The organism is Kordia sp. SMS9 (assembly GCF_003352465.1).
GTDB lineage: Bacteria > Bacteroidota > Bacteroidia > Flavobacteriales > Flavobacteriaceae > Kordia.
The window spans coordinates 3,419,623-3,615,000 of record NZ_CP031153.1; the positions used below are offsets into that span (position 1 = coordinate 3,419,623).

A 195,378-nucleotide genomic window follows, 5' to 3' on the forward strand; every position below is an offset into this window, starting at 1 on the left:
ACTTGGTACACAGCGCTTTTTCACTGCTGTAGAAGACTTACGTACATTCTCGTTCTTACCATACACCGTTACGCATACAGTCAACTCCGTGTTAATGCTCGTACTCTGTTTGGTATACATGTTTACCCTTTCATTTTCGTCGGCATTAATTGTCATTGTGCTCATTGCGCTCGTGGCAGCGTGTTATTTTGTAGTAATGAATACGATGACGAAACAAGTAGCCATCTTGCGAGAATACAATGAAGATTATTATCAATATGTAAATGATGTCATGAATGGCTTTAAAGAATTGAAATTGAGCTTTTTCCGTCGAAATAGTTTAATGAACAACTTCTTAATTCCTAACAGAGACAAAGCAATGGATTTAGATTTCAGAATCAACTATGTCTTTCTTTCCATCAACTTAATAAGTCAATACGGATTGTACTTTGTGGTAGCAGTCATTCTATTTGTGTTGCCACAATACGGATTGCTGTCTAGTGAAGATGTTATAGCGTATGTGGTGATTATTCTTTTCATTTCTGGACCGATAAATAACCTCATCAATCTACAACAAATGTACACTCGATTCATGGTAGCGAATACGCGTGTTAAAAAGTTTATTAAAGACTTTGAAATTGTAGATGATGAAAAACAAGACACAGCACAAGAAGCAAACACATTCAATTCCTTACAATTTAATGACGTCGTATTTTCATATCCAAAAAATGAAAACCTAGAAGAAAAAACGAAACCTTTTGCCCTTGGACCTTTAAATGTGTCTATCAAAAAAGGCGAAGTCATCTTTGTAGTAGGCGGAAACGGTTCTGGAAAAAGTACATTTATCAATGCATTAACAGGTCTCTATTCCATATCTGACGGCGAAATTATAGTCAATGATTCCATCAGTGAAAAAAACAATAGAACATTACAAGACATGATTGCGGCGGTATTTACAAACAATCATATCTTTTCAAAAAACTATGATAATTTTGAGCTGGAAAACAACAAGAAGTATAGAAAACTTGTAGAAACTATGGAATTAGATCATATCATTGCAGATGATAAAGAAGCTTCCATTCGAAGACAATTCTCCAAAGGACAGAGCAAACGAGTTTCCTTAATACTTGCGTTACTAGAAGAAAAACCAGTACTCGTATTGGATGAATGGGCAGCAGATCAAGATCCTCACTTTCGTAAATATTTCTATGAAGTATTAATTCCAAAATTAAAAGCAGAAGGAAAAACAATCATTGCCGTAACGCATGACGATGCGTATTTTAATCATGCAGATCGTGTGATAAAATTTGATTATGGTAACATTATAAAAGACGTCAATATTCAAGCAAATAAAAGCAATTTGAGAGACATTTGGGTATAACCAAAAACACTTGAACATTTGCAAATCATTACACTCAAAGAGAGCGATTTTCGAATCACTTTTGTAAAACTTTTAAATTCATAATTCTCGCAGCATGTCAGAAATGATACAACTAACATTGCCACAGCAAGATGTGTATTTTGAACAACTATTGTTCCCAAACACACCTATCTATAACATAGGTGCAAAAATCAAAATAGAAGGAACTCTAGTTGTAAAAATAATGCAAGAAGCGTATCGTACGTTATTGCAACAGCACAATACGTACAGAAGCTGTGTAGATCATACAAACGACACCATTTCATTTGTAGAATTGGAAAGCTATGACGCTGTGTTAGAAGTGAAAGATTTCTCAAATGAAACACACGCAGATGCAAAAGCCAATACATTTATGCAAGCACGTTTTGTGCAACCTTTTGATCTGAAAACACGTGGATTGCTGCATAAATTCATTCTTATAAAAGTTGCTGAAGAAGTACACTATCTATTTTCGGTGTATCATCACATCATTACAGATGGTTGGGGAACGTCGCTAATGTTTCAGCGTTTGGTGACAAATTACAACGAACTTATTGCGCACGGAACTGTACTAACGTCATATCCATTTCATTACGATGCATTTGTAGAAGATGATGCACAATACCAACAATCAGAGGCTTACGAAAAAGATAAAGCGTACTGGAAATCAAGATTCAATAGCTTACCCGAAGCACTTTTTCCACTTAAAAAAGGAATACAACCACAACACAAAAGTCAGCGAAAAGCACTCATCATTAAACGTGAATTGTACACTAAACTGGAAGCAATAGGGAAGGCAAGTAGATGCAGTACATTTCATGTAATATTAGGATTGATGTATGTGTATTTTGGAAGAAAACAACGCAATCACGACTTCGCTATTGGATTGCCCGTGTTAAATAGAAGCAAGGCAATTTTCAAAAAAACAGTAGGATTGTTTATGGGCGTTTCTGCCTTGCGAATTCAACTAGAAAAAGAAGATACGTTTTCCTCTTTCTTAACAAAAATACGGCAACAACTACGACAAGACTTTCGCTATCAGCGTTTTCCATTAGGGAAATTGATTCAAGAATTGGAACTTTTTCATCAGAACAGTCGTTTGTTCGACATCACATTGTCATACGAAAAACAAAACTATGCAGATCACTTTGCAAACACCAAAACGTCTGTAATTCCATTAACGCATCAATCGGAACGTGTGCCTTTGGCAATTTACATCAGAGAATTTGATCCAAAAGAAGATGTGAAGATTGATTTTGATTACAACACATCGTATTTTGATGAAACATCCATCACACAAATTACCACACATTTTGAAAACTTACTGAACGCAGTCGTACAAAATCCAACACAAAAAATACATGCGTATTCCTATCTTTCAGCAAGTGAAGTGAAAGAAATAGTGCACACGTACAATCAAACCGCATTTACATATCCAACACAAAAAACGGTGTTAGATTACATTCACAAACACATTGAAAAGCAACCAGAAAAAATTGCGCTATACGATCAAAATCAAACATTTACATACAAAGAAATAGCAGAACTATCAGATACAATTGCCAAACAAATCATTGCAACAACTAGCGGAACTTCCAATAAACCTGTCGCTATTCTACTGCCACGCTCGGCAAAACTCATTGTATGTATGTTGGGAATACTAAAATCTAAAAGACCATTTATACCTTTAGATCCAAGCTTTCCAGAAGAACGTTTGGCATACATCATTTCGCACAGTGAAACAGATTTAATTGTCGGTGCTGCTAAAGAATTGCCATTGACGACAACTGTTGAAAAAATGGACTTTGCATCGTTAATTACTACTGTACATACTGAAACGACACTGCCTACAACTACCGCAGCCGATTCGGCATATATCATTTATACTTCTGGAACAACAGGAAATCCAAAAGGTGTTGAAATTGGACATCAAGCATTGCTAAACTTCATTCTCAGCATACAAGAACGTCCTGGGATGGCAAAAAATGACTTGCTATATTCCGTTACCACGCAATCTTTTGATATTTCTATTTTGGAATTCATAACACCTTTACTAGCAGGTGCTTCCGTATATGTGGCATTGCAAGAAACATTGGCAGATCCTTTTGCGGTACTTCAAGAACTAGACGAAGTGTCGCCAACAATCATACAAGCAACACCAAGTTTTTATCAATTGCTATTCAATGCAGGTTGGAAAGGAAATGCAGGCATTAAAATTTTATGTGGAGGCGATTTATTAAGCAAAGCGCTGGCTGAAAAATTACTACATAGTACCAAAGAACTATGGAACATGTACGGACCAACAGAAACTACGATTTGGTCTACGTGTAAGCACATCACAAATTCATTAGAAGCGTCTACCATTGGAACGCCAATTCACAATACGCAAGTATATATCTTAGACGATGCACTGCAAATACTACCAAAGCAAAGTATAGGAACTTTATACATTGGCGGTCATGGTTTGGCAAACGGCTATTATAAAAACGAAGCCTTAACGGCAGCACGTTTCCTAACGCACGATCAATTACAAAAACGTATTTACAATACAGGCGATTTAGCCAAGTGGAATGCAAACGGAGAAATTGAATTTTTAGGACGTGACGATTTTCAAGTGAAAATTCGTGGTTTCCGCATTGAATTAGGCGATATTGAAGCAAAACTGAACGAAATTAAAGGCGTCAAAGAAGCAGTTGTTGTAGCGAAGAAACAACAAGATCAAGAAGCCTATTTACTGGCTTTTGTCGTGGCAGATGAAGTATTTGCTATGAATGAAGTAAAGAATCATTTAAAAACACAACTGCCTTCGTATATGATTCCCAATCAGATTGTAAGGCTTGAAGCATTGCCATTGACACCCAACAAAAAAGTAGATCGAAAAGCTTTGATGGCGTTTCAAGTACAAGCTACAAATACAGTTGCAACTTCTTTACAAAAAGCAACCACTTCATTACAAAAAACACTTTGCAGATTATTTCAAGAAGTAGTAGGCGTGGCGTATGAAATGTACCTTGCGGATAATTTCTTTGAGCATGGCGGTCATTCTTTAAATGCGGTAAAATTAATCAACCGTATAGAAACGGAGTTAGAATACACATTGAGTTTGCGAACACTTTTTGATCATCCAACAATAGCGGAATTAGCAGATTATATAGCACATAATTCAACTGAAATTGCAAAAGAGTTCATTCCCAAAGCTGCGGTACAGAAATATTACCCAATTACAGAAGCGCAACAAGAAATATGGATGGCATCGCAAAATCGGGAGCGTTCCATAGCGTATAATATGTTTGCAGCGTATCAAATAGAAGGAACTGTGGATTTGTTGAAACTTCAATCCATATTTGCATATTTAATTTCAAAATACGAGATTTTACGAACCAATTTTGTAGAAGTAGCCGGAATTCCGCATCAAAAAATACAAAATACGAACTCTAATTTTCACATACAAACAATCGCGTGTACTGATGAAGATATTCAAACACAGATGCAAGATGAAGTACACAAACCTTTTGATTTAACAAAGGAGCGCTTGTTTAAAATAGTACATTTTAAAAGAGATACCGCAGACTTTTTGGTGTTCAATACGCATCACAGCATTATGGACGGTTGGTCTTTAGAATTATTAATCCAAGAAGTAGCGCATTGCTATAGTTTGGAAAATATTCCAAATGAAGCTTCTACGGAACTGTTTCAATTCAAAGATTATGCACTATGGCAAACGCAAAAAAACACAGAAAAACATCATGAATATTGGGCTTCTTATTTGGAAGGATATTCATGGAAACCGTTATTAAATACTGCAAATTCGCTTCAAAAAGAAGCAAACCAAAGCGCTTCTGTACACTTTGAATTCAATGCTGAATTATGGCAAGATATTCATGATTTTACCAAAGCGCAAAAAGTAACATTGCACAGCTTTTTAGCAACTATGTTTAGTGTGTTAGTACTCAAAAATGATGCACATGACGATGTTTGTATTGGCACTGTAAATGCAGGGAGAAATCATGCAAGTTTAACCTCGCAATTGGGAATGTATGTAAAAACACTTCCGTTGCGTACTAGATATGAAGAAACACAAACGGTATTTTCATTGTTGCACACTGCACAAAATGATATCTTAGACTTTGACACACATCAAGATATTCCAACGGATATTAGAAAAGAATTTCTGTGGGATGTAGTGCTGGTGGTACAAAATCAGTCATTCAATTATAAAACCATTCAACTAACAGAACAGCTTTCATTTACGGCTTATGAAATTGCAGCGCGTTACAGCAGATTGCCTTTGCTTTTAAATTTTACAGTGGCAACAACACTATCCGTACGTATAAATTATGACAGCACTTTATTTGATGCAGATAGCATATCATTGCTGTACCTGCGCTTTGAAAAATTACTAACATCCGCCGTAGCGGCAACAGCAGAAACCACATTAGAAGACTTGGACATTCAATTACATCAAGAAACATCTTCTGATATTGACATAGATTTTAATTTTTAGCAATAACAATTATGAATACATACATGAAAAATAGTATTAACGTTCTTATGATTCTCATTACATGCACGGCATTGTATGCACAAAAGGGTACTTTTGAAAAAGAAGAATCATTCCACAGATATGCGGAATACATAGAAGATAAAGCCATTACTTGGGGATATTTATCGGTTCCGGAAGATTGGAATCAACCTGCAAGCGATTCTATTAAAATTGCGGTGGCAGTATTAAAAAATAGCCAAGGGAAATCAGATGCAGAAGCTTTGGTATTTATTCAGGGTGGTCCTGGTCAAGGAAATGTTGATGATATATGGACTTGGCAGAATCATCCTTTGCGAAAAAATCATGACATTGTCTTGTTTGATACTAGAGGAACTGGCTATTCGCAACCACGATTATGTCCAGATTTGGGAAAAGAATTCTTGGCAATTTTGGCAAAAAATCAATCGCCCTCCAAAGATGAAGAACAAAAAGCAAATGCTGCGTTGGCGTGTAAATCTGATTTAATAAAAAAAGGAATCAACATAGATTCGTATCACAGTACTTCGGCAGCGAAAGACTTACATGCACTTAAAAAGAGTTTGGGCTACAACCAATGGAATATTTACGGAGTTTCTTACGGAACTTATATGGCGCAAGTGTATGCAAACATGTTTCCCAACGATATTAGCCAATTGATCTTAGATTCTTCAATAGCAGATATTTCTGAATATTACACTGCCAATACCACCAATTACATGACAAGTTTGCAAAAAGTATTCAACGCATGTAAAGCAGATGAAAATTGTACAAACAGCTATCCAAATATTGAAAGTGTATTTTATGAAGTAATTGCAGATTTGGAGAAAAATCCAATTACCGTTGCGGTTGACAAATATTTAGTCGAATCAGAATCGTTTACCTTCAATGCCGAAGATTTTAAAGTAGCATTGCAGCAAGCGCTGTACAACAAACAATTGGTAGAAGTGATTCCGTTGTTGATCTATGAATTTAAAGCGCGAAACAAAATAGCGTTGGGTAATTTAGTTCCCGCTTTTTCAGCATTGTTAAGTATGGATTATGGTGTGTACTTTTGTATGAGTTGTAACGAAACCTTACCACGAAATGATTTGGAGGAACTTCAGCAAAGATCTGAAAATTACAAAGGACTGCAAGGACCACTTTCATTCTATAAATCAGATTTTACAGTTTGTAAAAAATGGAATATTCAAAAAGATTCTATCCTATATCAAGATCTTAATAATCTGAAAGAAAGTACCATGCAAGTATTGGTGTTTGGAGGAGAATTTGATCCAATAACACCCGAAGGTAATGCGGAGAAAACTGCGAATTTATTCGCCAATGGAACTGCTGTTACGGCATATACTTATGGACATGTGCCAAGTTTTACACCAATTGGAATAGAAGTAGTTACGGCATTTATTGATACCAATGAATTCCCTAAAAAAGAGGTGTTCCAAAAAGCACCCAAACTGGAAGTTGTCAGCGCAATTACGGTGAATGGAGGTGTCTCTGCTATGGGAAATAGTTTAAATGAACAAGACCCAATGTTTCTAGCGCCACTTTTAATTGCATTGGGAGTTGCTTTGGCGTTTATTATTGCACACGGCATCAAACTCATTCGAAGAAAGTACAAAAATTTCTCTGATAAATTGGTACGTATCCTATGTTTGGTAACGTCTATTTTTGGGATTATAACGCTCATAGGATTTACAAATGCGCTCTTAACAACAGTAGATCAGAACTTTTATATTTTAGCGTTTGGTTTGCCCAACGCTTACGATTATTTATACATTTTTATGTGGATATTTTTAGGGCTTTTAGCGGTCACATTTATATTTTATACCTTAAAAATTAAGCAACTAAACGAAAGAAGTATTTTGTTTACCATCATATTTTCGAATATATTGATAGCAGTTTATTTTCTGTATTGGGGAATTATTTAATGAAAGAAATAAAAAATTATGGAGAAGACTATTTTAGCCAACCATCATGATTACATCGCAAATCCTTCCAAAAAATCACTTCCAGCATTGATCAATAAAAATGTAAAGGAAGTTCCGGAAGCGTTGCGGAATTTTAAATATCCAATATCTTCTTGGCCCGTAATTTTGTCAAAAGAAGAAGTGGAAGAATTGGCAGCATGTAGTGTGTTAATTCCAAAATTAACACAGCAAATTCCAGAAGTATACTTTAAAAATGATCTTACAAAAATAGCGGACTTCTATTATGGTGGCGATCAGGTAAAAGCAGAGTTTGCTAATTTTTGCAATCAGAAAAAAGTACCGATAAGCTGTCGTTTGGATTTGATAAAAGCAGCCACAGGGTTTCAAGTTTTAGAAGTAAATACAGGCTCGTCTCTTTCGGGTATGGAAATTCAAAATTTTAAGTCTGTTATTGATGTGATGCATCCAGAATTGAACGATGAAAAATTAGCGCTAAAAGTTCGAAATACACAGCAAATTTATATTGATTTCATCATTCAAAAAGCTATTGAATTACTCTCTGATGACGAAGATGAAATTACCATCTTTATGGTTGAAATGATTTCAACAGAGGAAGAACGACTTGCATATTCCGATGCTGAAAAATTTTACAATAAAATTCTCAATGAAGAAATTGCAAAATATCACAAAAAAGGAAAAGTAGTCATCAACGGAATGACAGAAGTAAGCTTGCAAAACAACAAGCTTATGTACAATAACGAACGTGTACATGTAGTATTAATTCGTAATTATGCTATAAAAGATATTTCACCAGATATTTTTAGAGCGTTCATGATGAACAAAATCTATTTTCCAGATCATTTTGGAGTAGAAATGTTGGGCGATAAGCGAAATCTAGTCATACTTCGTACACTTGCAGATGAAGGAAAGTTTACACCAGAAGAAAATGCACAAATACAAAAATTTATTCCTTGGTCTGTATTGTTAAAAGAAACTTCTGTTTCCTACAACGGAACTACACATGATTTACAAACCTTACTAAAAGAACAAAAAGATAATTTTGTCATAAAAGTAGCTGACGGATTGCAAGGAACGGATGTGTTTGTGGGGAAAACAATGTCAGCAGCAGCATGGGCGGAAGCCATAAAGAAAGCAACTGAAGCAGCAAACTACATAGTTCAAGAATTTGTAGATTCAGACTATATATATGTACCTAACAAACAAAACCAATGGGCACCGCATTCATTAATTTGGGGAGCGTTTGGATTTGGAGATATATACGGAGGAACTTGGGTACGAATGTCAGCTAAGGAGAATACTTCAAGAGTCATTAATTCTGCAACGGGTGCCGTGGAGGCAATCGTGTATGAAGAAACTACTGATAAAAATGAAATTCATACCGAAAAAGAGTCCATGACCGCTACAATATTGGGAGATGCTTATGAAAATTTGATGGTAGATTCGCCTAAAAAAATCCCCACTTTTGTAGATGCAACTTCTGAAAAACTACCAGAATTTTTAAGAGGCTATGAATATCCTGTCTCATCATGGCCCGTAATTATTGATTGGCAGCAAAGAAAAAATTTAGAACAACTGTGTACTAAAATACCAAAACTACTCACCAAAATACCAGCTTTGTATTTTGAAAATGACATGAAACGTATTGGCGACTTTTACTTTCAAGGAGATGATATGATGACGCAATTTGCAATAGTTTGTCATGAAAAACAAATTGAAATTGCATGTCGCTTAGATTTATCGTTAGACACTGATGGTTTTAAAATACTGGAAGCTAATATTGGTTCTTCTATCGGCGGATGGCAAGTACAAAGCTTTGAGACCATCATACGTGACATACATCCAAATTTAGACGAAAATTTTTCTACAGAAGATACACAGGCAAACTATATTGATTTCTTGGTAAAAAATGTTATCAAACATGTTTCCTATCTTCAAAAAGATATCAATATATTTCTAGCTTTAGGTGAGTATGAAGAAGGTTTTCCACGAGCAGAAATCACGAGTTTCTTTAATAACTTACTAGAAAAATCATTACAAGACACAAAATTTAAAGGAAATACATTTATTGGAGAATTTACAGAAACAGAACTAAAAAACAACAGACTCGTCTTTGAAGGTGAAGATATGCATGCTGCTTTGGAAATTGTAGTAACTAAAGCGGGAGTTCCTTTAAATATCTTTAGAGCCTTTATGCTAGATGCAGTTTATTTTCCAGATCATCTGGCATCAGGTATGTATGGTGATAAAAGAAATTTAGGAATACTAAGAGAATTAGCAGAAAATAATAAGTTCTCAGCACTAGAAAATGAACTCATCATCAAAAGTATTCCCTGGACGAAAGAAATTAAAGACAGCATCGAAATATATAAAGGTGAAAAAATGCACATTAGAGAAATTCTAAAAAACAATAAAGAAAACATGGTTGTCAAAGCGGCGCAAGGTTATCAAGGGAAAGATGTTTTTATAGGAAGGTTTTCTTCCGATGTGGAATGGAATGAAGCCATAGAACTAGCGCTGAAAGACAAAAACTTTATTGCGCAAGAATTCAGCGATTCTATCAAAGTACTCGCACCGAATAAAGAAAATGAATGGACACCCCACAAATTAATTTGGGGCGCTTTTGGATTTGGAAATAAATATGGCGGTGTTTGGGTGCGAACTTCAGAAGTTGCCAATGACATCGGAGTTATTAACTCGGCAACAGGCGCTGTGGAATCTATTGTATATGAACACCACTTGATTGATGAAATCACTATATGATTACCATATATTATTATCATATTTCAAAAAATGCACATGCTGCATTGCTACAAGAACAGCTTCCTAAATTTCCGGTAGAATTTCAAAAAAAGATTTTACGATTTAGGAGATGGGAAGATGCACAATTGTCGCTGTCAGGCAGATTGCTGCTTCAGTATGCTTTACAAAAACATGCAAATCTTGCAACTGTTGACTGGAATTCAATGTCGCAAACTGCATTTGGAAAGCCATACATAGCGAATAGTAATGTACATTTCAATATTTCGCATTCTGGATCAATTGTGGCTTGTGCAATAACAAAAGACGTTGAAATTGGATTAGATATGGAACAAATACGTCCTATAGATATGTTGCACTTTAAATCGCAAATGACAGAAAACGAGTGGCAATATGTAAACAGTGCGGAAAACCAATTGCAAGCATTTTATGAATATTGGACTAAAAAAGAAGCGGTCCTCAAAGCAGATGGAAGAGGAATGTCAATTCCCTTAGTATCTTTTGAAATTATAAACAACACTGCAACAATCAATTCGAATACATATTATACCAAAAAAATCCATTTGGCAGAAACCTATATGTGCCATATTGCGAGTGCTCAAGCGTTAAATGCAGATGCTATTACCATAAAAAGAATCCCTGTTTTAGTAGGCTAAAAAGTGTAATTTCACACGAAATTTTCGGTGCAAGTTGATTCTAAAGTGTTCATGATTATAGTGTATTTGAGAACATTTAATTTTTATGTTTTTTTCAATGTAAAGTTTTTTAATGTTGAAAAAAATTACCATATTTGAACAGTTAACATCAATAAACTATTCAAGTTTTTACAAAGTTTAAAACATCTATTTTCTCTAATATCTCCCCCTAAAACTATTAAATAGATTATTTAACTTCATGAGAGTGAGAAAACCCCTTACTTTGATCTGAAATTTAATAATTGTATCGCTATGAGTTTTACCGCTGGTTGCTATGTATTGTATGTAAAATCTCGTTGGGTGAGTAAAATTTATGAATCTTTGAAAGAAGTTTCATTGCATTGCTCATTACCGCTTCTACAAACTATTCGACAGTGGCTTGATACTAACAAAGTAATTTTGAAGAATTTGTTTATAAATAAATAGTGAATGAACCAATTAGTAAACAAACTATATAAACTGGGTATTCGAATAGAAGCTAAAAATGGAGAATTGCAAATAAAAGCACCCAAAAACACGCTAACTCCAGCCCTAATTCAAGAAATAAAACAGCAAAAAGAAGATTTGATAGCTGTTTTAGGAAACCCTGAAATGGAAATTCCGAAAGCTCCTGTTCAAGAATATTATCCATTAACTGCTGCTCAAAAACGAATATGGATTTTAAGCCAATTTGAAGGAGGAAGCACAGCATATAATATTTTTGGAGCGTTTGAAATGGAAGGGCAATTACATCTGGAAGCATTGCAAAAAGCTTCCGAATTTCTCATAGCACGTCATGAAAGTCTTCGAACAAAATTTATTCAAAAAGATGGAGATATTTGGCAAAAAATTCTACCCGTTGCTGATATCAATTTTTCAATAGAGATACTCCCAGAAACTTTAGATGCAACAAATATAATAGCGAAATTCTACCATACAGAATTCGATCTAGCACAAGCACCATTACTCAAAGCACAAGTAATTCCTGTATCACCTACCAAACATATTTTGGTATTTGCCATTCATCATATTATTGGCGATGGTTGGTCTATGGAAATTTTCTCTGGAGAACTCATCAAAAGTTACAACGACATTCACCAAAATCTTGAGGTTACTTTGCCTGAATTAATCATTCAATATAAAGATTATGCATATTGGATGGAAAGTGAACCAATGCAGGAAAAGCTTAACAAACAAGAAACATATTGGCTTTCTGAATTTTCAGGTGAACTTCCCAAAATGACACTGCCAACATACCAACCACGTCCTGCTATAAATGGGTATAAAGGCGATGTTATACACAACAGATTTCCTCTTGCTTGGAGTGAAACTGTTAAAAAAACTGCCGAAAAAGAAGAAGCAACCCTATTTATGATGTTGATGGCTGGGATCAATGGTATTTTGTATCGCTACGCTGGAAACTCTGATATTATTTTAGGTGTTCCCACTTCTGGTAGAGGTCATTCAGCAGTGAAAAATCAAATAGGATTGTACCTAAATACGCTTGCAATTAGAACAGAACTCAATACAGAAATGAGTCTTCGTGAACTGATCAAATTACAAAAGCAAAAACTGATTGATGCTTATACAAACGAAATGTATCCGTTTGATCAATTGGTTGAAAAATTAAAGTTAGAAAGAGATGCTTCTCGTACCGCTTTATTTGATGTGATGGTTGTTTTGCAAAACCAACAAAGCATGACGTTGCAACAGTCAAAATCATTTGAAGGAATTACCATACATCCATACAATGCCGTTACGCCAAAAGTGAGTTTGTTTGATATGACGTTTTCATTCTCTGAATACAACGGTCATATAGAACTGGCGTTGGAGTACAATACTGATCTTTACGAAGAAACATTTGTACAACAATTAATTCAACATTTTGAAAACCTATTGGCAGATGGCATCAAAAATCTGGAAACTTCGGTAGATACCTTGCAAATACTTTCTGAAAGTGAACAACAAAGTTTGCTGACAAATACTGTTACAGAATTAGCGTATGATCATTCGCAGACAATCACAAATATATTTGAAGCTTCCGTTGAAAAACATCCTGATCATACCGCATTACTAGTTGATGATACTACTTTTACCTATGCAGAAATAAATGCAGAAGCCAATCAGTTTGCACAATATTTGGTAGCAACATTCAACATAAAAAAAGGAGACTTTGTAGGTGTAAAACTTGAACGAAACTCACAATTACCTATAGCCATCATAGCAGTTATGAAACTAGGCGCAACGTATGTTCCTATAGATCCTGCATATCCGGAAGAAAGAATACACTACATACAAAACGATAGCAAGTGTACTTGTGTCATAGATCAAAAAATATACGAGGACTTCTTACCAAAGCAAGACACATATTCGAGTGAAAATCTACAAATCAAAATTGATCCTGCATCGGTTGCATATATCATTTATACATCTGGAACCACAGGAAAGCCAAAAGGTGTACTGATTACGCATAAAAATGCTGTGGCAATGTTAGCTTGGGCAAAAGAAGAATTCAATACAACCAATTTTGACATTGTATATGCAGTTACCTCACATTGCTTCGATTTATCTATCTATGAATTATTCTTTCCATTATCAGTAGGAAAAACAATTCGTTTATTGCCAAATGCATTAGCCATCTTAGATACTGTAGCAAATGATACAAATATTCTTATAAACACAGTGCCTTCAAGCATGCGATCACTGTTGGAAAGTACTATAAATTTAGAGAATGTACGCATGATCAATTTGGCTGGAGAAGCATTTCCTATAGATATCGCACAAAAATTACAAAAAACAACCATAGAAGTACGGAACTTATATGGGCCATCGGAAGACACAACCTACAGTACAGCATACAAACTTGAGGCAACAAAATCATACAAAAACGGCATTCCTATTGGAAAACCTATTGCCAATACAAGCGCTTATGTTTTAGACAAAAACTTGCAATTAGTACCAACAGGTGTGGTAGGTCGTTTATACTTAGCGGGCGATGGTGTTGCAAAAGGATATTTGGGGAAAGATGCTGTGACACAAGAAAAATTCATAGAAAATCCATTTAAAAAAGGAACGCTCATGTATGATACTGGCGATGTAGCTTCTTGGCAACAAAATGGGAACATTACATTCTTGGGAAGAGAAGACAATCAAGTGAAAATTAGAGGATATCGTATTGAGTTAGAAGAAATAGAAATGGCAATTCGCGCATCTTCCGCGCATCTTTCAGAAGTTGTTGTATTGGTTAAAAAATACCAACAGCACGATGCATTAGTGGCATACTTTACAGCAAAAGAAGCCGTAGATAATAACACTATAAAAAACTATCTCAGCGAAAAATTACCAAGTTATATGATTCCGAATCATATAGAAGTATTGGATAAAATTCCTTTAACACCAAACGGAAAAGTAGATCGAAAAGCACTAGAAAAATTAAAAATTTCGATACAATCCAACATAGAATATGTAGCTCCAAAAAATGAAATAGAAGAAGCACTTGCCAAAATATGGAAAGAAGTATTAGGAGTTGAAAAAGTAGGAGTGACCAATAACTTTTTTGAATTAGGAGGACATAGTTTATTGGCAATAACGCTCATAAATGAAATCAACAAAAAATTTGATAAAACAAACTTTCACATAAGAAACCTCTTCAAGAATAGTACTATTGAAAGTATGGCAGCATTAATTGCAATTACAGAACGAAAAAGTATGACAGATGATTTAGACGATGAAGACATAGAAAACTTTGTAATTTAAGAAGTACGAAAAGTCATGACTACAATTTCACTAGAAAGTTAGTTAATCAAATATTCCTCAAAATATCTATAAAAAGATACAGATATAACAATGCTTTCTTCTAAAGCAAAAAGCATTTCAATTAGGAGCTAGACTAGCAAAATCCTACGCAAACTCTTATGAAACAGCATTAGGTCATTAGTTGGTGGCACAAAACGAATGTATTAATACATAAAAACGAGCTTAGCATTCATCAACTTGCCACCAGAAGTTATGTTTTGTATATTACAAGCAAAATTGGTTTGCTATACAGTAAAATATTCATAAACATAACTTCAATACATGATCGGACTTCTTTCTTTTATCGGCTTTACAGCGCTAGTAGCTATCATTTCGTACGTTGCAACACGTTCTACAGATGAAACCACTTCGGATGGTTATTTTTTAGGAGGAAGAAGCCTTACGGGAATTGTCATTGCAGGATCATTACTACTAACGAATCTTTCCACAGAGCAAATCGTAGGCTTGAACGGTTCTGCATACGAAGAAGGAATTTTAGTCATGGCGTGGGAAACCTTAGCAGCGATTGCCATGGTCATCACCGCGATTTTTCTGTTACCACGATACTTAAAAGGTGGCATTGCTACGATTCCCACATTTTTAGAACGACGGTATGATAAAACCACCAAAGCACTTACTTCCGGACTGTTCTTAACAGGATATGTTGTGGTATTGTTGCCAGTTGTTCTGTATTCAGGAGCGTTGGCGATTAACAGTATGTTTGACATTCCCGAACTTTTGGGCGTTTCTAAAACGCTTGCCTTATGGATTTCTGTATTTGCGATTGGAATAGTAGGTTCCATCTATGCGATTTTTGGAGGATTAAAAGCCGTTGCGGTTTCCGACACGATCAATGCTGTTGGTTTGCTCATTGGTGGTTTACTGATTCCATACTTTGGCTTAAAAGAAATTGGAGGAGGAAGTGTCACGGAAGGAATCTCCACACTCTTCCACGAAAATCCTGAAAAGTTTAATGCGATTGGCGATAGTGGATCTACCATTCCGTTTGCTACTATTTTTACAGGAATGATGCTGGTACAATTGTTTTATTGGGGAACCAATCAAGCAATCATTCAACGAGCATTGGGCGCCAAAAACTTAAAAGAAGGACAAAAAGGATTGCTATTTGCTTCGTTCATAAAAATATTAGGTCCCTTGATTGTGGTAGTTCCTGGAATCATTGCCTATCACTTATTTCAAGGAAACTTGGCAAATTCAGATGAAGCCTATCCACAATTAGTGTCAGAAGTATTGCCAGCATCGTTGGTAGGTTTCTTTGCGGCGGTTTTATTTGGAGCTATTTTAAGTTCGTTTAATAGTGCGCTCAACAGTTCTGTCACCTTATTTGGTGTGGATATTTACAAGGAATTCATCAAAAAGGACGCTACCGAACGACAAACAGTAAAAGCAGGAAAATATTTTGGAGTGTTATTAGCTTTACTCGCTATGTGTGTTGCACCGTTTATTGCAAATGCTTCAGATGGTTTGTTCGGTTATTTACAAGAAGTGAATGGTTGTTATAGCATTCCAATTTTGACAATTATTATTGTGGGATATTTGACAAAGTACGTTCCTGCAAAAGCCGCCAATATTGCCATTGTGTTAGGTGTTGTTTTATATGTAATAAGTCAGTTTGTATTACAACCGTATTTTGGCAAAGAAAACTATCCACACTTTTTACACGTCATGGCAATTTTATTTGTGATAAATATTCTCATCATGTTGCTCATTGGAAAACTATCTCCAAGAGCAGTAGCGTACGAACAAAAATTCACACAAGAAGTAGACATCACTCCGTGGAAATTAGCCAAACCTATTGGAATCATTGTCATCGTGATCGTGATTGGGACGTTTGTGTTTTTCTCATAACAAAAGTCTAGTCATTCAATCTTAAAAAAATCAAACAACTAGACTGTGATTTTGTGGTTGCGATATTTCATTCATAAAGCAACCAATTTTTAGATAAAAAGCTAAGAAAATTATTGAACTTTAATCACTTTCTTAGGGTTTTTTGGAGTTTCTTCATTTTTCTGAAGATGCAACTTTAAAATACCGTTTTCGTATGTAGCTTTCACTTCCTGATTGGTATTTACCGTTGTTGGAAGTTGTAAGGATCTTTTAAAAGAATTATAACTAAACTCTTTTCGAGAGTAGTTTTCCTCTTTTTCTTCATGCGTTTTCTCTTTTTCGCCACTAACATTCAAAATGTTGTTATCAAGGGTGACTTCAAAATCTTCTTTCGTAAAACCTGGTGCAGCAAATTCAACTTCAAAGTCTGCTTCATGTTCTTTAATATTCATGGCTGGCATGAGCTCGTCTTCTGCAAAAAAATCATCTGAAAAGAAGTCGCTAGTATCAAAAAAGCTTCGCAATCCTGTATTTCCCCAAGGAAATAGTCTGTTTCTGTTATTATATTTAATGAGGGACATAATGAAATAATTTTAGGTTATACTTTAATTTTTACAACATAAAATTACAAATGAACTTAGTTTTATACAATGATTTTCGTCAGTTATGACGCTTTTTTTGAAGATTTTGGAGCGAAAATTCAACTAATAATTCTCCCATCACCCATTTCAATAATACGATCGGTTTTACGAGCAAAATCTTCATCGTGTGTCACAATGAGAAGCGATAATTTTTCTTCGTCAGACAAACGCCTAAAAATGTTAAACACATTGTCTGCATTATTGCTATCCAAGTTTCCTGTAGGTTCGTCGCCCATAATAATAGAAGGATTGTTAATCAACGCTCTGGCAATGGCAACACGCTGTTTTTCTCCACCAGAAATTCGAGAAGCTTTCTTATTGGCTAAATGTTCAATATTGAGCATTTTCAACTTTTGAATAGCATCGTGTTCAATTTCTTGTAATGATTTTTCTGCAAGTTTCTTAGCGGGCAACATCACGTTTTCCATTACAGAAAATTCAGAAAGTAAATAGTGAAATTGAAATACAAAACCAATGTGCTTATTCCGCAAAAATGACAAATGATCTTTAGGTTGTCCTGTGATAAGTTCGTTGTTCAAATACAATTCGCCATCGTAATCGGTATCCATTGTGGAAAGTATATATAATAACGTAGATTTTCCACAACCTGATTTCCCCATAATAGAGGTAAATTCTCCTTCTGTAATCTGAAAATTAATGTCTTTCAATACATGAAATAACACTGGTTTTCTAAAGTACTTATTGATATTTTTTGCTTGTAAAACTACACTCATCACTGGCCTCTTATAATTCGTACGGGATCAATATTTTTTGCTTTCTTAGACGGTAAATACCCTGCTAAAAATGTAGATAGCATGGCAAAAGTAAATCCTATGATAAAAAACATCGGATTCATATTTATCGGATACGTGGCTACGGTTGGCAAAGCCTCAGTTTCAAAAGGAATCGTTCCAATGAGTTTTGCCAAGCCAAACCCAATAATCAATCCTAAAACTCCACCCACAAGTCCAATAATCATTGCCTGACTCATAAAAATGCGTTGCACATCTTTTCCTGAAAATCCAACGGCTTTTAAAATGGCGATATCGTTCATCTTTTCATAAATTAACATGTTGAGAATATTGTAAATTCCAAATCCTGCCACAATCAACAAAGTGATAGAAACGGCATAGGTAATAAGGTTTCTAATGGTCGTTCCTGTTTCAAATTGTGCGTTTGCCGTTTTAATATCAATTGCGGTCAAATTGAACTGTTGTGCAATTTGTTGCGCCAACGGCACCGACTTTTCAATATCATGCAACTTTACATTGATATCTGTAATATAATTGTTCGATTTCCCCAAAATTCGCTGTACAGTTTTCAAATTGGCAAAACTCTGTATCGCATCCAAATCTGCAATTCCACTTTGGTAAAACCCGACTATTTTCAGTGGAAAAGTTCCACCATTCACAGGACGTATTTGCACGCGATCGCCAATGTTGAGCGACATTTTTTTGGCAATGCCGATGCCTAATAAAATGCCATTATCAGTTTGATCCAACGCTTCCGCAGAACCTTCTACAATATAATCGTCCATATTAAAAAAAGTCACTTCATCTATGGGTTGAATTCCTGTCAAATTTCCACCCAATTCAATAGAACCCGCAATGTAAAATATTTGGGTTTTTAGCTGTGGCAATGCGCCGCGCACATCTTCACTTTTTTCCAAATACTGAATAATTGGTAATGCATTGTGAATTTTTAGTTGACTTTGCTTGGGCTTAATAGAATGAACGATATGAAAACTATTTTGAAGCTCTTTGTAATAGGCAATAGGTTGTTTTTCAGAAGGTTCTATCTCGTTGTAAATATGTACATGTGGTGTCTGATTCAGGATCAAACTATCCAACATTGTATTCAATCCTGTCATAAAACAGACCAAGGTAATGTAAGAACCAATTCCAAAAGTAACACCAAGTGCCGCCGTACTTGTTTGCTTTATTTTTGTCAGCAAATGTGTTTTGGCAATATTCAATATAACATTCCAGTTTGTCATTGTGCAGGCTTATAAATAAAGGTTTCGCTCGTCAATCCAGAAGTCACTTCTACATATTCCATATTTTGCAATCCTGTCGTAATATTGATGATTCCTTCGTCAGTTTCTACTTTGTTATTTTCGATCAAATATACTTTCGGAATCGTCAATACATCTTTCTTTTGAGAAATTACAATATTTGCTTCGCCCGAAAGTCCAGGGAAAAGTACATCTGGCATGTCGTCAAAAACCGCTTCTACGGTAAACGTTTGATTACTTTCATCTTTTTTGGGATAAATTTTAGAAATGTTGGCTTTAAAAACAATTCCGTCATACGCATCCAAATGCACCAGCACTTCTTGGTCTTTTTTAATTTTTACAATATCAACTTCATCTACCAGCAATTCAATCACAAAATTGGTGGCACTTCCAATACTCGCTAAAGATTCCATAGTGTTTACAATTTCGCCAGGCTCTTTATAAAGTGCATATACTTTGCCTTTTATTTTGCTTTTTACGGTGTAATCGTCCGTGGTAATCAACGAAGATTCGTAAGTGTTTTTTGCTTGTTTTACCGCAGTTTGCAATTCGTTTTGCGTGCTGAGGTATCTATTTTTCAGGCGTTTCAATTCGTTTGAAGACAATTGGTATTGCAGCTTTTTACTATCAAATTCTATCTTAGAACCAATATTTTGATCCCAAAGTTTCTTTTGGCGTACATAATTGATAGAATCGTTTTTGTATTTTAGGAAAGCCGCTTCAATTTCATCTTGAATACTGCTTAAAAGTGCCGCACTTCCGTTGTAATTTTCTTTTGCAAGTTCTAATGAAAATTTTGCATTTTGTGTATTGAGTTTGGAAGTATTATTTATGATTTGAATGATGGATTGTTCCGCCGAAACCAATTCGCCTTCTTCTACCAAATTCGCATCTAAAATTCCACCCACAATCGCGTAAGCTTGATACAAACTGTCTGGCTGAATGGTCGCAGAAGCGTATACAGATTCTACTAAAGTTTGTTCGGTTGGAAGGATTTTTTCTTTTTTCGAACAGGAAATGATCATAAAAAATATACTTATCAAATAAAATATCCGCATCGTTTTAAAATTAAATATTAGTATTCGTTTATATATGATTCAATTCGTAGTGGCTTGAAGTTTTGAAACTTTAGGAATCGAAAAAGGTATACCTCAAAAGTAGTGCGTTAGCTACACTTGTAAAATGATATATATCAGTAAACGTTTCTTTTTACATACGAAGTTTTACGATCATATTTCCGTTTGCTATGTTCATACTTTAATTATACATAAAAAACCATCCTAATTTTTATAGGATGGTTTCATAGATATTGTGTTTCTGTATAGACAGGAATCTATTTTTATTTTACAATAATTCTTCCTGTTATAGGTTCTAGGCTTGTTGATTCTAATCGGTAAATATATAGTCCAGAACGTAGATTGCTCACATTTGTTTTGATTGTATGTTCGCCTTTTTCTAAATTTCCTTTATGAATCACATTCATTTGTTTTCCTGTAGTGATATCATACATGGCTAACTTATAGAAGCCTGTTTCTGCAATATACATTTCAAAATTCAGTTCACCATTGGTTGGGTTTGGATAGGGTGGTAATACATTGGTATCGTATTCAACTTCTGTAATTGTTTCCTCTACGATCTCTTCTTCATCAGGTTCTATAAATTGTATATTATCTGAAGAAATTTGACGCTCATTGGGAACAACACAAATAGGATCGTTAACTCTAGGTTTCTTTCTAACATTTGTGAATACGATCGAGTAATCATCTGCATCAGGAGCGATCACTGAGAAAGGTCTTTTGTTTACATCTGAATAGGGAACAATCACGATTGAATTGTTTGCTTCAATAACACTATTTTCAGTTTCAGCAACAATAAGCATTCCGCCAATTTCCATTAATGCAGGTGCTTTTAAGTTCAGTTTTGATAGATTGCATAAAAAAGAGCTTTTATTAGCATCTGAAAGTTTTTTAAGTACAGATGCATCATCGTACACCCAAAAACTCATTAGTGAAGAGTTTGAGGGTTCGTCTTCTATATCTAAATCCGCATCATTTATGCTTGTAAAAATTCCGAAAAAGCCCAAAGCCAAAGAAATATCCAAGTTAGAAAACACCTGATAATTAATGATAGAATAAAAAGTTTTGGATGTGCGACCGGTTAAATCCTTAGGAAAATATTCTGAAATAATTGCGGGACCATTTTCATCCACAATAAAAAGGACAATATTGTTTTTTGTACTGGCATCAATACTAATAAGTGATTGCGATAGTTCGCTTTTATCAATATAATTTACTCCATTTTGATCAAAACTATTTACATTATTGTCAATAAAATAATCCATTAGTTTCGCATGATTTGACACTTCATCTAAAATTTGATAAGTGCCATCAAATGGAAATCTGATATATCCGTTTGTTCTATTCTGTGGTTCTATATATTTTGTGAGTTTGGTGTACGATACTTCTATGATTACATCGTTAATACCTGAATTTTGTAATACTGTTTTAATAATATTTATCTGATTTTCTGCTTGTTGTTTAATGTCAGATACCTTTGAAGCAACACTAGCTGTATACATAATTGATAGCTTAATTGTTTTTTCATTACCAAATGCTTTTCCGCTTAATAAAAATCCAACGACACACAGTAAAAAAGTGAGTTTTATTTTTTTCATAATTTTAATTTTTTAGTTGAACGTACAATCAATAAATACATCACTTTCCGTATCACCGTTGTTTATTTGAAACTTCTTTATATCATTTTCATGTTTTACTTTAATTTTGAAGTACTTATCCGAAGTATTTAGAATATTGAAGTTTACATTTTGTAATACATTATTTGGACTTACATACGAGTTTTTCCAATTATTAAGTTCATTAAGTCGGTTAAGTGTTTGTCCGTGATAGGTTTTATTATTTTCTAAATGCGTAAAATAGAAATTGGAAATTCCACTTGTATGATATGCTGCTTCTATAGCTTGCGGTAAAGGATGCCCATGATTTCCTCTTGCATTTGTAGAGATAATTCCGTAGCTACTATCAAACCACAAATTACTACTCATAGCTCCATGATGTGGAAGTAATGCTACACAAACTTGTGCATACCCACCTCCATTATTGTGATCATCTATTAATTCCCCAAGCTCATATAACCATTTATTGGGATAAGCGATGTAGTATTTATCGTAAAACATCCCTAAGCCTGTAATTAATTTTTGCGCATCAGTTTCTTGTTCTAAATCTTCTAAGGCTAACGGTGCTTGCACAGGCAATCCAGCTTTATCCATTTCTGTAACATTTAGTCTGCGAATACCCGATGCAGATCCTGTAGATGGTGTAGATATATTTAATGAAAGGTTTTGTGCCAATTGTCCACTTCCAGAATCCCAGTTTTCAGGAATCCTTTTTGTTGGATTTGCTAGATTAGGCCAATAAAAGGCATTCGTACGTCCAATATTATCATTTTTCCCAGCTCCTTGGATGTCTCCTTGTACTAAAAATGTAAAATCTCCCCAAACAATTAGTGCGACACCAGACCTGTTATTTTTTACTAGATTGTCAGGTCTAGTGGAACCACTTCGTAACGTTCCATTGACTGCCAGTGTGATGAGCTTAATTTCTTCACCATCTCCACTAAGACTTATTTCAGTATCGTTTTTCCATTGCAAAAAAGTCAATGTGTTGTTATTTGTATACGTGTTAATTTTGTTATTTAAACTTGATGGAACTGGATTTTGATTATCTCCTTTTATACTATATACGTTTAATTTATTATTTACAGCATCTTCAGGTACAATACTAAATCCATACGAGTTATTTATTTTACATCTTCTGTCTAAAAGGCCATCATTAGGAGAAAGCCCGCCGTAATGATCTCGATCGTAGTGCGTAATAAAAATATTGTCTAAAACAGAATCTGCATTGTCAATGATGGTTTTTGCAATTAATTTTCCGTCATCTTTCTTTCTTCCTGCATCAATGAGTGTAGAACTTAGAACTTCATCGGTTTCAATATTTTTAACAACAATCAAGGTGGCATTGCCTTCAGATACTTTTATTTGATAGATTTCTAAGTTTAAATCTGATTCATCAAGCTCTTCACTCGATCCCAAAGCTCTTGGACCTTTTAGCTCCATTTCAGCTATATGTACATTCCTAATGTAAGCTGCGGGTTTTCCAGTTATTTTAAGTCTGTAGTTTGTAAAAGGTCCTCCAAATGCATCTGGGTTTTCAATAGGAAAACTTTTGGTATCACCAGGTACATCAAATAGTGCGGTGTTGTCAGTACGTTGATATAAAGTTACCCAGCTAGTATCATCTTCAGGCGCATTGGTAGCTTGAAAAGAAAATTTACCTGGATCATTTCTTCGTTCATTTCTAATACTTCCTTTAAGGACTAAGGTATTGACTCTTTTAGCGGTATTGTAACTAAATTGAACATAGGTCGGAGTGACTTCTGTTGGATTCGTGCCGCTACTCCAAAATGTATTGATGTTATCATCATAAAGGTTTTCAACAGTGAACCCTATAGTTTCGTTACTCGCACTGACATTGTCAGGAGCCAAAACAACATCTGACTGTGCTTGTGTATTTTGAAAGTTGCATATAATTGCAATTAAAATACAACACATATTTCTTATGTAACTAATTGTTTTCATGTGTATACGTATTTAGGATTATTGCTTTTTTAATACTAATACTTCTAATTTTTGTAAGCGATCTTCTTGTGCTTTCAATTGTTGGGCTAATTTTTCAATTTGCTTTTCTTGATCAATTGTGTAGAGTGTCAATTCTTCTACTTTTTCAAGTAAAGTAGCGTTCATTTTCATAAGATCAATTCCATTAGTAGCCACTTCTTTTGCAGAAGGTACCGCAGGTAAGTGTTTATGTGCAGCAATAAATTCTTCCACTTCAGTTAATGACAGTAATTCATAATCGGATGCAAAAACATAATCAGGCCAACTTTCAAAAGCTTTAGGGTCAGCACTGATGGCAATTCTATTAGCAACTAAATCATAATGAAAGTTTGAACGATGGTATACGTTCAGCGTAGGTATTTTTGTAAGATCTGTCACAATTACCTCATTACCATCATCATCTAGTTCTGTTATTTCTCCTTCTTTTCCGATGTTTACGTTTTTACTAAATATATTTAGATCATATTTATTTTCATCTTCAGTACCAATATTTACATTATGTTTTAGATCCGATTGGCCTACAACTTCAAAATTTGCATGGCCGTTATATGCGCTAAATTTGTCAGATGTATTATTATGCCCTACACTTACAATAGGAGTACTAGCTTTCGTGTCAACTTTTAGGACCCAAGAAATATTTGTATGATCGTCAATATCTTCTCCAGAAATAGCAGTACCTGCATTATCTTTTCGTACAAAAAATCTACCATGAACATTAAAAAGAGCTCCATCTTTTGAATTTCCAACATCTACTTTTCTATTTGCAGAAGCAACATCTACTTCAAAAATTGGTCCTTCCAATATATTTGCGGCAGAACTTCGATCTTCTACTTTGAATTGTCCTGAAAAAATTGCTTCCGAGTGTACATTAAGCTTAGTATTTGCAAAATCCAATCCACCAAATACATCGCTTACTATTGAAGAACCAGGGAAGTCGCTACTTAAATTCCCTCCGATATTAACATCACCAATTAAATGCGTTCCTAAGACACTATCACCTTCTCCTGTTAATGGATTTCCAATTACATAAGTGCCTAAAAGAGCCCCACCACCTTCTGCTGAAATTGTTCCTAAAAAATTGGTTTCTCCAAGAAAACTAGCTGCTCCTTCTACTCCAAATGCACCATTTACATTAAAATAGCTAGTATCGTGAAACTTTGTGTTTTTTACTGAATCATGATCTAAATCTCCTCCTAGTATTTGACCATCAATAGATACTGTCCCTTGAACTTCTAAAGAATGTTCTTCGGAGCCATTTAAAAACTGTGGATTGATAGATACAGGTTTATTAAACTCTGTATTATTTCCATGCAAAAATATATTAGGCTTCGTAAGATTACTCCCAGAATTTAGCGTAAGTCCTTCAAAATCATAAATTTTTGCATAATTTGTTTCGGCAGGGTCATCAGCAGTTACTGCGGATGTGGTATTATCTATTTGTAAATTCCCAATATTTACTTTTCCTAAATTATAAGATATATCTTTTGTGATTGGATCTTTATCCCACACAGCACTTTGTATGATATCATCAGTGATATAGCTTTCTAGGTTTTGAAAATTAGGTGTTTCTTCAGTACCTACATTAAATATAATATCTTCAGCTTTTAGTGCTCCTTTCAGTGTAGCGCCACCGTCAGAATGTAATATGAGGTTTTCTCGTAATGCTGTTACATTATCCTCTAGTCCTCCAGCAAAAACTAAATCAGCTTTATTTCCGGTTGTTTTTTTTCTAAACATATTCCAAGTATACCAATTCCCACTATTTTGAAAAGCAATTCCTTGTTCTTGATTATTGCCTAGTGTATTGCCGCGATCAACAGTTTGAAACGTTAGCGCAGCATTATTACCATGGGTAATTATTTTTGTACCTGCACTCGTAATTTTTCCATTGACATCTAGCTCTGATCTAGGATTTTCAAGAGTACCAATTCCTATTCCTACATTGCCACTAATTTTTGTATTTGTTTCTGAGAACAGTACTTTTTGAGTGTCTTCAACATAAATATTAACAAGTTTTCCTTCAATGGAAGTTGTACCCGAATCATATTGTGAAATCATATCATATCCGCCATCAGCAGATTCGTTTGTGATAAATGTTTTTGTAATACTACCTGCACCAGACACTGGTGAAGGAACATTTCTCCTTCCTAATCTTAATCCTCCAAAAGAACCATTTCCAGAAACTTCTAATTCTCCAGTAATTGTTAAATTATGAGATTCAACAGTGTTTCCAATGGTTACATCTTTTGGAAAACTTGTTTTATCTCCATCTAAAATTATATTTGCATCAGTTGAACTATCACTCTCACCTGCATTAGAAGCTAAATATATTTTATTTTCAAAATCACTGATAAATGTAATCTGTGTTCCTGTAGATAGTGTTCTTGGACTTATACTCAAGTCACCAAATTTTCCAGATTTTAAGACTGTTAGTTCTCCAAATTCAGTTAACGTTAATGGAAGTTTATCAAATCTATTAAAATAACTATCGTTGTGATTAGTACTATCCCAGAATCCAATTTGAAAAAGCCCACTACTTTTTGCTGTTAGCATCCAATCTGTATGTCTTGTATTGTCATACGTTTGTAGTCTAAGTGAAGCATCGTTAGTGTTATCTTCAGAGTCTTTGTTAACAACATATATATCAGCATTAGTACCAGTTGAAGATCCACTCACTGTTCCACTCTGTGCATTCATTAAAAATGCACCTCCAATAAAGAATAGAAGTAACAAGGATATCTTTGTCTTAAATCTTTTTTTTGCTGTTGTACGTTGCTGTACGTATGAAAAATTTGTGACCATGTTTTAAAAGTTTTATTGAGGTTAATATTTTTTTGAACAAACATAAGAGCATCAATTGGGTTATGTGTAGACAAAAACAGACACATCCATTCAAAAAGCGACAAACCTATACAGAAACGGACATCGGTAGACAAAAAGCGACATTATATGCTTGGATTTCAGCAAAAAAGACAAGTTTTTCTTAAATTTATGCAAATAAAAGCCATAAAAATCTTTAGTAAAAAAGAAAATAAGCGCTTGCAAAACATGTAATCATGCCTTTAAGAAAACAAACTTTCCTATTATTAATTTGTCTGTTAATGTTTTGTATCGTTGGTGCTCAAAATCAGAAAGTAGTGGATAGTTTGGAAACGATCATTCAGTCAAAAGCTTCCGAAGAAATACGGCTAAAAGCGTATTTAGATATTGCCAAAACGTTAAATTCCAACGATTCAGAATTGCTAGAAAAGTATATCAATGATGGAATAGTGTTATCTCAAAAAGTAAAAAATGAGAAAGCGAGATTGCTATTAACATCATACAAAGGAGATATTTTAATATCTAAAAGTCCTGCTAATGCGGAAAAAGCCAGAGTTATTTATAAAGAAGTACTAGCAATTAGTCAACAACAGAAATTGGATGAAGTAAGCATCAAAATGTATATTAAAATTGCTTTTAGCTACTATCTAGAACGCAATTTTAATGCTGCTATTGCAAACTATTTAGAAGGACACAAAATGTATGAGCGTTTTTCTAATAAAAACTCAATAGATTTTCCGTATAAGCTATTAGCGGGATTGTATTGGCAACAGAAAAATTTCAAGCAAGCACATTTTTTTACGGAAAAACGGATGGAAGACAATACGTCCAATGATCCATTAATTACTGCTGACTGCTATGTTATGAAAGGCATTATCTATGCTGACAATGGGAATAAGGAAAAAGGATTGGAATATTTTAAAAAGAGTGTTGTAGTATTTAAGGAATTGGGAATAAAACAACCGCAAGCACGTATTTTATTCAACATAGGAACAGCTTATTTTCAATCCAGTAATTTCAATGCAGCTCTCGATAATTATCACAGCAGTCGTAAACTTTATGAAGAATTAAAAGATACAGTAAAAGTAATTGAAAATAAGAGCTTTATTGGGTTGGCGCATTTAAATTTACAACAAGAAGATTCTGCTTTTTATTATATAGATCAAGTGTTTGATTATTATAAAGAAAAGGGAAAAGTGAATGCGCTTATTTTTGAATATCAAAAAGTTGGCGAGTGGTATTTTTTACAAGGAAAATTGACCAAAACGCTTCAGTTGTATTATGATGCTTTAAAAAGTGCAGAAGAACTTAAAAATAAAGCACAAGTCGCCAATATGTATCGTTTGATTGGGAATGTACACAAATCACAAGATAATTTTGAACAGGCAATAAACTATCATGAACAAGCGCTGGAAAATTACGGTGTATTAAAAGATTCTTCAAATGTGGCGAAAACGAAAAATGATATTAGTGAGCTTTTTATAAAAACAAATCAATACCAAAAAGCACTTTCGTACAGTACAAAAGCATTGCAGCAATTTCAGTCTTTTCAAGATAGTTGTCAAATCCGCGAAAGTCAGTTGATTATAGGAAAAGCCTATCTCGGGCTACAAAAACTAGATTCTGCCACAAATTATTTAAACAAAGTACTACCTAAATCTTCTATATGCAATCTTCCAGAGTTGATCACAGAAGCCTATATAGCGCTTGGGCAAGTGTATATTAGCCAAAATCAAGAAAGTACAGCGGTGACCAATTTTGAAAAAGCATTGACAAGTGCCAATGCTACTAATGATAGACAGGGAATCAAAGAGGCAACCAAATATTTATATCCTATTTATCAAAGAAAAGGAAATTATCAAAAAGCGTTTGAAACACTCGAATTGTATCAAGCAAGTAAAGATTCTTTATTTGATGCAGATAATACGCGTACACTCATTCAAAAAGAATTGGAATATGAGTATGAAAAACAAAAGCAAGAAGAAGTGTTTTTACAACAGCAAAATGAACTAAAACAACAGCAAGTTGTTGAACGACAACGCTGGATCATTTATATTGTCATTTTGATGAGTTTGGCGCTCATTGCCATTGTATTTTCGCTATACAGAAATTCTGCTAATAAAAAGAAAGCAAACGAACTTTTAAATCAACAAAATCTTGAAATTGCAAAGCAAAAAGCAGCACTTGAAGAGCTAGATGTCTCTAAATCGCGCTTGTATGCAAATATATCGCATGAATTACGAACACCCTTAACACTCATAAGCAGTCCTATACAATACATGCTTTCCAATGAGAAAAATCAATTTGATGCAAATCAAATACAACAGCTAGAATTGGTAAAGCGAAATACAAAGCAACTCAAAGGTTTGGTAGACGATATTTTAGCACTTTCCAAACTAGAATCTAATAAATTAGAATTGTATGAAGAAACGTTAGATATCAACGCTTTTGTATCACGTTCGGTGAGTAATTACCATTCACTCGCGAAACATTTGGGAATTACCTATGAATTTAAGTCTGAAATTCCAGAAGAAACGTATGTTTTATTAGACAGAGAAAAAGTCGAGAAAATTATAAATAACCTCATTTCAAACGCCATGAAGCATACACCATCTAGCGGTTATGTTACATTTTTGGCTGCTGTTGATAACGACATATTGCATATACAAGTAACTGATTCTGGTTTCGGAATCCCAGAAGAGGATTTGCCACATATTTTTGATCGTTTTTTCCAAAGTAAAAATGCTGATAACACGCTTCAAGGTGGAACAGGGATTGGTTTGGCATTGGTAAAAGAATTAGTGCAATTGATGAATGGAAAAATTACAGTTTCTAGCGAAGTAGGAAAGGGAAGTATCTTTTCTTTATATCTGCCTTTTAAGGAAATAGGATCCTCAAAAGTTGAAGAAACAGCTGCATTTTTTGCTGAAGAAGTAGAAGATCTCCCAGATACGAACGAGCACTTTACAAAAAATACACAACAATACAATTTGCTCATCGTGGAAGATCATCCAGACATGCAACGATTTATTCAACAATTACTCAACCCGAAATACAATGTATATACCGCAAATAATGGAAAACAGGCATTAGAAGTTTTAAAGAAAACAACAATTGATCTCATTGTGTCTGATGTCATGATGCCAGAAATGGACGGACAAGCATTATTAAAAGCATTGAAAAATCATGAGTCGTATTATGCAATTCCTGTGATTATGTTGACTGCTTTAAGTAATGATGATTCTAAATTGGAAGCACTCATGTTGGGTGTTGATGATTATTTAAGCAAACCATTTTCTCCAGAAGAATTGATGGCGCGTGTGCATAATTTGTTGGAAAGATATACTGTGCGACAAATGGTAGCTAAAGAAATAGAAGCTGCGATACAAAGTGAAACTTCAGAACATCAATTTGAAACCACTACTGTAAAACAAACAGATGCTGAATGGTTAAAGGAAGTAGAAAAAAGCATTCAAAAAGAATTAGAAAACATAGATTTTAACATCGGATCGTTGGCAGATCAATTTTTCCTAAGCTCACGACAATTTCAACGAAAAATAAAAAAAATTACTGGGCTGACACCTAAAAAATTTCAACAAGAAGTAGCACTACAAGAAGCTAGAAAACTTTTGGAAAACCAAACATATAAAAATGTAAAAGCGATAGCTTTTACAATAGGAATGAGCAATGTATGGCGATTTTCACAATTGTATGAACATCGATTTGGTAAAAAACCTAGCGAGTACTTTACTTAAAAAATATCTAACAATCAATGCTTACACGCGCACTTCTTCAACAGTTGTCAATTTCGGAATGATCACATTCCAATTGTAAATATCTTTAATCTTCACGCGAAACGCATCTAAAGAAGAAGGTTCACCGTGAATTAAGTACACTTTTTCAGGAATATTTTTAATAGTTGAAATCCATTGTAATAATCCAGCTTGGTCTGCATGTGCCGACAAACTTTCAATGCTTTTGATGGTGGCTTTTACAGGATAATACTTTCCAAAAAAACGGACTTCATGTACGCCATCTTTCAAGGCTCTTCCACGCGTTCCTTCAGCTTGATAGCCAATTAATAAAACGGTTGTAGATGGTTCGTCGATGAGTTGTTGCAAATACGTTAATACTCTTCCACCTGTAACCATTCCGCTACCAGCAACTACAATTTTAGAGCGTGGATCGTCAATAGTTTCCCAGGTTTCTCGGTACGATTCCACAATATTCATGTGATTGCACATGGCGTGATATTCTTCCACAGAAAGCTTGTGCCATTTCGGAAACCGTCTAAAAACTTCCAACACATTGGTGCCCATCGGACTGTCAATAAAAATAGGAATGTTGGGGATTTTATTTTTTTGATACAATTTCCACAGAATGTACATAAGCATCTGCAAACGCTCTACCGCAAAACTTGGAATGATAAGGTTTCCCTTGTTGCGAATGGTTTCATTAATAAGATCCGCAAGAATTTCTTCTATATCTTCTTCAGGATGCAATTTGTCGCCATACGTACTTTCGATAAATAAAAAATCTGCCCATTCTGGTGTTTTCGGATCGTCTAGTAAATAATCGTTGCGTCGTCCAATATCACCTGAAAACACAAAACGCTTTCCCTCAATATCCAATTCAATAAAAGTAGAACCAATAATATGTCCGTTGTATTGAAAACGACAACTGATATGCTCGGACAATTTAATCCACGTATCTTCCATTTCTACCTGAAAGCGCTCAATGGTTGCTTCGGCATCTTTTTTTGTATAAAAAGGCAATGCAGGATTGTGTTTAGAATAGTTTTCTTTATTGGCTTTTTCGGCTTCTTCTTCGTGAATTTTGGCACTGTCTTTCAAAATAATTTCTGCAATAGCCAACGTTGGCGCCGTTCCTAATATTTTTCCTGTAAATCCTTGCTTTACTAAGCGCGGTAAATAGCCAACATGATCCAAGTGTCCATGCGTGAGCAATACCATATCAATGGATGGAACATCCACAGGTAAATCGCACCAATTGAGTTCTCGGAGTTCTTTGAGTCCTTGAAACATGCCACAATCGACCAAAATGTGCTTTTCTGAGGTTTCCAACAAAAATTTAGAACCTGTAACGACACCAGCAGCACCTAAAAAGTTGATTTTGACAAATTTGCTCATGAGGATTCATTTTTAAGATTGCATAACAGTGAAATTTCACGGAGAATTTTTTCTTGACGTGTTTCAGAAATGTCTAAATGATCTAGAAAAAATTTATCGTTCAACAATTCCCGGCAAAGGACAATATCTCTACTCAATAAAAACTGCTTTTCTCGTTGTGTCAACAAGGTAGAAACGGTGATTGGATACAATCCCAAACGGTCAATTCGGTCTTTCAATCCTTCATTTTCTGGATAATCCCAACTTAACAAATGCAAACCAACACAATTTCCGTAGGTCAATGCATCTTTGGTAAATCGTGTGTTGGTTACTACCCAACCTTTGGTGAGTTGTGTTTTCTTATCCTTGTTGGCGTTCCAATGCGCTTTTACATCTTCATAACGCGCCTGAATGTACAGCGGCACTTTTACATTGCAGGTAATTCCTTGTTCGCCGTGAAACTTACATTCGATCACGGTAGTTTCTCCATTTATATCTGCTACAACATCAATTTCGTGCGACACACAGTTGCCTTGCATGGTTTTGCCAACTTCTGTGGTATAGCCAGAATAGTTCAAAATAGCACTTACAAAACGTTCAAACGGAAACCCTGTCGGACCTAATTCGTAAATGGCTTTTTTAAGTTTATACTTGGACGCGAAGTAACTTTTTTTTCGTTTTAAAAGTGCAAATGCTCTGTTGTAGATTTCCTTGGTAGAAATTCCTTGATACAATTCGTCGCGGACTTTATTCAAAATCTGTTTCACCAAGGTTTCGTCGGCACCTGTTCTTTTTAAAGAAGCACGCAACTTGTTCAATGAAAATTTGGCTTTTTCACCAGATGCTTTTATAATTTTAAAGTCTTCGTTGTCCATAAATGTATTTTTAGAATTCTAGTCACGCGGTACATTTTGCAGCGCTAAAAAAGGAATGTCTATATGCAAGCTCATTTTTTGAATGGTAGATCGTACCAACATTGCTTCCAAAAAAGAACGTCTGTTATTGACCATAACGAGCATATCAACGTTGTTTTCTTTGATGTAGGTGTAAATAGCGTTGTCAATATTGGTATCGTTATGTGTTTCAAAAACAAGTTCATTTTTACACAATTCTGTTTTCAAAAAAGTTTTATTGTCTTCCTGTCTTTTAGATAATTTGCCACTTTGTGAAACGTACAACATGGTAATAGCAGCGCATTGGTTGGATGCTAGTTCACACAACAATTTGAGTTCTCTTCTGCGATACGGGATCATATAATTTGTAGGAAATACAATCTGTTTTGGATCTTTATAGCTGTATTTTTCAGGAATTGCCAGCACAGGTGCATCTACGTATTTTAAAATTTTTAGCGTATTGCTTCCAAAAGCTAAAGCTTTGTCATTGGTATGTCCGCGCGTTCCCATGACAATGATATCAATACTTTCTTCAATGACAATTTTATCAGTTTCATCAACCAAAATGTTGTTAGCGGAAACCAACTTATATTTGTGTCTTGGATTGGGTGAAATTTGATAAATAGCATCTAAAACTGTTTCCAATTGCTGTTGTGATTTCATTTGTACGAGTTCCGTCACTTTTTCTAAACCTTCTTTTTGAAGCAATGACTGATCTTGATGAATTTCATCTTGATATGCATGTAAAATAAAAAATTCACTTTTGTCATATTTGAACAATTCCAAAGCATATTTCAATGCGTTCATGGCATTTTCAGAAAAATCGGTTGGGATTAATATCTTTCTCATGATGTTGCTTATTTAATTAAAAATAGGATGACAAAACAGTTCTACAGGAATGAAGAAATGCCTTTATGGAGCGATTTCTTACAGATATGGTTTGAGCGTTTTTTTGCGCTTTTCCAGTTGCTTCTCTAAATCTTTAATAGTGTTTTTTACAGCAACTTCGTAATTTTCTTCATTAGAAGACGCAAAAATTCGTGGTCCAACCATACTTACTTCCATTTCACAAATATTTCCTTTGCCTTTTGGATCTTTTTCGCTCTTAAAAAATACATCGGTATGGATTATCATATCATACTTTTTTGCAAGTCTGTTCAACTTTTCAGTTGTATACGCTTCCATAGCTTCACTAGTGTCCATGTGGATAAATTGAATATTTATTTTCATAGTTCTGGGTTTTATATTTGTAAAAATTTATAATCTTTAATGAGACAAATCTACTTGGAATTTGTTTCAAAAAATATGATTTAGATCATGTTTAAAAAGTCGAACACGTATACGTATAACTGATTTTTATCATTGAAAAGCAGCTATAATCAACTTACATTTGATGTAAATACATCAACTATGGACGTAACATCACAAACCGCAGTCGTTTTTTATCAGCACCTTGGAAAACTTTTTTATGCCATGGCGTTGGCAGATAAAAAAATAAAAAAAGAAGAATTTCAAGCGATGAAAAAAGAAATTGCTTTATTGAGTTTGAGTGAAAATTATACAATTACGGATGCCGAAATTGATATTGAACATCATATTACGTCTACTTTTAAAATACTGTATTTTGAGAAAGCGACTTCCCAAGCGTGTTTCGATGATTTTGTCACATTTAAACGTAAATACGAATCGCTTTTTACGCCCTCTATAAAAAAAGCCATTCTAAAAATAGCGGGGAAAATTTTGGCAAGTTTTTCAAACGTCAACAAATCTGAATTGATGCTACTTGCAAAATTGAGTATTGAATTTAAAAAAAATGTGGACTAATTCATCGTATTCATGACAACTTCCACAACACAAAAACATACCTATATAGAAATCTTTGGCAAAAAAACAGAACTGTACTTTGCCATTCTCTGCGGTTTCTTTTTATTGACTGGTTTTTTGATCGAAAGATTGATCGAAATACCAGAAGTTATTTATAAAACAGCATATCTAATTTCGTATCTATTTGGCGGTTATTTTGTAACTATTGAAGCTGTTAAAAAAATAGGCAAAGGCGGATTTGACATAGATTTTTTAATGATTGCTGCGGCGCTCGGCGCGATGTACATTGGCAGTTGGGCAGAAGGTGCATTGCTATTGTTTTTATTCAGTTTAGGACATGCGTTGGAACATTATGCCATGCACAAAGCGAAAAAATCAATTGAAGCTTTGGGGAATTTATCGCCAACCACAGCTTTGGTGAAACGTAATGGAACTTTACACGAAATTCCTGTGGGCGAATTGAAAATTAAAGATGTCATCATTATCAAACCCAATACGAAAATTTCAGCAGATGGTGTCGTGATTACAGGAACCACGAGTGTCAATCAAGCGCCAATTACAGGCGAAAGTATTCCAGTAGACAAAACTGAAATTCTTAACACAAAGCGTTTGCCAAAGTTTAGTGCAATTGACAAGAAACACACGGTTTTCGCAGGAACGATCAATGGCGATCATAGTATTGAAGTATTGGTGTTGAAACTCAGTAAAGATTCTACTGTAGCACGATTGATCAAGATGGTGTCCGAAGTAGAAACGCAAAAATCTCCCACACAACGTCTAACCAAAAAGTTTGAAAAATGGTATGTTCCCATTGTATTAATCGTGGTGTTTTTATTGTGTTTCAGTTATGTTGTAATTGACGAAACTTTTGAAGAAAGTCTCTACAGAGCCATTACCGTATTAGTAGCAGCAAGTCCGTGTGCATTGGCAATTTCCACGCCAAGTGCCGTATTAAGCGGAATTGCGAGAGCTGCGCAAAAAGGTGTATTGATCAAAGGAGGAAAAGCCTTAGAAGATTTAGGTGCAATTAAAGCAATTGCATTTGACAAAACAGGCACACTTACCGAAGGAAAACCCACACTGAAAAATACCATTCCACTCAATAATTTTGACGAATTAACTTTTGTGCAATTGGTTTTGGAAGTAGAAAGTTTAAGCAATCATCCACTTGCCAAAGCGATCGCAAAAGATCTCAAACAACATTACCAAATTGAAGTCACCGATAAAGCTTCCAACGTGAAAGCCATTCAAGGAAAAGGCATTACTGCTACGTATGAAAACGATAAAGTATGTATCGGAAATGTGGCGTTGATGGAAAGTGAAGCCATTCAAATAACGACTTCCGTGATTGAAACGATGGAAAATCTCCTGCAAAAGGGAGAAACGGTCATGTTAGTCGCCTATCAACAAAAAATTATCGGATTGATTAGCGTGATGGATGTTCCGAGAAAAACTGCCAAAAGTACGATGAAACGCTTGCAAGAAGTGGGTATCAAATTCATGATTATGCTCACAGGCGATCATCAAAATGTTGGTGATGCCATTGCACAACAAATTGGATTGTCGGAAGCACGAGGAAATCTATTGCCCGAAGCAAAAGTTGTCGAAATTAAAAAACTACTCAAAAATCATAAAAAAGTTGCCATGGTTGGCGATGGCGTCAATGATGCACCTGCCATGGCATTAAGTACCGTAAGTGTTGCCATGGGCGCGGCAGGAAGCGATGTGGCTCTAGAAGTTGCAGATGTCGCCTTAATGTCTGACAAAATTGAAAATCTCCCATTTGTGTTCGGACTCAGTACCGCTTCTAAAAAAATTATCAAACAAAATATCTGGATCAGTTTGGGAATGGTGTTATTCTTAGTGCCGATTACCATTTTAGGACTCACTAATATTGGCGTAGCGGTATTGCTTCATGAAGGATCAACCATTGTGGTAGTATTGAATGCCTTGCGATTGTTGCGGTATGAAATGGAGTAATAATTAGCCAATAAAACTAGTGTAGCTGATCAAAATCATATTTTTATGATGTGTTTATAACTACCTTAGTACATAACCTAAACACACTGTCATGATTAAGATACTCAACCAAACGGAACGTTCTAAAATTTTAGAAGACAATTACATTGGTCACTTGGCGTATATTTATCAAAATCGTCCATTTATTGCACCGATTACGTATTATTTTGACAAAGAACGAAATATCATTATTGGGTATTCTGCGGAAGGTCATAAAATCAAAGCCATGCGAAAAATCAATGCAGTAGCGATGGAAGTTGCTGAAATTGACTCTGTAAATAATTGGAATACGATTGTAGTACATGGAATTTTTGATGAACTCGAAGGAAGTACGGCCAAAGCGTATTTGCACGATTTTTCATTAGGTGTGAAAGATTTAATCATGCGAAAAGAACAACGCAAATTGGACTATATCAATGAATTTTCAAGCAAACTTTATAAGGACGATTTTCCTGTGATCTTTTTGATCCGAATTGACGAAATTACGGGAAGATTGCGAAGAAGCTAATTCAACATTTTTAACTTAATAGTTATGTTGTATTCTCACACAAAATTTGTTTCAATACTAATTGCTTTTTTCGTAGTGATATTATTGCAAGTTATCATCATCCTATTTTGGAAACAAGCCAAGTATTGGACAATTGCCAATTTATTTTTGTTGTTGATTGTTGTTTTTTGGTATGGAGCATATAGTTTCATGAACATGGCGCGAGAAGAATCTGCAGGAATTTTTCATTTTGAAGAAAATCAAAGCACAGCAATTGTTACAGAAGAACGTATTTCGCAATTTCCACTGATTGTGCAACAATGGTTGCGAAACTCACAAGTTATTGGTACATCGCAAACCTATGCCGTTCGTTTGCAACAAAAAGGCGAAATGCGTACCAAACCCGATGCCGATTTTATGCCTTTTGAAGCAGCACAATATTTTAATTGTGTGAATGCTTCTTTTGTGTGGACAACGAAAGTGCGTATGTTTCCAAAAGTATATTTGTTTGGACGGGATAAATTGGTCAACGCAAAAGGAGCAATGTTGATCAAACTCGGCGCACTTATTTCTGTAGTGGACGAACGTGAAAGTTACGAAATTACTTCGGGTGCAATGCTTCGGTATTTGGCTGAAATTTGTTGGTTTCCGTCCGCAGCACTGTATGATCATATTCAGTGGAAATCCATCAGTGACACTTCTGCGGAAGCGACTTTAACTATAAATAACATATCCGTTTCAGGTGTTTTCAATTTTTCTGAAAAAGGGGAAATACTTTCTTTTACTGCAGATCGTTTTTACGGCGATGCCAAACCGCCAACACTTGAAAAATGGTGTATCGAAATGCTGTCGTACAAAGAAGTGAACAACATTATTATTCCCGATAAGGCAAAAGTCATTTGGAAACTACCAGAAGATGATTTTCATTGGTTAACGCTCGAAATTGTGGAGATTGAGTATAATGTGCCTGTGTTATATGAGTGATTTGATTTGATGCTAAATTGTCATAAATTTATAAATTAACTTTGGCAACATTTCCTTTTATTTCACTTTCTAAAGCTGGATAACAGGTACTGAATTTCCACTTCTTTTTGGAACTTCCCATCTTTGTCATCTTAATGAAGAAACCATCGCAGACGTGTTCTCCTCCAGACTGATCATCTGCACATCCAACGCTCAACGGAATATGACATCGAACGAAATATGCACCTTTTTTTAATTTATTTTCACTAAGGTGACCATAAAATCGTTGGATTAGTTCGTCTCTAACGCTATTGTTTTTCCATCGTCCATTGTATGTATTTCCTTTTTGTACCGCTCTAGCTACTGAAGCTCCTGCACTTGTAGCGTGTGCAGACAATGCGTGCCCAGTTCTCGTAAATGCTGATTGCGAACTACTTTGCTCTTTTTCTTCTTCAGAGTCACTGCTTGTTTCCTGAGTTCTACCAAAACGTCTATCTACACTACTGTAACGTTGTCTATTTCTTCGAGCTTCTATATCTTGAGGACTATTTCGTTCTCTAGATCGACCACGCTCCAGTTGAACTACTTGCGCTCTTTGATTTTCGATTTCTTTGATTTTTCTTTGTGCAATCGCTTCAGAACGGTTATCCAAAAGTTCAAAACCAGTTGCTTTGTCTCGTTTTTCTTCAACGTTGTTTGCAACAGATTGATGTGTGCGTTTGTGTTTTTTATCAGCGTGAATATTCATGTCTTTTCTAGTATTGGTAGCAGCAATAGTATCGTTGTAACTACGTATTACAATATAATGATGAAGTTTGTATTATTAATTTGACTTCACTTAAAGATATACTTTTCCTACTAAAAATCAAAGTTCACAGTGATTTTTCAATTATTCTTCGCTTTCTTAGCAGCTTTTCGTTCTTGTCGTTCTAATTTTTTAAAATAGCCTCTAAAGAGGAAATGATGTTTTAAGGCTTCCATATTTTCGTTGAATTTTTCCGTGCCTTCGTTGATGTTTTGTAAGGTTGATTGTAAACTTTGTACCGCAGTTGCATCTTGTGTAATGTAGTGATACGCACCTTTGCTATTGTTTAAGTCATCAACTACGGTGTTCATTTGATCGACCATTTTTTCAATAGAAACACTTGAGTTTTCTAGGTTTTGTACAATGTCTTTTACTTTCTGACCAGAAATGGTATCGTTCATCAATACGCCTAACACAGTGTTGTCGTTGGTTTGTAAGTTTTTTAAAATGCCTTCCAATTCTGAAATGGATCGGGAAGCGCCGTTACTCGCAATTTTCAGATTTTTGATAGATTGTTGTAAATCTTTTGCCATGATTGTATCATTCAGTAAAATCCCTAATGTTCCTTTTCCTTCGATTAAGGAATTCGTAATTTTAAGCAAATCGGCGGTTAGCAACGCTGCATTTTCGTTGGTCACACTTAGTGTACTCAAAATATCATCTGTACCAATTTTGCTGTACGAAGCAATGACATCGCCGTCTTCAACGCTTTCCATACTTTCTTTTCCTGGTACAATATTGATGATCATATTTCCAACCAAACCATCTGAGCCAATTGTCGCAATTGCATCTTTTTTTAGGTGTGAAATGATCTTTTCTTCAATATTCATCGTAACGGAAATGGTAGAATCATTGACCATGGTAATATTTTTTACCGTTCCAATATTGATGCCCGAATAGCGCACATTGTTTCCTTTTTGCAACCCATTTACATTTTGAAAATTAGCACTGATGGTAAATGTTTTGTGAAACATATCTCTTCGTTGCCCAATGAAGTATACGCCTGCTGTAAAGAGCATCGTTCCAATGATGACAAAGAGTCCTAAACGTATTTTCTGTGTTTTTGTTTTTTTCATCTGTTTTGGTATTTCAGTCAGAAATTATTTGAAAAATGCTTTAATGTTAGGATCTTCTGAAGTAGATAATGCTTCAAACGTACCTACAATATAATCAACACCATCAATCAGTAACAACATTTGATCGGCGGTAACACGGGCACAATCAATATCATGCGTGATAATTAGTGATGAAGTTCCATATTTTTGTTGAATTTCCTGCATCAGGAGAATGATTTCTTTTGCAGTAATCGGATCCAAACCACTTGTCGGTTCGTCATAGAGAATGATTTTTGGCTTTAAAATAAGCGTTCGCGCCAAAGCAACACGCTTTTTCATTCCACCCGATAATTCCGCAGGCATCAAGTCTTCCGTATTTGCCAATCCCACATTTTCCAGTGCTTCTGCCACAAGTTTATCAATATCTGTATTTGATTTTTTTTCTTTGGAGATTCTACGCAGTGGAAATTCCAAATTCTCCCGAACCGTCATAGAATCGTACAACGCGCTTCCTTGAAATAGAAAACCAATATCGGCACGTAAAATGTCTAAATCTTCCTGACTCAATTTTGTAATATCATGATCCATCACGGAAATAGAACCACTGTCAGCTTCCAACAAACCGACCAAACATTTGATCATGACCGATTTTCCAGAACCCGATTTTCCCATGATGACCAAGTTTTCTCCTTGATGCAATTGCATATTGAAACCTTTCAACACATGATTGTCGCCAAAACTCTTGCGTAAGTCTTTTACCTGAAGGACAATTTCTTGGGACGCTATGTTTTTTTTACCTTTCATAAATCGTAAAAAATATCCGTTACAAATACCGCGATAAAGTCAATAATAAACAACAATAACGATGTAAAAACCACCGCAGAATTTGCTGCTTTTCCAACGCCAGCCGTTCCTTTTTTACAATAATAACCTTTAAAACAGCCTACAATTCCGATTGCCATTCCGAAGAAAAACGATTTTACTGTTGCCGGAATGATATCGCCAAATTCCAACGCATTGAACACTTGACTAAAATACAGCGTGAATGATACATCGCCTTTGACATTTTCCACTAAAAACGAACCAAATAAGGCAACTGCATCACTAAAAAACACCAACAGCGGCAACATGAACGTAATCGCTAATACGCGCGTTACGACTAAATATTTAAACGGATTCGTTCCTGAAACTTCCATGGCATCAATTTGTTCGGTAACACGCATGGAACCTAATTCCGCACCAATTCCTGAACCTATTTTTCCTGCGCAGACCAATGCTGTGATGATGGGACCAATTTCTCTCACAATGGAAATTCCGACCATAGAAGGCATCCAAGAAACGGCTCCAAATTCTAATAATGTTGGACGTGTTTGAATGGTGAGTACAAGTCCGATGATAAATCCTGTAATGGCAACCAACAACAACGAACGATTTCCCATGTTGTAACATTGGCGCATAAATTCTTTAAATTCAAAAGGGCGTTTGAACGATTCTCTAAAAAAACGTCCTGTAAAATAGGAGAGTTCGCCAATTTCCATGAGAAACGAACGGAATCTTTTTTGTATGTGTTGAAGTTGCAGCATCCTATTTCAAATATAGGAGAACAGAATGCCGTATGAAATGATAAAAATCATGTCTTTTCAGTAAGAAGGTTCTGTTGAAGAAAACCATAATTAATTACCGTCTTTCGACAAATTTCGAAACTGACTCGGAGACATCATTTTCATTTTTTTAAAGGTTCTATTGAAGTGACTTAAACTATCAAAACCACAATGAAATGCAATGTTTTGTACAGGCAATGACGTACTTTTCAGAAGATGACACGCACGCTCAATTCTCGTTTTGTTCAAGAATGTGACAAAAGAATGTCCTGAATGTTTTTTAAACCATCTACAAAACGATTGTGGCACCATGTGTGTAAGTGCTGCCATCTGTTTTACGGTTAATTTTTGGTCTATATTTTCTAAAATATAATTGGTGGTTTTGGCAATTTTACTTTGTGAAGTAGTACTGTAAAAGCGATTCAAGTAATGTTTAGAAGCTAAGGTTTTTTTATGTTCATCTTGAAGTAAGGTGTTTAGAATCTCAATCAATCCGCTCAATTGCTGAATGGGCGATTTGTTTTCAAGCGAAACAATCATATTAATCAACGCAGTTTTTGGTTGATAAAAATGAAATCCGTCTTTCGCATGTTCAAAAAAAGAAATAAATGTATTACATTCAGGAAAACTGGCAAAAAGTTGTTTGTCAAACTGAAATACATATGCTTCTTGCAATATATCATGCGTTTCTTCAACACTCACCCAATGATGCGGTAAATTTTCACCAATCAACACCAAATCCATAGCAGCAAACGGTTGAATGGCATCGCCCACAAATCGTGTTCCACTTCCTTTAGTAATCAAGGTCAATTCCATTTCTGGATGATAATGCCAAAAAGGAGTAAATGCAGGTGTTTCTAGCTTAAAAAAGCGAAATGATTTTTGAGAATCTTCTAGTGGTATAACTTCTAAAGTTGGTTTCAAATTACTAATGTTAACATTAAATTCAATTAAAATTACATATAAATGTTTAAATACGCATAGTTTTAGTTAATTTTCAAGAAAGACTTTCAAATTTCTCAAGCTACTTTTGTGTGGAATAAAAATTAAAAACTATGATCACAACTGATATTTTGAATGAAGCTTACACACTTTCAAAAGAGAGCATTGCATTTTATCAAAAAAATAGATTTATAAAGTTGAAAAATGTGTTAGATCGTGAAACCTTGGCGCATTTCAACACCGTCATTAGCCAAATAGTAGCCGAATTGAACGATGAAGAAACACCTTTGCAAGAACGCACTACATATGGAAAAGCATTTTTGCAATTGTTCAATTTATGGTTGCAAGATGAAAAAATTAAAAACCTGATTTTAAGTAAACGGTTGGCAAAAATTGCAGCTGATTTGATGCAAGTAAAAGGTGTACGTTTGTATCACGATCAAGCGTTATTCAAAGAAGCTGGTGGCGGTATTACACCTTGGCATGCCGATCAGCATTATTGGCCATTGACAACCGATAAAACTATTACCGCGTGGATTCCACTGCAAGCAACACCTTTGGAAATGGGACCATTAGAGTTTAGTGCAGGAAGTCACGAAATTATGGAAGGACGCGAATTATCCATTAGCGATGACAGTGAATCTCAAATTTCACAACGATTAAAAGTCACCGATTATCAACATGTCATAGCACCTTTTGATGCTGGCGAAATCAGTTTTCACTCAGGTTGGGTTTTCCACAGAGCAGGTGCCAACACCACTGATGAAACACGAAAGGTGATGACCATTATTTATATGGATAAAAATATGACGCTCAAAAAACCGACCAATAGTGGACAAAAATCTGATTGGGAAAAATGGTGCAAAGGAGCCGAAATAGGAAAAATTATCAATACATCACTAAATCCTGTTGTGTATGAATCTGATTGTTGATAATTTTTAAAAGTGAAACACCAACGGAATGATAAATTGAAAAAAGAGCACCAACAATACTATAGATAGTATATTCAACAAAAACCCAGCGCGCGCCATTTGCGCAACTTTTACATGTCCGCTCGCAAAAACAATAGCATTTGGCGGTGTTGCCATGGGCAACATAAATGCACAGCTAGAAGCCATCGTTACAGGAATTAAAATATGTAAAAGATCAATATTCAATCCGACTGCGACGCCAGCAACCATGGGCGCAAAAATGGCAACCAACGCCACATTGCTCATCAATTCAGTCATAAACAGCATTACAGCAATCAAAATGCTGCAAATTAATAGAATACTAAAGGTTTTATTCGCGCTTACGACTTCGCCAATCATAGCAATAATACCCACATTAGAAAGTGCACTTGCCAATGCCAATCCGCCACCAAACAAGAGTAATATTCCCCAAGGCAAGCGTTCAGTATCTTTCCACGAAAGTATAGAAGTGCTGTTGTGCGTTGCTGTAAAACAAGCAAATGCTGCTACCATACTAATCGTTGTATCGCTTAATGCTAGATTAGGAAAGAGGCTGTTAAGGTAATTTTTCCCAATCCAAAAAAGAATGGCAAGTATAAAAATGATCAAAACAATCACTTCCGACCTGCTAATCTTTCCAAGCTTCTCCATTTCTGAATTTATAATTTCTTTCGATTTTTCAAACGAAGCCAATCGGTTCGGATACATCACTTTTGTCAGAACATAATAGATGAAAAATAACATGATAACGGCAAACGGAATGCCAACAATCATCCATTTTACAAAAGAAATACTATAATTATATTCGTTTTCCATAAAACCTGCCAACACGATATTTGGTGGTGTACCAATCAATGTTGCAATGCCGCCAACATTCGCCGAATAGGCAATTCCTAACATAATACTCAGCGCAAAATTTCGATCATTTTTGGTAAAACCATCCGCATCATCAATCAGTAATTCAATGACAGAGTAGGCAATAGGCAACATGACGACGGTTGTGGCAGTATTGCTAATCCACATGCTCAAAAAGGCTGTTGCAAGCATAAAACCTAAAATGATTTTATTCGGACTCGTTCCTGTCAATTTGATGATGGATAACGCCACGCGTCTGTGCAGGTTTACCTTTTCTAGTGCCAATGCTAAGACGAATCCGCCAAAAAATAGAAAAATAATTGGATGGCCATAATTGACAGCTACTTCTTTAATCGGCATAATGCCTAATAGCGGGTAAAACGTCAATGGAATAAGCGCAGTCACAGAAATAGAAACCACTTCGGTAATCCACCATAATATCATCCATAACGCAATTCCTAAAACTTTATCAGCTTCTGGACTAATGAATTGAAAAGGACTAAAGAAAAATAACAAACAAATTAGTGGACCTAGCGCAAGAATTACTTTTTTCTTCATAGAGTTTATAATGATAATCGTAATGAACGATACTTTCAAGAATTTTGATCACTGCAAAATAAAGAAACCAACGCTTTTTTGTATCAAAATTTTAGTTTTTGTGGGTACATACTAAAAAACGTCATCGTTTTTACACAGATGACGTTTTTCAGTCGTTAAACTAAATATAGTATGTTTGCATGTTTGAATACTCAAAATAATGATTCAAATATAAGTGTAATGTAGTTTTGTTGTACGCGTATTTCTACCTGTTTTTGGTATGATATGATTAAAATTTTAGTGTTAAGAATAATTTCTGCAAGATGTAATTTCAATTTAAACAAAATATTGACATTATTTATAGCCTTACAGATTCTCTAATTAATATTTTCAAAATTTGTTTGAATAAAATTTATACTTACCTTACCAAAAATAAAAATGATGCGAAATATACTCATACTAACTTTTGTAGTTTTCAACCTTTACTTTAGTGATGCACAAACTATTGAGCGTCAAGTTGTAGGTTCGGCTGGAACTACTTTTTCGAATGCTTCCACTACTGTAGATTTTACCGTTGGCGAGGTCGTAACCGGTTCAATTTCTAATGGAACTACCACACTTTCTCAAGGTTTTCAGCAAGAAGCTGTCAAACTTTCTATTATTGTGAATCCTAAAGTGTTTTTACAAGGAGCAGCACTAAATCCATATACAGGAGAAGAGTCATTCATGCGAGATGATTTACGTTCAAATAGTCATATTCCAATAACATCACCATATGGAGATGGAAATACATTAGATTCAGGTATTTTGAGTGTATCTGATCAAAATGCATTGGTTGATTGGGTTTTGGTAGAACTGCGTGATGCAACCGATACTACTCAAATTGTGGCAAGTCAATCTGCTTTGTTGCAACGTGACGGCGACATTCTAAATTCATTATATGATACGCTTGAATTTGAAGTAGCATCTGGAGATTATTTTGTGGTTATCAAACATAGAAATCACTTAGCAATTATGACTTTAGCAACTGTAGCACTTTCAAAAATTGCAACTACGGTAGATTTCACAGATGCATCAAACCAAATCACCTTTGGAAGCAATGCACAAACTACCTTTGGAATGCCAACAGGAGTTGTAGCCATGTGGGCAGGAAATGCAAATACAGATACTGTGGTACAATATTCTGGCACAACACCAGATACACCAATTATCTTATCGGAAGTATTGAATGACCCTGGAAACTTTCTCAACTTTCCAACTTTTTCAATTACGGGGTATAATGTCAACGATGTCAATATGGATGGTGTAGTTCAATATTCAGGGGTAAATCCGGATGTACCATCAATTTTACAAAATGTGTTAGCGCATCCAGGAAACTTTCTCAACTTTAGCACATATCAAATTACGGAGCAATTGCCTGAAAACTAAACAGATTTTATTTCTTTAGTGAAGTGCTTAATTTGCTAAAATTTAAACGTTAAGTAGTCAACGGATAATAGGTGTCAAGTATGGAAATTCCCATGACAGCAGGTAAATGAGACGCTTTATGTACGACAATTTCATCGCCTGTATTAAAATTTCCATAAATGGTTTCAGGAACTGCAATAGTTTTATACGTTGTAACAAGTTTGTAGGTACTACTTTTGCGTCCATTGTTAGAAATTGTTGTAAAAAGCTTGTCAGTGATGTGTGTTTCAATAACATCTTTTCTGCCATTATTTATAGTTTTTTTATAATTAACATACAGCGTACTCACTTTGTACAATTGGTATATAAGAATAATTGGAATTGGGAACAAAAACACAATCAATCCTAATAAATCAACATACATAAGCCCTAAAATTGGGAATGCCATGAAAGCGATTATTGTAAGACGTTTTCGGAGAGCAACTGTATAAAAACCATACATGTTTTCCTGGTCTTCTCGCGTTAATGGTGCTTGTCTTATTCTCGAATTTGGATATTCATTTCGGTGTAGTTTCGGTGTGTTTCGTACCACTTTGACAGCTTCACTTTCGAGTATTTTGTATGATAAAATGGTTTTAGAGTTGGGCGCGACTTCAAAATAAATGGTGTCACCAACTTTAATGCTTGCATACACTGGATATTCAATTTTATGTTCTTCACCATTTACCGTCATGTAAAAATAACGCTTTGTGCTAGTTCTGTTAGAGCGTCTTCCACGACTTCCACTACTTGAAGTGTTTGAAGTGGTTTTTTTAATGTGTAGCTTTTTATCTTCAATAACACCTTCGTAACAGTTTTTAACATCTGCTTTGAGATCTTTGATAAAAATGGACATCATATAGCCAACAATTCCCAAAAAGATCAAACCGAAAATACCAAAAATCACTAGTGGAACTGTTCCAAAACCATCTGTTTTTTGAAGAGCATCACGCACTATAAAGTGGTACATTCCATAAAAAAAAGCGATGACTATGAGAATAAAACTTGATGTGAACCACAGTTTTCCTTTTAGTTTTTTACGATCTGTTTGAGTAAGTTGTTTTTGCATACGATGAAGCTCATTGATGTAGCTAATGTGGCTTTTTTTAGTGAGAGAAACAATACGTAATGTTGCGTATTTTTAGCATGATATGTTATGCCATATCATCGCTTCAATGTAAAATGTCCTGTATACACATTTCCATTCATCGGTCTTTCTACGCGAAACCAGTAATCGCCAGAAGGCATTGGGCGTCCGTTATAGTTTCCGTTCCAACCGATAGATGCTGGATTTAGTGTGGTGAGGCGTTTTCCATACCGATCAAAAATAAAGATTTGTAAAGAAGGATCGCTGTCTGAAGCTATAATTTGCCAATTGTCATTGATGCCATCACTATTCGGTGTGAAAAATCGCGGATAGTTGAGTAAATATGCAGGTTCTGTCACAATTCCACAGTTGTTTTTATCGCGTACATATACGGTGTATTCGCCAGAAAGTAAGTTTTCAAACAGATTGGAATCTGTATAATTAATACCATCTAAAGAATATTCGTAATCGCCCAAACCTTCTACTGCGACTAAAATGGTATTTTGAAAATTTGTCCAATCGGTCACGGTCACATCAATACTCAACGCAGGACCAGATTCTATCACGGTAAAGGTTTTGACATTGCTACAATCGATAGTTTCGCCCAAAGCGGTATACCTATTTCCAATTTCTACGGTATACGTTCCTGGCGTATCTACCACGATACTTTGAGTAGTTTCTGAAGTTGACCAATTGTAAAAATCGGCAGGAATACCAGCAGACAAGGTTACAGTTCCATTGGTACATAAATATAACGTTTCATTTTCGTTAATGATGGGTGTAGCAAGCGCAGTAATTTCAAACTCAACAACATCAAAACAACTGGTATTGGTCGTATCTTCAACACGCGCATATATTTGTTGTGGATTGCTTGTGTTTGTGTATGAAGTACTGATCGTATTTTCATCCATCATCGCATCTTGTGCGCTGAGATGATAGGTGATTTCGTATGTACCTGTGAGTCCATCTAAAATCTGATCATTTTGAGAAGCCAAATTGAAAATTGCTGCATTCGGATCGTCTAAAAAGCTACATTCAAACATGTCGTCTGCTTGATTCGTAATAATTGCAGGTGCAATGGTAATTTCGAAATCAGTTGTATCAAAACACAACGAGTTGTCAGCAGCTTCAATACGTACGAAAAGTTGTTGCGGATTGTTTATTGTTTGAAAATTTGTTGGCAACGCACTGATATCATTTGTAGCATCATCTTGCGAAAGATGATAAGTAATTTCAAAATCATTTACAGATTGACCGCCCAATACTTCCGCATCAAATTGTGCCAAATTTACTACTTCCACACCATCATTACTTTGATCATCACAAAGTTCCACATCATTGACAGTATTCGCAACGGGCAACGGATTTACAATCAGTCGAAAGCTAGTAATGTCAAAACAATTGCTTTGTCCCGCATTAAACACACGCGCAAAAATTTCTTCATTATTTATAGAATTGTCATACGTTAGCGGCAAACGATTTTCATCATTTTCTGCATTTTCGAGCGAAGTATAAAAAGCAACATCAAAGGTTACATCAGATTGCGCACCCAAAGCTTCCATAATTTTTGTGCTTAAATCGAATGTTTCTATTTGATTATTAGAAAGATCGTCACACAATAAAAAATCAGTGACCGAACTCGCTGTCGGAACTTCATAAATAGTAATATTTTTACTGAATTGCCTCATTTCTGCACCAAAATCAATATCAACTGTTATTGTATATGTTCCGATGCTTGAATATGTATGTGAAGGATTTAATCCCGTAGCAGTTGTACCATCTCCAAAATCCCATGAAGCAGCAACAGGCGGATCTGTAGTATTCAATGCAAGATTAGTGACATCGCCCAAGCAGAAATTTTCTAGTTGAATTGTAGCTCCAAAAAAGGATTGTATAAATGTCGGAAGTCCCAATCTACAAGTTCTATTTCCAAGACTGATGGCATCTTCTACATAATTGGCTCCAGTGCCAACTACATCAGGATTTTCAATAACATCTAAAAATTGACTGCCCGAATTTGCCAAATACAATCGTTCATCATTAGCAACTTGAATGGCGCCAATAAAGCTATTTCCTTCGTATAAAATGATACCAGAATTGGTAATATCAGTAGCATTTCCGGCAGTTAAGTCAAACTGATGCACTCGTCCATTTGCGGGACTTATGGGATCGCCAAAATTTAAGTCAGAAACATATAATAATTCTGCATTTGGCGAAAATTCAATGCCATACGCGCCAGATCCTGAATTTGATTGAAAGAATACATTTTCTATTTTTATAGGGTTGGAAATGGTGCCTGTCGCATCATCAAAATCAAAAATTTCTACAAAGCTGTTGTTTCCCCATTGTGCAAGTGCAATTTTTTCTCCATTGGAAGATGTTTTTAAATAGCCAATCGACTCGGCAGAACCACCACTATGTACCGAACCAATATTTTGTGTGATAGCTGTTTCATTGATTCCAGCTACTGTTACTTCATAAATTAAAAACGTATCATTTTGCCAAGAATGACTCAACACCCAAAAATCGGTTCCGTTGGACTTTTGCACGGCAGTAATTTTTTCCGTAGTTGGCGTGGAAAGCAGTACATTTTTTATTATGGTCACATCGCCATCGCCATTATTGAGCGTTAAATCGAATTCAGAATAGCGAAGTCCATTGGTTCCTGCGCCATCATCTACTGTAAAAATGTAATAGATATTTGAATCGCCTGGTTTTGGAACAATTACAGCGGATTGTGTACTGGAACTATTTCCCATCAAGCCTGTTCCGTTTGGTGTAACTTGATGATTTTTATCGTATACAAAACTTCCGTCTGTATAAAAAAGTAATTGTCCACTTCCATTGGAAATTGTTGCAACACCTTCGCTGGTACTCAATGCACCATCAAGTAAGGCTGTTGGTGGCGATGTACTAAAATCCAATCCTGCTGTATCTCCAAAATACCAATTATTTCCTTCGTTTTGTCCAATGGCAGCCTGAAGACAAAAAAGCGTTGCACAAAAAATCAGTTTGTAATATTTTTTCATGTATGTACTAAATATAATCCTTATTTCAATTAAAAAAATAGGATATTATGCTGTTGTTTTTTAGGAATGAAAAAAGAAATTATGGCTAGGCAAACCACATGTTAGGTGTCATTCATGTTTCTTTTTCTTTTCCTACAATGTTTACATTGCTGTTTGGGGATGAATTTTATTTAAAGATACAAAATACTGTTATATGGAAAGTATTTTTTTGGAAAGATGTACTAGAATTCCTTGAATTGATGTTTTTTAAATGTGAAAATTATTGTTTCGAGTTCAGATTTTATTCATCATTTTTATATTCGGTTGTTTTAGGAGGAAAATCAAGTTTAATCCGATCAATAATTTTTTCTCTATGTTGAGCCCATTCTGGATATTCAGTCCATTTTTCTTCAGTTTTAAAAAACAAAACCTTTCTTATTTTTCCAATTAACATTTCTCCGTCAATTTTAATGCCTTTCCATTCGTTTCCTATCTTTTCTTGATATGAAATGGCATCTCTTCCAAGCGATCGAATTCTCCATCCTCTTTTAGTATCTTTCGGCTTTATGAATAGAAAATAATTCATGAATATTAGTAGTAAAGCCACTACGATGAATGCCACTATGATTCCAATGATATATAAAACTATTTTGATCATGACCTGTTTTTGTGATGAAAGATAACACCGTAAAAACTACCATTTTCTACTAAAAACAGCAAAGTTATGGAAAGTATTTTATATCACTCCAACACCGAATAATATTGCGTGATGAAACGCACATATACATACGCTGTGTCTGCTTGTACTTTGAAACGTAATTGTTGATTCGCTTTATCATGCCAAAAAATAGTAGAATCCTTCTTATATTTCGCTTCATCGCCAAAAAATTCTTGCATAATTCCACGTTTGTAACGATCGTCGTATTTCCAAACAATCCAGTTGTCTTCTTCGGAAATATTGCTGTTGGTTGCTGCCTTTTTTATCGTTTTTCTTTTTTTGATAGAAGCACCATTTTTGAGCGTTTGCCAGTTGTGTAATAGCATGAGCAAACTATCTTTCTTCATTTTCAAAATGGTTCGGTTTTGCTCAAAAGCGACATCTTCGTTGAGTTCAATGGTGCTTTTTTCTGCGGAATGACTCCAAAGAATCCAAGTGCCAAAAAGAAGTACCATAAAAAATACAATGCTTATGAGTTTGAGTTGTGTATGTTTTGATCGCTTTTTCATAACGTATAGTACAATTTAAAGGATTCTGAATTTGTAATGAGTTGTATCAATTTTTGCTGTTTTTTCTGATATTCCCAGTTTTTCACATTGTTGATCGTCAATAACATCGTATACAATTTGGGTTCGGTTTTATAGGTTTGTAAGGTCAAATCTACATCGCTAATAACCACGACAAGCGATTTGTCATTAATGCCACCTTCTTTGCTATTATGCGTTCCCGTTTTGGCGTAAATGTAAAATGTAACTTCTTCTTTCGTTTTCGGTTTTTTAAACGTTACCGTATTTTTATAGCCAAAAACACCTTTTGCCGTTCCTTTTTTGGGAACATTGTGCATGGCTTTGTAAATATTATTTTTCACAAAATTTTGATACGTTTCTGTATTCCAGTCTTTGGTAGCAAACATCAAGTTGTGGTACGTGCTGTCTTTTTGTTCTTGAATGGACGCTTTTACATTCGAATTGAGTTTGAACAAACGCACCATATTTTCCAACATTCCCAACTGTGTCAGCTCAAAAGGACTTCCACCTTTGGCAGGATTGATGATGTTGCTTCTCAAATTTTCACCCGCAATATTTGTAGCATTTTTGATAAATGCTTGCTTTTCAGGAAAAACCCATTGGTAATTAAAATTACTATTCCGAATGGCGTTGCTAAACAATGCTTCGGTTTTATAAAACGTATTTATTTTATTTTCACTGTTAAACACGACAAAAGAAGAATCTACAGAAGTGTTGATTTTCTCGCGAGACGTATCAAAATCAAAATTATTGATCAATCCTGATTTCAAAATATAATCGGTATTGTTCACGTCTTTGGGAAGCTTCTCGTAAAAATCTTCCGAAAGTACATACAAACGCTTATTGATAGCCATTCTAGGAAAACGTTCGCGCATTTTTAAAGTGTCTGAATCCGGTCTGAAAAGTTCGGTTTTATAGTTTTGCAATCTTTTTTTAGAATAACTTCCCAATAAGACCATCAAGCCATTGTACGAGTTTCTCGATTGTAAAATGTAGTTTTCATTGTCAATTTCTCCCAAAAATTCACCACTTTTTTCCAACCAATACGATACCAAACGTTTGTTTCCAAAATAACGCACTTGATCGCCCGAAAGTCCTTTTTTTGTAGGTTTTGATAGAATTTCAGGACTATTAATATTATTTAGTTTAATGGCTTTCCAGTCCAATTGATGTTGCGACGTAATCGCGCTGTACACAATGGGTTTAATAGTAGATCCAAAACCGCCAGAAGCGTTCATTTTTCGAATATTTCGAGTGCCAAGTGTTAAATCTTCTTGTCTTGTATTAAAATAGATTTCTTCATAAATCTGATTCAATTTTCGATAATCATTCGGGTTGATTTTATAGTTTTCTTTGCTGCGATTGTAATCAAACATGGCACGCACATGACCTTCGCCATCCATGACGGTGAGAAAGAAATCATCGTGAATCTCATTATTAATTGCCAAATCGTGCAAATCTTGCTGCAATTGGTAATCAAATGTGGAACGTTTGGCTGCTTTCGGAGGCGTTTTTTCATAATTTTTCTCCAATAATTTGGAATAATTATACGCCCAAATCATGCCTTTTCCTAAGGGATAGAAAAAACGCTGCTTCCCATTATAATTATAATTTAACGCTAGATAATTTTCCGCATTGTAATTCACGCGTAAAGGTTTATAGTCTTCAATTTTTAAAATATCTCCATTGGTCAAGATAAAATCTGAGAAACTTGCGGTATTTTCTTCTTTGTAAATGCGCGTACGGTTTGAAAGTGTAATGCGTTTTACTTTCTTTGCGTTGCTAATTTTTGCCACAATCGCATCATCTTCTGAAAATAACCATTTGCTGGGCACACGATATAATTTAATCAAGTTCGATTTGGCAAACGAACGTCCAAATAATTTCCGATCTAACGGAATGGATTCGTACTCTTTTGTATTTCGATCAATCAATTGCCCGCGTTTAAAAATAGAATCGCGCTTTTTCTGTTGTACAGGTTGTAAATAATACTGATTCGGAGTTTCCATCGCGAGTACATCGCCACGCCAATTCGGATTGTCTTTTGAGCTTTCAAAAATAGGTTTGATGCGGTAATAACTGCTATTCACTACAAATTCAAACTGATCGGTATAGCGTTTTTTGCGAATGTGTAAAATGTGTTCCAAGTTTTTCGCTTCGTTCATGTCAAAACTTTTCAATGCCGATTTTAAATACTTTGCATCACGCGGTTGCGACACATAATTGTTCACCATCGTATCAATTTTTTGAAAACGCGCTTCTTCTGTTTTTCCCAAATATGCATCTAACATTTCAGGAACATGTTTGTAGTTCAAACTTGGCAAGCGTTGTAAACGTTTGTATTCCTGTTGAACACTTCTAAAGTTTGCATTCAGAATGTCTACAAAACCTTTCAAGCGTTCAACTGGCTGTGTGGCTTCATGCGTAATCATATTTGGATCGTCCATCGCATTTGTGGTACTGAATACTTTTCCACCAATCATGAAAACCAACAAACCGACCAAACCAATTGCAGGAATGCGCAATTGTGCAGGCGCTTTTTCCTGAACATCGTCTATGTTTTTATAGTCAAGATGATAAATAATGTAACCGATCAATACGAACGGAATGACAATCGCAGCTTTTCCTGTGAGCGTTAAAAAAGGAAAATCTTGTCCAATGAAAATCACGCTGTTCAAACAAACCAAATACATGATGACGCTCAAAATGACAAAGAGTGCAATCGCGCCAAGCGTCTTAAAATAGGCGATCGGATCTGCATATTTTTTCGGATAGTAATAATATCCAACAACCAATAACAAGGCTAAAAAATGTGCAATTAATAATATTGGCAACCAAATATTGTGTTCAAAAATTAAATAGCGCAATACTACAAATTCCCGCGTCTGCACTGTCAAACTTACACCTCTGGAATTGTATTGTGTTCGAATGTTTGGAAATGTGTACCCAGCTTTGTTTTTCACGCGCTCGTACAAGTGATTGTTGGCAAACCAATGACTTTCCGAAGCCCACAAAATGCGACGTGCTTTGGTAGAATTGAAATCTGCGTCCAACAACATTTCTCCTGGTGTTGTATAGATTATTTTTCCTCTGGCGGCAATTCGTCCACTGCTTACATTTTGCAAACCAGGAATTTGTGGAATGATGTAATGCGCAAAGAAAACCGACAAAAATATGCACAAGTACAACACAGATTGAAAAGCATATTTGAAGCGTTTTTTCGGTTTTTGTTTGAGCAGGAAATAACTGTTTTTTATCAAAAAATACAACGAACCCATTGCGAGCGCAATCAGGCAGAATCCTGCATCAAAGAACAGATACAGAAAGACATACATGCCAAAATTAGGCAAACGTTTGACAAACATCAACCAAATGGAATCATCGGGATTTTCTAAAATTTTGCTGTCAATGTACATAAACGCAAACAACGGCAGTAGGATGGAAGCTAAGATGAATACAAAGCTGATAGCAACTTTTGCAATGAATAAAACTAGAAAAACTGCCAACCAAATTCCTGCCAATACACTAATTTTTAGGAACAATGGTTTTCGGTTGATGGTATGCACAATTTTTTCTAGCAAATGTGCAAACGGAATTCGGACTTCGTGTGTTTTTAAGTATAAATAAGCAAAGCGAAATACCAAGAATCCAATCAAGGAAATCAGCGTCCACACAAAGGATTCCATGCTTTGCAGTTTTTCAAATTCAAAGAATGTGATGTTTTCCAACGGAGGAAACGCGTACATGCGCCACAACAAATAAATTCGAACTGTCAAAAATACCGTGAGTATCCAATAGATCGAAAATTCAATTTTTAGGACATTGTGGAGTTTGGCTTCTATTGTGTCTCTTTTTCCTGAAAACCCAATGCTTTTTTTCCAGTGATGCATCAAAAAGTAAAAACTTAAAGAAGCCAAACACAAGATGAAAAACGGCAGCCAAAACCAACGTGTCAATGTATTTTTATTGAAGTTTTTGACTTGCACGATATAATCCACCGCTTTGGTGTTTGTTTTGAGAAAAAACGGTTCGTTTTCCTGAACTTTTTCTAATTGCAGTTCGCCAGAATTGTTGTCAATTTTAATCGCGTTGAGTTGTGTTTGTCCGTCTTCAATGGCATATTTTATAGACGCATTGATGTGATGGCGATTGTTGAACGTATTGCGTCCTTCAAAATTAATAACACCATCGTATTCACGTGAACTTTTGATGATCGCATCTACGGAAGTGGAAATGAGCAATTCCGCCGTAGCAATGGTATCATTTTGATACAACGGATAGCGAATAGGCAATTTATACCGCAATTGTGAGCGATTTTCACGATAGTTGAGTTGAAATTTTTCAGTTTGATTTTGTCCAATTCCGATATAGAAATAACTGTTATTTTTGAGCGTTATTTTTTGCGGTTTTGTCTGTGGTTGCAGAATTTTGTTCCCTAAACTTGCTGCTGTCTTGTCCAACAATTTTCCCGTATACAAGTGCAAAGCAGTGGTTTTTTTACCGTTAGGATTGCTGTAAATCGTGTTGCGAATGATATACGTTTCTTCCAAGGCTTCAATTTCACTTTCGGATAATTCAATGTCAAAACACGCTTCTACCATGTCCAATATCGGATAGCCAATGTGCAATTTGTTCCGTTTGATGGTGTCAATAACTTTACTGCCGTTTTTTATATTTTCATCAAATTCAAAGATGAAATAGTGTTCCTTTTTTTCGTCCAAATAGTACGAACAGGCTAATTTCCGATTGTTAGAAAACTGAATTTCAAAGATTTCTTCGGGTGTCCAAATAGGAAGCGAATCGTTGGCAATTTTGTAATTGGTTCCTGCATTATTCACGGAAATCAACAAGGGTTTTCCTAAATCTTGGTACGTGATTTGAAAAGGCGTTTCTGTGTTGAGCGAATCTACCGTAATGAAAAATTGCCCTTGTTGCTCGTCAAAAAGTGCGTTTGCAGGTTTGTTTGCATTTAGCAAATTTAATGTGTGCGCATTGGAAAAATCATAACCTAAATGTTCAATGGCGTGGGTTTCCACGTTTTTGTAGAATTCTGTATCGCTTGAACGAATGTAGCGCGCCAACACCCAAACGCTTAAAACGAGCATGATTGTCAACGAAAATAGCATCATTTTTTTGCCGTGATTTTCGGGTGATGCAAACAGCAAAACAACCAATAACAAAACGATACTTATGAGCAAATAAAAACTGAGCATGGGACTTTTTTTTAGTGTAAACTTTTCAATTCTTCGTTGATGTCAATGCCGTCAATCAAGTGTTCTACTTCGTTGACGCCATTTTTGTGCAAAAACGCCACCATAGTGTTTAGGTAGCTTGTTGCCGAATTTGGATTGTAGTTTTCTTTGGGAATTTCGCTCAATGCTTCTCCGCGTAAAATACTGCGAATATTGCCTTCGGTTTGTGCATCGGCGCTCCAATTGTCGTTGATGAACTTTGCTAAATCCATCACGTTGAACGCAATAAATGCCAAGCGTTTTGTCAATTCAAGGTGATCAAAATTTCGTGCTTTATTTTGGAATTCTTTGATGTGCAAATCGTACATGTTGGCAAAATAGGTCTCTACCAATTTGTTATTATTATCGCTGATTTTCTTTGCAGTTTTTAAAGTTGTATAGGCTTTTTCGGCTTGTGCTTTGATGGTTTTGATCGAACTTTCAGCTTCTTTTTGAACTTTTTCAAGTTGTAATTCGTTTGCGTGTTGAAGTTGCTGCGTTTTTTCTGCAAATTGTGTCAATACTTTGTTTAATACATCTTCTTTTGTATTGGTGATGTTGTGATAGCATTCTTGAATTTGCGCTAGTTTTTTCGTATTGTTTTCTTCTTTTTGAATGGTTTTCTGTTTGTCGGAAATCGTTTCTGCTAACACTTTCCACTTCAAATTTTCCACTTGAAAAGTAGTTGACCAAGTATGTAAATGCAGTAATAATTCTGAAATTGTGTTGGCATTTTGGATGCCGTTTTTGAAATCGGAATTTATTTTTTCTATAGATTGCAACTTTTCTTTTTGTACAATTAATTGTGCGATTTGTGATGGAAAAACTTCTTTCAACGAGTTTAGGAATGTTTCATCCTTTTTATCTTTTGCAGTTAAGATTTTTTTGGTGATTTCTTTGTGCTCGATGAGAAATGTCAATTCTTTCTCCACAGCAGCTTTCCACGGAAGTTTTGAAGCTTCTTGCAAGGAATTGATCTTCCGTATGCTTCGTTGCATGATTTCCTCCGCAGTTCGTTTCGGCGTTTTTTCTTTGTGGCTGACAGGAATTTTGTTTTTCGGAATTTGTTCTCGAACTATTAAAAATAACGATGTTAGCATTCCTACAATCAACAAAATTTGTGAAGTCAATTCATTGTCATTTTCAGAAACTGTATTGGTAGTTTCCTGAACGGCAGTGTTTTTTAGGTTTTCTTTGAACTGACTGATTTGTTGTAATGAATCGTTTTTGTGTTCTGCTCGTGATCTTTTATGATCAAACTTATAAAAACTGGAAGTTGCAGTGTATTTCTCGCTATTTTTGGAAATTGTGTAATACAAGTTATTGAGCTGTCCTGCTTTTAAATATTCGAGCGTACTCCACAAAAAGAAATGAATGGCTTTGGTTGTATTTGCGGGAACTTGTGCATTGTTTTGCGTTATTTTTTCACGACGAAGTGTATTGAATTTTTCTGCGAATTCGGCACTCCAACCTAATAATGCTGGAAATTTAGACGATGTATAGTTGTTTTCCGTCCATTTGGAATTGGCGTTTAATAGCATGTTTCCCAAATTGGTAGTGGTAAAAATTTTCAAGTTGTCAAACGTGCTGTTAAAATCATACGAATTCGTTTCATTCAGCGTCAATTGTAGTTGAGAAACTTCTGAAGCATCATTTTTCAGAAGATAGATTTGCACCGTTTTTCCACGTTTTTTGAAGTAGAGGAGTTGTGTGCTATCGTTGACGTTTCTTTGTAAGTCTGCAAATTCCGTTTGCAGTGCGTTGTATGCTTGTAAGTTAAGCTTCTTGGCAATATCAACATCGTCTATGGAAGTTTCTGCGGAAGCGGCAGGCAACTGCTTTTCAATATGTTTTGGCGATTTTGTCACAAGGAACAACAAGATAAAAATCGCTAAAAGGACTGAGTACAGCAGCGTATTTGTATTTTTTTTAGTCATCATGAGTTTCGTGATTTTAATTGCCTAACAATTCGCTTGCACTTTTTTTGTAGTCGTTTGAAACTTCCACAGTTTCTAGCAAACTTTCAACATCTTTTGGTTCTTTTCGCGTGGAAACTTTTGGTATTTGTCGAAGGTGTTCTTGCGTTTTTGGCAATATGGTTTGCGTTCCTAAGTGCGACATGTCTTTGAGAAACTGCGCATACATTTCGGAATTTGCCAACGATTTCCCTGGGCCAAACAGCGTTTCTTCCAAGAAATTGCCGATAACATTGTAATCTTTGTTGAGTTTCGGAATGGCTTTGTACAATTTGTGATTGCTACTTTCCAGTAAAAAAGCGGCGTCCGATTGCATTCCCAAATAATAGATATGCGTGATTTCTTCTTCTTGTTTTCGTTCGCTGAGATTCGTTTCTGGTTCATAGCGGTAATTGAATCTGTGCAACTGTTTTTCGTCAATTTCCACGCCTGTAAACAAGGAATTGCTTTCCGATTCATTGTCAAACGTAATCAGCAAATTGCTATTCGAATTCACCGAAAAATTCGTAATCGCTTCCAAGTTGATGGCTTTTTTCTTTAAATCCATCGCGCCCAACAAATCTGGAAAAACCACAGATGTATATTCGTTGGTTTTTCGAAACATCTTTTTAATGTTTTTGTGTTTTACTTTCGATTGTAGTTCCGTTTCAAGTTGTTTTCGGAACGGATCAAAATTCATGGCACGTCCGCTTAGTACTATGTATTTGATGTCAGTGATCAGTTCGGTTGGGTTGCCAATAATCAAATTGTTGATGAAGGTTTGCACTAAGTGATTGGACTTTTCTGCAATGAATGCTTTGCAACGTTTCAGTGTAAAATTCCACGCATTTTTTTGATCTAAATAGTCAAAACTGTTTTGCAAGATGCGAATTGCTGCACGTGTATCATCATTTTGAATGTGTTTTAAAAACTGCTGAAAGAAGGTTTCTTTTTCAATGTCGCGCGCATTTTCAATCGAATAATTGATTTTTAATCGTTCAAAAAATTCTTCTAACACGAGTGCTTGTACCATGTCCACTTTTTGCACAAACAGACAGTATTTTTCAGGATTTCCGTATTGTTCCGTAAACAAACTTCCCATCGCTTTTAGAAAAATATTGGTCAAATATTGTCCTGCACCTGCCATGCCACCGCGATCAACACAGTTGTACAATCCTTTTCCGTTGTAGTCTAAAATAGAATAATCAATCGTGCCTTTTCCCGCATCAATAATTAGAAAGCGTTCGTCATCCGTTGTTCCCATGTCAATGCGTTCGTTGTCAATCCAAAGTGAATTGTTGCTCAAATAACCAATTAACGATGCATCACTTTCCGAAATGGCAAACGTTTCCACAACTACTGGATTTTGAAGTGTTTCCGTGTCTCCATCTTCCGAAAAATACTGCTGCATGAATTCCTTATTAAAGGTTTCATTGAGACTTCTCAAAATAGTATTTACACGATCTTGATCGTAAATATTTGGCATCAAAAGTAACAAACGCATGAACAACACATCTTTGCCAGTTTTCATCTCGCGCGTGCCAATATCAATGAGTGTTTTGTAAATGTAGGAAGTCAGCGCGATCAAGTTTCCTCTGCGTCGCGTATTTCCGAGTTTTCCATTTAATTGAATGGTTGCTGTTTGTTTCGGATCTAAATACGCCAGTTTTAGATTGCCAATCATAGTTAAGTTGTCTTGAATGTTTTCCACATACAATTCACGTTCATTGATTGCCGAAGAAGCTACGTCATAGTTGCGCTCGTGCGTTTTCCATTGCCAAAGCATTTGATTGCTTCCGTTGCGATTGGCAAGTCGTTCTTGATCCAAAAATGTACGATCAGACAAGAGTGCCATCACACAGGAAGGATCGTCGTAATGACTTGATAAATCGCCTTTTTTCTTGTAAATGATCTTTCCTGTTTTGTATAAATAGGAATCTTCTTTGTGCTGATCGCGTTGAATGTACGCCGTTTTTTGATCGCCAACGTTGAGATTTGTATAGCCTTTTTTAATTTCGTCAATAATGGAAATATTGCTGGGTTCTTCTGAGGCATTCGAAGCAGTTTCCTCATTTGGCGGAATGTATGCCATCTGTGTTGCTTCTGAACCTAAATCAATATTGAGACTTCCGTATTTGTTTTTTTCTTTCGTTACGATGAAATAACAAGCACCGAAACGGGTTTCTTCGTTTGCTGAATTGTAGATAAAACGCACGTGAATTCCGCCCCAATCGGACAATTTTCGGATACTCTCTCCTGTAAAACTAAGTTTTAAACCGCGCTTTTTTACATGATTTGTTTCGCCCATAAAATAGGTGCCAATGTCACTTTGTTCGTTTTCTAGCACATCGCCCAAACCAATGGTGACTTCCCAAATAGGAATGTTATTGACCTTACGAACAGCTTTTTCAGCTAAAATTCTTGGCTGTAATGGTGTTTTTTGTGCTGTTTTTGGAATGAGAAATGTGTCTTCCAAAATATTCAAAATCAATTTGTTATAGCTGTTCACCACAATAAAAGCAGGATCGTACCAAGGTTTTGGATCAATGCTTAGATTGATGGACAAATCTTTGTGTGCCGTGGATATTTGTAAAAACTTGTTATTCATTGTTATATGTGTTTGTAATAATAGTCTTGGACGTTCGTTTTGATCGTTTGTCCTTGACATTGTATGGTATATTCGTTATTATTTTTGGTCACGTCGAGCGTGATAGCATCTGGATTTCCGATATCCAAATAGTGTTTTCCGTTGAGCGCGTATTGCTTTCTGTCGGTTAAGTGCATGTTGTAAATTTCAGCATGCGGATGCCACAATAATTGCATGGAATAGGGCGCAATTGTCACATTCGTTGGTCGCTCAATTTTGATACGCAACGCGTTTTCGGCAACTTTTTCTTTTTGATAGTTTACCGAATTGAACAATGGCAAACGTACATTCGTAGCATGATCTTCATTTGAACTCAATGAGAGATTTACAGGAAAAAACGGATATGCAATTGCCAGTAATTGATTTGTATTTGCTTGTTCTTTGTAATATATTTTTAGTGTTCCTTTTTTGTGTTGTTGTTTGAGCTCTTTTTGCAATAAAAGGGCTTCTTGCTGAATTAGGGTTTTGATATCTTTATCTTCTGTGAGTTCAATTTTGTATTGTTTTAAGAGTTGAATAGGCGAGAATGTTTGTAGTGAAAATGTTTGTATCAAGTTGATAAACAAGGTTTTGTTGTTCACTTTGTTGCACACAAGTATATAATCTTTGGAAGTTGCTATTTCATTTTTTAAGAATTGATCGCTGATCATGCGTTCGTTTTGTAACGTCAGTTCGTCTTTGAAGGTTGCTTCTTCTATTACTGCCGTGTGAATGTGATATTCATTTTTAGATGTATCGTTTTGGATGGTGAAGTTTAGCTTTGTATTTTCTTTTGGATATGCTATGAAGTGAATTGTATATTTTTTACCATACTTTTTGCGAATTTTTGCATGAAAAGCCGTTTCTACACCTTGAATGTGTTTGGCATCTTGTTTTTGAAATTGAAACACATCAATATCATTTAAGAACAACACATTTTTCTTTGAAACGACCGCCAACCATTTTTTGGAAGACGAAGTATCCACGTCTATTTTTGTATGTGCGATAAACCGATTTTTCAATCTAACTGAAGCAAACCGATTTTTTTCTCTTGTAAATCCCGCATATTGTATTTTTTGCTTCTTTTTCAAGCGTTTAAAGCCATTTTTTATGATAGTCACTTCTCCGGAAGGACTAATAATGATACATTTAGGACGATACCATTTGTAAGCTATAGCAACCATCCACACGAGAAGAAGTAGTAAAAGAAGCGCACCAAATTTGAGTACCCACGAAAGATGCAACGGTGAAGAAATCGCGTAGATTCCTGAATGCGCTTCGTTGATTGCTATTTTTCGGGTACGTTTTCCGAGCACTTCGTCTGTATAGAGCTGTTGTCCAAATCCATATACCAAAACTGTATTGCCGAATAGGCTGTTGAGTTGTGCAGGAATGTGTTGTACGCTGTCTTTTTGGACAATGATCGGATAGGAACGTTGTAATAATTCACCATTTACGATTATAGAATCTAACTTTATCAAATGATTTTCAGCATATTCCGAATTTATTTTTAGTGTGATAGAATCTTTTTTTTGTGTTTGAATTGTGATTGCTTTTTTTATCTTTTCAGATTGTTTTAAACCTTGTTTTGTGATGTATGTATTGGCAAAAAGTTTGGGTTTTCCATTTTTTTCAATCGGAGGAAAAACGGCTGAAAATACACCACGGCCTTTACTTTCCACATTGAAAGGATTGTAAATGAGATTGCTTAAAATGCTGTCAATTTCATGTTGTTTGTCGGGCATAAATTTTCGCACCGTTTTGTAATCTTGCAACCATTGATCCGTTTGGTCGGCATCATCTGTAATGCTACACAGAATGATTTTGTGGTATTGCTGTAGATTCAGTTCTTGGTAATCTTCCAAAAAAGAGGCTAGTGTCATTGGTTGAATGAGCGACACAAAAGAAGTCGCATACGGAAAGTTTTTCGTGTCCCAACGTCCATAAATTCGTTGAAAACTGCGTTCAAATTCGTTCGCATCTGAAAATTGCAACGGTGCTTTTCCGCGTGTGGCTTTTCGGATGAATTGCTTTCTGAATTCTTTTTTACTACGATTTTCTCTTTTTAGATAGAAAGGTACTTTCGCTTTCTGAAAGTTTTTTCCAGGCATGTATACCAAACCGCTGTTGTAAAAGACAAATGCATCTTTGGTAAAGTCAATTTTTGAATATAATGCAGTATCGAGTAAGGTGTTGAATACGTAGTTTTTGTATCCCAAATTGGCATCTGTCATGGAGCGACTTTTGTCTAAAGTCACAATCCACAGGTTTCCTTGTGCATCCACATCTTGTGCTTTTAAAACAGCAGTAAACGTGCAATACAAAAGAAGCCAAACTAAGATTCTCAACGACTTGTACATTGAATTCAGTAATTGTTAGTAAAAATTGAACTTGTATTACTTTATAAATTGTACTAGTGTTTCATGCAGTGGAATCTTTGTTATATAAAATGTTTTAAATGTTGGTTTTGATGTGGAATTTGGATGAAAACTTCAATAGGATAACGTGTTTTGTTTGGACTTTGTTGTTTTGAAGTAGAAAGAAATCTATTTGGGAAGTTAAGATTGTGTGGATTTTTGAGATAAAATAGGCTGTTTTTAAAAGTAGAATTTCGTCAAACCAAATTTTGATGCTGAGCGCATTCAAAGTACGATTCGGTTTCTCATACTCATTCTAAATCAATATAATGAGATTCTGAATCAAGTTCAGAATGATGTTTCTAAAAACTTTTAAAACAGCCTATTTTCAACATTAGGTGTAGTTAGTAGCGTATTTATTTTTTTGGGATGACTTTTTCTTTTTCCATTGATTTGATAATTTTTTTTACGTAATCGTCGGTAGTTTTTGCAATGTCCGCAGGATCAATAATGTTGTAAGAACCAAACCAAACCAGTGATTTTTCTTTGTCTTTTTGCAGATTGTAAATAGAGGTTTCTACATAGAATACTTGGTATCTTTTGTAATCATCTTGATCGAAATAATCATCGCGAGAAGCTAAATAACCACCTAAAAATTGTTGCAAACTGTAATCAAATCGGGGAGAAGCACCACTTCTAGATTCGTTTTCGCGAACGCCTTTTACCGCAGAAACTAATACCGTTTCATAGCCTTCTGTCAATAAGGTATTGATTTGCGCTTCAATTTCTGCTTCCGTTTGCGTAGCATCTTGGAATAGCTTTTCAAAAACGACCGTACTTTGTATCGCATTGATGTTTCTTGCATTTAATTCGCGCACTAATAGAAATTCAAAATTACTTCGCGCCTCAAAATCGGGTGTTACGCCCACAACCAATACATTTTTTGGATTGAATTCTGTAAACTCAGGGTTTTTCCAACTTTCACCAGATTTGATGGAGCCACAGCTAACCATCAGTAATACTATCGCTAATAGGGAAAAGGTTTTCATGATGTTGAATTAGTTTATCAATTCTTTTTCTTCGACTTCTTTTTTGATGTCTGACTTCTCTTTAATGAGTTGTTCGTGTTCCAATACCGCAAGTGCCATATAAATATAATCAGTGACCGATTCTTCAATAGATTTCGGATCTACAATGTCAATATATCCTTTCCAGAGCAATTCTCGGTCTTTTGTTGGACATATACAATACATTGAAGTTTCGGAATGATATACCGTGTAACTTTCATAGTATTCAGGATTGTAGTAAATGTCTTGATATTTCAAATATTCATCGCTAAATTTTCGATAGGTTTCGTCGTAATCTTGATACTCTTTTTTGTATTGAATTTTATCTTCTACGCCAATAATTTTGGTTAATAAAATGGTGTCAAAACCATCTTCAATGAGTGAGTTTTCAATGGCTTTTATTTCTTCAGCGGTCATTTTTTCTTCTCGCAGCGACGGATCAAATAGTGAGAGACTTGTTACAGCTTCGCTTCCGCGTGCTTCGAGTTCTTCTTTGAATTTTTTTTCAAATTTTTGACGCGCTTCCATATTTGACGTCAATCCGACAATCAATACTTTTTGTGGCTCGTACCGATCAATATCAGGGTTTTTCCAATGATCTACCAATTGTGTGGTGGTACATGCTGCCAACATAAAAGCGCTTAGGCATAAGAGGTAAAAAGTACGTTTCATGACGGTTTTTTTTAATGATTTCTATCTAATAAAAACTGAAGTTTCTCTTCCTTTTTGATGTTTTTTACGATATTGAATAGCTGCGTTTTTAAAATTCTGTATTCTTTTAAAAATTCAGCAACTTCCATCGTTAAATTTCGGTGCGTTTCTTTGTATTTCTTTTCGTCTTCCAACTGATCAATTCCATCGAGCATGATTTGCAATTCTTTTTCATGCACCACTACAATTTTAATGAGTTGTTCGGTACGTCGATACGATCTAGTGATGGCATCAATAATTTCCTTATCGCTAGAAAATATGTCTAATTCTTTCAACTGTGTTGAAAAAGAAGCGATTAGATTTTCAAAGAAAAAGTGTTCGTCTTTTATAAATCGTAGCTGAGACAACCAGTTTAGCGAGTCGCTATGCATATCTTCAGCACTAATCCATTCAATATATTTGGTACTTTGTTGTGTAGTTCTCATGATGATTTATTTTATTAATTACACCTTAAAATTACCTTCAAAAACCCAGAATTACTATGACAAATATCAGCTTACTCTGGAATGACTAAGAAAGGAACTTTTAAGTGAAAAGCGATCTTTTTAATAACGGGTTCTCGCAAAATGCTGTCTATGAAACTGTGCGAATAATATACCATCGCTAAAATGTCAATGTTAAGGTCATCAATAAAGTCTTGGATGCTGATTTCCTTGCTTTTATGACTTGGAACGATGTGAATACTGTGTTCGTAGTCTTTCAGATATTCTTTTAACGTATTTAGATTGCCTTCCTGTTTTTCATTCAGTTTTTCTTTATCATTGATATGAATGACTCTAATTTTGGAGTTGTACAAATCTGCCAGCTTTTTTAAATAGCTCAATTCTTTGGCATCACAGTAGTGATTGAAATCGCTTGGAAATGCAATTTGTTTTGGCGCATTGAATTCGTAATCGTTAGGAATGGCAAGTATTGGACAGTTTTTTACTTTCTTAAAAATCTTAGCGGTATTGCTTCCAAAAAGGATTCCTTTGGCACCTGTAGCACCTTTGGTTCCCATAGCAATCAAGTCAATTTTGTGTTTGAGTACGGAACTTTCAATAGCATCGTCTAAATCGCCCAAACTAACAATGACTTCAAATTCATGATTACTGTTGGTGTTTGTAGCTTCTACTTGTGCTTTGAGTTTGAGCATGTCTTTTTTGGAGTTTTCCAACATGGTTGTCAATAATTTATTGGAAAAACTTGCCATTCGGGAAGATGTTACTTTTTGCGAATTTAATAAGTAAAACTTACAGGTTTCGTGTTGATACAGCTTTAATGTATACACGATAGCGCTCCAGGCATTATCAGAAAAATCAGTGGGCAATAGAATATTTGTCATGATGTTTGATATTAAATTTTAGATATAAATTATTGTTAATTTTTCGGTTATATTTTTGCTGGAATTACTAAAAACGGAGTGTTTAAGTGCAATCCAATTCGTTTTACTTTGGAACCAAAAAATAAGTTTTCAAAAAACGAGTGTTTGTTATTTAGCATGGCTAAAAAGTCAATGCGCGATTGTGATTGAAATTCCGAAATCGCTGTTCCAATGTCGTGATGATGTACAGTATGAAATAAGTGTGAAACACCTTCAAAATGTGTTGCAAGTTTTTGCCTGTGTTCTTCTTGCGAAGTGGTCAATTCGTCTGCATTAGAGACATGTAAAATGTGTACACGTGCCGAAAATAAGGAAGCGATATTTTTTATTTCTGTGACATGTCTTTTTTCAAAATCAACGCCATAATCAGAAGGAAACAAGATTTCGTGTGGTTTTTGAAATGTATAATCACTTGGTACAGCGAGCAACGGACATTTACTGTTTTTTAATACATGAATCATGTTGGAGCCAAATAGTACTTCTTTTAATCCAGAAGCACCTTGCGTTCCCATGATGATCATATCCATTGTGTTTTCCTCATACAGAAGTTCAATTTCTGAGATCAACATATTGAATGCAGAGATTCGAGAGAAAAAGTGCATCGGATTTGGAAATTCTTTTTCAATCGTTTCCTGAACCTTTTTCAAGCCATTTTGCGACTTTTCTTTCAACGCATCCAGCAAGCCAAATTGCGCAGCACCAACTTCCATATATTGTACATGATAAATTACTGGTGTATAGGTGTTTAATAAAATGAAATTACATTTTTGATCTTTAAATAATTGAACGGCATACCGAATAGCATTCAAGGAATTTTCTGAAAAATCGGTGGGCAATAGTATTTTTTTCATCGCTGTACATTTTTTAAATTCTTAGTTTAAAAGTACGGTGTTACGGTTCAAAAAACTATGATATATATCAGCTTAGAAAGCTTGGAAACAAGCTATCATTCATGAAGAATTAAAAACGGTATATTTCGATGATAGCTGATATGATCTACATTGGAGTGAAATAAAATTTGCTTGAAATAGTTTAAGTTTTTTGCCGCCATAATCATCAAATCAATGTCTTTTCGTTCTGTGAAATTTTCGACAGCAGTTTCTATATGATCATTCGACAGAAAGTGAAAACTATATTTGCGACCATCTAAAAAATCTTCCAACAAGGCTTTGTTTGCTTGTTGATGTTGGTTCAAATGGTTGGTAACTTTGTTGATGTGTAACACTCGAAGTGAGGTGTTTTTTTTGTCTAAAATGGTAGCAATTGGTGCTAAGGTTTGAATGTCGGATGCCAAGCTGAAATCTGTTGGGAAAGCAACTTCATCAAAAACTTTATAGGTAGCATTTTCTGGAATGATGAGGAGTTTGCATTTGACTCTTGTAATTACGTTTTCAGCATAATTTCCGATAACATGCGATTGTTTACTTGTCAAGCCTTTGGCGCCCATAATGATCATATCAATCTTTTTTTCGTCTACTTCTTCGCGAACTGATTCTACAAATGAGTTTGTGTGAATGATGGTGAAAAAATGATGATTTTGTTGTGTTGGGAACGTTATAGCAATACGTTTGTGGAGTTCGTCAAACTTAGCTTTGGTATCGTTTTCTGCTTTTTCGTTTACATGTAAGACATAAAAATTACACATGGCAGATTCTAAAAAACGCAATGCATACTCAATTGCGTTCCACGAGTTTTGGGAGAAATCTGTTGGTAATAATATATTTTTCATCGCTAGATTGACATTTACGAACAAATCTAACGAGCTCGATTTCTTTATAAAATGATATTGGTCATGTTTTGGTTTATGAGTGTATAAGTTTAAAAGTTTATAAGTTTAAGTAAGAATTTGAATTTTGGAATGCTGATGTCATTCCTTTGAAGCAAGGAATCAAAAGAAAGCTTGAGTTTTCAAGTACATCTCGATACTATTTTTCTTCATTTCAATCAGAAAATCACTCGACGTGACGTGGTTTTGTAGCAAAGACATGTATAGTTAATACATTTCCTGCAATTGCTTATAGTCTACAATTTTGATGTTTCTTCCTTCAATTTCAATGATGCCTTCTTTTTTGAAGCGTGAAAGTGTTCGGATGAGCGTTTCAGTAGCAATTCCGGCAACACTTGCCAAATCGTTTCGTGAAATTTTGATTGGATCGTTTGGATGGCGATTGAGTTTATCTGCAAATTTTAAAATCGTGGTCGCTGTTTTTCTGTGTACCGAACTGTATGCCATTTGCAGCAACTGATCTTTGATGCCCGAAATATTATCGGTTAATAATTGAATTAATTCTAAAGTTACTTTATGGTTTTTGTCCAAAACATCAATCAATTCACTTTTGGAAAGTCCCACAACTTCCGTGTCTTTCATTGCGGTTGCTGTTTCTTGATACGGCATATTCTGTGTAAATGATGTATATCCGAATAAATCATCGTCTTTGTGCAATGCTGTCGTGAGTTCTTTTCCTTGTTCGTCAAATTTGTGACATTTTACCACACCTTTGATAATCAAATAGATATAATTAGAGCTTTGGCCTTCTTCATAAATAGTAGCATCTTTTGAAAAGTTGAAAATTGTACCATTATCATCAAAAAAGTTCTTCAAGTCATTCAGATTTCGCAATTGATGCTCTTCTTCTTTTAGCGATCGATTTTCACGTTCGTCTTTTAAAATGGCAGCTTTTGCAATGCGACTCTCTATAGCGCTTGTGAGTTCTTCTTCTTCAAACGGTTTGGTAATATAATCGTCTGCGCCCAAGTCCATGCCTCTGCGAATATCTTGTCGCTCTGTTTTTGCAGATAAAAATATAAACGGAATATACTTCGTAGCGTCTTTGGCAGATAATGTTTCCAACACACCATATCCATCTAGTTCGGGCATCATTATGTCGCACACAATAATATCTGGTGTATGCTGTAAAGCACTTTCTACACCTTTTTTTCCATTGGGTGCAGTGATGACTTCATAGTTGGCAAGTTCTAATAATTCAGCTGTATTTTCTCGTAAGATGGTATCGTCTTCAATTAGTAATACTCTTTTCATCTGTGGTTGCTTTATTCGGTATGTTAATTGTAAATATGGAGCCTTTATTTTCGGCACTTTCAAAAGAAATACTTCCGTTTAAGTTTTCTAAATGACTTTTAACAATATTCAATCCAATGCCTGTTCCCTGAACTAACAATGCATTTTCAGCTCTAAAATAACGATTGAAAATGTTTTTTTGTTCTTTTTCTGGAATTCCAATACCATTGTCTTTTATTTTAAACGTTGTAGTGGTAATATCCTGTGTAATTAGAATGTCAATAATGGTATTTTCAGAAGAATATTTAATGGCGTTGTTCACTAGGTTTGACAATGCCAATTCAACAATTTTTTCATCTTGATACAACGAAAAACCGTCAATATCTTCTGGATAATTAATTTGTTGTCCGTCTTTTAATAACATATTGGCGTTGTACACAACTTCGTTGACCACTTTGCTCACTTTGAACGTACTTAGTTTGTAATTTACTTTTCCTTTTTCTAGTTTTTCAACCGATAAGAAATCGTTCAAAATATTATTTAGGTAATGAACTTTGTCAGAAATGATTTGGATATGGCGATCTCGTTTGGTTTGTTGTTCGGTCAATTTGTATTTTCCCAACAACATGGAAGACGTTAAAATACTACTCAACGGTGTTTTGAATTCGTGTGAAACCAAGGATAAAAACTTTGTTTTCAGCTCGTTAAGTTCTTGTTCTTTTTTCAGTGCAATTCTGGCTTCTTCTTCTGCTTGAATTCTCAGTATATTTTCAGCTTCAAGCTTGGCAATACTTTTGCTTAATTCTTGTGTGCGTTGTATTACTTTTTGTTCTAAGTCTTCATACAACTCTTGAATTTTTTCCTCTTGTTGCTTTCGCACAGAAATATCAATGACAAGCGCCATTACATAATGTGAATCTTGTACCGTAAACGGATTTAAACCAGCCTCTACAGGAAACGTGCTGCCATCTTTTCGAGCACCGTATAAATCGCGTCCGTGTCCCATTTGGCGACTTTCGCGCTGTTTCATAAAACCATCAAAATGTGCGCTGTGCCCTTTATGGTATTTTGACGGAATTAGGGTTTCAATCGATTTATCAATCAATTCTTCACGTTGGTAGCCAAACATGTTTGCTGCCGATTTGTTGACATCTATGATTTTTTGTTGCGTATTTACAACGATAACTCCTTCAGATACAGCATCTAAAAGAATATTGAATATATCTTTTTCTTGTCGGAACATAGTAATTTTTAAGCATCAAGCATCTAATTCACGAAATTAGGAAAAAAATATACGAAACGTATACGGTTAAAGCATTAAAACATTTGAAACTAAAAAATCCACCAAATGTATTGATGGATTTTAAAAATTTTCAAAAAAGAATGTAATCTTTCTAAAAGCGATTAGTCACAACAGTTTGTTTCAACTGTTCCTGTTCCAACAGGACATCCTTCACAGCTTCCTTTTACATTATCATTACAAAATGATTGCACAGTATCTGAACACTGCAAAGGATCATGTGAGTTTTGAACACAACCCGGAGCCGTTTCCATATTTCCCATACCAATGATCTTACTGGTAAGGGTTAGGTTTACAATTGACTTCTTGTTTAATACTAACGATTTTAAATGTTGTTTTTTCATAATGATGATCGTTTAAGTTATATTTTAAAATGTGCTTTCAACAGTAGTTTTTACTGTCTTACCACATAAAGATGCGCATAGAAAGTGCTGTACACAATAGCAACTTCATAAGTGTATTGATTTATTTCAAATTCGTACTTCATTTTGAAAAAAAAGACATAAAAAAACCGCTTATCGTTGTTATAGGCGGCTTTTGTATATGTGAATCTACTGGTTGCTTTAGTACTCTAAAAAGTCTGTAAAATCAGAAATATCATTGTATTGAATATACGTACAATTTATGCCCGTAATTGGATCATTTGAATTTCTATATGGACGTGCAATGATGACATTTTGAGCGTTGTGCAAATAACTGTAAGATACCGTAATGAGATGCGTTGTTGAAAGTAAATCTGCAAAAGGAGTGACGACTAATGGTTCGAAATAGCGTATGATTCCTTCATTAGAAGTGTCTACATCATTCATTGGATGTCCTGTGGTAGAAATTGAAAATTCTCCAACGAAGTTCACTGATTTTGGGAAGTATAATTCAATACAATGATTGTATAAAATATAGTCAATAAATTGTGCTGTTAGGTTAGAACTTCCTCCGCCAATTCCTTGAGGTGGTGGATTTGGGCGTGTTTTATCATGATTTGGATATCCCATAAACAAATATAAATTAGTACGTTCAATGAATTTAATTGCAAATGCAGAATTGTTGTCTAAAAGCTGGTTTAATTTAATGACTTTGTTGCCATTTTGAAGCAATGTTGCAACTTCTTGTCGTGCAGCGGCATCTTCTCGTAATACGCTTCCCGCAATGTAAGAAACCCAATTTAAATTGATTTCTAGAATTTCTCGTTGACTATACCCATCATTGATAGTGCTAAAATTTTTGGGCGTCATTTCTGATTTCGAAGTCTCTTTTACAAGTTCTTCTTCGTTTTCAAGGTTTTCTTGTTTACAAGAACAAACGAAAAGCAGTAGCACTAATGCGAATATTATTTTTTTCATAATGCAATTGTGTTAGGGTGAATTTTATCTAAAATACTATTCTTCTACCAAAGAATAGGTATATTTTCATAAGTGTATGGATTGGTTTCAAATTCGCTGTCTGCTATTTCAAATACGTATGCTTTTAGCTGAATATTTTTTCAAGTGTGTATTCTTTTCTGCGACTAGACACAGGGATTTTGATGTCAATATGCACAATAAGCACACCATTTTTGTCATACTTTAACACATGTTTTTTATTCACAATATAGGATTGATGACAGCGAATAAACAATTCTGGCGACAACAATTCTTCCACCTTTTTCATCGGTTTTGAAATCATTATTTTTTCGAGTTGTTGTGTGTAAAATGTGGTGTAATTTCCTTCTGAGCGGCAGTATAAAATATCTTTTTCGTACACGGCATACACAGCGTCGGACGTTTTTAGAATGACTCTTTTTTCTTTGACACCTTCAAAAAAGTCTTGTGAAACCTCAATGAGTTTGTCCAAATGATTTCCTTCATTTTTAAGCGCAATGGCTTTTTCGATGGCTATTACAAATTCGTCTTCGTCTACGGGTTTTAAAATATAATCCAACGCACCAACTTTAATGGCTTTGATGGCGTTATTGTCAAATCCGGTAACGAAAATTATATTGAAGTCTTTATTCGGAATTTCCGCCAAAATTTCAAAACCTGTTCCATCACCTAAGTGAATGTCAAGTAGAATTACATCGGGTTTGAGTGTTTTTATTTGTGCAATTCCTTCCGCAACATTGGAAGCTTCTCCTATAACCGAAACAGTTTCGCTAAAATGTTCTTGTAAGAGCGTTTTTAAGTCATTGCGGATGGCAATTTCGTCGTCAATGATAAGCGTTTTAATTTTCATCGGAAAGTTTGTAAGGGATTGCTAAGGTAATTAAAACTCCTGTGTTTGCGGTGGTATTTGTTGAAATTGAGATTTCTTTTCTGGTCGCTTTTTTTATAAAATTTTGAATTAACTGAATAGAAGTGGAGTTTTTGAAGGTGTTTTTATCTTTGGAAAAACCGCTGCCATTATCACTAATTTCACAAAGAATAAAAGTTTCTTTTTTGGTGAAACGAAGTGTGATCAGACCTGTATAATCAATGTTTGAAAAACCGTGTTCGATGCTGTTTTCAATAAACGGTTGTAACAACATGGGCGGAATAAAAATCAATTCGTCTTCGTGCATGTTTTCATAGTGAAATTCATAGTGAAATTTTTTAGGGAAGCGCAATAATTGAAAGTCCATATACTTTTTGAGCGCATCAATTTCTTTGTCAAACTGAATATAGTTTTGAGTAGAATTTTCTAAGATTATACGCAACAATCGCGAAAATTTAAGCAAATGTTTTTTTGCTTCTTCTTTGCTGTGTTTGATCGTATTTTGAATGGAGTAGAGGACGTTCGACGTAAAATGCGGATTCATTTGACTGCGTAACAACCGTTGTTGCATTTGCAAATGTTGTCTTTGAAAACGGAGTTTTTTAGTGCGATAATAAAGAATTCCACCAAAAACAATTAAAAATAACATACTGAATACTAAAAATAAACCATTGCGCAAACGTATGTTTTTCAATTCGGTATTTCGTTGCTGTTGAAACAACAATTTTTCTTTGGCTGCGGCTGTTTTTAGTGCTAACAATTCAGATTCGTATTTTTTGCGATACGCGTTGTTTTGATGGTCCAACAAACGATCTAATTCCGCTTCTACAGTAGCGGTAGCTTCGTTTTGTTCGTTTGCCAAACGAAGTTGGTATGTTAAAATGTTTCGTTGATAATCGGTTGGTAATTGCTCAAAATTTTGCCCTTTGGCAGAATCTAAATATTGTTGTGCTTTGGCAAACTCTTTTTCAATAATATACGCTTCTGCGATGTTCGAATAACTATTGGCTAAAAGTTCATTTTTATCAAAAACGGTCAAGCGTTTTACATTTTCAAGTGATTTTTTATAGTGGTAAATGGCACGTTTCAAATCGTTCTGATAAAAATCATAAATACCGCGTGCCGAATATACTTGTCGCTTCAAATCATACGTTAATAGCGAATCTTTTTTGATAAGAGCATCCAAAATATTGACAGCTTCTTCGGAACGGTTCAAATTGTCTAAAATACGATAGCGATTCAGCAATTCTTGATGATTGGTCAATGCTAATTCAGGATGTTTTGCAATAATTTCAATGCGTTTCTCATTGGCTTTTAGTGCTTTTTCAAACTGAAACGTTCCTTTGTAAATTTCTTCCAAAAAGAAATGGTAATACCCAGCATTTAACGGATCTTTTTCTAGATTTATTTTTTCCTTAAAGGCCTCTACCAATGCCATGCAATCGCCATATTTCCCTTGATTTTTAAAAGTTTCAAACGCAACATAGTAAACGTAAAAATGTCTTGAATCTACTTTCGTATGTTGCAAAATTTTTGTCGTATTATAAAAATAAGTAGCTGCACTATCCATTTCATTTTTAGCCCGATAATAGGTTCCAAACGCAAATGTGTTTTCCGCTTGAAGCGAATCGGAAATAAAAGGATATTTCTGAAGTAATATCGCTGCTTTTTTAAGGAAATATGCAGTAGAATCAAGCGTGGTATGTTGCGCTTTTGCTTGAAGCGAAATCACTTTTTGAGTAATTTCTGTAGTGTTTACCGCTTTCTGACAAGCAAACAGCGTTATGAGTACGAAAATACATGGAAAGACTTTTGACATATGGTAAACATAACTAAAAATTGTGTATTGATGGTTACAGTAAACGAATCGAAGTTATCATTTAGCTATAAAAAAATATCAAAAGTTGCGTTGATCATGTTGAAAAAGCAGTTTTCTTTTGTGAAGTTTGTAGGATGAGCAAGCGCGTTGATTTATGGTGATAAAAACAAAAAGTGAACTTCTCAGCTCACTTTCTTTATCTTGTATCTGTTTTAAAAAAAACTAACTCGCTTCTACGATGTTTAAGGTATACATCGGATCTTCATCATCGTTGAGTGCAAATTCAATGGAATTCACTTGAAAGTCTTCCCAATCGCTTGGATCAATTGGCCAACCACCAATTTGATTGTAATCTTTATCAAATACCATAAATTGTGGATAATTAAAATCGGAGGTTCCTACCGCGACGCCGCCAAAAACAAAAACACCATCTGAAAATTGTGCATACGAAGCGGCTAAAAAGTTGCCTTCGCTGATACCTTGTGGAATTTTATATTTTGAAGGATTCTGCATCATATCTGTCCAAATATTTTTTCCGTTTTTAGGAATGGTCATGGTTGCTTCTAATTGTGTTGCCATAATGAATTGTTTTTTATGATTTACTCAAAAATACACCTAATTAGCATACGAAAACAGCGTATAAATACGTCATTTTTAGTTCAATCGGATCAAAAAGCAATTTACGAAAAGTACATCACTTCATTATATTTCTCCCAAAAAAGCGGTAACAAAACACACTTTTCCGTACTTCTTAATACGAATGTACGATGCAATCGTATGTAATTTATAAACCTTTTAAAAACTATTTCTTATGAAAAAAAAGAATTTAAAAACATTGGAAATCCGAAAAGAGCAAGTGGTTTCATTAACCGATCGTGTTTTTGGAGGTGCATTGCCAACTACAAAGCAATCTACTGTAAATCCTACCAAAGCAGGAGATGTTTGTGATCTTACTGCAGCAGTCTGTCCAACCAATTGGTTCGACTGCTAGGAATGTAGTTTTTTAAAAAACGAAAAGCTTCCGAGGTGGAAGCTTTTCAAGTATATAGTAGTCTATTTTTATTTTGTTTCTGTAGCTTTATCAACGGTAATGCGTTGTTCTCTGTTTGCCAATTCCCACGCAGTATGGAATACCAAACGTGTGCGATTGGTCAATAAATCATAATTGATTTTTTCTACGGTGTCTGTTGGTTTGTGATAATCGTCGTGTGTTCCGTTAAAGTAGAAAATGACAGGAATACCATTCTTCGCAAAGTTATAATGATCTGAACGATAGTAATAACGATTTGGATCGTTTTCATCGTTGTATGTGTAATCTAGTTCTATGTTGGTGTACTTTTTATTTACTTCTTCGGAAACATTGTGCAATTCTGTACTCAACTTGTCTGAACCAATTAAATAAATATAATTACGTTCGCCTTCGGTACGTTTTGGGTCAATACGACCTATCATATCAATATTCAAATTGGAAACTGTATTTTCTAAAGGAAATATAGGATTATTGGTATAATATCTCGATCCTAACAATCCTTTTTCTTCTCCCGTCACATGCAAAAACACGACAGAACGTTTTGGACCGTTTCCTTCTTTTTGTGCTTGTTTAAAAGCTTCCGCAATTTCCAAAATCGCCACTGTTCCCGAACCGTCATCGTCAGCTCCATTATAAACTTCTCCATTTTTTACACCTTCATGATCTAAATGTGCAGAAATTACAATGTATTCATTGGGCTTTTCGTCTCCTTCTATGATTGCGACAACATTCTCAGATTCCACATCATTTGTTTTGTCTTTATTTACGATTGCCGCATCAACCTTCATCCTAGCAGGCGTTGCATCTTTGGCAATATCAGCATGTACATCTGTGGCTAGTTTTTCATTAACTACATAATAAAAGAACGGATCTTTTTTATCCTTTAAAGAAATTCTGCTTCGCTTTTTCATGTATGCAGCTTGCATTTTGTAGCGTTCGTACAAATCGCCCACAAAGTATAATACACCTTTGGCTTTGCGTTCTTTAGCAACACTCATTTTGGCTGCCGCTCCTTGTCGGATGTTTCCCCATTTAGAATTTTCTTCCGTTCCTGTTAAAACGAAGGTACCGTCTTTATTTTCAGGTTCTCCAATTTTAAACATCACAATTTTTCCTGCTACGTCTATGTTTTCGTAATCAGAATAGTTTTCATCATCAATTCCATAGCCTACATACACAATTTCTGAAAAAGAAACCGTTCCATTCATTTGTGCTTGAAATGATAAAAAGTCATCTTCAAATATGTATTCTTTGCCATTTATAGTCAAGTCTGCCTGTAAGTTGCTTCCTTTTTGTAAAGGCACATTTTGAAAATAGTTTCCGTCTTTTTGTGCTGCGGGAATTTCCAAGTTTTTATATTCGTCTCTCAAATATGCTACTGCTTTCTTCTGTCCAGGTTCGCCAGTATCTCTTCCTTCAAATTCATCAGAAGCATACGTATACAAATGTGTTTTCAGTTCGGCTTCTGTAATGGTGTTGGCGTAGGGAATAGGATCTAAGTTTTTGACTGCCTTTTCTTGTGCAGTTTTTTGATTTGTGCCACATCCAATAATAGCCAAAAGTGCTAATGATAGGAGTTTTTTCATAAGTGAGTTTTTTAATTATTTGTTGTATGAAATTCGTCAAAACAATGTAGGTAGGGAAAGCTTGCTTTTACACGTATCTCATCACGTTGGTTTAGAGAAGTCAAAGGTATTGAAATCAGCCTTTTATTTTGTTATATATTTCTTAAAAAACAGTAGAATCTATAAACAAGCGCATAAAAAAAGTCTATCAGTTATAATTACGATAGACTTTTGTATGTTTTTTTGCGATTATTCTAATCCTTCCAATTCTTTTTCAAGTTCTTTCACATCTTCTTTTTCTTGTTCTTCACTTTTTTCGGTAGCTTGTTTTACATCGTCAGCGACTTGATTTTCTTTAAACAAATTCATCGTAGTAATGGCTGCTGCCAGAAACGACAAAGCTATAATCAATTTTGGAACGTTTTCTCGCATTCCGTTGCTTTTGGAAATATACAAAGCGGCAAAGCCTAAAATAAGTCCAAATACTACGGGAATATAAGCAAAGCTGTCTAGAAAAAATGAAAGTAAAAAGGCCAATACTGCCGAAATGCTTCCTAAAATGATACAAAAAGTTCTCATGGTTTGTATTTTTTGGTTTTAATGAAAATTAGTTTGCAAGCCCAGAAGCGTTTGTCAATTGTAACATACCACTTCCAATTGGGATGGTAAACTCAACCTTGACAGGAACTTTATTAGCATCTGCCGTCATCCAAAGCGTTGCTGCTTTTAGAAAATCGCCATTGGTAATCACTTGTAATTTGTGACACGTTTTTTGTCCTAAGTTTCCAGCATCTACGGTTTCCTTTCCAACATATCTTAGGGTTACAGGCGTTTCTTCTTTGTCAAAAATAATTTTAAACGTTTTAGCATCTCCCACAGAAGCATTATCAATAGGAAGATTACGCACATTATACAAGGTAGAAATTACGTCCATAGCACCGTTGCTAAAACTAAAATTCTTATTTACAATCCAATCAGTTCCATCACGTCTACGCTTAATTTGCTCACTTTTAATGAGTTTTTTCTTCTGATTGTATACATATTTCATTTTCTTCTTGTAGCTTCCTTCTTGAATGTCTCTTTTGTACATGGCAGGCAACAAAGAAGATTTAGTTACATACGATTCATACACATCACGAATCTTAAAGAAAAAATCATACTTTTTAAAAGTGCTTGCGCGACATTTAAAGTGTAATAAGGTGTTGCTAGATGTTTTTACTTGTGAAGTCTCCATATTTACTTGTGCCAAATCCGTTAAAAAACCTGACATCTTGTAGGATGCGGTAAAAACCAATTTTTCACCGTCCTTAAAAGGCAATTGTTGTGCGTGTGCTGCTACTTGAAACAGACAAGTCACAATCAGAAGACATACAATCTTTTTCATTCTCTTCATTATTTAGGTGTTTTTCTTTAGTACTAACGCTATAGTATTCACTTATTGTGCCAAACTTATTTTTTTATTCGTAAGAAGCATCTGATAGCATTTTGTAACTTTGGCAAAAATACACATTACAACGTAGTGACGAAATTAAATTTTCACAAACAAAACTTTTTTAAAAATACCTATTGTATTTTCAAAGCAGTTGACCTTCAATGGATACAAGATAAAACACCCGATTTTACGAGCCGTTCTGGAAGTCAATACTTCTACACAAACGATGGCGTATACCGATTTTCCTCACATTGGGGACGCGCAGCTACCTGTAGATGGCGATTGCAAACAGAAACTTCAACCTTTCAAAACGGTGCAAAAGTAGGTTTTGCCAAATGGACCGATTTTTATAAAGACAATGAAGTAGAGAAATTGTATTTCGTCAAAAAAAGTGAATTCACACACAAATACGAATACTTTCACAAAAATGAACCTTCGTATAAAGATGAATATGTGTTAAGAACAGCAGGCGATACACGGAAAGTTTTACGGCAACTCAAAACGATTACTACCGAAACCAAATGGGCAAAGTACATTCCGCATGACGATTTGGAAGATGTACGCAATTACCTTATCAACGGATTGATTACGTCTAACAAAACCTTGCCTGAGTTGCGAAGAGATTACAATTCGTAATTTTACAAAAACGAAATGCCTAATAAAATCCAACCGATGACTAACAGCAATCCGCCAAGTGGTGTAATGGGTCCTAAAAAGCGAAGTTTCTTGCCTTTGGCGCTGCTCAAACACAAACCGTAAATACTAAAAGAAAACAAAAACGTTCCGAAAATCAAACACCAAGCGGCACTTTTTTCTAGTGTTTCAGTAAAGGACAATTGAAATCCGATCACTAGCAACACAATGGCGTGATATAGTTGATATTTTACGCCAGTTTCAAAGCTTTTTAGTAAATCATCTGAAAATGTTTTCTTCAAGGCATGTGCGCCAAACGCGCCAAAAATAATGCCCAATGCGCCATACAAAGCCGCGGTGATTAATATGATTTTTTCCATGATGCAAAGGTACATAAGATTTGTATTTCTTTGATAATGACTTCGTACACATCTTTTATCAGACCTTCTTTCATGTATGTTCATTTAAAATTTTGGTGCAAAATTTCTTTGCAAAGAGAATTTACTCCTGATTCATCAACTGCTCATCGCTATACTGACAACATTTTGGCAAGTTGCTATAGGCTTCTTTATCGCCTTCCATTTTATCGGTATCATAGCCTGCAGCAGCAATCGCTTTGTGAACAACATTTTCATTCACAACATATTCATCATACGAAATTTCAATGCTCTTTTTCTTCACATCCCAAGTAGCTTTGGCAACACCTTTCACACTATGAGCAGCTTTTTCAATGGTTTCTTTACACATCCCACAATTTCCTCGCACGCCAAAAGTTGCCATCGATAACTCTTTGCCTTTGCTATTTTTAGTAATGGTTTTTGTTTCTTCCTTTGTTTCTGCTTTAGCATCGCCTTTACAACCTACAATTGCCAAACCAGCGATCATTGCGACTAATAAGATTCCTTTTTTCATTTTAATTTAAATTTAGTTTATGAGTTTATGAGTTTAATAGTTTATTTTCAACATTCAACATTCAACATTCAACATTCAACATTCAACATTCAACATTCAGTGTTCATACTTCCCAACACGCAACACCTGCACCACACTTCCACAAGTCAACATCGCATCGCCAAAATACGGATTTTTAATGGTAGTTTCATTACTAATCCAATACGCACCTTTATCATTGTCCGCCATTGGACAAAATTGAATGACAACTTGCTGATCGAACGTTTTAAAATTTTTCAACAAAATAATCATATTGTCAGAAATAATTTGAAAATTTTTCCGCTGTCTTTCAATAGTAACTGCATTGTGAATTCCTTTGGAGGTTTTGTGCATAATTGCCCAAATTGAACCTGGTAAATTCCGTTGCGGAACGGTTAATTGTTCCAATGCGTTTCTAAATGCTTCACTTTTTTCGGTCGCTAACTTTTTGTCACTTGCTACCAATGCATCTTTGAGTTCCAAATACGCGTTAATGCTTGGTAGAAACGCCTTTTCAAAAGCAACATCCAGTTCAAATTCGTTGGCTGTCGTTTTTTTGACGGAAGCATCCCGATGCATCATAGACTTTTTTCCTTGCAATTGTGCCGCAGCATCTACGGTGAATGCGCCATTTGTCACAAGTTCATCAGAAGCCGTCAATCCAGAAAGTACCTCATATTGATCTTTTGTTCGATATCCCAAAACAATTTCCCTTGCTTCAAAAATAGGCTCATTCTCCTTTTTTACATACACCAACGAACGTTTTCCTGTCCACAATACCGCAGATTTCGGAATGAGCAATGCGGTACTTTTTGAAACTTCCGTGCTTAAAATTCCTGTGACAAACATGCCAGGTTTTAACTTTTGATCACGATTGTTCATTTCAACATTCACGGAAAAAGTTCGTGTTTTTACATTCAACACAGGATCAATAAAGCTAATGGTTTCCATAATTTTTTCATTCGGATTTGCGTTGGTTGAAACTGTAATCGCATCGCCTTTTTTAAGATTCCCCACTTGAGGTTCATACGCATCAAAACTTGCCCAAACCGTATTCAAATTGGAGACTTTAAACAGTGCGCCACCTTCCATGACATGATTGCCTTCTTCCACCAACTTTTCCGTCACAACGCCCGAAACACTTGCGTAAATAGGAAACTGCGTAGCTACTTTTTGAGAAGTTTCCAATTGTTGAATTTGTGCTTCTGTCAATTTCCATAATTTCAATTTGTTCCGAACGGCTTTGTACAACTCAGGTTGCGAAGCTTTCATGCGCATGGCGGTTAACAACTCTTGTTGTGTGGTGACCAATTCTGGCGAATACATCAAGGCGATTTTTTGTCCTTTGCGGACTTCTTCACCTGTAAAATTGACAAATAGTTTTTCAATGCGACCCCCAAAATGTGCGGTTTGTGTCGCATTGGTTTTTTCGTTGGCTTCAATCGTTCCGGTAAGTTTCAAAGTAGTTGAATTTGTGGTTCCTTCAGATACTTTGGTGGTTTCAATATTGGCTAAGGCAATCGCGTTTTCCGTCATGCGGAATTGATTCGGAGACAGTTCGTTACTGCTTTCTTTTGCAGGAATTAAATCCATCCCACAAATAGGACAATCGCCCGCTTCGGGTTGCATGATTTGCGGATGCATGGAGCACGTCCACATGGTAGTTTCCGAAGTTGTTTCTTCTGTATGCGAATGGTCTTTGGTTTCTTCTCCCGAAAGGGCAAACTTCCCAACGGCAATTCCCACGATCAAAATAATGATATAGATGACATATTTTTTCATAAGGCTAAAAATATAAGTTGATGAGCATCCAAACTGCCATCACGAGCATGATGGAGTTTTCAATAAATGTCGCTTTGGTCATAGGCAATTTCAACGCTGTTCCCAAACACGCACATTGAATGGTTTTTTTATCTAACAATGCTTTGGAAACACCAATTGTGGTAATTCCTAAAATGACAATCGTAGCGATTAATGCGATCGGAATTTCAAAGCGAAATAAAAACATAAGCCCGAGCGCAACTTCCAAAAAAGGATAGATCCACGCATACGCGGGAATTTGCTTTGCCAACGGATCGTACATTTGAAACGAAGTTGGAAATCCTTTATAATCCAACAACTTGAAGAAGCTAAATACAATGTAAAACAGTCCCATAAAATCGAGCATGAATGCTGCTGTAGACCAACTTTTTACGTGCATCAAAATGCTCGCTGTGGTGATGTAAAAGAAGATCAAAAACAACGGAAACAATTGTTGCAACTCACTCTTTTCTTGGGTTTTTGTCGTTTCAAACAAGTTTTGTGTCTCGGTTTGAACGGTATATTTTTCGGGCAATGCCGCTTGTATTGTTTTGGCATCGAGTGGTGAAGAAGCTTCAATTGCTGCTTCAGATGTTTCTAAATTCACGCTTGCCGCGATCACATTATCCAAATTATTCAAAATACTTTCTACTTTGCTCCGGCAACCGTTGCAGGTCATTCCGTGGATGATATAGGTCTGTTTCATGTGTTTTTACTTTGCAATTAAAAATTCAAGGATCGCACTGTTGGTGAGACTGGTATTGATGTCGTTCACTTTTTGCAATTCAAAATTCAATGCCAATTCGTCCAGCGACAACAACTGTTCAAAGTCCATCGTGCCTGTTTGATACGCTGCTAATATCACTTCTTTGGCTTGATTGGCTTGCGCGATGTTTTCGTTTTGTGTCTTTATACTTTCGGCAGCATTTTTCAATTTATTCTTGGCTTGTTCGTAGGCAATGAGCAATTGATTTTTAACGGTCGTTCTCGTTTGCACAATTGCTTCTTGTTGTAATTGTAATTGTTTTTGCTTCGCGATGTGTTTGTTATTAAAGATAGGAATTGAAACGGTTACCATCGGCATGATAATATCTTTTCCATTATCAGGAAGCGAAATGCCCGAACGTTCTGCCACCAGCACATAATCGAGTCCAAAACCAAAGGTAGGATTTCCTTCTTTCTTCGCGACTAATTCCGATTGTTGCAACGCAATTTCTTGTGCGTTCAATTGTTGCAACTTCGGATTGTTTTCAATCGTTTCTTTATTCGTAAACCAAGAAGCTTCTTGAATCTGTAGGGAATCTAACAGCAAAACTTCATTCGCAATTGGTCTGTTCAGCAACAGATTAAATTGTACTTTCTTACTTTGCATGTCTTCCGAAATCTCTTGAAACTGTTGTTGCAACGTATTTTTCTTCATTTTAATATGCAATACGTCTACCATGTCCGTACGATTGTTTTCGAGTTCATTCAACGCTAACTTTTCATAGGTATCCAAAATGGCAATATGCTGTTGGGTAATGCGGTGTTTTTGTTGCAAAGAATACAAATTATAGTATGCTACTTTTACATTCAGTCGCAACTGTCGCCTTAAAAATTCAATCTCACTTTCTTTGGCAACAGCCAGTAATTTTGCCTGTTCTTTCTTCGCGCCAAGCATTCCAAACCAAGGAATTTGCTGACTTGCCGAAAAACGCGCTCTTTGTGGTCCCACTCTGGTTTCTACGGCTTGCGCAAACACGCCAATGCCCAATTGTGTATTGGGTAAGCTTCCAACTTCGTTTACTTTTTCCAACGCACTTTCGTATTGCAATTGTTCTGCTAAAATTTCGGAGCTATTTTTTTCGGCTTCCGCCAGATAGGTTTCTAAGGTTTGTCCGTTGCTATATTGAACCCACCCTAAACAAACGAATATGTATATGATTTTATGCTTCATCTGTATGTTTTTTTAATTGAATTTCTTGATACCAACTATACAAAACTGGCACGACAAATAAGGTAATCAGTGCAATTAGCATTCCGCCAAAACTAGGAATCGCCATCGGAATCATAATATCACTTCCGCGTCCAGTAGACGTTAAAATTGGTAGCAATGCTAACAACGTTGTGGCTGTCGTCATTAAACACGGACGAATTCGTTTCTTTCCGGCTTCTACCACTGCATTTTGTACTGCTTCTTTCGTTTTTGGAAGTTTTTTGGTAAAATTTTGTTGCAGATAGGTTGCCATAATTACGCCGTCATCGGTGGCAATTCCAAACAGCGCAATAAATCCTACCCAAACGGCGACACTCAGGTTGATGGTTTCTATTTGAAACAAATCGCGCAGATTACTTCCGAAGAGTTCAATGTTGAGAAACCACGATTGTCCGTACAGCCAAATCATGATGAATCCGCCTGCAAACGCGACTGCAATTCCCACAAAGATAAATAACGATGTTGCGATCGATTTAAACTGAAAATACAGAATCAAAAAGATGATCAACAATACGATTGGAACAATAATCATCAATGTTTTTTCGGCGCGCACTTGCTGTTCATACGTTCCAGAAAACTCATAACTTACACCTTTCGGTACGAGTAAGCTTCCTTCGTTAATGCGTTCTTTTAGTAAAGCTTGCAACTGTTCTACCAAAGTCACTTCCGCAATGTCTGATTGCTTGTTGAATAATACATAACTCACCAAAAACGTATCTTCACTTTTGATCATTTGTGGTCCTTTTTCATATTGTATGGAAACAATATCTTTCAGTAAAATTTCGGAACCGTTTGGCAGCGGAATGTAGATGTTTTCCAAATCGCTCGGATTGGCGCGTAATTCTCGCGGATAGCGTACACGCACATTATACCGTTCGCGACCTTCAATGGTTTGTGTCACCACTTTTCCACCAATGGCAACTTCCAAAATATCTTGTACAGCTTTGATCGACAGTCCATACCGCGCAATTTCTTCCCGATGGATGTCTAAAATCAAATACGGTTTTCCAATCAAGCGTTCGGCAAAAACGGTTTCTTTTTTCACTTGGGGAACTTCTTGTAATAGTTGTTCCAATTCCAAGCCAAAGGCTTCAATCTGTTCTAAGGTTTGTCCCTTAATTTTAATGCCCATTGGCGAACGCATGCCTGTTTGTAGCATAATCAGGCGTGTTTCAATTGGTTGTAATTTCGGTGCTGAGGTAATGCTTGGCAATTTGGTATTTTGTACAATTTCATTCCAAATGTCATCGGGCGATTGTATGTGCGGTCGCCAATTGCGGTAGAATTCGCCGTTTTCGTCAGGGATTAAGTCTTTAGCAGAAATACGTTTCGAAGCGGTTCTCGATACAACGCTCGTTCCTCGCGCCACTCGAACTGACGTATTGTTTTTGTTGCTCGTTTCTATCGTTCCTCGAACTGACGTGTTGTTTTCGTTTGTCACATCGAGCGCAGTCGAGATGTCTTTGGTGTTCTCAACTGCATTCGAACTGACATTTTTATAATCTCTACGTATAAATTCACCATCTTCATTCACCTTAAAACGCTGCGGTTTGCCGTTTTCATCCAGCATATATTTAGGTTTGTAATGAATGATGTTTTCATACATCGACAACGGCGCAGGATCGAGCGCACTTTCCACACGACCCGCTTTTCCAACTACGGTTTCAATTTCAGGAATGTTGGCAACTGCCATGTCCAACTGCTGTAAAATTTGCTTATTTTGTTCAATTCCTGCATGTGGAAGCGAGGTTGGCATGAGTAAAAATGAACCTTCATTGAGCGCAGGCATGAATTCTTTTCCTGTGTTTTGCCAGATAGAAACTCCTGCAATGAGGATCAATAGTGGCAGACTTAAAAACAGAAGTTTATGCGATAATGCCCAGCGTAATAGTTTTTCGTAATATTTGATGAATACGGTAAACGTTCCAATTACCAAAGCACAAGTCAATGCGACAAAAATAAAATTGGTTCCTAATGCGTTTGTGTAGCCTAGCGGTCGCCAATAGATTGTTAACAAGATCAGTAAGGTGCAAATAGCAGTAATGATATGAATTCTTTTCTGTGTTTTTTCTGTGATGATCTTTTGAGTCGCTAGAATATTCGTCACTCCAAAAACAGCCAATGCCATCGCGAGATAAATTCCGTATACCATTGCATAGATACTTACGGCTATGACAAGCACATTTAGCAACAGTGTGAAACGTTTGCGTGTCGATTTCCATCCAAAAACCCATGCCGCCATTGCGGGTAAGACAAAGAGCGTGATGATGATTGCAGCGACAAGTGCCATCGTTTTGGTGTAGGCGAGTGGACTGAATAGTTTTCCTTCGGCACCAACCAGCATAAATACAGGAATAAAACTCACAATCGTGGTTAGGACTGCCGTCAGAATTGCGCCTGAAACTTCCGAAGTCGCTTTGTACACCAATGCATTGATTGGTGTGTTTTCAGTATCTTCTTCCAAATGGCGCGTGATGTTTTCTATCAATACAATGCCCATATCGACCATCGTACCAATGGCGATGGCAATTCCAGAAAGTGCGACAATGTTTGCGTCTACATTTCCGAGTTTCATCGCAATGAACACCACCAAAACCGCCACAGGCAGAATACTGGCAATGAGCAACGAAGCGCGCAAATTGAACACCATGATGACAATGATGAGCAACGTAATTAGGATTTCAAGCGATAAGGCTTCTTCTAGTGTGTGCAGCGTTTCTTGAATTAATTCGGTACGATCGTAAAACGGAACTATTGTCAATTGCGAAGTGCGTCCGTCTTTTAAAATTTTCGTCGGCAAGCCGCTACTAATCGTTTGTATTTTTTCTTTTACATTGTTGATGACTTGCATCGGATTCGCACCATAGCGAGCTACCACAACACCGCCGACAACTTCTGCGCCTTCTTTATCGAGGATGCCACGACGTTCCGCAGGACCGAGATAGACATTTGCCACATCTTTTACTAAAATTGGCGTAAAGCTTTTCGACGAAATAGGTGTATTTTCTATATCTTCAATAGATTTTATATACCCCAAACCACGCACTACATATTCTGCACGATTGATTTCCAAGGTTTTTGCGCCAATTTCTTTGTTGCTGTTTCGTACTGCATTGACAACTTGTGCTAATGTCAGCTCGTATTTTTTGAGTACATCGGGCAATACATCAATTTGATATTCTTGCACAAAACCGCCAATGGAAGCCACTTCCGACACATCGGCAGCACTGGAAAGCGCAGGTTTTACATAATAATCTTGAATGCTGCGGAGTTCTTGCAGATTCCAGCCGCCTGTAACGTTTCCGTTTTCATCTCTGCCTTCTAATGTATACCAGAAAATTTGCCCTAAACCTGTGGCATCTGGACCTAAAGTCGGTTGCACATTGTCAGGAAGCAAGGAACTTGGTAGCGCGTTGAGTTTTTCTAAGATGCGACTGCGACTCCAATAGAAATCCACTTCATCATTGAAGATGATATAGATGCTGGAAAACCCAAACATAGAGGAACTTCGCACGGTTTTTACACCAGGAATTCCCATCAAGGTACTTGTGAGTGGATAGGTAATTTGATCTTCAATATCTTTTGGAGAGCGTCCTTGCCATTTGGTGAATACGATTTGTTGGTTTTCGCCAATATCGGGAATGGCGTCTACGGCAACGGAATTTTTGGGGAAATCGCCTAAATTCCAATCGAATGGTGCTGTGCTTAGTCCGAAACCAATCATGGAAACGAGTAGGAGCAGTGCTACCAGCTTGTGTTGTATGATAAATTGAATGCTTTTGTTGAGCATAATTGTTGCTGTTTATACGTACTTTTATTAGAGTAGGAATTGTGTAGTGTAACAGCAGTTCAATTTTGGTTACTTTTTGTTTCTTATCATTTTGACTGCGTTTCATGTGAAAAGCAATTTTATAGAAGAAAGTAAAGTATAGAAAATTAAACAAGCGTTACATATAGTAACGTATGCATCAAATTAGGAAAGTTTCATCGAGGAGTTGTATGTCTCGTATCAATGGTGGCGGAACATACGGTTTGTACACTGCTTTTTCAGTGTCTGTACTTGGAAGTACATAAATGTAACTGTATACAAACGCTTTGATGAAGGTTTGTGTCGTAAAGTGAATGTCTTGTTGTGTTGGCAATTCGTCCTGTCCTTGAATCAATGTGGTAACATCATCACAGCAAGATACTTGTTTCATGGTAGTTTCTGATGAAGTTGTTGTTTCTAGTTCCATGCCGCAGTTTTCAGCTTCCATTCCAATAGAAAAACTGATAGGAACGCCACCACAAATATGTTCATTGATGGTGAACGAAAAGGTGGAACTTAGCACTAGAAGTGCTAAAAGAATGACGCTAGTATGTGTTAGAAACTTTTTCATCAATATGCAAATATACGTTTTTTTTAGACTTGCTTTGCTATTAGATTTTTGGTATCGCTTCGCTCTTGGTATGTTGGTACGTTTCTAAGTGAATCTTGGGTTTTGTTTGAAATAAATTAATACATTTTCAAATTGAGGAATCATCAAATTGACAAATTGAATAAGGCTCGGCTTCGCCCGTTAGATTCTTTCATACAATGTTTGAGTTTTCTTTGAAACTTCATTTTCAAATTGAGGAATCATCAAATTGACAAATTGAATAAGGCTCGGCTTCGCCCGTTAGATTCTTTCATACAATGTTTGAGTTTTCTTTGAAACTTCATTTTCAAATTGACGAATCATCAAATTGACAAATTGAATAAGGCTCGGCTTCGCTTTAGAATCTAGCTTTTTAGAATCAAATTGGTATTAGAACTTGCCAAAGCCAACACCTAAGTCTAAAACTCAAAAAAGCGAACCTTTTACAGTCCGCTCTTTTCCATCAGGTAACTAAATTTCTTAGCAGATTGGCAATGTCGTTGTATCTACTTCAATCGTTTTACAACGGTTCATAGAGTTGTACGGATCACATTTGACAAATACGGAACAATAGACTGATGGACAGGTGTAAATGGTTAGTGGACCTGTACCACATACTAAATAATTTGTGTTTGGTGCTGCCGCTCCACCTGCGTTTTTATTTAAACTAGAAATGGTTGCCTTTCTTACTTTTAAGTTTTTTAGATTCTTTTTTTTCATGATTGTGTAATTTATAATGATTTGTAATATATTCTTGAAATAGAGTTGCGTTAGCCAACAGGCATTTGATCATCGTTTTGGATTCTACAACCTGTAGCGGTGCATATTTGCTTAGAGTCACATTTTGCAAATTGTGAGCAACCCGTTACCGTCTCATCTGGATTTGGAAGTGGGCAAGGATCATTGGTTAGCAAATCTCCTCCTGTGACGGCTTGTGCGTTTAAGCTTGATATTGTCGCCTTAACGAGGCGTAAATTAGTTAGCTGCTGTTTTTTCATACGAATGCGTTTTATTTTTTTAATGAGTTCTTCGTACGCAACTTAACAGATAGGTCTTGTTTCCGTATCGAGTTCAATAGTTTTGCAGACATTGGCTGTACATGCTGCTACAGAATCACATTCCATTAATTGCGAGCATCCCGTTTCGGTTTGTTGCGGTAGTGGAAAAGGAATTGGACAAATAAATATGGAGATTCGTGCTCCACCGATGATATGTTTCTGATTCAAATGTGAAACCGTCGATTTTGTAAGACTTAGATTTTTTAGCTTCTTTTTTTTCATGATTTTTCGATTTTATGTTTTACCAAAGTTTTAATAATTTAACAACTCATATACGTACCACAAGGAAACGTTTTGTCTATCCAACAGCATATAGTACAGTCTGTTCTAATAGTTCCTTCAGTTCCTCCTTTAATTTCAGTGTATTTTAAGGAAGAAATTGCTTTCTTGTTGAGTTGTAGTTTTTGTAAGTTTCTTTTTTTCATGAGTATACATTTTAAATATTCAAGTTAAAAAGAAGCAATCAGACTTGGCTACGGTTTTACCGTAAAATATAGAATTACTGTTTGTGAATGAGGTGATTAGCCTTGGGAAAAGTATGCGTCGTGTAGTGCCGAAAGTAAGGCTGGGAAATTAACAGGTTTTGAGAAGTAGTGATCAAATCCTAAGTTGATAAAGTGTGTTTCATCGCCAGGCATCGCATAGGCTGTAATGGCAAATATAGGCGTGTTTTTGTGCGTAGGTAAGGCTTGAATTTTTTTGAGCAATTCGCAACCATCCATTTGATTTTTCCCCAGATTGATATCTAATAGAATGACATCGTGTGTATCTTTTTCAACAAGTTCCAAAGCTTTTATACCGTTTTCAGCAATGGTGACACGTGCGTTTTCCTTGGAGAGCATTTTATCCATCACCATCGCATTTACTTTATTATCTTCAACGTAGAGAATGTTCACGAGTGTAAAGGAAGTTTTATGATGAATTCGGAACCTTTAGCAACTTCACTACGTACTTCAATGCTGCCATCTAAGATTTCAATGTAGCGTTTGGAGAGACTCAGTCCGATGCCAGTACCTTCATACTTTCGCGTCATTCCGATGCTTTCTTGCATAAAAGGGTCAAATATTTTTTCTAGGTTATTCGCTTCAATGCCAATTCCTGTGTCTTTTACGGAAATAGTTGCTTCTTTCCGTGTTGCATCAGAAGTAATAGCAACTACAATTCCGCCCGCATGGGTATATTTGATGGCATTGTGAATGATGTTGTTAAAAGCAGTTCGAAAGAGTTGTTCGTCAATTTCTACTTTTGGAATGCTTTTATCGAGTATGAGTTTGTACTCAAATGCTTTTTGTTGTGCTAAATGATCGTATTCCCGATAGGAACTTTCAACAACATAATTTAGATCGTGTACAGTTAGCGTAAGATTGGATTTGATCGCTTCTATTTCACTAAAATTGGAAAGATTGTTCACCGTTTCCAACAAACGATCTTTACTTTCTTTGAGATATGCTAACAGTTTTGTGCGTTCTTCGGCATCTTCTTCCGTAAGGAGTAATTCACTAATTGCCATGATGCCATTGAGTGGCGTTCTGATTTCATGACTAAAGTTTGCCAGAATGTTCGTTTTTAAACTGTTGAGCTCTTGCGCTTTTACATGTGCTTCTTTTACGGCAATTTCTGCAATTTTACGTTCCGTAATGTCCAATGCAGTAATAAGTATGGAAGTCACCTCATCCTTGGTATCGGTAATCGGTGTGTATTTTATTTCCAACCATTGCGAATTGCCTTGGTGCATGACACGTTCTACTTCTTTTCGTGTGGTGGTACCTTTTAGGGCTTCGTTGAATGAATTGGTAAAGGTATGTTTAAAGTTGAGCGGAATTACGTTTTTAAAATACACTGTAGTTTCCAAAGGATGTACGCCAAAATCTCCTTGAATGATTCCCGCGGAAGCGGTATCTGTCAATAAAATTTTACTATCAGTATCTAGTAAAAAGATATACACAAAACCATTGTTAATCATGGCACGCATGCGACGCTGATTTTTCTCAACCATTTGTTCGTTGAGTTTCCGTTCATTGACATCAATGAGGTTTCCAATCAAACGTTTGGTGCTGCCGTCTTCGTTCTTTTTACAATAGCCATAGACTTCATAGTAGCGATATTTTCCATCTAAATGGCGCAAGCGATAGTGATTGAAGTAGTACGCCGTGTCCTTGTTTAAATTATCCAAATGGCGTTGCAACGCCTCGTCTACATCGTCGGGATGAATCATTTGACGAAAGGTTTCTTCAGGGACAAAATCATCTTTGATAGACAAGCCCAACATTTTTTTAAAAGCCAAACTGTAATAGACCGTATTACTTTTAATGTCATGATCAAACAATCCGGAGCGTATTCCTTTCAGGGCTAAATTTTTGGTTTCTTCACTATATTCAAGCTTTTGAATGTATTCTTGACGTTCAGTAACATCGGCAACCGTTCCGTTGACAAAAATGACTTCTTCATTGTGGAAAACAGGTTCGGCAGTGATGCGTAAATATGTGGTGGAAGTTTCCTTTTGTACCGTTTCAATATACTCGTACGGTTGTTTGGTTTCTAGGAGTTTGTATAAATAGGCTTTGGCGCGTTCTTGAATTTCTGCTTCGTAATTGTAAAACCCTTTTTGATCTCTTTCGTGATCTTTCGGATCAATTCCATGCATTTTGTAGCATTCTTTCGACCAAAATAGTTCTTTTGTAATCGGATTATAATACCAAGCTGCAATATTACCAAGTTCAGAAATCGCTTGCAAGGCTTGCTGTTCTTTGTCTTCTTGCGTGACATCAATTCCCATGGCGTAAATAGAATCGCCGTCTCGTGAAAAATCGAGCCGCAATGTTAGAATTCCTTTGGAGGTTTTGGTAGGGAACTTTAAGCGTTGATTTAACAAGATTTCACCATTGGTTACTTTTTGAAGAATGTGTTGCAGTTTGTCTTGAAATTTATCCAACACCAACTCTTGAAAATCTGTCCCAACACCTGTGTGTTCCGATTGAAAAGCCGCTGCGGCGCAATCGTTGAGTTGTTGTATAACACCTTTTGCATCTAAAACAATCAGATACAAACTGGACTTTTGGAGGATATGCGCGGGTAGCTGGTTGTGATGCATTTTTTAGGAATCCATTTCATTACTAAAAATAGGAAAAACATTTTGATTGTGGAGCGTGATTGGGGAAAATTTGTTTTTTGGAGGTTTGTTGAGTATACGCTTTTTAAAGTGTGTAGATGTCTAGTTTTCTGTTTATAAGAATTTACGTAGGGAAACTACGGTTTTCAGTTATGTTTTTTGCGCTTAAATTAGTATTATTGAAATTTAAGTAAGAAATCATATACAATTCATGAAAATTATCGCTGTTATTGCTACCCACAATCGCTGTCAATTATTAAAACGAGCTTTACAATCAGTAATGGAACAGCGATATACACCTAATGCTATTTTTGTAGTTTCAGATTCTGACCCGCAATATCATGAAGCAGAGGAAAAAATTTGCCAGGAGGTACCCTGTACTTTTTTAAAAAACAAACGTACCTCCAATTATGCAGGGGCATTGAATACAGCGCTAGAAGCCATTATAAAAGTATATGATCTTACAAATAATCTATATGTTGCTTTTTTAGACGATGACGATACTTGGCATACAGATTATTTACATACAATCATCCAAACAAAACAAAGAGTAGCTATTTATCTGACAAATATCATTCGAATAGCAAAAGATCATCAAAAAAAGATGCAACTACCTCTTCGTTTATCAGATCAAGATTTTTTGATGGGTAATCCAGGAATCGGAGGTTCTAACACCTTTGTACGTCTTAAAACACTGTTACAAGCAGGAGCTTTTGATGAAGCCATGAAAGCAACGGTAGATCGTGATCTTTTTGTTCGCTTATTTCAATTACAAGCTACGTATCAAATATTACAACAACATTTAGTCAATGTATATGTAGATGTTGATCGTCCAAGAATTACAACCAATGCTACACTAAAAAAGGAAAGTTACCAGTATTTCTTTTACAAATACAAGACTTTTATGGATGCGAAAGTAACATCATTATTTTATAAACGAGCACAACATCTATTTCATATTCCCAAAGAAGCTTTGGTACTAAAACAAAAGCCTTTAGCGACTGTAACTACCGCATATATTTCTTTTTCTGGAACAAAAGACTTTTTCTTTATAATTGGGTTTATTGCAGGAAATATTCATATTGCTAATAGAATTTTAAAGAGTATTAAGACACAAAAGATACCTGTAGATCGTATTTTAATTATTAACAATACGGATTGCCACGTATCACAATTTCAAGCGCTTGCCCCTACTATTGAATGTACTATTATACCAAAAAGTAGCTGGCAGCAAAACTTGCAAAATGATGTGTATGGTGCTTATTTTTCAAAATTTACAACGATTAATTCTATTGCTATTGGTAGGACTATTTTGCAATATCATTTGTATGATGAAACTATTCAAGTAAGCAATCCTGTGTATTGGATTATTGATGATGATGTTACCTTTTCGAATACATTTTGTGACTCAGTTGCTACAGGTTTTGATCTCTTTAACATTATTCAACAATACAAAGACAACACAGATGTATTGATTGGAAGTGTAAGTCGAGATGCACCACTACCATTATTCTCGTGCATTCGTGGACAATTGGTAGATGCATGGTACAGTGCATCTCAACTACTACAAGTTACAGCAGATTTTGGGGATATTCGGTCGCTGCCAGATGCTTATTACGACTTGTCAGATGCTTACACACATCATACGGAAACACCAATTTTTTACAAAGTAGATATTCAAAAAGATCTCCCAAAATGCTTTTCTGGAAAAGCCATTTCGCGCCCAGCTTTACAAAAAAAGCTACAAGGTGAACACAAACTAGCAACCAATCGTGGCCCAAATACTTTGGTTTTCAACAAGGAAGTATTACGCTCTTACCCAGTGGCAGGTATAGAAATCAATGATACATTTGCACGTCGTAGCGATTTGTCTTGGGCACTAATGAATCAAGTCTTTTCCAAGTATGACTTTGTAGTTCATACCATGGCATTAGATCAAAACAGGCCGTTACAAGCTTTTCAAATAGAAAAAGAATTGCAAAAATCTGCCTACGATATTATTGGATATGCTTTTAACAAGGCATTGCTGGCTACCGTAAAAACGATCAAGCAAGAAAACGAAGTACAACGTCCAATTCATATCATAGAATCCATAGCAAAAGATGCGTATGCTTCAGTATTCTATGAGGTTTTTGAGTCATACGTATTACATAGGAAGTCACGATTTCTAATGAATTATCATCGCATTCATGGTCTTTTAGAATTGCTTTCAAAAACACATGAAGATACTGTCGCAACTTATAAAGAACAATTTACAGAAAGTGCTTTGCAAAAAGAATTTGTAAGCTTATTAGATACCGCATTAGATGTTACGTATGTAAAAAGGTACCTAATGAATTTAGGAGATATATTATGGTCGTATGCAGGTGCTATTACCGAGCAAATGGCACAAAAAAAGTTCACTAAAGCATTTGTGAAACAACAATTGCAACTGACCAAAAACCTATACATGTTAGGCAAAGGTTCTGAGGGAAGAATATTTACAGACTATACTTATGTGTATAAGGCGTTCTTTGCGATTCGTGAAGACGAATGGTCATTATTACAGCAATTAGCAACTCATTTTCATAAAAGTGACTTTTTAGAATCCTTAGATTTTTACGAAGTACAGACTCAAAAGTACATTCGATATCCATTTCATGACTTTCAACTGATAGAAACGGTTTCTCAAGAAGAAATGATTGCTTTGTTAAGCTTTAGTTATCAGCATGGATTTGTATTTACAAACATAAAACCCACAAACTTCATTAGAACCAAATCAGGACAGTTAAAATTGATTGACTACGGAAAATCTTTTGAACGGTATACCGAAAAGCGATTTATAAATTCCGTAAAGCGTGCTTGTATATTAATCCAATTTCCAACGCTTGCAGAAGATAAATTTAAAGAATATATAAAAATGATCAATACAAATACACAGCTTACCGAAATTGCAGGTTGGGAGAACATGTGGAAAACAATTACATCATCAACTACAAGTATACATACCACAATTAAAAACACACAATGCTCATGATTGCAGAACTCAAAACATTTATAGGCATCCAAACCATTGCGCATAAGGATGAAGAAAACCGAAAAGGCATTCAATTTATCAAAGAACTACTAGAAGCTATCGGGTTTTCGGTTCGACTAGAAGGCGATAGTCCCACAAACCAGCCTGTATTGGTAGCACATTATATACACGCAAATACAGATAAAAAAGTGGTGTTATACGGGCATTATGATGTAGAAAAGATCAATACTTCTGAAAAATGGACTACGCCGCCATTTGAAGTCATTACCAAAGATGATCGTTACTATTGCAGAGGTATTGCAGACAACAAGGGGATTTTATTATGCAGAATATTGGCACTAAAAGCCATGAAAGAAGCGGGAGAGGAGTTGCCTAATATTTTATGGATCATTCAAGGAGAAGAAGAAGTTGCAGGGCCAACACCTTTTAAAGTGATTCCACAACTGCTAAAAGATTTCAACGCTACATTACATGTGGAAGAAACTGGTGTGTATAAAAAAGAAACGCCGTTACTGTTTCATTTGCCCAAAACAACGGCTATTCCAAATTTTGTACACAGTCTTAATGAAGCAATTTATGATGGAAAAGCACGTCTTGAAAACCGATCGTTGAATAAATTTACAACCTGTCCGTTTGTGACCAGCTTGCCTGAAACGGCTGTATATGTTGGTTTTGGTCCAAATGATGGACAATGTAGAATTCATCGTGATAATGAAAGCCTATCCATTTCTAAATTACAAACACATACCAGCGTATTTCAAAAATTTATGCGTTGGGTTTTGAGAACTGAGCTATAAACTTATGTGTGGAATTGTACTAACTATTAGCGCAAAAGATGCTGCGGAATGCAAACAAATATTAAACGCACAGCAACACCGCGGGCACGATCATCAAGGGATTGTTACCTTTGAAAATATGCATATAGGTTTCAACCGTTTGGCAATTGTAGATGCTACTGCTATGGGAAATCAACCTTTTGAAACCGCAGATTATATTACGGTGTTTAATGGTGAAATTTACAATCATGAGACACTTCGTGAAACCTATCAAATGACGACAAAAGGAACATCTGACATTGAAATCATTGCTCCTTTATTTGAGATACTCGGAGAAACTATCATAGATGTACTCGATGGTTTTTACTCGGGAATCATCATTCATAAGCCCACAAAAACCTGTTACGTTTTAAGAGATTACATTGGAAAGAAGCCTTTATTTTTTATAAAAACAACAGCTTTTAATTGTATTGCGAGTGAGTTAAAAGGTGTAGAAACTATAAAAAGTTTTGAACCCATCCCGAAAGGAATATCAGTAATAAAGGGGCATCAAATTATCGGTATTCGTTCGCATCAGCACAAACTCCTTTCCAAAGAAAAGCTGAAAAAAGTATTAGAAAAAGCAGTGTATAAACGAATTCCTCCACACAAGGTTCCTTTTGGGGTATTTATAAGTGGCGGATTGGACAGTGCTATCATTGCGGCTATTATTGCCAAACATTCAAATCTTGCTCGCTATTACTGTTTAGGAGATGAAAACAATGAAGATTACCGCCATGTACAACTACTTGCGAAAGCTTTGCAAATACAGGACAAAATTACATACATTCCATTACCAACTGTCAACACCATAGCAACCTTAATCCCAAAAATTGTATATCATACGGAAAGCTACAATCCGTCGATTATTAGTAATGGATTGGCTACCTATCTTTTAGCACAACAAGCTGCCAAGGATGGATTAAAAGTCGTACTATCGGGAGAAGGAGCCGATGAATTATTTTGTGGATACGCAATCACCAAAGATTCCAACGAATGGTTTGCGGCAAGAAATACGCTCATTCAAAATTTGCACTTTACCGAATTGCGACGGTTAGATTTAACCAGTATGGCAACGACTATAGAAGCACGTTGTCCCTTTTTAGATAGAGATGTATATGCAATAGCCATACAATTGGTCAAGGATGAATTAATTCACGAAACAAGCAAACTACAAGGAAAATACATTTTACGGCAACTATTTAAAAATAGCATCCCTGACCGAATAATCAACCGTAAAAAAATGTCTTGCGATGTCGGTTCAGGGATTCGCAAAGCGGTGGTAGAGTTTTCTACTGCACATGGACAAACCGAGAACGTACATTTACAAACGATTTGGAAAAGGTTTTTTCCTGCTTTGGAAGCAGCCCACCCATACTTTTCTAGCTATCCAATATTTGACCCGTTTATCGCCCACAGAAAAGCCATACATAAAGATACTGGCATTATTCAGCGCATAGAACAAATGTTACTTACCGATTATCAACAAACTGCTTTTCACAATCTTATAATGCAAACGAAACGTACGTCCGATACCCTATGGCTAGGAGGCACATGTTCCGACAAAACCTTGCATTTTAAAACAGTATTAGCGGCAGAAGGTATTCAAACACAATTACACATCGCCGAAATTAACGGAAAACTGAGTCATCGACTGTTATCCGTTCGGTTGCTGGGAAAACTGTATTTTATTGATGTGGGATCTGGGTGGCCTTGTATACAACTATTTCCTGCTTTTGCAGATAGTTCTTATGAAGCATTTGGCATACACTTTTGCGCCAAGCGTATCAAAGACAGACTCGTTGTGACTATAAAAACCAGTACTGTATTCAAACCATTAATGGAAATTCCGTTGCAACAACAATCACAAACAAGTATTAAAGAAGCCATTGCAAACCGATTCCACCCTTCAAAAGACTATCCTTTGTTGCATAGCTTGCGGCTATCTTTTGTTAAAGATCATCAGTTTTTCTTTCTAAAAGGAAACCGATTGCGTGTGTATGAAGCCAATAAAATCTTTACAGAACAACAGTTGACATCCAAAGATATTAGCGCACTTATCAATACCTATTTTCCACAACTTTTACCATATCATAACAATACTACTTTTAGCAAATGACACCAAAGAATCAAAAAGAAGAAAACTCACTCATCTCGTTCGGCAGCGGACTGAGCTTATTTTTTATAGGACTTGCCATTGTTGGGTTCTTAATTTTACTATTGCCCATACTCTCAAGTTGGTATAATTACAGCACGCTGGGAAGCATTGGTGATACGGTTGGTGGATTGCTAAATCCCATTGTGGGAATTGCGGCAGCGTTGCTTACTTTTTTAGCGTTTTATGTGCAATACATTGCAAATCAGAAAGTGCAACGACAATTGCGCATGCAACAATTTGAATCGCAGTTTTATGAAAAAGTACGTTTGCACAAAGAAAACATCAATGAGATCAGTGTGCATGGCTATGAATTAATGCGAGAAACAACAAAAACCTATGTGGATGAAGATGCAAAAACTGATGAGCGTTTCAAACAAATGACAACTTCAGAGTCGCAAGTGGCGCGTTTTACACGCGGACGGCAGTTATTTGAGCGTATGTTTATTGAGGTTACAGCTTGTTATGAACTCTTAGAATGGCTTGCCTGTAAAGACGACAATCATACTTGCGTGTATGATGAGTCTACATTGATGCAAGTAGCTTATAGGATTGTCTATTATGGAATAAACTCCTATAACAATGACGTTTTTGAAGGAATTGATGATGCAGCTTATATAGAGAAAGTGAAAAAAGATTTTAATAAAAAACGAAAAGATCACAAAGCTTCCAGCGGACAATTGAATGTATTTTATGGAAGATGGAAAGAAAAAGGAAATCCTGAAAGTAAACGAACTATTCGACTCTATGTAAAATACAAACCGTTTAGCGGACACGAATTTCACTTGGGACATTATTACAGACACCTATTTAGTACAGTCAAATATGTGGTACAACAAGAAGGCGATTTGCTACACAAGGTAGAAGTACAAGAGCATCTAAAAACCTTACGTTCGCAACTTTCGGCAGCAGAACAAATTATGTTGTATTATCATTTTAGAATGGACCATGCTGCCGAATGGGAAACGTATTTAAAAGACGATTACAATATGATTGAAAATATTCCAAAAGAACGCTTAAAGTATATTGAAACGCCAGAGGCGTATTTTAAACGTTCACTACTTCATCATTCCTAAAATAGAATACAATTGTAAAAACTTTTCCCATTCATTCTTTTGAATTTCTGAAAGCTGATTAGGCACTAGATTTGCTTTTACTTGAAAGTCTTTAAAACGTACAAAAACACTAGCACGAAATAGTTCTGTAGGGTTTGTAACGTCCGATTTCATATAGGCATTCTCATTTGCTGGTATAAAATCTATTTCATTCAATACTGTCTTTTGTTGTACTAAGTTTTCGGCGGTTGCTTCCGAAACAATGCAATTTCCATACGGCTCTTGAAGTACCGCAAATAGAAGCCCTACTTCCGACATAATATCTGGGCGATTGCTATTTGCTAAAAACCATAACAAGCGTTCCATAGAGTTCTTTGCAGCAAGCAACCCTGTATGTAAAACTTTCGTTTTTGGAAGTCTTAATACGGTTTGCAACGCATTTCGATAGTAGTGAGCGTCAGGATAATATTGATCAGAAGCTAGTTTTTTATCAGTACTTTCAAACAAAGTCATATCTGTCCAACTTAACGACCATGGAACTATATTAGCGGTAGCAGCAATAGCATCTCTAATATCAAGATCATCATAAAAGCGCATGTGTTTTTCGGACGCATGAAAAATAAAACCATCCATATACACAGCTACTTCTTTAAAAGCTAAAAGATCATTAATATCTGTACTCAAAACTCCGTTTCTTTCTACCTCAATACATTTTATCATAAAATCAGTTCGTGTATTGATAGCAATAGCATCTTTTTCTCCTAAATTTCGCTGTGGTTGAATGCTGTAAGTAACATATCCATTGAGAATTGGTAATTTCAATCGGTATTGTACAATGCCGTCTACTTTCACTTCCCAAAAAGTAAGATCTTTGTCTTCATATCGCTCTGCGTACTGCGCCAAAGCATACGGAAACTTTTTTTCCAGCTCACTTTCTTCAATCGTTCCGGTTTTGGTTAAGGATGAAATCCCATTATGAATGGGTTCCCAACTATCTTCTGCATGCGACACAATCTTTTCAAAGAGTTTTTCGGCTTCTTTTCTGCTTAAATCTTCTCTAATATATTGATTGGAATATGTAAGTATGCAACGATAACAACCATCTTTGTCTTTGGTTTTGCACGAACAGTCTTTAATCGTTATGTATGCATCTTTTAATAATTGCGTAAATACTGTTGTGTCAAAAAGCTTTTGTAAATAACCTGTGCCACCAGGAATGGTATCATACGCCACTAAATAACGATCAAAGCGTTGGGTAGCAATATTAAATTCAGAATAAAACTCAAAGGCAATATGATCAGGGTTTCCTCTGTAATATTTTTGTAAACCTAATTGCAGTCCCGCTTTAAACATTTGCTGTGTGGCTTCGTTTAAAAATTCTTGTACAGGCAATAATATTTTAATGGCTTCCGTTTGCACGCTCTTGTATAAAAATACCTCTTCAAAAACATCAGGTACTTTATTGGTATAGTCAATAGCTTTATGTTTACAATACCCATAATGGAATTTCAATTTTGGATCACTTGAAACAATGCTAGGTTTGGAAGTAGACTTACCACAATACTTACAAGTTACGAAGCCATGACTGGCAATGTTTTCCAACTTGTTAATGGTAAGGTGATTGGCGCTCATGCTTCCTGAACCTAGATTTACTTTGGTAAGTTCCACATTTTTAACATATTCTATTCCAAAAGGAATGTTGACCATGCCCCACGTACCTTGAACCGAATTGTGATCAAAGTTAAAATGTGTAGAAACCGTATAATGTTCTTGTTGGCGTTCGTCTTTAGAATCATTCAAAGCAGCTTTCTTTCGAGTATTTACAGACTTTACTGTATGTATTCTTGCAAACTTATGTTTGTTAGAAGCGGCACTCCACGATTCATGCTGGCATTTAGGGCAAGAACCTTTCGATGCCTTTAATTCTGGTGCTAAATGATCGCAGTGCGAACAGAAGCGCATGGTTACTAAGCTTGACTTTTCACTACTCCAATCAAACGTATTAATACCGCTAATTTCCAAACGATTTCCTTGACTGTAAAAATAATTGTCTGGTGCAAATTCTTTTAATGCCGCTGAGGCAGAGCGAACGATTTCAAATGATGTTACTTCGGGTTCTCGTTCTCCACCTTCGGGTTTAAAACCATGTACATGTGCATGCAAGGTAACTCCAGTTTCTGGGAACGCGTAGTTTGGTAAGATGCCAACATTAGTCAAATGCTCAACAACCTGACGCATTTCTATAGATTTTTGTAGTTGCCACAATGAGCGTTTTTCACGTTCCAATGCTTGATATTCTTCATCATTGGTACCCAATCCTTTATCGAGGACATATACTTCTATATCTTTTATTTTGGTACTGATAAAAAAGAATTCGTTTCGCAAGGTTTCAAACACGCGTATAAGTCTGTCTTGAAATTCTCCACGTGGAAGCGAAGTTGCAATCGCCTCCAAAATATCAGCATCCACTTTTTCATGATAGTGTTGGGTAAACGCTTCCAATAAAGCAACCTGCCTATCCAATACGAAATCCATAAGTTGATTCACAAAAAAGCTACTGCTCGTAAGAATGCCCGATTCCTTGAGATTGAGTTGTTTGATAGTTCCTGGAATTTGATGACGTTCCGCATCTTGTTTTGTCCAACTGTCCAAGCAATACGCTGTAAAGTGACGTACCAATATATCTTTGGCATTTAAAAAACATCCTGGTGTATTGATGTCACCTTCCATCATATCTTTGGGAGCTTCAAAATAAAATAGATCGTGTGCTTTATTCTGTGAAAAATTGGTAATCAAGGCGCTACCAGAAGCACGCCCAGCACGTCCAATACGTTGCAAAAAGTTGGAAGTCAATGGCGGCACACTTGTATTGATTGCTGCATTGAGCGATCCTACATCAATACCCATTTCTAGGGTAGATGTGGCTACTAAGGTATTTAAAGAGTTGTAATTTGGGCGTTCTTTAAAGTCGTTCTCTGTTTCCTCTCGTACGGAACGTTCTAAAACTCCCGTGTGCTCTGCGGCGAATATTCTTGGAGATTTTTCTCGGTTGTATATTAAGTTGTAATAGTTAAACTGTTGTGTGGTTTCCGCAGCATACGTTCCTGTACATCTATAACTTAGGCAAAGCGTTCCTGCAACTACCGTATCAGAAGCTGCAACATTCAATGTGGAAGTACAGGTAGTACAGCGATAGTTGGTTACGGCATTACTCACCATAATTTTATCAGGAGCAATGGCATAGTTACTTCCATCTTTGGCAATTTTTTCATCTAATAGCTTTATATCGGTCAGCGCTATACATAATTGTTCGTAAAATTCATTGATCAATGCAGGATTGTCTGGAACGTGTTGGAACGACTTCTTAAAATAGGCATGAAACCAATTTAGTTTTTTAGCGTGTGTACTATCAATCACACCACGTGTATCGGGATAATGTACCATAAGTTTTGGAAACCTTGCTCTTTCATGATAGCGTCTACTTAAATAATGTTTACCATCGCGCATCCAATTTAAATCCCAAACACTTAGGTTTCGTGTTCTGAATTTTTCTAAAGAATCATGTGCTACAGCTCCGCGAATACGAATTCGATGCAAACAACCATTCACAAAACGAACAAAACTATCTTGTTCAATAGTGCCTAACAAATTCTCAGAAAGCCATGGATACAACGTGTCGTACACCGTGTCCATTTGTGTTACATCAAAAGTGGTGGCAGCTGAACTTGTTTTTTCAAGTGTTCTACCAATTGCGGCATTGTAACCAAACTCTGAAATGATTTCCCAAAACACCCGCGTGTCAAACTCCTTTTCAAAAGTTTTCGAAAACTTTTTGGTATGAGTGTTTCTGTAGGCTTCCACACTGGCTTCCCCAATTCGATCTGCAGGAAAAAAGCGATAATAATAAGCTTCTAGATGATTCTGTTCGGTAGGATCGGCATGTGTTTTCCAATAATTGATAAAATGCTCTTTCAAAGTCACTAAATCTACAGGCGCATTGATTAGATTGATGACTTTTTGCAAGGAAGTTCTAAAGGTAAAGCGGTAATTACGCGATTCTACAAAACCTGCCTGATGCGCCGCATCTTGCACGCCGTTGGTAAACGCTAATACTTTTCGGTATTTCTCTCCGCGTTCATCCAAGTTAGAAGACAGTATTTGACTTGTCGTAATGGAATTAAGTGTAGCAATACGCGTTCCTATGATGCTCATATCGTTGGTAGCATTGCATTCTGGACAGGCATGCACACTTTTATTGTCTTTTACTTTTCTATAGGCAATGAGCTTTATTCTACGATCGGCAGCAGCATTGTGTAGTTTTAAGTCTACCTCGTGTACATGTGGTTCAAGCGTTGTATTGGGTTTGTATTCATCAACTCTATAATGTGATTCTACGGCTGTATTGACAAAATAAATATTTTTATGATTGCTAAAATAGTGTTCGTATACTTCTAACGGATTTCGTTCAAACTGATTCCTGTTGTCATATTTGTTGGCAAGCCATCCACTGGCACCACAATCTCTACAAAAGTACGGTGGCAACGCGGCAGGTTCGTATGGTCCTACAATTTTATCGCGCCATGTAAAGGTTGGCGTTTCCGAAAATACACGGAGCAATCCGCTGAGTTCGCGAATCCAAAGTTGTATTTGTAAAAATAAAAAGGGAAATCGTTCTTTTTTATCTCCTTTTGCTTCGGCAATTAACGCCAGAATAGAAGTAACAATTTCTTCTTTAGGATGGTAATCCAACTCAGTATTGTAACTGTCAATGGCGTTAAAGTTGGGATTGAGGTCGTTTAGTTTGTCTATCAATACTTTTACCGAAGTAATACCTTCACTAGCGAGTGAAGTAATATCTTTTACAATTTTAAGTTTCTTTAGTTCTTGCCCTAGTTCATAAGGTGAAGTTGTTTCACGAATTTGCCAAAGTTTCTTTTGTCGTAATATATAATCGTGATATTCTTCGTTGACACCTAATCTGCTTTGTTGAATACCGCTTAGTCTTGGTAAAAAAGGATCGAGTGTTGTTTGCACCGTATTGAAAAACGTAGCTGCGGGCAAGCGATGTTCAACAATTACTGCTTCTGGCGGAAAGGTTTCTCCAAATACATCCGAGGCATAGTCCGTAAGCAAACTCAACGCTTCTGCACCTTTTCCAATAGTTGCGGAGGTTCCTACTGGGCAAAGATGATGTTTAGGAATGGCAAGTTTAAGTTTTAAGCGTCGTATCAAATTGGCAACATCCGTTCCTTGTGCGCCGTCATAGGTATGTAATTCGTCGAGTATTAAGAAGCGAAGCAATGTAGGATTGTCAAAATTATGCGTCCATAGTTTGTTGTAATTGTGGCGCATCAATCCGTAATCGAGCATTTTAAAATTGGTCAATAAAATATCGGGCGGATTGCTTACAATGGCGTCACGGTTTTCAATCACGTGTGTTTCGCCCATCGTATCTGGAAATTTCGCTTTTCCTTTCCCTTCTCCAATAAACAAGCCTGCGGTTACCGAATTTTTCAATAACGGATCTTTGTAAATTGCTTCCGCCAAACGTTTGGCTTGGTCTGTTGCCAACGCGTTCATAGGATATAAGATGATGACTTTAATGCCGCGTTCTTGTTTATGTTTGTAACAATAGTCAAGAATAGGGTAGAGGAACGATTCTGTTTTTCCCGAACCTGTCCCTGTGGTTAATAAGGTGGGTTGTGGTACATGTCCATTTTGCGTATGCAATCGTTTAAAAGCTTCAAACTGATGTTTGTACGGTGGAAAATTGGGTTGTATTTCTAGTGGAATCGTTTCATCACCTGTATGCGTTACAAACGGAAGTTTAAGCGATACGTACGGACCTTTAAAAATACCATCGGTTGGATGCTCAATAAAATCATAAAAAGCATCCGAAACTTCTTTTTCCTTAAAGCTAAACGTAGCCTTTAGGTATTCTATGATCGATTGTTGTACTTCGTACGCCTGTTGTAATGGAAGCATGTGGTATGTGTTAGGATTCGGTTATTTCAAGGGAAACTATATAATCGTTTGGTGCAATGTTGAATTGTTGATTGTTTTCAAAAGAGGGTGTGTCTTTAAATAATTCATTCAAAATATGAATTTTTTCACCAATAACAAGCGCAATTTCGTACTGATTTCTATGTTCTTCTGCGAATTGCTTTTCATTACGACTTATGTAAAAGTGTTTCCCGTTAAAAGACTTCACTTCTAAATACCGTACGCTATCACTATCGTGTAGCGTATATTTGATATCATAGCCTTCTTCGTCAGACTTGTCAGACGTTGTAGAATTTCCCGAAACCCACTGCACACTTTTAACCGTAGAATCTTCCAATAGTGTATGATATACAAGGCTTTCAGCGTTTTTACCCACAATGGTTTTAGTCTTCTCAATTTTGCTATTATGAACGTTCCCTTTTTTGCCTTTACCGCCTTTAGAGATTTTTATTTTTTTTGCTTTTGTTTGGGCTCCAAAGAGTAAGGTGCCTGTTTCCTTTGTGTCGGGTGCAGTTTTTTCTTGCGCTGTTTCTTCTTTAGCTTTTGCAGTTTCTAAAACGGCACGAATGGTCGCTAGGTTTGTATCGTTTTCAAAGCGCAGTAAGCTCCTGTGTTTTGTACTGATAATATCGTTTTCATCAGTTTTAAATTCTTTTAATAGCTTTTGAAAAGCAGGTTGTATATCAAGTACTCTTGTACTAGTTTCTAACAGCGAAAAGTTAAAAATATGTTGCACAGCCTCTTTTATAAGTTTCTTATAATCAATATGTAAGATAAACTTCTGTGAGTCTAAAAAAGTTGTAATGTATGTGTGTGTGGCAAAAGCACTGTATATATTTTGTTTTTCAATTAACTTGCTTTGTAAGGATAGATGTTTATCTAAATAGTTCCACAAGCTACAGTCAAAGTATTCTTTTAAATTGTGGAGCACGAGTTCAAATTGTTGGAGATGATAAGCTAATACTCCATTTGACGTATGTGTAAGAAGGTTTTGCAAAGAAATTGTAGAAAACTTGCTAATGTCTGCTAAGAAAGCAATACTTTCCGTTGTTTTGAAGTCTATAAAATCTACATTTTTGTAACTACTTGGTAATTTATATTGAAATACTGTTAGCAAACTATTTTCAAGTGCTGTAGTATGGTATATGCTTTTTGGAAATTCTTTTCCTTGCAATTCATAAAAACAGTGCCAAAACTTGGTTTCTTCTTGCGACAAGCCCAAAAGTGATACGGCTTTTTTATGATAGTCTTCCAATTGTTTTATCCGTAGGGTATACTTTGTGTCAGCGAGGTTGTTGTGGTCTTTAAAAATAGTTCGGAACGAATCTTTTTGATCATTTACTTTAAAAGCCATGCACATTATTTCTGCAAATGCTTCGCATATATTTGGTGTTTCCTTGAGTGTTGGTAAGGTGGTTTTTTCGCCAATACATAAATAGTACGTAGCAGTGCCTTTTTTTTGTAAAAACTCACCTTCTAGTAATGTTTCTGTAGATTCTCCTTTAATAAGATATTGAAGCTTTTCAACCAAAACAATGTGTACCTTTTTTAAATCACTGGCTTGGTTTTGATGCTCTTTATCGGCAACTTTTTGCAAACGATACGTCAATATATACGGCTTTATTTTTGCAAACCAATCGGAGAATTTTGGGGAAACCTCCACGGGAACCATGGAAGCTTCATCAATAGCAATGTCAATATCTTTGAAGGTTTTTACACCAAAAAAATCAGCTATTTGCACTTCGCCGCTTCGTTTTGGGAAATCGAAAATCCAAAACTTCGCGACTATCTTAGACGGCAATGTAGCATTGTCACTGTAATATACTTGTTGATTTTCTATGTATTTCGTATAATTATCTTTTTTTGCCAAGACCTCCATATTTGTATGGTATGGAGCGTGGACAATGTCCTTATGCTTTTTAAAATAATCGAAGGTTTGTTGGTATATTTTCCGAGCTGTTCTGTGTGGGATGTTTAATTCTTTAAACTTTTTAAGAATGTTGTTGTATACAACGCTTGCTGGCAAATCATCAAAGCGTTGCGAGATCTTTAATTGATGTAAAATATCTTTAATTTTACTTTCATCTATTTGAAGTGCCGTAAAAAGGGAATGATCGTAGTTAAAATGAGTCAGGCCAAACTCTGCTGCATGTTCAAAATCTTCTACAATTTGTATGTGTTGCTTTTTTAAATACAGTGTGTCTAGCTGAAAAAAGATATATGAAGGTTTAGTGTACACAACAAATTCTCTAGTGCTAAATGCATACTTAAATTCATGTTTGATATTGTTGAAATTTAAAGCAGCATACAATCGATCATCTATGGCAATCCATGCCACCAAGGTTTCCAAGCTAAATGTTGGTGTATGGACGAATCTTTCCACATTTGCAATCGCATCGCCTTTGTATTGTTTTCGTACTTTTCTATCTTCTAGTTGAATATAATCAAATACATACTCAATGTAATCGTCAGACTCATTCAAATATAATTCGTTGCTAACAGGAACAAACCTTGGCAATTGATGTACACCCAACCAAAGAAAAAAGGTAGACAAATCTTCGTCTCCATGAATGGGCAATTGCCAAAAGTCGTTTCCTGCTACATAATCAGTGTCGGTAAAAATGTTTTCAAAAAGAATGGCGGTGTTTTTCCCTAGTACATAATCTGCACCCAACAACAAGTCGCTTGCTTTTTCTATGTATTCACCTGTACTATTCAGTAAGGGAATATCAAACGATAGCGAACCTTTACGATCGGTATTGCCTTTAAAAATACTGAAAAGCGTATACACCATTTGTTGTGTTAGTGCCCCTCGTTCTTGTGGCAACACTTCCTTTATTTGCTTTCGAAAGATGCTCACAATATTCTGCGCTAGGTCATTCACATCGTTTGATCCGATATTGACAATTGCATTGACAAGCCTTTTTAACGCTCGTGTTTTACTTTCGTCCTTATCTTTTCTTTCGTCCTCAATTTCTACCGCAAGGGTACGATACAAATTTTGCAATAAAGCGTTGGACATAAACGCTATGGAAATTCCATCCATATCATAGTTGGCAACCTCTTTTTCATTCAGCATAAACGCTTGCTTCTCACTAGAAATCACCGCTTCATGAATATCAACTAAAAGCGGATAATGCATACCAGCACTTTGGTGTGTTTTAAAATAATCGTTCGTAGCAACATACTTTATAAAGGCTGCGCGTAACGCAATGGTAAAGCGTTCCTCAGTATTGAGTTTTTCAATGATATCACCAAAAGTTGCAGCGTCGTAATACTGTCTTGTATACATTTGCTGATCTTCCAATGGCAGTAACAATTTTGGGAAATACGATTGTAAGTTATTCGCTAAAACCCACTCGGAAAATGCATTGCCATAGTATTTCGCTGTTTGTTTGGTTGTATACGTTTCATCCACACATGGATAAATAGGCAAGCTATTTTGCAACTCTGTTATGATATCATAAAAACCATCCAATAACTTCGCATTGCTGTGATGCACTCGCGTCAATATACGATACGCATGCCAACAAACAGGTTGTGTGGTAAGTTGTGTGGTGGCAATTTTCCCCAATTGTGCGGCAATCTGTTGTAGTATGAAACGATTGGCTTCCGAATTGTTCAATTCCTTTCGCGAAGCATTCAGTTCAAAAGTTGCATGAATAATACATGGTAATTGTATCGGGACTTCCGTAGGAAAGTAGGTAAAGAAACAAGTGTCGCTATCTTTTAGTCCATCTTGCCATGCGATTTTAAAGCTATATTTAGAAGCATCTTTTGCGTATGTTAACTCTTCAGAATCATAGATGTTCCATACAATTTCGTTAACAATAGTATTGGATACTGTTTTGTACACCATCACTTCATGTGCTTGGATGTCAACGAGTTTTTCAAGAACGACATCTAAGGTTTCCGTGCCGCGGATTTCAATTTTTTGGGTATGATTTAAAAACAGCAGGGTTTCTTCCGAAATGGTAGCGAGTTGCGCCAAAATATCCGCTTCTTTGTCTGGCACATAATTTAAAACAATTTCCGTTTCCCAACCTTTGGCAGCTTTTCGGTCTGTATTACATTCAGGAATTGCCAAGATGGCAAACGGAATTTCACCAGATTGTACCTTTGGATTTTTTTCGGCAAGTATAGCCAAATCCGTAAGCTCGCAAAGTTCATGATATTGTGTTTCCGCATGCGCAGGAGAAAAACGCAACGCAATTTCTTGGGTACGTACTTCTACCGAAGTTACCCAATTTAAGATAGCGCGAAAGCCCAAGCCTTTGTTTCCTATAAACCCTTTGGGATCTTTGCCGCTATAATTGGCAAGCATCAACGATTCCAACCCTTCCAAAGAAAACGGCGTACCTGTGTTGGCAATGGTGAGTTGTTGTTGTGCGGTATCAAGCGTTATGCAAATACGATCTGTTTGGGCGTCGTCTGCATTTTGCAGCAGTTCCAACAACTGTCGCCCGTTGTAGTCTGCGGTATATTGTTTTTCAGAAGTATAATCTGCGATGACGCGCTTTGGACTTTTTTGGTATACATCAATGGCGTTCGCTATCAATTGATCAACAGCTGGTTTGTCAATAAGTACGGTATCGGTTTCTTGCATGTTTGGTAGGCTTGGTTACTATCATAAAAATTACTCCGTTTTATTTTCAAACACCTTTTCAAAATGCGCCCATGCCGTTTTATAATCGGCCACACGATCACATTTGTCAAAAGGAGCGTGGTAGGTGATTACTTTTCCTTGGTACAGTTCACTCTTTTCAATGGTATGTTTGTAGGTTTCGCCCGCTTTTAGGTCTTTAATGGTATCCCAAACGGGACGATCTACACCAACGCCTGTCAATCCTTTAGAGCAGGTAAACACAATGTTTCCAGTAGTATCATACCACGTATCGTCTTCGTTTTGTTGCAATACCGGAAACTGTACATTGTATATCAATATCAATTCTTCTAAGGTTAAACCGAGTGCCATGGCAGTAATAACGTCAATTTCTACCAGTGCTTGTCGGCGTTCAAACCAATTGCGCAGTGGTGTTTCCCATTGCCATGTTTTGGTTAAAGTACCAAAGGGTTTTAAACGCGCGTCAGTTTTGCTCCATGCATCTTGGGTAAAAGCTTCCTTAAAGTTGCGCTCCCAAAGTGGTGCATAATAGGTGTTGAGACAATTGAGTTGAAGAGTTCTGTTAAAAAGTTGATTTATGAACCGTTCTTCAACTCCTAAAGGTAAAGCAGTAACTCTGCTATCCGTTAAATTAGAAGCACCAATAGTTTTGATAAAAAAGTCCAATACTAATGAAGAACCAATACCTGTTAATTCAATTAGTTTACTTTCTTCTTTAAAGGTAACACTGATCAAACCATATACATGTGAAGTATTAGGAGGTAAAATAGCACCTGTTAGTGTACTCTCACCAGCCAGACTTAACATTTTTCGAAAACCAACTTTATAATAATCCAACCAATCATCATAAACGGGATTACCCAACTCATCTTTTCTAATTTCAAAACCTTTACTCACGGTTGCATATTCTTTTCCTTCATGCATTGGGACATAATTAGTACGAGCTATAAAATGTTCTTTTACAGATGAATGATCTAAAATATCATAATGCCCTTTTTCAGTACAGATGCTTCTAGGAGTTTTATACATTGGATTGGAAGTGAAAATATGAGGACCACTATATATCATTTCATAGTTTTCAACAGTAGGAAATTTTGTTTGGCGTTCAATATAACCATCATTTACATCATTGGTTTCATGCCAACCTTCACTAATTTTAGTATCAAAGTCATTAACAGTAGAGGGAAATTGTCCTAATTTATCTAACACGTTCATAATTTCTTTGGTATGTATGCTGACCAATTTGGCAGTTTCCCATGCATCCGAATTTTCAAAAGTATTGGCTATAATTCGTAACTCTTTTTCAGTAAAATGTACAATACGAGAACGATGTGGTTTTATATTCCATACAAAAGAATCAGAAGAATAGTCTTTTAGCTTCATTCCTCCAGATAATCCTAATCCGTCATGTATAAAACAACCATCAATTGTAACAGCTTGAAAAAGATTATTAATCGATTTAAAACTTATATCAGATTTTGTGCCTGCATAAATATTAGTTCCATACTTTTCTCTGTGTGCAACTTCAGTAAAAAGATTAAAGGCATTTTGAAACTGAAAATGATACAATAATCGTGGATAAACTTCTTTTCGCAAAGGTTGTCCTTTCGGATCGTCATAAATACTTTCAGGATGAATTAAACCTAAAAACCCTTTCTTAGAAATCCAATGAAAACCATTTTCTAAAATACACTTGTACAAGTTGGTTTGCTGTCCTTTGAGTAATGGATAGTTTTGAAAGGCATTCATAAATACCGCAGAAGCTTCTGTTTGTATGTATTCATGAAAGTAAGCTTCTTTTTGTGTGCTTTCTTGTAAAAAACTTTCTTGCAGTTTGCGTACTTGTGGCGCAGAGGTTTTTCGAATTGCCAGTTCTGGAAACACTTCACTCATCAAGCCTTTTTCTTCAAAGGTCAACTTTAACCAAGGTGGGTTTCCAACAGCAATATCAAAACCGCTACGTTCTATAAATACTTCTATAAACTCTAATTGGTAGTGAAAAAAGCTATTTTCTGTAGCAAGTCTGTTTACAATCTCACTCCGCTTATTCGTAAACAACGAACTTGGTTCTGCTTGTACCGCTGCGGTCAGTTTTTTTAAGGCACTTATTTTATCGGTTCGGTACGCTCTTAGCTTTTGCTGTGTCGGTTCTGCAGCAAACAAGTCAAACTGCTCTGTACTTGTGGTATCCACCTTAGCGGTGCTTTTCTGGGCATCATTTTCATTGGTGTCTGCAAGCAAGTCCATATCAATGTTAATAATCTTTTCTATATCATCATACCATTGTTGTCGTGTAGGCAGTTCTTTGGCTTCGCGCACATCCCAAAACCACAAGGCGCACCAATAGTCCATAATCAACTTTAATTTGTAATACGGCGCATTGGTGTCGTTTCGTTTGTTGGCCAAGTTTTCCTTTTCCGCATAATTTTGTATCGCCGTTTGTTTGGACGCTTCCAATCCATACACATTGGTAATAGAAATGGTTTGCGCATTTATTTTTGCTTGAAAGGTATAATGCTCGTCCAACAAGACATCTACAGCACGGGCTAGTTTTTGCAAGCGTTGGTATTCACTACCGTTAATTGGTTTGCAAAACTCCGTACGCCAAGCACTGACCGCTTTGGCTTCGTTTTCAAACTCTTTCTTCAACAGTTTAATGCCCGCTGACGGCACCATGTTTTTATCGGGCAACAAAAAGTGATATATTTCATCATCTTTTCGTTTGATGCCTTTTTCGCCAAATTTTATATGCGTAGGTGCGTGGTTCCACCATTCCTTTTTAATGGGTTTGTTGCGCTGTGCTTGTGTTCCCGTTTTCGGAAACTCTATATCAATCTCTTTCTTTTTATATATTTTTAACCAAGCACCAACTACGGCATTTCCAACTCCCAAACGATAGCCAAAAAACGGGGTTTCCATGTCTTTATGAATCACGTTGAGCCACAAAGAAAGTTTCCCCAATTCAATAGCAGTTGGGTTTAAATCGACGCCATAGGTATTGTTGGTGGCAATGTACGCTTTCACTTTTTGTAATTCTTCTCGGAAACGTTCGGGAGCAATTTTTTTGTTGGTTTCCTTTTGTCGGTACAACAAGTATGCTTCCGCCAGTTGGTTGATGAGCTCGTTGTGAAACGCGGCAGCACCCATGGCAGGTTCTAAGAGTTTCAATTCGAGCAATTCAGAAGCTTTCATATCGCCTTTGGCAACCTTTTCCAAGATGGACTTTAGCGTATATTTTACCGTACATTGCGTCAACACTTCGGGCGTATAATACGATGCCGATTTTTCGCGATCTCTACCACTCAAACGGTATACAAACTGTCCTTTCGGGATGATCACTTCGTGCCCTTCTGCATCTTTTAAAATTTCATCAGTATCAAAATCATCTCTGCGCTTCCGCGGAACTAACAAAGTGCCTTTTTGTGGTTTCTTTTTAGGATGTACTTCAATATAATCTTGTTCTGCATAAAACCCACGAAACGCCAGCAAACTTTCATAGACACTTCCCAATTGGTTGATGCCCAAGTTGGCATACGAAATACGCCCACGGTTTTTTCCTTTTATTTCTTTAGATAGCGAAAGTCTGCAAATAACATCTTGCCAAACAAAGTTTCGAAATTGTACGCCTTGCAATTGTTGCAGTTTGCGATCGTCAAACAAGGGCGAATCTATATGACGAATGCGAAAACTTTTGTTGCTTCCGTTTTCGTTTTCACGATAGCCTGCGCCCATTAAGGTAAACAGTTGCTGTAATGAGTGATGAAAAAAGTATCCGTTGCGGCTGTGATCGGTAATGAGTTGTGTTTGTTCCAAATCGCGCAGCATTTCCAGCGAATAGCCTTTTTGGTATACGCTGTCTGTAATGGGCAAGATGTCCAAATCTGCCCTAGATTCTGCATAAAACACAAACAACAAGCGATACACCAAGCTTAAACAATCGTCTTTTACCTGCGCTTCAAAACGGTCGTCTGTTTCGTCAAATTCTTCATGGCGAATGGTTTTTCGGTAATACAAGGCTTCATTTGCCAAAGCTTCTACAGCGTGAATGATGCCTTCTTTTAGATCTTTTGTAACCTCATACGCACTTTTATGACTGTCTTCTTCCAGTTGGTCCATCAAAACCATATCACTTTCTGGCGCGAGCATTTCTTTTGAAAATAGCAAATAAAATAACGAATGGTAGTTGCGATTGATGGTTGCTTCCGAAAAGAATTCTTCCAAATCAATATACAAATACGAGCCACGAAACCACTTTTCAACATCAATTAAAAACAATACATTTCCTGCTAATAATAAAATATACGCCGGACGTTCGCTTTGGTCTAATAAGCAGAGTTGCGAAATGGCTTTGTTGACAATTACGGGTGATATTTTTAATGTATCTGGCACGGTAAAAATACGACTCCATTGCTTTCGGTGGTAGCGTTGTTCTTTGGTTTGCAGTTCCGTTTCGTCAATATTGTAGCGTTGTTCAAACAAGCCATCGGGTTCTTCGTCACCTTCTTTAATGAGTGGCTGCATTTCCATAATCATCAAATGCAATGTGTCTCCGCGATACAGTTTGTGGCGTACAGGCAATACTTCGGTTTCACTAAAATGAAACGGTTCGTTGTATTGGTGTTGGTTGCCATTGTAGCCCAGCGCGTTGAGCAGTTGGGTATGAAACTGATGTGTTTCGTAGATTTTATCTTTGGTACGAATGCGTCCTTCTGTAATGGATTGTTTGAACTTGTAATATTTGGAGCGTAACGGCGTAATGCGTTTTTGCAATTCTTTTTGATCGTCGCTGCTATATCCAGATTTGGCATGTACTTTTTTTACGAAATCCTCATCAAAGTAATTCGTAGCAAAAAAGTCGCCTATGTTGTTGATAAACTTTATCATATATTATGCATTGTAAAATACCGCCATGACGTTAATGTATGCCTCAGCTTTTAACGCCAATGCATTTTGAATGTATTGACTTGATTTGCTGGCAATGGTTTTTATTTCGTCTATTTCTTTCTTTTTGCGTTCCTGCATAAAGTTGGTGTCTGCCGTATTTTCAAATTTAAGATCGAGTTGTTGCAGGGAAGATTGTTCCCATTGTTCTAGTTTTTCTTCTTGTGCTACCAATTTGCTAAACATTACTTTTGAAAGCGCTCCTTGCAAGGTTTTCATGTGCTTGTTTTTTGCATAGTTAATAGCAATGGGCAGTTGTGTTTGTAAGTGTTGCAATTCGTCGGCAGTAATTTCTTCATTGTACACGTTTTCAATCAGTTTGTATTTCTTTACAAAATCTGTAATAGACAAGCAATCTATTACGTTTGATTCGGACACACCGACTACGAAGAAATCGGCTATAACAGGTTGCCCTAAATTGTTAGAGGTTTGTCCTTGCAAGATGTACCACGCGGTGTTTTCAGGCAGTTTATTGCTAAATTTTGCTGCCAATGCTTGGTTTTTGGGTACGCTGGCTTCCAGTTTGGTCATGTAGAACCGAATGGCAGGGTGTAAGTCGTACAATATTTGAAACGCTGCCCAATCGCCTTTTTTCTTACGCGCTTCGGCAATTGCTTGCTGCACCAGCGCTTTGTCGGTAGTTAGTTTAAAAACCTCATTAATTTTTGGCTTGGATTCGGGCGGCAAGTCATATAAAATTTTGTGTAACTCTTTGGTATTGGTCAGTTCCAAGTATTCGTCTTCACTGTGAAAGGTGTATTCGGAAGCTTTTATCAGTTGATCGCTGTGCAATTGCTTGAATAGCGCTTCGTAAAAGTCAAAATCTTTGCTAAAAATGGTACTTGGCGCTTCATAAGGATGTTCGGTAATGATGGCGGCGGTTTCTTCCGATTCATCAAAAATACCAATGCTATAGTCAAACGCTTCTTCTTCCAAGAAGTCTTCGTCTTGCTGTTCTAGGGCTTCAATTACTTTATTGGTTTCTTCTTGGGCATTGTAAAGTTGCATCACAGCACCAATATCGCCCAGTGTTTTGTGTTTTTCTTCTTCTTTTTTGGTAAGATTGTTAATGATGTGTAAATCGGTTCGCAACGCTTCATCTTTCGTTTTTCCTACCAAATAATAGATGTAGGGTGTTTTAGTTTGTCCATACCGATCTATACGCCCGTTGCGTTGCTCCAAAGTGATGAGCGACCAAGGAATGTCGTAGTTAAACATGTGGTTGCAGTAGTAATGCAAATTGACACCTTGCGAACCTGCGTCTGAACAGAGTAGGATACGCACCTTGCTGTCTTCCTTTCCAAAATCTTCTATAATTTGTTGTTGTTCTACATCTGAGTCGGAACCACTAAACGATTGTATGGCGTCTTCTTTGATGCCAAAATCGCGCATTAAATTTTCTTTAAGATAGGCGAGTGTGGCAATGCGTTCGGCAAATACTACATACCGATCGTCTTTCTTTTTGCCCGACCAGCCAAGTTGCTGCAAAGTGTGTGTAAATTTTTTGTATTTACTGTCTGCCTTGGTTGCAATGATTTGTTGTAAATGTGTTTCTAATGTTTGCAAAATGTCCAAACTGTCTTCAAATTTTTTCGAAGGTTGACTGATGTCGCGCACCTTTTCAATACGGTTTTGAATGCTCTCTAACGCAGCTTTTGGTGAAGACATGAAAGCTTTGAAAATCATGATGGAAAACAACAGGTCATCTTTTGATTTTTGACGCTGCAACGCATCCAAGCCTTGCAACTTTAATCCTTGTTGGTAGCGTAGAAAGGCAATTTCTTGCGCAGACAAGTCTGTTTCCAAACGAATGATTTCACGGTCTTGAAAGTTGGCTTTTACGGCGTCTTCTGTAATGTCATTTTTAAAGCGACGTACATAAAACGGAGCTACATCTTCTTTGGTATAGTTGCCACTTTTGGGAATTGCTGTGGGTTCAATCATGTTAATGAGGTTGGCAAAGCTTTCTTTTTTCCCGTTATGAGGTGTGGCAGAAGTCAAAATCAATGATTCGCATTGTTTGGCTAAGAATTGTGCCAAGTTTCCGCGCTGACTTTGATTGTTTGCCACCGTATGACATTCGTCAATGACAATAATATCCCAGCGCGATTTTTCAATATAATGTCGAAACTTTGCGTTGTTCTTTAGGGTGTCAATTGACACAATCGTTTTATCATAAAAATCAAATGGATTTTTATTGGAAGGCAGGACGTCTTTAATTTTAGCAATTCCCTGACTGTCCAATCGCATCAACGGAATGGCAAAGCGATTCCATAATTCTTGTTGAAACTGTCCTAATATAGATTTTAATGCCAAAACCATGATGCGCTTTCCTTTTCCACGTTTCATCATTTCAGCAATAAAGATGCCTACTTCAATAGTTTTTCCCAATCCTACACCATCGGCAATAAGCAATCGTGGACGCGGTAATTGCAATGCAGTTAAGGTAGGTGTAAGTTGGTATTCAGACAGATTGAATGCCGCTTTGGACGCAATGGTAATTTTATCTGAATACAAGGCTGAATTTCGGATGTGCGTTTCTATATAGAGTTTTGACTTGCGGTAACCGTTTCCGGTATCGGCAATAAAAATGGTATCGTTGGGATCTACGGGTTTTATTTCCGTATCAATTTTGGTATCAAATGTAAAACGCTTTCCTTTCACCAACTCACTGATTCCTTCTGCATCGAGTAGTTGACTGTTGTCTGAATTGTTGACGACGTTGGTTACTAAGAAATCCTCACCTCGGGTAGTGATTCGTTGCCCTGCGGCAATGGTTGGTTTGTGCATTATTATTAGTTAATGATTCAAGCGCTATAAATTTCGTTTTTTCGTATGAAACTTAACAGCAATTTGTAAAGATTTTTCATTGCGAAGTATCATTATAGCATATACAGCGACGTAAATATAAAATTCATATTGATTATCATACTAAATAAAACACTAAAATAGAGTATTTATCAAAGATATGATTGTGGTTTCCCGTAATTGTGTGGATTGGGTAGTCTTCGAGTGCCTCAGACTACTTTGAGTGCTTCAGACTACTTTGAGTGCTTCAGATAAGGGTAGTCTTCGAGTGCCTCAGACTACAACGACATCGACTACAAACAACGAGGGCTGAGGCACTCGAAGCCCGAAGCCCGAAGCCCGAAGCCTAATTACAACAACATCGACTACAAAAAACGAGGGCTGAGGCACTCGAAGCCCGAAGCCCAAACCCAAAATCCCTTAGCATATTTTTAAAAAGATAAATCTTACAATTTTGTCCAAAATTCAACGCTTATTTCCAAAAATCAACGCTTACAAAATACTTTTCGTTTGTTAGAAATTTTTTTCGACATTCATATTCATGAAACACTGTTGACACAGGAAATGATTCGCTCTAAAACTCGTTTGGAAGCATTGCTTTGGTGGAAGTTTTTTTTGTAAATCGCATTGCAATCATACACTGCCTTAAAAAAATCGTTGGAAAGTCTGTTGCAGTCCTGCGAGGACCTTTCCAATGTGTTTGAAAGCTGTTGCATGGCTGCGAGAACGTTTCCAACACGTTGGGAAGTTTGCTGCAAGGCTGCGTGGACGTATCAAATGTGTTGGAATGTATGTTGCAGCGCTGCGAGAACGTTTCCAATGCATTGGAAAGCTTGCTGCAGGTCTGCGAGAAGGTTTCAAACGCGTCGGAAAGCTTGTTGCATTGCTGCGAGAAGGTTTCAAACGGCTTTTTATTGCGAATAATGTAATAAAACAGTGAAAAACGAACAAAAAATTATGAATTATTTAAAATGAACACAGATGGAAATACCTGTTTTTTCTCGCTATAGAAATAGCGAATTTTTACAATACATGAAAGATGTATTGGAATTAGTGAATGCGCAAGATGTAGACGCATTACAATTAACGGCACAACGCGATGACTTGCTAAGTATGACACAACAGATGGACACTTTGTTTCAACAAGAGCAAAGTAGTGGCATAACACAAGAATTGATTGATTTAGATACGCGCCGAGATCGGGCGTTTATGGGCATTAAAGGATTGTTAGAGTCGCATGAATACCACTATGAGGAAGTCATGCAAAACGCAGCACGTAGTTTACTGTACAATTTGAATTCTTTTGGCACCAATATTCCGCGAATGAATTACCAAGCAGAAACCGCGGTTATTGATAGCATGTTAGCCGATTGGAGTACAGAACCTGATTTAACCGCTGCCATCACTACCACAGGCATTAGCAATTGGGTAGCAGAGCTGACAGCAGCTAATGCAGGTTTTAATGATCGCTTTTTGGCAAGGGTTTCAGAAAGTGCAGCCAATACCTCAAAAAGTTTTACAACCATGCGCGATGATAGCAATACTGTGTATCGTGTATTGGTGGCACATATTGAAGCACATGCAACGCTGGGTACCAATGCCACGCATCAATCGCTAGTAAATGAAATCAGTGAATTGGCAACGCAATACAATCAAACCGTAAATGCACGTTTGCGATCAGACACCACAGACACGAGTGATACAGATATGAGTGATGAAGTGGAGTAGTCTTCGAGTGCCTCAGACTACTTTGAGAGCCTCAGACTACATGGAATGTGGATTAGAGTATGTGTTGACTACGGTAAGGGTAGTCTTCGAGTGCCTCAGACTACTTTGAGAGCCTCAGACTTCTTTGAGAGCCTCAGACTACTTTGAGTGCTTTAGACTATACGGAAGTGGACTACGGTAAGGGTAGTCTTCGAGAGCCTCAGACTACACGGTATGTGAACTAAAAAGAATGCAGACTATAAATAACGCGAACAACAAAGAAAGCGGACTAAAAAGAAAACAGACAACAAAGAAAGTGGATAACAAAGTAAGCAGGCTGAGGCCCTCGAAGCCTGAGGCCCTCGAAGCCTGAGGCACTCGAAGCCCGAAGCCCGAAGCCCGCATAAATAATAAAAAACATGCCAAAAGGATATATGTACATTTTAGAATGTGGTGATGGTAGTTACTACACAGGCAGTACCAAGTATCTAGCCAAACGTTTTATGCAACATGCTAGAGGGGAAGGCGCTAACCATACCAAAAAGCATTTGCCTGTAAAGTTGGTTTTTGTAGAAGAGTACAACCGAATTGACACAGCTTTTTACCGAGAAAAGCAGGTGCAAGGTTGGAGCCGAAAAAAGAAAGAAGCACTGATTGATGGGAAGTATGCTAAACTTCCAGAATTGTCTATTGCGTATCGGGACAAGTAGTCTTCGAGTACCTCAGACTACGATGAGTTTCGAGTGCCTCAGACTACGATGAGTTTCGAGTGCCTCAGACTACGATGAGTTTCGAGTACCTCAGACTACGATGAGTTTCGAGTGCCTCAGACTACGATGAGTTTCGAGTACCTCAGACTACGATGAGTTTCGAGTGCCTCAGACTACGATGAGTTTCGAGTGCCTCAGACTACGATGAGTTTCGAGTGCCTCAGACTACGGTGAGTTTCGAGTGCCTCAGACTACGATGAGTTTCGAGTGCCTCAGACTACGATGAGTTTCGAGTACCTCAGACTACGATGAGTTTCGAGTACCTCAGACTACGATGAGTTTCGAGTGCCTCAGACTACGATGAGTTTCGAGTGCCTCAGACTACGGTGAGTTTCGAGTGCCTCAGACTACGATGAGTTTCGAGTGCCTCAGACTACGATGAGTTTCGAGTGCCTCAGACTACGATGAGTTTCGAGTGCCTCAGACTACGATGAGTTTCGAGTGCCTCAGACTACGGTGAGTTTCGAGTGCCTCAGACTACGGTGAGTTTCGAGTGCCTCAGACTACGATGAGTTTCGAGTGCCTCAGACTACGGTGAGTTTCGAGTGCCTCAGACTACGTTGAGTTTCGAGTGCCTCAGACTACGATGAGTTTCGAGTGCCTCAGACTACGATGAGTTTCGAGTGCCTCAGACTACGATGAGTTTCGAGTGCCTCAGACTACGATGAGTTTCGAGTGCCTCAGACTACGGTGAGTTTCGAGTGCCTCAGACTACGGTGAGTTTCGAGTGCCTCAGACTACTGTGTTTGGATTACAAACAACGCGGACTAAGGTTCTCAAAATATATACGCGGACTGAGGCACTCGAAGTCCGCACTACACGCGTACATAGCTAAGCACTAACCCGCGTACTGAGGTTCTCAAAATATATACGCGGACTGAGGCACTCGAAGTCCGCACTACACGCGTACATAGCTAAGCACTAACCCGCGTACTGAGGTTCTCAAAATATATACGCGGACTGAGGCACTCGAAGTCCGCACTACACGCGTACATAGCTAAGCACTAACCCGCGTACTGAGGTACTCAAAATATATACGTGGACTGAGGCACTCGAAGTCCGCACTACACGCGTACATAGCTAAGCACTAACCCGCGTACTGAGGTTCTCAAAATATATACGCGGACTGAGGCACTCGAAGTCCGCACTACACGCGTACATAGCTAAGCACTAACCCGCGTACTGAGGTACTCAAAATATATACGTGGACTGAGGCACTCGAAGTCCACCCTACAAAGAACACGGAATCAGGCACTCGAAGTCCACCCTACAAAGAACACAGATTACACACAACGCGGGCTGAGGCACTCGAAGCCCGAAGTCCAACACCTAACACCCAACATCTTACAAAAAAGTCGCAAAAAAACCTTAAAATTTATTTTTAGAATAGAAAAAGCTTTCTATATTTGCATCCGCAATCGGGAAATACTCGATGAGACACTCGGAGAAATGGCAGAGTGGTCGAATGCGGCAGTCTTGAAAACTGTTGACTGTAACAGGTCCGGGGGTTCGAATCCCTCTTTCTCCGCAAAACCCTTGTTAATCGTAAGATTTTCAAGGGTTTGTTTTTTTAGGTGTACAAATAGGTGACAGTTCTAGTCATACACGCTCAACATCTTCACGAATCTACCATCTTTACAGGATGCTTGTCATCATCAATGGCAACAAACGTAAAAAAGCCGGTGACCACTTTGGTTCTTCCTTCTTGGTACATCTTTTCCATAAAAATATCTACCTTCACCACACAACTCGTGTTTCCTACTTTTACAACTTTGGCAACCAATTCCACCAACGTTCCTTGTGGAATCGGTTCGGTAAAGTCAATCTTATCCGTAGAAACCGTGACGACTTTCTTTCGGCTAAAGCGTGTGGCACAAATAAAAGAAGCTTCGTCCATCATGTGCAAAGCCGTGCCGCCAAACAAGGTGTCGTAATGATTGGTGGTGTTCGGAAATACGGCTTTAAATATATGAGTTTCAGAATTTTTGATGCGAGTTTCTATAGATGCGTTCATAGGTAATGGATTTTATTATCAAGCAATTAATTTATTCTATGACAAAAACCGATGTTCCTTTTTGGCTATTGCGTATTTTTGAGGAAATAAATTTTGAAACTCAAAGATAGCGTATATGCAAATAATAGAAAGTCTAAAATGGCGATATGCCACGAAAAAGTTTGATGCCAATCGCTTTTTGGACGACAGTCAAATAGAAATCCTAAAAGAAGCTTTTAACCTTACGGCAACTTCTTACGGTTTACAACCCATTCGTTTGGTAGTGATTAAGAATAAAGAATTGCAAGCGCAATTGGTACCACATTCGTGGAATCAGAAGCAGGTGGTAGACGCTTCCCATGTATTGGTATTATGTATTGACACGACGATTGATAGTGAATCTATTCAAAACTATTTTGAACGTGTAAAAGCCATTCGCAAGACGCCAGATCAAATTTTAGCACCTTTTAGAGAGTTTATGATTGATACCTTCTCAAAGAAAACGGACGAAGAATTGAAAACATGGGCGGCAAAACAAGTGTACATCGCTTTAGGAAACCTACTCACAGTTTGCAGTGTAGAAAAGATTGACTCCTGTCCGATGGAAGGGTTTATACCTGAAAAATATGATGAATTGTTAGGATTGGAAGCGCATGGACTTTCTTCCGTATTGGTATTGCCAGTTGGATACAGAGCCGAAGACGATATGTTTTCTGAGATGAACAAAGTACGTAAGACGATTGCAGAAAGTGTGATGGAAATGTAATTTTTTGGCAAGATTGTTGTTTTAACACAAGAAACATATATATTTGTTTTACGTTGAAACACCATTACTTATGAAGAAACTACTGTTTTTAGCCGCTTTTTTTATTGGATTTTCTGCACTTGCACAAGAAGAGGTGAAACTCAATTGGCTGACCGATTTTGAAGAAGCTAAGAAAATTTCCAAAAAGGAAAAGAAACCCATTTTAATTTATTTTACTGGTAGCGATTGGTGTCCACCGTGTAAAATGCTGAAAGAAGATTTTTTCTACACCAAAAAATTCAAAAAAAAATCGAAAAACTTTGTGTTGGTGATGGCAGATTTTCCAAGACGTATTGATATCATTACCGATGCGGAACGTCAACAGAATAGAAAGCTTGCTCAGAAATACAATACCAAGAACAAATTTCCAAACCTTGTTGCGGTAAATCATAAAGGTAAAGAACTCGACAACATCATGTCTTACAATATGATGCGCAATACGAACAGACATTATAAGTTTTTGGATAAGGTGTTGAAAAACTATTAAAAATATTCACATAAAAATAACCTCTTTTCTATACTTTTGTAGTTGGAAAAGAGGTTTTTCATTGTCATACCAATGCTACAATAAAATGCGGTGCAAAGCATTAAAATTTGTCGCAGATTCTAATAGGATTGATATGATACACATTAGATCAACTAAAAATAGAATACTATGCCTGGATTTGAATTGTTTGGTGATGCCGAACGTAAAGAAGTACATGATGTATTGGAGAGTGGCGTGCTCATGCGTTACGGTTTTGACGGAATGCGAAATGGACATTGGAAAGCAAAAGAATTAGAACAAGCACTACAAGCACAGTTTGATGTAAAACATGCACAATTGGTCTCCAGCGGAACGGCGGCAGTCTCTGTAGCACTTGCTATTACAGGTATTGGCGCAGGCGATGAGGTTATTATGCCAACCTTTACGTTTGTGGCGAGTTTTGAAGCGATTATGATGTTGGGTGCCATTCCGGTATTGGTTGATATTGATGATACACTTACGTTAGATCCCAAAGCGGTTCGCAACGCTATTACACCAAAAACGAAAGCCATTATGCCAGTACACATGTGCGGAAGCATGGCAAATTTAGGAGAAATTAAAGCGATTTGTGACGAACATAATTTGATTTTGGTAGAAGATGCTTGTCAAGCCATTGGCGGCACGTATCACGGAAAAGCCTTAGGAACCATTGGTGATGTTGGCTGTTTTTCATTCGATTTTGTAAAAACCATGACTTGTGGAGAAGGCGGAACCATCATTACAAACAATAGCAAATATGCATTGAATGCAGATCATTACAGTGATCACGGACATGATCATGTTGGAAGCGATCGCGGTGCAGAAACACATCCGTTTTTAGGCTATAACTTTCGTATTTCAGAATTAAATGCAGCAGTGGGTTTGGCACAAGTACGTCGTTTGCCAGAATTCTTAGACATTCAAGAAAAACATTATACAATACTGCGAGAAGCCTTGGCAGACATTCCAGAAGTTACCTTTAGAACCGTTCCTGAAGGCGGTGTGGAAAGTTATGCGTTTCTCAATTTCTTCTTACCCGATTTGGAAATTGCACGCACAGTCATGACAGGTTTTAAAGAAAATGGCATTGATGTATGTTTTCATTACTACGACAATAACTGGCATTACATTCGCAAGTGGGAACATTTGAAAAACTTAAAGTCGTTGTATCCTATTTCTAAGGAAGTAAAAGATGGCATGCAATACTTGGACACGAAAACCTTTGAACAATCGGATCAGTATATTGCGCGAAATATTTCTTGTTTAATTAAGATGTCTTGGACAGCAGCAGAAGTACAGGCAAGAGCTGCAAAGATGCGTGAGGTGATTTTGGAAGCGGTATCGTTGTCGGTGTAGTTTTGAAATGCTGAATTTGAAATGTTGAATGTTGAATGTTGAATTGGAGTGTACCCGAAACGTCATTGCGAACGCAGTGAAGCAATCTGTTACTTAAAAGAACAGAATCGTTATACAATACACAGATTACCACGTCGCTTCGCTTCTCGTAAAGACGCTTCAAAGCGATTGGTTTTCTATGAACTTCTCAATACATTTTTCTTTTCATTTCTACTCGGCTCAATGTGACAGAAAAACACTTGAAGTGACGTTTGTGGTTTATTGCTAACATGCTAAATTTTATATTGAAAAGTGTTTGATACGTCATTGCGAACGCAGTGAAGCAATCTGTTACTTAAAAAGAACGGAATCGTTGAAAATACACAGATTACCACGTCGCTTCGCTTCTCGTAAAGACGCTTCAAAGCGATTGGTTTTCTATGAACTTCTCAATACATTTTTCTTTTCATTTCTACTCGGCTCAATGTGACAGAAAAACACTTGAAGTGACGTTTGTGGTTTATTGCTAACATGCTAAATTTTATATTGAAAAGTGTTTGAAACGTCATTGCGAATGCAGTGAAGCAATCTGTTATTTAAAAGAACAGAATCCGTTATACAATACACAGATTACCACGTCGCTTCGCTTCTCGTAAAGACGCTTCAAAAACTTAGCACAAACAAAAAAACAAAAAAGTCTAAAAGCGCGTAGCGCGGTCTAAAAGCAAAGCGATCTAGCATCTAAAAGCGGAGCGGTCTAATATCTAACAACAAGCGATCTTAATAAGAAACATAATCCACAATCTCCAAACCGTAGCCAATCATTCCGACACGTTTTTCTTGATGTGTATTCGTTACCAATTTGATTTTGCTAATATTGATGTCGTGAAGTATTTGCGCTCCAATTCCGAAGTCTTTGGAATCCATTTTTATCTTTGGTGCTTTGTATTCGCCGTTGTTTTGCAAAGCTTTCAATTCTTTGATTCTATGCAATAAATTCAACGAACTGTGATCTTGGTTGATGAATACAATGGCTCCTTTACCTTCTTCATTGATCAAACGGAACATGTCATCTAGCTTCTTATCAGCGTTGTTGGTCAATGTTCCTAATATGTCATCGTTTACCAAGGTAGAGTTGATACGCGTTAATACATGTTCATTCGAAGTCCAACTTCCTTTTGTAAGCGCAATATGAATTTGATTGTTGGTTGTTTGTTGGTATGCACGCAATCGGAAATCGCCGAAACGTGTTTGTACGTTGAAATCTTCTTTCTTTTCAATCAACGAATCGTGTTCCATTCGGTAGGCAACCAGATCTTCAATTGAAACTATTTTAAGATCGAAATTTTTAGCAACTTCTAGCAATTGTGGCAAACGCGCCATGGTTCCGTCTTCATTCATGATTTCTACAATCACACCCGCAGGTTGCAACCCAGCCAAACGGGCAAAGTCAATTGCCGCTTCTGTATGACCAGTTCTACGCAATACGCCACCTTCTTTCGCTTTGAGCGGAAAAATATGTCCAGGACGTGCTAAATCGAACGGACGTGTGTTTTTGTCAATTAATGCTTGCACTGTTTTGGAACGATCGGAAGCCGAAATTCCTGTGGTTACACCGTTTCCTTTCAAGTCTACCGAAATGGTAAAAGCCGTTTCCATCGGATCGGTGTTGTTGCTCACCATCATGCCTAATTGCAGGTCTTTACAGCGATTTTCCGTTAACGGTGCGCAAATTAATCCGCGACCATGTGTTGCCATAAAGTTGATCATTTCTGGTGTCACCATTTCAGCCGCCGCTAAAAAATCACCTTCATTCTCACGATTTTCATCATCAACTACAATGATTACTTTTCCTTGTCGGATGTCTTCAATAGCTTCGTGAATGCTGTCTAATTGTGTAGTTGGTTTCACTTTTGTAGTTGATGTCATGAGTTGTATAATTTTAGTGCAAAAATAGGGATTCTTGTGAAAAAAATTAGAATAAAGAATGCGAAAGATTGATCATACTATATACACAGTTTATGAGAATATCATTTTTGTAGCGTAAAAGTGTATATTTTGTAATTATTCAATGCTATCAAGTGCTTGTTTTATTCTATTCTTAATAAAAAAGTACATGATAAAATAAATAGGAATTCCAATAAAGTATATAATTTGAACTGTGTTGTTGATACCACCTTCATCACCTAAGGCTTTTGATAGATCATGTAAGTGGAAAAATGATTTTATAAAATTATACAGATAAAATAGTAACGAAATTATCCAAACAGCAAATAAAATTGCAATAAGCCAATCGTCCATTTTTACATTGTTTAATAAAATTGGAATTGCTCCACCAAAGATCGATGAGATAATATAATATAAGAAGGTTAGCTTTGATGTATTAAAAAACTTTTTATGGCTGCTATCCGCTTTATCATATTGCACGTTTTCAAAAAAGCCTAATACTTTTAACCTACGTTGTGAAATACCGCGTTCTTCCAAAATACCAATTGCTAAACTGCGCTCGCCTTCAGTATAATTAAACTGACGATATCTTTTTACGACATTCATCAATCTAGTATTACTTAATGCTTTAAATTTCTCAGTACTTTCTCTATCAGTTTCAGTGATCTCTGCTAATTCGGGAAGTACATCAGTTTCTTCATCCTCTTCTTCTGTGAGTTTTACAAAGAATCCTTTTAAAGAAAAACTGAACAATCCTTGATCGGACGTGGCTCTTCGTGTAAAGTAAATACTCAACGGAAGCATGATTAGGGTAGAAAGCCACGTTCCTAGCCACGGAGGAATACTGCCATCTTCCGCGCTGTTTTTTCCAAAGATGCCAATAAAGTGATAGGCTAAAAATAAACAGATGGCAATAACCATTGGTAAGCCAATTCCACCTTTACGAATAATGGCTCCTAAAGGCGCACCCACAAAGAATAGAATGATACAGGCAATGGCAACGGCAAATTTGTCGTGTAAGTATATTTTTTGATGATTTATTTTTTTCTCCATGCGCTTGAAACGATTTTGCGTATTGTCAAGCGTGGTGCGGCGTCCTTTGATATTGGTAATGGAAATGTCTAACGCGCGCTTTTTGTTTTTGAGTGTTAATACATCCAATAGATTGTCGGTGGCTTTGATAGAATCTAACGGCACACGATTGGTGGTATCTTTTTCAATGATGACAATTCCGGTACGTTTGTACATGTTGTTTCCAAAACCAACTTTTTCTTGATCGTATTTGCGTTCAAAGGAAGCGATTGTATCATTGAGTTGTTGCACTTTGAACATTTTGTATGTGCTGTAACTTTCATCCTCCAAATCTACTTTATTGATGTCGCGCAAATCGACATTCATAATGTATTTTTCAAACGAAACTTTGGCGTGTTGTTGGCGCATGATCGCTTTTGGATCAGTAGATTTTACATCTTCGTAGCGATTTCCATCAAACAATACCATTTGCAAAATATCAGAGTCGGGACTGCTTTTTAGTTCGCCGTTTTTCGATTTGATGACAATGCGGTTTTTCTTGTCGTTTGATTTTTGGTGAATGATCACTTTGTCTAGCAATTGATCGTTGTCGCCATATTTTTTATCAACCTTGATATTTATATTCCCAATATCATTAAAAACACCTTCGCCAATGGCTAATGCAGGTTTTTTCTTGGCTAAGTTTTTACGAAGATTGTATTGTTTGAATTCTGACCACGGTATGACGTTATTGCTAAAGAAGAATGTTCCAATTCCCAATAAGACAATAAAAATGGTGAGACTTCTCATGGCACGTTGCAATGAGATTCCTGTGGATTTCATGGCGGCGAATTCGTAGCTTTCTGCAAAACGACCAAACGTCATGATAGAAGATACCAAGATGCTTAACGGCAATACGAGCGGAATTAGTTTCGGTGCGGTGTAGAGTAGGAATTTAAAAATAATTTCCACGTCCAAGCCTTTTCCTGCCAATTCTCCTATAAAAAGCCAAACGGTTTGTAATATGAATATGAACATAAATATTACAAACACGGTAAGGAACGTTAAGAGATAACTTTTAAGTATGTATCTATCTAGTATTTTCAAGTAGCCTAGTTTTTATCTATATAATAGTCCTCGTATTTCGATTCGTCAAATATAAATAAGCTTTTTGATAATGGCTGATTCGTTTTAAAAGAATTAACAGTTAATGTAGTAATTGTACCGTTTTTTCCTGTTTCAATTAAGTTGTAGATGTGTTTAGTTTTTTCGTCAATTCCTAATAAAACAGTTTTAATGTCTGATTCTGAATTTGTTGGCGTTAATTTTACGTATTGAATTTTTCTGCCGCGCACATTTTGCAAAATATCCCAAGCGTAGGTATATCCTTTTTTGTAGAAAGTCAACATTTCAGATGGAGATAAACCTGTTTCATCATCTTCGGTGTCAGAAATCGTTACTTCTTCGTTAGCAGGAACAATGGTATATACTTTTTTAGTGTCGTAAATTTTGGTGAACCCTAAAAAGTTGAGCAAATATTTTTCACCTTCCAAGGTAACATTTCCTTTGGATTCTTGCTTGGTGTTTGCTTCTTTGTTGTTTAATTCGTATTTGAATTCAATTTGAATGTTTTCGTAACTATTCACTTTGGCAGAAACATCTTCTAATAGTTTTTTTGCTTTTTCTGCATTTTGAGCATTTACACCAACGGTAAATACACTTAATACGAACACTAAAACTAATTTTTTCATTTTATCCATTTTTTTCGTTTTCTAATAATTGTTCTAAAGCTAAAATATCTGGAACGAGCACTTGACGTGCTTTGCTTCCTTCGAACGGACCTACAATTCCAGCAGCTTCTAATTGATCAATAATACGTCCTGCACGGTTGTATCCTAATTTTAACTTTCGTTGCAATAAGGAAGCAGAACCTTGTTGCGCTATCACAATAACTTCGGCTGCTTGTCGGAACAATTTGTCGCGATCTGCAATGTCTATATCAAGACTTGTGCCACTTTCTTCCCCTGAATATTCAGGCAGTATAAAGGCTTCTGGATAGGCTTTTTGCGCACCAATATAATCTGTAATTTTTTCTACTTCTGGCGTGTCTACAAACGCACATTGAATACGAATTAAATCGTTTCCTTGCGTGTACAACATGTCACCACGGCCAATTAATTGATCGGCTCCTGAATTGTCTAAAATCGTGCGCGAATCTATTTTCGACATTACACGGAAGGCAACTCTCGCAGGGAAATTCGCTTTGATCATTCCCGTGATTACGTTCACAGAAGGTCTTTGTGTTGCTATGATTAAGTGAATTCCGATGGCACGTGCCAATTGTGCCAAACGTGCAATAGGCGTTTCTACTTCTTTTCCTGCGGTCATGATGAGATCGGCAAATTCGTCCACAACCAATACAATATATGGTAAAAACTTATGTCCGTCGTTCGGATTTAGTTTTCGTGCTTTAAATTTGGCATTGTATTCCACAATGTTACGACACAAGGCATTTTTCAACATGTCGTAGCGTTGATCCATTTCAATACAGAGTGAATTCAGCGTGTTGATTACTTTGGAATTGTCTGTGATGATGGCTTCTTCCGAATCGGGAAGTTTTGCCAAATAATGACGTTCTATTTTGTTGAATAATGTTAATTCTACTTTTTTCGGATCGACCAATACAAATTTTACCTCAGCGGGATGTTTTTTGTATAAGATTGATGTTAGAATACAATTTAATCCAACTGATTTTCCTTGTCCTGTAGCACCTGCCATTAATAGGTGTGGCATTTTGGCTAAATCGACGACCAAGGTTTCATTGCTGATCGTTTTACCAAATGCAATAGGCAACTGCATTTCTGCTTGTTGAAACTTCTTGGAAGCAATGGCAGAACGCATGGAAACAATCGCTGGTTTTTTGTTTGGCACTTCAATTCCGATGGTTCCTTTTCCTGGCATGGGCGCGATGATACGAATTCCCAAGGCAGCTAAGGAAAGCGCAATATCATCTTCTAAGTTTTTAATTTTAGAAATACGCACGCCCGCTTCGGGTATGATTTCGTAGAGTGTTACTGTTGGTCCAACGGTTGCTTTGATGCTGGCGATTTCTATTTTGTAATTGCGTAGCGTGGTTACAATTTGGTTTTTATTTTCTTCGAGTTCTTCTTGATTGATCGTAATTGAACTTCCGTTGGTGTAGTCTTTTAAGAGTTCAATGGTTGGAAAACGGAAGTTGCCCAATTCGAGTGTTGGATCGAATTCTCCGTGTTCTTTGACGAGCTTGTCTGATAAATTTTCAGCGACCGTTTTTTCTTCTATGATTTTTTCGACTTGAATTTCGGTTTCTTCTTCCTCTTTTGGAATCTCTACTTCGAAAGAAGTGTCTTTTATTGCTGTGTCTTTCTTTTGATCTGTTCCCGAATGATTTTTGATGGTTGGTTGTAAATTTTGAACCGATAATTCAAATTCAGACTTTTTTTCTTCCTTTTCTGAAGTAGTTTCATCTAAAGTTTCAGCAATTTCTTCTGTAGGAGGTGTTTCTGAAGCAGTTGTCGTTTCAGCTTCGCTTGGAGTTTCTGTAGTGTTTGCGGCAGCTTCTTCTGTGGTAAAATCTTCTTGTAGGTCTGTTTTTTTCTTCTTTACATAGTCAGCTACATGTTCTGGCGTAAGCTTTAAACGTAGTACTGCGTAAATGATCGCTCCAAAAAGTAATAACAAACCAACGCCAATTTTGCCTATATAAGTTTGTAAGTACGAGTTGATTTCAAAACCAATAGTTCCACCTAAAATTGGAGCGGATTCAAAGAAAAATCCTAAAAAGACAGCTAACCATATCACAATGATACTTCCCCAAAACCATTTGTGAAATAATTTCTTTTTCGTATCCATTAACATATGCAGTCCTGTCATAAATAACAAGCTGGCAAATATAAACGAGGCGATTCCGAATCCTCTGTAGATAAAAAAGTCACTGATACGTGCGCCAAAACGTTGCATCCAGTTTTGTGTTTGCACATTTCCATCTGAACTATCCAACACACTTTGATCGACTTCACCTGTAAAGAAATACGAAGCAAAGGCAATAAAAAGTGCTATTGCAAACAACATGAGTAAACTTCCCAAGATAATTTGATGCTGTCGGGTAAAAGTAAAATCAGGTTTTTTGAATTTTGAACCTTTCGAAGTCTTTTTTGTTGTTTTAGGTTTTTTTACGGTTTTTTTCTTTGCCATTCAGAGATTACTATTTATAGTCAACGATCTCGGGACAAGTCCACAAGATGTTACAAGGAATTCACAATAAAATATCGAGACAAGCCTTAGCGTATTTTAAATCTCGATTATCGAGCGAAAATGCAAATTACGCTGAATGCGCAAGATATTTAAAATTAATCTTTAAGCGAAACGTTTTTCCGTAAAATACAAGGATAAATGGCAAGTAGGAGTGAAGTAGTTACTATTTTTAAGAAAAGAACTGATAGAAAAGAAAAAAGCGGGATTGCTCCCGCTTGTTTTTTATGCTTCACAAGCAATATTACTTTGTAAATCACAGTTGATAATTCCGCAAGTTTGTTTTATGGGACCAACACAACCTGTGTCGGCACAAAGTTTTACTAGGGAATCAATAGGCTCGTGTATTCCTCCTTTTACTAAGTTGTCTAAATTAGAAACTGACTTTTTGTTTAATGCTAGACTTTTTAATTCTCTTTTTTTCATGGTGTATTCGTTTTTGTTAATAATACAACAAGGTAAGAAAAAAAGGAAGGCGATCGCTGTGTTTACCGAATTAATTGTAGGTAAAAAGTAGATTTAAAATATTTTAGGGATGTAAATAAAGCAACCAATTATAATGGCAGCGATGGCAAAGATAAAAACGGCGCCAGCCGCCAAATCTTTGATGAGTCCTATTTTTTTGTGATGTTCGGGATGTATGAAGTCTGCAATTTCTTCAATGGCAGTATTGATTCCTTCCAAACTCATGATCAACCCGATAGTTAAGGTTTGAACGATCCATTCTGTGGTAGAAATTTTGAAGTAAATCCCAGCAATAGTGACTAGAATACCAATAAAAAACTGCGTTTTTACGCTGGCTTCAGTAGTAATGAGCAGATATGCGCCTTTACACGCATATCCGACTCCTTTTATTCTTCCTTTAATGAATTTAATCATCTAATAATGCTTCCAAAGCACCTTTATAATTAGGTTCTTCTGCGATTTCAGTAATGTGTTCTGTATATGTTACAGTTCCACTTTCATCTAAAACAACAACGGCACGAGAATGCAAGGCTTCCATAGGTCCGTTTATCATATCTACACCGTAGGCTTTTCCGAAGCTTCCATCTTTGAAATCAGAAAGTGTTTCTACATTTTCTAAGCCTTCTGCGGCGCAAAAACGTGATTGTGCAAATGGTAAATCGCGCGAAATGCACAATACCTTGGTGTTTTCTAACTCGCTTGCTTCTTGATTAAACGTTCGAACAGACGTTGCACAAACTCCTGTGTCAACGCTTGGAAAAATGTTCAATACAACTTTAGTACCTTTATAATCGTTTAAACTTTTAGTGTTCAAATCTGATGTTACTAATGCGAAATCAGGAGCTTTATCTCCTACATTTGGTAAGCTTCCCGAAGTTTCAAAAGCGGTACCATGTAATGTTACTGTGGCCATAGTTATTTAATTTTTTAGTCCTTAAAATTAACATTTCTACACCTAAAAAATCGTAAATTATAGTTAATTTTTTTAAGAACTTAAACATAGTAAAAATCTATCACAAAATAAAAACAATCAATTTGTTTTATAGGTTGCTTTGTTTTTAATGAGTAACTTTATAGCACTTTATAAATACTAAAAATTAATCAATACCTAAATACTTAAAAAATTATGAGTGATGAAAGCAAATGTCCATTTGGACATGGAACCGATACATTCAGTGCGGCAAAACGAAAAACTGCTGGTGGTGGAACTACAAACAGAGATTGGTGGCCGAATGAATTGAAATTGAATATACTTCGCCAGCATGGGAACAATCCAAATCCTATGGGAAAAGATTTTGATTATGCAGCAGCATTTAACAGCATTGATTATGCAGAATTAAAACAAGATGTTATCAACGTAATGACTGATTCACAAGATTGGTGGCCTGCTGATTATGGGCATTATGGTCCATTTATGATTCGTATGGCTTGGCACAGTGCAGGAACCTACAGAGTGGGAGACGGACGTGGAGGCGCAGGAACAGGAACACACCGATTTGCACCTTTAAATAGTTGGCCAGATAATGGGAACTTGGACAAAGCACGTTTGTTATTGTGGCCTGTAAAGCAAAAGTATGGACGTAAAATTTCGTGGGCAGATTTGATGATTTTGGCAGGAAATTGTGCATTAGAATCTATGGGCTTTAAGACTTTTGGATTTGCTGGTGGACGTGAAGACGTTTGGGAACCAGAGCAAGATATTTATTGGGGAATGGAAAATGAGTGGCTTGGAAACGAAGAACGCTACGAAACAGGAGAACTCGAAGATCAATTAGGAGCTGTACACATGGGATTAATTTATGTAAATCCTGAAGGTCCTAACGGAGAACCAAACCCGATGAAGTCTGCACATGATATTCGTGTGACATTTAAACGTATGGCAATGAATGATGAAGAAACAGTGGCGTTGGTTGCTGGAGGACATACATTTGGAAAAGCCCACGGAGCAGCAAATCCTGATGAATTTGTAGGACCAGAACCTCACGGAGCTAAAATTGAAGAAATGAGTACAGGGTGGAAAAATACTTTTGGCTCTGGAGTACTCGATGACGCCATTACTAGTGGAATTGAAGGACCTTGGACACCAAATCCTACTACTTGGGATGCTGATTATTTTGATGTATTATTAAATTATGATTGGGAATTGACCAAAAGTCCTGCAGGCGCGCATCAATGGGCACCAACAGCGGCATCCAATGCACGTGTTGCACCAAGAGCCGGCGATGCCAACTTGACGCAGGAATTGATGATGACTACCGCAGATATTGCACTAAAAACGGATCCTGAATATTTAAAAATTTCGAAGCGTTTTCACGAAGATCATGCTGCGTTTGAAGATGCTTTTGCACGTGCATGGTACAAGTTAACACACCGTGACATGGGACCAATTGATCGCTACTTAGGACCAGAAGTACCGCAAGAAGAATTAATCTGGCAAGATCCAATTCCAAAAGTAGATTATACATTAAGTGATGCTGATATTGAAAATTTACAAAAAATGATTTCAGTAGCAGGATTATCAGTTTCTGAATTGGTAAAAACTGCATGGGCTTCGGCTTCAACTTTTAGAGGTTCGGACATGCGTGGAGGTGCTAATGGAGCACGTATTCGCTTAGAGCCACAAAGAAGTTGGGAAGTTAATAACCCTGTAGAATTAAATAAAGTTTTAAATACTTTAGAAGGTATTCAGAAATCATTTAGTGGTACAGTTTCTATGGCAGACTTAATTGTCTTAGCAGGAAATACAGGTGTTGAGCAAGCAGCTAAAAATGCTGGTTTTGATGTAAAAGTACCTTTTACGCAAGGAAGAGGCGATGCTTCTCAGGAGCAAACAGATGTTGAATCATTCAATAATCTACAGCCTAGAGTAGACGGATTTAGAAATTATATCAAATCTGGTGTAAAAGTAGCGGCAGAAGATGCTTTGATAGATCGTGCTAACTTATTGACGTTATCCATTCCAGAAATGACAGTGTTGGTTGGTGGATTACGTGTCATGAATGCAAATTACAACGGAGCTAATCATGGCGTATTTACAGATACTGTGGGAAGTTTGACAAATGATTTCTTTGTAAATATATTGGATTTTGCGACCACTTGGCAAGCGACTGATGAAAGTGAACAAACTTTTGAAGGGCGCGACCGCAGAAATGGACAAATTAAATATATGGGTACACGTACTGACTTAATTTTTGGTTCGAATACAGAACTTAGAGCTGTAGCAGAAGTGTACGGAGCAAATGATGCTAAAGAAAAATTTGTACATGACTTTGTAGCTGCTTGGGCAAAGGTGATGGATTTAGATAGATTTGATTTAAAATAAGAACTTAAATTTTATTCATATTTAAAAAGAGCTGTCGGATACGATAGCTCTTTTTTTATAGTTGTAGTTTACACTTTAAACTGGTAATTAAAATTAAAGCCTTCAGAGTTCTATTTACGTGTGAATGTATCCATTCATACCAAAAGAGACTGATATTTCCGATGAACGATAGCTTTAAATTGTATATTTAAATTATTAATATTAAAAACCAAATTAGTATGTTAGAAAAATTCAAAACTCATGAAATTCAAAATCCTCAAATGATTTATGGAGGCGAAATAAAAACGAAAGTTAATACAGAACAAGATCTTGAATAATCTATGCAATTCTTTTACCTAAGGTTTCAATAAAGAATCTAGTACAAAAAAAAGGCCAATTCAAACGAAATGACCTTTTTTTGTTCTGTAGAATTGGTATTACGTGTCAATGGAACCCATAACACGTTGCATGAAACCGTTTAATGCTTCTTTTCTTGGCGTTCCTTCTTTTTCCATTTTATGAACTTCAATAGCGCCGTACATGTTGGAAATCAATTCGCCAATTACATCGAGTTCTTCATCTTTTAAGGATGAAACTTCCGTCATTGCTTCCAAGGTTTCAATTGTTTCTACGACATAATCTTCGTCATTTTCAGCAATAAATTCTACTAAGTGTTTAATTACAGGTAATTTCATCTAAAATTTAATTTTTATTCCCTTGCAAAAGAGAATCTTATACATAATGTACTATTTATGCAACTCCGTCTACCAATTCCTTTAAAACGTCAAACTTGTTTGTCTGTACTTGATTCACAAATTCACCATTTTTAAACGTAGCAAATGTCGGTAAGTTGTCTACGGTTGCTAATTTTCTTGATTGTGGAAATTTTTCTGCATCCGCGATGATAAAAGTAATGTCTTCCAGCTCTTTGGCAAGTTTTTTTACTTTAGGTTTCATGATGCGACAGTTTCCACACCAAGATGCAGAATATTGTACGACAACCGTATTGTGTTCAGCAACCAATTCTTGTAAATTATCTTGATCTAATTCTTTAACCATAGCTTTTTTATTTTTTAATTAAACGTTTGTCGCTAAATATTCAGCAACGCCGTCTCTGTTAGCATTCATTGCTTCTTTTCCTTCTTCCCAGTTTGCTGGACACACTTCTCCTTTTTCTTGCACGTGTGTGTATGCATCAATCAAACGGAGGTATTCGTTTACGTTTCTACCAACTGGCATGTGGTTGATTCCTTCGTGGAAAACAGTTCCTTCTTCGTCAATTAAATACGTAGCTCTGTACGTAACATTGTCACCTTCTACTTGAACCGTTCCCGTTTCTTCGTCGTATACTTCGTTTGTAATATCTAAAATGCCTAAAATGCTTGATAAATTACGGTTTGTATCTGCTAATAACGGATAGGTTACGCCTTCAATTCCGCCGTTATCTTTTTCTGTATTTAACCATGCAAAATGCACTTCTGGAGTATCACAAGAAGCACCAATTACAATGGTATTTCTTTTTTCAAATTCTTCCAAAGCTGCTTGAAAAGCATGCAATTCTGTTGGGCAAACAAATGTAAAATCTTTTGGATACCAGAACAATACTACTTTTTTCTTGTTGTTTACTGCTTCATCCAAAACATTTAATTTGAAAGTGTCTCCCATTTCGTTCATTGCATCTACATTCAAGTTTGGGAATTTTTTGCCTACTAAAGCCATATTAATTTATGTTTAAAAGTTAATGTTATTAATTGCGGCAAAAGTAACTAGACAAGAGCTACTTTTCAAGGAATAAAATTTTAAAATCTTATCAAGCAATAGAGATTGTTTATACCAATAAAAAGAGCGTATCAATGAATTCTATAAAATAGAAAAAGCCTTAAATTTACAGTGTATTCAAGGCTTTTTTATAGATTTTTTTTCAATTAGGCAGCTTTGGTAGCTAACTGTTTGATTTTGATTTTGAAAGCAGCAAATAAAAGTGTGGTAAATGGACTTAAATAGTTAAAAAAGGCATATCCAGCATACGAAAACGTATCAACATTTAATACACTTGATTGATATGCTCCGCAGGTATTCCAAGGAATTAAAACTGACGTCACCGTTCCAGAATCTTCTAAGGTTCTACTTAAATTTTCGGGCGCTAAGCCTTTATCTTCAAACGCTTTTCTATACATTCTACCAGGAATTACAATGGCTAAATATTGATCGGATGCTAAAACGTTCAATCCAACACAACTAATTACAGTACTTGCAAAAAGTCCAAAAATGGTGTCAAATAAATTCAATACAGATTTACTTATTCGTGATAAGGCTCCGATGGCATCCATCACACCTCCAAAAACCATCGCACAAACAATGAGCCATATAGTTCCCAGCATTCCACTCATTCCACCAGAACTAAAGAGATCATTCAATTCTGCACTTTGCGTTTCAATAGCAGTGTCTATGGTCATTGCATTCATGATGCCTTTGTAGGCGTTGTTGAAGGTTAAACTGTCGCCACCACCAATACTTGTTACGATTTCGGGTTGAAATATCACAGCGAAAATTCCGCCTAAAAGCGTTCCTATTAATAAGGCTACTAATGGTGGTGTTTTCTTCACAATTAGGAAAATTACCGCAAGTGGCACTAAAAATAACCAAGGAGAAATATTGAATGAAGCTGATATAGAAGCTAACATTTCGCTTGTGTCTGCTGTTCCTGAAACATCTAAAGACAGACTTATAATGATAAAGATAATTAGTGTTACAATAATTGTTGGTACTGTGGTGTACGTCATGTATTTTATGTGTGAAAACAACTCGCCGCCAGCCATTGCTGGTGCTAAATTTGTGGTATCACTCAATGGTGACATTTTATCTCCAAAATACGCTCCTGAAATTACCGCACCAGCAGTCATTCCTGCGTGAATCCCTAATGCATTTCCAATACCAATTAAAGCAATACCAACCGTAGCAGAAGTGGTCCAACTACTTCCTGTCGCAATAGAAATGATGGCACAAATAACCACGCAAGCAGGCAAAAATATGGTTGGATTTAGTATTTGCAATCCATAATATATCATAGAAGGAATAATTCCGCTAATGAGCCAAGTTCCTGCTAACGATCCTACAAAAAGAAGAATTAACAAAGCGCCTGTGGTCGATTTTACGTTTTCAGCGACTTCATCCAGCATTTGTTTGTACGATACCTTATTGTAAAACCCAACAATAGCAGCCACAGCAGCACCTAGCAATAGTATAAATTGATTACTTCCGCTTAAAGCATCATCTCCAAAAGCAAATTTTACATTATAAAATAACATGCCAACTAAAGCAATTACAGGAATTAATGCTTCCCATATATTTAATTCTTTATTTTCTATAATGTTTTCATCTTGTGGTTCTCGAGGCTTAATATCTTGACTTTGCATAGTAGTTTTGGTGTAGTTATTTTTCTTAGCGTAATGTTACGATTTTGTAAACTAGTATGCAAATCATTTTGGTTGCGTACCTTTGCAAACTTATAATTGGTTTAATTTATGGATTCGTTAACGCAAATTGTATTGGGTGCTGCCTGTGGAGAAGCTGCCATGGGAAAAAAGATCGGAAATAAAGCATTGCTTTTTGGCGCGATTGGCGGAACCATTCCCGATTTAGATGTGTTTTTAGGAAACCTCTTCTACAGCAACAAAATTGACGCCATGTTATTTCATAGAGGATTTATGCATTCGATGCTCTTTGCAATTTTAGCAGCTTTTTTGGTTGGATTTTTAGTGTTTAAACTATACGATAAAGGCAAGCGAAAAGGCACAACCACTCGAAAAGATTGGACGTGGCTGTTTTTTCTATCTATCTTTACGCATCCGCTTTTAGACTGCTTTACAGGATACGGAACGCAGCTATTTTTACCATTTAGCGATTATCGAGTGGCGTTTAGTAATATATCCGTGGCTGATCCTGCGTATACACTTCCTTTTCTAATTTGTTTGATTGTATTGATGTTTTACAAACGAAGAAGTCCGAAACGAAAACTGTGGTTAAAACTCGGTGTAGGAATCAGTTCTGTGTATATGTTATTCACGATTGGTAATAAATTTTATATCAATTCCGTTTTTGAAAAATCATTGGCTGTACAAGGAATTGACTATCAGCGGTACAATACAGAAGCCAGCATTTTAAATAATATTTTGTGGTATGGAATTGCCGAAACTGAAACCGACTTTCATGTGGCTTTTTATTCACTGTTTGATACGAAAGATGTGTTTACAGATTGGAAAACGATTCCTAAAAATCATGAATTACTCCCTAAAACCAATTCAGATTTGGCATGTTTGGCATGGTTTAGCAACAATTATTATATGATTGAAAAAAATGAAGATGGCACGTTTACGTACAGCGATTTGCGCTATCCGTCTGTAAATACAGGTGATGGGAAACCAGTTGTATTTTCATTTAAGATCTTTAAAGATGGCGATCGACTCAATATGAAACCATTTCAAGGCCCAAGATTTGATGAAGATACTTCTTTGAGTGACGTTTTTGGAATTTTTTGGAAACGGATTAAAGGGAAATAGTATTTTGGTATACTATTTCTTTACTTTCGTGAGCACTTATCAACTATAATCTCCATACAAATGACTCACACATGTTCCACAGACGCTTCTTCCAATTTCGGCTAACTTTTTTCGTGTGAATGTTTCTGTCTGACATGCAAAATGGTGCTTAATGGTTTGATTGTAGCGCATTTTACCACAAACCGACATGGTTTCTGTGAAGCATTCGCCAGCATCGTCTTTTTTGGATTTGAACACGTGCAATTGTCCCGTACTATTTTCTTTTAGTGTGTAAAGTTGCGTATCACTCATAAATTTTGGTTAATGTACCCGTTGTGCTTGAAAATTTAAAGTTACTTAACACAAGCGCATGCCGATCTATGATATATTCTCACGAAAGTGAAAAAAAGAAAAAACACAGCAACAATTTATATATTCTTTTCACTAAATTTTGTCCATATACAAGTGACTCACGCAAGTTGTACACACATCACGCCCAATTTTGGCACATTGTGTACGCGCTCTATCTTCGGGTTGACAAGAAAAAATAGTTCGAGAATCCTCTTCAAGATCCATTTGTCCGCAAACGGACTTTTGCTGTGCTTGACATTCATTTTGATCAGTTGGATTTGCTAAAAAGAGGTGCAATTCTCCATTTGATCTTCGCTCTCGTAATATGTAAACATTTTTACGCATACAGTAAATTCTAGTATTAGTTCTATTTGGGAGTCAATAATAACTAAAACCAGCCAGTAAAAATTACGGGAATCCGTAATCAGGGATAATTTTCTTATAAATTAGGTATAACTACTTAGGTGATTTCTTTTGTATTTGTAAGTATAAAAATGAAAAGGAACATCCAAATAGGCGTTCCTTTTCTCATAATTAAACTAAACTTTGAAAACTATACCATTACTGGCTTCAGGATATTCAATTGTTTCATGCATTCGCACATAATTGTATACGTGCGTTGAATGTCGTGATCCAATCCCACAGAAAAACGAATTAAGCCGTCAGTTAAGCCCATTTCGACTTGTTCTTCTTCGGGAATTTCGGAGGATGTTGAAGTACCTGGAGCACTGAATAGTGTCTTATAAAAACCCAGACTTACAGCCAAATAGCCTAAGTTTTTTTGTTGCATTAATTCCATTAAATCGTTGGCTTTGTCTATACTGCCAACATCAATTGTTAGCATACCGCCAAAACCATATTCCGTATTCATCATACTTTTAAAAATTTCATGCGACGGATGTGATGGCAATCCTGGATACACCGTTTTTAAACCATCAGCTTCAAACATTGTAGCTAAATACATGGCGTTTGCACTGTGTTGCTTCATGCGAATGTGTAATGTGCGTAAATTTTTCAAAACAGAAGCCGAGCGCAAACTGTCCATCGTAGCACCCAACAACATGCTTGCGCCATCATTTACATTGCGCAATTGATCAATAAAAGCTTGTGTTCCACATACAACGCCACCAACAGTATCACTAGCGCCGTTGATGAATTTTGTCAAACTATGAATGACAACATCTGCGCCTAATGTTGCAGGTGCAATTGATAATGGCGAAAAGGTATTGTCAACCACTAATTGTAAATTGTACTTCTTTGCCAATTTTGCCAAAGCGGCAATATCAGCAACTTCCAACAACGGATTGCTGACAGCTTCACAATACAATACTTTTGTTTTGGGAGTAATGGCAGCTTCTACCAAATCCAGTTTTGTCATATCTACAAATGAAGTTTCAATCTGAAATCGCGGCGTGAAATTTTTCAAAAAAGCATACGTGCCTCCGTAAATTGTTCTGCTAGACACGATATGATCGCCACTTTTACATAATTGCAAAATTACAGGTGTAATAGCGCCCATTCCTGAAGCAGAAACATTGGCGGTTTCGGTACCTTCCATTGCGGCTAACGCTTCCCCTAAATACAAATTGCTTGGCGAAGTATGTCTTGAATACAAATAGCAACCATCGGCATTGCCTTCAAACGTATCAAACATCGTTTTTGCCGAAAGAAATGTATAGGTAGAAGCATCAGAAATGGAAGGATTTACACCTCCAAATTCGCCAAAATATTGTAAATCTTGAATGTTATTTGCGGGATTAAATTTCATGAGATTGCTTTTTTAATTCAAATCAAAGTTGCTGCGATTGTGAATAAAAATCAAGTATTAATTTAAATAATAGAAAATAAAACTATAAATTTATATTTTGAATGAATAAATAACTGAAATTACTTTTTAAAAATTCAAATTATAGATTTTTTTACATGTTGAAACTTGATCAAACCGATAAAACGTTGCTGGCATTGCTACAACACGATAGCAAGCAAACTAATAAAGAACTTTCGAACAAATTGAATCTTTCGGTAACTGCTGTATATGAGCGTATTAAAAAGCTGGAAAAAGAAGGAATCATTCAAAAATATGTGGCATTGGTTGCTAAAAAAGCCATTGCAAAAAACTTTTTGGCGCATTGCCATGTACGACTCACGCAACATTCTAAAGAATTTGTGATGAAGTTTGAACGTGAAATCATCAAACTAGAAGAAGTGTTGGAGTGTTATCATGTAAGTGGCGATTACGATTACATTCTCAAAGTATTGGTGAAAGATATGGAAGGATATCGTGATTTTATGGTGACAAAACTCACGGCAATTCCCAACATTGGAAATACGCACAGTATTTTTGTCATTGGAGAAGTAAAGCATACGACGGCGATTTCAATTTGAAGATTTGATAATTTGAAAATGTGTCCATACAATTTCAAACGAAAGTTTATCGACTAAAATACCAAAGCACATCTAACCCAATGTGTCAATTTGAAAATGAAGTTTCAAAGAAAACGCGAGCAATGTATGAAAGAGTCTAACAATCTAACAGGCGAAGCCGAATCTAATATCTAACAGCGATAGCGGTCTAAAAATCTAACAGCGAAGCGCGTCTAACAATCTAGCAATAAAGCCTTGTCTAACCCTAAAATAGTTGTACTTTTGTAGTACTTACAAAAAAATAAAAAGTTCTAAAATCAAGAATATGAATTCATACGATGTAGCCGTAATTGGCTCTGGTCCTGGCGGATATGTTGCTGCCATTCGTTGTGCACAATTAGGCATGAAAACTGCAATCATTGAAAAATACAGTACGCTTGGTGGAACCTGCTTAAATGTAGGTTGTATTCCGTCAAAAGCGTTGTTAGATTCTTCACATCATTACGAAGAAGCTGTCAAGCATTTTGATACACACGGAATCGAAATTTCAGGAGAGGTAAAAGTAAATCTTGAAAAGATGATTGCGCGTAAACAAGCTGTAGTAGATCAAACCACAGGAGGAATTGATTTCTTGATGAGCAAAAATAAAATTGAAGTTTACAAAGGTTTGGGAAGCTTCAAAGATGCTACACACGTTGCTATTGCTAAAGAAGATGGTACTACGGAAGAAATTGAAGCGAAAAATATCATCATTGCAACAGGAAGTAAACCATCAAACTTACCATTTATCACACTCGATAAAGAACGAATTATTACCTCAACAGAAGCTTTAAAACTAAAAGAAATACCAAAACACATGATTGTGATTGGTGGAGGTGTTATTGGTTTGGAATTAGGACAAGTGTACAAGCGTTTAGGTTCAGAAGTAACGGTGATTGAATATGCGGATCGAATTATTGGCGGAATGGACGCGGGACTTTCTAAAGAACTCACGAAAGTATTTAAAAAGCAAAAATTCAAAATCCTTACGTCGCATGGTGTAAAATCTGTGGAACGTGTTGGTGATGAGGTTGTGGTAAAAGCAGACAATAAAAAGGGCGAAGAAGTAGAATTTAGAGGCGATTATTGTTTGGTTTCTGTAGGACGTCGTCCGTATACAGACGGATTGAACGCTGAAGCAGCTGGCGTAAAATTGGACGATCGTGGGAGAGTAGAAGTGAACAATCATTTGCAAACCAATGTTTCAAACATTTACGCCATTGGCGATGTGGTAAAAGGTGCCATGTTAGCACACAAAGCTTCGGAAGAAGGCTCGATGGTAGCTGAAATTATTGCGGGACAAAAACCACATATTGATTACAATTTAATTCCTGGTGTTGTCTACACATGGCCAGAAGTTGCTGCGGTTGGAAAAACAGAGCAAGAATTGAAAGATGCTGGAATCGCATACAAAGCAGGACAATTTCCAATGCGTGCGTTGGGAAGAAGTAGAGCGAGTATGGATTTAGATGGTTTCATCAAAATATTAGCTGATGCAACTACGGATGAAATCTTAGGTGTACACATGATTGGTGCCAGAGCCGCCGATTTAATCGCGGAAGCTGTCGTTGCGATGGAATACAGAGCTTCTGCGGAAGATGTAGCGCGTATGTCGCATGCACATCCAACCTTTGCAGAAGCCATCAAAGAAGCAGCCTTAGCCGCTACAGAAGACAGAGCTTTGCACGTGTAATAGTGTAACATATAAAATCATTAAAAACTCCAGTAATTTGCTGGAGTTTTTTTATGCGTGAATGTAAGTTCTTACTTTTTTATGCGACTTCTCAAAAACAGTCTCGATAATGTCTTAAAAAAGTAATCAACACAACTATGAATTCTGTATGGTATTTAAACGATGTCAATCTCTTTAATATCTTCTGTCCGCACAAATTTGAAAAGTATAAAGACGCGCACGAATTTGATGCGTACAAAAAGCAAGACTATATTTACTTTGAAGAAGATTCTGCCACGAAAGTATATTTAATTGATAGTGGAAAAGTAAAATTAGGCTATTACACCGAAGATGGAGAAGAAGTAGTGAAATCCATTCTGTCGAAAGGCGAATTGTTTGGTGAAAAAGCCATATTGGGCGAAGAGAAGCGAAATGAATTTGCACAATCTATGGACAACGCTACGTCCATTTGCCCAATTGGTGTAGACACTATGCACGATTTAATGCGCGGCAATCAAACCTTTACGTTGAAGATTTATAAGTTTATCGGTTTTCGCATCAAAAAATTGGAGCGTCGATTGCAACTATTACTCTTCAAAGATACCAAAACACGTTTGTTAGAATTTCTAAAAGAACTCTGCGAAGAGTACGGATATGAATGTGAAAAAACGGGCGACAATGTCATCAAGCATCCATACACTCAAAAAGATATTGCAAGCTTAATTGGTACGTCGCGTCCTACATTAAACATCATTATGAATGAATTGAAAGAAGCAAAAATTATTGATTTTAATCGCAAAGAAATTCGCTTCATTCAATAAAAAGTACGATATTTAAAAAACGATTCAAAACGCTAATTTTTTAGCTTAAAAAGAACCCAAAACCAGCATGACATCATGACAGTTTTGGGTTCTTTTTTTATGTTGTATTTTTAGTTTAGATAAATATGTTTAAGTAATTGATTTACATTTTGTTAAAATAATTATAAAATACTATTTAAGAACTGTTAAAAACCATTCTTTTTTTCAATAAAATGCGATTTTTTTCAGAAGTGTTAGCTAGCTAACATTTTACGTGATTTTACTACGATACATTTGTATCATAATCATAAAAAATCTCGCAATGATAAAAAAATTAATTTTGGGAATAGCGATCGGATGCTTCGCTGTCTCATGTAGTAGTGATGATGATGCCACAGTTGCATTATCAAACCTAAATGTAAACTTAAACGGATTAGAAAATCTTGGAAGTGACTTCGTGTATGAAGGTTGGATTATCGTCAACGGAAGTCCAGTGACCACAGGAACTTTTACAGTAGACGATGCTGGAACTTTGTCAAGAACTTCTTTTTCTGTAAACACAGATCAATTAGCTTCCGCAACGGCATTTGTATTGTCTATTGAGCCAGCAGTTGATTCAGATCCTGCACCAGCAGCAACTAAATTATTAGCTGGAGATTTCTCAGGAAATACCGCAACTGTAGGATTAGATCCTGTAACCAGCAACGGAAACTTTGACAACGCTTCGGGTGTTTTCTTTTTAAGAACTCCTACCGATGAAATGCCAGGCGCAGCAAATAACGGAAACGATCAATATGGTGTTTGGTATGGTAATCCAGGAGCGCCACCAACATCAGGTTTAAACTTACCACCTTTAGCGGATGGTTGGAAATACGAAGGTTGGGTTGTGGTTGATGGAACAGGTCCTTTAACAACAGGCACTTTTACCACATTTGGAGCTGTAGATGAATTTAACGGATTTAGCGGCGCTGAAAATACGGTTGGTCCTCCAATTCCAGGAGAAGACTTTTTCCTCAATGCACCAGCTGGTTTTACCTTCCCAATAGATGTACGTGGACGTACCGTTGTCATTTCTGTAGAACCGAGCCCAGATAACAGTCCAGCACCATTTTTACTAAAACCTTTAGTAGGAACTGCTGGAAACGATACAGCACCAGCCACAAACGATTTTAACCTAAATGCGGCATCTTTTCCAACAGGAACAATTGTGCGATAATCTTTATGATTAATTGTCGTTAGATGGAAGACACGTTATCAGTTTTGGTAGCGTGTTTTTTTTTACATTGAGCGCAGTCGAAATGTTACTTTTTGGTCGCTTCGCTTTTGGATCGCTTCGCTTTTGGATCGCTTCGCTTTTGGATCGCTTCGCTTTTGGATCGCTTCGCTTTTGGATCGCTTCGCTTTTGGATCGCTTCGCTTTTGGATCGCTTCGCTTTTGGATCGCTTCGCTTTTGGATCGCTTCGCTTTTGGATCGCTTCGCTTGTCTTCTTAAAATACATTTAAACTTTAACATATATAATTTAGCATTTCTGAACGTCACTTCGAGTGGTTTTTCGGAATATGATGAAGAAAAATTGTATCGAGAAGTACTCTGAAAACGAATCTCTTTCTAGGTTTGCAAATTCTTTTTGAAAATATTCTACCGAGAAAGTTTCATCAATACTTACGACTAATTTGTATCTTTCATGAATAAAATTTAAGTGAATGAAAAAACTAAACTTTATTTTAATTCTAAGTTGTTTCTTTTTTGTGGGAAAGGTCTTTTCGCAAGATCATTCCGAAAAAATAGATGCACTTGCTGAACAATTGAAATTTAAAAGTTCTATATCACTTGAATTGAAAAAAGAATCAGTTGATGTTTTAGATACAATTGCAAATATCTTAAAGACTACTAGTTATACTTACAATATTGAATCGCATTCAGGAATGAGAGGAAAAAGTAGCGATAATTTAATTAAAACTCAAAAAAGAGCGATAATCATTAAGAAAGCGCTTGTAAAAAGAGGAATTAACCCTAGTCGTTTAAATACAGTAGGTTTCGGAGAAACTAGTCCTAAGACTAGTATGCCAAATACAAGAGGGAGATCATGGAATGAACGGATTGAACTTATTAAAAAAGAATAACACCTATGAAACTCACTAAAAAACATTGGTACAATATTATTTTCGTTGTCGTACTTGTATTGATCATTTTTACGCCTGTGGGAACGTTTGTCAAAATAAAATTCAATCAAGCAAAAATGTTATTCTTTAGCCCAACTAATATAGAAGTGTCAGAAAGAGTCGTTATAAGTGATTTTGATTGGAATTTGGTAGATAGTAACGGAAAACCTGTAAACTTTCAAGAAATGGAAGGAAATATCATTCTCGTAAACTTTTGGGCGACTTGGTGTCCGCCGTGTGTGGCAGAAATGCCAAGTTTGAACAATTTGTATGTGGATTATAAGGATAAAATTACGTTTGTATTTTTGGCGAATGATACAATGAAAAGCGTTGAAGCGTATCTTGAAAAGAATACGTATGATTTCCCTGTGTATTACAGCAAAGAAAAAGAGCCAATAGAACTGCAATCATCAAGTATTCCTACTACGTATTTAATTGACGATCAAGGAACGATTGTCATGAAAGAAGTTGGAGCGTATAATTGGAATAGTACCAGCGTTCGCAACCAAATTGATGAATTGTTAGCCTTTTCGCTTGCTGAGTGATTTTTTTTGTTTAAAATACTTCATCGGAACCCACAACATTCCAAAACATTCACCATCACCTTTTCCTAAATGTTTGTGGTGAATTTTGTGCGCTCTACGAATGCCTTTTGCATACCAATTATCTGCCTTTCGGAACATTTTAAAACGTTGGTGAATAAAAATATCATGCACTAAAAAATAGGTGAGTCCGTAGGCGAAAATTCCAATTCCAATAGGCAAACCATACCAAAAAATGTCAAATCTCCATAAGAAAAAGCAGCCCATACTCACGACGGCATAGAAGATAAAAAAGGCATCATTTCGTTCAAACCATGAATCGTGATCTTTATGGTGATGATCTTTGTGTAGCGACCATAAAAAACCATGCATCACATATTTATGTGTTGCCCACGCCATGAATTCCATCATACAAAAGGTTCCTAAAAAAGTTGCTATCCAAATAAAGGTTGTCATTGTGCTATTTTAATTTTAAATCAAATTTAGTTGATAATTTACATACGATTTCGCTAATAACGCCATTTTTTGATAATTTGGTATGCGAATTCGTGTACTTTTAATTTTAACGGATGGCGTTCGTTTCAGCTTGTGCAATAGTTTTGAATAATACTTGTACGCGGTAAATACGCCAAATTTTGCTTCTATCGGAAGTTTTGCAATTCCTTCCAATCCAAGTTTGAAATCGTTTTCTATTTCTTCAATAATTTTTTGTTTTGAAGCTTCGTCTAAATTTTTCAAATCAGCATCTGGAAAGTACGTGCGATCTAAATCTTCAAAATCCGCTTTTAAATCACGCAAGAAATTCACTTTCTGAAACGCTGAACCTAACGACATTGCCGAAGATTTTAACTCTTCATACTTTTCCTCATCTCCTTTTACAAATACTTTCAAACACATCAATCCAACGACATCTGCCGAACCGTATATATATTCTTTGTATTCTTCATCGGTTAAGTAGACTTTTTTGTCTAAATCTTGACGCATACTTCTCATAAACGCATCAATCAAGTGAATAGGAATGTCGTATTTATGAACCGTATGTTGAAAAGAATTTAAAATAGGATTTAAACTAATTTTATGTTCCAATGCTGAATCCCAATCTGCTTGAAACTTGTCTAACAAGAATTTTTTGTCAAACTCATGGAAAGAATCTACGATTTCATCTGCAAAGCGCACAAAACCATAAATATTGTAAATGTCTTGACGAATGGACGGCGCCAGCATTTTTGTAGCTAATGAAAAAGAGGTGCTGTACGATTTGGTGACAAGCGTACTGCAGTTGTAAGAAACAGAATCAAATAGAGCTTTCATGAGTATTTGGTTGGTGTTTAGTGATTAATTCAGCTACCAATTTCCCAGAAATCAATGCTGGAGGAACTCCAGGCCCAGGAACGGTTAATTGTCCAGTAAAATATAAGTTAGAAACTTTTTTACTTTTCAAATTAGGTCGTAAAAATGCAGTTTGCAACAGCGTATTTGCCATTCCGTACGCATTTCCTTTGTATGAATTGTATTCTTTTACGAAGTCATTTACACAAAAAGACTCTTTAAAGATAATATGTTTTGTGATATTTTGTGCAGTCAAGTCCTGAAATCTATCCATAATGATGTCAAAATACTGATCGCGAAGTGCTTGCGTATCTTCCAAACCTGGCGCAATCGGAATTAAAAAGAAACCTGCTTCTTTTCCTTTTGGCGCTGCTGCGGAATCTGTCATAGACGGAAAATTTGCATAAAATAATGGTTCTTTTGGCCAAGAAGCTTTGTCGTAAATAACATGTGCATGCGCATCAAAATCAACATCAAAAAATAAAGTGTGATGCGATACATTTTCAATCTTCTTATCAAAACCTACATAAAATAGAAGGGAAGAAGGCGCAAAGGTTTTTTTGCCCCAATAATTTTCAGAATATTGACGGTATTGTTGGTCTAACAACGTTTCTGAATGGTGATAATCAGCTCCGGAAAGTACAATATCCGCTTCATGTTCGCCATTTTCAGTGATAACTTTTTTCGCTCGTTTTCCCTGTACATCAATCTTCACTACATTTTCATTCGTTTTGATGGTCACACCTAAACGTTTTGCCAAGGTTTCCATTGCTTGAATAATGCTGTACATACCGCCATCAGGATGCCAAGTTCCCAATCCGAAATCGGCATAATTCATAAAACTATAAAACGAAGGTGTATCACTTGGTTTTGCCCCTAAAAATAACACTGGAAATTCCAATATCTTGATCAATCGGTCATTTTTGAACTCTTTGCGAACATCACGTTTTATGTTGCTGAAAAATTGACCAATTTTCGTAATTGTTTTGGTGTTGACAAGTTCTAAAGGAGAAACGCCAGGTTTGTAGACCAAATCTTTAATGGCTACATTGTAATTTTCTTCTGCGTTTGCAATAAATTTTCGAAGTTTTGCGCTGCTTCCTTCTTCTTCTTTTTCAAAAGCTGCACAAATTTTCTCTAAAGTATCTTCAATACGAATAGAATCATTTTTGCCAAAATAGACCTCGTATGCAGGATTCAATTTCTCTAAGTGATAAAATTCAGAAGGTTTAGTGTTAAAGTCACTGAAGAAACGTTCAAAAACGTCTGGCATCCAGTACCAAGATGGTCCTAAATCAAACGTAAAACCGTCACGTTTTAACTGTCGGGCTCTTCCGCCGACAGTCGAATTTTTCTCAAGGATGGTAACGTCATATCCCGCTTGTGCTAAGTAACAAGAAGCAGATAAGGATGAAAATCCAGAACCTATAATTATAGTTTTTAATTTCATTGTTTAACAAATGTAGTAAAAAGTTAAACAAAAATAAAATTGAATTCTAAATTTCTTCAACTAGGTCAATAATTGACTTAAAAACTTTAAGATTCTTGTAGTTTTTCGTGTTTTTTACAAATTTTGCTTGGTAGCCTAACAACCATAAATGATGCTCATCAAAACCAATTTTTTCACTAAATTCTTCTAAGTACTCTTCAAGTTTGTCCTCTACGGGAGTTACTGTAAAGTAAGAAATAAAATGTAATTCTGGAAAAAAACTGTGAATATTTGTTAAACTCTCAATCGGAATCGTTTGACCAAGATATATGGTGTGATATCCTTTCAATTGTAATTCGTAGTTTAAATATAGCAATCCAATTTCATGAATCTCATTTTCAGGTAAGTATAAAACAAACGTTTTTGTCTTGTTCGATTTTTCTAATGACTGAATACGTTCCGTATTTAAAATAATTTTTTGCTTTACCAAACTTGAAATGAAATGCTCATGCGCTGGATTGATGGTTTGCGTGTGCCACAAAACACCTAATTCGTTCAATAAAGGAATGAAAGTGTCATAAAAAATTTCTCGGAACGATTTTTCCGCTAACAATTTATTATAAGTATTGTAGAATAAACCATAATCAAAATTAAGCATTGACAACTTAAAGGAGTTCAATGCTTGATTGTGAATATTTTTCTCTGTTGCAATCTCTCGAACAAGAATGTGAATCTTATCTTCAGGAATTTGTGCAATTTTTGAAATTTTATACCCGTTTTTGTAAAGGAGAGTTATGTTAAGAAGTTTTTGCAAACTCTTTAAGTCATAAGTTCGTATATTTGTATCTGTTCTTTCTGGAGCTAATAATTCGTATCTTTTTTCCCAAATACGTATGGTGTGAGCTTTTACTCCTGAAAGATTTTCTAAGTCTTTTATACTAAATTTAGTTTTTACAGCATCCATTCGTTTAATCTTTTTCTATATAGCTTAAACAAAAGTACGTTTTTATCTTGGCATTTCCTTGTATTTACATTATTTTAATACTATTAAGAATGATTTTAAATAAAAAAGAGAGCCATCTTTTTAAAATAGCTCTCAAAAATAAAAAAAAATTCTAACATTTTACGTCTACAGACTGGTTACACCAAACTTGCACAGAATATGCTACGGTACAATTGCTCAAAGGTCTTGGCAACGTATTACAAACCTCTGGTTGTACGGTAAGTGCTACGGTACAGTCTCCAACTGGTCGTGCGCAAGTAACTGTAAATACGTCTGTTTTATCTGCTCCACCCATAATTGATTGGTTTAGAGAAGATACAATTTGTTTTTTCAATGCGAGTGTTGTTAACTTTCTTTTTTTCATGGTGTTTCGTTTTAAATTTACGCTAAATTTAGGAAGAAAATGATTGCTAGAAAACGAAAACTAGTCGCTATTTATAAATACCGAGCTTTTTTCGCTTGAGTATGGTGCAATTTATTGTAAAACAAGTTATTATATGCTTTAAGTTTTCTGTTTTTACAAAAATTTTTAGCATGAAATGTAAGTGTGCAATGCTTAGGAATGGTTTGTAACCGCGGCATTTACTTTGCGAAGTAAAAGCATGATTAAATAAAATAAAAAAGCTCCGACCAATCCGCTAAAAAAGAAAAGGATAATATCAAAAAAGAAATCACTTCGAAGTTTTTGTAAATATCTAGTTGCATAATGGTCAAAACCAAAAAAAGTTACAACCCAACTTGCGCCAAATAGGAGCGATATCAACAAAGCTCTGAGGAAAATGAGAAGGTATTTTGTGTAAAGTTGCATATTGTAAATGTACAGAAAAGTATCAACAGTAACCAAAGAAACAAAACGAGTTTATCAACTACTTTTCACAAGCTTTATTTATCCTTAAAAAGTTACCAAAAACACAATTTTTAAGTGATTTTATAAATTTCTACGCATTTTCGATGCTTTTTTTCTCTAAAAGTTTGATATTAGCTTCATAACAATCAAAATTAATTAAAATGAAACATGTAAAAACACTTCTTTTGGTTATCACTATTTTTAGTTTTTTATCTTTTCAGCAAGCAGATTCTGTGGTTGGTAAATGGGAAATGTATAAAATGGAAAATGCAGAAGGTGAAGTACGAGCATCTAACGGACGTTGGATGGAATTTTTAGAAGGTGGTGAATTGAAAGGTGGAAATACCATGGAAACTACCGATAGAACTGGAAATTGGGAATACAATACCGAAACGAAAGAACTCACAATTGGATCGGAAGAAAAAAGACCTGGTGAAGGAACTTTCAAAGTGTCATGGGTAAACGAAAAAACGATGTATATCGATATTGGTCAAGGCAGAAAAGTGTATTTAAAACGAATTAAATAATTCAAAAAAATAGCGTAGATTAGATCGTATGAAAACAATTTTAGTTGTTAATGGAGAAACGTATTGGAAAGATATTTTGCCAGCGTATAACGTAGTTCAAAAATCAATTCAAAATACTTCTTGGATTTTAAAATCAGGAAAATTATTTGTGACAGATGCGCAAGGAACTGTAGAGCCTGATGGAATTTTGTGGCGCGTGGGCGCGATAAAACCGATGGAAATTCAAACGACAGCGTTGGATTTAATTACCTTAGCGGGAATTCCTTGTGTAAATTCACCAGAAACACTAAAAACAGGATTTGATCGTTTGTCCATGCTCGCTACGATTAAAAAATTGGGTTTATCCGTAATTGACTTTGACGTGTTTACAAGATCAACAGATCTTAAAAACTTGAACAGAAACTTTCCATTTGTGGTGAAAGTGGGGAATTATCATGGTGGATTTGGAAAAGTGTTGGTGCAAGACGAGCAGAAATGGCAAGACATTCAAGATTTGCTATTTGTTACGGACGATTATATTACTATTGAACCGTATATTAATTACGTGCGAGACATTCGATACATTGCCATCAATGACAAAGTCTGGGCAATGTCGCGAAAAGGAAAATTTTGGAAAGCGAATATTGAAACTACCGATTTTAAGGAGTTTGAACCTGAAGAAGCCTTAGTCAACGATTTAAAAATGTTACAAAACGCCATTGGCGCCGATATCATTGCTATTGATATTTTAGAAGAAGAAAACGGATATCTTCACATTGTAGAATATAATGACATTCCAGGTTTATCGGGCTTTTCGGATGAACTTAAATATGAATTGGCGGGAGTACTCACACGTGCAATGAGTTAAAAATTACAACATATATTTCAAAATATTTAAAAACAAAAATCCTGCAATTTTTTGATGATCTTCAAAAAATTGCAGGATTTTTTTGTGATTTTAATGTACACTTTGCAATAAATTCGTGAAAAAAATGACGAAATTTGAAGAAAATTCAAAGACTATGAAAAATACTTCCGAATTCATGTTAAAAGCAATGCGCATTGTAGCTTGGATTGTTTTTATTTGGATGTTGGTAAAAGCCGGCGCCATAATTATGTCATACGGCGCAAGTGTCAACAATGCGGAAGGTGCCAAAGACTTATATCGCGGTTTGGACTTGTCTCGCTATTATGAAGCGAGTTTCTTTCACTATTCTGTCATTGTTTTTTACTACATCATTTTGTACTTATTGCAAGCATACATTGCGTTGTTTGTGACGCGATTACTGAGTGAACAAACATTACAACATCTTTTCAGTAATACTGTGGTTGGAATTTTACATAAAATAAGCGCCACCGCTTTGGGTGTATTTTTGATGGGATTACTACACAATATTCACGTAGAAATTTTAGCCAAATATGCAGCTTTACCAGCCGATTCCTTTTCGGGTGAATATATTTTTTTAGCAGGAACAATCTATGTGTTGGCAATGCTCTTTAAAAATAGCATTCACGAAAAATTATCAGCTCAATAATTTTATTAAAAACCAAACCAAATGGCAACTATAAATTTTTACAAATGGGCGTTTCGTTTCACTATTTGGATTGCCATTATTCAAGTTGTAATTTTCTTTTTGGTGTTAAACTTTAATCCTTTTACTCAAGATGAATTACAATTTTTAAAACGTCTCGAATATCTAGGATTCACGATATTTATGTTATTTTTAGGCGCAGTTTTGACATTAATCATCGGGTTTGTGAAGAAAGAACCGCAAAAATATCAATTTTGGATTGCGTTGCTCTTATGTATTGGTTGTGTGTTCAATTTATTTTTAGGAACTTTTGGAAAATATATCATAATGTGAAACAAAATCTATTCTCATACGGAACACTACAACTGGAAAAAGTGCAATTAGAATCTTTTGGTAGACTTTTACAAGGGGAAAAAGATGTTTTGCAAGGTTTTCAACTCGGAAAAGTCCAAATTACAAATAAAGCCGTTTTAGCACTAAGTGAAGCTACATTTCATCCAATAGCCATTCAAACGAACCATCCAAACGACACCATTTCAGGAACTTTATATAAAATCACTTCCGACGAATTGGCACAAGCAGATGCTTATGAAGTCGCAGCGTATAAAAGGGTAGAAGCCACATTTCAATCTGGAAAAAAAGGTTGGGTGTATGTAAAAGCGTAAAATTTAACATATCAAAAGAGACTGTTTCAAAAATTCGGAATGACGTTTCCTTAAAGCTTTCGAGACAGTCTCCCAAAATGAATTGTCTTTACAGCTTTGGAACCATCACATATCCGCCAATCCAACAGTTCATCGCAATTTTTTCGCCGCCTTTATAGCCTTTATTAAAAACATCTGGTTTGCTCGGTGCCAATTGCATATAACTCGAAATCAATCCGTTGGCTTCAATTTTCACAGAACTATCAACGTTCAAAGCCTTGCGAGCGGTTTCAGCGGCTTTCCAATAAACGGCTTTTTTTGTAAAAGTGTCCGTTCCGCATTCGTTGGCGCTAGAACCGTACAAACGTGCTAAATTCAAATACGTACTTCCCGAATTTGGATTGACTTTTAACGCTTCCAAATAGAATGAGCGCGCTTTTGATTTTTGGTTTGCTTTCGCTGCTTTTTTTCCTTTCGTATTCAGCATTGCTACTTTTTTATCGGTATCCGTTTCTAAATTTAGATATGCTATAAAATATTTTTCTGCTTTTACAGAATTGCCTTTTCGTTCGTGAATTTTATGTAAATACAACTTGGATTCAGCACTTGGAGCAGTGGCGTCAATAGCTTCTACGAGTTCGATAAAAAGTGCATCTTCTTTGCAACCTTTTGCATCTAATTGTCCCGCAGCTTTTCGAAGCCAAGCTACATTTTCGAGATTGGCTTGAAACTTCTTTCGATACATTGGAATTAAGGTTTCGCAAGTCGCTTCTTTTTCTATCATCACATTCATATTGTTAGAAAGTGTTGCAATTGCTTTGGTATTTTTGGGCGATCGTTCTTTTTCAGAAGTCAATTTTTCTTGAATGACGGCATACTTTTCCATCAAACTTTCAAGCGAAACTCCATAGGTTTTGGCTTGATACATTTTATAATACAATTCAAAATAATAGTACAAATTCAGCGGATTTTGAAAATATTTCTTGTCTTCCGTGAACGCATCGTCAAACCATCTATATTGTTCTGAAAGTGTTCCAATATTATATTTAAGCATCAACGCGCCAATTTTTGGTAGTAATTTTCCTTTTTTAGTTCTTTCAGGAAAAAGCTGCAAACGTTCTTTCCATAATTGAATCAAGTCAGAAGCTGCTTGTTTTTTGTCGGTTGCTTCTTTTAATTCATGTGCTAAGACGGTTTCGCCACGAGCATAAATCACATAACTCAGTTGGGCGCAATTTTTCCGTAAATAATCTAATTGTGAAGAAGCTGCTTCAAAGCGTTTTGTTTTTACATTTTCGGCAAATAAAGAAAGTGTTTCTTGGCAATTGTGTTGTGCGTTCAATAGCAAAGCAGCCAACATACACAACGTGGTAACGTGTAGTTTGGTAATTGAGTTCATAATGTAAATTTTAATCGGTTTCGATAAAAAGCGTACAAAATGTGTTCCGAAATAATTGATATTAAGAAATTTACATAAAAAAGGAACAAATCAATATTGTTCTAATTTGTTTCATTTTATGATGCAAAGGCTTCTATAGTCTAACTTTTTGGTTGAGGATTAACAGCGAACGAGTACATGAACTACATATTTTAGGAACGGTAGCCTTGAAGAACAAAGAAGCAAAAAAAGCGATCCGAAGATCACTTTGTTTAAGATTCGCAATCATTAAAGGCGGCATACCGTTTCTGCACACTTAGTGTCTTGGCAAGGGTCTGGAGGTGGTAAGGTACAATCTCTGTGTCTTGAATACCAACATTCGCCATCTAATTCCCGAGAACGTTTTATGCCTCCTGCGACAATACCAATCATTGATTCAGCACTTAAATTAGCTACATTCATTTTTTTAATACTTAATTTCTTAATTCTTTTTTTCATACTAAATGATTTTTAAGATTAAACATGGAAACAAGTAACAATAAAAAATAGCTGAGAAAAAGGATAGTACATGATGCTTTATAAAGCGTCACATCAAACAGGAGCTTTTTTTAAAAACAAAAAAATCCCAACATTGCTGTTAGGATTTAATTTTAAGAAGAAATTTCTTAGTACCCCAAAGGTTTCTAAAGTTGAACTTTTTGGTGGAGGATTTGAAGACGATTGGTTTGTTTGTGGATAATCATTTAAGGAAAAGACCTCATAAAAATTACTAAAAACGAATTTGTAATTACTAAAGTGATCCAAAAAAATGAATTTGATTTCGATATTTGAAATGGATTGTATTGATACAATATATAGAGTAAGTCATCTGTTGCCGATACATATAATAAGCAAAGAAGATTTTTTACGAATAAATATGTATATTTAATTACTAACCAAAACATACAAATCAATGAGTTTTTTAAAAAAGCTAGCATCTACTATAGGTATTACAAAAACTATAAACGCAATTGTAAAGAAACAAAAAAACAGAAAAAAAACACATGAGCTGGTCATTCAGAAAATAAAATGTGTGCAAACAGCTTCAGAATGGGATGCAGGACCAACAAAGTTTTTACAATTTGTTGTAAAACCTTTGGGTTTATTCATCACAAAAAAGCCTGAGGAGGCAGGTGGTCCGTGGTCTACTACACAGGAAGAGTGGGAAAACCAGAATGAAGCTGTAGATAGTTGGATTGATGGAATAAAGTCACTTGGGCAAGGAGGAAAATCTCGTGATCAACTTTACGTAGAAATGTCTAGCAATCGTATTTGGCCAGAAAACAATAAGCATTATGATATTAATAGTGGAGAAGAAGTCACTACTGATATTGTTATTCCGTGGTTCGATACAATGTCTGAAATCTCATTTAAACTTAAAGAATGGGATGTAATTAAGGATGATGATCTAGGTGGAGTGACATTGAAAAGAGCTGATTTTGATGAAAGTAAATCACATCAAATCGTTAAAGTAGTGAGCAGTGAAACAGAAGGGAGTGTCTATATACTGTATCTAAAATTAAAAAAAGTATAATATACGAAATTAGAAAAAAAGTAAAATCCCAACAACGCTGTTGGGATTTTACTTTTTAGAAGAAATTTCTTAGTACCGAAGATGGGAGTCGAACCCACACGCTCTAATGAACACATGGCCCTCAACCATGCCTGTCTACCAATTCCAGCACTTCGGTAAATAAATGTGCTTTGCAAAAATAAAAAAAGTTAAGCAATTGCTTAACTCCTTGTGACCTGGCTGGGACTTATTTCAACAAGTTTGATATAAACTTCTTTCCCCGCAGTGCTTTCACACTAAAACCTTTCGGTTTTTTTATGTCACTTTGTGACCTGGCTGGGGCTCGAACCCAGGACCCTCTCCTTAAAAGGGAGATGCTCTACCAACTGAGCTACCAGGTCATAAGACCTTTGTAGTGTAATTTGTGACATGACTGGGGCTTATTTCAAAAGTTCACGATAAACTTCTTTTCCCAGAGTGCTTTCACACTTGAAGCCTTTCGGCTTTATATCACTTTGTGACCTGGCTGGGGCTCGAACCCAGGACCCTCTCCTTAAAAGGGAGATGCTCTACCAACTGAGCTACCAGGTCATTCAAAAAGAATTAAAATTAATTCCTTGAATGCGGGTGCAAATATAACATCATAATTTTATTTTTCAAGTCTTTTTTAATATAAATTTGTCTTTTTTTTTATGATTTTTGTAAGGGCTTAAAAATAAATTATTTATAATAGAAGAAATGACAATTGTACTTTTAGGATATATGGCAAGTGGGAAGAGTGCTGTTTCAAAATTATTGGGAACAGCATTGGAAATTCCTGTGTTAGATTTAGATGAATATATTGAAACGAAAGAAGGAAAAACGATTCCTGAAATTTTTGAAACGAAAGGAGAAATTTATTTCCGAATGAAAGAGCATTTGTATCTGAAAGAAGTCTTGGAAATGCAACAACCAATAATTCTTTCTTTAGGTGGCGGCACACCATGTTATGCCAATAATATGCAGTTGATTCATGAGTACACAAAACAGACTTTTTATTTACAAACGTCGATTCTAGAGATTATCAATAGAGTAAAGGATGAAAAAGCAAAGAGACCACTGATACGCGCAATTTCTGATGAAGATTTACCAGAGTTTATCGGGAAGCATTTGTTTGAGCGAAATATTTTTTATCAACAAGCTACGCATTGTGTTTTGACAGATACAAAGACAATTGAAGCTGTTGTAGAGGAAATTAGAAAGATTGTCATAAAACAAATTGACGAAAAGATAAATTGACGAAAAGACAAATTACCAAATAGCAAATAAAAAGAACAAAGCGATCAATCGAAGTTATATCAAATACGCCATATCTTTTTCAGCAAAAACAACATCAATATGTTCTTGAATGGAAGTAGACAAGGAAATTCCCTTAAAATCTGCCTTTATAGGGTATTTTTTGTGATTTCGATTCACAAGTACCGCCGTTTTGAAATTCTTCAATGGAACGTCTAAAAAGTGCTTCACACCATAAATTAAAGTGGTACCCGAATTCAATACATCATCAATCAGTACCAAAGGTTTGTGGATGTAAGCTTCTTTTGCGATGGAAGTTGTCACAGCTGTCAACGGATGTTGCTTGTCAATCCTCACTTCACACAAAGTAATCACAGCATCGGTAATTTTTTCCAACTCCGCTTTTATTTTTTGCGCAAATACAAATCCATTATTGGCAATTCCAGCAATGATGATTTCTTCTTCATTCACGTTCGATTCCAAAATTTGATAGGCAATGCGGCGTGTTTTGTGTTGAATTTGTTGGTGGTTTAGTATAATATTTCCCGTGACAGTCATGCGTTTGTATATTTAGATCAACTACTTCGGTAAAAGCTTCAGATGTTAATTAGTTGATAAGAAAGTAAAATTAAGCATTAGTTTCTTCACCATCAAAAGTATCGTCGAGATATTCGTCAATTTCACGACGGTCTTTCTTTGTTGGTCTTCCCGTTCCTTGTTTGCGATAATGTTCTTTGGCGTGTTTTAATAATTCTAAATGTTCGTAGTTTTCTTTCGGAGTTGTATCAACACGATACATATCAACCAGTTTTGCACCGACACGACTTTTAGGAATATCAAGCACCGTTAAACGTCGCGTAACTTGCTCTTTTCTAACCTCTAATTTGTCCGTTGCATACACTTCTCGCGATGGTTTTACAGTAGCACCATTTACCTTTACATGTCCCTTTTTACAAGCGATTGTTGCCATATTTCGAGTCTTGAAATAGCGTACGCACCATAAGTATTTATCGATCCTCATACAAAATATCTAAAAACTGCGTTAAAGAATATACAAAAGTAGGATAAAATTGTATCTTGCACCCCAAAATTTAAAAAACAATGATGAAGTTTGTAAAATTTGCATTTTTAACAATAGCCGTAATTGCAATTGTTTTTTCATGTAAAAGAGATGACGATCCAGTTGCATTTGCAGAATTACGTGATAGAGGAGAACAACAAATTGAAGATGACGCAGCTTTGGTGGCGTTTTTAAGTACACATTTTTATAATTATGAGGATTTTGATTTGGTAAACCCTGAAAGTCCTGCCAATGATGCTGTACGCGTTTCTTTTGATACCATTGCAGGTGTAAATGCTGATAAAACTCCACTAATCAATCAAGTAGAAGTACGTACCACTACGTTTCAAGATGTAGAATATAAATATTATGTATTGAAAGTACGTGAAGGTGGCGGAGAATCGTATACAAGTTTTGATCAGGTTGATTTGGTATATCACGGACAATTGTTAGATTTAGAAACGTTTGATTTACGTCTTACACAAATTCAAATTCCTTTGGTAAGTGCCGCAGCAAGTACGGTACGAGGTTTTCAATTAGGATTGCCCGAATTTAAAACTGCGGAAAATATTGTAGAAGATGAAAACGGATTTTTACAGCCTAGAAACGGTGGTATTGGTGCTATTTTTCTTCCTTCCGGATTGGGGTATTTTAATTTGATTGAACCTGGAATTCCAGAATATTCTCCATTAATTTTTTCTTTCAATCTATTCGATGTTGTGTATTTAGATATTGAACCAGACGGATTGTTAAGCTCTATGGAAGATTTAGACAATGACAACGACGTATCTAATGATGATACTGATGGCGATGGTTTTCCAGATTTTAGAGATTCTGACGATGACGGTGACGGAACACCAACGATTAATGAAGTGGAATTGAATGTGTATACGGTTAATCCTGGAGAAATGGAACCTACCTACGCTGCCAATGAAATTGTAAAAACAAGAGATACCGACAGCGATGGTGTGACAACAATTTCTACGGTAGTATTAACAGATACAGACGGCGACGGAATACCAGATTATTTAGACGCGAACTAGAAAGGTTTAAAACCTATTAAAAATAGAAAAGCACTTCTTTTAACGGAAGTGCTTTTTGTTTTTTATGTTGTATATTGAATTGAATCTACAATTTCAGCGACAAACTAAAGATCAATTGACTAGGTCTAGCATCTAAAGTTCCAATTCGGACGTTATTGGAATCTAAAATACTTGCTTCATTTTCAGTAAAACCTCTTTCGTAGCGTACATCCAATCCGATGTTTCCAAATTTTACCGCAGCTCCAAAATTGAATCCGACGGTAAAATCATTTTCTACATCTGAAATATTGACATCATCCAATCCATTATCTAAGGTATATTGAAAAGCGGGACCTGCAAAAATACTCAACGGACCAATAATATCTAAACCTAATAAAACAGGAACATCAATCTTCGACATATCGTAGTTGCTAGAACCATATTCACTCTGTGTTTTGGTATACACCACTTCTGGGCGTAAGTATAATTTGCTAAAATTGAACTCGTAATACGCGCCAATATGATATCCGATTTTAGAATCTCCGCTATCTTCTATAATATTTTCTCCCGCAGTTACAATTTCGCGTAATTCTCCATTGGAGTTAAAGTTCAATCCTGCTTTTACTCCAAATTGCGCAAAGCAACTTGCCGAAGCGAACAGAAATACCAAACATAATAGGTTGTTTTTCATAATGTTAATGTTTTGTGTTATACGAATTAAAACGATTTTTTTTGAAAAGTATTATTTTCTCCCAATCACTTTTTCAGCAGCTTTTACAATGGCTGCAGCATTTAAGCCATACTTTTCCATCAATTGTGCTGGTGTTCCTGATTCTCCAAAAGTATCTTGCGTAGCAACAAATTCCTGTGGTGTTGGATGGTGTACTGCTAATGTGCGCGATACACTTTCGCCCAATCCGCCCAAGAAATTGTGTTCTTCCGCAGTTACGACACAACCTGTTTTTGCTACTGAAGCTAAAATTGCTTCTTCATCTAACGGTTTTATGGTGTGAATGTTAATCACTTCCGCAGAAATGCCAGCTGCTTCCAATGTTTCTGCTGCTTGCAATGCTTCCCAAACCAAATGTCCTGTCGCAATGATCGTTACATCAGTTCCTTCTGTGAGTTGTACTGCTTTTCCAATTTCAAACTTTTGATCAGCAGGAGTGAAGTTTGCTACTTTCGGACGTCCAAAACGCAAATATACGGGTCCGTGATGATCTGCAATCGCCAACGTTGCCGCTTTTGTCTGATTGTAATCACAGGTATTAATCACCGTCATGCCTGGCAACATTTTCATCAAACCTATATCTTCTAAAATCTGATGTGTCGCGCCATCTTCTCCTAACGTAATTCCTGCGTGTGAAGCACAAATTTTTACATTCTTATCAGAATACGCAACCGATTGACGAATTTGATCGTACACACGACCTGTTGAAAAGTTGGCAAACGTTCCTGTAAACGGAATCTTTCCACCAATGGTCATTCCTGCGGCAATTCCGATCATATTTGCTTCTGCAATTCCAATCTGGAAAAAACGTTCTGGGTGATTGTCTTTAAAAGCGTTCATCTTTAACGAACCTGTCAAATCTGCACAAAGTGCTACCACATTCGGATTCGTTTTTCCGAGTTCTGTCAATCCATCTCCAAATCCTGAACGTGTATCTTTACTTCCTGTGTTTGTATATTTTTTCATATTCATTATCCACGAAAGTGGATATCTTTTTTTGATTAAACTTAATTAGTAAAAAACTAGGTAGACGATTTAATAATCACCTAAAGTTACTGGGTTTTGTGCCAAAGCACTTTCCAACTGCTCGTCATTTGGTGCTTTTCCGTGCCAAGCGTGCGTATTCATCATAAAATCAACACCATTCCCCATTTCTGTGTGCAACAAGACAACAACAGGTTTTCCGTGTCCCGTTTTTGCTTTTGCTGCCGCCATTCCATCTTTAATGGCTTGAATGTTGTTTCCGTCTTTTATCTCTAAAACTTCCCAACCAAAGGCTTCAAACTTTGCCGACAATGAACCTAATGGCAATACATCATCCGTAGCACCATCAATTTGTTTCTGATTGTAATCAATCGTAGCAATAATATTGTCCACCTTATTTCCAGCAGCATACATAATCGCTTCCCAATTTTGTCCTTCTTGCAATTCGCCATCACCATGTAATGAATATACTAAGTTGTCATCTCCGTTCAACTTTTTGGTCAACGCGGCTCCAAGTGCAACCGACATTCCTTGTCCTAACGAACCTGAAGCAATGCGGATTCCCGGCAAACCTTCATGCGTAGTTGGATGTCCTTGCAAGCGAGAATCTAACAAGCGAAACGTGTTCAATTCGTCCACAGGAAAATAACCTCTACGCGCCAAAACGCTATAAATTACAGGGGAAATATGACCGTTCGACAAAAAGAAAACATCTTCATTCTTTCCATCCATATCGAAACCGTCGTTCAGTTTCATGATGTCATTATATAAAGTGACTAAAAATTCGGCACAACCGAGTGAACCTCCTGGATGACCAGAATTTACTTTGTGTACCATTCTCAAGATATCTCTACGGACTTGAGTAACTAAATTTTCTAACGATTTGTTATCAGACATTGTGTATTTGTTAGTAGTTTTTGTAAACCTCAAAAGTAAGTTATAAAACAGCGCAAACAAAAGAAGTTAATAGGCTTTTATTAACGAATTTTTGTGGATAAAGTACAGCGCGAGTGAAAGTGTGTACATGATTGAAAATGAAGTTGAGAAGTAGTTTGAATACAGTTTTTGTTTTTTAAGTTATTTAGTGTGCTTATTTTATATTTTTTGGTTGAAAAAATATGTGTTATTTCCTATTTTTAAATTGAAAGTATTTTCTTTATTCTTAGTTTTTTTCTTTAGATTTGAGGGAATATGTTCTGTATTATGAATATTTATTTATTGTATAAGTGTGTAATCCACTAAAAAAGAAATTTTTAACTTTTAAATAAGAAAGTTTGTTCCCATTCTTGAGAAAGGACAAAAATAGTTTTGGAAAATTCGTGTAAATCGAAATAATTCTGAAAATTAAAAGCATGGGCAGGACAATGGATAATTTATAATAATAGAATCATTATATTTTACAAATGATTAATCAAAAAAAAATATATGGGATTTAGTAATATCCAATTTACACTAACGATTATCGCTTCCATTATAGCTGTAATCACATTAATTCTTGGTGTCTTAGAGTACAGAAAGAAAAATATGTTGACAAGAATTGATATTTACCTTAAAATGAGGGATTATTATGCGAGAGATGAAAACTTACAAAAAGTCTGTTCTGCTTTAGGAGAAGGAAGAGGAAGTATAAACGTAAAGGAATTAACATACGAGCAAAAAAGGCAGTTTTTAGGAACCATGGAATCGATAGCATTGTTAGTTAACTCAAAAGTGATGAACAAGCAAGTAGCAATGTATATGTTTGGATATTATGCAATTGCAGCTTGGGAAAATGAAGAATTTTGGAGTCATGGAAATTTAAGACAAGATGACCCAATGTGGTCTTTATACAAAGCATTTTACTTACAGAATTGTACAATCAGAAATGAGTTTGATATGAACCCATCGTTTTATATCAAAAGAAAATTAAATTTTCTATCTAAATAGATTTGCAAGAAATATAATGAGCCAATTTTGAAATAGTAACTTTATTGATCTCAAAAAGTGAAAAATATTCTAATTACTAAATTTATGCAAAAAGTTACTAATATTACAAACAAACAAAACTGCAATTTCAGAAACAAATTAACTCTTTCCCAAAAAAACGAAATTTCAGAAGGAATAGAAGAACTCAATCAAGGAAAACGAGTTTCGTATGATGAATTTTTAAAGAAGATTTACTAATAAATCAATTTTAATATTTGATTAATAAAATCCTCCACAAATCTTACCTATATTTGCCAACTGATAATGCCATAATTCTCACTATTGCTTACAGGTTGTTGGCTTTCGCCAAAAGGATCTCACAGCAATATACGCGTGCAAAATTGGCAAGAGAAACGCATACATGAAATTCGAATTACAAGGAAAAGATCCACAAAGCAAGGCAAGAGCAGCAACACTTACGACTGATCACGGAACGATAGAAACGCCTATTTTTATGCCTGTGGGAACGATTGGAACGGTAAAAGGTGTCCATCAACGGGAATTGAAAGAAGATATCAATCCCGACGTTATTTTAGGAAATACGTATCACTTATACTTACGTCCACAAACCGAAATTTTAGAAAAAGCGGGCGGATTGCACAAATTCATCAACTGGGATCGCAACATTTTGACAGATTCTGGTGGATATCAAGTCTATTCCTTATCTGCGAACAGAAAAATTAAAGAAGAAGGCGTTAAATTCAAATCACATATTGATGGTTCGTACCATTTCTTTACGCCAGAAAACGTGATGGAAATTCAGCGTACCATTGGTGCTGATATTATCATGGCTTTTGACGAATGTACGCCATATCCGTGCGATTATCGCTATGCAAAACGTTCCATGCACATGACACATCGCTGGCTCGATCGCTGCATCGCACACTTAGAAAAAACACCGTACAAATACGATTACAGTCAAACATTTTTTCCAATAGTTCAAGGAAGTACGTACAAAGATTTGCGCAGGCAATCAGCAGAATTCATCGCTTCGTGTGAAGCCGAAGGAAATGCCATTGGCGGATTATCAGTTGGAGAACCAGCCGAAGAAATGTATGCAATGACCGATGTAGTATGTGAAATTCTTCCCGAAGACAAACCACGTTATTTAATGGGCGTTGGAACTCCGATCAACATTTTAGAAAATATTGCCTTAGGTGTCGATATGTTCGATTGTGTCATGCCAACACGTAACGCAAGAAATGGAATGCTGTTCACGGCACACGGAAGCATCAACATCAAAAATAAAAAATGGGCAGACGATTTTTCGCCAATTGATGAAATGGGCATTACCTACGTAGATTTAGAATATTCAAAAGCGTATGTACGTCACTTATTCACGGTGAATGAATTGCTTGGAAAACAAATTGCCACCATTCATAACTTAGGTTTCTACCTTTGGTTGGTTAGAGAAGCAAGAAAACATATATTAGCAGGAGATTTTTACGAGTGGAAAAACAAAATGGTCAAACAAATGGACAAACGTCTCTAACAGCAGGTGAAACGAATAATGAAGCTGTTTGAAAAATTTTAAAACGTCATTCTGAACTTGATTCAGAATCTCATCAAACTGATTTTCAACTGTTATGAGAAACCGAATCAAGCCTGTCTTGAGCGACAGTTGAAAGGTTCGGTTTGACGAAATATTGACTTTTAGACAACCACTATAAAAGATAATTATTAAAATTAAAATTTGTGAAAATATTAGATTGGTACATCATTAAAAAATACCTGCTCACATTCTCTGTAATGTTGTTGCTATTCATTCCTATCGGAATTATGGTTGATATTTCTGAAAATATTGACAAAATGCTTGCCTCGGAAGCGCCAGTAGATGAAATTGTAACGTATTATGTGAATTTTGTCCTCTACTTTGCCAATCTCTTATTTCCTATATTTCTATTCCTTTCGGTGATTTGGTTTACCTCCAAAATGGCAAATGACACGGAGATTATCGCGATATTAAGCTCAGGAGTTTCGTATTTGCGTTTCTTGCGACCGTTTTTAGTAGCGGCATCTGTGGTTGCGATTGTGGCTTTTGTCATGGGAATGTACGTAGTGCCAAACGCCAGCAAAGGTTTCAATGAATTTCGATTTGAATACATCAAAAAAGGACGAAAAAAAGTACGTGACAATGCTGAAATCTACAAGCAAGTCACCAACAATGATTTTGTGTATCTAAAAAGCTTTAACTTCAAAAGTAAGCGTGGAGACAATTTTACTTTAGAACATTTTGAAGACAATAAATTAATCTATAAAATACAATCACGTACTCTAAAATACAACGAAAAAGACAGCACCTATACGTTACGTGGTTACAAAAAACGCATCATCGGCGCCATGAACGACAGCTTGATTAGCGAGCGTACATTAGATACTATTTTTCCATTTGATGTGGAAGATCTAACGCCAGTTACGTACATGGCAGAAACGCTCAACTATCAAGAATTGGATGAATTCATTGATAAAGAACGAAAATCTGGTTCGCCCAATGTGAGCAAGCATTTATTGGTAAAATACAAACGTTGGAGTTTGCCAATTACGGCATTCATTCTCACTATAATTGCAGTTGCGGTATCTTCTATGAAACGTAGAGGAGGAATGGGTGTCAACCTCGCTTTCGGAATTGCGATTGCATTTATTTATATCTTTTTCGATAAAATATTTGGCACGATGGCAGAAAAATCTGGGTTTTCGCCAATGTTAGCCGTTTGGGTACCAAATGTGGTCTTTGGAGTGCTCGCCTTATATCTATTGTACAATGCTAGGCGATAAACTCAAAAACTACCTTCATTTACACCTATTAGTATTTATTGCGGGTTTTACGGCAATTCTCGGGAAACTTATTACGATCGAAGCCATTCCGCTCGTGTGGTTTCGGATGTTACTTGCAGGAATTTTGATGTTTGCGTTTATCAAAGTTTCTAAGATCAATCTCAACATATCACTAAAAACATTTTCAAAATTTGCAGTTGCTGGAATTGTGGTGGCATTGCATTGGATTACCTTTTTTGGTGCCATTGATGTTTCAAACGTATCCATAACACTCGTTATGTTTTCCACAGGCGGATTTTTTGCGTCATTTATAGAACCCATCATCTACCGTAGAAAAATAATATGGTATGAAATTATTTTTGGAATTATTGTAATTATTGGTGTTTCCATCATTATGAACAGTGAATTCAAATATATCAACGGAATCATTTTAGGAATCATCTCAGCATTTTTATCGGCATTATTTTCAGTATTGAACGGGAAATTTGTTGAAAAACATGACGCTTCAACCATTTCTTTTTACGAATTTATTTGTGGAGTAGCATTCATATCAATCTATTTGGCGTTTGCTGCAGATGGTTTTTCTAAAGAAAACTTCTTCATACTCAGTACAAATGATTGGCTCTATATATTCATATTGGCTTCTGTTTGTACTGCGTACGCATTTATTGCATCAACACACATAATGCGATACATAAGCCCATACACGGTTGTGTTAACCTATAATTTAGAAATTATTTACGGAATCATTTTAGAATTCATCATATTTCCAGAAGAAGAAAAAATGGGCTCCGGATTTTACTACGGAAGCTTGCTTGTCATCGCTACAGTTTTGGCAAATGGAATTCTAAAAAATCGCAGAAAAATAAAATCCGCAAGTGGCATAGATAATTCCTAAATTAAAGTTTTATATTTGTAAACTGAAACAACTAAACATACCCTCAAAAGCATGGAATATTTAGATTTTGAGCTGCCTATAAAAGAACTAGAAGATCAGCTAACGAAATGTGTGGCAATTGGACATGAAAGTGATATTGATGTTACGGAAACTTGCCAGCAGATCGAGAAAAAATTGGCAGCGACTAAAAAAGATATATACAAAAACCTAACGGCATGGCAACGTGTGCAATTATCACGTCATCCCAACAGACCGTATACTTTAGATTACATTAAAGCGTTGTGTGGCGATTCTTTCTTAGAATTACATGGCGATCGTAATGTAAGTGATGACAAAGCTATGATTGGTGGTTTGGGGAAAATTGGCGATCAATCGTATATGTTTATTGGACAACAAAAAGGCTTCAATACGAAAACCCGTCAATACCGTAATTTCGGAATGGCAAACCCTGAAGGATACAGAAAAGCATTGCGCTTAATGAAATCGGCAGAAAAATTCGGAATTCCTGTCGTAACTTTGATTGATACTCCAGGCGCTTATCCAGGATTGGAAGCAGAAGAACGCGGACAAGGAGAAGCAATTGCCCGAAATATTTTAGAAATGACACGTTTAAAAGTGCCAATCATAACCGTAATTATTGGTGAAGGCGCTTCTGGTGGAGCATTAGGAATAGGTGTTGGCGATAAAGTACTCATGTTAGAAAACTCATGGTACTCTGTAATTTCTCCAGAAAACTGTTCCTCTATCTTATGGAGAAGCTGGGAACACAAAGAAAAAGCAGCAGAAGCTTTAAAATTGACGGCAACCGATGCGATGAAAATTAAAGTTATTGACGAAATCATCAATGAACCACTTGGTGGCGCGCATAACGATCGCGAAAACACCTTCACAGCAGTTCGTGATGCCATTGTTGCCAATTATGACAAATTAAAAAACTTATCACAAGAGGATTTAGTAATTTCACGCATGGAGAAGTATTCAAAAATGGGTGAATTTAAAGGATAAACCTATATTACATAGGAAGCGTTTAAAATCCGAAGTGAAGACTTCGGATTTTTTTTCCGCTTATCAACAAAAAAAAGAACTTATCAACATAGTTGTGAGTATAAAATAAACGCTAACACGTAAAACAATTAGTTACATTCGCAGTCATGGAAAATGTAAACCCTAAGCAATCATATAAAACTGATAAAAGCAATCTAATAAGTCTCGAAAGAGGAAAATTACCTCCACAAGCCATCGATTTAGAAGAAGTGGTACTTGGCGCCATGATGATTGACAAAAAAGGTGTAGATGAGGTGATTGACATCTTGAGTCCAGAAGCGTTTTACAAAGAAGCCAACAAATTGGTATACGAAGCCATTTTTCAATTATTTGAAAATTCAGAACCGATTGACTTACTCACGGTTTCTTCTCAGCTCCGTAAAAATGCAAACTTAGAGATTGTCGGTGGCGATTTCTACCTGATTTCACTCACGCAAAAAGTATCGTCTTCTGCGCATATTGAATTTCACGCACGTATCATTCTGCAAAAATTCATTCAACGTAGTTTGATCAAAATCTCCAATGAAATTATTGAAGATGCATACGATGAAACGACGGACGTTTTCTCTTTATTGGACAAAGCAGAATCGCGTTTGTATGAAGTCACCCAGGGAAACATTAAAAAATCGTCGGAAACGGCGCAAAGTTTGGTCATTCAAGCCAAGAAAAAAATTGAAGAAATCTCTAACAAAGAAGGTTTAAGTGGTATTCCAACAGGATTTACACAACTAGACAAACTAACTTCTGGATGGCAACCAAGTGATTTAATCATTGTAGCGGCGCGTCCAGGTATGGGAAAAACGGCGTTGACTTTATCCATGGCAAGAAACATTGCGGTAGATCAAAATATTCCTGTTGCTTTCTTTTCACTGGAGATGGCTTCTGTACAGTTAATTACACGTTTAATTTCTTCAGAAACTGGCTTGTCTTCAGAAAAATTACGTACAGGAAAATTAGCAAAACACGAGTGGGAACAACTCAACGTAAAAGTAAAAGGACTTGAAAAAGCACCTTTATTCATTGATGATACGCCATCACTTTCTATTTTCGATTTACGAGCAAAAGCGCGACGTTTAGCTTCGCAACATGGCATCAAAATGATTATGATTGATTACTTGCAATTAATGACTGCAGGTGGAAGTCAAAAAGGAGGAAACCGTGAACAGGAAATTTCAACGATTTCGCGAAACCTAAAAGCCTTGGCAAAAGAATTGAATGTACCAGTAATTGCCTTATCGCAGTTATCGCGTGCGGTGGAAACACGTGGAGGAAGCAAGCGACCGTTACTTTCCGATTTACGTGAATCGGGAGCAATTGAGCAAGATGCAGATATTGTATCCTTTATTTACCGTCCAGAATACTACAAAATTGAAGAATGGGATGATGAAGAGCGTTCGCCAACCGAAGGACAAGCGGAATTCATTGTGGCAAAACACAGAAATGGTGGTTTGGACAACATTCGATTGAAATTTATTGGACACTTAGGTAAGTTTGATAACTTAGAAACCTTTGATTCTCCATTCGAATTCCATTCAAAAATGAACGATGCAGCCAACGATGATACGTTCAGAACCGAGAATTTACCAAGTGCTGACGAAGCGTTTGGAAGTTCTATGAACGATGATTTTAATCCAGATGATAACGAAGTTCCTTTCTAAAAGAATTCCGTATTTTTATAGCGATTTAATTTGTCATTCCTGCGTAGGCAGGAATCTACTTTTGAAACTCTTTGGATTCCTGCCTTCGCAGGAATGATAAAAAATAAAAGCTTTACATGAAATATGACTACATCATTGCCGGATCAGGATGCGCAGGGTTAAGCTTGTTGTACCGAATGTTGACAGCTCCGCAATTGTGTAAAAAGCAAATTTTAGTCATAGATAAATCGCAAAAAAATAAAAACGATCGCACGTGGTGTTTTTGGGAAAAAGGTAAAGGATTATTTGAACCGATTGTGACGCATCAATGGGAAACTTTGGAGTTTCTTTCGGATGACTTTACGCGTAAATTTGACATGCCCACATATCGTTACAAAATGATTCAAGGCATTGATTTTTACAATCATGTGATCAATTTTGCGAAAGAATTTGAAAATGTAAGTTTTATTTCGGAAAGTATTACAACGATTCAATCTGAAAACAATCTTGCGGAAGTCATCACAGAAAAAGCAGTTTACAAAGCTGCATACGTGTTTAATTCTACGAATCTTTTTCACCCTAAAATGGACACTTCAAACTCGTTATTGCAACATTTTGAAGGTTGGGTAATCAAAACAAAAACACCTGTTTTCGACGCAACAGTAGGACGATTGATGGATTTTAGACTGTCACAACAACACGGCACAACCTTTATGTACGTATTGCCCACAAGTGAAACCGAAGCGTTGGTAGAATATACCTTATTCACTGAAAAAGTATTGGAAAAAGAGGAGTACAAAGCGGAATTGAAATCGTACATTCAAAATTATCTACAAATTGAAGAGTATGAGATTCAGCATACTGAATTTGGCATCATTCCGATGTCATTAGCGAAATTTTCTAGAAACGTTCCGAACGAAAAATACATCATTAATATTGGAACTGCGGGCGGATTTACGAAAGCGAGTAGTGGTTATACGTTTCAATTCGTTCAAAAACATACCGAAAACATCATTGAATTATTACAACACGGAAAATATCCAAATCCAGCATTGACGTTTCGCGATAAGATGTTTCAATGGTATGATCGGACGCTTTTAGAAGTCATTCTTTCTGAAAAACTACAAGGAAAAGAAATCTTTGCGACAATGTTTAAAAAACTTCCTATCGAAACGATTTTGGCATTTTTAGGCAACGAAAGTACCTTTTGGGAAGATTTAAAAATTATGGGGAGTTTGCCTATTGGACCATTTTTGACTTCTGGGATAAAGCAGTTGTGAATGTAGTTTTTTTGTAGTAAAAAAATTATATATTGCATTTTATTACTATATTTAATGTAGTAAAATAAATACAGTTTCAATGAAGCCAACTTTAACATTATATCAGAAAATTCAATTTTTTTTTGATAAAGCTAAAATCCCAACTGCTTATGTTCTTTTTCTTTACATAACAATTATACAGTATATTCCTAAAGACTTAATATCAAAAGAGTTTAAAGAGATTAGTTTATTGCCAGCCGCAATAACTCTTGGTATTATTGTATTAAGAATTTTCTTTGATATTTATAAAAAAGTTAATCAACCTCAGCGAAATTTACCTTTTTTTGAATCTTGGAATGCTTTGGTTGAATCTAAAGAGTTTTCATCATCTTTTGAAAAACGTATTTTTGATGATAAAGTAATTAATTTAAAAGTTATAGGTGTCTCTTTACGATTCTATTGGCCGTTCATAAAAAAGATTATAGAGAAATTTTTGCAAGAGGATAAGAAATTTGAATTCAATTTAACGCTAGCTATTCTAGATCCTGATTTTTATGAAGAAGCAGTTTTTGTTGATCAGAACTTTAGAGATAAATTCTTTATGCAGGTTAAAGCTACTATTCAAGATATTGAGTTCTTCAAAAAAGCATATTCAGGAGCAAAGAATTGTAAATGTAATATTGAACTTATTAGATATAAATTTTTAACACCATTTTACGGAGTTTCTTTTGATGATAAATTTTTATTTTTGGGAAATACTCACTGGAGGGATAGTATTTTTAAAAGTGCAGGTAATAGCTATAATATGTATGTTGAAGATGATGAGTTTAGTGGTTCTGAAAAAATAAAAATGTTTAATTCATGGTTTGATTATATTAGATCGAACCAATTACTAATAGAATAAAAAATATTTCTTTGCAAGAAGTGCTAACCTCAGTAAAAAATATACTCACCAATATATTTTTCACTCTAAGAATGAAGCAGTTGTGAATGTAGTGTAATATGACTACTTTTAAACAGCTCTATTTTTTAATGAATACTTATAGTATCACTCCATAAAACACTGCAAGCAATACACATTATTTATGAACTATTATTTCGATGATGAAGAAGTTGGACCTGCAAGAAAAACATCGCATCCAAACTTTGTAAAAGCAATGACGGCAGATTTTTATTATGATTGTACAGAGGAATATTCACCTTTTGGAAATGATGACGGTGCTGATATGTTATGTTATCTTCAAGATTGGTATCGCGCAAAAAAGCTTTTTCGAAATATTGTAAAGTGGTTATTTAATGAAATTGACGAAATGGGATTTAAATACCAAAGTAAACAATGTTCGCAAATACTAGATTTGGAAACATTGAGAAAAATTCAGGAAGAAGATGAATATATGTTGCTTTGTATGGACAATTCGATTATTGCTGCTGGATTTGGACAAATAAAAATCACAGGAAAAATTGATGCCAAATTAAAAGCGCTTACGTTCACAGCTATTGAAAGGCAATTGGTATTGGATGAAGGATATGATGAAGATTATCCAAATCGACTTAAAAAAATGAAGGAGGATTTAATGAAATTTGAATACTAGAAGAATATAAGTTTGTTTTATGAATATATTTTCTAAAATATTTGGCGGCACTAACAACTCCAAAAAGCAAGTATACACACATTACATACTGCAGGAATCAAAAAATGGCTATTCTTTAAAAAAAATGAAGAAAACGATTGTGATTTTTCCAGATCGTATCAATACAAATGCGCATGCGGAAGCACAAACACAACATGTCTACACTAAAAAATTTCGGTCGTTACTTGATTTTTGGAATTATATTACGAAATCTGAAAAATGGTATTTAGAATACCAAGCAAATTCCATTCAGCATATAGAAAATTATATAGAAATTTTGGCGCCATTCATTGTAAAATCAACGAATGAGTTGCGACGCAACATGGAATTTTCAGAGAAAGATATCTTTACGATTGCCGCTTGGGATAATTTACTGTTTCGATATAAAGAAAAAAGCGAATTGGTTTTCAAAGAAAGTCAAAAATTGAAAGCTTTTTGTGCCAATTGTAAGAAAGAGCGAATAGAATTTAGTCAACGATATCCAAAATCAATTTGTCATGAATGTTTCTCCAAAATTACTGACAATACAGGTAGAAGTGTAGAATTCTTTAATTCACATATTGGCGGTTATGGCTGCCAAGGATATTATTCTGGAACAAATCAACAAGAAAAATATGAAGAAGCCGTGTGTTATATTGATGGAAAAAAGTTTGTAGCGGAAGAAGCTAGATTTGGAGGAATTGTTATTAGTCTAAAAGAATAGTTATGAAAAAACGCATTCTCCTTTGTCTTTGAGTTGTATGTACTAATGCGCAGAAATGAAAACAATGATACGTACCAAGAAGCGTTTCAAACAAATCGAAAACTAATAACGTATCAAGCGTTGCAAGCAATAGGTGTTTTGTGATTTCTTAGATACGTCCTTGCGAGAATTTTTGACATTGAGCGGAGTCGAAATGTAAAATTCGTGGCAATCTGTTTGTTTCAGAGAAAAAATTGACAATGATTTTGACAGACTGCCACGGCTTTGCCTCGCAGTGACGTTTCTTTGAAGTTGAATAGTTTTAGCGAATAATTTAAAATTCAACATTAAAAATTAAGCATCAACGTCAAGTGTAATCACATCATCTGCGCGAATCATGCTTGGTTTGTTTGCGTCAAACGCGGGAAGTTGACTATCGAACGTTGATGCGTCCGTGATGGTTTCTGCGTCCACATTTTCACCGAAATCATAGCCCAATCCGTATTCCGTTAAAAGTGTTTTGATTTCACCAAACGTTCTTTGTATCATATTTCCATTCTCGTCTTCTTTCTCAATAATATTCGGTAAAAAACGAATAATTTGTGCTTCTGACGGTGGCACTGGAACGATATCAAATTCAATTTCCGCCGTAGCGTTTAAGCCTAAATTGTATTTATTGGTATTAGACGCATTTACGGGTGTTGCGTACATTTTTGGTCGAAACGCGCGTGTACTTTGCAGTGAATTTCCTGTACTTTGCTGCGAAATAGAAAGTGAAATTTTTGCTTTTGCCGTCGTTTTTGGAATCGTGTAAAACGTAGGTTGATACCCAACTTCACGCAGCATTTTTAAGGTTTCAGATCCTTTATCAGGATCACTGTTATAGATTTCTAAGGTTTGTCGTAACGAACCTTCGTCCAAGGCTGCTTGTGCTTCTCCAACACCTTCGCCAATGGAGGCAATAAAATCTCCTAACGGTGCCGCAAAGGCATCTTTTACATAATCGTATGAATTGCTTGACATAATTTTTTAGTTTAATGGTTTTGCGAAAATTACTATGACTTCTTGTCCTTCTTCTACAGCTGTATCTGGCGCTGGCGATTGTTTAAATGCTTGTCCTGCAATGAGGTTTTTATCTTCTGTAGCGTGATAAACTGCATCCAGTTGTAAACCGTAGTTGAGCAATACTTTCCGAACGGCAGTTTCCGTCAATCCTAAAATATTAGGCATTTTTTGAGAAACATTTGTCGCAAGAGTGTCCGATGGCACAATATCCAAACTGATATCACTAATTGCGGCACTGTTGACGTCTTTGGCAGATTCATAATCTAGCAAGCCAAAAATGGTTCCTTCAGGACCTTTTTCAACCGTTGTTTTTAAGTTGAGCGAAATATTAGACAGTTTGTATCGTGAATTGACCAATTCTTCTTCTGCTTTCACAACATCGTTTACAATGCTGCTGTATACTTTGCTTGCCGATAATTTATTTGGATGATCTGTGATAGAAAAATCTTGTGCTTCCGCCAATTGTTCTTGCAGTTTTCCGTTTTCAACCTGTAAATTATTTACTAATGTTTGCTGATTTTGTAGTTCGGTTTCTTTTGCCGTAACTCGTGCTTTTTCTTGCTGAACAGCTGTTTGTAATTGTGAAATACTTGCTAAAAACGATACTTTTTCAAGTGCTAAATTGTCTTTTTCTGTCGTAAGATTTGAAACTTGGATTTGCAAATTGTCACGCTCTATAGAAATATCTGAAACTTGTATTTGTAGATTATCGCGTTCTATAGAAATGTCCGAAACTTGCTGTATTAAATCGTCACGTTCAATGGTAATATCTGAAATTTGTAGTTGCAAATCGTCACGTTCTATGGAAATATTGGAAACTTCTTCTTGCAAATCGTCATACATGTTTTGATAATTAGCGCCGCCAACTTCTGCCATTTCCAAACCTTCCATTTGCTCGCGTTGTGCAGCAAGTTCAGCTTCTAAGTTGTTTTTATCAACTTCCAATGTTTCCCGCAGTGCTTGCTCGTTTGCCAAATTGGCACTTATGGTTTGCAAACTGTTGTTTAAATCGGCTACTTGTTGATTTCTCGTTTCAAAATCGTTTTGCACAATGGAAAGCTGACTGAGTAAAGAATCACGTTCGTCTGCTAAGGAAGTAATCGTAGTATTCAATCCTGTTACTTGTGCAACGGCATTGTCTTTTTCTTCTTCCATGATGCGAATTGTGTTTGACAATTCAAATACAGGAACTTGCGTTGCAATGATAAGATGATCAATTTTTTTAATGTACGCTTTCGGATCTAACAACCAGCTTTTTCCGAAATCTATGTTGAGTTTGCTATCGCCTTCAATGGTTGCTGTAAATGTCGTTGCAATTACTTCTGGAAGTCCCGATTGTGAAGTTGCAGAAATGATTCTGAAAGAAGGTGTTCCTCCAGATTTTAAAACTTCGCGTACCACACGAATTGTTTGGTTTGTTGTAGAAATTCGAGAAGGAATTTTTAAAGCATGCACTAATTTTCCGCTTGATACGATCAAATCATCGGTGAATGCCAACCATGATTTTAAATAGACATTATAAAATTGGATTTGTACTTTTGCCGTTTTTACGGGTTTATCATTCACATCAAATAAGATATGCTGAAACTGAATACTTTGTATATTAACTGCCATGACTATTTTTGAATTGAAATTTTAGTGAGTACATTTCCAACGTTGACTTCGATGATTAATATATGTCCGTTGGCAAAATCTACACCATCTACTTGTACTTGCGTTTGTGCCTTTCCGTTGCTATCAGTTCTAATTTCGCTTGTATTTAAAAATGTGGTATTGTGATTTAATGTTGCGTTCGGATTTAGCAATTCCGTTTTTTGTTGATTGTAATTAAATTCAACCAACGCAGCTGAAATTTTTTCGCCAGCCGCGTTGAACACTTCAACGTCAATATCAAAAACATGAATAGTATTCGTTGCTTTCGGAGTTGCGTTGATGATCATTTGTGGCAAGCCTTCATTGGGAACTACGGCGATAAATCGTCCTGAAATCGTACTCGTCACTTTGTTAGATTCTTTCGTATCTGTACTCGTATTTGTACTTGCTACAGGTTTAAATGCCAACGTTCGTGCATATCCTTTTTGATAGGTTTGCGCCATCGAAGTTCTTGCCGTTTTACTTTCAGTAGCGGGAGATTCCGAACTTGTTTCTTTTTCAAATTCAGCTTCTACCTGTAAATTAAAGTCCAAATACGGTAACGTATACAAGGTATTTGGTCTTCCAAATTCATCGTACGGTTTTACATTTCGCAGATGATTTTGTGCTTCATTCAAACTATCGGAAATGCCTAATAGTATTTGTTTTAGCGTTAATGCGTTATTTGATGTGCTCATGTGTATTTTTTTAAAATGAGAAACTGTCTTTTTGCTTTTTTACTTCGTTTAAGATGTCAATACCTTTCTTTACATTTTGAGCGGTTTTAATGACATCAATGGCTACATTTAACTTTTTGTTCCCTACATCAAAGCGTGTCGTTTCTTCTTTTTTTGTTTGTTTTTGTTGGATGAAATCAAAATCGAATCCATGTTTGGTTGCTGCATCTTTTCCACTGATAAAATCAACTGCGTTTAGTTTTTTCTCAAAGAGATTTGCCACGTTATTGGCTTTTTCTAACTTTTTGTTGGCAGTGTTGAATACGGAATCCACTTTTTGTAGCTTTTTCCCAACTTTATTGACAATGCCCATTCCTTTAGAAACCTTTTTGCTAAACGTTTGCAATTCAGGAGATTTTGTAATACTTTTTATTTTCTCTACACCTGTTTGCAGTTCATTTCCTGTGTGCCGAACGGTTTGAAACGTATCGTTTACTTTGGATACTTTTTTGGTTGCAGAATCAAAAGTGTCTAGTACTTTTGAAGCTTTCTTTGCAACCGATTGTATGGTCTGCACTTCCTTTCGTTTCGCGGTGTTATTGACAAACGAATTCAGTTTTTCTTTGCCTTTTTTAACAGTTGTTGCAACCGTTTCTGCTGCTTTCTTTTTCTTTTCTAACGCAACAGTTACTTTTCGTTTTTCAGCATTTTTTAAAAGTGTTTGTGATTGCCTTTTTGATTTTTGCGTTGTTAACGTTGCTGCTTTTTGTGGTTTAGAAACAGGCTTTCGTATTGATTTTTGAACCACCTTTGCTACGGATTTTTTCGGTCGTTTGGTAAAATCGTCTACTTTTTGCTTTGTTTGTTGAATTTTTTGTCCAAATTCAAGTAAAGTTGTTGCCGTTTTCTTCTTTTTTGATACAATAGATTGCTCTGGCTTTCGCTGAATATTAGGAATGCGCGCTGCAGGTTTTGAAGCTTTTGTAGGTTGTAGTAAACCTGTGTTTGCTTTTGTGGTTTTGCGTTTTTTTGAAATTGGTGGAACACTAGAAACTTCTCTCTTTTTCGGAGTGAAAGAAGGTGTTACGTCCCAACGATCGTCTTGCTTTTTGCGATGACTCTCTTTTCTTTTTTGAAGCTTTTCTGCTGCTTCGGCTTCCTCTTTCTTCTTTTGATCAATTGTTTTTATTTCATGCTCATACCTTCTATCTGTATTGGATTCCTTTTTCTTACCAGTAAGTTCTGCCATTTGATCTTCGAGCTGTTTTTGCTCATCAATCAATGATTTTAAATTCGGATTAAATGCGGCAGCATCTTCTAAGGATTTGTCTGATTTTTTTCCAGTAGGAGAGAGCAACGAAGCTATATTTTCTATAGCCGCGTTTTCCTCCTTCGGAGCTTTTTCTTTCTTAACAAAACTTTTCCAATGTTTAGCCATCTGTATAAACTCGTCTATTAATTGTTTGCGTTTCTTTTACTTTCCAACTCAGTTTCGATCATCGCTTTCAAGCGTTGTTCAAAAACGGGTGGATTTGGAACGGTTACTAATTTGGTTCGTACTAAGGAACTCGCTTCAGCCGAATACTGATATTTTTGTGAATAGCTTGCTGAAACAGAAGCGCTTACTGCAGCAAATCCTACATTAAATCCAGCACTCGCGGACACGGAAGCTCCAAACTCTCTTGATTCCATCATAGAAACAGACATTTTACACTCGAAAAATGTATCGACAAATTGGTAAAATGTGGGCGTAAAACCTAAGGCTAATAAGCTGTATTCTTCGCCGCCCATTTCTACTTTGGTATTTACAAGTTCCTTTGCCAAATCCATAGAAACCCGATCCAAAGCTCGTTGCGCTTCTGCAATCCCTATACCCAGAGATTTGATCATCTCGGGTAAGGGTGCATTTTGTATTTCTCTGGTGATTCTACCCATGGATTACTAGTTTTCTTCTTCTTCTCTAGCAATTGCCATTTGTTGTTGTATGCGCTCTTCTAATGCCGCTGGTGGCGGAATTGGAACTAATTTCGTTTGTAATAAACTAGAACCTTCTGCTGAATAGCTGTATTTTTGAGAGAAACCAGCATTTACTTGCGTGGTCGTTACTGTTTTGTTGGTTTTTAATCCTCTTCTCCAGCTAAAGCTTGCGCTTCTGTCTTTACTTTTCGATTTACTTTCATATTTGTATGAAGATGAGCCTTCTCGCGTAAACTTGATACTAAGCGTTACTTTAAGTATGGTATCTACAAATTGATAAAAAGTAGGCGCAAACCCAAGTTCTAACATGGACAAACGTTGTGGAACATAAATTGTTCTTTCCGTAGTTCCTGGCGTTACCATAATTTGAGTTGTAGACGCTGTTGGTGTGGTCATACTTTCATAGATGCCATCATCTACATTATACTTAAACCAATCTGTTGGTGTTTTTCTGTAAAAAACATCGCCATTTTTTTGATTGTCAGGCGTAAACTTGGCAGCATTGTCTGTTGGCGCTAAGTCTACATCAACGACTTCTTTATCGTATGCTGGTTCTGTTTCGCCAGATAAAAATTTAGCTTGAATGGATGCTTTGTAAGCGCCATCTGAATTTGCGTTATACAATTCTACAGCATCTGCCAATTGTAATTTTTCTTTTCCGAAAAATACACGACTGTCTTTAAAATTGATAAATTCTTTTCCGTTGATAGTAGATTTCACGGGACTTAATCCGCCCATCATTTCTGCTACTTCGATTGAGTTGGAATCTAATGCCATTTGCGCATTGGCAATGGAAGTAGCCATCTTCTCAATCATTTCTCCCATAGGAACATTGAGTAATTCTTGTCCTATTTCTGGATTTTTATGAAACATAGTTTTTGATTTTTTTAATTTGTTATTCGTCTTTGTTTATAGTTGATCTTAAAATTTCAAGATATATATCAGGTGCAGGCAACGATACAATCTTTGCTGCAATTGATGAGGAGCCTTCCGCAGATGAAGAATATTTACGTGCATAATGCGCCGACACAGAAACGCCAAACATTTGAGTAGAAGTGCTATCACTGCTACTGTTGTTTGTACTTGAACTGTTGTTGGCATTGCTGCTATTTCCATAGCTGAATCCTAATGCGCCTCCGTAGCTTTCAGATTCAGCCATAGAAAATTCCATTTTCATTTCTACAGAAGCTTCTGTAAAAGCGTAAAATGTGGGTGCAAAACCAAGGCTTAATAAATTGTACTCTTCATCACCTAGATTAATTTTTACCGCCGCCAACTCATTTGCCAAACGAATGGAATTTGCATCCAAAGCCGATTGCGCATTGGCAATTGACATTCCGAGCTTTTCCAGCATCATTGGCAAGGGAGCGTTGGTAATTTGTTGTATAACTTTAGGCGTAGTACTCATCAATGATTAATTTGAAGTTGTATTTGTCAACGATTGTATGTAGTTTTCTAATGCAGTTGGTGGTGGCACCGAAATCATTCGAGCCGAAACCGACGCATTTCCTTCTACAGACATGTTAAATTGTCGTGCATAGCGAACATCTAATGAACCACTAATTGCTACTGATTTATCTCCAGTAAAATCTTGCGAAGATTGTTTTAGCTTGGATAGATCATTCTGCGTTTCACCAACATATATTTCAGTAGATTCTTTGTCCATTGTGGATGAAGATTCATTTTTCACTTTTACATCCAATTCTTTGTTTTCTTTGGAATGAATAAAGTAATTGATCTTCGTTTCTTCATGGAGTAAATAATACACACCATTAAATTTTTCAACAAAGAATTTATGCAAAAGATGGTTGCTTTGCGTTAATGAACTTTCTGATAATTCTGTGCTACTTCCATCTGCAAAAACAACTGAAGTTCCTCCATGCGTAAAGGTTACATCTGGTCTTGTATTAGGAGTAGTGATCGCTCTTTTGTCTAGAAACTCATCATTTGGTAAATTTGAAGCAGCTGGAATTTTTGCCGCAGTAGAAACGTTTCCTCCTCTGAAAAATATATAATCCGATGGACTACTATTGGTAATTTCAATGGTGATTTTTCTAATTACAGGATCTTTTGCTGAACTTCCGTTTGCCAAATTTTCACCTTCAGTAGCCGTTTTTATTCTGTCGTCACCGAATTCTTTTTTGGCATATTTTTCAAGTTCTTTTTTGAATGCTTTTGCTCTTTTGAGTCCTAAAGCTTCATTGTATTTTGTGTTTGCGGTTGATGCACTTCCACTTCCATCGGTAAAACCTTTGATGGTAATGTTTAAATTGTCATCTTCTTTTAACGCCAATGCTAACAATTCGGCATCAGCCATTGTTAAAGAGTTTGAATTTACACCTTGCGAATAGGTAAAGTCAATCATTCGGTGTTTATCCCAATCAAAATAGAAAACATACGGAGTTATGGCTACATTTCCGCCATTAACCTTGTGTACACCAGCGCTGTTAATACCCGTTACAATTTCGGTTGTTCCTGAATTACCATCATCATTTCCGGTAGCAGCATTTTTAAGTGTTTGCTCAAATGAAGTGATTTTATCAAACTTATCAGGTGTTGCTTTACCATTAAGCTCAATAGGTTTCGCTGTGCCATCGTAACTGCTTTCCATTTTCAGTAAAGCTTCCGCTTGTGCGTTAAATTTTGGCTCTACAATAACTATATAACCATCTTCTTTTCTGATGAAAATGTTGTTTGCATTTGTAGTTTGCGTCAATTCATTTTTGTCATCAATAACACTTTCTACACGCAATTCTTTTGTTTCATCGCGCATTTCTTCTTCCGCTTTTTCCACTTTAGAGTACGAACCTTCTTCTTTGTGAACTTTAAACGATTTTTCGTTAATACTGATGTCTTCAGAAGTTTTTGCTTTTAAAGAAATGTCTTTTTGTGTTTTGGAATACTTACTTAAAGAATTGCTTTTGTTTTCTTTTAAGTCATCAAAAAAGTTTTTGTCGAAAGTTGAGTTGTTTTTATAATCAACAGCTAAACTAAAGTCTACTTCAACTTCTTCTTTTACTGCCATTTTTAAGCTAATGGAAGCTGAAATATCAGCATAATCAAAAGCATAAAATGCGGGTTGAAACCCGAGTTCTAATAATGATTTCCCAGCTACTTTACTTTCGGAAAGTCGAATAAGCTGTGAAACCGAGTTTGTGTCGAGCCGTTCTTGAGCTTCTGCAATACCCAAGGCGAGCGCTGTGACCATACTACTCACGTCTACGTTTTGTAGTATTTTTGATCCTTGATCAAATGTTTTTACGTCTGCCATTTTCTGTTTTTAAAGTTAAAAAGGAGAAATGCCCTCTGGTAAATCCATGGCAATTTTGGGATTTACCGATTCTTTTCTCACAATAAAATAATTGTGTTTTTTTTGGAGCCTTGTCAATTGATCTCTATTGACTTTGTACCCACGTTGTAGCCAACCTAACAACTCGTCAGTTATAGGTTGTTTGCCTCTTCCAAGGTCTTTTTGAACGTCTTGCAATAAACTTTTTGCTTCGTCTTGTTCTTCACGAAGTACATGTTGAATTGCTTGACGTTCACTCACAAATGCATTGTGTTTTCTTACCAATACATTTTGTTCTTTTTCTTTTAAGAAGCTGCGGTAGTTTTCACAAAAGTCAATGACTTGATCGTGCGCCCCAGAAAGTTCTAAGGTTTCCATTACACATTGACTGTAGTGTTGAAAAAAGAGTTCGCTGTCTTTTTCTTGTTGCGACATTTTCATGGCTTCTTTGTAATGACGTAATGCTTCTTTGTAGTTTTTGTCTAAAGCGTGCATTTTTCCACGTTCCGCAATGCGGTAGTGTAGCATTGTTTTTTCTTCCATAATTAATTGATGATTTCAGGATTACATTGTATTTGTTCTAGTTGTGCCAAAAGGTACCTTGCGATTAATGGCGGAACTTCTTCGTTGCTTGTCCAACTAGTAGCATTTGTTTTCGGTAGATTTTCTTCAGCGATGAATTGCGCTAAGATTTTTATTGCATTTTCTGCATCTTCAATAGCTGAAATATGCAGTTTTTTCTTGAAGTTGAAGTCTTTTTCGATCGCAGTGTTCAACCCGATGTTGTCACAATCTGCATTGATCGTTTTTGCTTGATTTCTGTTTATATTTTCAAAAAGCGTGATTGGAAGTGCTTCGTGTATGTCTGCTAAAATTTCTTTTGGCATGCCTACTTTTTCCGTTAAGAAGTTGGTGTGTGCTTCGTTTTCAACATCAAAATCCTCCAAAACGATTGAAACCAATTGATGACTTTGATTTAGTAATTTCACCGCTTTATTCGATTGGTACTGTCTCCATAACAGTTGAGAATGATCATACGATACATTTTCAATGACGAATGCTTCTGCTGTTTCTGTAGCTTTCGTTTTCAGTAGCTTTTCAATGTTTTTCAATGAAGTATTGCCTGCTTTTTTGCTGATAAGAATCGTATATATGTCCTTGCGAGGATTTGAAAAATGCACATTGGCATCGGTACGTTTTTGTAACGCTTTCGCCGTGGCGACCGATACATTCCCAAGGACAATACTTGGTTCATTCAACATTAAGTTGAGCACTTCCGATTGTTTACAACCTAAGAAAACCGACAATTGTTCTAATACTTTTGGAAGCATTAAAATGTTGTCAATACTCACGCTGATGTCAATCAATTCGGTAGTTAAGTCAACGGTATCGTCTTTTGTGCAAATAGATACGTCTAAACCTAATTTTGTAAGCGTACTTTCTGCTTTTTCTGCCGTGTCTTTGTCTACTTTTTGGAATAAAATGGAAGGTGCGTTGTACAATAGTTTTAGAATATAATCTTGTGGAACTTTGAGTGCGTCCGACAAAACTTTAGATGCTCCAGGAGTTGCATTTCCTATAGAGTTGATAATTACGGTGTTTTCCATAATAGTGTTGTAGTTTTAAATTAGAGTGGTAAAATTAGGATCACGCGTACAGTTAGATTCGAGTGTTTAAATGCTTTTTGTCTCCGTGTTTTTCCCTTTTTTTGTAAGACTTTTTTTTTGATGATTATTTTGTGAAGTTTTTACGATGTCTAATTGTCACATAATGAGTTGTTTTGAAAGCTGTTGATGGAATTTTTCTTTGAAAAACTAAAAAATAAAATGTCGAAAACAGTCGATGAAAAGCATGTTTTTGTAAGAATTGTTACAGAAATGATAAATTCTTTAGTGCGATATATTTTTTGTGTATCTTTCCATTGTATAAAAATTCATGAAATTGAAACTAAAAAATATCATTACACTCACGCTTGTATTATTATTTTCAGTGAGTAGTTACGCTTCTTATATTTTGATTCCGATGGATGCGGAGTCGCAAAAAGATCATTTAAAAGCCTACGGAATCACGTATTGGTCGCTTGAGAAAAAGATTAAAGTAAAATGGTTGCTCAATTATCGCGGCGGTTCTTTTTTATTGCCAGCCATTGATGCCGTAGAAAAGGAATGTAAAATTAGAGGTGTTTCGTATGAAATCTTATCAGACGCAAAAACCAATGCTATGTTGGAAGAAATTGCGAGTCCAAGCAAAAATCAAGAAGCCGTCATTTTAGAAAAAGCGCCAAAAGTTGCGGTATATTCTCCGAAAGGAAATGTGCCTTGGGACGATGCTGTGACGATGGTGTTAACATACGCAGAAATTCCGTACGATGTAGTGTATGATGAAGAAGTATTGGCAGATGAATTGATAAAATACGATTGGTTGCACTTGCATCATGAAGATTTTACGGGACAATACGGGAAGTTTTACGGTATTTACCGTTCGGCACCTTGGTATATTCGCGAGAAGAAAGAGGCAGAAGCTTTGGCTAAAAAGTTGGGATACTCAAAAGTTTCAGAGGAAAAACGCGATGTAGCTTTGAAAATTCGCGATTATGTAATTGGTGGTGGATTTATGTTTGCTATGTGTAGCGCAACCGACAGTTTTGATATTGCCTTAGCGGCAGAAGGTGTTGATATTTGCGAACCGATGTTTGATGGCGATGTGTCAGATCGGAATTATCAAAGTAAAATTGATTTTAACAAAACGTTTGCATTTACAAACTTTGAATTAGAGCGCAGTTCCACAAAATATGAATTTTCTTCGATAGATATGACTTCTAAAAGACGCATTGTTAAAGACGCCGATTACTTTACGTTAATGGATTTTTCAGCAAAATGGGATCCAATTCCAACAATGTTATGTCAAAATCATACGGCTTTAGTGAAAGGTTTTATGGGACAAACCACCAGTTTTGATCGTTCACAAATAAAACCTTCTGTGTTGATTTTAGGCGAAAACAGAACCAATGGTGAAGGTCGTTATATTCATGGAATTAAAGGAAAAGGATTTTTTACCTTTTATGGCGGACACGATCCGGAAGATTATCAGCATAGAGTAGGAGATCCCAAAACGGAACTCGAATTGCATCCAAATTCGCCTGGTTACCGATTAATTTTAAACAATATTTTGTTTCCAGCGGCTAAAAAGAAGAAGCAAAAAACCTAACTATGTCTTTACAAATTCATAAAAAAATAGCAAAAAACGAAGAATGATCGCAACAATGACGACGGCTGAAGAAGCTGTTAAAGTAATTAAGTCTGGAGATAGAGTTTTTATTCATACAGCCGCCGCTACACCTGAAGTTTTAGTGCAGGCAATGACCAACCGACATCAAGAGTTAAAAAATGTAGAAATCATTTCTGCACATACCGAAGGAGCCGTACCATATGCAGATGATAGGTATGCAGATAGTTTTCAAATCAACTGTTTTTTTGTCGGAAATAATATTCGTCCGCATGTTCAGAGAGGTCGTGCACATTATATTCCTGTATTTTTAAGTGAAATTCCAGCATTATTTAGAAGAGGACAAATGCCTATTGATGTAGCTTTGGTCACTGTGTCAAAACCAAATGCAAAAGGATTTTGTTCTTTAGGTTGTTCGGTTGATATTTCAAATGCTGCTATTGATACTGCTAAGTATGTGATTGCGCAGATAAATCCAAATATGCCGTTTGTTCACGGAAATGGAATCATACATTTAAATCAAATTCATGCGTGTGTAGCGGTAGATACGCCGTTGTATGAAATGAAGGTAAAGCCAATTACTGAAATAGAAGATAAGATAGGACGAAATATTGCAGGTTTGGTAGAAGACGGTGCTACTTTACAAATGGGAATTGGTGGAATACCTAATGCTGCCTTGGCAAATTTGACCACTCATAAAAACTTAGGAATACATACCGAAATGTGTTCTGACGGAATCATTGATTTGGTAGAAAAAGGAGTTATCAATGGAAGTCAAAAAGTAACTGAACCAGGAAAAATTGTATCAGGATTTGCTTTTGGAACGCGAAAAATTTATGATTTTATAGATCATAATCCTATGGTAAACATGATGGATGTTGGGTATGTAAATGATACGAGAACCATTAGGCAGAATCCGAAAGTTACGGCAATTAATAGTGCCATTGAAATCGATTTATACGGTCAAGTATGTGCTGATTCTATTGGAACCAAACACTATTCTGGCGTTGGTGGACAAATGGATTTTATCCGTGGAGCAACACTTTCAAAAGGAGGAAAAGCAATTTTGGCATTACCTTCCCGAACGCATAAAGGAATTCCTCGGATTGTTCCAAACTTAAAACTAGGCGCATCTGTAGTTACAACAAGAGCACATGTGCAATATATTGTAACAGAGTATGGCATTGCGTCGATGTATGCAAAAAATTTGAAAGAACGCGCTAAAGAAATGATGAAAATCGCGCATCCAGAGGATCGTGAGTTTTTGAGTAAAAAAGCGTTTGAAAATTATAATATACGTATTTGAGTTATAGACTTCATAAAGTTGGGAGAGTTTACGCAGCTAGGCTAATTACTACTCATCAACAAATACAAAATTTCATTGATAGATTTCGCGTTGATTGGTTTTGTGATGTAATAATTCACGCCAGCTTCTTCCGCTTTTTGTCTAGATTCAGGAAATACATCTGCGGAGCAGGCAACAATAGGAACGTCTTTTTTGTTTGTGTCCAACGCGCGAATGGCAGCAGTAGCTTCCAATCCGTCTAATACAGGCATTTGGATGTCCATCAAAATTAAATCAAAATCGTGCATTTTTACGACTTCTACAGCTTCTTGTCCGTTTTCAACAACAGTTGTTTCGGCATCCCATTTTTTCAGTAATTGTTTAATGAATAGTTGATTCAGTTTGTTGTCTTCTGCTACTAAAATACGTTTGTGACGTAGATTGTGATTGATGTTTTGTATGCCTTGTAATTCTGCATCACTCAAGTCACTTACTTTATAATTAAGGTCGAATTGAAAAGTAGTTCCTGTGTTGGGTTCACTTTTTACAGTTAAATTTCCACCTAGAAGCGACACCAATTCTTTGGTAATGCTCAATCCCAAACCTGTACCTTCTGGTTTTTCCTTGTCGTACTGCATCTGGTAGAAACTTTCAAAAATATAGTCAATATTCTCTTTGGGAATTCCATACCCAGAATCTTCAATGGTAAAATACAGTTGAAAAGTATCATCTTCTAAAAGTTTTCCTGTGATTTTAACGCAGACAAATCCTTTTTGTGTAAACTTAATCGCATTTCCAATTAAATTGTTTAAAATTTGACTCAATCGATATTGATCGCCCACAATATATTTTGGCACTGAATTGGTCATATTCATGGAAAAATCGAGTCCTTTTTCTTCTGCTTTTATGTTGAATCCTTTTTGTAGATTGGAGATAAGTTCCGTAAAGTTAAAATCAACCTTCTGTACATTCAGTTTTCCTGCTTCAATCTTAGAAAAATCTAAAATATCATTGACAATCATCAGTAAGTTTTCAGTAGAAAAGCGAATGGCTTCAATGTTTTCGTATTCTTTCTCACTTCCTGTAAAGTCTTTCTGATTGAATAGTTCTGACAAACCAAGAATCACGTTCAAAGGCGTTCTAATTTCGTGACTCATGTTTGATAAAAATGTGGTTTTCGCTTTGGCAGATTTTTCAGCAATAACACGCGCTTCTTCAATACGAATCATGTTTCGAATATCTGTTGAAATATCTCGGATCACACAGAAAAATAACATTTTACTGTTTATATATATCGGATTGATTTTTAAGTTGTAATACGTAATTTCGTTGTTTTCATACACTTCAAACTCAAAAAAGTCTTGCTCCAAACCTTTAGATGAATTCACTGCGAATTTGTCAATAATTGCTTGTAGATTCTTTGCAAAATCTGCGGGCAACAGTTTGTAAAAGTTAAGCTGATTTTCATGCGCATTGATAAAATCTGCTGCTTTTTTATTGGAACGAATGATCAAACCTTCTGGATTGAAGATAATATTTGCATCCAACGAATTGTGAATTACCGCAGAATAAAGCTTCTCGTTTTCTTCAAGTTCTTTTTGAATTTGTGTTTTCTGAAGAATTTCCTTGCTGAGTTTTGCATTGAGATCTTCTAAGGTAGCTATTTGCGACTTCAACATGCGATGCAATGGTGCTTTGCTAGGAAGATTCTCGCTTTGTGTGACACGTAATTGTTCGGGAACTAAATGGACCGTACTCGTAAAATTCTCTAGTAAATAATAGCTTTCAAAATGCTTGTTGTATGCGTTGTTGTAGATACTCAGTATAGCAGTTGTTCCTAATTTCTCTTGAATTTTTTTCTGAATAAGATTCGAATATTCAAAAAGTTCTTTTAAAATAGAAGATACGTTGGTTTGCGAAACGAGTTCAAGGGACAATGGCGCATGTACACGTAAATCTTCCACTTCTAACAGAAAACTAGTGTTAAAACTTCCCAATAAGTCTTTTGATTTTAACAACACATCTTTCAAAAAGAGTTCCGCCAATACCACTTTTTGCGTGTAACTATCTGCAATAAAGAGGACACGAATTTCATCAGATGATGTTAGCAACGGATAATTTTCTATGAGTTTTTGGCGAAAAGTAGCTTTGTCAAAATTTGCATCGGGTTGTAGTGATAAAAATTCTTCAATTTCAAGATACAAATTTGGAAAATATTCCAAACGCTCCGTTTCAAACATACTTTCAAAGGCGTTCAGTTTTAAACTCAATTCATGATGTATAAAACATTGGGAGAGTTGAACCTTTAAACTTTCTAAAAGTTTAGAAATGGTAGCGTGTAAAGATACGTCTTCAGTTTTTGTCACTTTTGGTAAATTTCGCTTTAAAAATGTATTAAAGTTGGACATTTCAAATCGTACGCTTCTTAGAAATCAAACAATAATTAAACGTTGGAAATTTCCGTAAGGCAGTCACACACAATGTACTGCAAAGAACAAGTTGGCTTGCTAAAATAATAGTCATAAGTAATGTTAAGGGAATTCGAGTAAAAATATGATAAATTCAAAAACTAACAAATATTTAAGAGTTAAATTGAATATATTTTTCTCTTTTTAATGATTTATGATAAAATCTGCAAAGAAAATGAAAAAATAGGGGAAGACTAAAAATTGCAATAAAGGGTTTTTCGTATCAATAGGAGAGAAGTAACTTCTGGTAGAAGCATAAAAAAAACCGACACTAAAAAGTATCGGTTTTATAAGCGAAATATATATTATTTGACGATTTATTTTACTTTATCAACGATTGCTTTGAACGCTTCTGGGTGGTTCATTGCTAAATCAGCTAAAACCTTACGGTTTAGTTCGATGTCATTAGCTTTTACTTTTCCCATAAACTGTGAATAAGACATTCCGTTTAAACGAGCTCCCGCATTGATACGAGTAATCCATAATGCACGAAATGTTCTTTTCTTGTTTCTACGGTCTCTGTATGAGTAACTCATAGCTTTGTCAACCGCATTCTTAGCAACTGTCCAAACGTTTTTACGTCTTCCAAAGTAACCTTTGGCTTGTTTTAATACCTTTTTTCTTCGGGCTCTACGAGCAACCGCGTTTACTGATCTTGGCATATTTTTAAATGATTTTTGTAGTAGGCGGTCGATAATCGACACTTAGTCTTTTTTAAATCGTATATCTAAAATTAAAAATCTACAATCGTTAAGGCCTAACTCCAGGGTTTATAAATTTGTTTTAACCGAAAGAACGGATTACTTTAAACGTAATTGTTCTTTAATACTATTAACGTCACTTTCATGTACCAAAGTACTGTGCGTTAATTTAAGCTTACGCTTCTTAGACTTCTTTGTTAAGATGTGACTTTTGAAGGCATGCTTTCTTTTAATTTTACCAGAACCTGTAAGCTTAAAACGCTTCTTAGCACTGGATTTTGTTTTCATTTTAGGCATAATTCCTAATTGTTTTAAATACTTCGCTTATTATTTTTGATTTGATTTCACACAACAATTTTTACATCATGTTGTGCGAAGTCGAAACATTATTTCTTTTTGGGTGCAATGAACATAATCATTCGCTTTCCCTCTAATTTTGGCATTTGTTCTACCTTTCCATACTCTTCAAGTTCTTGGGCTAATTTTAATAATAAAATCTGTCCTTGATCTTTATAGATGATGGAACGACCTTTAAAAAATACATATGCTTTCAATTTAGCACCATCTGATAGGAACTTAATCGCATGTTTCTTTTTAAATTCGTAATCGTGTTCATCTGTTTGAGGACCAAAACGAATTTCCTTAACAGTTACTTTTGATGCTTTAGCTTTTAAAGCTTTTTCGCGTTTTTTCTGTTCATATAGGAATTTCTTATAATCCATTATTTTACAAACAGGAGGATTTGCTTTAGGTGAAATTTCAACTAAATCTAAACCTTGTTCGTCAGCTATGGCTAGTGCCTTCCTTGTTGGATAAACGCCAATTTCAACATTATCTCCTACAAGTCGTACTTCGGGAGCATTGATTTTTCTGTTAATTCTGTGTGGATCTTCCTTGATTTCTCTTCTAGGTGCCCTACTTCTTTTTCTTCGTATTGCTATGGTTCTAAAATTTTAAGTTAAACATTAAATGGTTTCAAGCTATTTTGTACTTCTGTTGTAACTAATTCAGCAAATGCTTCCATAGTTAGTGTACCAATATCGCCTGCTCCATGTCTTCGTACAGAAACTGTGCCATCTTTCTCCTCTTGTTCGCCAATGATGAGCATAAAAGGAACTTTGCTCATTTCTGCTTCACGAATCTTTTTCCCGACCGTCTCGTTTCTGTTGTCGATTTGGGCGCGAATTTCGTTATTTTCTAACAAAGTTAAAACTTTTTTCCCGTAATTCTCATATTTTTCGCTCACAGGTAATAGAATTGCTTGTTCGGTCATGAGCCATAACGGGAAATTTCCGCCTGTATGTTCCAATAAAATAGCGATAAAACGCTCCATACTTCCAAAAGGAGCACGGTGAATCATTACAGGTCTATGCAGCTCGTTATCACTACCTTTATAGGTAAGATCAAAACGTTCTGGTAAGTTATAATCTACTTGAATCGTTCCTAATTGCCAGCTTCTGCCAAGTGCATCTTTTACCATAAAATCCAACTTGGGACCGTAAAAAGCAGCTTCTCCATATTCAACAACATAATTCAATGCTTTCTCTTTTGCAGCATTAATGATAGCATTTTCTGCTTTTTCCCAATTTTCATCAGAGCCGATATACTTTTCTGGTTTTTCAGGATCGCGTAATGAAACTTGCGCTGTAAAATTTTCAAATCCTAACGAACCAAATACGTACATGACCAAATCAATCACATTTTTAAACTCTTGATCCAGTTGATCTGGCGTACAAAAAATATGTGCATCATCTTGTGTAAATCCTCGTACACGTGTCAATCCGTGCAATTCTCCACTTTGTTCATAACGATATACCGTTCCAAATTCTGCGAAACGCTTTGGTAAATCCTTATAACTAAAAGGTTTTGCATTATAAATTTCACAGTGATGCGGGCAATTCATTGGTTTCAACAAAAACTCTTCATCATCTTTTGGTGTTGTAATTGGTTGAAAGCTATCTTCTCCATACTTTGCAAAATGTCCAGAAGTTACATACAATTCTTTCTGTCCAATATGCGGAGAAATCACCATTTCATAACCAGCTTTCTGCTGTGCTTTCTTCAAGAAGTTTTCTAACTGCGAACGTAATGCAGCTCCTTTTGGCAACCATAACGGCAACCCTTGTCCAACTCTCTGTGAAAACGTAAACAATTCTAGTTCTTTACCAAGTTTTCTATGATCACGTTTCTTAGCTTCTTCTAATAAATGTAAATATTCTTTCAGTTCTTTCTGTTTAGGGAAAGAAACTCCGTAAACACGTGTCAACTGTTTGTTTTTCTCATCACCTTTATAATAGGCACCGGCAACGCTCATTACTTTT

Annotated in this window: 157 protein-coding genes and 4 tRNA genes (2 of these 161 cut by a window edge); 56 read left to right on the forward strand and 105 right to left on the reverse strand. The window is 36.1% G+C overall.

Annotated features, from left to right (window positions below; translation table 11 throughout):
- The 7 genes from KORDIASMS9_RS14445 to KORDIASMS9_RS14475 all read left to right on the forward strand — a co-directional run.
- Positions 1-1,360, forward strand: the 3' portion of a protein-coding gene (locus tag KORDIASMS9_RS14445) for an ATP-binding cassette domain-containing protein (protein WP_114903521.1). It extends 287 nt beyond the left edge of the window; the window shows 1,360 of its 1,647 coding nt (coding positions 288-1,647); its start codon lies off the left edge, out of view; the stop codon is at positions 1,358-1,360.
- A gap of 94 nt (positions 1,361-1,454) precedes the next feature.
- Positions 1,455-5,882 carry a non-ribosomal peptide synthetase gene (locus KORDIASMS9_RS14450; protein WP_114903522.1) on the forward strand — a complete coding sequence of 1,476 codons (4,428 nt, stop codon included), beginning with the start codon at positions 1,455-1,457 and terminating at the stop codon, positions 5,880-5,882.
- Between the two features lie 47 nt (positions 5,883-5,929).
- A complete protein-coding gene (locus KORDIASMS9_RS14455; protein WP_240321054.1) occupies positions 5,930-7,825 on the forward strand; it encodes an alpha/beta fold hydrolase in 1,896 nt (631 codons plus the stop codon).
- 18 nt (positions 7,826-7,843) lie between these two features.
- Complete coding sequence (locus KORDIASMS9_RS14460; RefSeq protein ID WP_114903524.1) at positions 7,844-10,606, forward strand: hypothetical protein; 2,763 nt, start codon at positions 7,844-7,846, stop codon at positions 10,604-10,606.
- Positions 10,603-11,259, forward strand: a complete 657-nt coding sequence (locus KORDIASMS9_RS14465; protein WP_114903525.1) for a 4'-phosphopantetheinyl transferase superfamily protein — start codon at positions 10,603-10,605, stop codon at positions 11,257-11,259. Before KORDIASMS9_RS14460 ends, KORDIASMS9_RS14465 begins: the two co-directional genes overlap by 4 nt.
- Before the next feature lie 468 nt (positions 11,260-11,727).
- Positions 11,728-15,033 carry a non-ribosomal peptide synthetase gene (locus KORDIASMS9_RS14470; RefSeq protein WP_114903526.1) on the forward strand — a complete coding sequence of 1,102 codons (3,306 nt, stop codon included), beginning with the start codon at positions 11,728-11,730 and terminating at the stop codon, positions 15,031-15,033.
- A 321-nt stretch (positions 15,034-15,354) separates the two neighbouring features.
- Positions 15,355-16,941 (forward strand): solute:sodium symporter family transporter, encoded by a 1,587-nt coding sequence (locus tag KORDIASMS9_RS14475; RefSeq protein WP_114903527.1) that lies wholly within the window; start codon positions 15,355-15,357, stop codon positions 16,939-16,941.
- 110 nt (positions 16,942-17,051) lie between these two features.
- On the opposite strand, the gene KORDIASMS9_RS14480 is transcribed toward KORDIASMS9_RS14475, so the two are convergent.
- From KORDIASMS9_RS14480 to KORDIASMS9_RS14510, 7 genes are all read right to left on the reverse strand, one after another.
- The gene (locus KORDIASMS9_RS14480) at positions 17,052-17,501 is read right to left on the reverse strand and encodes an Hsp20/alpha crystallin family protein (RefSeq protein ID WP_114903528.1); all 450 of its coding nucleotides are present in this window, start codon (positions 17,499-17,501) and stop codon (positions 17,052-17,054) included.
- Between the two features lie 119 nt (positions 17,502-17,620).
- Positions 17,621-18,295: an ABC transporter ATP-binding protein gene (locus tag KORDIASMS9_RS14485; protein ID WP_114903529.1), complete on the reverse strand. Its 675-nt coding sequence runs from the start codon at positions 18,293-18,295 to the stop codon at positions 17,621-17,623.
- Complete coding sequence (locus KORDIASMS9_RS14490) at positions 18,295-19,557, reverse strand: ABC transporter permease (RefSeq protein ID WP_114903530.1); 1,263 nt, start codon at positions 19,555-19,557, stop codon at positions 18,295-18,297. Before KORDIASMS9_RS14490 ends, KORDIASMS9_RS14485 begins: the two co-directional genes overlap by 1 nt.
- The gene (locus KORDIASMS9_RS14495; protein WP_240321055.1) at positions 19,554-20,600 is read right to left on the reverse strand and encodes an efflux RND transporter periplasmic adaptor subunit; all 1,047 of its coding nucleotides are present in this window, start codon (positions 20,598-20,600) and stop codon (positions 19,554-19,556) included. The genes KORDIASMS9_RS14490 and KORDIASMS9_RS14495 overlap by 4 nt, the downstream gene beginning before the upstream one ends.
- 314 nt (positions 20,601-20,914) lie before the next feature.
- Positions 20,915-22,249 carry a T9SS type A sorting domain-containing protein gene (locus KORDIASMS9_RS14500; RefSeq protein WP_114903532.1) on the reverse strand — a complete coding sequence of 445 codons (1,335 nt, stop codon included), beginning with the start codon at positions 22,247-22,249 and terminating at the stop codon, positions 20,915-20,917.
- A 12-nt stretch (positions 22,250-22,261) separates the two neighbouring features.
- Positions 22,262-24,232: a hypothetical protein gene (locus KORDIASMS9_RS14505; RefSeq protein ID WP_114903533.1), complete on the reverse strand. Its 1,971-nt coding sequence runs from the start codon at positions 24,230-24,232 to the stop codon at positions 22,262-22,264.
- An 18-nt stretch (positions 24,233-24,250) separates the two neighbouring features.
- Positions 24,251-27,073, reverse strand: coding sequence for a hypothetical protein (locus KORDIASMS9_RS14510; RefSeq protein WP_162819973.1), 2,823 nt, complete (start codon positions 27,071-27,073; stop codon positions 24,251-24,253).
- Positions 27,074-27,327: 254 nt separating this feature from the next.
- Between KORDIASMS9_RS14510 and KORDIASMS9_RS14515 the strand changes: the two genes are divergently transcribed.
- A complete protein-coding gene (locus KORDIASMS9_RS14515; RefSeq protein WP_114903535.1) occupies positions 27,328-30,846 on the forward strand; it encodes a tetratricopeptide repeat protein in 3,519 nt (1,172 codons plus the stop codon).
- 21 nt (positions 30,847-30,867) lie between these two features.
- On the opposite strand, the gene KORDIASMS9_RS14520 is transcribed toward KORDIASMS9_RS14515, so the two are convergent.
- From KORDIASMS9_RS14520 to hpf, 4 genes are all read right to left on the reverse strand, one after another.
- Positions 30,868-32,241 (reverse strand): MBL fold metallo-hydrolase RNA specificity domain-containing protein, encoded by a 1,374-nt coding sequence (locus KORDIASMS9_RS14520; protein WP_114903536.1) that lies wholly within the window; start codon positions 32,239-32,241, stop codon positions 30,868-30,870.
- The gene (locus KORDIASMS9_RS14525; protein ID WP_114903537.1) at positions 32,238-33,095 is read right to left on the reverse strand and encodes an ATP cone domain-containing protein; all 858 of its coding nucleotides are present in this window, start codon (positions 33,093-33,095) and stop codon (positions 32,238-32,240) included. The genes KORDIASMS9_RS14520 and KORDIASMS9_RS14525 overlap by 4 nt, the downstream gene beginning before the upstream one ends.
- Positions 33,096-33,113: 18 nt before the next feature.
- Positions 33,114-33,962 (reverse strand): universal stress protein, encoded by an 849-nt coding sequence (locus tag KORDIASMS9_RS14530; protein ID WP_114903538.1) that lies wholly within the window; start codon positions 33,960-33,962, stop codon positions 33,114-33,116.
- A gap of 78 nt (positions 33,963-34,040) precedes the next feature.
- Entirely contained in the window at positions 34,041-34,343 is a 303-nt protein-coding gene (hpf, locus tag KORDIASMS9_RS14535) for a ribosome hibernation-promoting factor, HPF/YfiA family (protein ID WP_114903539.1), read from the reverse strand.
- A gap of 180 nt (positions 34,344-34,523) precedes the next feature.
- Here hpf and KORDIASMS9_RS14540 point away from each other — a divergent pair, with 180 nt between their 5' ends.
- The 4 genes from KORDIASMS9_RS14540 (at position 34,524) to KORDIASMS9_RS14555 (ending at position 38,427) form a co-directional block, all read left to right on the forward strand.
- The gene (locus tag KORDIASMS9_RS14540; RefSeq protein WP_162819974.1) at positions 34,524-34,937 is read left to right on the forward strand and encodes a hypothetical protein; all 414 of its coding nucleotides are present in this window, start codon (positions 34,524-34,526) and stop codon (positions 34,935-34,937) included.
- Between the two features lie 12 nt (positions 34,938-34,949).
- On the forward strand, positions 34,950-36,917 hold the full coding sequence (locus KORDIASMS9_RS14545) for a heavy metal translocating P-type ATPase (RefSeq protein WP_114903541.1): 1,968 nt from the start codon (positions 34,950-34,952) through the stop codon (positions 36,915-36,917).
- A 91-nt stretch (positions 36,918-37,008) separates the two neighbouring features.
- On the forward strand, positions 37,009-37,464 hold the full coding sequence (locus KORDIASMS9_RS14550; RefSeq protein ID WP_114903542.1) for a pyridoxamine 5'-phosphate oxidase family protein: 456 nt from the start codon (positions 37,009-37,011) through the stop codon (positions 37,462-37,464).
- A gap of 75 nt (positions 37,465-37,539) precedes the next feature.
- Positions 37,540-38,427, forward strand: coding sequence for a DUF6544 family protein (locus tag KORDIASMS9_RS14555; protein ID WP_205317995.1), 888 nt, complete (start codon positions 37,540-37,542; stop codon positions 38,425-38,427).
- A 28-nt stretch (positions 38,428-38,455) separates the two neighbouring features.
- On the opposite strand, the gene KORDIASMS9_RS14560 is transcribed toward KORDIASMS9_RS14555, so the two are convergent.
- From KORDIASMS9_RS14560 to KORDIASMS9_RS14580, 5 genes are all read right to left on the reverse strand, one after another.
- Positions 38,456-39,154, reverse strand: a complete 699-nt coding sequence (locus KORDIASMS9_RS14560; RefSeq protein WP_114903544.1) for a hypothetical protein — start codon at positions 39,152-39,154, stop codon at positions 38,456-38,458.
- Between the two features lie 137 nt (positions 39,155-39,291).
- Positions 39,292-40,287: an MlaD family protein gene (locus KORDIASMS9_RS14565; protein WP_114903545.1), complete on the reverse strand. Its 996-nt coding sequence runs from the start codon at positions 40,285-40,287 to the stop codon at positions 39,292-39,294.
- A 24-nt stretch (positions 40,288-40,311) separates the two neighbouring features.
- Positions 40,312-41,070 carry an ABC transporter ATP-binding protein gene (locus tag KORDIASMS9_RS14570; protein ID WP_114903546.1) on the reverse strand — a complete coding sequence of 253 codons (759 nt, stop codon included), beginning with the start codon at positions 41,068-41,070 and terminating at the stop codon, positions 40,312-40,314.
- Positions 41,067-41,849 (reverse strand): ABC transporter permease, encoded by a 783-nt coding sequence (locus KORDIASMS9_RS14575; protein WP_114903547.1) that lies wholly within the window; start codon positions 41,847-41,849, stop codon positions 41,067-41,069. The genes KORDIASMS9_RS14570 and KORDIASMS9_RS14575 overlap by 4 nt, the downstream gene beginning before the upstream one ends.
- Before the next feature lie 90 nt (positions 41,850-41,939).
- The gene (locus tag KORDIASMS9_RS14580; protein WP_114903548.1) at positions 41,940-42,791 is read right to left on the reverse strand and encodes an AraC family transcriptional regulator; all 852 of its coding nucleotides are present in this window, start codon (positions 42,789-42,791) and stop codon (positions 41,940-41,942) included.
- 131 nt (positions 42,792-42,922) lie between these two features.
- Here KORDIASMS9_RS14580 and KORDIASMS9_RS14585 point away from each other — a divergent pair, with 131 nt between their 5' ends.
- Positions 42,923-43,741 (forward strand): phytanoyl-CoA dioxygenase family protein, encoded by an 819-nt coding sequence (locus tag KORDIASMS9_RS14585; protein WP_114903549.1) that lies wholly within the window; start codon positions 42,923-42,925, stop codon positions 43,739-43,741.
- Between the two features lie 6 nt (positions 43,742-43,747).
- On the opposite strand, the gene KORDIASMS9_RS14590 is transcribed toward KORDIASMS9_RS14585, so the two are convergent.
- Positions 43,748-45,172, reverse strand: a complete 1,425-nt coding sequence (locus tag KORDIASMS9_RS14590; protein ID WP_114905256.1) for a DASS family sodium-coupled anion symporter — start codon at positions 45,170-45,172, stop codon at positions 43,748-43,750.
- 417 nt (positions 45,173-45,589) lie between these two features.
- Here KORDIASMS9_RS14590 and KORDIASMS9_RS14595 point away from each other — a divergent pair, with 417 nt between their 5' ends.
- A complete protein-coding gene (locus KORDIASMS9_RS14595) occupies positions 45,590-46,579 on the forward strand; it encodes a hemagglutinin protein (RefSeq protein ID WP_240321056.1) in 990 nt (329 codons plus the stop codon).
- A gap of 49 nt (positions 46,580-46,628) precedes the next feature.
- On the opposite strand, the gene KORDIASMS9_RS14600 is transcribed toward KORDIASMS9_RS14595, so the two are convergent.
- From KORDIASMS9_RS14600 to KORDIASMS9_RS14700, 21 genes are all read right to left on the reverse strand, one after another.
- Positions 46,629-47,666, reverse strand: a complete 1,038-nt coding sequence (locus tag KORDIASMS9_RS14600) for a hypothetical protein (protein ID WP_114903550.1) — start codon at positions 47,664-47,666, stop codon at positions 46,629-46,631.
- 95 nt (positions 47,667-47,761) lie between these two features.
- Positions 47,762-50,713: a T9SS type B sorting domain-containing protein gene (locus KORDIASMS9_RS14605; protein WP_114903551.1), complete on the reverse strand. Its 2,952-nt coding sequence runs from the start codon at positions 50,711-50,713 to the stop codon at positions 47,762-47,764.
- Between the two features lie 280 nt (positions 50,714-50,993).
- Entirely contained in the window at positions 50,994-51,350 is a 357-nt protein-coding gene (locus tag KORDIASMS9_RS14610; RefSeq protein ID WP_114903552.1) for a hypothetical protein, read from the reverse strand.
- A gap of 83 nt (positions 51,351-51,433) precedes the next feature.
- Positions 51,434-51,919, reverse strand: coding sequence for a hypothetical protein (locus KORDIASMS9_RS14615; protein WP_114903553.1), 486 nt, complete (start codon positions 51,917-51,919; stop codon positions 51,434-51,436).
- Complete coding sequence (locus tag KORDIASMS9_RS14620) at positions 51,916-57,066, reverse strand: hypothetical protein (RefSeq protein ID WP_205317996.1); 5,151 nt, start codon at positions 57,064-57,066, stop codon at positions 51,916-51,918. The genes KORDIASMS9_RS14615 and KORDIASMS9_RS14620 overlap by 4 nt, the downstream gene beginning before the upstream one ends.
- 95 nt (positions 57,067-57,161) lie before the next feature.
- Complete coding sequence (locus KORDIASMS9_RS14625) at positions 57,162-59,108, reverse strand: hypothetical protein (RefSeq protein WP_162819975.1); 1,947 nt, start codon at positions 59,106-59,108, stop codon at positions 57,162-57,164.
- A gap of 13 nt (positions 59,109-59,121) precedes the next feature.
- Positions 59,122-61,731 carry a hypothetical protein gene (locus KORDIASMS9_RS14630; protein WP_114903556.1) on the reverse strand — a complete coding sequence of 870 codons (2,610 nt, stop codon included), beginning with the start codon at positions 61,729-61,731 and terminating at the stop codon, positions 59,122-59,124.
- A gap of 2 nt (positions 61,732-61,733) precedes the next feature.
- Positions 61,734-64,109 (reverse strand): hypothetical protein, encoded by a 2,376-nt coding sequence (locus KORDIASMS9_RS14635; protein WP_114903557.1) that lies wholly within the window; start codon positions 64,107-64,109, stop codon positions 61,734-61,736.
- Between the two features lie 413 nt (positions 64,110-64,522).
- Entirely contained in the window at positions 64,523-65,155 is a 633-nt protein-coding gene (locus tag KORDIASMS9_RS14640; RefSeq protein ID WP_162819976.1) for a hypothetical protein, read from the reverse strand.
- Between the two features lie 9 nt (positions 65,156-65,164).
- On the reverse strand, positions 65,165-65,845 hold the full coding sequence (locus KORDIASMS9_RS14645) for a hypothetical protein (protein WP_114903559.1): 681 nt from the start codon (positions 65,843-65,845) through the stop codon (positions 65,165-65,167).
- An 11-nt stretch (positions 65,846-65,856) separates the two neighbouring features.
- A complete protein-coding gene (locus tag KORDIASMS9_RS14650) occupies positions 65,857-66,309 on the reverse strand; it encodes a hypothetical protein (protein ID WP_114903560.1) in 453 nt (150 codons plus the stop codon).
- 71 nt (positions 66,310-66,380) lie between these two features.
- Entirely contained in the window at positions 66,381-67,208 is an 828-nt protein-coding gene (locus KORDIASMS9_RS14655; protein ID WP_114903561.1) for a universal stress protein, read from the reverse strand.
- Positions 67,209-67,255: 47 nt separating this feature from the next.
- Positions 67,256-68,098, reverse strand: coding sequence for a universal stress protein (locus KORDIASMS9_RS14660; protein ID WP_114903562.1), 843 nt, complete (start codon positions 68,096-68,098; stop codon positions 67,256-67,258).
- Positions 68,099-68,193: 95 nt separating this feature from the next.
- Entirely contained in the window at positions 68,194-68,976 is a 783-nt protein-coding gene (locus tag KORDIASMS9_RS14665; protein WP_114903563.1) for a universal stress protein, read from the reverse strand.
- A 264-nt stretch (positions 68,977-69,240) separates the two neighbouring features.
- A complete protein-coding gene (locus KORDIASMS9_RS14670; RefSeq protein WP_114903564.1) occupies positions 69,241-70,287 on the reverse strand; it encodes a response regulator in 1,047 nt (348 codons plus the stop codon).
- Positions 70,265-71,509 (reverse strand): PAS domain-containing sensor histidine kinase, encoded by a 1,245-nt coding sequence (locus tag KORDIASMS9_RS14675; RefSeq protein WP_114903565.1) that lies wholly within the window; start codon positions 71,507-71,509, stop codon positions 70,265-70,267. Before KORDIASMS9_RS14675 ends, KORDIASMS9_RS14670 begins: the two co-directional genes overlap by 23 nt.
- 161 nt (positions 71,510-71,670) lie before the next feature.
- On the reverse strand, positions 71,671-71,910 hold the full coding sequence (locus KORDIASMS9_RS14680; protein ID WP_114903566.1) for a hypothetical protein: 240 nt from the start codon (positions 71,908-71,910) through the stop codon (positions 71,671-71,673).
- A gap of 219 nt (positions 71,911-72,129) precedes the next feature.
- Entirely contained in the window at positions 72,130-72,906 is a 777-nt protein-coding gene (locus KORDIASMS9_RS14685) for a hypothetical protein (protein ID WP_114903567.1), read from the reverse strand.
- Between the two features lie 124 nt (positions 72,907-73,030).
- Positions 73,031-73,774 (reverse strand): LytTR family DNA-binding domain-containing protein, encoded by a 744-nt coding sequence (locus KORDIASMS9_RS14690; protein ID WP_114903568.1) that lies wholly within the window; start codon positions 73,772-73,774, stop codon positions 73,031-73,033.
- Positions 73,764-75,611 carry a histidine kinase gene (locus KORDIASMS9_RS14695; protein WP_114903569.1) on the reverse strand — a complete coding sequence of 616 codons (1,848 nt, stop codon included), beginning with the start codon at positions 75,609-75,611 and terminating at the stop codon, positions 73,764-73,766. Before KORDIASMS9_RS14695 ends, KORDIASMS9_RS14690 begins: the two co-directional genes overlap by 11 nt.
- A gap of 222 nt (positions 75,612-75,833) precedes the next feature.
- Positions 75,834-76,190: a hypothetical protein gene (locus tag KORDIASMS9_RS14700; protein WP_114903570.1), complete on the reverse strand. Its 357-nt coding sequence runs from the start codon at positions 76,188-76,190 to the stop codon at positions 75,834-75,836.
- Positions 76,191-76,422: 232 nt separating this feature from the next.
- Here KORDIASMS9_RS14700 and KORDIASMS9_RS14705 point away from each other — a divergent pair, with 232 nt between their 5' ends.
- Complete coding sequence (locus KORDIASMS9_RS14705; RefSeq protein ID WP_114903571.1) at positions 76,423-76,602, forward strand: hypothetical protein; 180 nt, start codon at positions 76,423-76,425, stop codon at positions 76,600-76,602.
- A gap of 68 nt (positions 76,603-76,670) precedes the next feature.
- On the opposite strand, the gene KORDIASMS9_RS14710 is transcribed toward KORDIASMS9_RS14705, so the two are convergent.
- The 3 genes from KORDIASMS9_RS14710 to KORDIASMS9_RS14720 all read right to left on the reverse strand — a co-directional run bounded on the left by KORDIASMS9_RS14710 (position 76,671) and on the right by KORDIASMS9_RS14720 (position 79,590).
- Positions 76,671-78,227 carry a M28 family peptidase gene (locus KORDIASMS9_RS14710; RefSeq protein ID WP_114903572.1) on the reverse strand — a complete coding sequence of 519 codons (1,557 nt, stop codon included), beginning with the start codon at positions 78,225-78,227 and terminating at the stop codon, positions 76,671-76,673.
- A gap of 228 nt (positions 78,228-78,455) precedes the next feature.
- A complete protein-coding gene (locus KORDIASMS9_RS14715) occupies positions 78,456-78,785 on the reverse strand; it encodes a hypothetical protein (RefSeq protein WP_114903573.1) in 330 nt (109 codons plus the stop codon).
- Positions 78,786-78,813: 28 nt separating this feature from the next.
- Positions 78,814-79,590: a DUF3108 domain-containing protein gene (locus tag KORDIASMS9_RS14720; RefSeq protein WP_114903574.1), complete on the reverse strand. Its 777-nt coding sequence runs from the start codon at positions 79,588-79,590 to the stop codon at positions 78,814-78,816.
- A gap of 135 nt (positions 79,591-79,725) precedes the next feature.
- Here KORDIASMS9_RS14720 and KORDIASMS9_RS14725 point away from each other — a divergent pair, with 135 nt between their 5' ends.
- Entirely contained in the window at positions 79,726-80,274 is a 549-nt protein-coding gene (locus tag KORDIASMS9_RS14725; protein ID WP_114903575.1) for a hypothetical protein, read from the forward strand.
- A 2-nt stretch (positions 80,275-80,276) separates the two neighbouring features.
- On the opposite strand, the gene KORDIASMS9_RS14730 is transcribed toward KORDIASMS9_RS14725, so the two are convergent.
- The 13 genes from KORDIASMS9_RS14730 to KORDIASMS9_RS14775 all read right to left on the reverse strand — a co-directional run bounded on the left by KORDIASMS9_RS14730 (position 80,277) and on the right by KORDIASMS9_RS14775 (position 93,477).
- Positions 80,277-80,651 (reverse strand): DUF423 domain-containing protein, encoded by a 375-nt coding sequence (locus KORDIASMS9_RS14730; protein WP_114903576.1) that lies wholly within the window; start codon positions 80,649-80,651, stop codon positions 80,277-80,279.
- A 121-nt stretch (positions 80,652-80,772) separates the two neighbouring features.
- Complete coding sequence (locus KORDIASMS9_RS14735; RefSeq protein ID WP_114903577.1) at positions 80,773-81,183, reverse strand: heavy-metal-associated domain-containing protein; 411 nt, start codon at positions 81,181-81,183, stop codon at positions 80,773-80,775.
- A 96-nt stretch (positions 81,184-81,279) separates the two neighbouring features.
- Positions 81,280-82,983, reverse strand: a complete 1,704-nt coding sequence (locus KORDIASMS9_RS14740; protein WP_114903578.1) for an efflux RND transporter periplasmic adaptor subunit — start codon at positions 82,981-82,983, stop codon at positions 81,280-81,282.
- Between the two features lie 4 nt (positions 82,984-82,987).
- Positions 82,988-83,707, reverse strand: a complete 720-nt coding sequence (locus KORDIASMS9_RS14745) for a heavy-metal-associated domain-containing protein (protein WP_114903579.1) — start codon at positions 83,705-83,707, stop codon at positions 82,988-82,990.
- 6 nt (positions 83,708-83,713) lie between these two features.
- Positions 83,714-84,937 carry a TolC family protein gene (locus KORDIASMS9_RS14750; protein ID WP_114903580.1) on the reverse strand — a complete coding sequence of 408 codons (1,224 nt, stop codon included), beginning with the start codon at positions 84,935-84,937 and terminating at the stop codon, positions 83,714-83,716.
- Entirely contained in the window at positions 84,927-88,766 is a 3,840-nt protein-coding gene (locus KORDIASMS9_RS14755) for an efflux RND transporter permease subunit (protein WP_114903581.1), read from the reverse strand. The genes KORDIASMS9_RS14750 and KORDIASMS9_RS14755 overlap by 11 nt, the downstream gene beginning before the upstream one ends.
- Positions 88,767-88,944: 178 nt before the next feature.
- Positions 88,945-89,355 carry a hypothetical protein gene (locus KORDIASMS9_RS14760; protein ID WP_114903582.1) on the reverse strand — a complete coding sequence of 137 codons (411 nt, stop codon included), beginning with the start codon at positions 89,353-89,355 and terminating at the stop codon, positions 88,945-88,947.
- A gap of 498 nt (positions 89,356-89,853) precedes the next feature.
- Positions 89,854-90,093 (reverse strand): hypothetical protein, encoded by a 240-nt coding sequence (locus KORDIASMS9_RS14765; RefSeq protein WP_114903583.1) that lies wholly within the window; start codon positions 90,091-90,093, stop codon positions 89,854-89,856.
- Between the two features lie 50 nt (positions 90,094-90,143).
- Entirely contained in the window at positions 90,144-90,371 is a 228-nt protein-coding gene (locus KORDIASMS9_RS23350) for a hypothetical protein (RefSeq protein WP_162819977.1), read from the reverse strand.
- Between the two features lie 42 nt (positions 90,372-90,413).
- Entirely contained in the window at positions 90,414-90,653 is a 240-nt protein-coding gene (locus KORDIASMS9_RS23355) for a hypothetical protein (RefSeq protein WP_162819978.1), read from the reverse strand.
- Between the two features lie 38 nt (positions 90,654-90,691).
- Positions 90,692-90,856: a hypothetical protein gene (locus KORDIASMS9_RS23360; protein WP_162819979.1), complete on the reverse strand. Its 165-nt coding sequence runs from the start codon at positions 90,854-90,856 to the stop codon at positions 90,692-90,694.
- A gap of 96 nt (positions 90,857-90,952) precedes the next feature.
- Positions 90,953-91,327, reverse strand: a complete 375-nt coding sequence (locus tag KORDIASMS9_RS14770; protein ID WP_114903584.1) for a response regulator — start codon at positions 91,325-91,327, stop codon at positions 90,953-90,955.
- Positions 91,324-93,477 (reverse strand): ATP-binding protein, encoded by a 2,154-nt coding sequence (locus KORDIASMS9_RS14775; RefSeq protein WP_162819980.1) that lies wholly within the window; start codon positions 93,475-93,477, stop codon positions 91,324-91,326. Before KORDIASMS9_RS14775 ends, KORDIASMS9_RS14770 begins: the two co-directional genes overlap by 4 nt.
- Before the next feature lie 274 nt (positions 93,478-93,751).
- On the opposite strand from KORDIASMS9_RS14775, the gene KORDIASMS9_RS14780 reads away from it, so the two are divergent.
- The 4 genes from KORDIASMS9_RS14780 to KORDIASMS9_RS14795 are packed head-to-tail and all read left to right on the forward strand — an operon-like array spanning position 93,752 to position 100,602.
- A complete protein-coding gene (locus KORDIASMS9_RS14780; RefSeq protein ID WP_114903586.1) occupies positions 93,752-96,556 on the forward strand; it encodes a glycosyltransferase family 2 protein in 2,805 nt (934 codons plus the stop codon).
- Complete coding sequence (locus tag KORDIASMS9_RS14785) at positions 96,553-97,353, forward strand: M20 family metallopeptidase (protein ID WP_162819981.1); 801 nt, start codon at positions 96,553-96,555, stop codon at positions 97,351-97,353. The genes KORDIASMS9_RS14780 and KORDIASMS9_RS14785 overlap by 4 nt, the downstream gene beginning before the upstream one ends.
- 4 nt (positions 97,354-97,357) lie before the next feature.
- Complete coding sequence (locus KORDIASMS9_RS14790; RefSeq protein WP_114903588.1) at positions 97,358-99,490, forward strand: asparagine synthase-related protein; 2,133 nt, start codon at positions 97,358-97,360, stop codon at positions 99,488-99,490.
- On the forward strand, positions 99,487-100,602 hold the full coding sequence (locus KORDIASMS9_RS14795) for a putative phage abortive infection protein (RefSeq protein WP_114903589.1): 1,116 nt from the start codon (positions 99,487-99,489) through the stop codon (positions 100,600-100,602). Before KORDIASMS9_RS14790 ends, KORDIASMS9_RS14795 begins: the two co-directional genes overlap by 4 nt.
- Here the strand turns inward: KORDIASMS9_RS14795 and KORDIASMS9_RS14800 are convergent.
- From KORDIASMS9_RS14800 to KORDIASMS9_RS23365, 5 genes are all read right to left on the reverse strand, one after another.
- Positions 100,585-106,566 carry a DEAD/DEAH box helicase gene (locus tag KORDIASMS9_RS14800; RefSeq protein WP_114903590.1) on the reverse strand — a complete coding sequence of 1,994 codons (5,982 nt, stop codon included), beginning with the start codon at positions 106,564-106,566 and terminating at the stop codon, positions 100,585-100,587. The genes KORDIASMS9_RS14795 and KORDIASMS9_RS14800 overlap by 18 nt on opposite strands.
- Positions 106,567-106,576: 10 nt before the next feature.
- Complete coding sequence (locus KORDIASMS9_RS14805; protein ID WP_114903591.1) at positions 106,577-111,190, reverse strand: sacsin N-terminal ATP-binding-like domain-containing protein; 4,614 nt, start codon at positions 111,188-111,190, stop codon at positions 106,577-106,579.
- 30 nt (positions 111,191-111,220) lie between these two features.
- The gene (locus tag KORDIASMS9_RS14810; RefSeq protein ID WP_114903592.1) at positions 111,221-116,092 is read right to left on the reverse strand and encodes a hypothetical protein; all 4,872 of its coding nucleotides are present in this window, start codon (positions 116,090-116,092) and stop codon (positions 111,221-111,223) included.
- A gap of 3 nt (positions 116,093-116,095) precedes the next feature.
- The gene (locus KORDIASMS9_RS14815; protein WP_114903593.1) at positions 116,096-118,939 is read right to left on the reverse strand and encodes a helicase-related protein; all 2,844 of its coding nucleotides are present in this window, start codon (positions 118,937-118,939) and stop codon (positions 116,096-116,098) included.
- Positions 118,940-119,602: 663 nt separating this feature from the next.
- Positions 119,603-119,860 carry a hypothetical protein gene (locus KORDIASMS9_RS23365; RefSeq protein WP_162819982.1) on the reverse strand — a complete coding sequence of 86 codons (258 nt, stop codon included), beginning with the start codon at positions 119,858-119,860 and terminating at the stop codon, positions 119,603-119,605.
- 78 nt (positions 119,861-119,938) lie between these two features.
- Between KORDIASMS9_RS23365 and KORDIASMS9_RS14825 the strand changes: the two genes are divergently transcribed.
- The 3 genes from KORDIASMS9_RS14825 to KORDIASMS9_RS14835 all read left to right on the forward strand — a co-directional run bounded on the left by KORDIASMS9_RS14825 (position 119,939) and on the right by KORDIASMS9_RS14835 (position 122,962).
- On the forward strand, positions 119,939-120,685 hold the full coding sequence (locus KORDIASMS9_RS14825) for a DUF6261 family protein (RefSeq protein WP_162819983.1): 747 nt from the start codon (positions 119,939-119,941) through the stop codon (positions 120,683-120,685).
- Between the two features lie 398 nt (positions 120,686-121,083).
- Complete coding sequence (locus KORDIASMS9_RS14830; protein WP_114903596.1) at positions 121,084-121,374, forward strand: GIY-YIG nuclease family protein; 291 nt, start codon at positions 121,084-121,086, stop codon at positions 121,372-121,374.
- A 1,503-nt stretch (positions 121,375-122,877) separates the two neighbouring features.
- A tRNA-Ser gene (locus KORDIASMS9_RS14835) sits at positions 122,878-122,962 on the forward strand.
- A gap of 90 nt (positions 122,963-123,052) precedes the next feature.
- Here KORDIASMS9_RS14835 and KORDIASMS9_RS14840 read toward each other — a convergent pair.
- Positions 123,053-123,448 carry an acyl-CoA thioesterase gene (locus KORDIASMS9_RS14840; protein ID WP_114903597.1) on the reverse strand — a complete coding sequence of 132 codons (396 nt, stop codon included), beginning with the start codon at positions 123,446-123,448 and terminating at the stop codon, positions 123,053-123,055.
- 115 nt (positions 123,449-123,563) lie between these two features.
- Between KORDIASMS9_RS14840 and KORDIASMS9_RS14845 the strand changes: the two genes are divergently transcribed.
- The 3 genes from KORDIASMS9_RS14845 to KORDIASMS9_RS14855 all read left to right on the forward strand — a co-directional run bounded on the left by KORDIASMS9_RS14845 (position 123,564) and on the right by KORDIASMS9_RS14855 (position 126,093).
- A complete protein-coding gene (locus KORDIASMS9_RS14845; RefSeq protein WP_114903598.1) occupies positions 123,564-124,193 on the forward strand; it encodes an NAD(P)H-dependent oxidoreductase in 630 nt (209 codons plus the stop codon).
- Between the two features lie 70 nt (positions 124,194-124,263).
- Positions 124,264-124,719 (forward strand): thioredoxin family protein, encoded by a 456-nt coding sequence (locus tag KORDIASMS9_RS14850; RefSeq protein WP_114903599.1) that lies wholly within the window; start codon positions 124,264-124,266, stop codon positions 124,717-124,719.
- A 168-nt stretch (positions 124,720-124,887) separates the two neighbouring features.
- Positions 124,888-126,093 (forward strand): DegT/DnrJ/EryC1/StrS aminotransferase family protein, encoded by a 1,206-nt coding sequence (locus KORDIASMS9_RS14855; RefSeq protein WP_114903600.1) that lies wholly within the window; start codon positions 124,888-124,890, stop codon positions 126,091-126,093.
- Positions 126,094-126,852: 759 nt separating this feature from the next.
- On the opposite strand, the gene ribB is transcribed toward KORDIASMS9_RS14855, so the two are convergent.
- From ribB to tpx, 7 genes are all read right to left on the reverse strand, one after another.
- The gene (gene ribB, locus KORDIASMS9_RS14860; protein ID WP_114903601.1) at positions 126,853-128,001 is read right to left on the reverse strand and encodes a 3,4-dihydroxy-2-butanone-4-phosphate synthase; all 1,149 of its coding nucleotides are present in this window, start codon (positions 127,999-128,001) and stop codon (positions 126,853-126,855) included.
- Positions 128,002-128,136: 135 nt separating this feature from the next.
- Positions 128,137-130,137 carry an LptF/LptG family permease gene (locus KORDIASMS9_RS14865; protein WP_114903602.1) on the reverse strand — a complete coding sequence of 667 codons (2,001 nt, stop codon included), beginning with the start codon at positions 130,135-130,137 and terminating at the stop codon, positions 128,137-128,139.
- A gap of 5 nt (positions 130,138-130,142) precedes the next feature.
- Positions 130,143-130,781: an outer membrane lipoprotein carrier protein LolA gene (locus KORDIASMS9_RS14870; protein WP_205317997.1), complete on the reverse strand. Its 639-nt coding sequence runs from the start codon at positions 130,779-130,781 to the stop codon at positions 130,143-130,145.
- A 1-nt stretch (position 130,782) separates the two neighbouring features.
- Complete coding sequence (locus KORDIASMS9_RS14875; RefSeq protein WP_114903604.1) at positions 130,783-133,263, reverse strand: DNA translocase FtsK; 2,481 nt, start codon at positions 133,261-133,263, stop codon at positions 130,783-130,785.
- Positions 133,264-133,545: 282 nt separating this feature from the next.
- Positions 133,546-133,746, reverse strand: a complete 201-nt coding sequence (locus tag KORDIASMS9_RS14880) for a hypothetical protein (RefSeq protein ID WP_114903605.1) — start codon at positions 133,744-133,746, stop codon at positions 133,546-133,548.
- A 93-nt stretch (positions 133,747-133,839) separates the two neighbouring features.
- Positions 133,840-134,199, reverse strand: coding sequence for a diacylglycerol kinase family protein (locus KORDIASMS9_RS14885; RefSeq protein WP_114903606.1), 360 nt, complete (start codon positions 134,197-134,199; stop codon positions 133,840-133,842).
- Positions 134,192-134,698 carry a thiol peroxidase gene (gene tpx / locus KORDIASMS9_RS14890; protein WP_114903607.1) on the reverse strand — a complete coding sequence of 169 codons (507 nt, stop codon included), beginning with the start codon at positions 134,696-134,698 and terminating at the stop codon, positions 134,192-134,194. The genes KORDIASMS9_RS14885 and tpx overlap by 8 nt, the downstream gene beginning before the upstream one ends.
- Positions 134,699-134,911: 213 nt before the next feature.
- Between tpx and katG the strand changes: the two genes are divergently transcribed.
- Complete coding sequence (gene katG, locus KORDIASMS9_RS14895; protein WP_114903608.1) at positions 134,912-137,107, forward strand: catalase/peroxidase HPI; 2,196 nt, start codon at positions 134,912-134,914, stop codon at positions 137,105-137,107.
- A 416-nt stretch (positions 137,108-137,523) separates the two neighbouring features.
- Here katG and KORDIASMS9_RS14900 read toward each other — a convergent pair whose 3' ends face one another.
- The 4 genes from KORDIASMS9_RS14900 to nhaC all read right to left on the reverse strand — a co-directional run bounded on the left by KORDIASMS9_RS14900 (position 137,524) and on the right by nhaC (position 140,502).
- Positions 137,524-137,781: a hypothetical protein gene (locus KORDIASMS9_RS14900; protein ID WP_114903609.1), complete on the reverse strand. Its 258-nt coding sequence runs from the start codon at positions 137,779-137,781 to the stop codon at positions 137,524-137,526.
- Positions 137,782-137,836: 55 nt separating this feature from the next.
- Positions 137,837-138,145, reverse strand: coding sequence for a co-chaperone YbbN (locus KORDIASMS9_RS14905; protein ID WP_114903610.1), 309 nt, complete (start codon positions 138,143-138,145; stop codon positions 137,837-137,839).
- An 18-nt stretch (positions 138,146-138,163) separates the two neighbouring features.
- Positions 138,164-138,805, reverse strand: coding sequence for a peroxiredoxin (locus KORDIASMS9_RS14910; protein WP_114903611.1), 642 nt, complete (start codon positions 138,803-138,805; stop codon positions 138,164-138,166).
- A gap of 206 nt (positions 138,806-139,011) precedes the next feature.
- Complete coding sequence (gene nhaC, locus KORDIASMS9_RS14915; protein WP_114903612.1) at positions 139,012-140,502, reverse strand: Na+/H+ antiporter NhaC; 1,491 nt, start codon at positions 140,500-140,502, stop codon at positions 139,012-139,014.
- A gap of 108 nt (positions 140,503-140,610) precedes the next feature.
- Here nhaC and KORDIASMS9_RS14920 point away from each other — a divergent pair, with 108 nt between their 5' ends.
- On the forward strand, positions 140,611-141,645 hold the full coding sequence (locus KORDIASMS9_RS14920; RefSeq protein ID WP_114903613.1) for a metal-dependent hydrolase: 1,035 nt from the start codon (positions 140,611-140,613) through the stop codon (positions 141,643-141,645).
- Positions 141,646-141,684: 39 nt separating this feature from the next.
- Here the strand turns inward: KORDIASMS9_RS14920 and KORDIASMS9_RS14925 are convergent, their stop codons facing one another.
- The 3 genes from KORDIASMS9_RS14925 to KORDIASMS9_RS14935 form a co-directional block, all read right to left on the reverse strand.
- On the reverse strand, positions 141,685-141,936 hold the full coding sequence (locus KORDIASMS9_RS14925; protein WP_114903614.1) for a hypothetical protein: 252 nt from the start codon (positions 141,934-141,936) through the stop codon (positions 141,685-141,687).
- Between the two features lie 132 nt (positions 141,937-142,068).
- Complete coding sequence (locus KORDIASMS9_RS14930) at positions 142,069-142,320, reverse strand: hypothetical protein (protein ID WP_114903615.1); 252 nt, start codon at positions 142,318-142,320, stop codon at positions 142,069-142,071.
- Between the two features lie 208 nt (positions 142,321-142,528).
- The gene (locus KORDIASMS9_RS14935; protein ID WP_114903616.1) at positions 142,529-143,743 is read right to left on the reverse strand and encodes an aminotransferase class I/II-fold pyridoxal phosphate-dependent enzyme; all 1,215 of its coding nucleotides are present in this window, start codon (positions 143,741-143,743) and stop codon (positions 142,529-142,531) included.
- Positions 143,744-143,901: 158 nt separating this feature from the next.
- Between KORDIASMS9_RS14935 and KORDIASMS9_RS14940 the strand changes: the two genes are divergently transcribed.
- The 4 genes from KORDIASMS9_RS14940 to KORDIASMS9_RS14955 all read left to right on the forward strand — a co-directional run bounded on the left by KORDIASMS9_RS14940 (position 143,902) and on the right by KORDIASMS9_RS14955 (position 148,066).
- A complete protein-coding gene (locus KORDIASMS9_RS14940) occupies positions 143,902-144,360 on the forward strand; it encodes an Lrp/AsnC family transcriptional regulator (protein ID WP_114905258.1) in 459 nt (152 codons plus the stop codon).
- Positions 144,361-144,664: 304 nt separating this feature from the next.
- Positions 144,665-146,071 (forward strand): dihydrolipoyl dehydrogenase, encoded by a 1,407-nt coding sequence (gene lpdA, locus KORDIASMS9_RS14945; RefSeq protein ID WP_114903617.1) that lies wholly within the window; start codon positions 144,665-144,667, stop codon positions 146,069-146,071.
- A gap of 137 nt (positions 146,072-146,208) precedes the next feature.
- The gene (locus KORDIASMS9_RS14950) at positions 146,209-146,871 is read left to right on the forward strand and encodes a Crp/Fnr family transcriptional regulator (protein ID WP_114903618.1); all 663 of its coding nucleotides are present in this window, start codon (positions 146,209-146,211) and stop codon (positions 146,869-146,871) included.
- A gap of 301 nt (positions 146,872-147,172) precedes the next feature.
- A complete protein-coding gene (locus KORDIASMS9_RS14955) occupies positions 147,173-148,066 on the forward strand; it encodes an anti-sigma factor (protein ID WP_114903619.1) in 894 nt (297 codons plus the stop codon).
- 85 nt (positions 148,067-148,151) lie between these two features.
- Here the strand turns inward: KORDIASMS9_RS14955 and KORDIASMS9_RS14960 are convergent, their stop codons facing one another.
- Positions 148,152-148,364, reverse strand: a complete 213-nt coding sequence (locus KORDIASMS9_RS14960; protein WP_162819984.1) for a hypothetical protein — start codon at positions 148,362-148,364, stop codon at positions 148,152-148,154.
- 191 nt (positions 148,365-148,555) lie between these two features.
- Between KORDIASMS9_RS14960 and KORDIASMS9_RS14965 the strand changes: the two genes are divergently transcribed.
- Positions 148,556-148,975 carry an OmpA family protein gene (locus tag KORDIASMS9_RS14965; protein ID WP_114903621.1) on the forward strand — a complete coding sequence of 140 codons (420 nt, stop codon included), beginning with the start codon at positions 148,556-148,558 and terminating at the stop codon, positions 148,973-148,975.
- 5 nt (positions 148,976-148,980) lie between these two features.
- A complete protein-coding gene (locus KORDIASMS9_RS14970) occupies positions 148,981-149,559 on the forward strand; it encodes a TlpA disulfide reductase family protein (protein ID WP_114903622.1) in 579 nt (192 codons plus the stop codon).
- On the opposite strand, the gene KORDIASMS9_RS14975 is transcribed toward KORDIASMS9_RS14970, so the two are convergent.
- The 5 genes from KORDIASMS9_RS14975 to KORDIASMS9_RS23370 all read right to left on the reverse strand — a co-directional run bounded on the left by KORDIASMS9_RS14975 (position 149,536) and on the right by KORDIASMS9_RS23370 (position 153,681).
- Positions 149,536-150,012: a sterol desaturase family protein gene (locus KORDIASMS9_RS14975; protein ID WP_114903623.1), complete on the reverse strand. Its 477-nt coding sequence runs from the start codon at positions 150,010-150,012 to the stop codon at positions 149,536-149,538. The genes KORDIASMS9_RS14970 and KORDIASMS9_RS14975 overlap by 24 nt on opposite strands.
- 15 nt (positions 150,013-150,027) lie before the next feature.
- Positions 150,028-150,867, reverse strand: a complete 840-nt coding sequence (locus tag KORDIASMS9_RS14980) for a phytoene/squalene synthase family protein (protein ID WP_114903624.1) — start codon at positions 150,865-150,867, stop codon at positions 150,028-150,030.
- On the reverse strand, positions 150,851-152,335 hold the full coding sequence (locus KORDIASMS9_RS14985) for an NAD(P)/FAD-dependent oxidoreductase (protein WP_114903625.1): 1,485 nt from the start codon (positions 152,333-152,335) through the stop codon (positions 150,851-150,853). Before KORDIASMS9_RS14985 ends, KORDIASMS9_RS14980 begins: the two co-directional genes overlap by 17 nt.
- 46 nt (positions 152,336-152,381) lie before the next feature.
- Entirely contained in the window at positions 152,382-153,278 is an 897-nt protein-coding gene (locus KORDIASMS9_RS14990) for a MerR family transcriptional regulator (RefSeq protein WP_114903626.1), read from the reverse strand.
- A 151-nt stretch (positions 153,279-153,429) separates the two neighbouring features.
- Positions 153,430-153,681: a hypothetical protein gene (locus KORDIASMS9_RS23370; protein WP_162819985.1), complete on the reverse strand. Its 252-nt coding sequence runs from the start codon at positions 153,679-153,681 to the stop codon at positions 153,430-153,432.
- Positions 153,682-154,325: 644 nt separating this feature from the next.
- Here KORDIASMS9_RS23370 and KORDIASMS9_RS15005 point away from each other — a divergent pair.
- The 5 genes from KORDIASMS9_RS15005 to KORDIASMS9_RS15025 all read left to right on the forward strand — a co-directional run bounded on the left by KORDIASMS9_RS15005 (position 154,326) and on the right by KORDIASMS9_RS15025 (position 156,867).
- Positions 154,326-154,691, forward strand: a complete 366-nt coding sequence (locus KORDIASMS9_RS15005) for a hypothetical protein (protein WP_114903629.1) — start codon at positions 154,326-154,328, stop codon at positions 154,689-154,691.
- Positions 154,692-154,719: 28 nt separating this feature from the next.
- Entirely contained in the window at positions 154,720-155,538 is an 819-nt protein-coding gene (locus KORDIASMS9_RS15010; protein WP_114903630.1) for a hypothetical protein, read from the forward strand.
- A gap of 154 nt (positions 155,539-155,692) precedes the next feature.
- A complete protein-coding gene (locus tag KORDIASMS9_RS15015) occupies positions 155,693-156,205 on the forward strand; it encodes a hypothetical protein (protein WP_162819986.1) in 513 nt (170 codons plus the stop codon).
- A 21-nt stretch (positions 156,206-156,226) separates the two neighbouring features.
- On the forward strand, positions 156,227-156,535 hold the full coding sequence (locus KORDIASMS9_RS15020) for a hypothetical protein (protein WP_114903632.1): 309 nt from the start codon (positions 156,227-156,229) through the stop codon (positions 156,533-156,535).
- A complete protein-coding gene (locus KORDIASMS9_RS15025) occupies positions 156,532-156,867 on the forward strand; it encodes a gamma-glutamylcyclotransferase family protein (RefSeq protein WP_240321058.1) in 336 nt (111 codons plus the stop codon). Before KORDIASMS9_RS15020 ends, KORDIASMS9_RS15025 begins: the two co-directional genes overlap by 4 nt.
- A gap of 88 nt (positions 156,868-156,955) precedes the next feature.
- On the opposite strand, the gene KORDIASMS9_RS15030 is transcribed toward KORDIASMS9_RS15025, so the two are convergent.
- Positions 156,956-158,245, reverse strand: a complete 1,290-nt coding sequence (locus tag KORDIASMS9_RS15030) for a hypothetical protein (protein ID WP_114903634.1) — start codon at positions 158,243-158,245, stop codon at positions 156,956-156,958.
- Positions 158,246-158,512: 267 nt separating this feature from the next.
- Positions 158,513-158,722 carry a class I lanthipeptide gene (locus KORDIASMS9_RS15035; protein ID WP_114903635.1) on the reverse strand — a complete coding sequence of 70 codons (210 nt, stop codon included), beginning with the start codon at positions 158,720-158,722 and terminating at the stop codon, positions 158,513-158,515.
- Positions 158,723-158,792: 70 nt separating this feature from the next.
- Here KORDIASMS9_RS15035 and KORDIASMS9_RS23375 point away from each other — a divergent pair, with 70 nt between their 5' ends.
- Both KORDIASMS9_RS23375 and KORDIASMS9_RS15040 read left to right on the forward strand, forming a co-directional pair.
- Positions 158,793-158,963 carry a hypothetical protein gene (locus tag KORDIASMS9_RS23375; RefSeq protein ID WP_162819987.1) on the forward strand — a complete coding sequence of 57 codons (171 nt, stop codon included), beginning with the start codon at positions 158,793-158,795 and terminating at the stop codon, positions 158,961-158,963.
- Positions 158,964-159,176: 213 nt separating this feature from the next.
- Positions 159,177-159,797, forward strand: a complete 621-nt coding sequence (locus KORDIASMS9_RS15040) for a hypothetical protein (protein WP_114903636.1) — start codon at positions 159,177-159,179, stop codon at positions 159,795-159,797.
- A gap of 73 nt (positions 159,798-159,870) precedes the next feature.
- Here KORDIASMS9_RS15040 and KORDIASMS9_RS15045 read toward each other — a convergent pair.
- The 3 genes from KORDIASMS9_RS15045 to KORDIASMS9_RS15055 all read right to left on the reverse strand — a co-directional run bounded on the left by KORDIASMS9_RS15045 (position 159,871) and on the right by KORDIASMS9_RS15055 (position 160,367).
- Positions 159,871-159,954: transfer RNA gene (locus KORDIASMS9_RS15045), tRNA-Leu, on the reverse strand.
- 150 nt (positions 159,955-160,104) lie between these two features.
- A tRNA-Lys gene (locus KORDIASMS9_RS15050) sits at positions 160,105-160,177 on the reverse strand.
- Between the two features lie 117 nt (positions 160,178-160,294).
- Positions 160,295-160,367: transfer RNA gene (locus KORDIASMS9_RS15055), tRNA-Lys, on the reverse strand.
- A gap of 147 nt (positions 160,368-160,514) precedes the next feature.
- Here KORDIASMS9_RS15055 and KORDIASMS9_RS15060 point away from each other — a divergent pair.
- Entirely contained in the window at positions 160,515-161,054 is a 540-nt protein-coding gene (locus KORDIASMS9_RS15060; RefSeq protein WP_114903637.1) for a shikimate kinase, read from the forward strand.
- 54 nt (positions 161,055-161,108) lie between these two features.
- Here KORDIASMS9_RS15060 and KORDIASMS9_RS15065 read toward each other — a convergent pair whose 3' ends face one another.
- Positions 161,109-161,609, reverse strand: a complete 501-nt coding sequence (locus tag KORDIASMS9_RS15065) for a phosphoribosyltransferase family protein (RefSeq protein ID WP_114903638.1) — start codon at positions 161,607-161,609, stop codon at positions 161,109-161,111.
- Between the two features lie 70 nt (positions 161,610-161,679).
- On the reverse strand, positions 161,680-162,072 hold the full coding sequence (locus KORDIASMS9_RS15070) for an RNA-binding S4 domain-containing protein (protein ID WP_114903639.1): 393 nt from the start codon (positions 162,070-162,072) through the stop codon (positions 161,680-161,682).
- Between the two features lie 80 nt (positions 162,073-162,152).
- On the opposite strand from KORDIASMS9_RS15070, the gene KORDIASMS9_RS15075 reads away from it, so the two are divergent.
- On the forward strand, positions 162,153-163,154 hold the full coding sequence (locus KORDIASMS9_RS15075) for an FKBP-type peptidyl-prolyl cis-trans isomerase (RefSeq protein ID WP_114903640.1): 1,002 nt from the start codon (positions 162,153-162,155) through the stop codon (positions 163,152-163,154).
- An 85-nt stretch (positions 163,155-163,239) separates the two neighbouring features.
- Here the strand turns inward: KORDIASMS9_RS15075 and KORDIASMS9_RS15080 are convergent, their stop codons facing one another.
- From KORDIASMS9_RS15080 to KORDIASMS9_RS15090, 3 genes are all read right to left on the reverse strand, one after another.
- Complete coding sequence (locus KORDIASMS9_RS15080) at positions 163,240-163,824, reverse strand: outer membrane beta-barrel protein (protein ID WP_114903641.1); 585 nt, start codon at positions 163,822-163,824, stop codon at positions 163,240-163,242.
- Between the two features lie 51 nt (positions 163,825-163,875).
- Positions 163,876-164,829, reverse strand: coding sequence for a transketolase family protein (locus KORDIASMS9_RS15085; RefSeq protein ID WP_114903642.1), 954 nt, complete (start codon positions 164,827-164,829; stop codon positions 163,876-163,878).
- A gap of 69 nt (positions 164,830-164,898) precedes the next feature.
- Positions 164,899-165,744, reverse strand: coding sequence for a transketolase (locus tag KORDIASMS9_RS15090; protein WP_114903643.1), 846 nt, complete (start codon positions 165,742-165,744; stop codon positions 164,899-164,901).
- A 528-nt stretch (positions 165,745-166,272) separates the two neighbouring features.
- Here KORDIASMS9_RS15090 and KORDIASMS9_RS15095 point away from each other — a divergent pair.
- The 11 genes from KORDIASMS9_RS15095 (at position 166,273) to KORDIASMS9_RS15145 (ending at position 176,759) form a co-directional block, all read left to right on the forward strand.
- Complete coding sequence (locus tag KORDIASMS9_RS15095; protein WP_114903644.1) at positions 166,273-166,773, forward strand: hypothetical protein; 501 nt, start codon at positions 166,273-166,275, stop codon at positions 166,771-166,773.
- Between the two features lie 84 nt (positions 166,774-166,857).
- Entirely contained in the window at positions 166,858-167,010 is a 153-nt protein-coding gene (locus tag KORDIASMS9_RS15100) for a hypothetical protein (RefSeq protein WP_240321059.1), read from the forward strand.
- Positions 167,011-167,173: 163 nt separating this feature from the next.
- On the forward strand, positions 167,174-168,304 hold the full coding sequence (gene tgt / locus KORDIASMS9_RS15105; protein ID WP_114903646.1) for a tRNA guanosine(34) transglycosylase Tgt: 1,131 nt from the start codon (positions 167,174-167,176) through the stop codon (positions 168,302-168,304).
- 203 nt (positions 168,305-168,507) lie between these two features.
- A complete protein-coding gene (locus KORDIASMS9_RS15110; RefSeq protein ID WP_114903647.1) occupies positions 168,508-169,587 on the forward strand; it encodes an LptF/LptG family permease in 1,080 nt (359 codons plus the stop codon).
- Positions 169,574-170,485 carry a DMT family transporter gene (locus KORDIASMS9_RS15115; RefSeq protein ID WP_114903648.1) on the forward strand — a complete coding sequence of 304 codons (912 nt, stop codon included), beginning with the start codon at positions 169,574-169,576 and terminating at the stop codon, positions 170,483-170,485. The genes KORDIASMS9_RS15110 and KORDIASMS9_RS15115 overlap by 14 nt, the downstream gene beginning before the upstream one ends.
- Positions 170,486-170,536: 51 nt before the next feature.
- Complete coding sequence (locus tag KORDIASMS9_RS15120; protein WP_114903649.1) at positions 170,537-171,490, forward strand: acetyl-CoA carboxylase carboxyltransferase subunit alpha; 954 nt, start codon at positions 170,537-170,539, stop codon at positions 171,488-171,490.
- Between the two features lie 146 nt (positions 171,491-171,636).
- Positions 171,637-173,187, forward strand: coding sequence for a replicative DNA helicase (dnaB, locus tag KORDIASMS9_RS15125; RefSeq protein ID WP_114903650.1), 1,551 nt, complete (start codon positions 171,637-171,639; stop codon positions 173,185-173,187).
- Between the two features lie 116 nt (positions 173,188-173,303).
- Entirely contained in the window at positions 173,304-174,446 is a 1,143-nt protein-coding gene (locus KORDIASMS9_RS15130; protein WP_114903651.1) for a lycopene cyclase family protein, read from the forward strand.
- A gap of 79 nt (positions 174,447-174,525) precedes the next feature.
- Positions 174,526-175,329 carry a hypothetical protein gene (locus tag KORDIASMS9_RS15135; RefSeq protein WP_114903652.1) on the forward strand — a complete coding sequence of 268 codons (804 nt, stop codon included), beginning with the start codon at positions 174,526-174,528 and terminating at the stop codon, positions 175,327-175,329.
- A gap of 181 nt (positions 175,330-175,510) precedes the next feature.
- A complete protein-coding gene (locus KORDIASMS9_RS15140; protein ID WP_114903653.1) occupies positions 175,511-176,017 on the forward strand; it encodes a hypothetical protein in 507 nt (168 codons plus the stop codon).
- Between the two features lie 19 nt (positions 176,018-176,036).
- The gene (locus tag KORDIASMS9_RS15145; RefSeq protein ID WP_114903654.1) at positions 176,037-176,759 is read left to right on the forward strand and encodes a hypothetical protein; all 723 of its coding nucleotides are present in this window, start codon (positions 176,037-176,039) and stop codon (positions 176,757-176,759) included.
- A gap of 333 nt (positions 176,760-177,092) precedes the next feature.
- On the opposite strand, the gene KORDIASMS9_RS15150 is transcribed toward KORDIASMS9_RS15145, so the two are convergent.
- From KORDIASMS9_RS15150 to KORDIASMS9_RS15195, 10 genes are read right to left on the reverse strand one after another with little or no spacing between them, the layout of a single operon-like run.
- Entirely contained in the window at positions 177,093-177,761 is a 669-nt protein-coding gene (locus tag KORDIASMS9_RS15150; RefSeq protein WP_114903655.1) for a hypothetical protein, read from the reverse strand.
- A gap of 6 nt (positions 177,762-177,767) precedes the next feature.
- Entirely contained in the window at positions 177,768-179,417 is a 1,650-nt protein-coding gene (locus KORDIASMS9_RS15155) for a PASTA domain-containing protein (protein WP_114903656.1), read from the reverse strand.
- A 2-nt stretch (positions 179,418-179,419) separates the two neighbouring features.
- On the reverse strand, positions 179,420-180,133 hold the full coding sequence (locus KORDIASMS9_RS15160; protein ID WP_114903657.1) for a hypothetical protein: 714 nt from the start codon (positions 180,131-180,133) through the stop codon (positions 179,420-179,422).
- A 10-nt stretch (positions 180,134-180,143) separates the two neighbouring features.
- Positions 180,144-181,550, reverse strand: a complete 1,407-nt coding sequence (locus tag KORDIASMS9_RS15165; RefSeq protein WP_114903658.1) for a hypothetical protein — start codon at positions 181,548-181,550, stop codon at positions 180,144-180,146.
- Positions 181,551-181,567: 17 nt separating this feature from the next.
- Entirely contained in the window at positions 181,568-182,047 is a 480-nt protein-coding gene (locus tag KORDIASMS9_RS15170) for a hypothetical protein (protein ID WP_114903659.1), read from the reverse strand.
- A 6-nt stretch (positions 182,048-182,053) separates the two neighbouring features.
- A complete protein-coding gene (locus KORDIASMS9_RS15175) occupies positions 182,054-182,962 on the reverse strand; it encodes a hypothetical protein (RefSeq protein WP_114903660.1) in 909 nt (302 codons plus the stop codon).
- Positions 182,963-182,984: 22 nt separating this feature from the next.
- A complete protein-coding gene (locus KORDIASMS9_RS15180; protein WP_114903661.1) occupies positions 182,985-183,497 on the reverse strand; it encodes a hypothetical protein in 513 nt (170 codons plus the stop codon).
- A gap of 6 nt (positions 183,498-183,503) precedes the next feature.
- Positions 183,504-185,360 (reverse strand): hypothetical protein, encoded by a 1,857-nt coding sequence (locus KORDIASMS9_RS15185; RefSeq protein WP_114903662.1) that lies wholly within the window; start codon positions 185,358-185,360, stop codon positions 183,504-183,506.
- Between the two features lie 15 nt (positions 185,361-185,375).
- Entirely contained in the window at positions 185,376-185,921 is a 546-nt protein-coding gene (locus KORDIASMS9_RS15190; RefSeq protein WP_114903663.1) for a hypothetical protein, read from the reverse strand.
- A gap of 2 nt (positions 185,922-185,923) precedes the next feature.
- Positions 185,924-186,985, reverse strand: coding sequence for a hypothetical protein (locus tag KORDIASMS9_RS15195; RefSeq protein WP_114903664.1), 1,062 nt, complete (start codon positions 186,983-186,985; stop codon positions 185,924-185,926).
- A gap of 328 nt (positions 186,986-187,313) precedes the next feature.
- Between KORDIASMS9_RS15195 and KORDIASMS9_RS15200 the strand changes: the two genes are divergently transcribed.
- Both KORDIASMS9_RS15200 and KORDIASMS9_RS15205 read left to right on the forward strand, forming a co-directional pair.
- Positions 187,314-188,585, forward strand: a complete 1,272-nt coding sequence (locus KORDIASMS9_RS15200; RefSeq protein WP_114903665.1) for an asparagine synthetase B — start codon at positions 187,314-187,316, stop codon at positions 188,583-188,585.
- Between the two features lie 43 nt (positions 188,586-188,628).
- Positions 188,629-189,909 (forward strand): acetyl-CoA hydrolase/transferase family protein, encoded by a 1,281-nt coding sequence (locus KORDIASMS9_RS15205; RefSeq protein WP_114903666.1) that lies wholly within the window; start codon positions 188,629-188,631, stop codon positions 189,907-189,909.
- A gap of 41 nt (positions 189,910-189,950) precedes the next feature.
- Here KORDIASMS9_RS15205 and KORDIASMS9_RS15210 read toward each other — a convergent pair whose 3' ends face one another.
- From KORDIASMS9_RS15210 to thrS, 5 genes are all read right to left on the reverse strand, one after another.
- Positions 189,951-192,254, reverse strand: coding sequence for an ATP-binding protein (locus tag KORDIASMS9_RS15210; protein WP_162819988.1), 2,304 nt, complete (start codon positions 192,252-192,254; stop codon positions 189,951-189,953).
- A 419-nt stretch (positions 192,255-192,673) separates the two neighbouring features.
- Positions 192,674-193,018 (reverse strand): 50S ribosomal protein L20, encoded by a 345-nt coding sequence (gene rplT / locus KORDIASMS9_RS15215; protein ID WP_046756034.1) that lies wholly within the window; start codon positions 193,016-193,018, stop codon positions 192,674-192,676.
- 138 nt (positions 193,019-193,156) lie between these two features.
- Complete coding sequence (gene rpmI / locus KORDIASMS9_RS15220; RefSeq protein WP_073181711.1) at positions 193,157-193,354, reverse strand: 50S ribosomal protein L35; 198 nt, start codon at positions 193,352-193,354, stop codon at positions 193,157-193,159.
- Positions 193,355-193,443: 89 nt separating this feature from the next.
- Positions 193,444-193,956: a translation initiation factor IF-3 gene (infC, locus tag KORDIASMS9_RS15225; protein ID WP_114903668.1), complete on the reverse strand. Its 513-nt coding sequence runs from the start codon at positions 193,954-193,956 to the stop codon at positions 193,444-193,446.
- A gap of 59 nt (positions 193,957-194,015) precedes the next feature.
- On the reverse strand, positions 194,016-195,378 hold the 3' portion of the coding sequence (gene thrS, locus KORDIASMS9_RS15230) for a threonine--tRNA ligase (protein ID WP_114903669.1). The gene runs 581 nt beyond the window's last position; the window shows 1,363 of its 1,944 coding nt (coding positions 582-1,944); its start codon lies beyond the right edge, outside the window; it ends in the stop codon at positions 194,016-194,018.

Excerpts from the sequence above, each read along its gene's own strand:
- KORDIASMS9_RS14450 (WP_114903522.1), top strand. The coding sequence starts at position 1,455 with ATGTCAGAAATGATACAACTAACATTGCCACAGCAAGATGTGTATTTT.
- KORDIASMS9_RS14455 (WP_240321054.1), top strand. The coding sequence starts at position 5,930 with ATGATTCTCATTACATGCACGGCATTGTATGCACAAAAGGGTACTTTT.
- KORDIASMS9_RS14460 (WP_114903524.1), top strand. The coding sequence starts at position 7,844 with ATGGAGAAGACTATTTTAGCCAACCATCATGATTACATCGCAAATCCT.
- KORDIASMS9_RS14465 (WP_114903525.1), top strand. The coding sequence starts at position 10,603 with ATGATTACCATATATTATTATCATATTTCAAAAAATGCACATGCTGCA.
- KORDIASMS9_RS14470 (WP_114903526.1), top strand. The coding sequence starts at position 11,728 with ATGAACCAATTAGTAAACAAACTATATAAACTGGGTATTCGAATAGAA.
- KORDIASMS9_RS14475 (WP_114903527.1), top strand. The coding sequence starts at position 15,355 with ATGATCGGACTTCTTTCTTTTATCGGCTTTACAGCGCTAGTAGCTATC.
- KORDIASMS9_RS14480 (WP_114903528.1), bottom strand. The coding sequence starts at position 17,501 with ATGTCCCTCATTAAATATAATAACAGAAACAGACTATTTCCTTGGGGA.
- KORDIASMS9_RS14485 (WP_114903529.1), bottom strand. The coding sequence starts at position 18,295 with ATGAGTGTAGTTTTACAAGCAAAAAATATCAATAAGTACTTTAGAAAA.
- KORDIASMS9_RS14490 (WP_114903530.1), bottom strand. The coding sequence starts at position 19,557 with ATGACAAACTGGAATGTTATATTGAATATTGCCAAAACACATTTGCTG.
- KORDIASMS9_RS14495 (WP_240321055.1), bottom strand. The coding sequence starts at position 20,600 with ATGATCATTTCCTGTTCGAAAAAAGAAAAAATCCTTCCAACCGAACAA.
- KORDIASMS9_RS14500 (WP_114903532.1), bottom strand. The coding sequence starts at position 22,249 with ATGAAAAAAATAAAACTCACTTTTTTACTGTGTGTCGTTGGATTTTTA.
- KORDIASMS9_RS14505 (WP_114903533.1), bottom strand. The coding sequence starts at position 24,232 with ATGAAAACAATTAGTTACATAAGAAATATGTGTTGTATTTTAATTGCA.
- KORDIASMS9_RS14510 (WP_162819973.1), bottom strand. The coding sequence starts at position 27,073 with ATGGTCACAAATTTTTCATACGTACAGCAACGTACAACAGCAAAAAAA.
- KORDIASMS9_RS14515 (WP_114903535.1), top strand. The coding sequence starts at position 27,328 with ATGCCTTTAAGAAAACAAACTTTCCTATTATTAATTTGTCTGTTAATG.
- KORDIASMS9_RS14520 (WP_114903536.1), bottom strand. The coding sequence starts at position 32,241 with ATGAGCAAATTTGTCAAAATCAACTTTTTAGGTGCTGCTGGTGTCGTT.
- KORDIASMS9_RS14525 (WP_114903537.1), bottom strand. The coding sequence starts at position 33,095 with ATGGACAACGAAGACTTTAAAATTATAAAAGCATCTGGTGAAAAAGCC.
- KORDIASMS9_RS14530 (WP_114903538.1), bottom strand. The coding sequence starts at position 33,962 with ATGAGAAAGATATTAATCCCAACCGATTTTTCTGAAAATGCCATGAAC.
- hpf (WP_114903539.1), bottom strand. The coding sequence starts at position 34,343 with ATGAAAATAAATATTCAATTTATCCACATGGACACTAGTGAAGCTATG.
- KORDIASMS9_RS14540 (WP_162819974.1), top strand. The coding sequence starts at position 34,524 with ATGGACGTAACATCACAAACCGCAGTCGTTTTTTATCAGCACCTTGGA.
- KORDIASMS9_RS14545 (WP_114903541.1), top strand. The coding sequence starts at position 34,950 with ATGACAACTTCCACAACACAAAAACATACCTATATAGAAATCTTTGGC.
- KORDIASMS9_RS14550 (WP_114903542.1), top strand. The coding sequence starts at position 37,009 with ATGATTAAGATACTCAACCAAACGGAACGTTCTAAAATTTTAGAAGAC.
- KORDIASMS9_RS14560 (WP_114903544.1), bottom strand. The coding sequence starts at position 39,154 with ATGAATATTCACGCTGATAAAAAACACAAACGCACACATCAATCTGTT.
- KORDIASMS9_RS14565 (WP_114903545.1), bottom strand. The coding sequence starts at position 40,287 with ATGAAAAAAACAAAAACACAGAAAATACGTTTAGGACTCTTTGTCATC.
- KORDIASMS9_RS14570 (WP_114903546.1), bottom strand. The coding sequence starts at position 41,070 with ATGAAAGGTAAAAAAAACATAGCGTCCCAAGAAATTGTCCTTCAGGTA.
- KORDIASMS9_RS14575 (WP_114903547.1), bottom strand. The coding sequence starts at position 41,849 with ATGCTGCAACTTCAACACATACAAAAAAGATTCCGTTCGTTTCTCATG.
- KORDIASMS9_RS14585 (WP_114903549.1), top strand. The coding sequence starts at position 42,923 with ATGATCACAACTGATATTTTGAATGAAGCTTACACACTTTCAAAAGAG.
- KORDIASMS9_RS14590 (WP_114905256.1), bottom strand. The coding sequence starts at position 45,172 with ATGAAGAAAAAAGTAATTCTTGCGCTAGGTCCACTAATTTGTTTGTTA.
- KORDIASMS9_RS14595 (WP_240321056.1), top strand. The coding sequence starts at position 45,590 with ATGATGCGAAATATACTCATACTAACTTTTGTAGTTTTCAACCTTTAC.
- KORDIASMS9_RS14600 (WP_114903550.1), bottom strand. The coding sequence starts at position 47,666 with ATGCAAAAACAACTTACTCAAACAGATCGTAAAAAACTAAAAGGAAAA.
- KORDIASMS9_RS14605 (WP_114903551.1), bottom strand. The coding sequence starts at position 50,713 with ATGAAAAAATATTACAAACTGATTTTTTGTGCAACGCTTTTTTGTCTT.
- KORDIASMS9_RS14610 (WP_114903552.1), bottom strand. The coding sequence starts at position 51,350 with ATGATCAAAATAGTTTTATATATCATTGGAATCATAGTGGCATTCATC.
- KORDIASMS9_RS14615 (WP_114903553.1), bottom strand. The coding sequence starts at position 51,919 with ATGAAAAAGCGATCAAAACATACACAACTCAAACTCATAAGCATTGTA.
- KORDIASMS9_RS14620 (WP_205317996.1), bottom strand. The coding sequence starts at position 57,066 with ATGATGCTATTTTCGTTGACAATCATGCTCGTTTTAAGCGTTTGGGTG.
- KORDIASMS9_RS14625 (WP_162819975.1), bottom strand. The coding sequence starts at position 59,108 with ATGATGACTAAAAAAAATACAAATACGCTGCTGTACTCAGTCCTTTTA.
- KORDIASMS9_RS14630 (WP_114903556.1), bottom strand. The coding sequence starts at position 61,731 with ATGAATAACAAGTTTTTACAAATATCCACGGCACACAAAGATTTGTCC.
- KORDIASMS9_RS14635 (WP_114903557.1), bottom strand. The coding sequence starts at position 64,109 with ATGTACAAGTCGTTGAGAATCTTAGTTTGGCTTCTTTTGTATTGCACG.
- KORDIASMS9_RS14640 (WP_162819976.1), bottom strand. The coding sequence starts at position 65,155 with ATGAAAACCTTTTCCCTATTAGCGATAGTATTACTGATGGTTAGCTGT.
- KORDIASMS9_RS14645 (WP_114903559.1), bottom strand. The coding sequence starts at position 65,845 with ATGAAACGTACTTTTTACCTCTTATGCCTAAGCGCTTTTATGTTGGCA.
- KORDIASMS9_RS14650 (WP_114903560.1), bottom strand. The coding sequence starts at position 66,309 with ATGAGAACTACACAACAAAGTACCAAATATATTGAATGGATTAGTGCT.
- KORDIASMS9_RS14655 (WP_114903561.1), bottom strand. The coding sequence starts at position 67,208 with ATGACAAATATTCTATTGCCCACTGATTTTTCTGATAATGCCTGGAGC.
- KORDIASMS9_RS14660 (WP_114903562.1), bottom strand. The coding sequence starts at position 68,098 with ATGAAAAAAATACTATTGCCCACCGATTTTTCAGAAAATTCCTTGAAT.
- KORDIASMS9_RS14665 (WP_114903563.1), bottom strand. The coding sequence starts at position 68,976 with ATGAAAAATATATTATTACCAACAGATTTCTCCCAAAACTCGTGGAAC.
- KORDIASMS9_RS14670 (WP_114903564.1), bottom strand. The coding sequence starts at position 70,287 with ATGAAAAGAGTATTACTAATTGAAGACGATACCATCTTACGAGAAAAT.
- KORDIASMS9_RS14675 (WP_114903565.1), bottom strand. The coding sequence starts at position 71,509 with ATGTTCCGACAAGAAAAAGATATATTCAATATTCTTTTAGATGCTGTA.
- KORDIASMS9_RS14680 (WP_114903566.1), bottom strand. The coding sequence starts at position 71,910 with ATGAAAAAACAACATTTAAAATCGTTAGTATTAAACAAGAAGTCAATT.
- KORDIASMS9_RS14685 (WP_114903567.1), bottom strand. The coding sequence starts at position 72,906 with ATGAAAAAAATAATATTCGCATTAGTGCTACTGCTTTTCGTTTGTTCT.
- KORDIASMS9_RS14690 (WP_114903568.1), bottom strand. The coding sequence starts at position 73,774 with ATGAAAATTAAAACGCTTATCATTGACGACGAAATTGCCATCCGCAAT.
- KORDIASMS9_RS14695 (WP_114903569.1), bottom strand. The coding sequence starts at position 75,611 with ATGTCAAAAGTCTTTCCATGTATTTTCGTACTCATAACGCTGTTTGCT.
- KORDIASMS9_RS14700 (WP_114903570.1), bottom strand. The coding sequence starts at position 76,190 with ATGGCAACACAATTAGAAGCAACCATGACCATTCCTAAAAACGGAAAA.
- KORDIASMS9_RS14705 (WP_114903571.1), top strand. The coding sequence starts at position 76,423 with ATGAAAAAAAAGAATTTAAAAACATTGGAAATCCGAAAAGAGCAAGTG.
- KORDIASMS9_RS14710 (WP_114903572.1), bottom strand. The coding sequence starts at position 78,227 with ATGAAAAAACTCCTATCATTAGCACTTTTGGCTATTATTGGATGTGGC.
- KORDIASMS9_RS14715 (WP_114903573.1), bottom strand. The coding sequence starts at position 78,785 with ATGAGAACTTTTTGTATCATTTTAGGAAGCATTTCGGCAGTATTGGCC.
- KORDIASMS9_RS14720 (WP_114903574.1), bottom strand. The coding sequence starts at position 79,590 with ATGAAAAAGATTGTATGTCTTCTGATTGTGACTTGTCTGTTTCAAGTA.
- KORDIASMS9_RS14730 (WP_114903576.1), bottom strand. The coding sequence starts at position 80,651 with ATGGAAAAAATCATATTAATCACCGCGGCTTTGTATGGCGCATTGGGC.
- KORDIASMS9_RS14735 (WP_114903577.1), bottom strand. The coding sequence starts at position 81,183 with ATGAAAAAAGGAATCTTATTAGTCGCAATGATCGCTGGTTTGGCAATT.
- KORDIASMS9_RS14740 (WP_114903578.1), bottom strand. The coding sequence starts at position 82,983 with ATGAAAAAATATGTCATCTATATCATTATTTTGATCGTGGGAATTGCC.
- KORDIASMS9_RS14745 (WP_114903579.1), bottom strand. The coding sequence starts at position 83,707 with ATGAAACAGACCTATATCATCCACGGAATGACCTGCAACGGTTGCCGG.
- KORDIASMS9_RS14750 (WP_114903580.1), bottom strand. The coding sequence starts at position 84,937 with ATGAAGCATAAAATCATATACATATTCGTTTGTTTAGGGTGGGTTCAA.
- KORDIASMS9_RS14755 (WP_114903581.1), bottom strand. The coding sequence starts at position 88,766 with ATGCTCAACAAAAGCATTCAATTTATCATACAACACAAGCTGGTAGCA.
- KORDIASMS9_RS14760 (WP_114903582.1), bottom strand. The coding sequence starts at position 89,355 with ATGAAAAAGTTTCTAACACATACTAGCGTCATTCTTTTAGCACTTCTA.
- KORDIASMS9_RS14765 (WP_114903583.1), bottom strand. The coding sequence starts at position 90,093 with ATGAAAAAAAAGAATCTAAAAAACTTAAAAGTAAGAAAGGCAACCATT.
- KORDIASMS9_RS23350 (WP_162819977.1), bottom strand. The coding sequence starts at position 90,371 with ATGAAAAAACAGCAGCTAACTAATTTACGCCTCGTTAAGGCGACAATA.
- KORDIASMS9_RS23355 (WP_162819978.1), bottom strand. The coding sequence starts at position 90,653 with ATGAAAAAAAAGAAGCTAAAAAATCTAAGTCTTACAAAATCGACGGTT.
- KORDIASMS9_RS23360 (WP_162819979.1), bottom strand. The coding sequence starts at position 90,856 with ATGAAAAAAAGAAACTTACAAAAACTACAACTCAACAAGAAAGCAATT.
- KORDIASMS9_RS14780 (WP_114903586.1), top strand. The coding sequence starts at position 93,752 with ATGAAAATTATCGCTGTTATTGCTACCCACAATCGCTGTCAATTATTA.
- KORDIASMS9_RS14785 (WP_162819981.1), top strand. The coding sequence starts at position 96,553 with ATGATTGCAGAACTCAAAACATTTATAGGCATCCAAACCATTGCGCAT.
- KORDIASMS9_RS14790 (WP_114903588.1), top strand. The coding sequence starts at position 97,358 with ATGTGTGGAATTGTACTAACTATTAGCGCAAAAGATGCTGCGGAATGC.
- KORDIASMS9_RS14795 (WP_114903589.1), top strand. The coding sequence starts at position 99,487 with ATGACACCAAAGAATCAAAAAGAAGAAAACTCACTCATCTCGTTCGGC.
- KORDIASMS9_RS14800 (WP_114903590.1), bottom strand. The coding sequence starts at position 106,566 with ATGCTTCCATTACAACAGGCGTACGAAGTACAACAATCGATCATAGAA.
- KORDIASMS9_RS14805 (WP_114903591.1), bottom strand. The coding sequence starts at position 111,190 with ATGCAAGAAACCGATACCGTACTTATTGACAAACCAGCTGTTGATCAA.
- KORDIASMS9_RS14810 (WP_114903592.1), bottom strand. The coding sequence starts at position 116,092 with ATGATAAAGTTTATCAACAACATAGGCGACTTTTTTGCTACGAATTAC.
- KORDIASMS9_RS14815 (WP_114903593.1), bottom strand. The coding sequence starts at position 118,939 with ATGCACAAACCAACCATTGCCGCAGGGCAACGAATCACTACCCGAGGT.
- KORDIASMS9_RS14825 (WP_162819983.1), top strand. The coding sequence starts at position 119,939 with ATGGAAATACCTGTTTTTTCTCGCTATAGAAATAGCGAATTTTTACAA.
- KORDIASMS9_RS14830 (WP_114903596.1), top strand. The coding sequence starts at position 121,084 with ATGCCAAAAGGATATATGTACATTTTAGAATGTGGTGATGGTAGTTAC.
- KORDIASMS9_RS14840 (WP_114903597.1), bottom strand. The coding sequence starts at position 123,448 with ATGAACGCATCTATAGAAACTCGCATCAAAAATTCTGAAACTCATATA.
- KORDIASMS9_RS14845 (WP_114903598.1), top strand. The coding sequence starts at position 123,564 with ATGCAAATAATAGAAAGTCTAAAATGGCGATATGCCACGAAAAAGTTT.
- KORDIASMS9_RS14850 (WP_114903599.1), top strand. The coding sequence starts at position 124,264 with ATGAAGAAACTACTGTTTTTAGCCGCTTTTTTTATTGGATTTTCTGCA.
- KORDIASMS9_RS14855 (WP_114903600.1), top strand. The coding sequence starts at position 124,888 with ATGCCTGGATTTGAATTGTTTGGTGATGCCGAACGTAAAGAAGTACAT.
- ribB (WP_114903601.1), bottom strand. The coding sequence starts at position 128,001 with ATGACATCAACTACAAAAGTGAAACCAACTACACAATTAGACAGCATT.
- KORDIASMS9_RS14870 (WP_205317997.1), bottom strand. The coding sequence starts at position 130,781 with ATGAAAAAATTAGTTTTAGTGTTCGTATTAAGTGTATTTACCGTTGGT.
- KORDIASMS9_RS14875 (WP_114903604.1), bottom strand. The coding sequence starts at position 133,263 with ATGGCAAAGAAAAAAACCGTAAAAAAACCTAAAACAACAAAAAAGACT.
- KORDIASMS9_RS14880 (WP_114903605.1), bottom strand. The coding sequence starts at position 133,746 with ATGAAAAAAAGAGAATTAAAAAGTCTAGCATTAAACAAAAAGTCAGTT.
- KORDIASMS9_RS14885 (WP_114903606.1), bottom strand. The coding sequence starts at position 134,199 with ATGATTAAATTCATTAAAGGAAGAATAAAAGGAGTCGGATATGCGTGT.
- tpx (WP_114903607.1), bottom strand. The coding sequence starts at position 134,698 with ATGGCCACAGTAACATTACATGGTACCGCTTTTGAAACTTCGGGAAGC.
- katG (WP_114903608.1), top strand. The coding sequence starts at position 134,912 with ATGAGTGATGAAAGCAAATGTCCATTTGGACATGGAACCGATACATTC.
- KORDIASMS9_RS14900 (WP_114903609.1), bottom strand. The coding sequence starts at position 137,781 with ATGAAATTACCTGTAATTAAACACTTAGTAGAATTTATTGCTGAAAAT.
- KORDIASMS9_RS14905 (WP_114903610.1), bottom strand. The coding sequence starts at position 138,145 with ATGGTTAAAGAATTAGATCAAGATAATTTACAAGAATTGGTTGCTGAA.
- KORDIASMS9_RS14910 (WP_114903611.1), bottom strand. The coding sequence starts at position 138,805 with ATGGCTTTAGTAGGCAAAAAATTCCCAAACTTGAATGTAGATGCAATG.
- nhaC (WP_114903612.1), bottom strand. The coding sequence starts at position 140,502 with ATGCAAAGTCAAGATATTAAGCCTCGAGAACCACAAGATGAAAACATT.
- KORDIASMS9_RS14920 (WP_114903613.1), top strand. The coding sequence starts at position 140,611 with ATGGATTCGTTAACGCAAATTGTATTGGGTGCTGCCTGTGGAGAAGCT.
- KORDIASMS9_RS14925 (WP_114903614.1), bottom strand. The coding sequence starts at position 141,936 with ATGAGTGATACGCAACTTTACACACTAAAAGAAAATAGTACGGGACAA.
- KORDIASMS9_RS14930 (WP_114903615.1), bottom strand. The coding sequence starts at position 142,320 with ATGCGTAAAAATGTTTACATATTACGAGAGCGAAGATCAAATGGAGAA.
- KORDIASMS9_RS14935 (WP_114903616.1), bottom strand. The coding sequence starts at position 143,743 with ATGAAATTTAATCCCGCAAATAACATTCAAGATTTACAATATTTTGGC.
- lpdA (WP_114903617.1), top strand. The coding sequence starts at position 144,665 with ATGAATTCATACGATGTAGCCGTAATTGGCTCTGGTCCTGGCGGATAT.
- KORDIASMS9_RS14950 (WP_114903618.1), top strand. The coding sequence starts at position 146,209 with ATGAATTCTGTATGGTATTTAAACGATGTCAATCTCTTTAATATCTTC.
- KORDIASMS9_RS14955 (WP_114903619.1), top strand. The coding sequence starts at position 147,173 with ATGATAAAAAAATTAATTTTGGGAATAGCGATCGGATGCTTCGCTGTC.
- KORDIASMS9_RS14960 (WP_162819984.1), bottom strand. The coding sequence starts at position 148,364 with ATGTTAAAGTTTAAATGTATTTTAAGAAGACAAGCGAAGCGATCCAAA.
- KORDIASMS9_RS14965 (WP_114903621.1), top strand. The coding sequence starts at position 148,556 with ATGAAAAAACTAAACTTTATTTTAATTCTAAGTTGTTTCTTTTTTGTG.
- KORDIASMS9_RS14970 (WP_114903622.1), top strand. The coding sequence starts at position 148,981 with ATGAAACTCACTAAAAAACATTGGTACAATATTATTTTCGTTGTCGTA.
- KORDIASMS9_RS14975 (WP_114903623.1), bottom strand. The coding sequence starts at position 150,012 with ATGACAACCTTTATTTGGATAGCAACTTTTTTAGGAACCTTTTGTATG.
- KORDIASMS9_RS14980 (WP_114903624.1), bottom strand. The coding sequence starts at position 150,867 with ATGAAAGCTCTATTTGATTCTGTTTCTTACAACTGCAGTACGCTTGTC.
- KORDIASMS9_RS14985 (WP_114903625.1), bottom strand. The coding sequence starts at position 152,335 with ATGAAATTAAAAACTATAATTATAGGTTCTGGATTTTCATCCTTATCT.
- KORDIASMS9_RS14990 (WP_114903626.1), bottom strand. The coding sequence starts at position 153,278 with ATGGATGCTGTAAAAACTAAATTTAGTATAAAAGACTTAGAAAATCTT.
- KORDIASMS9_RS23370 (WP_162819985.1), bottom strand. The coding sequence starts at position 153,681 with ATGAAAAAAAGAAAGTTAACAACACTCGCATTGAAAAAACAAATTGTA.
- KORDIASMS9_RS15005 (WP_114903629.1), top strand. The coding sequence starts at position 154,326 with ATGAAACATGTAAAAACACTTCTTTTGGTTATCACTATTTTTAGTTTT.
- KORDIASMS9_RS15010 (WP_114903630.1), top strand. The coding sequence starts at position 154,720 with ATGAAAACAATTTTAGTTGTTAATGGAGAAACGTATTGGAAAGATATT.
- KORDIASMS9_RS15015 (WP_162819986.1), top strand. The coding sequence starts at position 155,693 with ATGAAAAATACTTCCGAATTCATGTTAAAAGCAATGCGCATTGTAGCT.
- KORDIASMS9_RS15020 (WP_114903632.1), top strand. The coding sequence starts at position 156,227 with ATGGCAACTATAAATTTTTACAAATGGGCGTTTCGTTTCACTATTTGG.
- KORDIASMS9_RS15030 (WP_114903634.1), bottom strand. The coding sequence starts at position 158,245 with ATGAACTCAATTACCAAACTACACGTTACCACGTTGTGTATGTTGGCT.
- KORDIASMS9_RS15035 (WP_114903635.1), bottom strand. The coding sequence starts at position 158,722 with ATGAAAAAAAGAATTAAGAAATTAAGTATTAAAAAAATGAATGTAGCT.
- KORDIASMS9_RS23375 (WP_162819987.1), top strand. The coding sequence starts at position 158,793 with ATGATGCTTTATAAAGCGTCACATCAAACAGGAGCTTTTTTTAAAAAC.
- KORDIASMS9_RS15040 (WP_114903636.1), top strand. The coding sequence starts at position 159,177 with ATGAGTTTTTTAAAAAAGCTAGCATCTACTATAGGTATTACAAAAACT.
- KORDIASMS9_RS15060 (WP_114903637.1), top strand. The coding sequence starts at position 160,515 with ATGACAATTGTACTTTTAGGATATATGGCAAGTGGGAAGAGTGCTGTT.
- KORDIASMS9_RS15065 (WP_114903638.1), bottom strand. The coding sequence starts at position 161,609 with ATGACTGTCACGGGAAATATTATACTAAACCACCAACAAATTCAACAC.
- KORDIASMS9_RS15070 (WP_114903639.1), bottom strand. The coding sequence starts at position 162,072 with ATGAGGATCGATAAATACTTATGGTGCGTACGCTATTTCAAGACTCGA.
- KORDIASMS9_RS15075 (WP_114903640.1), top strand. The coding sequence starts at position 162,153 with ATGATGAAGTTTGTAAAATTTGCATTTTTAACAATAGCCGTAATTGCA.
- KORDIASMS9_RS15080 (WP_114903641.1), bottom strand. The coding sequence starts at position 163,824 with ATGAAAAACAACCTATTATGTTTGGTATTTCTGTTCGCTTCGGCAAGT.
- KORDIASMS9_RS15085 (WP_114903642.1), bottom strand. The coding sequence starts at position 164,829 with ATGAAAAAATATACAAACACAGGAAGTAAAGATACACGTTCAGGATTT.
- KORDIASMS9_RS15090 (WP_114903643.1), bottom strand. The coding sequence starts at position 165,744 with ATGTCTGATAACAAATCGTTAGAAAATTTAGTTACTCAAGTCCGTAGA.
- KORDIASMS9_RS15095 (WP_114903644.1), top strand. The coding sequence starts at position 166,273 with ATGGGATTTAGTAATATCCAATTTACACTAACGATTATCGCTTCCATT.
- KORDIASMS9_RS15100 (WP_240321059.1), top strand. The coding sequence starts at position 166,858 with ATGCAAAAAGTTACTAATATTACAAACAAACAAAACTGCAATTTCAGA.
- tgt (WP_114903646.1), top strand. The coding sequence starts at position 167,174 with ATGAAATTCGAATTACAAGGAAAAGATCCACAAAGCAAGGCAAGAGCA.
- KORDIASMS9_RS15115 (WP_114903648.1), top strand. The coding sequence starts at position 169,574 with ATGCTAGGCGATAAACTCAAAAACTACCTTCATTTACACCTATTAGTA.
- KORDIASMS9_RS15120 (WP_114903649.1), top strand. The coding sequence starts at position 170,537 with ATGGAATATTTAGATTTTGAGCTGCCTATAAAAGAACTAGAAGATCAG.
- dnaB (WP_114903650.1), top strand. The coding sequence starts at position 171,637 with ATGGAAAATGTAAACCCTAAGCAATCATATAAAACTGATAAAAGCAAT.
- KORDIASMS9_RS15130 (WP_114903651.1), top strand. The coding sequence starts at position 173,304 with ATGAAATATGACTACATCATTGCCGGATCAGGATGCGCAGGGTTAAGC.
- KORDIASMS9_RS15135 (WP_114903652.1), top strand. The coding sequence starts at position 174,526 with ATGAAGCCAACTTTAACATTATATCAGAAAATTCAATTTTTTTTTGAT.
- KORDIASMS9_RS15140 (WP_114903653.1), top strand. The coding sequence starts at position 175,511 with ATGAACTATTATTTCGATGATGAAGAAGTTGGACCTGCAAGAAAAACA.
- KORDIASMS9_RS15145 (WP_114903654.1), top strand. The coding sequence starts at position 176,037 with ATGAATATATTTTCTAAAATATTTGGCGGCACTAACAACTCCAAAAAG.
- KORDIASMS9_RS15150 (WP_114903655.1), bottom strand. The coding sequence starts at position 177,761 with ATGTCAAGCAATTCATACGATTATGTAAAAGATGCCTTTGCGGCACCG.
- KORDIASMS9_RS15155 (WP_114903656.1), bottom strand. The coding sequence starts at position 179,417 with ATGGCAGTTAATATACAAAGTATTCAGTTTCAGCATATCTTATTTGAT.
- KORDIASMS9_RS15160 (WP_114903657.1), bottom strand. The coding sequence starts at position 180,133 with ATGAGCACATCAAATAACGCATTAACGCTAAAACAAATACTATTAGGC.
- KORDIASMS9_RS15165 (WP_114903658.1), bottom strand. The coding sequence starts at position 181,550 with ATGGCTAAACATTGGAAAAGTTTTGTTAAGAAAGAAAAAGCTCCGAAG.
- KORDIASMS9_RS15170 (WP_114903659.1), bottom strand. The coding sequence starts at position 182,047 with ATGGGTAGAATCACCAGAGAAATACAAAATGCACCCTTACCCGAGATG.
- KORDIASMS9_RS15175 (WP_114903660.1), bottom strand. The coding sequence starts at position 182,962 with ATGTTTCATAAAAATCCAGAAATAGGACAAGAATTACTCAATGTTCCT.
- KORDIASMS9_RS15180 (WP_114903661.1), bottom strand. The coding sequence starts at position 183,497 with ATGAGTACTACGCCTAAAGTTATACAACAAATTACCAACGCTCCCTTG.
- KORDIASMS9_RS15185 (WP_114903662.1), bottom strand. The coding sequence starts at position 185,360 with ATGGCAGACGTAAAAACATTTGATCAAGGATCAAAAATACTACAAAAC.
- KORDIASMS9_RS15190 (WP_114903663.1), bottom strand. The coding sequence starts at position 185,921 with ATGGAAGAAAAAACAATGCTACACTACCGCATTGCGGAACGTGGAAAA.
- KORDIASMS9_RS15195 (WP_114903664.1), bottom strand. The coding sequence starts at position 186,985 with ATGGAAAACACCGTAATTATCAACTCTATAGGAAATGCAACTCCTGGA.
- KORDIASMS9_RS15200 (WP_114903665.1), top strand. The coding sequence starts at position 187,314 with ATGAAATTGAAACTAAAAAATATCATTACACTCACGCTTGTATTATTA.
- KORDIASMS9_RS15205 (WP_114903666.1), top strand. The coding sequence starts at position 188,629 with ATGATCGCAACAATGACGACGGCTGAAGAAGCTGTTAAAGTAATTAAG.
- rplT (WP_046756034.1), bottom strand. The coding sequence starts at position 193,018 with ATGCCAAGATCAGTAAACGCGGTTGCTCGTAGAGCCCGAAGAAAAAAG.
- rpmI (WP_073181711.1), bottom strand. The coding sequence starts at position 193,354 with ATGCCTAAAATGAAAACAAAATCCAGTGCTAAGAAGCGTTTTAAGCTT.